Annotated in this window: 173 protein-coding genes, 6 tRNA genes, 3 rRNA genes, 2 pseudogenes and 1 riboswitch (2 of these 185 only partly in view); of the genes and pseudogenes, 131 read left to right on the top strand and 53 right to left on the bottom strand. The window is 42.9% G+C overall.

Going from position 1 to position 230,686, the window contains the following annotated elements:
* Positions 1-509 carry the 5' portion of a fumarylacetoacetate hydrolase family protein gene (locus tag HXT30_RS05915; RefSeq protein ID WP_115757020.1) on the bottom strand. The gene continues 307 nt to the left of window position 1, outside the view, so only the first 509 of its 816 coding nucleotides appear in the window; the start codon lies at positions 507-509; the stop codon falls past the left edge of the window.
* Positions 510-816: 307 nt separating this feature from the next.
* Between HXT30_RS05915 and clpB the strand changes: the two genes are divergently transcribed.
* The 37 genes from clpB (at position 817) to nucS (ending at position 41,362) form a co-directional block, all read left to right on the top strand.
* Positions 817-3,411 (top strand): ATP-dependent chaperone ClpB, encoded by a 2,595-nt coding sequence (gene clpB, locus HXT30_RS05910; RefSeq protein WP_032816612.1) that lies wholly within the window; start codon positions 817-819, stop codon positions 3,409-3,411.
* A gap of 179 nt (positions 3,412-3,590) precedes the next feature.
* On the top strand, positions 3,591-4,931 hold the full coding sequence (gene rmuC, locus HXT30_RS05905; RefSeq protein WP_016636112.1) for a DNA recombination protein RmuC: 1,341 nt from the start codon (positions 3,591-3,593) through the stop codon (positions 4,929-4,931).
* A 58-nt stretch (positions 4,932-4,989) separates the two neighbouring features.
* The gene (locus HXT30_RS05900; RefSeq protein WP_016636111.1) at positions 4,990-5,838 is read left to right on the top strand and encodes a hypothetical protein; all 849 of its coding nucleotides are present in this window, start codon (positions 4,990-4,992) and stop codon (positions 5,836-5,838) included.
* A 57-nt stretch (positions 5,839-5,895) separates the two neighbouring features.
* Entirely contained in the window at positions 5,896-6,702 is an 807-nt protein-coding gene (locus HXT30_RS05895; protein WP_016636110.1) for a TrmH family RNA methyltransferase, read from the top strand.
* A 130-nt stretch (positions 6,703-6,832) separates the two neighbouring features.
* On the top strand, positions 6,833-7,837 hold the full coding sequence (locus HXT30_RS05890; protein ID WP_016636109.1) for an ATP-binding cassette domain-containing protein: 1,005 nt from the start codon (positions 6,833-6,835) through the stop codon (positions 7,835-7,837).
* Positions 7,834-8,823: an ABC transporter permease subunit gene (locus HXT30_RS05885; RefSeq protein WP_016636108.1), complete on the top strand. Its 990-nt coding sequence runs from the start codon at positions 7,834-7,836 to the stop codon at positions 8,821-8,823. The genes HXT30_RS05890 and HXT30_RS05885 overlap by 4 nt, the downstream gene beginning before the upstream one ends.
* 135 nt (positions 8,824-8,958) lie before the next feature.
* Positions 8,959-9,255, top strand: coding sequence for an Asp-tRNA(Asn)/Glu-tRNA(Gln) amidotransferase subunit GatC (gatC, locus tag HXT30_RS05880; protein ID WP_004114131.1), 297 nt, complete (start codon positions 8,959-8,961; stop codon positions 9,253-9,255).
* 2 nt (positions 9,256-9,257) lie between these two features.
* Complete coding sequence (gene gatA, locus HXT30_RS05875) at positions 9,258-10,799, top strand: Asp-tRNA(Asn)/Glu-tRNA(Gln) amidotransferase subunit GatA (protein ID WP_016636107.1); 1,542 nt, start codon at positions 9,258-9,260, stop codon at positions 10,797-10,799.
* Positions 10,800-10,831: 32 nt separating this feature from the next.
* Complete coding sequence (gene gatB / locus HXT30_RS05870) at positions 10,832-12,331, top strand: Asp-tRNA(Asn)/Glu-tRNA(Gln) amidotransferase subunit GatB (RefSeq protein ID WP_422111534.1); 1,500 nt, start codon at positions 10,832-10,834, stop codon at positions 12,329-12,331.
* Between the two features lie 176 nt (positions 12,332-12,507).
* On the top strand, positions 12,508-13,479 hold the full coding sequence (locus HXT30_RS05865; protein WP_422111533.1) for a GNAT family N-acetyltransferase: 972 nt from the start codon (positions 12,508-12,510) through the stop codon (positions 13,477-13,479).
* On the top strand, positions 13,476-13,790 hold the full coding sequence (locus tag HXT30_RS05860) for a DUF2469 domain-containing protein (RefSeq protein ID WP_004105898.1): 315 nt from the start codon (positions 13,476-13,478) through the stop codon (positions 13,788-13,790). The genes HXT30_RS05865 and HXT30_RS05860 overlap by 4 nt, the downstream gene beginning before the upstream one ends.
* Before the next feature lie 103 nt (positions 13,791-13,893).
* Positions 13,894-15,513, top strand: a complete 1,620-nt coding sequence (locus HXT30_RS05855) for an NAD(P)/FAD-dependent oxidoreductase (RefSeq protein WP_016636065.1) — start codon at positions 13,894-13,896, stop codon at positions 15,511-15,513.
* 205 nt (positions 15,514-15,718) lie between these two features.
* Positions 15,719-17,632, top strand: a complete 1,914-nt coding sequence (gene rho, locus HXT30_RS05850; protein WP_032817205.1) for a transcription termination factor Rho — start codon at positions 15,719-15,721, stop codon at positions 17,630-17,632.
* 304 nt (positions 17,633-17,936) lie between these two features.
* On the top strand, positions 17,937-18,434 hold the full coding sequence (locus HXT30_RS05845; RefSeq protein ID WP_422111532.1) for an Lrp/AsnC family transcriptional regulator: 498 nt from the start codon (positions 17,937-17,939) through the stop codon (positions 18,432-18,434).
* Between the two features lie 7 nt (positions 18,435-18,441).
* Entirely contained in the window at positions 18,442-18,828 is a 387-nt protein-coding gene (locus HXT30_RS05840) for a chorismate mutase (protein WP_422111852.1), read from the top strand.
* Between the two features lie 75 nt (positions 18,829-18,903).
* On the top strand, positions 18,904-19,959 hold the full coding sequence (fbaA, locus tag HXT30_RS05835; protein WP_016636068.1) for a class II fructose-bisphosphate aldolase: 1,056 nt from the start codon (positions 18,904-18,906) through the stop codon (positions 19,957-19,959).
* Positions 19,960-20,088: 129 nt separating this feature from the next.
* The gene (locus HXT30_RS05830) at positions 20,089-21,390 is read left to right on the top strand and encodes an adenylosuccinate synthase (RefSeq protein WP_032817209.1); all 1,302 of its coding nucleotides are present in this window, start codon (positions 20,089-20,091) and stop codon (positions 21,388-21,390) included.
* A gap of 45 nt (positions 21,391-21,435) precedes the next feature.
* The gene (locus HXT30_RS05825) at positions 21,436-21,936 is read left to right on the top strand and encodes a fluoride efflux transporter FluC (protein WP_422111531.1); all 501 of its coding nucleotides are present in this window, start codon (positions 21,436-21,438) and stop codon (positions 21,934-21,936) included.
* Positions 21,933-22,352 carry a fluoride efflux transporter FluC gene (locus tag HXT30_RS05820; protein WP_422111530.1) on the top strand — a complete coding sequence of 140 codons (420 nt, stop codon included), beginning with the start codon at positions 21,933-21,935 and terminating at the stop codon, positions 22,350-22,352. Before HXT30_RS05825 ends, HXT30_RS05820 begins: the two co-directional genes overlap by 4 nt.
* Positions 22,353-22,483: 131 nt before the next feature.
* Complete coding sequence (locus tag HXT30_RS05815; protein ID WP_422111529.1) at positions 22,484-23,842, top strand: ClC family H(+)/Cl(-) exchange transporter; 1,359 nt, start codon at positions 22,484-22,486, stop codon at positions 23,840-23,842.
* 140 nt (positions 23,843-23,982) lie between these two features.
* Entirely contained in the window at positions 23,983-25,107 is a 1,125-nt protein-coding gene (locus HXT30_RS05810) for a hypothetical protein (protein ID WP_422111528.1), read from the top strand.
* Positions 25,088-26,122: a CpaF family protein gene (locus HXT30_RS05805; protein WP_016636074.1), complete on the top strand. Its 1,035-nt coding sequence runs from the start codon at positions 25,088-25,090 to the stop codon at positions 26,120-26,122. Before HXT30_RS05810 ends, HXT30_RS05805 begins: the two co-directional genes overlap by 20 nt.
* A 68-nt stretch (positions 26,123-26,190) precedes the next feature.
* Complete coding sequence (locus HXT30_RS05800) at positions 26,191-26,829, top strand: type II secretion system F family protein (protein WP_016636075.1); 639 nt, start codon at positions 26,191-26,193, stop codon at positions 26,827-26,829.
* Positions 26,830-26,907: 78 nt separating this feature from the next.
* Complete coding sequence (locus tag HXT30_RS05795; protein ID WP_016636076.1) at positions 26,908-27,525, top strand: type II secretion system F family protein; 618 nt, start codon at positions 26,908-26,910, stop codon at positions 27,523-27,525.
* A 119-nt stretch (positions 27,526-27,644) separates the two neighbouring features.
* On the top strand, positions 27,645-27,920 hold the full coding sequence (locus tag HXT30_RS05790; protein WP_016636077.1) for a DUF4244 domain-containing protein: 276 nt from the start codon (positions 27,645-27,647) through the stop codon (positions 27,918-27,920).
* Positions 27,921-28,093: 173 nt separating this feature from the next.
* Entirely contained in the window at positions 28,094-28,546 is a 453-nt protein-coding gene (locus tag HXT30_RS05785) for a TadE/TadG family type IV pilus assembly protein (protein ID WP_032813680.1), read from the top strand.
* Positions 28,543-28,947 carry an Rv3654c family TadE-like protein gene (locus HXT30_RS05780; RefSeq protein ID WP_016636079.1) on the top strand — a complete coding sequence of 135 codons (405 nt, stop codon included), beginning with the start codon at positions 28,543-28,545 and terminating at the stop codon, positions 28,945-28,947. Before HXT30_RS05785 ends, HXT30_RS05780 begins: the two co-directional genes overlap by 4 nt.
* A gap of 131 nt (positions 28,948-29,078) precedes the next feature.
* Entirely contained in the window at positions 29,079-31,406 is a 2,328-nt protein-coding gene (locus HXT30_RS05775) for a DNA polymerase III subunit gamma and tau (protein ID WP_016636080.1), read from the top strand.
* Positions 31,407-32,015, top strand: a complete 609-nt coding sequence (gene recR, locus HXT30_RS05770) for a recombination mediator RecR (RefSeq protein ID WP_016636081.1) — start codon at positions 31,407-31,409, stop codon at positions 32,013-32,015.
* A 197-nt stretch (positions 32,016-32,212) separates the two neighbouring features.
* The gene (locus HXT30_RS05765) at positions 32,213-32,977 is read left to right on the top strand and encodes an aspartate kinase (protein ID WP_004131083.1); all 765 of its coding nucleotides are present in this window, start codon (positions 32,213-32,215) and stop codon (positions 32,975-32,977) included.
* A 118-nt stretch (positions 32,978-33,095) separates the two neighbouring features.
* The gene (locus tag HXT30_RS05760; protein WP_004132324.1) at positions 33,096-33,677 is read left to right on the top strand and encodes an ACT domain-containing protein; all 582 of its coding nucleotides are present in this window, start codon (positions 33,096-33,098) and stop codon (positions 33,675-33,677) included.
* 54 nt (positions 33,678-33,731) lie between these two features.
* Positions 33,732-34,799: an aspartate-semialdehyde dehydrogenase gene (locus tag HXT30_RS05755; protein WP_422111527.1), complete on the top strand. Its 1,068-nt coding sequence runs from the start codon at positions 33,732-33,734 to the stop codon at positions 34,797-34,799.
* Positions 34,800-34,850: 51 nt separating this feature from the next.
* Positions 34,851-35,471 (top strand): DUF5701 family protein, encoded by a 621-nt coding sequence (locus tag HXT30_RS05750; protein WP_004131086.1) that lies wholly within the window; start codon positions 34,851-34,853, stop codon positions 35,469-35,471.
* A gap of 42 nt (positions 35,472-35,513) precedes the next feature.
* Complete coding sequence (locus HXT30_RS05745) at positions 35,514-36,215, top strand: ABC transporter ATP-binding protein (RefSeq protein ID WP_422111526.1); 702 nt, start codon at positions 35,514-35,516, stop codon at positions 36,213-36,215.
* Between the two features lie 6 nt (positions 36,216-36,221).
* Positions 36,222-38,987, top strand: coding sequence for an ABC transporter permease (locus HXT30_RS05740; RefSeq protein WP_422111525.1), 2,766 nt, complete (start codon positions 36,222-36,224; stop codon positions 38,985-38,987).
* Positions 38,988-39,052: 65 nt separating this feature from the next.
* Positions 39,053-40,525 (top strand): amino acid permease, encoded by a 1,473-nt coding sequence (locus HXT30_RS05735; protein WP_422111524.1) that lies wholly within the window; start codon positions 39,053-39,055, stop codon positions 40,523-40,525.
* A gap of 42 nt (positions 40,526-40,567) precedes the next feature.
* Entirely contained in the window at positions 40,568-41,362 is a 795-nt protein-coding gene (gene nucS, locus HXT30_RS05730) for an endonuclease NucS (RefSeq protein ID WP_422111523.1), read from the top strand.
* Between the two features lie 63 nt (positions 41,363-41,425).
* Here the strand turns inward: nucS and HXT30_RS05725 are convergent, their stop codons facing one another.
* Positions 41,426-42,793 carry an ATP-binding protein gene (locus tag HXT30_RS05725; RefSeq protein ID WP_422111522.1) on the bottom strand — a complete coding sequence of 456 codons (1,368 nt, stop codon included), beginning with the start codon at positions 42,791-42,793 and terminating at the stop codon, positions 41,426-41,428.
* A gap of 901 nt (positions 42,794-43,694) precedes the next feature.
* Entirely contained in the window at positions 43,695-44,612 is a 918-nt protein-coding gene (locus HXT30_RS05720) for a hypothetical protein (RefSeq protein ID WP_422111521.1), read from the bottom strand.
* Positions 44,613-44,724: 112 nt separating this feature from the next.
* Between HXT30_RS05720 and HXT30_RS05715 the strand changes: the two genes are divergently transcribed.
* The 8 genes from HXT30_RS05715 to upp all read left to right on the top strand — a co-directional run bounded on the left by HXT30_RS05715 (position 44,725) and on the right by upp (position 55,512).
* Positions 44,725-45,567: a hypothetical protein gene (locus tag HXT30_RS05715; protein ID WP_422111520.1), complete on the top strand. Its 843-nt coding sequence runs from the start codon at positions 44,725-44,727 to the stop codon at positions 45,565-45,567.
* Between the two features lie 432 nt (positions 45,568-45,999).
* The gene (locus tag HXT30_RS05710) at positions 46,000-46,212 is read left to right on the top strand and encodes a helix-turn-helix domain-containing protein (protein ID WP_422111519.1); all 213 of its coding nucleotides are present in this window, start codon (positions 46,000-46,002) and stop codon (positions 46,210-46,212) included.
* Positions 46,212-47,819: an N-6 DNA methylase gene (locus tag HXT30_RS05705; protein ID WP_422111518.1), complete on the top strand. Its 1,608-nt coding sequence runs from the start codon at positions 46,212-46,214 to the stop codon at positions 47,817-47,819. The genes HXT30_RS05710 and HXT30_RS05705 overlap by 1 nt, the downstream gene beginning before the upstream one ends.
* Positions 47,806-48,945, top strand: a complete 1,140-nt coding sequence (locus HXT30_RS05700) for a restriction endonuclease subunit S (protein WP_422111517.1) — start codon at positions 47,806-47,808, stop codon at positions 48,943-48,945. Before HXT30_RS05705 ends, HXT30_RS05700 begins: the two co-directional genes overlap by 14 nt.
* 3 nt (positions 48,946-48,948) lie before the next feature.
* A complete protein-coding gene (locus HXT30_RS05695; RefSeq protein ID WP_422111516.1) occupies positions 48,949-52,299 on the top strand; it encodes a type I restriction endonuclease subunit R in 3,351 nt (1,116 codons plus the stop codon).
* Between the two features lie 370 nt (positions 52,300-52,669).
* The gene (locus tag HXT30_RS05690; protein ID WP_422111515.1) at positions 52,670-53,905 is read left to right on the top strand and encodes an NUDIX hydrolase; all 1,236 of its coding nucleotides are present in this window, start codon (positions 52,670-52,672) and stop codon (positions 53,903-53,905) included.
* A gap of 46 nt (positions 53,906-53,951) precedes the next feature.
* Entirely contained in the window at positions 53,952-54,611 is a 660-nt protein-coding gene (locus HXT30_RS05685) for a hypothetical protein (RefSeq protein WP_016801838.1), read from the top strand.
* 262 nt (positions 54,612-54,873) lie between these two features.
* Positions 54,874-55,512, top strand: coding sequence for a uracil phosphoribosyltransferase (gene upp / locus HXT30_RS05680; protein WP_004120306.1), 639 nt, complete (start codon positions 54,874-54,876; stop codon positions 55,510-55,512).
* Positions 55,513-55,619: 107 nt separating this feature from the next.
* On the opposite strand, the gene HXT30_RS05675 is transcribed toward upp, so the two are convergent.
* From HXT30_RS05675 to ftsY, 6 genes are all read right to left on the bottom strand, one after another.
* Positions 55,620-56,423 (bottom strand): type 1 glutamine amidotransferase, encoded by an 804-nt coding sequence (locus HXT30_RS05675; protein WP_422111514.1) that lies wholly within the window; start codon positions 56,421-56,423, stop codon positions 55,620-55,622.
* A gap of 14 nt (positions 56,424-56,437) precedes the next feature.
* A complete protein-coding gene (locus tag HXT30_RS05670) occupies positions 56,438-57,838 on the bottom strand; it encodes a MurT ligase domain-containing protein (protein WP_422111851.1) in 1,401 nt (466 codons plus the stop codon).
* Positions 57,822-59,285, bottom strand: coding sequence for a replicative DNA helicase (gene dnaB / locus HXT30_RS05665; RefSeq protein ID WP_016793926.1), 1,464 nt, complete (start codon positions 59,283-59,285; stop codon positions 57,822-57,824). Before dnaB ends, HXT30_RS05670 begins: the two co-directional genes overlap by 17 nt.
* Before the next feature lie 145 nt (positions 59,286-59,430).
* Positions 59,431-60,786 (bottom strand): MATE family efflux transporter, encoded by a 1,356-nt coding sequence (locus HXT30_RS05660; protein WP_422111513.1) that lies wholly within the window; start codon positions 60,784-60,786, stop codon positions 59,431-59,433.
* Between the two features lie 241 nt (positions 60,787-61,027).
* Positions 61,028-62,545, bottom strand: a complete 1,518-nt coding sequence (locus tag HXT30_RS05655; RefSeq protein ID WP_422111512.1) for an ammonium transporter — start codon at positions 62,543-62,545, stop codon at positions 61,028-61,030.
* Between the two features lie 120 nt (positions 62,546-62,665).
* Positions 62,666-63,787 (bottom strand): signal recognition particle-docking protein FtsY, encoded by a 1,122-nt coding sequence (gene ftsY / locus HXT30_RS05650; protein ID WP_415701502.1) that lies wholly within the window; start codon positions 63,785-63,787, stop codon positions 62,666-62,668.
* 218 nt (positions 63,788-64,005) lie between these two features.
* Between ftsY and HXT30_RS05645 the strand changes: the two genes are divergently transcribed.
* Both HXT30_RS05645 and HXT30_RS05640 read left to right on the top strand, forming a co-directional pair.
* The gene (locus HXT30_RS05645; protein ID WP_422111511.1) at positions 64,006-64,269 is read left to right on the top strand and encodes a glutaredoxin domain-containing protein; all 264 of its coding nucleotides are present in this window, start codon (positions 64,006-64,008) and stop codon (positions 64,267-64,269) included.
* 59 nt (positions 64,270-64,328) lie between these two features.
* A tRNA-Lys gene (locus tag HXT30_RS05640) sits at positions 64,329-64,401 on the top strand.
* 164 nt (positions 64,402-64,565) lie between these two features.
* On the opposite strand, the gene HXT30_RS05635 is transcribed toward HXT30_RS05640, so the two are convergent.
* The 3 genes from HXT30_RS05635 to HXT30_RS05625 all read right to left on the bottom strand — a co-directional run bounded on the left by HXT30_RS05635 (position 64,566) and on the right by HXT30_RS05625 (position 68,041).
* Positions 64,566-65,012 (bottom strand): RbsD/FucU family protein, encoded by a 447-nt coding sequence (locus tag HXT30_RS05635; protein ID WP_004131125.1) that lies wholly within the window; start codon positions 65,010-65,012, stop codon positions 64,566-64,568.
* A gap of 275 nt (positions 65,013-65,287) precedes the next feature.
* Entirely contained in the window at positions 65,288-66,724 is a 1,437-nt protein-coding gene (locus tag HXT30_RS05630) for a DUF4032 domain-containing protein (RefSeq protein WP_422111510.1), read from the bottom strand.
* A gap of 189 nt (positions 66,725-66,913) precedes the next feature.
* On the bottom strand, positions 66,914-68,041 hold the full coding sequence (locus HXT30_RS05625; protein WP_116438099.1) for an ABC transporter ATP-binding protein: 1,128 nt from the start codon (positions 68,039-68,041) through the stop codon (positions 66,914-66,916).
* A 348-nt stretch (positions 68,042-68,389) separates the two neighbouring features.
* On the opposite strand from HXT30_RS05625, the gene HXT30_RS05620 reads away from it, so the two are divergent.
* The 6 genes from HXT30_RS05620 to HXT30_RS05595 all read left to right on the top strand — a co-directional run bounded on the left by HXT30_RS05620 (position 68,390) and on the right by HXT30_RS05595 (position 74,943).
* Positions 68,390-70,159, top strand: a complete 1,770-nt coding sequence (locus HXT30_RS05620; RefSeq protein ID WP_422111509.1) for a serine/threonine-protein kinase — start codon at positions 68,390-68,392, stop codon at positions 70,157-70,159.
* A gap of 84 nt (positions 70,160-70,243) precedes the next feature.
* Positions 70,244-71,182 carry a DsbA family protein gene (locus HXT30_RS05615; protein ID WP_422111508.1) on the top strand — a complete coding sequence of 313 codons (939 nt, stop codon included), beginning with the start codon at positions 70,244-70,246 and terminating at the stop codon, positions 71,180-71,182.
* 107 nt (positions 71,183-71,289) lie between these two features.
* Positions 71,290-71,366 (top strand) — tRNA-Thr (locus tag HXT30_RS05610).
* A gap of 478 nt (positions 71,367-71,844) precedes the next feature.
* A complete protein-coding gene (locus HXT30_RS05605; protein WP_422111507.1) occupies positions 71,845-73,311 on the top strand; it encodes a G5 domain-containing protein in 1,467 nt (488 codons plus the stop codon).
* Between the two features lie 3 nt (positions 73,312-73,314).
* Positions 73,315-74,205, top strand: a complete 891-nt coding sequence (gene rsmA, locus HXT30_RS05600; protein ID WP_422111506.1) for a 16S rRNA (adenine(1518)-N(6)/adenine(1519)-N(6))-dimethyltransferase RsmA — start codon at positions 73,315-73,317, stop codon at positions 74,203-74,205.
* A 114-nt stretch (positions 74,206-74,319) separates the two neighbouring features.
* A complete protein-coding gene (locus tag HXT30_RS05595; RefSeq protein ID WP_422111505.1) occupies positions 74,320-74,943 on the top strand; it encodes a LytR C-terminal domain-containing protein in 624 nt (207 codons plus the stop codon).
* A gap of 33 nt (positions 74,944-74,976) precedes the next feature.
* On the opposite strand, the gene HXT30_RS05590 is transcribed toward HXT30_RS05595, so the two are convergent.
* Positions 74,977-76,446: a CCA tRNA nucleotidyltransferase gene (locus tag HXT30_RS05590; RefSeq protein WP_050567582.1), complete on the bottom strand. Its 1,470-nt coding sequence runs from the start codon at positions 76,444-76,446 to the stop codon at positions 74,977-74,979.
* Positions 76,447-76,488: 42 nt separating this feature from the next.
* Between HXT30_RS05590 and HXT30_RS05585 the strand changes: the two genes are divergently transcribed.
* The 5 genes from HXT30_RS05585 (at position 76,489) to trxB (ending at position 85,157) form a co-directional block, all read left to right on the top strand.
* Positions 76,489-77,253, top strand: coding sequence for an NUDIX hydrolase (locus HXT30_RS05585; protein ID WP_032812862.1), 765 nt, complete (start codon positions 76,489-76,491; stop codon positions 77,251-77,253).
* Positions 77,216-79,573 carry a DUF6049 family protein gene (locus HXT30_RS05580; RefSeq protein WP_422111504.1) on the top strand — a complete coding sequence of 786 codons (2,358 nt, stop codon included), beginning with the start codon at positions 77,216-77,218 and terminating at the stop codon, positions 79,571-79,573. Before HXT30_RS05585 ends, HXT30_RS05580 begins: the two co-directional genes overlap by 38 nt.
* On the top strand, positions 79,570-81,369 hold the full coding sequence (murJ, locus tag HXT30_RS05575; protein ID WP_422111503.1) for a murein biosynthesis integral membrane protein MurJ: 1,800 nt from the start codon (positions 79,570-79,572) through the stop codon (positions 81,367-81,369). The genes HXT30_RS05580 and murJ overlap by 4 nt, the downstream gene beginning before the upstream one ends.
* 205 nt (positions 81,370-81,574) lie before the next feature.
* The gene (locus tag HXT30_RS05570; protein WP_422111502.1) at positions 81,575-84,166 is read left to right on the top strand and encodes a kinase; all 2,592 of its coding nucleotides are present in this window, start codon (positions 81,575-81,577) and stop codon (positions 84,164-84,166) included.
* Between the two features lie 37 nt (positions 84,167-84,203).
* On the top strand, positions 84,204-85,157 hold the full coding sequence (gene trxB, locus HXT30_RS05565; RefSeq protein ID WP_422111501.1) for a thioredoxin-disulfide reductase: 954 nt from the start codon (positions 84,204-84,206) through the stop codon (positions 85,155-85,157).
* A 65-nt stretch (positions 85,158-85,222) separates the two neighbouring features.
* On the opposite strand, the gene HXT30_RS05560 is transcribed toward trxB, so the two are convergent.
* The 8 genes from HXT30_RS05560 to rpmH form a co-directional block, all read right to left on the bottom strand.
* Positions 85,223-86,587, bottom strand: coding sequence for a ParB/RepB/Spo0J family partition protein (locus tag HXT30_RS05560; RefSeq protein ID WP_422111850.1), 1,365 nt, complete (start codon positions 86,585-86,587; stop codon positions 85,223-85,225).
* A complete protein-coding gene (locus tag HXT30_RS05555) occupies positions 86,587-87,537 on the bottom strand; it encodes a ParA family protein (RefSeq protein WP_422111500.1) in 951 nt (316 codons plus the stop codon). The genes HXT30_RS05560 and HXT30_RS05555 overlap by 1 nt, the downstream gene beginning before the upstream one ends.
* Before the next feature lie 286 nt (positions 87,538-87,823).
* A complete protein-coding gene (rsmG, locus tag HXT30_RS05550) occupies positions 87,824-88,531 on the bottom strand; it encodes a 16S rRNA (guanine(527)-N(7))-methyltransferase RsmG (RefSeq protein ID WP_422111499.1) in 708 nt (235 codons plus the stop codon).
* A 95-nt stretch (positions 88,532-88,626) separates the two neighbouring features.
* Positions 88,627-89,205 carry a protein jag gene (locus HXT30_RS05545; RefSeq protein WP_016635500.1) on the bottom strand — a complete coding sequence of 193 codons (579 nt, stop codon included), beginning with the start codon at positions 89,203-89,205 and terminating at the stop codon, positions 88,627-88,629.
* Positions 89,206-89,345: 140 nt separating this feature from the next.
* A complete protein-coding gene (gene yidC, locus HXT30_RS05540; RefSeq protein WP_116438089.1) occupies positions 89,346-90,356 on the bottom strand; it encodes a membrane protein insertase YidC in 1,011 nt (336 codons plus the stop codon).
* Positions 90,356-90,676, bottom strand: a complete 321-nt coding sequence (yidD, locus tag HXT30_RS05535) for a membrane protein insertion efficiency factor YidD (RefSeq protein WP_032812863.1) — start codon at positions 90,674-90,676, stop codon at positions 90,356-90,358. The genes yidC and yidD overlap by 1 nt, the downstream gene beginning before the upstream one ends.
* A gap of 66 nt (positions 90,677-90,742) precedes the next feature.
* Positions 90,743-91,243, bottom strand: coding sequence for a ribonuclease P protein component (gene rnpA / locus HXT30_RS05530; protein ID WP_422111498.1), 501 nt, complete (start codon positions 91,241-91,243; stop codon positions 90,743-90,745).
* Between the two features lie 20 nt (positions 91,244-91,263).
* Entirely contained in the window at positions 91,264-91,398 is a 135-nt protein-coding gene (gene rpmH / locus HXT30_RS05525; RefSeq protein WP_004114029.1) for a 50S ribosomal protein L34, read from the bottom strand.
* A gap of 427 nt (positions 91,399-91,825) precedes the next feature.
* Here rpmH and dnaA point away from each other — a divergent pair, with 427 nt between their 5' ends.
* The 7 genes from dnaA to HXT30_RS05490 all read left to right on the top strand — a co-directional run bounded on the left by dnaA (position 91,826) and on the right by HXT30_RS05490 (position 102,481).
* A complete protein-coding gene (dnaA, locus tag HXT30_RS05520; protein ID WP_020757072.1) occupies positions 91,826-93,562 on the top strand; it encodes a chromosomal replication initiator protein DnaA in 1,737 nt (578 codons plus the stop codon).
* Between the two features lie 417 nt (positions 93,563-93,979).
* Positions 93,980-95,098 (top strand): DNA polymerase III subunit beta, encoded by a 1,119-nt coding sequence (gene dnaN, locus HXT30_RS05515; protein WP_116285336.1) that lies wholly within the window; start codon positions 93,980-93,982, stop codon positions 95,096-95,098.
* Positions 95,099-95,134: 36 nt separating this feature from the next.
* Positions 95,135-96,565, top strand: coding sequence for a DNA replication/repair protein RecF (locus HXT30_RS05510; RefSeq protein ID WP_422111497.1), 1,431 nt, complete (start codon positions 95,135-95,137; stop codon positions 96,563-96,565).
* Positions 96,562-97,053 (top strand): DciA family protein, encoded by a 492-nt coding sequence (locus HXT30_RS05505; RefSeq protein ID WP_016829493.1) that lies wholly within the window; start codon positions 96,562-96,564, stop codon positions 97,051-97,053. The genes HXT30_RS05510 and HXT30_RS05505 overlap by 4 nt, the downstream gene beginning before the upstream one ends.
* A 150-nt stretch (positions 97,054-97,203) precedes the next feature.
* Complete coding sequence (gyrB, locus tag HXT30_RS05500) at positions 97,204-99,279, top strand: DNA topoisomerase (ATP-hydrolyzing) subunit B (protein WP_004131183.1); 2,076 nt, start codon at positions 97,204-97,206, stop codon at positions 99,277-99,279.
* An 81-nt stretch (positions 99,280-99,360) separates the two neighbouring features.
* Positions 99,361-101,997 (top strand): DNA gyrase subunit A, encoded by a 2,637-nt coding sequence (gene gyrA / locus HXT30_RS05495; protein WP_116438086.1) that lies wholly within the window; start codon positions 99,361-99,363, stop codon positions 101,995-101,997.
* Positions 101,990-102,481: a DUF3566 domain-containing protein gene (locus HXT30_RS05490; RefSeq protein ID WP_422111496.1), complete on the top strand. Its 492-nt coding sequence runs from the start codon at positions 101,990-101,992 to the stop codon at positions 102,479-102,481. Before gyrA ends, HXT30_RS05490 begins: the two co-directional genes overlap by 8 nt.
* A 116-nt stretch (positions 102,482-102,597) precedes the next feature.
* Here HXT30_RS05490 and mscL read toward each other — a convergent pair whose 3' ends face one another.
* Both mscL and HXT30_RS05480 read right to left on the bottom strand, forming a co-directional pair.
* The gene (gene mscL, locus HXT30_RS05485; protein ID WP_116438085.1) at positions 102,598-103,008 is read right to left on the bottom strand and encodes a large conductance mechanosensitive channel protein MscL; all 411 of its coding nucleotides are present in this window, start codon (positions 103,006-103,008) and stop codon (positions 102,598-102,600) included.
* A gap of 49 nt (positions 103,009-103,057) precedes the next feature.
* Positions 103,058-103,756 (bottom strand): phosphatase PAP2 family protein, encoded by a 699-nt coding sequence (locus HXT30_RS05480; protein WP_422111495.1) that lies wholly within the window; start codon positions 103,754-103,756, stop codon positions 103,058-103,060.
* Between the two features lie 210 nt (positions 103,757-103,966).
* Here HXT30_RS05480 and HXT30_RS05475 point away from each other — a divergent pair, with 210 nt between their 5' ends.
* From HXT30_RS05475 to pknB, 7 genes are read left to right on the top strand one after another with little or no spacing between them, the layout of a single operon-like run.
* Positions 103,967-104,659: an FhaA domain-containing protein gene (locus HXT30_RS05475; RefSeq protein ID WP_004131193.1), complete on the top strand. Its 693-nt coding sequence runs from the start codon at positions 103,967-103,969 to the stop codon at positions 104,657-104,659.
* Between the two features lie 33 nt (positions 104,660-104,692).
* Complete coding sequence (locus HXT30_RS05470; RefSeq protein WP_004131195.1) at positions 104,693-105,220, top strand: FHA domain-containing protein FhaB/FipA; 528 nt, start codon at positions 104,693-104,695, stop codon at positions 105,218-105,220.
* 4 nt (positions 105,221-105,224) lie between these two features.
* Positions 105,225-106,994 (top strand): PP2C family protein-serine/threonine phosphatase, encoded by a 1,770-nt coding sequence (locus HXT30_RS05465; RefSeq protein WP_422111494.1) that lies wholly within the window; start codon positions 105,225-105,227, stop codon positions 106,992-106,994.
* A complete protein-coding gene (locus tag HXT30_RS05460; RefSeq protein WP_050567879.1) occupies positions 106,991-108,430 on the top strand; it encodes an FtsW/RodA/SpoVE family cell cycle protein in 1,440 nt (479 codons plus the stop codon). The genes HXT30_RS05465 and HXT30_RS05460 overlap by 4 nt, the downstream gene beginning before the upstream one ends.
* A complete protein-coding gene (locus HXT30_RS05455; RefSeq protein WP_032812872.1) occupies positions 108,423-109,889 on the top strand; it encodes a peptidoglycan D,D-transpeptidase FtsI family protein in 1,467 nt (488 codons plus the stop codon). The genes HXT30_RS05460 and HXT30_RS05455 overlap by 8 nt, the downstream gene beginning before the upstream one ends.
* Positions 109,886-110,851 (top strand): serine/threonine-protein kinase, encoded by a 966-nt coding sequence (locus HXT30_RS05450; RefSeq protein ID WP_016635516.1) that lies wholly within the window; start codon positions 109,886-109,888, stop codon positions 110,849-110,851. The genes HXT30_RS05455 and HXT30_RS05450 overlap by 4 nt, the downstream gene beginning before the upstream one ends.
* Complete coding sequence (pknB, locus tag HXT30_RS05445) at positions 110,848-112,908, top strand: Stk1 family PASTA domain-containing Ser/Thr kinase (RefSeq protein WP_016635517.1); 2,061 nt, start codon at positions 110,848-110,850, stop codon at positions 112,906-112,908. The genes HXT30_RS05450 and pknB overlap by 4 nt, the downstream gene beginning before the upstream one ends.
* Positions 112,909-113,207: 299 nt before the next feature.
* Here the strand turns inward: pknB and HXT30_RS05440 are convergent, their stop codons facing one another.
* A complete protein-coding gene (locus tag HXT30_RS05440) occupies positions 113,208-114,323 on the bottom strand; it encodes a class E sortase (protein ID WP_415701481.1) in 1,116 nt (371 codons plus the stop codon).
* 9 nt (positions 114,324-114,332) lie between these two features.
* Positions 114,333-115,124, bottom strand: coding sequence for a DUF881 domain-containing protein (locus tag HXT30_RS05435; RefSeq protein ID WP_415701480.1), 792 nt, complete (start codon positions 115,122-115,124; stop codon positions 114,333-114,335).
* Between the two features lie 76 nt (positions 115,125-115,200).
* On the opposite strand from HXT30_RS05435, the gene crgA reads away from it, so the two are divergent.
* Entirely contained in the window at positions 115,201-115,602 is a 402-nt protein-coding gene (crgA, locus tag HXT30_RS05430; RefSeq protein WP_020757063.1) for a cell division protein CrgA, read from the top strand.
* Positions 115,603-115,698: 96 nt separating this feature from the next.
* Here crgA and HXT30_RS05425 read toward each other — a convergent pair whose 3' ends face one another.
* Together HXT30_RS05425 and HXT30_RS05420 are read right to left on the bottom strand one after the other, a co-directional pair.
* Positions 115,699-117,015, bottom strand: coding sequence for a THUMP-like domain-containing protein (locus tag HXT30_RS05425; RefSeq protein WP_415701479.1), 1,317 nt, complete (start codon positions 117,013-117,015; stop codon positions 115,699-115,701).
* Between the two features lie 214 nt (positions 117,016-117,229).
* Positions 117,230-117,931 carry a rhomboid family intramembrane serine protease gene (locus HXT30_RS05420; protein ID WP_422111493.1) on the bottom strand — a complete coding sequence of 234 codons (702 nt, stop codon included), beginning with the start codon at positions 117,929-117,931 and terminating at the stop codon, positions 117,230-117,232.
* 218 nt (positions 117,932-118,149) lie between these two features.
* Here HXT30_RS05420 and HXT30_RS05415 point away from each other — a divergent pair, with 218 nt between their 5' ends.
* Positions 118,150-118,359 (top strand): hypothetical protein, encoded by a 210-nt coding sequence (locus tag HXT30_RS05415; protein WP_032817642.1) that lies wholly within the window; start codon positions 118,150-118,152, stop codon positions 118,357-118,359.
* A 175-nt stretch (positions 118,360-118,534) separates the two neighbouring features.
* Here the strand turns inward: HXT30_RS05415 and HXT30_RS05410 are convergent, their stop codons facing one another.
* A complete protein-coding gene (locus tag HXT30_RS05410) occupies positions 118,535-119,626 on the bottom strand; it encodes a hypothetical protein (RefSeq protein ID WP_422111492.1) in 1,092 nt (363 codons plus the stop codon).
* Positions 119,627-119,822: 196 nt separating this feature from the next.
* Positions 119,823-122,306, bottom strand: a complete 2,484-nt coding sequence (locus HXT30_RS05405) for a glycogen/starch/alpha-glucan phosphorylase (protein ID WP_410294438.1) — start codon at positions 122,304-122,306, stop codon at positions 119,823-119,825.
* A gap of 243 nt (positions 122,307-122,549) precedes the next feature.
* Here HXT30_RS05405 and HXT30_RS05400 point away from each other — a divergent pair, with 243 nt between their 5' ends.
* Positions 122,550-123,029 carry a sterol carrier family protein gene (locus HXT30_RS05400; protein ID WP_422111491.1) on the top strand — a complete coding sequence of 160 codons (480 nt, stop codon included), beginning with the start codon at positions 122,550-122,552 and terminating at the stop codon, positions 123,027-123,029.
* Between the two features lie 77 nt (positions 123,030-123,106).
* Here the strand turns inward: HXT30_RS05400 and HXT30_RS05395 are convergent, their stop codons facing one another.
* Positions 123,107-123,535 carry a DUF3073 domain-containing protein gene (locus HXT30_RS05395; RefSeq protein ID WP_016801871.1) on the bottom strand — a complete coding sequence of 143 codons (429 nt, stop codon included), beginning with the start codon at positions 123,533-123,535 and terminating at the stop codon, positions 123,107-123,109.
* Between the two features lie 155 nt (positions 123,536-123,690).
* Between HXT30_RS05395 and trpS the strand changes: the two genes are divergently transcribed.
* The gene (trpS, locus tag HXT30_RS05390; protein ID WP_422111490.1) at positions 123,691-124,782 is read left to right on the top strand and encodes a tryptophan--tRNA ligase; all 1,092 of its coding nucleotides are present in this window, start codon (positions 123,691-123,693) and stop codon (positions 124,780-124,782) included.
* Between the two features lie 145 nt (positions 124,783-124,927).
* On the opposite strand, the gene HXT30_RS05385 is transcribed toward trpS, so the two are convergent.
* A complete protein-coding gene (locus HXT30_RS05385; RefSeq protein ID WP_422111489.1) occupies positions 124,928-126,733 on the bottom strand; it encodes a threonine/serine ThrE exporter family protein in 1,806 nt (601 codons plus the stop codon).
* A 194-nt stretch (positions 126,734-126,927) separates the two neighbouring features.
* On the opposite strand from HXT30_RS05385, the gene HXT30_RS05380 reads away from it, so the two are divergent.
* The 14 genes from HXT30_RS05380 to HXT30_RS05315 all read left to right on the top strand — a co-directional run bounded on the left by HXT30_RS05380 (position 126,928) and on the right by HXT30_RS05315 (position 144,343).
* On the top strand, positions 126,928-129,684 hold the full coding sequence (locus HXT30_RS05380; protein WP_422111488.1) for a phosphoenolpyruvate carboxylase: 2,757 nt from the start codon (positions 126,928-126,930) through the stop codon (positions 129,682-129,684).
* A gap of 188 nt (positions 129,685-129,872) precedes the next feature.
* A complete protein-coding gene (locus HXT30_RS05375) occupies positions 129,873-130,532 on the top strand; it encodes a carbonic anhydrase (RefSeq protein ID WP_016635831.1) in 660 nt (219 codons plus the stop codon).
* Complete coding sequence (locus HXT30_RS05370) at positions 130,526-131,686, top strand: permease (RefSeq protein WP_422111487.1); 1,161 nt, start codon at positions 130,526-130,528, stop codon at positions 131,684-131,686. Before HXT30_RS05375 ends, HXT30_RS05370 begins: the two co-directional genes overlap by 7 nt.
* A gap of 20 nt (positions 131,687-131,706) precedes the next feature.
* Positions 131,707-132,513 carry a TIGR03943 family putative permease subunit gene (locus HXT30_RS05365; RefSeq protein ID WP_422111849.1) on the top strand — a complete coding sequence of 269 codons (807 nt, stop codon included), beginning with the start codon at positions 131,707-131,709 and terminating at the stop codon, positions 132,511-132,513.
* A gap of 97 nt (positions 132,514-132,610) precedes the next feature.
* The gene (locus HXT30_RS05360) at positions 132,611-133,942 is read left to right on the top strand and encodes a hemolysin family protein (RefSeq protein ID WP_422111486.1); all 1,332 of its coding nucleotides are present in this window, start codon (positions 132,611-132,613) and stop codon (positions 133,940-133,942) included.
* Positions 133,943-133,967: 25 nt separating this feature from the next.
* Positions 133,968-134,447, top strand: a complete 480-nt coding sequence (locus HXT30_RS05355; protein WP_415686081.1) for a Dps family protein — start codon at positions 133,968-133,970, stop codon at positions 134,445-134,447.
* A 98-nt stretch (positions 134,448-134,545) separates the two neighbouring features.
* Positions 134,546-134,619, top strand: a tRNA-Ile gene (locus HXT30_RS05350).
* A gap of 28 nt (positions 134,620-134,647) precedes the next feature.
* Positions 134,648-134,720, top strand: a tRNA-Ala gene (locus HXT30_RS05345).
* Between the two features lie 276 nt (positions 134,721-134,996).
* The gene (locus HXT30_RS05340) at positions 134,997-137,393 is read left to right on the top strand and encodes a heavy metal translocating P-type ATPase (protein WP_422111485.1); all 2,397 of its coding nucleotides are present in this window, start codon (positions 134,997-134,999) and stop codon (positions 137,391-137,393) included.
* A 192-nt stretch (positions 137,394-137,585) separates the two neighbouring features.
* Positions 137,586-139,076, top strand: a complete 1,491-nt coding sequence (locus HXT30_RS05335) for an FAD-dependent oxidoreductase (RefSeq protein WP_422111484.1) — start codon at positions 137,586-137,588, stop codon at positions 139,074-139,076.
* 185 nt (positions 139,077-139,261) lie between these two features.
* A complete protein-coding gene (locus HXT30_RS05330) occupies positions 139,262-140,305 on the top strand; it encodes a M48 family metalloprotease (RefSeq protein WP_422111483.1) in 1,044 nt (347 codons plus the stop codon).
* A 99-nt stretch (positions 140,306-140,404) separates the two neighbouring features.
* Positions 140,405-140,478, top strand: a tRNA-Gly gene (locus HXT30_RS05325).
* A 181-nt stretch (positions 140,479-140,659) separates the two neighbouring features.
* The gene (locus tag HXT30_RS05320) at positions 140,660-140,977 is read left to right on the top strand and encodes a peptidase A8 (RefSeq protein ID WP_422111482.1); all 318 of its coding nucleotides are present in this window, start codon (positions 140,660-140,662) and stop codon (positions 140,975-140,977) included.
* Between the two features lie 618 nt (positions 140,978-141,595).
* Entirely contained in the window at positions 141,596-144,343 is a 2,748-nt protein-coding gene (locus tag HXT30_RS05315; RefSeq protein ID WP_422111481.1) for an exo-alpha-sialidase, read from the top strand.
* 502 nt (positions 144,344-144,845) lie between these two features.
* Here HXT30_RS05315 and HXT30_RS05310 read toward each other — a convergent pair.
* Positions 144,846-145,736: a Fic family protein gene (locus tag HXT30_RS05310; protein ID WP_016635907.1), complete on the bottom strand. Its 891-nt coding sequence runs from the start codon at positions 145,734-145,736 to the stop codon at positions 144,846-144,848.
* A gap of 727 nt (positions 145,737-146,463) precedes the next feature.
* Here HXT30_RS05310 and HXT30_RS05305 point away from each other — a divergent pair.
* Both HXT30_RS05305 and HXT30_RS05300 read left to right on the top strand, forming a co-directional pair.
* The gene (locus HXT30_RS05305) at positions 146,464-147,636 is read left to right on the top strand and encodes a hypothetical protein (protein ID WP_422111480.1); all 1,173 of its coding nucleotides are present in this window, start codon (positions 146,464-146,466) and stop codon (positions 147,634-147,636) included.
* Between the two features lie 385 nt (positions 147,637-148,021).
* Positions 148,022-148,429 carry an Abi family protein gene (locus HXT30_RS05300; RefSeq protein ID WP_422111479.1) on the top strand — a complete coding sequence of 136 codons (408 nt, stop codon included), beginning with the start codon at positions 148,022-148,024 and terminating at the stop codon, positions 148,427-148,429.
* Here the strand turns inward: HXT30_RS05300 and HXT30_RS05295 are convergent.
* Positions 148,310-149,257: an Abi family protein gene (locus HXT30_RS05295; protein WP_422111478.1), complete on the bottom strand. Its 948-nt coding sequence runs from the start codon at positions 149,255-149,257 to the stop codon at positions 148,310-148,312. The genes HXT30_RS05300 and HXT30_RS05295 overlap by 120 nt on opposite strands.
* A gap of 414 nt (positions 149,258-149,671) precedes the next feature.
* Here HXT30_RS05295 and HXT30_RS05290 point away from each other — a divergent pair, with 414 nt between their 5' ends.
* The 10 genes from HXT30_RS05290 (at position 149,672) to nagA (ending at position 161,810) form a co-directional block, all read left to right on the top strand.
* On the top strand, positions 149,672-150,604 hold the full coding sequence (locus HXT30_RS05290; RefSeq protein ID WP_422111477.1) for a DUF4862 family protein: 933 nt from the start codon (positions 149,672-149,674) through the stop codon (positions 150,602-150,604).
* A 65-nt stretch (positions 150,605-150,669) separates the two neighbouring features.
* A complete protein-coding gene (locus HXT30_RS05285) occupies positions 150,670-151,686 on the top strand; it encodes an ROK family protein (protein ID WP_422111476.1) in 1,017 nt (338 codons plus the stop codon).
* A gap of 98 nt (positions 151,687-151,784) precedes the next feature.
* Positions 151,785-152,453 carry an N-acetylmannosamine-6-phosphate 2-epimerase gene (locus tag HXT30_RS05280; protein WP_004131256.1) on the top strand — a complete coding sequence of 223 codons (669 nt, stop codon included), beginning with the start codon at positions 151,785-151,787 and terminating at the stop codon, positions 152,451-152,453.
* A 322-nt stretch (positions 152,454-152,775) separates the two neighbouring features.
* Complete coding sequence (locus HXT30_RS05275; protein WP_422111475.1) at positions 152,776-154,341, top strand: ABC transporter substrate-binding protein; 1,566 nt, start codon at positions 152,776-152,778, stop codon at positions 154,339-154,341.
* Between the two features lie 196 nt (positions 154,342-154,537).
* Entirely contained in the window at positions 154,538-155,443 is a 906-nt protein-coding gene (locus HXT30_RS05270) for an ABC transporter permease (RefSeq protein ID WP_004131261.1), read from the top strand.
* Position 155,444: 1 nt separating this feature from the next.
* Entirely contained in the window at positions 155,445-157,469 is a 2,025-nt protein-coding gene (locus tag HXT30_RS05265; RefSeq protein WP_004131264.1) for a dipeptide/oligopeptide/nickel ABC transporter permease/ATP-binding protein, read from the top strand.
* Positions 157,466-158,326, top strand: coding sequence for an ABC transporter ATP-binding protein (locus tag HXT30_RS05260; RefSeq protein ID WP_016635891.1), 861 nt, complete (start codon positions 157,466-157,468; stop codon positions 158,324-158,326). The genes HXT30_RS05265 and HXT30_RS05260 overlap by 4 nt, the downstream gene beginning before the upstream one ends.
* A 178-nt stretch (positions 158,327-158,504) precedes the next feature.
* Complete coding sequence (locus HXT30_RS05255) at positions 158,505-159,464, top strand: dihydrodipicolinate synthase family protein (RefSeq protein WP_422111474.1); 960 nt, start codon at positions 158,505-158,507, stop codon at positions 159,462-159,464.
* A 203-nt stretch (positions 159,465-159,667) separates the two neighbouring features.
* Positions 159,668-160,480 carry a glucosamine-6-phosphate deaminase gene (gene nagB, locus HXT30_RS05250; protein ID WP_422111473.1) on the top strand — a complete coding sequence of 271 codons (813 nt, stop codon included), beginning with the start codon at positions 159,668-159,670 and terminating at the stop codon, positions 160,478-160,480.
* A gap of 70 nt (positions 160,481-160,550) precedes the next feature.
* Entirely contained in the window at positions 160,551-161,810 is a 1,260-nt protein-coding gene (gene nagA, locus HXT30_RS05245) for an N-acetylglucosamine-6-phosphate deacetylase (protein WP_422111472.1), read from the top strand.
* A 107-nt stretch (positions 161,811-161,917) separates the two neighbouring features.
* On the opposite strand, the gene HXT30_RS05240 is transcribed toward nagA, so the two are convergent.
* From HXT30_RS05240 to tgt, 4 genes are all read right to left on the bottom strand, one after another.
* Positions 161,918-162,709 (bottom strand): FadR/GntR family transcriptional regulator, encoded by a 792-nt coding sequence (locus tag HXT30_RS05240; protein ID WP_422111471.1) that lies wholly within the window; start codon positions 162,707-162,709, stop codon positions 161,918-161,920.
* Positions 162,693-165,407 carry a sialidase family protein gene (locus tag HXT30_RS05235; RefSeq protein WP_422111470.1) on the bottom strand — a complete coding sequence of 905 codons (2,715 nt, stop codon included), beginning with the start codon at positions 165,405-165,407 and terminating at the stop codon, positions 162,693-162,695. The genes HXT30_RS05240 and HXT30_RS05235 overlap by 17 nt, the downstream gene beginning before the upstream one ends.
* A gap of 179 nt (positions 165,408-165,586) precedes the next feature.
* Positions 165,587-165,669: transfer RNA gene (locus HXT30_RS05230), tRNA-Leu, on the bottom strand.
* A 510-nt stretch (positions 165,670-166,179) separates the two neighbouring features.
* Positions 166,180-167,481 carry a tRNA guanosine(34) transglycosylase Tgt gene (gene tgt / locus HXT30_RS05225; RefSeq protein ID WP_422111469.1) on the bottom strand — a complete coding sequence of 434 codons (1,302 nt, stop codon included), beginning with the start codon at positions 167,479-167,481 and terminating at the stop codon, positions 166,180-166,182.
* Positions 167,482-167,798: 317 nt separating this feature from the next.
* On the opposite strand from tgt, the gene HXT30_RS05220 reads away from it, so the two are divergent.
* Both HXT30_RS05220 and HXT30_RS05215 read left to right on the top strand, forming a co-directional pair.
* On the top strand, positions 167,799-169,691 hold the full coding sequence (locus HXT30_RS05220; protein WP_422111468.1) for a S1C family serine protease: 1,893 nt from the start codon (positions 167,799-167,801) through the stop codon (positions 169,689-169,691).
* Between the two features lie 102 nt (positions 169,692-169,793).
* Positions 169,794-170,411 (top strand): nitroreductase family protein, encoded by a 618-nt coding sequence (locus HXT30_RS05215; protein WP_422111848.1) that lies wholly within the window; start codon positions 169,794-169,796, stop codon positions 170,409-170,411.
* Positions 170,412-170,490: 79 nt separating this feature from the next.
* Here the strand turns inward: HXT30_RS05215 and HXT30_RS05210 are convergent, their stop codons facing one another.
* The gene (locus HXT30_RS05210) at positions 170,491-172,236 is read right to left on the bottom strand and encodes an ABC transporter ATP-binding protein (protein ID WP_422111467.1); all 1,746 of its coding nucleotides are present in this window, start codon (positions 172,234-172,236) and stop codon (positions 170,491-170,493) included.
* 46 nt (positions 172,237-172,282) lie between these two features.
* Positions 172,283-173,278 (bottom strand): 23S rRNA (guanosine(2251)-2'-O)-methyltransferase RlmB, encoded by a 996-nt coding sequence (gene rlmB, locus HXT30_RS05205; protein ID WP_032815218.1) that lies wholly within the window; start codon positions 173,276-173,278, stop codon positions 172,283-172,285.
* 190 nt (positions 173,279-173,468) lie between these two features.
* Here rlmB and HXT30_RS05200 point away from each other — a divergent pair, with 190 nt between their 5' ends.
* The 6 genes from HXT30_RS05200 (at position 173,469) to HXT30_RS05175 (ending at position 182,093) form a co-directional block, all read left to right on the top strand.
* The gene (locus HXT30_RS05200) at positions 173,469-176,426 is read left to right on the top strand and encodes a cation-translocating P-type ATPase (RefSeq protein WP_422111466.1); all 2,958 of its coding nucleotides are present in this window, start codon (positions 173,469-173,471) and stop codon (positions 176,424-176,426) included.
* Between the two features lie 87 nt (positions 176,427-176,513).
* Positions 176,514-177,095, top strand: a complete 582-nt coding sequence (dcd, locus tag HXT30_RS05195; protein ID WP_422111465.1) for a dCTP deaminase — start codon at positions 176,514-176,516, stop codon at positions 177,093-177,095.
* 290 nt (positions 177,096-177,385) lie between these two features.
* Positions 177,386-178,255: an alpha/beta hydrolase gene (locus HXT30_RS05190; RefSeq protein ID WP_422111464.1), complete on the top strand. Its 870-nt coding sequence runs from the start codon at positions 177,386-177,388 to the stop codon at positions 178,253-178,255.
* Positions 178,252-178,716 carry a nucleoside deaminase gene (locus HXT30_RS05185; RefSeq protein ID WP_415701447.1) on the top strand — a complete coding sequence of 155 codons (465 nt, stop codon included), beginning with the start codon at positions 178,252-178,254 and terminating at the stop codon, positions 178,714-178,716. The genes HXT30_RS05190 and HXT30_RS05185 overlap by 4 nt, the downstream gene beginning before the upstream one ends.
* A gap of 241 nt (positions 178,717-178,957) precedes the next feature.
* Positions 178,958-179,926: a ketopantoate reductase family protein gene (locus tag HXT30_RS05180; RefSeq protein ID WP_415701446.1), complete on the top strand. Its 969-nt coding sequence runs from the start codon at positions 178,958-178,960 to the stop codon at positions 179,924-179,926.
* A 214-nt stretch (positions 179,927-180,140) separates the two neighbouring features.
* Positions 180,141-182,093 carry an alpha-glucosidase gene (locus tag HXT30_RS05175; protein ID WP_422111463.1) on the top strand — a complete coding sequence of 651 codons (1,953 nt, stop codon included), beginning with the start codon at positions 180,141-180,143 and terminating at the stop codon, positions 182,091-182,093.
* Between the two features lie 14 nt (positions 182,094-182,107).
* On the opposite strand, the gene HXT30_RS05170 is transcribed toward HXT30_RS05175, so the two are convergent.
* The gene (locus HXT30_RS05170) at positions 182,108-182,890 is read right to left on the bottom strand and encodes an SIR2 family NAD-dependent protein deacylase (protein WP_422111462.1); all 783 of its coding nucleotides are present in this window, start codon (positions 182,888-182,890) and stop codon (positions 182,108-182,110) included.
* A gap of 547 nt (positions 182,891-183,437) precedes the next feature.
* Here HXT30_RS05170 and HXT30_RS05165 point away from each other — a divergent pair.
* The 6 genes and pseudogenes from HXT30_RS05165 to HXT30_RS05140 form a co-directional block, all read left to right on the top strand.
* Positions 183,438-184,964, top strand: a 16S ribosomal RNA gene (locus HXT30_RS05165).
* A 372-nt stretch (positions 184,965-185,336) separates the two neighbouring features.
* Positions 185,337-188,395: ribosomal RNA gene (locus HXT30_RS05160) — 23S ribosomal RNA — on the top strand.
* A 167-nt stretch (positions 188,396-188,562) separates the two neighbouring features.
* Positions 188,563-188,679, top strand: a 5S ribosomal RNA gene (rrf, locus tag HXT30_RS05155).
* Together the 16S, 23S and 5S rRNA genes form the textbook arrangement of a ribosomal RNA operon.
* A 100-nt stretch (positions 188,680-188,779) precedes the next feature.
* Positions 188,780-188,872, top strand: a riboswitch (TPP riboswitch).
* Positions 188,860-190,377: a hydroxyethylthiazole kinase gene (gene thiM / locus HXT30_RS05150; protein ID WP_422111461.1), complete on the top strand. Its 1,518-nt coding sequence runs from the start codon at positions 188,860-188,862 to the stop codon at positions 190,375-190,377. Its footprint overlaps the riboswitch before it by 13 nt.
* A 5-nt stretch (positions 190,378-190,382) precedes the next feature.
* Positions 190,383-192,080, top strand: a complete 1,698-nt coding sequence (locus HXT30_RS05145; RefSeq protein WP_422111460.1) for a bifunctional hydroxymethylpyrimidine kinase/phosphomethylpyrimidine kinase — start codon at positions 190,383-190,385, stop codon at positions 192,078-192,080.
* Between the two features lie 74 nt (positions 192,081-192,154).
* Positions 192,155-192,337 (top strand): annotated as a pseudogene (locus tag HXT30_RS05140) (XRE family transcriptional regulator); the annotation flags it as partial.
* A 180-nt stretch (positions 192,338-192,517) separates the two neighbouring features.
* Here the strand turns inward: HXT30_RS05140 and HXT30_RS05135 are convergent.
* The 3 genes from HXT30_RS05135 to HXT30_RS05125 all read right to left on the bottom strand — a co-directional run bounded on the left by HXT30_RS05135 (position 192,518) and on the right by HXT30_RS05125 (position 194,879).
* Positions 192,518-192,889 carry a hypothetical protein gene (locus HXT30_RS05135; protein ID WP_004112863.1) on the bottom strand — a complete coding sequence of 124 codons (372 nt, stop codon included), beginning with the start codon at positions 192,887-192,889 and terminating at the stop codon, positions 192,518-192,520.
* Positions 192,890-193,050: 161 nt separating this feature from the next.
* Positions 193,051-194,211: a hypothetical protein gene (locus HXT30_RS05130; RefSeq protein ID WP_020757018.1), complete on the bottom strand. Its 1,161-nt coding sequence runs from the start codon at positions 194,209-194,211 to the stop codon at positions 193,051-193,053.
* Positions 194,208-194,879, bottom strand: coding sequence for a response regulator transcription factor (locus HXT30_RS05125; RefSeq protein WP_020757017.1), 672 nt, complete (start codon positions 194,877-194,879; stop codon positions 194,208-194,210). Before HXT30_RS05125 ends, HXT30_RS05130 begins: the two co-directional genes overlap by 4 nt.
* A gap of 475 nt (positions 194,880-195,354) precedes the next feature.
* Here HXT30_RS05125 and HXT30_RS05120 point away from each other — a divergent pair, with 475 nt between their 5' ends.
* The 4 genes from HXT30_RS05120 to HXT30_RS05105 are packed head-to-tail and all read left to right on the top strand — an operon-like array spanning position 195,355 to position 198,711.
* On the top strand, positions 195,355-196,257 hold the full coding sequence (locus tag HXT30_RS05120) for an efflux RND transporter periplasmic adaptor subunit (protein ID WP_422111459.1): 903 nt from the start codon (positions 195,355-195,357) through the stop codon (positions 196,255-196,257).
* Positions 196,254-196,964 (top strand): ABC transporter ATP-binding protein, encoded by a 711-nt coding sequence (locus tag HXT30_RS05115; RefSeq protein WP_422111458.1) that lies wholly within the window; start codon positions 196,254-196,256, stop codon positions 196,962-196,964. The genes HXT30_RS05120 and HXT30_RS05115 overlap by 4 nt, the downstream gene beginning before the upstream one ends.
* Positions 196,948-198,159 (top strand): ABC transporter permease, encoded by a 1,212-nt coding sequence (locus HXT30_RS05110; RefSeq protein WP_422111457.1) that lies wholly within the window; start codon positions 196,948-196,950, stop codon positions 198,157-198,159. Before HXT30_RS05115 ends, HXT30_RS05110 begins: the two co-directional genes overlap by 17 nt.
* A 27-nt stretch (positions 198,160-198,186) precedes the next feature.
* On the top strand, positions 198,187-198,711 hold the full coding sequence (locus HXT30_RS05105; protein ID WP_422111456.1) for a hypothetical protein: 525 nt from the start codon (positions 198,187-198,189) through the stop codon (positions 198,709-198,711).
* A 44-nt stretch (positions 198,712-198,755) separates the two neighbouring features.
* On the opposite strand, the gene HXT30_RS05100 is transcribed toward HXT30_RS05105, so the two are convergent.
* On the bottom strand, positions 198,756-200,018 hold the full coding sequence (locus tag HXT30_RS05100; RefSeq protein WP_422111455.1) for an MFS transporter: 1,263 nt from the start codon (positions 200,016-200,018) through the stop codon (positions 198,756-198,758).
* 111 nt (positions 200,019-200,129) lie between these two features.
* Positions 200,130-201,659, bottom strand: a complete 1,530-nt coding sequence (locus HXT30_RS05095) for an aminotransferase class I/II-fold pyridoxal phosphate-dependent enzyme (RefSeq protein ID WP_422111454.1) — start codon at positions 201,657-201,659, stop codon at positions 200,130-200,132.
* A gap of 495 nt (positions 201,660-202,154) precedes the next feature.
* Here HXT30_RS05095 and HXT30_RS05090 point away from each other — a divergent pair, with 495 nt between their 5' ends.
* Entirely contained in the window at positions 202,155-202,421 is a 267-nt protein-coding gene (locus tag HXT30_RS05090; protein ID WP_016797389.1) for a hypothetical protein, read from the top strand.
* 47 nt (positions 202,422-202,468) lie between these two features.
* Here the strand turns inward: HXT30_RS05090 and HXT30_RS05085 are convergent, their stop codons facing one another.
* A complete protein-coding gene (locus tag HXT30_RS05085; protein WP_422111453.1) occupies positions 202,469-203,305 on the bottom strand; it encodes a nitroreductase family protein in 837 nt (278 codons plus the stop codon).
* A 170-nt stretch (positions 203,306-203,475) separates the two neighbouring features.
* Here HXT30_RS05085 and HXT30_RS05080 point away from each other — a divergent pair, with 170 nt between their 5' ends.
* From HXT30_RS05080 to HXT30_RS05070, 3 genes are all read left to right on the top strand, one after another.
* Positions 203,476-204,261 (top strand): histidine phosphatase family protein, encoded by a 786-nt coding sequence (locus HXT30_RS05080; protein WP_422111847.1) that lies wholly within the window; start codon positions 203,476-203,478, stop codon positions 204,259-204,261.
* Between the two features lie 198 nt (positions 204,262-204,459).
* Positions 204,460-205,869, top strand: a complete 1,410-nt coding sequence (locus HXT30_RS05075; protein ID WP_422111452.1) for an ABC transporter substrate-binding protein — start codon at positions 204,460-204,462, stop codon at positions 205,867-205,869.
* Between the two features lie 272 nt (positions 205,870-206,141).
* Positions 206,142-207,485, top strand: a complete 1,344-nt coding sequence (locus HXT30_RS05070; RefSeq protein ID WP_016636342.1) for an ABC transporter substrate-binding protein — start codon at positions 206,142-206,144, stop codon at positions 207,483-207,485.
* Between the two features lie 294 nt (positions 207,486-207,779).
* On the opposite strand, the gene HXT30_RS05065 is transcribed toward HXT30_RS05070, so the two are convergent.
* Complete coding sequence (locus tag HXT30_RS05065; RefSeq protein WP_119529569.1) at positions 207,780-208,799, bottom strand: LacI family DNA-binding transcriptional regulator; 1,020 nt, start codon at positions 208,797-208,799, stop codon at positions 207,780-207,782.
* Positions 208,800-209,143: 344 nt separating this feature from the next.
* On the opposite strand from HXT30_RS05065, the gene HXT30_RS05060 reads away from it, so the two are divergent.
* The 3 genes from HXT30_RS05060 (at position 209,144) to HXT30_RS05050 (ending at position 211,586) form a co-directional block, all read left to right on the top strand.
* Positions 209,144-209,998 (top strand): carbohydrate ABC transporter permease, encoded by an 855-nt coding sequence (locus HXT30_RS05060; RefSeq protein WP_016797399.1) that lies wholly within the window; start codon positions 209,144-209,146, stop codon positions 209,996-209,998.
* Positions 209,995-210,828: a carbohydrate ABC transporter permease gene (locus tag HXT30_RS05055; protein WP_004124145.1), complete on the top strand. Its 834-nt coding sequence runs from the start codon at positions 209,995-209,997 to the stop codon at positions 210,826-210,828. Before HXT30_RS05060 ends, HXT30_RS05055 begins: the two co-directional genes overlap by 4 nt.
* Positions 210,829-210,971: 143 nt before the next feature.
* Entirely contained in the window at positions 210,972-211,586 is a 615-nt protein-coding gene (locus tag HXT30_RS05050; RefSeq protein WP_422111451.1) for a DUF624 domain-containing protein, read from the top strand.
* 220 nt (positions 211,587-211,806) lie between these two features.
* Here the strand turns inward: HXT30_RS05050 and malQ are convergent, their stop codons facing one another.
* The 6 genes and pseudogenes from malQ to HXT30_RS05020 all read right to left on the bottom strand — a co-directional run bounded on the left by malQ (position 211,807) and on the right by HXT30_RS05020 (position 222,582).
* Positions 211,807-214,068 (bottom strand): 4-alpha-glucanotransferase, encoded by a 2,262-nt coding sequence (gene malQ, locus HXT30_RS05045; RefSeq protein WP_422111450.1) that lies wholly within the window; start codon positions 214,066-214,068, stop codon positions 211,807-211,809.
* Positions 214,069-214,347: 279 nt separating this feature from the next.
* Positions 214,348-214,890, bottom strand: a pseudogene (locus HXT30_RS05040) (hypothetical protein); the annotation flags it as partial.
* A gap of 1,871 nt (positions 214,891-216,761) precedes the next feature.
* Complete coding sequence (pulA, locus tag HXT30_RS05035) at positions 216,762-218,759, bottom strand: type I pullulanase (protein WP_422111449.1); 1,998 nt, start codon at positions 218,757-218,759, stop codon at positions 216,762-216,764.
* Positions 218,760-218,872: 113 nt separating this feature from the next.
* Positions 218,873-219,793, bottom strand: coding sequence for a sugar ABC transporter permease (locus tag HXT30_RS05030; protein WP_004131368.1), 921 nt, complete (start codon positions 219,791-219,793; stop codon positions 218,873-218,875).
* On the bottom strand, positions 219,790-221,193 hold the full coding sequence (locus HXT30_RS05025) for a carbohydrate ABC transporter permease (RefSeq protein ID WP_422111448.1): 1,404 nt from the start codon (positions 221,191-221,193) through the stop codon (positions 219,790-219,792). The genes HXT30_RS05030 and HXT30_RS05025 overlap by 4 nt, the downstream gene beginning before the upstream one ends.
* Before the next feature lie 159 nt (positions 221,194-221,352).
* Entirely contained in the window at positions 221,353-222,582 is a 1,230-nt protein-coding gene (locus tag HXT30_RS05020; RefSeq protein ID WP_016636333.1) for an extracellular solute-binding protein, read from the bottom strand.
* Positions 222,583-223,155: 573 nt separating this feature from the next.
* Here HXT30_RS05020 and HXT30_RS05015 point away from each other — a divergent pair.
* From HXT30_RS05015 to HXT30_RS05000, 4 genes are all read left to right on the top strand, one after another.
* Complete coding sequence (locus HXT30_RS05015) at positions 223,156-224,880, top strand: alpha-amylase family glycosyl hydrolase (RefSeq protein ID WP_422111447.1); 1,725 nt, start codon at positions 223,156-223,158, stop codon at positions 224,878-224,880.
* 560 nt (positions 224,881-225,440) lie between these two features.
* The gene (locus HXT30_RS05010; protein ID WP_020757289.1) at positions 225,441-226,214 is read left to right on the top strand and encodes a TraX family protein; all 774 of its coding nucleotides are present in this window, start codon (positions 225,441-225,443) and stop codon (positions 226,212-226,214) included.
* A gap of 259 nt (positions 226,215-226,473) precedes the next feature.
* The gene (locus tag HXT30_RS05005) at positions 226,474-229,296 is read left to right on the top strand and encodes a TIM-barrel domain-containing protein (protein ID WP_422111446.1); all 2,823 of its coding nucleotides are present in this window, start codon (positions 226,474-226,476) and stop codon (positions 229,294-229,296) included.
* 660 nt (positions 229,297-229,956) lie between these two features.
* On the top strand, positions 229,957-230,686 hold the 5' end (the start) of the coding sequence (locus HXT30_RS05000; protein WP_422111445.1) for a peptidase. 6,557 nt of this gene lie beyond the right edge of the window; 730 of the gene's 7,287 nt are visible here — the first part of the coding sequence; the start codon lies at positions 229,957-229,959; the stop codon falls past the right edge of the window.

Genomic DNA, 230,686 nt, shown 5'->3' with positions numbered 1-230,686 from the left:
CGCGTAAACATTGGGTCGCTACCTGCGCAATCGCGCAAAGTTACGTCGTTTACACATGTAAAGCCAAAAACGTAGTCCATTGCCTTATCGACCGACACATTTTTGGCGATTTTGCCCATAACAACAGCCACTTCTGGCTCAAAATTCATATCGTTTGAAAAAGCAGGAATAACAATCGGATCGTCTGGTCCTATTACAGATGTGCTCGGCTTTGTAAAAATCACCATGTCTGCTGCCGTATGTGACGCGGCCGCAGCAGAAGATGCGCGCTCTTCGGCAGAACGCGTATCGTAGTTTTTTGCCAATCCGTAGACTTTTGAAGGAATCACTGGCGCAAGCAGACGCACTCCGTCGGCGTCTAACTCGTAGCGCTTACCTGTTGGTTTAACTCCTTGAGGGCTTAGTGGATGGCCTTCTAGAGCCACTAAATAATCCTTGCCGTCTGCTTCGTCTTTTTGAACGAAAGCGTATTGAGGAACTTCATTATAAGAAAAACGTGCAATTCTCATATTTTTAAGATTACGACATATTTAATACTTATTTATTTTTGATACTTATTTATTTTTGATACTTATTTATTTTTGATACTTATTTATTTTTGATACTTGACTGACGACTTTGCGATTGATGACCTTGCTGCAGAAAAGTCGCCAGCAACCGAAGATTTAAGGAAACGCCACAAACATCTTGAAAACAAAACTTGAGTGTAGTAGACTCAAGTTTTAGAAATTGACAGAATGTGGTTTGAGCGTAATTGCAAAAATTGCACGCAAATCACCTAAAATCCGCTAGATAGCGGTGCAAATGGGGGTAAATATGGAACAAAAGTTTACAACCTTAGCGCAAGATGCATTAAGCGATGCCGTACAAAGCGCAGCGGCGGCTGGCAATGCGCAAGTAGATACGTTACATTTGGCAGATGCCTTACTTCGCCAAGAGCAAGGTGTAGTGCGCGCGCTTATTGCTCAGGCAGGGGCGGACGCGCAACAAATCGGAGCCGAAATTCGCAACGCATTAGTGGCATTGCCTTCATCTACTGGCTCAACTACAACTAAGCCAGACGCAAGTCGTCAGCTTTTGGCTGCACTAAGCCAGGCAGAAAAAGAAATGCGCACAATGGCAGATGAATACGTTTCTACGGAGCATATGCTTATTGGCATAGTTGCAAGCGCGCCGAATGCTGTTGCAGATATTTTCAAAAAGCACAATGTTTCTGCAGATGCGTTGCGCAAGGCTGTGCCAACTGTGCGCGGAGGCGCGAAAGTTACGAGCCCAGACGCGGAAGGCAACTACAAAGCGCTCGAAAAGTATTCGGTTGATATGACTGCGCGCGCTCGCGAAGGAAAGCTTGACCCAGTAATTGGGCGCGATCAGGAAATTCGCCGCGTGATTCAGATTCTTTCTCGCCGCACGAAGAACAATCCTGTACTAATTGGCGAGCCTGGCGTTGGTAAAACGGCAGTTGTAGAAGGATTGGCTCAGCGAATTGTTGCAGGAGATGTGCCTACGACTTTGCAAAACAAGCGTCTTATAAGCCTCGACTTGGCTTCGATGGTTGCAGGATCTAAGTATCGCGGCGAGTTTGAGGAACGCTTAAAAGCAGTGTTGAAGGAAATTCAGCAATCAGACGGTCAAATTATTACGTTTATTGACGAAATTCACACTGTTGTTGGAGCAGGATCCGCAGAAGGTTCAATGGATGCTGGCAATATGCTTAAGCCAATGCTTGCGCGCGGTGAGCTGCGCTTGGTTGGAGCAACTACGCTTAACGAGTATCGCGAGCATATTGAAAAGGATTCGGCGCTTGAACGCAGATTCCAGCAAGTATTTGTTGGCGAGCCGTCTGTTGAAGATACTGTGACGATTTTGCGTGGACTTAAGCAACGTTACGAAGCACACCACAAGGTGACTATTAGTGACGATGCAATCGTAGCTGCAGCAACGCTTTCAAACCGCTACATTACTGGCAGACAGCTTCCAGATAAGGCGATTGATTTGGTGGATGAAGCGGCGGCTCACTTGCGTATGGAGCTTGATTCTCAGCCAGAAGAGATCGACGAATTGCAGCGCAAAGTTACGCGTCTTGAAATGGAAGAAATGCAATTAAAGAAAGCGGAAGATGCTGCTGCACGCGAACGCTTAGAAAAGTTGCAGGAAGAATTAGCCAACTCGCGCGAAAAGCTTACTGGATTGAAAGCGCGTTGGGATGCGGAAAAGGCTGGCCATAACAAGGTTGGTGATTTGCGAGCACAACTCGACGCTAAGCGCGTAGAAGCCGACAAATTCACGCGCGAAGGCAATTTGGAGCAAGCAAGCCGTATTTTATATGGCGAAATTCCAAGCATTCAAAAAGCTTTGGAAGAAGCGGAGTCTGAGGCCTCTAATGCTAAGAGCGAAGCAAAAGAGCCAATGGTTCCAGATCAGGTTGATGCCGATTCTATTGCAGGAGTCGTTAGCGAATGGACTGGCATTCCTGTTGGTCGCTTAATGCAAGGCGAAAATGAGAAGCTGCTCAACATGGAAAAGGAGCTTTCTAAGCGCGTTGTTGGCCAAAGCGAAGCAATTCAGGCTATAGCGGATGCTGTGCGCAGAAGCCGCGCTGGAATTGCAGACCCGAATCGCCCAACTGGTTCGTTCCTATTCTTGGGTCCTACTGGCGTTGGTAAGACGGAGCTTGCAAAGGCTCTTGCTGACTTTTTGTTTGACGACGAGCGTGCAATGGTTCGCATTGATATGAGCGAGTACATGGAAAAGGCTTCCGTCTCGCGGCTTATCGGTGCTGCTCCTGGTTACATTGGCTATGAGGAAGGAGGCCAGCTTACTGAAGCCGTGCGACGCCGCCCGTATTCTGTAGTGCTTTTTGACGAAGTTGAGAAGGCACATCCAGAAGTATTCGACGTTTTGTTGCAGGTTTTGGATGATGGTCGTTTGACTGACGGTCAGGGTAGAACGGTTGATTTTACGAATACGATTTTGATTATGACATCAAACTTGGGTTCGCAATTCCTTGTGCAAGAAGGCTTGGACGATGCTGCTAAACGCAAGGCTGTTATGAATGCTGTTCATGCTGAGTTTAAGCCAGAGTTCATTAACCGTTTGGATGAGCTTGTTATGTTCCATCCGTTGAGTCGCGAAGAGCTTGGTGGAATTGTGGATATTCAAGTTCGTCAAGTGGCTGCACGCTTGAGTGACCGCCGCATTAGCTTGGATGTGAGCGATTCTGCTAGCGCTTGGCTTGCAGAGCATGGCTATGATCCAGTTTACGGTGCTCGTCCGTTGCGCAGATTGGTTCAAACGGAAATTGGCGATCAACTTGCGCGATTGCTGCTTTCTGGCAAGGTGCATGATGGCGCTCACGTAGTTGCGGATTGTGCAGAGAGCGACGACCATGTAACTCTCAAGATTGCGTAGTGCCTGCATTATTTAATGTAGTCAAATAATGTAGCCAAATAAAACAAAGCGTGCTGTTTATTGGATTATTTTCCAGTAGACAGCGCGCTATTTTGTTGCATAACACTTATTTTTCTATGCAATAATGCGCGTGTTTAATTATGTTTTAAAAGTCGAACCAATAGTGTTTAATAGAACGTATGTTCGATAATATTGTGATGTTTGTTTTAATGGTGGTTGCTGTTGTAATAACCGCCATTGTTGTGCTGGCTATTGTTAAGCGCAACTATGGAACGCAAGGCGCTAATGGCGTAAGCCAACGCGAATTTAACGAATTGCGCTCGCAGTATGAACAAGCGCGCGCTCAAGCGCAAGAAAATGGCAATCAGGCCATACGATATCGCACGCAAGCAGAGCAGCTTGCTGAGCGATTGAAATTTGTTGAGTCTGAGTTGTTAAAAGCGCAGCAAGCAGAGCAATTGCGAGTAAATCGCGAAGAGCAATTGCGCACAGAGCGAGAAGAACGCGAACGGTTAAATCGTGAGAAAACTTTGAAAGAGCAAGGCAAAGTCTTGGAAGCGCTTGCTCCAGTAAAAGACAATCTCGAAGCTTTGAAGAATAAAGTTTCGCAGATTGAAGAAGGGCGTAAGCAAGAAATGGGTGCGCTGAACATTCAGCTTAAAGGCTTAAGCGATCAGCAAGCAAGGCTTGACCGCGAAACAAGTTCGCTTTCTGCAGCATTGCGAAATAATAAGGTTCGCGGAGCTTGGGGCGAGGCTCAACTAAAGAATATTGTGGAATCTGCAGGTTTGCTTGAGCATGTTGATTTTGATACGCAAGTTGTTGTAACGGGAGTAAATGGCGAACAGCAGAGGCCAGATATGGTTGTGCATCTGCCAGGAGGCAAAACAATTCCAGTTGATGCAAAAGTTCCATATGCGGATTATCAGCGCGCTTGCGAAATCCCAGATAACGCAAGCGACGAAGAATTAGCTAGAAGAAGTGAGCTTCTAAAAGCGCACGCTAAGGCTTTGCGAGAGCACGTTAGAGCATTAGGAGCTAAAGCATATTGGCAGGCTTTTGAAACAGCACCAGACTTTGTAGTTGCATTTATTCCAAACGAAGCATTGCTTCAGGCGGCCCTTGAGGCGGATCCAACACTTATGGATGATGCTTTTGCGCAAAAAGTAGCCCTCACTTCCCCAGTTACTTTGTGGGCTGTGCTTAAGTCTGTTGCATACGCATGGCAGCAGCAAAGTCTTACAGATGACGCAAAAGAACTTTTCGATCTATCTCGAGAATTGTACGATCGCTTTGCGGTTCTTGGAGAAAATGCTTCAAAACTTGGCGTATCTTTGACAAGAACAGTCGCAGCTTACAATAAGTTTGCTTCCTCACTTGAGTCTAGAGTGTTGGTAACAGCGCGTAAACTTCAGAAGTTAGACCAAAGTAAAGTTATTGCTTCAATAGATCTTATAGATTCCGATAAAGCTGATGTTAAAGAGCTGAGCGCTCCAGAAGTATCAGTAGAAGATCATTAAGCGTAAAAACATTAAAGCATAAAAAATTGAAGAACTCTAAACGCTAAGGAGTGCAAAAATGACAGAATTACAAGAGGAACGCGCGGAACTTAAACGCATGCTTTGTGCAGACATGAGTGCAAAACCATTTAGCGAACTGTTTTCTGTTACATTTGCTCAGCGCGGCTCTAAGCTAGTTGGTGATGTTCTTTTTGACGCAATTGAGAAAGCTGGGTATTCGTTAGAGCGCGATGTTGACGCTGTTGGTGCGTTAACTGCTGCTGCAGTTCCAATGGTTTTTGCACTTATTCATGCTGCAGAACGTAAAGGAATTGCGCTCGACGGCTTTGTTATGGATTTTGTTTTTCCTGCAACAAAAGGTCCGTCAGTTAAAGGCAAGCGAGTGCTGTTGCTTGATTCTTGGCTTTCTGAAAAATCGTATGTTCAAACTTCTTCGCTTGTAACTTTACGACACGGAAATGAATTAAGTCTTGATTTTGGCATTGTTAATCAGCAAGGCGCGCAAATTCTTGCTATAGTTGCATTAATTGGTGGTGTTGACGCCGACGAAGAAGGCACAAGGCATCTTCAATTAGTAAATCCAATAAGTGAGGAGAGTACTAAAATGGCATTTGTTCAAGCTTTCGGTGAAGAAGAATTACGTGCAGATGCAGATCACGAAGATTGCTGCAACGACAACTGCTGTGGCGGTCATTGCGAGGTTAAATGCACGGGAGATTGTGCTAACGATGGTTGCACTGAGCCTTGCTGCGAAGATAATTGCTGCGGTGGCCATTGCAAGGTAGAGTGCACTGGTGATTGTGCTCATGACGGTTGCACTGAGCCATGCTGCGAAGACAACTGCTGCGGAGGCCACTGCAAGTCAGGTTGCACAGGCGATTGCGCAACTGACGGCTGCCAAGACTAGCTGCAAAGACTAGCTGCCAATACTAAGCAAAGGTATTAAACGGAGCAAAACTCACACATGCACGAACCGAATCCAATTACTTTGGCTGCAAAAGCTTCCGATGAGCCAGAATTCCGACCTATAGGAGTTGGCCCGTGGGAAGAAGAACACCCAGGTGAGCCTCGTCCAGATAATCCAGAATCGCCAAATTACGATGCGCGGTTTAGCGCTGAATTACTAGACGAAGGCGACCAGCGTAACGTACTAGACCGCTACCGATACTGGAAAGTAGAAGCTATAAAAGCGGATCTCGATTCTAAAGGCCGTCACGAGTTTGAAGTAGCTGTAGAAAATTGGACTCACGATTTCAACATAGGCTCTATGGTTCGCACTGCAAACGCATTTACAGCGAAAAAAGTGTATATTGTAGGGCCTCATAAATGGAATCGTAAAGGCTCGTTAATGACTGAGCTTTATCAATACGTTGAATGCTGCCCAACTATTGAAACTCTAGTAACTAATTGGCGCGAAAATATGCTTAAAGAAGCAGAAGAAGCACATCAACTTTTGCTTAAAGCGCAAGCAGAAGGCAATAAAGAAGCCGAAAAAATCGCAAATATCAAGGAACAAGACGCTAAAAACGCGCGCGTTATAGCGCTCGATATTATTCCAGGAGCTGTTGCTATGGAAAACTACAAGTTCCCTAAACGTTGCCTTATGCTTTTTGGCGCAGAAGGTCCAGGTCTTTCTAAAAAAGCGCTAGAAATGGCGGATGACGTTGTTTACATTTCGCAATTTGGCTCTGTTCGTTCACTAAACGCAGGAGCAGCCGCAGCTGTTTCCATGCACGCGTGGATTGCGCAACATGCAGCACCAAATTGCTGAATCTTAATAAGAGGTTAATTAAAATCTCAACAGCAAAATCTCAACAAATATTAATCAAAACGCAATAGCATGTACTCATAAACACTTACATTTTAGGTGTATTTTTTTTTATTTGTGATATTGTTAATTTATGTTAGAATTTCAACATATTACAAAGCGTTTTGGCGAAAAAACAGCGCTTAACGACGTTTCTTTCGTCGCCGAAGACGGTAAAGTCACTGGCTTTTTGGGCCCTAACGGCGCTGGTAAATCTACCACCATGCGTTGTGCGTTAAATCTTATTCATGCCAATAGTGGCACTTCTCTTATTGACGGCAAACCTTACGCAAAAATTGCCTCTCCAATGACGGAAGTTGGAGCAGTTCTTGACGCAAAGTCTGCTCACAGGGGCCGTACGGCTTACAACCACCTGTATTCATTGGCTTTAACTCACGGAATATCAAAAAAGCGCGTTGACGAAGTGATTGATATTACTGGATTATCAAGTGTTAAAACCCGCAAAGCAGGATCTTTCTCGCTTGGTATGAGCCAGCGTCTTTCCATTGCGGCGGCTCTTTTAGCAGATCCACACAATCTTATTTTGGACGAGCCAATTAACGGCTTAGATCCAGAAGGCGTTAAGTGGGTTCGTGAATTATGCAAGTATTACGCAAGCGAAGGCCGCGCAATACTACTTAGCTCGCACTTAATGAGCGAAGTTGCGCTTACTGCAGATAACCTTGTGATTATTGCGCATGGCGAGATTTTGAAGCGCACAACAGTGCAGGATTTTGTTGATGCACATTCGCAGCACGCTGTGCGACTTGTAACTCCAGAAGGCGAAAAATTAAAGCAAGTGCTTGCTCAAAATCATCCTGAGTGCAAGATTTTGCCAGATAATCGCACACCTCAAGACGTTCAAGAAGGCGAACTTTTTAGAATAACAGATTGCGAACTAAGCCAGATTGCGCGAGCAATTGCGGATAATCAAATTTTGGTATATCAGCTTAATTACGAGCACGCGTCACTTGAGGAAGCATATTTGGCTCTTACACACGGTCAAGAGCAGTATGTAACGAAGGCTGTTCCTAGCAGCGGCTCGAAGCCGAGTGAACAAAACGTAGAGCAATCTAATAGTGAGGAGAGTGCAAAATGAGTGAGCAAGTAGCAAATCAACAAGTGCAATCTTCTGAATCTAACGCACATCAGTCTAACGCGTATAAAACAGGTCGCAGCATGAACGCTCAGCACTTGCGTCTTACATTTATACATGTTCTTAAATCCGAGATTGTTAAGTTGCGCGGACTTGCGTCAACATGGTGGTGCATGGCATTAACAATTGTTTTGCCAGTAATCTTTAGCTTTATTATAGCGATTGTGCAAAAAGCAATGTCTAAAGTTGACATTAAGAATGGAGCAAATCAAGGCAAATCAAGCGCTGCAATTACTGTTGGGCCGAGCAATAAAAGTAGCCTTATTGCATCTCAAGATAGCATTTTCCACTTAGTTATTAGCTTTGCTTCTGTATCTTTGATTGTTTTGGCAATTTTTGCAGTGCTTGCTGTAACCGCGGAGCATTCTACAACTTCGATTCAGGCTTCTCTTACTGCTGTACCTAAAAGGGGTATGTTCTTTACGGCTAAGTTTATTGCGGTTGCAATCTATGTTTTTGTAGCCCAACTTATTGCAATGGCAGTTTCTTTAGCTGCTGCAGAATTAGCTTTTATGGGAGATAACATTTCCGGATTATCGGGAAGCAACGTGTGGAAATTGCCGCTTACTCTGTTCCTTGGCTCTCCTGCAATTATGGTTGTTGTGTCAGCAATGGCCTACGGTTTTGGCATGATTTGCAAGTCAACTGCTGGCGGAATTATGTGCGTTATTGGAGCCGTGGTGATTCTGCAGACCATTGTTAGCATTATTATGCTTGCAAGCAATTTTGCGAAGTGGACTTCAATACTTATTCAGATTTTGCCAGGCAGTGCTGTAAGCCAATTCTTAGGAGCCTCCGCTAATTCTGGGCTGCAACTTCCACCAAACGCATATGTTTTCACATGGTGGCAGTCCGGTTTAGTGGTTCTTGCTTGGGGTGTAGTTATGTACGCAATTGGTTACGTAATTGAAAAGCATCGCGATATCTAAAATATTAAAATATTCTGCAAATAATATTTTGCAAAAATAATAAGGGCTTTATCTCGTAACTGACTACAAGATAAAGCCCTTTTTGCATAATTTTTGCTATAGCAAAGGTCACGCATCACACATATAGTTGAGGTTATGCCAACATTCACACGCGAAGAAATTGAGCATCTGGGCGTTCTATCCCAGATTGCGCTTAGCGACGAAGAAATCAGTCGCTTGCAAGGCGAATTAAACGTCATTGCAGAATCTATTAACAAAGTGCAGGAAGTTGCTGGCGAAGATGTGCCACCTACTGCAAATCCAGTACCTCTTGAAGCGTATTTGCGCCCAGACGAGCCTGCTACGCCATTGACTCAAGAAGAAGCGCTTTCTGGCGCTCCTAGAAGTGAGTCTGGCATGTTTGTAGCACCTCGAATTTTGGGGGAGGAATAAACATGACTAATACTCAAGATTTAGTAAAGCTTTCTGCTGCCGATATGGCAAAAGCTGTAAAAGCTAAAGAAGTTTCTAGCCGCGAGCTTGTTGAAGCTCACTTGGCAGTAATCGAAGCAGCTGAGCCAGAAATCAAAGCATTCTTGCATGTTTCTGCAGATGTTGCACTTGAACAAGCAGATGCCTTTGATAAAAAGAATGCTAATGGCGAAGCTGAAGGCTTACCTGAGCTTGCAGGCGTTCCAATTGCCATTAAAGACATGATTGTTACTAAGGGCATTCCTACTACTGCAGCCTCTAAGATTCTTGAAGGCTGGGTTCCACCTTACGACGCTACTGTTATTGAAAAGCTCAAGGCAGCTGGCATGCCAATTCTTGGCAAGACTAATTTGGATGAGTTTGCTCAAGGTTCTTCTACCGAGCATTCCGCTTACCAAACTACTTGCAATCCTTGGGATACTGAGCGCGTTCCTGGTGGTTCTGGCGGCGGTTCTGCAGCTGCTGTTGCTGCATTCGAAGCCCCTATTGCTTTGGGTACAGATACTGGTGGTTCCATTCGTCAGCCAGGCGCTTTAACTGGTACAGTCGGCGCAAAGCCAACTTACGGCGGAGTTAGCCGTTTTGGCGCAATCGCCATGGCAAGCTCTCTAGACCAGATTGGCCCTGTTTCTCGTACCGTTCTTGACTCTGCACTTTTGCAAGAGATTATTGGCGGCAACGATAAGCGCGATTCCACTTCGATTCCAGCTCCTGTTCCTCCAATGGCTCAGGCTGCGCGCGAGGGCGCTCGCCGCGATTTGAAGGGCGTAAAGGTTGGTCTTGTTAAAGAGCTTAGCGGCGAAGGCTTCCAGCCAGGCGTTGAAGCACGCTTTAATGAGGCTGTGCAATTGCTTAAAGATATGGGCGCAGAAGTAACAGAAGTCTCCTGCCCTCACTTCCCTTACTCGCTATCTGCATACTACATAATCATGCCTTCCGAAGTTAGCTCCAACTTGGCTCGCTACGACGGAATGCGCTACGGTTTGCGCGTAATGCCACCAGCAGATAAGCCTCAAACTGCTGCAAACATGATGGCTGCAACTCGCGAAGCTGGCTTTGGCGACGAAGTAAAGCGCCGTATTATTCTCGGAACTTACGCACTTTCCGCTGGCTACTACGACGCTTGGTATGGCTCTGCACAAAAAGTTCGTACGCTTATTATTCGCGACTTTGAAGAAGCGTTTAATAAGGTAGATGTTCTAGTCTCCCCAACAAGCCCTACAACGGCATTCAAGTTTGGCGAGAAGATGAACGATCCACTTTCCATGTACATGAACGATATTGCTACGATTCCTGCAAACATGGCTGGCGTTCCAGCTTTGAGCCTCCCAGCTGGCTTGAGCGATGATGGCTTGCCTGTTGGCATTCAGATTATTGCTCCGCAATGCCATGATGAAAAGATGTACAAGCCTGCAGCAGCGTTGGAAGCAGCGCTCGAAGAAAAGTGGAGCGGCCCAATCTGGAAGTCGCTTAAAGCTGGTTGGCTCGATTCATTGGCTAAGTAAAGTGAAATAAAGCTTAAATAAGAAGGATTCTCATGGCTGAAAAACTTATGAAATACGCCGATGCTGTGGAGCAGTTTGACCCAGTTTTCGGCTTGGAAACTCACGTTGAGCTTAGCACGCGCACAAAGCTGTTTTGCCCAGCAGAAGTATCTTTTGGTGGCGAGCCAAATACTCAGCTAACTCCTGTAAGCCTTGGTTTGCCAGGCTCTTTGCCAGTTGTAAACAAGACTGCAGTTGATTACGCGATTAAGCTCGGTTTGGCGCTGCATTGCGAAATTGCTAAGTGGAGCCAGTTCGCTCGTAAGAACTACTTCTACCCAGATATGCCTCGCGATTACCAGATTTCCCAGTACGATAAGCCTACTAATGGCAATGGCTACTTGGATGTTGAGCTGGAAGATGGCACTGTGTTCCGCGTTCCGATTGAGCGCGCTCACATTGAGGATGATGCTGGTAAGAATACGCACGTTGGCGGCGCTGACGGCCGTATTGAAGGCGCAAATCATTCTTTGGTTGATTACAATCGCGCAGGCGTTCCTTTAATCGAGATTGTAACTAAGCCAATCGAAGGTGCGGGTAGCCGCGCTCCAGAAATCGCAGGCGCATACATGCGCGCTATTCGCGATATTGTTCGCGCGCTTAACATCTCCCACGCTCGCATGGAGCAGGGCAATATGCGCGCAGACGTAAACGTTTCGCTCCGCAGAAAGCCAACCGATCCATTCGGTACGCGCTCGGAAACTAAGAATGTGAACACATTCCGCGGAATCGAAAAGACGCTTCAATACGAAATTCGTCGCCAGGCTGCTATTTTGAGCGAAGGCGGCGAGATTTTGCAGGAGACTCGTCACTGGGATGAGGCAACTCAGACTACTGCTGGCGGCCGAGTAAAGTCCGACGCCGACGATTATCGCTACTTCCCAGACCCAGATTTGGTTATGCTTCACATCACTAAGGAGCATATTGAGCGCATGAAGGCACAAATGCCAGAAATGCCTCGCGAGCGCCGTAACCGTTTGCAAAGCGAATGGGGCATTAGCGATCTTGAAATGCGAGATATTCTTAACGCGGATGCTCTTGATTTGGTTGAAGAAACCGTTAAGGCTGGCGCAAGTGCTGCTGGCGCTAAAAAGTGGTGGCTTGGTGAGCTTGCTCGCGAAGCAAACACTCGTGGCGTAACTTTGGAAGAATTGCCTATTACTCCGCAAGATGTGGCGCAAGTTGAAAAGCTAATTGCAGACGGTAAGCTTAACGATAAGCTCGCTAAGCAAACTGTTGCATGCGTTTTGGCTGGCGAGGGCAAGCCTGATGAAGTTGTTAATAAGCACGGATTTAAGGTTATGAACGACGATGGCGCTTTGGAAGCCGCTGTTGACGCTGCTCTTGCAGCCGACCCAGAGGTTGCGGAAAAGCTTAAGTCTGGAAATATGAAGCCGATGGGCGCAATTATTGGCGCCGTTATGCGTGCAACTAAGGGTCAAGCAGACGCTAAGGCCGTTACTAAGATTGTAATGGCAAAAATCAAAGGCTAGTTTAGATTAGCTTTTACTTTGCACTTTTTGCGCTTTATGCTTTGCATTTTAACTTTGTGTTTTATAGCATTGTATAGGGTGCAAAAAGTGCGATTTTATAACGCTGTTTTTACTGCTCTTGTAACGCTTTTTGTAAGCTTTGTAACACGTAAGTCGATTGTACGAAAAAGGTGAATATGCAAGGATTCAATGCTGATTCTACAAGCCACCGCGAGCTGCCAGAAAATATTACGATTCCGCCAATCCGCGGTGAAATGGCACGTCTTAGGCCAGCAACAATCGAAGATTTGGCGCAAATGGACGCATTGCGCGCTTTTGATGGAGCGGCCGTTATAACAGGCAAAGATTCACAATCAGAGCGCGCCATGGTTCATGCGTGGGTAAATCGTTCTGTGCAATGGTCTTCGGCTGGAATCAATGAGGAAAAATCTAATCAGTATGCCGCCGCTGGCGACGCTCAATCGCGCCCAACAATCGCATGGTCAATTGTGCCAGATTTTATTGATGACTCCGAAAACGCTAATGGCAATATTATTGGAATGATATTTTTAATTGACATTGACGGTTGGTCTAAATCCGCTAGGATCCAGGTGATTCTAGGACGCGACTATAGGGGTCGTGGGTATTCTAGGGATGCAATGCCTAGAGTTATGACTTACGGTTTTGCGCCAAGCGAGGTGGGGCTTGCTTTACACAGGATTTGGGTTGGTGTTCCTGCAGCAAACGCGCGCTCACTTTCGGTATATCAGTCGCTTGGCTTTATGAAAACTGGAACATCTCGCGACGCTTTGTGGGATTCTCAAAGCCAAAAATATCAAGATTTTGTAGTAATGGACACTCTTGTAGACGAGTACGATGCGATTCGCTCGCTAGACGCTTTTGGACTACACGTTATTGAAGATAATCCTGGCGTTTGCGAAGCTTTAAGCGCGCACGAACATTCGATTGCAATCCCAGTTAAAAATGGCGATTCGCGCAAGTCGTTAACGGCCGATAAGGCCGAGCATAGTGTTAAGCACACGGATAATTCCTCTAAGCGCGCATGGTGGCGTATTATAGGACGAGGCCGCAAGCGTGCTCAAGAAGACGACGCAGCGAATAAAGCTACATCAAATACGCAAATCACGCCAACGGAAGGGAAGCAATGAGCGCCGAAGACCTCGACAATTACGAAACAGACGCCGAACTTGCGTTATACAAGGAATATCGTGACGTTATTAAGCTTTTTACGTACGTTGTAGAAACAGAACGCCGATTTTACTTGGCAAATAAGGTTGATTTTAACGTGCGCTCCGCAGGTCAAGACGTGTACTTTGACGTGCAATTAACAGACGCTTGGGTGTGGGATGTTTACCGCCCTTCGCGATTTGTAAAAAACGTTCGTATTGTTACGTTTAAAGACGTAAATGTGGAAGAAGTACAAAAAACAGATATTGATATTCCAGAATCTATCGCGTGATAAGAGTATAATAGTAAAGCTTATATTTAGATTTCAGTATAAATACGTGCTTGCAATTTTGCGTTTTTGACTTTATAAAGCGGTTTTTAGTTATGGAGGAAAATTGGCTGATACACAATCCCAGAAACAATCTGTAGTGATTATTGGTGGCGGTCCGGCAGGGTTGACGGCAGCTTGGGAGCTTGTAAAAGATGGCGGCTCTAGCCGCTACGATGTGACTGTTCTTGAGGCAACCAGCGAGTTTGGTGGCATTTCTCGCACCGTAAAATACAACGGAAATCGCATGGATATTGGCGGACACCGATTCTTCTCTAAAGACGATCGCATTATGCAATGGTGGCGAGATATGCTGCCTCTTCAGGGCGCTCCTTCTTACGACGATAAGAAGCTTGGCAGGCATCACGATTTAGAGGCTGGAGGCCCAGACCCAGAAGTCGAAGATGAAGTTATGCTTAAGCGTCATCGTGTTTCTAGAATCTTCTGGAATCATCATTTCTTCGACTACCCTATTTCTCTTTCGGCATCCACCTTACGATCTATGGGCTTTACGCTAACAATGAAGGTTGGTTTTAGCTACCTTTGGTCCATGATTCACAAGTTGCCAGAAACAAACCTCGAAAACTTCTACATTAATCGCTTTGGCAAAAAGCTGTATTCCATGTTCTTTGAGGGCTATACCGAGAAGCTTTGGGGAAGGCATCCAAGCCAGATTTCTGCCGATTGGGGTGCTCAGCGCGTTAAAGGTTTGAGCATTGTTGAAGTTTTGAAGAACGCTATTTCTAAGCTTATGCCTAAGAATAAGGCAAGTCAGAAAGAAGTTGAGACTTCTTTAATTGAGGAATTTTGGTACCCTAAGCTTGGTCCAGGTCAGCTTTGGGAGACTGTTGAACGCCGTTGCCGCGAAAATGGCGCTACTGTTTTAACAGGATCTAAAGTTGTTGCCATAAAGCAAGCGGATGGCAAGATTTGCAGTGTTGTTGTTGAAAATCAAAATGGCGAGCGCAGTGAGCTTCGTGCAGATCAGTTTATTTCGTCTATGCCAATTAAAGATTTGGTTGCTTCTATTGAGCAAGGCGCGAATGGCGATGCAAATGCAGAAGTTCCACAAGACTTGCAAAAAGTTGCAGCAGGCTTGCCTTACCGCGATTTTGTGACTGTTGGCTTGCTTGTTAAGCGCATGCGTTTGCGAAATACTACAGATATTCCAACGCTTGGCAACCCTCCTATTGTGCCAGATTGCTGGATTTACGTTCAAGACCCTGGCTACAAGGTTGGACGCTTGCAAATCTTTAACAACTGGAGCCCTTACCTTGTTAAAGATGTTGATAATACTGTTTGGATTGGCCTTGAATACTTCTGCAGCGAAGGCGACGATTTTTGGAATATGAGCGACGAAGAAGCTCGCAAAAACGCCATTGACGAGTTGATTCGCATGCAAGTTATTGACAGCGAAGACGACGTTTTAGATGCTCATCGCGAACGCGTTCCAAAGGCCTACCCTGCTTACTTTGACACTTACGCTCAAATGCCTGATCTTGTTAAGTACTTAGACGGTTTTGGCAACTTGTATTGTGTTGGTAGAAATGGCCAGCATCGCTACAATAACCAGGATCACTCAATGGCAACTGCTATTGAAGCTGTTCAAAACATCAATAGTGGTAAGAAGTCTAAAGATAACGTTTGGTCTGTTAATACCGAAAAATCGTATCACGAAAAGAAGTAGCGTTTGTAGCGTATTCGCGTATATCGCGCATATAGTGCATACCCTGCCACGCGTGTGTTGTGAGTCTTACGAGTGTAGTAGCATACATTTATCAGCGACTAATATACATTGATATGTGTTTGTCGTTATATTCACAACGGATTTTCCGTAATCTTCCACGTAAAGCTCCAAGCAATCTATCTTGGAGTTAGGGAAAGGCATAACTGTGGCAACAAGCCAAAATCTTGATGATATGAAGCTTTCGGAGCTTAAGGATCTTGCGAAGCAAATGGGTCTACGCGGTACGTCTACAATGCGCAAGCCAGATTTGGTTGCTACGCTAACTGCTGCGCGCAATGGTGGGGATGCTCCAGCTGGTGTTAGCGTTCATGTTCCTAAAAGCACTTTACGAATAAATCGTGTTTCTCAAGGCGACGACGAAACGCAAAACAATTCATCTTCTTTTGAACTCCGCTCGAGCATTGACGCGAATCGCGATTTTAATGATTCTTCTGATTCAAGCGATGAAAATAGAGGTGAGCGTCATCGCAATTTTGCGCGCGAAAATCAGACTCATCGATATCGCAAAGAAGGCTCTGCAAATGTTACGAGAGAAGATAACGCTCGTACAAATGCAAGCGTAAACACTGAACAAAATAATGGTAGTAATTTTGCTAAAACAGACGAAGTGGATGCTAATTTAGATCAGATTCTTGCCACTTTGCCAAGCGAAAAGTCTTCTGCTCCAAACGCTAACCGCAACTCGGAATCGCGCAGAATGCGTATGTCTACTCGCTCTAGCGAAGAAAATGATTACACTTCTAAAGCAGAAAGATCTGATAGATTCCAGCGCAGAACGCGACGCACTAGAGACGACTACGATTCTAAAGCGGAACGTACTGAACGTGCGGAACGCTCCGAGATTCGCGAAGAGCACGAGATTCACGAGCAAGCTCCACGCCGCGAAGAGTCAAAAGAAGAGCTTGTTCCAGTTGCTGGCATTGTAGATGTGCTTGAATCTTACGCATTTGTGCGTACTTCTGGCTATTTACCTGGTCCAAATGACGTTTATGTTTCTATGAGCCAAATCAAAAAGTACGGCTTACGCAAGGGAGATGCGGTTCAAGGCTCTATTCGCGCTCCTCGCGAGGGAGATCGCAGGAATCAGCGTCAAAAGTTCGTTCCTTTGCAAAGTGTTGACAGCATTAACGGCATGAGCGTAGAAGAGTCTCAAAATCGCCCACAATTTGCTAAGCTCACACCTTTGTATCCGAATGAACGCTTAAAGCAAGAGACTACGCCAAATCGCATGCTTGGCAGAATCATTGATCTTGTGGCGCCTATTGGAAAGGGTCAGCGTGGTTTGATTGTTTCGCCTCCTAAGGCTGGTAAAACAATCACTTTGCAAAATATTGCTAACGCGATTGCTGTTAACAATCCAGAAGTACATTTGATGGTTGTTCTTGTAGACGAACGCCCAGAAGAAGTTACCGACATGGAGCGCACTGTTCAGGGTGAGGTTATTTCTTCTACATTTGACCGCCCAGCATCAGACCACACTACTGTTGCAGAGCTTGCGATTGAGCGCGCTAAGAGGCTTGTAGAGCTTGGCCAAGATGTTGTTGTTCTTCTTGATTCCATGACTCGCCTTGCTCGCGCATACAATATTGCTGCTCCTGCTTCTGGACGCATTCTTTCTGGCGGCGTAGATGCTCAAGCGCTTTACCCTCCTAAGAAATTCTTTGGCGCAGCACGAAACATTGAAAATGGCGGCTCTTTGACTATTATTTCTTCTGCTTTGGTGGAAACTGGTTCAAAGATGGATGAAGTTATTTTCGAAGAGTTTAAGGGCACTGGAAACATGGAGCTTCGTTTGAGCCGCGATTTGGCAGATAAGCGACTGTTCCCAGCTGTAGACATTAATTCTTCTGGCACGCGCCGCGAAGAGTTGATTACTCCTGCTCAAGAGTTGCCGATTATTTATCGATTGAGGCGATTGTTTGGCGGACTGGAGCCAGAACAGGCTTATCAGACTTTGGTTCCGCGCTTAAAGAAGACCGCTTCTAATCGCGATTTTCTTGCGGCTATTGTTCAGCAAGCCAACAATTCCACAAATGGCGGAACAGGCGCAATCGCATAAACTTTACGCGTAAAATTTACGTATAAAATAAAAATCTAAATTAAATGCCTCTTGATTTAATAATCGGGAGGCATTTTTAATAATCTCATACATAAAACATACAAAAACATACATAAAAATAGAATGGTCAAAAGTTTATATATGTAAACATGTGTTAAATAATGTGAAAAACCGTGATTTTTTATCTAATTTTGTTCTTTTTCATTAAAAAATACGATACGATTGAAGAGACTGCAGGGGGCGCAGCTAAAGTCGAAGAAGCAAAACAAAGATTTTGGTGGCGCTGTATGAGGATGGAGATCGCATGACGGGAAACTCTCATAGGATTGAAAATAATATTCCTTCTGGCTTAGAAACCAGCGCGAGCACAGTTGCTCCAATAGATTCTACGGATGCAATTATTGTAGATATTCTTGAGCACGATGGCCGTGCAACATTAACCAAGCTAGCTAAAGCTTCTGGACTGTCTGTTTCCGCTGTGCAATCCAGAGTTCAAAAGCTCGAGCGCAAAGGAATAATACCTGGATATCGCGCTTTGATTGACTACGAGCGCAGAGGCTTGCCAGTAAGCGCATTTGTGGCGGTTACGCCTCTTGATTTTGAGCAAGAAGCTTCCGTTCCAACCAAGTTGAAAGACATTGACGGCATTGAAGCATGCTATTCGATTACTGGAAGCCCAAGCTTTATGCTTGTTGTTCGCGTTGCAACTCCTAGCAAGCTAGAAGAACTAATCAACACAATTCATCGTGTTGTTCCAGTTAGCACAGAAACAACAATGGTTTTGCAAACTTATTTTGACTAAAAATAGCATGTTCAACTTTTCTAAAGAGTCGATTGACGCGCGCGAACATTTTGATGAATCACATTGCAACGATTGCAGCGATTATAGTGATTGCAACGATTGCAACGATTCAATGAATGAGATTTTTGCGCTGCGTCAGTCGATTGACAATATTGACAATGCAATTGTTTCGCTTCTAGCAGAGCGCTTTAAAGTTACGGAAAAAGTCGGAGAAATAAAAGCTCGCGCAAAGCTTGCTACAGAAGATAAGTCTAGGGAAAATCGCCAGGCGAATCGACTTAAAAAAATTGCTGAAGAATCTGGATTAAAAGAAGAAATCGCGCTAGAGTATCTACATTTTGTAGTAGCGGCGGCAAAAAAACGCCATCAAGAAATCAAAAATAGTCAAAAATAAATACAAATTTAATCAAAAATAGTAAAAAATATAGCAAAATATAAAAATATGCGCGCTTAGAGTCATAATAAAAATATGACTATTGCAACCGTTGAACGTTACGCACAAATGCTTGATGCAGCCAGCAAAGGTGGATACGCCTACCCTGCGATTAACGTTACTAGCACACAGACCTTAAACGCAGCACTACAAGGATTTGCCGAAGCTCAAAGTGACGGCATTATTCAAGTGTCTGTTGGCGGATCCGCATATTTTTCTGGCCAGTGCGTAAATAATCGCGTTGTTGGATCAATCGCATTTGCGCAATTCGCGCATCAAGTTGCTGCACAATACCCAAACATTACGGTTGCATTGCACACAGATCATTGTGCAGAAGCCTATTTAGACGATTGGATTAGGCCACTTTTAGCTTATGAAGCAGATCAAGTTGCGAACGGCAAAGAGCCGATTTTTCAGTCGCATATGTGGGATGGTTCCACAGTTAAGCTTGAGCACAATCTAGATATTGCAGAAGAATTACTGGAAGAGTCTGCAAAAGCACGCACGATTTTAGAGATTGAGATTGGCGCAGTTGGCGGCGAAGAAGACGGCCACAGAGCAGATATTGACGAAAAGCTGTACTCCACTCCCCAAGATGCTATGCGCGTTGTTGAGCGATTAGGTTTAGAGGACCGCGCAAAATACATGGCCGCTTTTACGTTTGGAAACGTGCATGGAGCTTACAAGCCAGGCGTTGTTAAGCTTAGGCCGCAGTTATTAGACAACATTCAAAGCGCTGTATACAACAAATACAAGCTTGATTTGTGTAATCGCAAGTTTGGCGTGCCAACAAAACCATTCTTGCTAGTGTTCCATGGCGGGTCTGGCTCTACAGCCGAAGAAATTGCGCAAGCTGTAAAATATGGCGTTGTAAAAATGAATATTGACACAGATACGCAATACGCTTTTACGCGCGCAATCGCCGACCACATGTTCCATAACTACGATTCCGTTCTTAAAATCGACGGCGAAGTTGGTGCCAAAAAGCTCTACGATCCAAGGTCTTGGGGCAAAGAGGCAGAAAAAGCAATGGCTCAGCGTGTTGTTGAAGCCTGCGTGCAGCTAGGCTCTGCTGGAAAAGCTCTAAAATAGTGTAATCGCAAATATTATTTGGCATTATTCAGCATTATTTAGCATTATTCGGTATTGGCTTTGCGCTAATCTTAACACGTAGGAATTGTGTTTATTTGGGCAACGTTAGCTCAAAAATGGAGGTTCAGCATGCCTGGAATTGTGCTTATTGGCGCTCAATGGGGTGACGAAGGCAAAGGTAAAGCAACTGATTTAATTGGTTCTAAGGTAGATATTGTTGCACGTTTTAATGGCGGCAATAATGCTGGCCACACTGTTGTTGTAGGAAACGAATCTTACGCATTGCACTTACTTCCTAGCGGCATAATCAGCCCAAACGTAACTCCTGTTATTGGAAACGGCGTTGTTGTAGACCCAGAGGTTCTTTTTGAAGAGATTGACGCGCTAGAATCACGCGGCGTTGACTGCTCGAAGCTGCTTGTTAGCGAGTCAGCGCATGTTATTACGCCGTATCATCGCGTAATCGATAAAGTTACAGAGCGATTCCTTGGAAAACATAAGATTGGCACAACTGGCCGCGGAATTGGCCCGACTTATGCCGATAAGATTAATCGCGTTGGTATTCGCGTACACGATTTGTTTAACGCGGATCATTTGCGAGATAAAGTAGAAGCCAGCTTGCATCAAAAGAATCAAATGCTTGTTAAGCTCTACAACCAGCACCCAATTGATATTGATGCCGTTACAAGCCAGCTCGTAGAACTCGGAAAGCGCTTAAAGCCATACGTTGCCGACACTTCGCTTGTGCTAAACCAGGCAATGGAAAATGGTAAAACCGTGCTTTTTGAAGGCGGCCAGGCAACTATGCTAGACGTTGACCACGGAACATACCCATTTGTAACGTCTTCTAATCCTACAGCTGGAGGCGCTTGCACGGGTACGGGCGTTGGTCCTACTCGCATTAATCGCGTAATCGGAGTTGCTAAGGCTTATATTACGCGCGTTGGCGAAGGCCCATTCCCTACGGAGCTTTTGGACGAAAGCGGCGATTGGCTACGCGAGCAAGGTCACGAATATGGCGTAACTACTGGCCGCCCTCGCCGATGCGGATGGTTTGATTCCGTTGTTAGCCGTTATGCTACTCGCGTAAATGGCTTAACTGATATTGTTCTTACAAAGCTAGATGTTTTGACTGGCTTAAAAGAGATTCCAGTTTGCGTAGCTTACGATGTAACTTTAACTGACGGAAGTGTTGAGCGCGTAAACGAGATGCCAGTAGATCAGTCTTTGTTTGCTAGCGCTAAGCCAGTTTACGAGATGCTTCCAGGCTGGAGTGAGGATATTTCTAAAGTGCACAAGTTTGAAGACTTGCCTGCAAACACTCAAAGCTATGTAAAGCGCTTGGAAGAGCTTTCCAGATGCCGCATTTCTGCAATTGGCACTGGCCCTCAGCGCGATCACATTATTAGCGTTCATTCGCTGATTGATTAGTGGCTATTAAATAGTAATTTAATGCGATTTAAGGCGGCTAAAAATATGAGTGTTCCGAGAAAAAATCGCCCAGACTTGCCTAAAAAGCGCCAGCATAAATCACTTGGTGCAAAAACATATTTTGTTGTGTTTATTGGTGGATTGCTTGGCGCTTTTGTGCGTAGTGAAATAGGTGGTTTTACGTACGGCATGCATTGGGACTCGGGATATTCTATGCTTTTTAGCCGCTTTACTTTTGCAACTCTTTTGTCTAACATTTTGGCATGTTTTATTCTTGCTTTAGCGAGTTCGATTGTTGCACAAAGATTGCGCAGCAAGAACAAAGACTTAATAAAATACGGTTTTTGCACAGGATTTTGCGGCGGACTTTCAACAATGTCTACTTTTGCTTTTGAAGGCGCATATTCCGCATTTACCGCAATGAACATTGTAAAAGTAATTGCCATTATGGCGTTTTCTATGATTTTTGGCATTTTAGCGGCTCTTGCTGGAAGCTTAATTGGAGATAAATTTTCTGCTTTTAATAACAAAGGCGGCGCAAAATGATGTTTTACACATACGTTCTTTTTTTGCTGCCTCTTGTTTTTGCAGGACTTGGCGCAATGCTCCGTTGCGCAATATCTGACGCAATCGGGCGAGTTTATAGCCACGATTTTCCAATCGCAACTTTGCTAATCAACGCTTTTGCATCTTTTATAATGGGCTTAGTTACATACCTAAGTTCTGCAATTATATACAATTTAACTTTTGCTTCAGCTATTGTTTACACTTGCGCTTTGGGATTCTTAGGCGGATTTTCAACGTTTTCAACCGCAATCTTAGAAGTCGTAAGCCTGTTTAAGCTAAAGAAAATCAAGCTTGGACTATGGCTTTTTGTTAGCGAACTAATAGTGCCATTCTTATGCGCATTTATTGCATACGCTGGACCGTGTTTTGTAATGTTTTTACTTCTAAAGTCTTAGTTTTTAATTTTATTAATTGACGTATTTTATTTATTAATTAACGTATTTTATTAATTAACGTTTATTGTGTTATTAAAATGTTAAAATGCTTTGTGTATTTGTTTGCGATTTGATTTAAGAATAGGTTTATTGTGACTTTAAAGAACGTAGGCGGTTTTATACGCGACTTTTTGCGCGACTTTTCGGATCGCATTCTTAAAACGCTTAAGCATCTTAGATGGAAGATGGTTCTTGCAGGCGTAGTTGTTGGCCTTGTTTCTGGCGCGCTTGTAGCAACTTACAGACTTGGAATTGAGTACGGAACCGATTTTGCGCGATGGATGTATGCGCGAATGCTGCAAAACATGCTTTGGATTGTGCCGTGCGTAGCTTTTGCGATTGTTGCTGGATTCTTTATTGGGTGGATGAGTCGCAAAGAAAGCATGGCGTCTGGAAGCGGCATTCCACAAGTTGTTGGATACGTTCAACGCGGTCTAAAAATGTGTTGGAACACTATTTTGCCTGTTCGATTTGTAGGCGGATTGTTGGGTTCGCTATTTGGCTTGTCTCTTGGGCGCGAAGGCCCTTCGATTCAAATCGGAGCTTGTGGCGCGCAAATGATGTCTCGTATCTTTAGAAAAGGCAATAAAAACGATACTCAAGAGCATTATGTTGTAACTGCTGGAGCGGCAGCTGGCTTATCTGCAGCATTTAGCGCTCCACTTTCTGGGCTTATGTTTGCTATGGAAGAAGTTCAACACGGATTGTCTTCTACTGTTCTTATGGGAGCTGCTGCTGCATCTATTTGCGCGGACTTTGTGTCTCAAACATGCTTTGGACTTAGGCCTGTTTTAGACTTTGGACGTATTCCAGACTTACCAATGGCACTTCATTTTTGGCTGATTCCGCTTGGCATTTTTGCGGGACTTATTGGCTCTTTAATGAATCGATCCTTACTTGGATTACAAACGCTGTATAAATATTTGCCAAAGTGGGCTCCAGTATCTGTAGCATGTTTAATCGCAATTCCTGTTGGCTTATATTTGCCAGACGTTCTTGGCGGAGGCTCGAATCTTGTTAAGCTCTCTGAATATGGAAAAGCAAGCATAGCGCTTTTGTGCATTCTGTTTGTTGCAAAAATGCTATTTACTTCTACAAGTTTTGGATGCGGAGCGCCTGGCGGAATTTTTATGCCAATTCTTGCTGTCGGCGCTCTTGCAGGCGGCGTTGCTTCTCGCGCAATAATAAGCATTCCGATTCTTGGCATTGACGCAAAGCTAATGCCAATTTTTACAGTGTGTGTTATGGCTGGCACGCTTTCTGCTTCTGTAAAAGCTCCGCTTACTTCGATTTTGCTAACTGTAGAAATGTCGGGAACAATGATTCACACTCTTCCAGTTGCTGCATCTGCTTTTATTGCGCTTCTTGTATCCGATATTTTGCACACTAAGCCAATCTATGGCGAACTTCTGGAAAGGTACATGGCTTCCAATCCAAAACTTGTGCGTTAATACGCTTATACGCTTGTACAAAAATACGCTAAAACAGCAATGTGGATAACTTTTTGGCGGATTTGCAACGTTTATTGAGCCTTTAACCACATTCTTACAAAAGTATTGCTTATTTATTTTGTATGCGATTCAATAGCTGCATGAGCAATATGAGTATTGATAACTACGATGCGCCTTCGTGCGCCGCTAGGGTACTTAACACGTACCCTCCGCAGGCGAGTGCGCTTAAAAACGCCATTAATCAGTCTAACAATGTTAACGACTCAACTGTTATTGCATCTTTTAATCGCAGTTATGAACTGGCTGAAAATCCTACGTTTAACAAAGATTTTGGCGTTATAAATAATCGTGTTCTTAAAGACAATAGTGTTGCTCAAGAAACTACTGGAAGCTTGAACTATTCACTAAAGCCTTTTCCAAAAAATGTTGTAATTGGTTCAGCAGCAAATAGCGGAATTGGCTTAAGTACTACTCTTGCACTTCTTGCAAGTAATATTGCTAGTAAAAAATACGTTGTAGCTTTAATCGACGCAGATATTTCTAATGGCGGTTTAGATGTTTTGCTTGGATTAGAGCAAGACGAAGGCAGAAGATTGCAAGAGGTTCAAGCTCCTTTAGGAAGATTAGACGGCTACGTTTTGCGTTGCGAGCTTTTGCACTGGAACAACGTGGATATTTTGGCCTATTCTCCTTGGAAAAATCAGGAGCCTAAGCCGTGGGTTATTGAGGCTGCAATTAGAGGTCTTGCTAAAGCTTGCGACGTTGTGATTGTAGATATTGGATCTGGATTTTCGGCAAGAAGGCTTTTACAAAGTCTTCCAACTCTAGCGAATGTTCCAACAATTTTTGCATCGGAGCTTAGCGTTTTAGGTTTAGCTCGATTGCGAGCGCATCTAAAAAATCTAGAGTCGGATCATAAAAATTACGCCGAGAATCTAACTTATATTGTTGCAGGCTTAAATCCACGCGGGCTTTCTAGCAGATTTTGCCCAGTAGAGATTACAGAAGCTTGTGATTATTTGCTTTGCAATGTAGAAGGCCCAATTGGTCACGATTCTAAGATGTACGAAGACATAATTGGCGGATATGGGATTAGAAGCATACCAAAATGCGCGCAAAGTGCGGTAGAAAAAATCACCGTATGGCTGCTTGGCGACTCGCGCAAATCGGGTTTAATGGCATCTAGTACACAAGGTGATTCTTCTTATGCGTTTGGCAGATTTTCAAAAATAGTGGGTGGTAGGCATGGCTTTACAAGATATTGATTTTGGAATTTTGCAAGATATTGCAGATAATCCGAATGTAACGGATATTGTTGTTACAGACGAGGGAAGAGTTTGGGCAGACTTTGGTCTGGGACTTAATGAATACAATCCAAGAATCCCGTTTGATAATCCCAGCGTTTTGCGCGAATATGCAGTCTGGCTTTGTGCTCAATTGGGTAAACGATTAGACGACGCATGCCCGATTGCAGACGCTTCTAGCCCACTTGGCGTGCGCATTCACGCTCTTATTGCACCAATAGTTTTGAGCGGAGCTGCTATTTCGATTCGTTTCCCCGCGTTAAAACACTATTGTTTAACGGAGCTTAGTAGCAAAGGCATGTTTCCAATTGAACTATCTAGAATTCTTTATTTACTTGTTGAAAGTCGCGCAAATATTTTGATTACAGGTAGCACGGGTTCGGGAAAAACAACACTTATGAAGGCTCTGTTAGCTTCTTGTAATCCAAAAGACAGAATAGTTACTGTTGAAGAAACTAGGGAATTGGGATGCGTTTCTAACGATTACGTTTCTTTAGCAACAAGAGAGGCAAACGTTGAAGGCGCAGGATGCATTGATTTACAAGAGCTTGTAAAAGCCACTTTGCGAATGAGACCCGACAGAATCATTTTAGGAGAATGCAGAGGAAAAGAAATCGCTGATTTATTGCGCGTTTTTACATGCGGACACAAAGGCGGAATGACGACTTTGCACGCGGATAAAGTGCAAAAAGTTCCAGCACGATTAATGGCACTTGGTCTGCTCGCAGGGCTGGAGCCAATGGCACTTTGCGCTCTTGCTGCAGATGCATTCGATGTTGTTATTCACGTTGAGCGAGTAAATGGAATGCGCGTTGTAAAGGAGCTTGGAGTTTTAAGATCTAATGATTCTGGCGCTCTGGAAGGTGTTCCTGTTTTAAGAGTTAAAGGCGCACAAATAGAGGCCACTTTAGCGTGGAAAGATTTTTCATCTAAATGGCATTTACCGTTAAATTCGCAAATCGTTTTAAGAGCTTAACAATCAAAAAGCAAAACAGGCAAAACAAGCAAACTAACAAGAAAAAATGAGCTAACAAAGGATTTAACATGAGTATTGAAGAGTCGCTAGCATCTCTTGTTGCATCTTTAAAATCGGGAGCTTCGTTTGAGTCGATTATTAGCGTATGCTCCGATTGCAATGTTAATGGCGATGCGCGCAAAGCATACAACAAACAAATAAATGCAGAATCCATATTACAGTGGTTTGACTCTAGACTAAGCGAAAGCACAATAGAGTCTAGCTTAGATAGCTCTTTCAAAAACGCGAAGAACACAAAAAATACAAAAAATTATAAAAATGCCAAAAAACAAAAAGACATTCGTAAAATAGCGCAATCTCTTATGAGTGTATACAAGTTGAGTAATTCGATTGGCTGCCCAATGGCAGATTGCGTTCAAGCTGTTGCGGATTCTTATTATGCAAACAAAAGGGTTGATGACTTAAGCGCAGAAGTTTTTGCAATGCCAAAAGCCACTATTAAGTTACTTATTGCACTACCGTTTTTGTCTCTTTTAACTGGTCAGCTTTTGGGAGCAAACCCAATACTAATGATTTTTACTAGCTACAAAGGTTATACGCTTTTAAGCGTTGGAATGGCATTTTACGCGGTTGGAGTTATTTGGGTTGCGCGCATTCTTAAAAATTCTAGAAACGCAATGCAATCTGCTTCTTTTAATGGCAATTAAAACGCGAACAAAACAGCAATAAAAAAAAATAATCTAAGAAGTATTTTAGTCAAAACTTAATGCAGTAAAGGAGGATAAATGCTAAGAGCAATTATTATTTGGCTTATTTTAGTTGCATACATAATTATTTTGTGCAAACTTTTTTCTAAGCAAATGGCATCTAGCTCGCTCTATGAGCGCGCTGTTAAGCCGAGCGTTTTTATGCAAAACACTTACGATTTTAGACAAAACATAATAAGCGATATAGATCCGATTCTTGGTTTGCAAATGATAATAGTTGCACTAAAAAGTGGTGTTGCAATAACTAGAGCGCTAGACGTAGTTGGTTGTTCTTTGCCTGCATCAAAAGGAATTTGGCTAAGTCGCGTTTCTAAAGCGCTTATTTCGGGCAGCACTTGGAGAGAAGCTTGGAGTGAGCCACATGTTTGCTTTAGTAAAAAAGATAAGAACGCTTACACGTCTTTGATTTTAAGCACATGGCTAAAAAATTCTTTGCGTGAATCTTGGATTTATGGAAGCTCCCCCGTACCAGTACTTAACGCCGTTTTGCAAAACTACGAGCAATCAATGAAGAACGTTGCAAAAAAAGAAAGTTCTAAACTTTCTGTACGACTTCTTTTGCCAGTTGGATTGTGCTTTTTGCCAGCGTTTATTTTTGTTGGCATTTTGCCAACAGTTGCATCATTTATGCACTAATATAAAAGGTTTTTGCAGATTGATAGTCGCGCGCAAAAATGGCACTTAAAAAATTTGTATCCAAACTGGGTACATAAATAAAAAATAAACAATAAATAAAAGAAAGGAAGGTAAGTAACATGCAAACAATTGCTAAAGCATTTTCAAAACTTTGTTGCGAGTTTACAATAAACGCAAACAAAGGATTGATTAAAGCAGAACAGGCGTGCAATAGTATGAAAAACCGCTTGAATAACAGTCTAAAGAAACTAGACGAAGGAGCAGTTACTGCAGAATATGCGGTTGTTCTTATAGCTGCTACAGCTTTTGCAACAGTTCTTATTGCTATTGCTAAGTCGGAAGCTGTGCAAAAAGCTATTGGCGAACTTGTTAAAAGAGCTTTGCACGTTAGCTAATGTACAGAAGAATATACGCGTGAAACATTGTGTGAAACATTCTGAGCTCTTGTTGATATTTAACAAGATTTGATGAGATTAAACAAGATTCAGTTAAACAAGATTAAACGAATGCTAAATAACTAAGCATAAACACTAATTGGAGATTCACTAATGCGAAAGAAATGAGAAAAATGAAGAATTATACGTTTTTAAATATTTTCAACAAAAGGAATGCAAAAAATACGAGCATAAATAGTTACAAGCACACTAAAAGCACTAAATTCACTAAAGATGCTAAAAATATTAAAAATGTTAAAGATTCAGGTGCAGTAACCGCAGAATTTGCGATTATTCTACCTACAGTTGCAATTCTTGCTATAGTGTTAATTTTTGTAGGCAAATCAGTAGTAAATACAATGAATTGCAACGATGCAGCAGGCCAAGTTGCCTATTACATTGCATCTACACACGATTCTAAAGAAGCTCAAAACATAGTGCATAAAGTATCTGGAAAAAATAGTTCTGTAAAAGTCGAATATGTTGGAAATATGGCAAATATTGTTGTTAGTTGCCCAGTCGTGCCAGACCCGCTGAAGGTTTTACCAATGCAAGTAGAAGCGCGCATTAGTCAGGTTTTAATATGAGTCAAAAAAGAGCTAAGCGATTAATAACGCAATGCTTAGAAACTAAACATTCACGCGGAGCGGATTGCGGATCTGGAACTATGCTTGGCATAGGATTAGTAACCGCAATCTGCTCTATTCTGGTTCTTTGTGCGGTTATTGGAACGATTCTTGTTTCCAAACATCGCGCCTACGCGTTAGCAAATGCATCCGCAATATCTGGAGCGGTTGCTATACAAAACATGCACGGAGACGCTTGCAAAATCGCGCAAAACACAGCTACAGCAAACAATGCGAAAATCGAGTCTTGTGTAGAAAAAGATAACGATGTATCGCTAAGATTAAGCGTTCCTTTACACGTTCCAATGGCCTCTAGAATAACTGTAAGCGCTAAAGCAGGTTTAGTTGATTGTAGCGAGTGAACCATAATGTAGCATGTAGTAGAGTGCGCATCGTTAGCATGTTAGTGCTTAGATGCTTAAAATGGAACAGATGATTTGCTTAAACAGTAAGCGGATTTAAGTTAATATCTAGTTGGCGGTAGGTTATAGTTATGGCACTTGCGTTGTATCGAAGATATAGACCAGACACTTTTGAAGGTGTTATTGGTCAAAATCAGGTTACGATTCCGCTTATTAGAGCGCTTGATCAAGGCAAAATTACGCACGCGTACCTATTTTCTGGTCCGCGCGGATGTGGAAAAACAAGTTCGGCACGAATTTTAGCGCGATGCATTAATTGCGAACAAGGCCCAACTTCTAAGCCATGCGGAAAATGCAAAAGCTGCAAAGATCTTGCAACAGGCGGTCCAGGTTCTATAGACGTTGTAGAAATAGACGCAGCAAGCCACAACGGTGTTGACGACGCTAGAGAATTGCGCGAGCGCGCAGGATTTGCGCCAGCTAGAGATAGATATAAGATTTTTATTTTAGACGAAGCTCATATGGTAACTCCTCAAGGCTTTAACGCTTTGCTTAAGATTGTGGAAGAGCCGCCCGAGCACGTTATGTTTATTTTTGCTACGACTGAGCCAGATAAGGTGATTGGAACAATCCGCTCCAGAACTCACCACTACCCGTTTAGACTTGTGCCACCAGAAGTAATGGGTCCGTATTTAGAAAACATTTGCCAAAAAGAAGGAATTAAAGCGCAAAAAGGCGTCCTTCGACTTGCTATGCGAGCAGGCGGCGGATCAATGCGAGATACTCTTTCTGTGCTAGACCAGTTGATGATTGGGTCCGTAGATGGCGTTATATCGCTAGATTCTGCAGTTGCTCTTCTTGGATTTACGCCTTCTAACTTAATTGGGGATGTTGTTGACGCTCTTATTGAAAAAGATGGAGCAAAACTTTACGAAACTGTGCAAAAAGTTATTGTTGGAGGCTTCGATAGTCGCAAGTTTGTAGAAGATTTGCTTGGTCGCTTGCGCGATTTATTGCTATTGTCTTCTGCTGGAATAGATAGTGCTAAAAACTTGCTTGGGGATTTATCTCCAGAAGACATGCAAGATTTGCAACGTCAGTCAAGTCAGCTCACTTTGCAAAGCTTGTCTAGAATGGCAGAAATCGTAAATAATGCTTTTGCTGGGATGGCAAATGCTGTTTCGCCTAGAATGAATCTTGAAATTCTTGTTGCGCGCCTGCTTTGCACTAGAACGGATTCGAGTGAAAACGTTAAAACGCAAATTTATGCAAAAAATGTTGAAGCGCCAAAAGCGAACGTAAAGCATTTTATTGGCTCGGCCGACGAAACTAAAAATGCAAATGCAGCTGGGTTTACAAACGCAACCGAGTCTGCAAGCATAATGCAGAACAATGCGCAAAACGCTACTCAAAATAATGCGCAAAACACTCAAAAATCTGTTATTACAAATGCGATTGAAAATGCTGAAACAGTTGCAAAGTGGCCAGAACAGCCAGAAAACACAAATGTGAATGCAAACGAGCCTCAAATTTTAGACGTTGACGAATCTTGGAACAATCTTGTTAAAAGTCTTCCAAACGACGTTCGCGAATACGTAGAGCGAAATCACGTTCCAAAAGTTAGATTAGATGAAAGCAATCCGCTAAAAAGAAAGCTTGTATTAACTTTTGACGAGCCTATAAGTCAGCATGCTTTTGCGCTTGCTCTTTGCACGACTGCTCCTTACGATGGCAAAAAAGTGCCAGTTGTTGTTATGAGCAAAGTAAAAGACGTTTTTGGTAAAGACGTTTCAATCGCGCCTGATTCGGTTGCAGAAAACGGGCAAAAAGTTGAGTCTGTAGCAAAAATGGATCCGCAAAAGCTTGCGCAAGTTAAGCGCGAATTACTTATGCGCAAAGCTGGAATTGTAAAAGGATTTGGCAAAAAAACAAGCGAAAAAAGCGAGTTGAGCGCTGATAGCCCTTTAGGCAGCGATAATTCTTTAGATAATTCTTTAGACGAATCGCAAGATGACGCTTGGGCTAGTATGGCTTCTGCTCCAATGGGAGATGTGATTGCATCTACACAGTCGCAAGATAAATCGCAGTCGCAATATAAATCGCAAGCGCAAGCTCAAACTCAGCAACCGCAAGCACTGCCTAGTCAGCAAGAAAAGCAAGCAATAAAGCCATTTAGCAGTGCGCAAAATGTGCAAGAAATGCATGAAGCAAAAGAAGCTCAGCAATCGCAAGTTTCATCGCAAGTTTCATCGCAAGCGCAAACTCATTCTTTAGAAGTCATAAATGGCGCTCAAGAAGACGAATGCTCAATGCAAGACGAGTCTTTAGAATCCGCCACAAATTTGAGTATAGACGACTTGGAAAAAATGTTTGAAGTCAAATCTGTAAAAGAATTCAGCGCAAGCGACCCAAATAATCCTAAAAACGCACACGCTCGCAAAAAGAAGAAAGAGAAATAAATGCATAATGTGTCATCATACGAAGGCGCAATCGGCAGAGTTATAGACGCATTTTCTAGCCTTCCTGGAATCGGTCCAAAAGGCGCACAACGAATCGCATTTTACATACTCTCGTCTTCTAACGTGCAAGCGCAAGAACTAATCGACTCAATTAACGACTTAAAAGAAAACGTGCGATTTTGCGAAATTTGTGGAAACGTGTGTGAAAAAAGCCCATGCGTTGTTTGCTTAGACCCCAGAAGAGACCACACAAAAATATGCGTTGTAGAAGAGCCAAAAGACATTATGAGCATTGAGCGCACGCACGAATACGCAGGCGTTTACCACGTTTTGGGCGGAGCGATTAACCCAATGGCAAACGTGGGGCCTGCAGACTTAAAAATAACGCAACTGCTTGAGCGCTTAAAAGATGCGCAAGTAAAAGAGGTTATTTTAGCGCTGGATCCAAATATAGAAGGCGAAGCAACAGTTACGTATTTAGCACGACTGCTTGAACCGCTAGGCATAAAGGTGACTAGGCTAGCAAGCGGATTGCCAGTCGGCGGAGACCTTGAATATGCAGACGAAGTGACTCTTGGGCGCGCTTTTGCAGGAAGACAAGATGTTTGAAGATTGCACGCAGAAATTGCACGCGGAAAAGTCGCAAGCAGCCGCTAGCCAGAATGCACGCCACTAATATATTGCAAAATAAAAATAAATAAAAATAAATAGAGCACGCTTGGTAATCTGATTTTGTAGTCTGATTTTAGATTAGTTCTTCTAACGCGCGTGCTTTAGAAGCATACGGCTGAACATAAGGGGTTAGAGTGGCTCTTATAGTGCAGAAATACGGCGGTTCGTCTGTAGAAGACACGGACGCAATTCAACGCGTAGCAAAAAGGATTCTCGATACAAAAGCTGCTGGAAACGACGTTGCGGTTGTTGTTTCGGCTATGGGAGATACAACAGACAATCTGATTGACCAAGCAATGAGCGTAAACGCGCATCCGCCTGCACGAGAGATGGATATGCTTATGACTGCAGGAGAGCGCATTTCTATGAGCCTTCTAGCAATGGCGATTCACGCGCAAGGCTCGCACGCATACTCTTTTACAGGTTCGCAAGCTGGTTTTATGACGGACGCGCAATTCGGAGCGGCGCATATTCGCGCTGTTAAGCCAGATCGCGTTCAGCACGCGCTTAAAAAAGGCAGTGTTGCTATTGTTGCAGGATTCCAAGGAATTAGCGAGATTGGCGACGACACAACGCTTGGGCGAGGCGGCTCAGATACTTCGGCAGTGGCGCTGGCTGTAGCTTTGGGTGCGGATATTTGCGAGATTTACACAGACGTTGATGGCGTTTTTACAGCAGACCCTAGAATTGTTCCAACAGCAAAGCGAATCCCCGTTATTGACTACGATTCAATGCTAGAAATGTCGTCTTGCGGATCGCGCGTTTTGGCTTTGCGATGCGTTGAATATGCGCAACGATTTAGCATGCCATTGCACGTTCGAAGCTCTTTTTCGCACAGAAATGGCACTTTGGTTGTTCCTAATGGCGTAGATCCAAAGAGCCTGCCAAATCTAAGTTAATTATTTATTAAAAGATATAGGCATAAAACACAGCATAAAATACGACATAAGACGGTAAATAATACAAAGTAAATAAGAAAAGACAATAGACATAGGCAATAGACAGAAGGCGGCAAAAATGGCAAATAAAATAGCAAATGTAGATATTCGTTCAACAATGGGCGATTTATTCCCAGACTTAGGCCCAGAGACACCTGTGATTTCTGGCGTTGCGCACGATAGAAGCGAATCCATGATTACTCTTCGAGGCGTTCCCGATAAGCCTGGAAACGCTGCAAAAGTATTTACAACTCTTGCTGCTGCAGACGTTAACATAGACATGATTGCCCAGGCAAGCGCATCCACAGAGACGGCAGATATATCTCTTACAGCTCCAAGCTCGGCTTTAGACGCCGTTTGCAAGGTTTTGCAGGGCGCGCGCGGCGAATTGCAATTTACGTCTATGGATGTAGACCCTTCTGTTGGAAAAGTCGCAGTTGTTGGCGTTGGAATGAAAACTTATTCCGGTCTTGCAGCCACCTTCTTTACAGCTCTAAGCGATCACGGAATTAATATTCTTATGATTTCCACATCCGAGATTCGCATTGCGGCGATTGTTCCAGTAAAACAGCTCGACGAGGCGGTTCGCGCACTTCACACAGCCTACGGATTAGACGCAAGTAAAGTCGAAGCTGTTGTTTATGGAGGAAGCGGGCGCTGATCGCGCGCAAAAATCAAAGAAAATCACGCAAAATCGCAGAATAAGGGAGACAAAATGGCAATTATAAGCAACACGGGCGTAAACCTTGCGGTTTTAGGCGCCACTGGCCAAGTCGGAATGGTTATGCGCCGCGTATTAGACGAGCGCGATTTTCCAATTAAAAACTTGCGATTTTTGGCTTCCGCACACTCTGCTGGAACCGTTTTGAACTATCGCGGCAAAGATGTTGTTGTAGAAGACGTAGAAAAAGCAGATTTAAGCGGAATTGACATTGCGATTTTCTCCGCAGGCGGTGGAACATCCAAAGTGTGGGCGCCACGATTTGCAGATGCGGGCGCAATAGTAATCGATAATTCTTCTCAATGGCGTATGCATAACGATGTGCCTCTTGTAGTTGCAGAAGTAAATCCGCAAGATTTGAACGATATTCCGCGTGGGATTGTTGCAAATCCTAATTGCACAACAATGGCGTGCATGCCTGTTCTAAAACCGCTTTCTGACACTTTTGGCTTAAAGCGACTTATTGTATCTTCCTACCAAGCGGTTTCGGGAGCTGGCAGAGCTGGCGCGTTGCAACTTATGAACGAAGCGCAAGCGGCTTTAGATCAGGGCGCGGATAAGCTTGTGTTTGATGGAGATGCGATTGACTTTCCGCAACCAACCAAAGTTGTGCGCACAATCGCATTCAACGTTGTACCATTTATTGGCGCGATTGTTGATGACGGATCGCAAGAAACCGACGAGGAGCAAAAGCTTCGCAACGAAAGTCGTAAGATTTTGCACTTGCCAAAGCTTGCAGCGAGTTGCACATGCGTGCGCGTTGGCGTTTTTACGGGTCACGGAATGAGCATTAATGCCGAATTTGAGCGCGATGTAACTCCAGATATGGCTCGCGATGTGTTGAAATCGGCCGCTGGCGTTGCGCTAGACGATATTCCTACTCCTCAACTTGCTGCAGGAAAGTCCGCAAGTTACGTTGGACGCATTCGCCAAGACCAAGCAGTTGATGGAAAGCGCGGATTAGCAATGTTTATTACAAACGACAATCTTCGCAAAGGCGCTGCGCTTAACGCTGTACAATTGGCGGAAATCGTAGCTAAAAAGCGCGGATTTGCGTATTAATCGAGCTAGGTCGCACTCGCGATTGTAGAAAATTTTACGTAAGATGTAATTATGTCTATTGCTTCGCAAGAAATACAAAAGCAGCTTGACCGCATTGTTGCACTCGGCTACCCAGATGTTGCAGATATGAGCGCAGCGGCGTTTCGCGCTTTAGCGTTGCCACTTATTCGCGCGCTTGAGCAAAGCGATTTGGGAACAAACATTCTTCTTGTGCCTACTCGCGAGCTGGTTTCGCCAGAATCTTTGATTTCTCGAACTAGCATTGAGCGAATGGCTGGGTTTACAACAATGCCGCCTAGAGATATTGCCAGCTTCTTGCCACAAGATGGTTTTGAGCCTCCAGAAGGGCCATTTTACCTTGCGATTGACCCGCATACGGGTACGTCGTATTTGAACCGTGAGCCAGATGTTGCTAGAAAGCTTATTGACTCCGACGAGCGCCTTCCTTTAACTTTAGAAGAAGGATTAGCAATTGCAACGCAGCATCCTGATTGGCTTGAAAGCAAAAATGGCTTTAATCTTTTAGGCTCAAAAAGCTCCGATGGAAGGGTTCCAAGTATTTGGATAAGTCAAGGAGCCGCACGTCTTGGCGCTGTTTGGCCAAATTCAAGGCACACTTGGCTTGGAAACGCATATTGTACTGCAAGACGCGGCGTATCGCTGTTCCAATAGAGCATCCGCAAACCCAGCAAGTCCCATAAGTAAGGTGTAATTTTGGCATACATAACATTTGATCATGTTGTAAAAGAGTACCTATCTGGTACAGGCGTCGTGCGAGCGCTAGATGATGCCAGTTTCACAGCCGAGCGCGGCAAACTAACTGTTATTTTAGGCGCTTCGGGAGCTGGAAAAACTACAGCATTGAATATTTTAGGCGGCATGGATACAGCAACAAGCGGTAGCGTAACTGTTGGCGATTTAAATGTTACAAAGCTAAATGGCCGTGGGCTTGTAAAGTATCGAAGAGAAGATATTGGATTTGTTTTTCAATTTTATAATCTTGTTCCAAATTTAACGGCATTAGAAAACGTGGAGCTTGCTTCCCAGATTTGCTCGGATCATTTTGACCCAGCTCAAACACTTATTGACGTAGGCTTGGAAAACAGACTTAACAATTTTCCAGCCCAGCTTTCGGGCGGCGAGCAGCAGCGAGTTTCTATTGCGCGCGCACTAGCTAAAAAACCTAAGCTGCTTTTATGCGACGAGCCAACGGGCGCATTAGATTACGAAACTGGAAAAGCTGTTTTGCAATTACTTCAAGATATTTGTCAAAAAGAAGGCATGACGGTTCTTATTATTACGCATAACGCGGCGATTGCTCCTATGGCACACAAAGTTGTGCGATTCCATTCTGGAAAAGTCGTAAGCGAAACTGTTCAAGAAAATCCTACAGCAATTGCAGATATTGAATGGTGATTTGTAGTGAGTATTGAGACTGTAAAATCCAAGATGATCAAGCGTAAAACTGCGATTCGCACTAAGCGCGCACACTCCATTTTGCCAATAGTTTTTATTAGCGCCGTACGAATGTGGATTCATGAATGGCGCCGTTTTTGCGTACTCGCCGTTATAGCAATGCTTGGAGTTTCTGTTATGACAGGCATCTACGCAGGCTGCAACGATATGCTTCTTGGTGCAAACAATGTTTACACAAATCTCAAAGCTTACGACTTGCAAATCGTATCTACTCTTGGATTAACTAAAAACGATGTTAAAGCAATCAAAAAATTGCCCATTGTTAGCGAAGCCGAGGGCGAAAAGTCTTTTAAAGCCACCGCCCACCCGCTAAATAATGCCAGTTTGTCTTACGCAATGAACCTCGTTCAATATAATCACAATTCTAAAAATCTAAATCGACTGCATCTACTGCGCGGCAATATGCCAACTAATAATCACCAAGCTGCCGTAACTGAGCGATTTTTGCACGATAGTGGATTGAATATAGGTAGTACGCTGTTTTTAAATGTGCAACAGAACTCTGGTTTAGCTAATGATACTAATCAAAAGCAAAAATATAAGATTTTAATCACAGGAAGTGTGTTGGATGTTAACGATTTAGACAATCCAAACGGGTATCAGTCAAAAGCTTTCCGCAACTCTGTTATATCGAGATATCCAATTTTTACATCTACTGCTAGCAAAAGCACTAATAACCACCCATACACATCTATATCGGTGCGATTGGCAAAGCCTAGCCACATTAATGATTTTTCGCAAAAGTATCGCGCAATTGTGGCAGACGCTTCAAATCAGATTAAAAATAGCGTACAAAGCGATTGCCAAAAAACGCGCAGAAATCAAGTTATAGAAGACCAGACAAATCAAAAAGTAAATCAGACTATATCCAACATGCCAATGCTTAAAAACGCTTCCGACTTGGTTTTAGCTAAGGCTCGCGCGCAAATTTACGCAAAAATTAAGCCAGAAGTAAAAAAGAACGTTCCTAAAGCAAAATGGTATATTGCTACTCGCGTTGAAAATGGCAGCTATGCTCGCTTGCGATCCGACGTAGCTTCAATTCAGTCGCTTGGATATGCCTTCCCAGTTCTTTTTCTTGTAGTAGCAATGATGATGAGCCTTACAGCCATGGCAAGAATGGTAGAAGAAGAACGAGCGCTAATAGGAACGTACTTAAGCTTAGGTTATGGACGTTGCGCAGCAATAACAAGGCACGCTTTCTTTGCGATTTTTGCATGCTTTATAGGCGGTGGCATAGGCGATATTCTGGGATTCTTAGCAATTCCATCTTTACTACTTAAGATTTTGCGCGGATTGTACACAGTTCCTGGAGTTGTTTTGCGATACGACTGGCTTTACGGCTCGCTTTGTGTGCTCGCGTTTGTAATACCAGTTGCAATATGCACAATAATCGTAAGCTGGAGGGAGACAAGGCAAGTTCCAGCGGCATTATTGCGTCCAAAATCTCCAAAAGCTGGCGCTCGCGTGCTTCTTGAACATCTACCTTTTATTTGGAATCGTCTAAGCTTCCTAAACAAAGTATCTATAAGAAATCTAGCTCGTTTTAAAAGCAGATTATTTATGACGATTGGCGGCGTAGCTGGTTGCACGGCATTAATCGTGTGTGCTTTAGCGTTAAACGATACTGTAGCAACTCTTGGAATACGCCAATATGACGGCATTTACCACTACGATATGATTTCTATTTCCACTCCAGATGCATTCCAAAATATGAAGAAAAGTGTGCAAAAAGATAAATCCAACAATCTTGTTGATACCATTTTGCCTGCCTACATTAGCTCCGGAGAAATCGCAAAAAACGATACAGATAATGTTAAATCTAACAGCAAATCTAACAGCAAATCACATAATAGCAGCGTTGAAGATTCCGAAAGCGTGCAGATTGTAGTTGTTAAAGATTCAGCAACGTTGTCTAAAATGGTTAATCTTCAAGATGTTAATAACAATTTGCAAACTATTTCGCTTAACGATAACGGGCCTCTTCTTTCTCAAAGCGCGGCATCATCGCTTAACATTTCTCGCGGAGATTATATTAAAATAACTAATTCCAACTTTAAACACGCAAAAGTAAAGTTACAAGCCGTAGTTCGCAATCTTATTGGCTCAAACATATACATGACTTCGCGCTGCTACGAAAAAATATTCGGCTTTAAGAATGGAAAAACCATTAAACACAACGCTTTAATGCTACAACTTCGCGGAAAAGACGACGCAAAAATGCGTTACGCCGATAATTTTGCTAACCAAGAAGGTGTTCTTGCTGTTATGAGCATTACGCGTATGAAACACTCTTTTAGCTTCGATTTAATGAATGCTGTTGTAGCGCTTATAGTAACTTTGGCTGCTGGCTTAGCATTAGCCGTACTCTTTACACTTGCAAGCACCAATATTTCGGAAAGATCTCGAGAGATAGCCACGTTGAAAGTTCTTGGGTTCTATCAAAAAGAAGTTCATGCCTACGTGCATAAAGAGATGTTTGCACTCACAGTAATAGGCGTTCTAGTTGGTTTACCACTAGGAAGACTAGTTGCTGGCTTGCTAACAAACGCCTTGCGAATGCCAGCACTTTATTTTGAAGTCGAGGTATCTTGGCTAAGTTATGCGATTGCTGGCTTTGCAACGCTGATCTTTGCTCTTATTGTTCAATGGTCAACCAGCCCAGCGCTAGATCGCATTGATCCTGTAAGTTCGCTTAAAAGCGTGGAATAATAATCCAATATTTAAGGGTTCCTATAAAATTGAAAGCTCACGTCTAAAAGAATGGAGTTATAGCAATGAGTGATATTGGCCAAACTAACAATGGTCACACTAACAAGATGGAGCGCAGCCTTACAAAAAGACACGTACAATTCATTGCTATAGGTGGAACAATCGGCACTGGCCTATTCCTGGGTTCTGGCAAATCCATTAGTCTTACAGGCCCAAGCATTATGTTTGTGTACATAATTGTTGGCTTAATCATGTTTTTGCTTATGCGCGGCATAGGCGAGCTAATGTATAAAGACCCAAATCAGCACACTTTTATTAGCTTTATTACAAGATATTTAGGCAAAGGCTGGGGCAATTTTGCAGGATGGTCGTATTGGATAGTGCTTGTGCTTATTGGCATGAGTGAGATTACGGCAGTTAGCACGTATTGCGTTACTTTCTTCCAAACTTTTGGCATAGACGTTAGCAGCTGGAAATGGCTTATAGAAGTAGCGTTTTTGGCTGCATTAGTGTGCATAAATCTGGTTGCTGTAAAGCTATTTGGAGAAACAGAGTTTTGGTTCTCAATGATTAAAATAACGCTGATTGTGGCTCTTATTGCAACTGCTGCAGTTATGGTTATTATTGGTTACCATTACCCTGCAACGCAGATTAGTGGCGTTACAAATCCTGCAGGCCACGCGGGATTTGACAATATTTTCAACAACTTCTCACTTATGCCAAATGGGTGGCTGGCATTTTTGATGAGCTTCCAAATGGTGTTCTATGCATACCAGCTTATTGAGTTTGTAGGCGTTACAGTTTCGGAAACTAAGAATCCTCGCCAAGTTTTGCCAAAGGCGATTAACGAGATTATTATGCGAATCTTGATTTTCTACGTTGGAGCGCTTGCTTCAATCATGCTGATTGTTCCTTGGCAACAATTTAAAGCTACCGATTCTAAAGGCGTTTATATGTCTCCGTTTATTATGGTTTTCCAATATGCGGGGCTTCATTGGGCTTCGGCGCTTGTGTTCTTTGTTGTTATTACGGCAGCGTCTTCTGCGCTTAATTCGCTGCTTTATTCTGCAGGAAGACACATGTATCAAATTGCGTTAGAATCTAATTCTCCTGTTCTTTCGCATTTGCGCAAAGTTTCGCGCACTAAGGTTCCTGCGCGAGCAATCATTTTCTCCGCTGCATTAATCCTTTTCTCGCCGATTATTAACTCGATTCCTGGAGTGCATGGCGCGTTTATTGTGTTTGCTTCTGCGTCTTCGGCAGTAATAATCATGATTTACATTTTGATTATGGTTACGCATAGAAAGTACCGCGCTTCGGCTGATTTTATGCCAGACGGATTTGTTATGCCACATTATAAGTTGCTTAATTCGCTAACGATTGCTTTCTTTGTGTTTGTGTACATAACGCTGTTTATTAGCGAAGACACTCGCGGATCTGCGATTGGCGGCCTTATTTGGCTCTTGCTTTTTGGAGGCTATTGCGCGTTGCATCAGCGCTGGCAGAATCGCGATTTAGCGGAGGCTTTGGGCAGATAGTTTTTGTGCAGATAGTTACGCGATTTATGCTACGCTTTTTGTGTGCGAATTATTGTTGCGGATTGTAGTGCAGAATACACTGGTAGGCTTAATGCAAGTCTTCCAACAGCTAAGCGCGTTTTGCTTATTAAAGAAGACGGAAGCGTGCTTATTTTTTCGGAGATTGGCTCATACAAGCCTCTAAATTGGATGGTTGCTCCGTGCACGATGCACGCTGAGAAGGATTCTGGCGAGGCTGGCGATTCTGCCGAGGCTTGCGATTCCTGCAATTCTGCAGAATCTAATGCAGAATCTAATGCCGAATCTAATACAGAATCTAATGCCGAAAATGCCGAATCTGTTTTTGCAAACGGAACTGTTCTAAAAATCGCAGCAAAAAAGGGCAACGACATACTTCGCATTGTTTTGCAACACGTTTATAGCGATTCTTCCTACGACTTAGGCGAGGATCCAGGCCTTGTTAAAGACGGCGTGGAAGAACATTTGCAGCATTACTTAGCAGAGCAAATTGAACGCATTGGCAAAGGTGCAAAGCTTGTTCGACGCGAATACCCTACTGCGATTGGCCCAGTGGATATTATGGCTAAGGATTCTAACGGCGTTCACGTGGCTATTGAGATTAAGAGAAATGGCGGAATTGACGGCGTTGAGCAGCTTACTCGATATTGCGAATTGCTAAACCGCGACCCACTTCTTAAGCCCGTTCGCGGAATTTTTGCAGCGCAAACGATTAGTCCACAAGCGCGCGTTCTTGCGCAAGATAGAGGATTTACTTGCCTTATTTTGGATTATGACGATATGCGCGGTGCTGATTCAAACGAGCTGCGACTTTTTTAGGCATACTCACGAATCGCGTTTCGCGCGCATCCACACAGTCACACATACACACAGTCGCGGTCGCTAAATCTCAAGCGTTCCAGCAGCCAAATCGCTAGCCACGAACGTCATAAAATAAAATGGCATAGTCGCGATTTTCTGATTTGCATCATAGCCATAATTATTTTTAGAAACTTTTATTGCAAACTCAAACTTGTTATGCATTGCAAACTTATTTAAAGAATTAAGAGTTCCTCTGCCTTTTTTAACATCAATCGGAAAAAGTTTATTATTTGATTCAACTATAAATTCCAATTCTGAATCTGATTTTCCGCGCCAATAAAACAGTTTTAAACCATTTGCGCTAAGTTCGTTTGCAACGTAATTCTCGAAGAAAATACCAGATAGCGTATTGTCTCTTTCGTTTGAAATAAAAGATGCTGCATTCACTCCGCTTTGATACGAGAACATGCCAATATCGCACAAAAATAGTCGGAAATTACTTTCGTTTTCTTGCATAAGCGGCATGGTTATATGCTCTTTGAGTTGGAATGACTGATTAACAATATGAGTCATAAGCAGCCACTGAATGGACGTCGCAAAATCTCTAGTTCTACTGTCTTTTTTAATAAGACCAGCTGAAAAGTTTTTTGATTCCTTGTTAAGCTCTCTAAAAATATTCTCAAATAAAAGTCGAGATCTTAAAATCGATTCGCCACTTGCTTGATACAACTCCATATCTGCAAGATAATTGTCATAAAGCGAGCGCAAAACCTCACGCGATTCTAGTAAATCTTTACGTTCAATATATGCTTCTACTGCTTCTGGCATGCCACCAATCAGCAAATATTTATACACTTCATTTAACGCAAGATTGTGAATTTCTGTAGGCAGCGCTTGCTTAGAATCATAGGCTTCGCGCACCTTTGAATATAGAAGACTGTTATTGTTTAGTAGGAACTCACCAAAAGTCATTGGATAGATTGTTATCTGGTCAATTTTGCCTACTGGAAAGAGGAATTGACCAACTGCTGATTTCGACGAATTTTGCTTGTGAGCTTCGCGATGCAATTTGATTCGCACCATTGAACCCGTTGCAATTACGTGAATTCTTCTAAAATCTTGGCAAAAATATTTAAGCGACGAAATAATATTTGGGCATTCTTGGATCTCGTCAAAAATCAGCAAAATGCCTTCATCTATAGCCTTGGAAAATCGCAAAGACAAGTATTCTATAATCTTTTCTGCGTTTGCTGTGCTTTCGCAAAAGTCACGAACCTCATCTTCTTTTTTAAGATCGATGTAAATATAACTATTTTTATAATATTTTTCCGCAAAAAGTTCTTTTACTAGATACGTTTTGCCAACCTGACGCGCACCCCATATAATTAGCGGCTTACGATTCGGCTTGCTATTCCAGGCGATTAATTTTTGTAATGCTAGTCGTTCCATGGCTTACTCTTTTTAATGTTGATATTACAACGATTATAGCATTATTTGCCAGTTTTGGGATGTTTTTTGAGCAATTATTTGCCAGTTTTAGGAGGTTTTTTGAGCAATAATTTGCCAGTTTTAGGATGTTTGAGGATTAGCAAACAATAACAGCACTTTAGTAGTCTTCCCATTATGAATATATGGATATTGTTTACGTAAAAGCTACATACTTGCACTCAGTAAGGTTTTTTCAAATTAGGGGGTTATAGGCCAAAAGTGTGCAAAGCTAAGCTGATGAATATTATGTGTCTATAATACATAATCTAAACAGCATTAAAAACTCAGCTAACAAACTGAGAAAACAACGGTCATATGTTACTCGCGCAGTACGTAATCTGCGTTAATAACAAATAATTGCGATTTAGCGTTACTCGCGCAGTACGTAGACTGCGCCAGTAACAGCGTTTGACGATTTATTGTTAAATATTCAGCTAATACATGCCTCGAACGCCGCTTAGTATAAGAAATAACCCACATTCGATATACTGCGAGCCTTACTGCCATAAGGGTTATGAGCTTATTTTTACACACTTTTTGCTCGGGCAGTGAATGTGCAGAAAACAGATTCGATTACCGCAAAACGCTTGTATTGCAATGCGTGAGACATGATTTTTTACACACTTTTTTGGCCTATAACCCTTCAGTTATTTTTGCGCTCGATTATTTTGTGTTAAAAGACAAACTCCCAAACGAAGAGCTCTAGGCATAAAACCTAGAGCTCTTCGTTTGAGATCTTTCCGTCACAAAGTACCGCAGGACGCAATTTACTGCCAACCATTGCGTTGCAAAACGTCGCTGTCAGCCGTCGCAAGCGCGCCAAACGCCACCGTCAGACGAGCTACTGCAACGATGTACCGTATTATCGCCTACGCCAGCGAGTGCGCCCTTCGCCAGTGTCGCTGCAAACCATAGGCACGCCTTTTGGTGATACAGCTTCTACTCCTGGTCCTGAGCTGCAGAAAGCGCCTGGATGAACAACCATTGCGCCGGAATTTTGTGGCGTCTGTTGTTGAGGTGCTGGAGCGGGAGCGGGAGCTGGAGCAGGTGCGGGAGCAGGAGCAGGAGCAGGAGCAGGAGCAGGAGTTTGAACCTGTTGCTGCGGCTGCTGCTGTGGTGCCGGTGCAGGAGTAGGTGCTTGATTTTGTTTAGGATCATTGCTTGTGTTTTTACTCGTATCGCCATTATTTCCGTTATTGCCACTATTACCGGCATTGCGATTAGTGTTAGAACGCAATACTTTTACACTATTTTTTCTTTTACGATTAACGCGTTTGCGCTTACGCGTTGTAGTTTTCTTTTTGCGTTTTATACCATTTTTGCTGTTTTTGCGTTTCCGATTTTTACGATTTTTCTTCTTTTTGCGTGTCTGCTTTTTCTTAGACTTTTTGTTATCAGATTTTGCTTTATTGCGTTCTTCTGCTGTTAATCCGTCTTCGTCTACTACTTCGATGTGTTTCTTTGAATTCTCGTCCTTCTTTCCCTTTTCGTTACTTTTTTCATCCTTTTTTCCGTCTTTATTTTTATCTTTAAAAACCGATTTCCAAAAGTTTTTAACTCCGTCAAACCAAGAACCTGCGACAATTATTTTGGTACTATTGTCGGATTTTTGAGTTGCCGTAATGCAAGAGTTTATTTTATTTTCGCTAGCATACGCAGTCTCGGGGGCAGCAAATAGTGATGTCGACATTGCGAGAGTAATGAGTATGCCCAAAATAGTATTTACAATGGAGCGAGTTGTAGCTTTATGCTTCGTAACGCGCGTAATCTTCTTGCTCATAAGTTTCCTATCTGTAGTTTCGCAAGCTAGGTTATACTACATTCTATTTGATTGTTATTACGTATGTTGCGTTTAGCGTTAGCTTTATTTTCTTGAATATTATGACCCAAATATGCTTGATGCAGATTTTTCGCATTTTGGTGAAGATATTATTAACGGTCTTAAAAATGGTACGTATAGTATTCAAGTATCAAAAAAGTGTGCTGGCAATTTTTGTTCTAACATTGTTAATGCAAAAGGACGTATTGTTAAGTCTATTATACTAAGAAAAGCAACTAATTCAGCACAAATTTTTTCCAATGTTCCAATGCTGTGCATACAACTATCTCTTCAGCGCATATCTTCACAAATAGCTGATGTAAGTAGAAAAATTGATATGATGATTGAAGACGCTCGTAGCGAAAGCTTGATTGATAAGTTTATGAATGCAAGAGGCAAGATTAAGTTAGCATCTAATGCATCATCAGAAGAACAAGAAGAATATCTAAAAGAAGCAGACACATATTTAATGGAAGGTCTTAACTCTTTGTATTCGAATATATATAACCGAGTCAAAGACTTAGATAGGATTAATAAAAAAAGAGTATGCGGAAGTATTCATGATGTAGATTCAACACTTTCTTATATTACTGAAGATATGAAAATAATACCGAAATATCTTGGGCTAAGAACATATCTGTTTCATTGTCGCGGAAAGTTTGAGAATATAAAGTCTATTTTCGAGCATTATTCAGGTTTTCTACGTAAATTAAACGAAGTCAAAATTTATAGAGGTGATAAATATACTGCTTTTGAATTAATTCACGAATATTACAAGTACGATGAGGAAAATATTAATTTTTGGCTTGAAGAGCCAAAACAGATAATTAATTCAGTTGATTCATATAAGGCTCTATTGACTAATAAGAGTAGAGATATCTTGTGTTTAGGGGCGGAGCGTTTAGAAAATGAGTAAAGAATGCGAAAAGCATCGTTGTAAGCTTTGTAAGAAATTGCTTATATGCGAGAAATGGTTATGTAAAAGATGTTACTTAGACGCAAAAAATAAGTTTTGTTTCGTTGCTGGTACTGTTGTTGTTGGTGCTGGTTGTTTATCAGTTTTTAGTAAAAATGCAGATGTCAATAAAAACAAAAATTCCAGCAACTGTGACAATTCTAATGAAGACTGATCTATTTGCGTAAATTTATAGCTCTTTGTTACTTATTTATCTTTGATAATTCAATTATCGGCAATGACCTAAATCGATACCTAAGAGATTATCAACAAGCTTTATCGCAATCCACGTCATATTTGTCTTTCACTTTCACAGCAACAGCTAACTCTTTATATCGTTGATATACTCACAGAATCGTGATAATGTTTAATTATTAAAACAAGGAGCTAACTATGGCTGTTAGTTATAAAAAACTATTACATCGCATGATTGAAGAAGATATTTCCAATCAGGATTTAATGAGAATGAGCAATATTTCCGCCAACATTATTACGAAAATACGTACTGGGCAATATATATCACTGGAAAAAGTGGAAAGTATCTGCACGGCTTTACACTGCACGCCCAACGATATTTTGGAATTTGTAGCGGAGGATGAAAAGTAATGGCGAAGAAGACAACTGCTGAAAAGGCATTAAACATAGATAGCATACTTTTTAATTGTAGAGATTACTTACGTGCAGCACGAAATTCCGGCTCATTCTTTGAAAAAAGAGATATGATGCTCACGCTTGTGTTCTTGCGTTTTATCGGTGAGAAATACGAAGATGGCATCGAATCACTCCGTAAGACTTTAATTGAGCAGGGGCTAGACCCTGATGACGAAAACATCAGAGCTGCATTCTTTGATGATGCTACTTTTGCAGATGGAACATACAACCTTCCTGTAGAAGCAAGATGGTCAACAATCATCAACACACCGGCTCCAAAACTCAATGTTGCACTTGACACTGCATTAAGCAGACTTGAAGAGGAAGATCCTCAGCTTAAAGGTTGCTTTATAAAGGGTACATTTACCACTCGTAATTTAGCGGCTAATGACATCAAGAAAATTGTTGATGAAGTTAATAAAATAAGCCACAAGACTTTTGGCGAAGAAAAAGATTTAATTGGCTATGTGTACGAATACTTTCTTAAAGAGTTCGCAGTTAATGCAACAAAAGAAGAAGGAGAATTTTATACTCCTCACGATGTGGTTAAGCTTATTGCAGCTATGATTGAACCGTTTGAAGGCACACTTTACGACCCTGCCTGCGGTTCCGGAGGAATGTTCATTCAAAGTGCCGAACTTGTGAAATCAAAGCAGGGCAATCTTAATAGCATCAATATTTATGGCCAGGAAAAGGAAGCTGCAACTTATCGTCTTGCAAAGATGAATTTGGCACTTCGTGGTATTAGTCATAACCTTGGTGGCACAAATGATTCTTCATTTACCCATGATTTACACAAGGGATTATATTTCAACTACATTATGGCAAATCCACCTTTCAATCTTAAAGGTTGGTATGATGAAAATCTAAAGAATGATCCTCGCTGGGCAGATTATGGCACACCGCCTGAAAGCAATGCCAACTATGCGTGGATTTTACATATACTCTCACACTTAAAGCCTTCTAACGGTGTTGCTGGATTCTTGCTTGCTAACGGTGCATTAAACGACAGCGATACGTTGGAAATCCGCAAAAGACTTATCCAGAATGACAAGGTGGAAGCAATTATTGTTCTTCCGCGAGAGCTGTTTATTACAACGGACATCAGCGTAACACTTTGGATTTTGAATCAGAATAAAAAAGGCGGAAAATACCACGATAGAAATCTTCGTAATCGTGAGAATGAAATTTTGTTCATGGATTTACGTACCTGGACGGAAAATGCTGTCAAAGGTGAAAACAAGAAAAAAGTACGACTTAGTGCTGAGCAGATTCAGCATGCTGCCGATATTTACCACACTTGGCAAAGTGAAGGCACAGACGGCAATAATTATGCAGTACCCGAGCTTTACCGCAGTGTCGGGATGGAAGAAATTGAAAGCAAGGGATGGGCTCTTACGCCAAGTAAATACATCGAGTTCATCGACCATGATTTAGATATAGATTATGAAAAAGAAATGGCACGCATTCAAGCCGAGATGAAAGACCTTCTGCATGAGGAAAAAGAGTCGCAAAAAATGCTTGAGGACGCCTTCAGGGGGATCGGCTATGGGATTGAGTAGATATAAGTTGGGAGAGCTGATTGAGCAATGTGATGTCAGAAACGATGAGCTGAAATACGCGTTGGAAGATGTTAAAGGAATATCAATTCAAAAGATATTTATTGAAACTAAAGCTGATATGAAGGATGTATCGCTAACACCATATAAATTGGTGCGTCCTGATAATTTTGCTTATGTTACAGTTACTTCGAGAAACGGTGAAAAAATTACATTAGCACATAACACAACTGTTAATACCTATATCGTTTCGTCTTCATATATTGTTTTTAAAGTAAATAGAACTGATTTGCTTTCATCTGATTTTTTATACATATATTTTAACCGTCCGGAATTTGACCGCTATTCACGTTTTAATTCATGGGGATCAGCTAGAGAAACTTTTAGCTGGGAAGATATGTGTGATATGGATATCGACCTTCCTCCACTTGCCATACAGCAAAAGTATGTGAATGTCTATAATGCCATGGTGGCCAATCAAAAAGCCTACGAGCGTGGCGTGGAAGATTTGAAGCTTACTTGCGATGCCTATATTGAGGATTTATCGACTTGTGATTGGCATAAAATAGGCAATTACATTAAAAGGAATAGAAAAAGAAATCAAGAAAAAAAATTTACCAAAGCTGGTGTAAAAGGCTTTAACAATGATGGTTTGTTTATTGAACCAATGAGGTTGTTTTCTGGCGATATATCTACATTCAAAATAATAACAAAAAATGATTTCGTATATAATTCGAGAATTAATAGCACAATAAAAAAGTTAAGTATCGTAATAAACGAAGCTGAAGATGTAATTGTTAGCCCTGCTTATGAGTCATTTTATATAGAGAAGGACAAAGAGTTACTATATCCATTCTATTTATATATGCTTTTACAAAGAGAAAGTTTTGCAAGAAAAGTGCTTTTTAATTCCTTTGGAAGCTCAACGATTGTTTTCGGATTTGATGACCTAAGTGAAATAGAAATACCAATACCAAGTTTTTCAGAACAGGTTGCTATAGCAAATCTTTATAAGGTTTATAAAGAACGATGGTCAATCAATGAAAAACTAAAAGCCCAGATTAAATCTATCTGCCCTATTTTAATTAAAGGCTCTATCGAAGAAGGAAGAAACACGGAGGAGGCATAATCCATGGAATCCATGGCAAAGTTAAAGGAATATAACGGCCACTACTGTGAATCAGAGTATGAGTATGCCTTCATTGGATTCTTGGAAGCGGAAGGATGGGATTATATCGCAGGCAATCATATCAACCGCATTAGCAAAAGAGATGTGTTGATTGCCGATGATTTCAAAAAGTTTATTGCCAAGACAAATCCAGAACTTACCGAAGATGAGGTTACACAGATTTTCGACAATGTCCGTCTTGTCGGTGCGGAAAGTGATTTTGCAACCTTACATAAAGTCTATGGTTGGATGGTTGATGGTATTCAGTTTACGCCGCAAAATGGTTTAGCAAAGATGGTACCTCTCATCGACTTTGAAAATCCTTATAATAATATCTTCCGTGTTGTGAACCAGTTTACTGTGGAATATACAAATAACGGACAGAAGGAAAATCGCAGACCTGATGTGCTGTTGTTTGTTAACGGTATGCCATTATGTGTTGTCGAACTTAAAAATCCGGCTGATGCCAATGCAAAAGTGTATAATGCGTGGGAACAGATTAATACTCGTTATTGGAGAGATATTCCCCATTTATTGCATTACTGTCCTCTTGCCTGTATTTCCGACGGCGTGAAGACAAGGCTTGGAACAGTTCGCACTCCTTACGAGCATTTCTATGCTTGGCGACGTGTGAATGATGATGATAAGGTTTCTACGCTTCCATTTGCTGAAACTGAAACAATGATTAAAGGTGTATATTCACCTGCCAGATTTTTAGAGATTTTCAGAGATTATATTTATTTCCAAGATAGTATTTATGACAGTGCCGAAGTTGAAATTGTATGTAGATATCCGCAGTTTTTTGCTGCAAAATTATTAAAGCAAAGCATTGTTAATTCTATCGCTACCGGAAATGGTAAAGGTGGTACATATTTTGGAGCAACTGGCTGTGGTAAAACATATACGATGGCTTTTCTTGCCAGGCAGCTTGCACTTCGTTGTTCTAATATTCCTCAAGTAGGCTCGCCGACAATTATTCTTATCGTTGATCGAGAAGAATTACAAAAGCAGGGTGCAAAGCTATTTACCAAAAGTAAAGAATTCTTAAATCTTGGTGAAGTATCTGTTGTTAAAAACAGAGCACAGTTAAGACAGGAACTCTGTGCAAGACAAAGCGGTGGTTTCTATATCTGCACAATTCAGAAATTCTGCGACCGTGAAGATGATAAAATCGGGCTTATCAATGACCGTCAGAACATTATATGTTTTTCTGATGAAGCTCATAGAACTCAGCTTGAACATTCTAAAAAGATTCAATTCAGTAAAGATGCTGATGAAAATATGAAAGCTATGGTTTCAAAGCCATACGCAAAAGTATTAAAGGAAGCATTTCCGCATGCTACGTTTGTAGGTTTCACAGGAACTCCTATTGCCGAAACATATCAGACCTTTGGTCAGGAAATTGATAGATACACTATGGATCAGGCGGTCGCAGATGGACTAACTGTTTCTATTAAGTATCATCCTCGTATTGCCAAGGTGTTACTTGATAAGACCAAAGCTAAAGAAATTGAAAATTACTATAAAAAATGTGCCGATGACGCTGCAACGTATGACGATATTGAAGCCAGTAAACGTGCAATGAGTTCTATGGAAGTTATCCTTGGCGAGCCTTCTCGCTTGGAAAGGCTTGCTATAGATATTCATGACCATTATATTTCATCTTGTGATAGTGACCCAGATAGAATTCAGAAAGCAATGATTGTATGCTCTAACAGAAAAATTGCATATTCACTTCTTTTGAAATTCAAGGATAAATATCCGGAATGGTTTGAAGAAAAGAAAACTCCTGACGGAGTTACTGCAACAGATGAAGAACTTAAAGAATTAAAGCCTATGCCATTTATGGCTATGGTATCGAGTGTTGGGAGTAATGATGAAGCTGAGATGTATAACTATCTTGGTGGCGTTAAAAATGATAAACGTTGCGAAGAACTGGATGCAGCCTTTAAACAGGAAAAGTCTAATTTCCATATTGTTATCGTAGTTGATATGTGGATTACGGGATTTGATGTTCCTTCACTTACATATTTATATAATGATAAGCCTTTGAAGAAGCACTTGCTGATTCAAACTATCAGTCGTGTAAACAGAAAATATCCCGGCAAAGAATATGGTATGGTTATCGACTATATTGGCATTCGCGATAATATGCGTGAGGCCATGAAGGTTTACGGTGGCGATACATCAGTTGCGCCCACATCGGATGACGTTGAGCAGGCTACCTCTGCATTCAGGGAAGAGCTTGAAATACTTAAAACACTGTTTACAGATTATGACTTAGCTCCATTCCTTAATACGAAATGTGACCCTGCTGAAAGATATAAATTACTTTCCAAAGCCGCTGAGTATGTCTTTACATCAGCACAGGTCTTGCAGACAGAAGGAAACGGAAAAACTAATCAGGTCTCGTTTAAGACATATTTCTTAAAGTCTGTTAAGAGAATGAGAAGTGCTTTTGATATTTGCCAACCTTCTGGGAATCTGAGCGAAGAAGAATCTGCGCTTGCACAGTGCTTTATGGCTATAGCAGGTTTCGTTCGTAAAATGAGCGGAACCAGCGATGTTGATGCTGAAACTATGAATCTTGTGGTATCAAAGATGGTTGAAGAGGCATTAAAATACAATAAGGTAGAAAGTGTTCTTGAAAGTGGCGAGGAAGAAGATATCTTCTCTCCTGAATACTTTGAAAAATTATCAGATGTAGAAATGCCTGCTACAAAGTTAGAATTACTTATCAAAATGCTCCGTAAGCAAATAAAGGAATATGGCAGGGTCAACCAATTAGCAGCGAAATCTTTCCAAGAAATGATTGAAAAGACTATTGATGAGTACCATGAAAGACGTAAGCACCTTACTGCTGAAGAAGCCGGGGCGACACAGGAAGCTGCCTCAGAAGATATTATTAAGGCTGCAACTGAACAAGCTTTAGTGATACTTCGTCAGATGAACGAAAATCGTGAGAGTTTCCGTAAAATAGGATTAACCTTTGAAGAAAAGGCATTCTATGATATTTTGATTGCTCTTCGTGACCAATATAAGTTTGAATATGGCATTGACAAAGAAGTTAACGGTGTTGTGGTAAACGATAAATGCAAGACACTTGCTAAAAAAGTTAAGGAAATAATAGATACCGAGTCTTCATTTGTAGACTGGCTCAACAATCAGAATGTGCGTAATCAGTTAAAATTGAAGATAAAGATTTGTTTGGTTAAGAACGGCTATCCGCCACAGTATAGTCCTGAAGTGTTCACAAAGGTTATGGAGCAGGTAGAAAATTTTGAGGAGCATTCTGAAACAACTTCAGAAAGTTAGGTTATTCCTTTTCCTTGTTGCTTCTATACGAAGACCTATGATGGTCGCATAGGATAGCTCCCTGTATGGAAATAAGAAGGCGGATGAGTAAATGAAAACAAAAAGACAACGATTAGTACTTCGAAAGTTTTTCGGTATCTGAGTATAAGAAAACGACCACACAGAGTACCTCTACTCATGTATGGTCGTTATTTCTTATGTTCCCGCTTAAAGGCTTTCAGTCGGTTTTCTTTTTAATCCCTTACTGAACATTCCTTTTTCTACGCACTTTTATATCAGTCATGCCTGTGTACAAAATATAAAACATCAAAAATATAAAACATTAAAGCACAACTAAAAGTTGCGGAAGAAAAACGCTAAGATAGTGAATATGAGTGCAACAGTAGCGAAGAGATATGTTGAAGCAGCTGGCGGAATCATCTACCGCTTGCGCAAAACTGCTAGCAAAGAAAGCAAGTCAAGCAATCCGAACAGCACAAATCCAAATAAAGATTTCGGTAATGTTGGCAGCGAATCCAACGCTTGTAATCAAGTGTTAAACGAAAGCAACATAGAACTTTGCCTTGTTTACCGCCCAAAATACAACGATTGGAGCTGGCCAAAAGGCAAGAACGAAGCCAATGAATCACATCGTCACACTGCTGTGCGCGAAGTTGGCGAAGAGACTGGCTACGCAGTTACACTTGGACCACATATTGCGCAAATCGAGTATCCACTCGAAAACGAAGGCAAAAAATCGTCTGCAAAAAACGGCATAAAAAGCAGCACAAAAAACGGCTCGCAAAATAACGATCAGCCAGAAGTAATCAAGCGAATTCACTATTGGATGATGCGCGAAATCAGCGAAGGCGATGCAATAAAGCGACTTCCAGCATTTGGCCCAATAAAACCAGCAAAACCTACAGAAATTGGCAATGTTATTTGGCTTACACCCGAAGACGCTCGCAAAAAACTTACGCACGATAGCGATCAGCTTGTTTTAGACGCATTCCTTGAGCGAATCGAGTCTGGGCAAGCAAATTATAAAACGCTGATTCTTGTGCGTCACGGCAAAGCGGAATCGCGAAAAGCTTGGCAAGGCAGCGAGGCGACTCGCCCAATCACACCTCTTGGGTCCGCCGCCTCATACGCGCTCGGTCGCGAGCTTGCTTGCTATGCTCCAAACAAAATTGTTTCTTCTCCTTGGAAACGATGCTTGGAAACTGTAGACGCTTTTGCAAAAAACTCTTCAATCAACATAGAAAAAGCGGCGGAACTTACAGAAGATTTTCACGACAAAAATCCAAAATCAACTCTAAACGTGCTAACAAGTGAAATAAAAAATCTCATAGATACAACTAACGATGGCAACACAACAGAAACAACAACAAAAACAAAATCAGAAACAACAACCGCAACAACAACAGTTATGTGCCTGCATCGCCCAATTATTGGAACATTTTTTGCGCATTTAAGGGATATCTCTAAGCCAAAAGCAAATAAACGCATACTTAGTCAAAAATCCCCATACATGCCTACAGGAAGTGCTGTAGTTTTGCATATTATAAGCTCCAAAAAAGGTCCTAAAATCGTAAACATAGAAAAGGTTTTGCCAATTGTCTACTAATCTAAATTCAAAATCTGGCTCAATTCACTCAAGCGCATCCGCGTTTATGCCAAGTCCAATCGGCGCAAATCGCCCTAGCAGGCCAGCACAAATGGACCCAGCAATGCTCGCGCAAATCGAAGGCGGCACAGACCCACAAATCGTAAACGAAATTAGTCACACTTCAGCTGCCGTTTTGCTAAACCGCGTTCATAAAACGCAAACTCCCGAGATTGTTGAGCGCGTGCTTAACTTGGTAGAAAATGAAGGCATTGAGATTATTGCGGATTTGTGGAGTAAAGCAGAGGCTCAATCTCTTCCTGGAATGCTTTGGCGATTGTATTTGCTTAGAACATCACTACGCAAGAATGGCGACTCTTACGCTGCATATTGGCGCATTGGCGAGCCAGAGGCCACTAGCGCATCGGCGATTACTGGAGTTGACGAGTCTCCTACAAAAGAAGATATTGCGCGACTTGCAGACTCGATTCTTTCTGGCGCGTTTACTGGCGATTTTGCTGTTGCGTTATATCGCGCTTCTGCGTTTAGCGCGATTATTTCGCGCGGAATGCGCACGTACGCAAAAAGACTAGGCCAGACGCAAAATTCTGAAAGCAGCAGCGCGCAAAAAATTGCCAACGTTTTGCACACTTGCGCAAACATGCACGCGCTTTCTTTAGACTTTGCTAGCGGCGCAAAATTATGGCAAGCAGGCAAACTTGATTAGATTATGCGCGGCGCGCTGAAATCGAAAAGCATGTATACTCGGGAGTGACGCTGGCTTGTGCTTAAGCCCCGGGCTCCATTTTTTGCCGCTGCGAGCGGCGTTTGCGCCGACAGGCGCTTTCGCAAGTCAGCGTTTTTAAGATGTTTTATATTCTCCAACAATTCACAAAATTCAACCTTCATTAACAATTGTTTATATTTTTTCTAAATAATCACGGCACGCCGCTAGCTTAACGTGCAATGCTTGCACTAATCTAGAAGGTATGGATCTTCATGTTTTACATCATCCGCTGGTGGACCACAAGCTCACCGTTTTGCGAGATAAGAATACACCATCTAACATTTTCCGCGAGTTAGTTTCCGAATTGGTAACTCTCGAAGCATACGAAGCAACACGCAACTTGGAAGTTAGCGATCGCGAGATTGAAACTCCTATTTGCAAGATGACTGGCAAGCATTTGAACCGACCACGCCCAATGGTTGTGCCTGTTTTGCGCGCTGGCCTCGGCATGCTCGACGGCATGACTCGCCTTCTTCCAACCGCTGAGGTTGGATTCCTTGGCATGAAGCGCGATGAGCAGACGCTCGACATCGTCACTTATGCTAACCGTTTACCAGAAGATTTGACTGGTCGTCAGTGCTTCTTGCTGGACCCAATGCTTGCTACTGGTGGCACTCTTATTGCTGCTACGCATTATTTGGCAGAGCGCGGCGCTAAAGATGTTACTGCTATTAACATTTTGGCAGCGCCAGAAGGCTTGGAGCGCATTGAGAAGGAGATTGATCCTTCTATTGACTTTAAGGTTGTTGTTTGCGCTGTAGATGAGCATTTGAACGACAAAGCTTATATTGTTCCTGGTCTTGGAGACGCTGGCGATCGTTTGTACGGCTTGATTGACTAATAATCACCAGCTAAATCAAACGAAAACTAGAATCAAAAGCTAGAAATAAAACTACAAAATAGCCTGCTGATTTGCAACACTTTGCAAGCTTCAGCAGGCTTTTGTATTTACCGCGGACGAGTTATGGCAACTTTGCGAGCGCGGTCTGCTAATTCGTCTAATTTAGCAAGCTCCGCGCGTTGAGAATCAGTCTGCTTGGGCGCAAATTCTCCGTAACGATTTTGCGCAGCTGTAAGAATTAAAAAGTCAGCCATACGCGGATTTTTTGGCAAAACCGATCCGTGCATATACGTTCCAATAACATTGTATTTTCTAGCGCCTTCCGTGTGGTCTTCGCCGTTGTTTCCACAATTTTCGCCATCAACCAATCCAAGTGGCTGCGTTCCATCTTGCAAGCTTGTGCGCCCAGAATGATTCTCGTAGCCCACAATATCGCCAAAATCGGCACTATGCTCCACAAGATTTCCAATCATGCGCACGTCTTGACCAACCGTATGCTCGCCAAGTATTCCAATTCCTTGAAGCTTTTGCCCCTCAACGGTTTCAAAATACTCTCCAAAAAGCTGGTAAAGCCCGCAAATCATAAGCATTGGAACGCCATTTTTTGCAAGCTCGCGAATCGCGTCCGCGCGCGCAAATAAATCATCTGTAACTCTGCTTTGACCATGATCTTGGCCGCCGCCGCCAAGAATCATATCTACTCGCTTTGGCCAAGCATCACCAACATTGTACTCGTGAAGCACGGGCTTGTAGCCGTACAATTCCGCTCGGCGCATAATCGTAAGCACATTGCCATAGTCGCCGTAAATATTCATGTCTTTTGGGTATAGCGACACAATATCTAATACGCGATTTTCGGCTTTGCTTGCAACTACAGTATTCGCTTGACTAACATCACTCATATTATTCATGACGACTACTTTCTTTACTTTCCAACTCCAACGTCTTTAACGCTTGCGATTTGCCCCAATGTATCTCGCACGCGAAGCATTGCAGTGTATGTGCAATATATGCGTTTTGCGTTTTTAACATTGCTACTAAAATCGCCATTTACAAAAGCTTTAACGTCTTCTTCTAAATCGGTGTTCACATTTCTAGAAGCAACTTTGTTGTATTGCAAACGCAAAGCCATATCCCACGCGCGCGTGCCAGAAACGCAAGCGACCCCAACGCCACTAAGGCTCGTAAAATCAACGTCCCACAGCCAGCTCATATCTCGCCCGTCTGCGTATTCGTCGCAAATCGCAATCATGGTATCGTGATTTTCAGGCTCACACGAGGCGAGCGCAAGTCTAAATCCAATAGGATTTTTCACTAAAACAAGCTCCACAGGAGCGCCGTTAACTTCGATTACTTCGCCTCGCCCAAACGCTGGCGTTACGCGAGAAATCGCATCCATAAGCGCATCGTCGTTAAATTTTGCCAGCGTTGCATCTTTTTTAGCAGCATCCGCCAAAATCGCTCGCACAATCGTAGACGCAGCAGCAGCGTTAAAAACGTTATACACGCCTCGCAACTTAACGCTAGTAGTCTTTCTGCGCCCATCAATCAAAAAATCGGCTTTATTACCATCAACTTTTGCCAAAACAACATCTGCATGCAAAAGATTGTGCGAATCATTGCGCGAATCATCATGCAAAGCATCACGCGAATCGCCAGCCAAATCGCCATTAAAATCGCCAGCCAAATCATTATGCAAATCGTCGTCGGTTGGGAACATGCTTCTTAACGAATCATCCAAACCAAAATACTTTACTTTACAAGTCGGCAAAACGTCTTTAGAAAGCGCAGAAATTCGCGGATCTTCTCGATTTAGCACAACTACTTGCTTAGTCGCACGAGCCACATTACTCAACAATTTAGCTGTAGTGTCAATCTCGCCAAATCTATCTAACTGATCTCGCATAACATTTAGAAGAAGCGAATAGCGCGGCTTTATTTGATTTACAAAATGCACAGCGTAAGCTTCATCAAGCTCTAAAACAGCTATATCCGCATTCAACTTTGTACCAAAAACAGGCATTTCTTGCACAAGCGACGCCACGACTCCGCGCGTAAAATTCGATCCCGTAGGATTTGTAAACACGCGCAATCCAGCATCTCTAAGCATAGACGCAACCATGCGAGTTGTAGTGGTTTTGCCATTAGTTCCCGAAATTAGCACAACTCCGTAAGGCAAACTCCCTAGCGTTCTAGCTAAAAACCCACTGTCTAGTGTTTCTACAACTTTGCCTGGTAAAGCGCTTCCGCCGTGGTGCAATGCTCTAGAAACCGCGCGAACCAGCTTTCCTACAGCAGGCATAAAAGCATCAAGCAGACTGGCCATCATAGCCTCCAACAGCATCGTTTCCTTGCGCGTATGATTGCGACTGGTAGTCTTGCGGCATATCTTTAAACTTAGATGTTGCTCCAAGAAAAGCTAGATTAAACGTTCCTGTAGGGCCATTACGATGCTTTGCCATAATAATGTCTGCTTCGCCAGGGCGATCTTCTTTGTTGTAAAAATCAGGCCTATGCACAAGAAACACAACGTCTGCATCTTGCTCAATAGATCCCGATTCGCGCAAATCCGAAAGCTGCGGCTTTTTATCGTTTCGCATTTCTGGTCCGCGGTTTAGCTGGCTTAGTGCAACAACTGGCACTTCTAGCTCTTTTGCAAGCAGTTTTAACGCGCGCGAAAACTCGGAGACCTCTTGCTGCCTCGATTCAACCCTTTTACCCGAAGTCATAAGTTGCAAATAGTCGATTACAACTAGCTTTAAGTCGTTGGTCTGCTTTAGTCGCCTACATTTTGCGCGAATTTCCATAAGACTCATATTTGGGCTGTCATCTATAAAAAGCGGAGCATCCTTCATTTTTGACCAAAACGCGTTTAGCTTAGTCCACCTATCGGTTGTAATGTCTTCTGGAGTTCCACGATGCATTGCCGTCATTGGAATATCCGTTTCGGCTGCGATTATTCTTTGAGCAAGCTCCAATTTGTTCATTTCTAGCGAGAACACTATTGTTGTCATATTGTGATGCAACGCTGCAGAACGCGCAAAGTCGATTCCAAGAGTTGACTTTCCCATTGCAGGTCTACCAGCTACGACTACCATTTGCCCAGGCTGCAAGCCTTGCGTACTATCGTCAATGTCTCTAAATCCTGTTGGAACACCTTTTTCAATCTCGTTGCTTTGCAACTTGTCTAACTGCTCGAGAGCGTCTTGCACAACAGGACCAATAGCAGAATAATCCTGATGAACTTTGCCCGAGCTCATCTCGTAAACTTCGGATTGTGCAAGGTTCACAACATCTTCCGCTTGGTCTCCAGTGGCCGAATAGCCCATTTGCGCAATCTTTGTTCCAGCAGCAATCACGTTTCGCAAAATCGCATTTTTGTGCACAATATCCGCGTAATATAGCGCGTTTGCGGCTGTAGGAACGCATGCTACAAGGCTATGCAAGTAGTCCGCTCCGCCAATTTTCTCTAAGTTTTCGTCTTTTAAAAGCTCGTTTGCAACTAAAACAACGTCTACTGGTTGCGACCCAGAAAATAGGTTTATAATCGCGTCGTAAATTGTTTGATGCTTTGGAACGTAAAAGTCTGCCGTTTCTAGGATTTGCGAAACTTCGCCAATAGCATCTTTGCTCATTAGCATTCCGCCTAGAACGGCCATTTCTGCGTCTTCGTCGTGAGGTGGAACCTTGTCAAACAAGCTAACATTAGCGTTAGCGTTGTTTAATCGGTTTGAGTCTTTTCGATTTGACTGCCACATATCATTATCTGCCATAAAATCGAGTATAAACGTCTGCACGGAGCACGCAAACAAAAGTTTATATAAACTAACACAAATCGTAAGTTAAATGCTTTGCGATTTTACGAATCAACTTAAAAGTAACAAGTCACAAATCACAAGTCACAAATCAACTTAAAAATCACAGATTTGCGCACTTCATCCAATCATCCGTTTTAACTCTAAGCGAATTTCCAAGCGCGCGTCCGCCAATATACACAGCATTAAGAGCAACCCACAGCGATATTGTTTTAGTAATATCTCCCGCAAAAAGAGCCACATTTGCCACACAAACCGCACTAATTGCAAGAAGATAAACAACTGCTGTAATTGAGCATGATTTAGCTAAATACTTGTGGTCTCCAGCTCCGATTAGCACTCCGTCTAAAGCCCACATAAATCCAGATAGCGGCAAGAAAATTCCAAGAATAGTCATTCCGATTGAAACCAAAAGTTGCACTTCTGCATTTGGACTAAACAGCGGCGAGCATAACCATCCTGCAAATATCATTACAATTCCAACTATTACGCTACTTAATGCTCCTACTTGTGCGCAAACTTTTGTGATTACATTAGCGCGTTTTAATAATCCAGCTCCAAGCGCGGAAGCGACTATTGTTTGAGCTGCAATTCCTATAGCGTCTAATATGTTCATAACAAAATTCCAGCAAGAATTTGCAACTTGATATGCCGCTAAAGTGTTGGTTCCAAGTCGCGCAGCCGCTGCAACAGTTGCAACCATGCACGCGCGTAATGCCAATGTGCGTATAAACAGCGGAATACCACTTCCAGCGCTTTTAAGTATGCTGTGTGCTTGCGGACGCAAACGTGCTTTTTCGCGAGCTGCCCAAAAAATCGCTGGAAGCGTTAAAACAATACCCATATACCATTGCGCTATCATTGTTGCTATTCCAGACCCAGCAATGCCAAGGTTCATTCCAAACACAAATAGAATATCTAAAATCGCGTTTAGCGCAGCTCCACTTATTGCAGCAAAAAGCGTGATTTTTACTTTGCTAAGTCCTCTAAAAATGCCATTTGCAGCGTAAATTAGCAACATTGCAGGCAAACCTGGCATAACAGTTTGAGTGTAAATAATCGCGTTTTTAAGCGTTTCGCCATTTGCGCCAAAACTTTGGCAAAGCGGGCGCGCAAACACCATTAAAACAAGCGTTAGAACAACCCCAAGCACGAGAGCAAGCCACAATCCATCCATTCCAACGCTTAGCCCTTGGCGATTTTTGCCAGCACCCAATAGCCTTGCAACTTGGCTTGTTGTGTTATACGCCAAAAACAGGCACAGCCCCGTTGTTGTTAAAAGCACGGTTGAGCCTATTGAAAGCCCCGCTAATTGCGTTTTACCTAAATGACCTACTATTGCAGTGTCTACTAAAACAAACGCTGGTTCTGCAATAAGCTGGCCAAATGTAGGAATAGCTAGAGAAAATATGTGTTTCAGTAGGTCTTTTTTGTTAACGTTTTCACTCTGATCGCTCATAATAATGGATTATTTAACGCCTTTTCATGCCTTTTTGGTAATTGAATCATTTATCTTGAATTATGCAATCGCTATCATAAAATTTTTTGAATTGCAAACTGAATATGATTTCAAAAAAGTTATCCGCAGGATATCCACAAAGTTATCCCCCATTTGTGGACAACTTTTATAGATATACACAGCAACACGCCTAAAATGTGGATAACTAAAAGTTTTATCCACATTGCGCAATCCGAGTGTGTCACATTTGCGTCTTATCTTCAGCGTCAATCGCAGATTTTTCTTGAGCAATACCAGAAAAATCGTACGCGCGCTCACCTTGATCCGCTAAATCAACGCCCTTACGCTCTTTAGCTTCCGATATTCTCCAACCAAAAAGCTTCTCTAATCCAAACGCAAGCAACGCGCTAACGGCTCCAGAATAAAGAATCGTGATTGCAAGAAGGCATATTTGCGCAATTAGCTGATGCCAATCGCCAGTAGAAAGCAATCCGCTTGCATCCGCAAATAATCCAACAGCTAGAATGCCAATAAACGCAGCAATGCCATTTACGCTTACAACGTGTAACGCACCATCGTAGCGAGTAAAAGTCTTAGAATGCGTAGCAAGGCATGTAACAACTCCAACAATCGCACCCAATACAACCGCCCACAAAGGCGCTATAACGTCTGCAGCGGCGGCACTAGCAGCCAAACCAGCCATGATTCCACTAGCTGCACCAACGGCACTAAAGCACCCCGAGCGCAAGCGTTCCGTAACACCCCAAGCAAGCATAGACGCAGACGCTGTAATAGTTGAGCTAACCCACGCATATCCAGCAACTCCTGGAAGACCTACAGAAGAACCAATCATTAAGCCAAGCCAGCCAAACCAAATGATGAAAATTCCAAGAACAACAAATGGAACATTGTGCGGAGCGCGTGCAGAAACATTGGCAAAATTGCCATTATCCGCAAGCTCGCTAGCGTTTTCTAAGGAAGAATCGCCCTTAGCTTTAGAATCATCGCTAGAAGCAGCAGAATCATTAGTCTTATTAGACTTTGCGACTTCCATCAAAAGTGCGCGAACCAAATTGCCCTTGTGCTCCGAATTTGCGCCACCCAAAGTCGCAAAAGACTTGGTATGCAAAACAAAATTCTTAAGAGGAAAATGAGCATGACCGCCAATAATAAGCACAATTGCTAAAGCCGAAACTGCCGCAGCTACGTGCAACAAAGATCCGCCTGCAAAATCATGAACCTGGATTCCAAGAGCCTGAGATATAGCGCCATTGGGCGAAAGCAGACCGCCTCCGCAAACCATGTGCGCAAGAGGTGCAAACACAAGCGTTACCCAAACAGCAACGAATATTAGCCAAATCGCGTAGCGCACTCGTCCAGCAAGCGCTCCAGTTATAAGAGCTACAGCAACAACCGCGCACGCAAGTCTAAATGCCGCTGGAATTCCGCCAGCAAGACCAGTGTTTGCGTCCATCGAAGTAAAAATGCCGTGATCTGCCACCATTGAATCGCGTAGCAGCAATCCGCTTACAGGGTCTCCAACAACGCCGCCAATCATGTCTTTGCCAGCAAAGGCCATTGACCAGCCCCAAAGCGTCCAAACTATGGTTGTTACCGCAATTGCACCAGCAGAAAGCATCATCATGTTAACCATTGACGTTGCACGCTCACGGCCACCATAAAACAGTGCGATTCCTGGCGTAATTATAAACACTAATGCGGCAGCTAGTAACGCCCATTGCGGATCCATTGCGGTCATTTTTCACCTCACAAACGCAACCATCGGTGGTTGCAATTTAATTTATATTCTAATCAACTCAAGCTAAAAGTTACTAAAGCAAAATTGCTTAAATAAAATGCGACTAAAGCCAAAAGCAACTCAAGCCAAAATGCCGTCTACAAAGCTTTCTGGATCAAACGGCGCAAGATCGTCTGGACCTTCCCCTAGACCAACAAGCTTTACAGGAACTCCAAGCTCGCGTTGAACAGAAATCACAATTCCACCCTTTGCGGAACCGTCTAACTTTGTTAGCACAACGCCCGTAATTCCAATAGCTTGAGCAAAGACTTTTGCTTGAGCCATTCCATTTTGGCCAGTTGTAGCATCAAGAACTAAAAGCACTTCGTCTACAGGAACAGTTTTTTCGACTACGCGGCGGATTTTGCCAAGCTCTTCCATAAGATTTGCCTTATTTTGCAACCTTCCAGCCGTGTCTACAATCAAAACGTCTGCATTTGCTTCTTTGGCAGCCGTAGCGCCATCAAAAGCCACGGAAGCAGGATCTGCTCCATCTTTTTGACTACGCACAACTTTAACGCCTGCAGCATTTGCCCAAGTTTCAAGCTGATCGGCAGCAGCCGCGCGGAAAGTATCGGCAGCAGCAAGAATTACAGAACGATTTTTAGAAACCATTAGTCGCGCAAGCTTGCCAGCAGTAGTGGTTTTTCCAGTGCCATTTACGCCAACCATCATGATTACGCTTGGCTTATTTGCATCTTGCAAATCTGCTTTTAGGCTTCTATCGGTTTTGCTGCCAACAACATCTATAAGTTTCGCGCGCAATGCTTCACGAACCTCTTGCGCGCTGGCAGCAGCAGAAATCCTAGCGTCTTTTTTAAGCGACTCAACCAACTCTTCGCTTGCTTGCGCGCCAACATCCGCCATTAAAAGCGTATCTTCTACATCTTGCCAATCGTCTTCACTAATATTATCTTTGCTTAAAATGTTAAAAAGCGCGCGTCCAAAAGGATTTTGACTATTCGCAAGCTTGCCTCTAAGCCTAGCCATTCTAGACGTTGCATTTTCTGGCAATTGCGCGCTAAAATCGCTATTATTTTCAGCGCTACTAGACAATGGGTCTTCTTTGCTAGTAGGTATTACTGGGCCATGCGATTTTCCAATAATTCGCAAAACAACAGCTACCGCCACTAAAGCAACAGCTAAAATAACTGCGCCAACAGTAAACCATATAACCAAATTTAAGTCCATAACCATGTTCATATAATAAGCCTATGAAATTAAAGGGACACATTAAAGAGAATTAGCTTAAATTATAGTTGAAATTGTTGATTATTCGCAAAAATCACGCAAATATTAGTGTTCTAATACAATATTTTTTATAGACCATTATGAGTGAAAATTTATAATACATTTGCAAACCACTTTAATTGCCACTTTAATGGCCACTTTACAATCAAACTAAATTGGGGTGATATTTTATGGAAAATTTGCCATTAGTCAATGTTTACGGAGCCGATTGGTGTGGCGATTGCATTCGCGCAAAGTCCGCGCTTAACCAGTTTAATGTTGCTTTTACTTGGCACAATATTGAGTCCGAAGACGGGGCTGCTCAAAAAGCTGTTGAGATTAGCGGTCAGAAGCATATTCCTGTTGTGACTTTTAGCGACGGCAGCTTTATGGTTGAGCCATTCGCAAGCCAAATCAAAGATAAGCTTATGCAATTAGGACAACTTGCAAACTAACACGCCAACATCAAAGAAGTTGGATTAGTCTACAAAATGTAGTACACTAAGCATTTGTTGCCCCTTTAGCTCAATTGGCAGAGCAGAGTCCTTTTAAGTCTTGGGTTGTGGGTTCGAGTCCCACAGGGGGCACAAAATAAGCACTGCACGTAGCAGATGGTTCTTAAATTCCAAATCATCTTGTTACATGCAGTGCTTTTATGCTATAACACTTAGATTTCTATATCTCTACAAACAGATAACAGGCAAATAACAGATAAATAGCATATAAATATAAACTTATTTACCTATTTACGCTACTCTCCAGCAAACACCACGCCCTTACGCAGCATAATGTTAGCGTATTGAGCACGCTCACCCGTGGCAACAACACAATATGCCTTCTTTGCCTCATCGTAGAACGCAAATCTTTCAAGAGTTCCTAAAGTGCTTGCTCCACGTTTATCGTATTTAGCAATAATATCTTCATATTCTTTCCAGATTGGAGTTTCGCAAGGGTCTCCTGGAACAACTTCCATAAGTGTAGCTGGCTTATCGGTGTATTGATCGAGTGGCATCAACTTTAAGATTGCAGTTAGCAATTCCGAAGTTCCATGGCCATCGCAGCGTACAACTATAGCGTCTTTTCCTACAGACTCAGTTGGAAAATTTCCATCGGCCAATACTAAAACATCTCCATGGCCCATTTCGCAAAGAACCTTCAGCAACGCTGGAGGAATTATAGAATCTACACCTTTTAACATAATAATCTCCCTTGATTAATTGATAAATAACTATTATTAGTTGGCAATCATTGACAACTAACAAGAAAATTCTATCACCATTCACAAAAGAAATTAACAAAATTCCTAAAATAAATACGAATTATTCCACATTTCAAAGAGAATAATTCCACACTTCACTAAACAAAAGTAAAGCAGATGCAAAACAGTTGTAAAACAGATGCAAAGTAAGGAATCTCTTAAAACGCTAGCAAAACAAAAATGCTCACAAAAGCACGCAAAAGCTCACAAAAAGCTCAGCTTGCCCAAACACTTGCGTCTTGATCATACTCGTCATCGTCATCACTCGCCGCAACCGCAGGAGCAGCTGCAAGCGCAGGCGTGGAATACGTGTACTCGTCGTCTACAACGCCAGAATCCGCATCCGCATTAATCGCAGCCAAAACGCGCTTATCCATCTTGTATTGAGGCAAAACGTTCTTAATGTAGCTTGTTACTGCATCTTGCATAGAAACGTCGTGCCCAACGCGCTCTGCCATAAACCAACGATGATCCAAAACTTCATGGAAGAACTGCGCAGGCTGGATTTGCGACCTAAACTCAGGCGGAATCATGCGAACAGTAGGCTCAAACACTTCGCGCATCCAGTCTGTAGCAACAATCTCCAGCTCTTCACCCTGGCGCCATGTAGAAGTGCGGTACGCGTCTAAATCGTTAAGAAGCCTACGAGCTTGATTTTCTTGCACATCTAAGCCAGTCAAACGCAAAAGTTTTCTAGAAGCGTATCCAGCGTCCACAACTCGCGGTCTAACCAAAACTCTTCGCCCATCTTCGGAAGTCTTCATCTCAAGCTCGTCTACATCAAATCCAAGCTCGTTAAGACGATTCACGCGGCGCTCAATACGCCACATTTCGTCTGGGCTAAACTTATCTACGTCTGTAAGCGTGCTCCAAAGCGAATGGTATCGATCTACAAGCCTGTTTCCAATGCTAATTTCGTCAACTTCTCCAGGCAAAAGCTGGCCAGAACTCAAATCCATTAATTCGCCGATTATATTTGTGCGAGCTAAGTCAATATCGTATTCTCGCTGGCCTTCGGTAAGGCTTCCGTGCAAATCGCCAGTTTCCGCGTCCACCAAAAACGCAGTAAATGCGTCGGCATCTCGCAAGAACAGAACGTTAGAAAGCGAAACATCTCCCCAATAGAATCCCGAAAGATGCAAGCGAACCATAAGCACAGCAAGCGCATCAATTAAACGCTCCGCAGTATCTGGGCGCAAAGTTCTAGCAAATAGTGCTCGATAAGGCAGTGAGAATTTAAGATGACGAGTAACAAGCATTGCTTCAAGCGGCTCACCATTCTTATCTTTTCTACCAGCAACAACTGCTATAGGCTTAACTGTTGGAAGTTCCAGCTTGCGCAAACGTCTTAAAAGCTCATATTCGCGCTCCGCGACTTGACGAGTAATCTCCTTCATTGCGTACACTTCGTCGCCTACGTGCACAAAACGCACAACGTGCCTAGATATACCTCGAGGAAGGTTAACAAAAAGATTTGTAGGCCATTGAGAAAGCGGCAGCTCCCAAGGAAGCATAAACATTTGAGGATTAGAGCTTGCAGCAGTAATCTTCAACGCTGGCGGTTCCGCAGAAGACACAGTCTCGCTAAGCGCAGAAACCGATGTTGCTTGCGCAGCACGCGGATCCATTAAAGGAGTTTCGTTCCATTCCATAAAATCTAGTCTACCCGTAAAGATGAACGCTAATAACCAAATAATCACCAAATGTGAATAAATGCAAATACAACTACAGATTAAAATAAGCTAAATCATGCGAAAACGGGGCTCGCCTAGCGAACCCCGCCATACCCTTATACAGAAATCTTGGGCACTCAAAACAAGAATCAAGTGCCCAAGAAAACGCTAGTTCAAACGCAACTCTGTAGAAGGCGCAAACAGGTGCATCTTGGATGGATCAATCTTAATCTTTACAACGTCACCAACCTTTGGAAGCGCACGTGGGTTCACGCGAATCGTTGTGAGCTTGTTCTGGTCGCTCATCATTGTAGATGCTTCTTCTGGAGATCCATCGGTGATGATGTTTCCGTAGATGTAACCGTCGGAGCCAAGATCTTCCACGTTTACAACCTTCAAGGAGAAGGCATTTGGATCGTCGGAAGTTGCCAAGCTTGCATCTTCTGGACGGAAGCCAACAATAATCTGACCCTTATCTTCCTCGGCAAGCTTATCAACAGCTTCTGCTGGAAGAGTGATGGAATCCTCGCCAATTTGAGCCTTGCCATCAACCACTGGATGCTGGTTAATGTTCATAGATGGGGAACCAATGAAGCCTGCAACAAACACGTTTGCTGGGCGGTCATAAAGCTCGGTTGGAGCGCCAACCTGCTGCAAAATGCCAAGCTTAATAACGGCAATGCGGTCACCCATTGTCAAAGCCTCGGTCTGATCGTGCGTTACGTAAAGAGTAGTAACGCCGAGCTGACGCTGCAATGCCGCGATTTGCGTACGAGTCTGTACGCGAAGCTTTGCATCAAGGTTGGAAAGAGGCTCATCCATAAGGAAGACTTTTGGTTCACGAACAATTGCGCGACCCATTGCAACACGCTGACGCTGACCACCAGACAAAGCCTTTGGCTTACGATCCAAGTACTCAGTCAAATCCAAAACTTCAGCAGCTTTTTCAACGCGCTTGCGGATTTCTTCCTTGTTTACGCCTGCAATCTTAAGAGCAAATCCCATGTTATCTGCAACAGTCATATGTGGATACAATGCGTAGTTCTGGAACACCATTGCGATATCGCGATCTTTTGGCTGCATTGTAGTAACGTCTTGACCACCAATAAGAATGCGACCCTTGTTAACCTCTTCCAAGCCAGCCAACATTCGCAGCGTTGTGGACTTACCGCAACCAGATGGACCAACGAGTACAAGGAACTCGCCATCCTTAATAGTCATGTTCAAATCATCAACCGAAGGCTTATCGTTGCCTGGGTAGATTCGAGTTACATGATCAAATACAACTTCTGCCATGATATTTTCCTTTCATCGGCAGGTACGTGCCGAACGATCCGTTGTGAAGGGTGTGCACTAAAGACCCCAAGTCCTACATCGGCGGCGTCAATCGTCCACATTTACTTACATGGTTCATTGAAGGTTCTCTTCGTTGAGCCATGATTCAATATATCATGTTTATTCAGTAAAAACAGCAAAATTACAGTATTTTCTAACACTTCGGCGTGTCGAGTATAAAAATCACTCATAAACAAAGGCTTATAAACACGATTACTTTTACAGTAGATATATAAACATTTGTTTATAAAATCGCGTGTTTAGTGTTAAAAAACAAATTGGCATAGCTGCACACTAACATAATGCATTATGGAAGATGTGAGCATGTTTGACTTGCGCTCTGGCCAAAATGTTGGCGGATACACGCTGATTGAGCGACTGGGCGGAGGCGCTATGGGCTCCGTTTGGCGAGTAAAAGACGACGGTGGCCATTTTTACGCAATGAAGATTTTGCGCGCATCAATGCTAGAAAACCAAGACGATGATTTGGAATCTGCAGAAGTTAGCAATCCGCAAGAGCAAGCAAGACTTAGACTTAGGCGCGAGGCTCTAGCTTTGCAAAAAATACACCACGAAGGCGTGTGCTCAATAGTAGACATGGAGCTTGATGCTTCAATCGCTTTTATAGTCACAGAACTTATTGACGGCCACAATCTTAAAGAAGACGTTGCAATTAACGGCCCATACGTTGGTGGCGATTTAGAACGACTTGCACACAAACTAATCGACGCTGTAAAAGCGGTTCATAGTGCGGGCATAATTCACCGAGATATTAAGCCTACAAACATAATGATTTCCACTACTGGCCCCGTTTTAGTTGATTTTGGAATATCTATGGGGCAGGGCGAGTCGCATGTTACGCGAACTGGCCTTGTAATGGGAACCCCTGGATTTATTGCTCCAGAAATCATTGAAGGTGGAGAATCGAGCGAACTTACAGATTGGTGGAGCGTAGCTGCCGTTCTAGCTTTTGCAGCAACAGGAAAGCCTGTTTTTGGAACCAAGCCAATAATGGCAGTTTTAGAAAGAGCAGCATCTGGGAACGCAAATCTTAATGGTCTTCCAATAAGAACAATGCAAGCATTCAAAAGCGCATTAAATCCTAAAAGAAGCGAAAGATGCACTCCCGAACAGCTTGAAAACGCAATTTTCCAAGATGCTATGAACCCTACAGACTGGCAGGATTCAAGCTACCCTTTTGAGCACAGCTTTAGTGGAGAAACTGTACCCAATAATGCAAAAACTCACGATTTTAACACGACTTTTCAAACAAGAAAGCTTCCAGAAAACCCTAGAAAAATGTGGGTTTCTAAGAATGTTGACAATACAACTTTATTACACTCTACAGAATCGGATTTAATAGACCCCGAGCCAACATCTTTACTAGACGCCACTAGCACATCCACCACCAAGGTATACGCAAACGGGTTAGAACAAGCTATAGATACAGAACAAGTTACAGAGCCAGAACAAATCACAAATTCAGAACAAGCAACCAAAATTGCTGAGCCGCCTGAGTTAGATGAAAATCCGCATCCAAACGTAAATAAATACTTATTTCGCGGGCGAGTGGCGGCGGCTGTATTCATTACTCTTGCAAGCTTACTAGCTGCGATTTCTCCAATAGATGCGCTTGCAGCAAATCTTATTTTTATGCTAATTACAGCAACAATCGGATACAATGTTTGCTCAAGCGTACGCAGAAAACGCGCGAACGAATCCGTTGGCGGAAAAGACGTATTCATAAGAATCGCTAGCATACCGTGGCATTTTATTAAAGCAATCGCATACTCGATTAAAAAAGTCCTAACTCTTGCAATAGCAGGCATTATTGGCGCATACGTGTATCCAATTTTAATACATGCATCTAGTCAACTAATCAAAGTTCAAGTTTGGTCAATTAGCGTGATTTTACCAACATACGCTCCAGATATTTGTTCGCCAACTTCAATTGGGTACATTACTGGATTTATTGCAGGATGGATTATTTCTTTTATATTAGGTAAAACTAAAATATTCGCCGTTGGAGCAGGGGCCATTTGCGGCGCGGGAAAATCGCAAGCAACCGACAGTGATTAAGTCCGTTGATACCGTAATCTAAACTATTCTTTTAGATTAATTTACTTATGTATGTTATTTGTAAAAATCAGGGGAAGGATAGGCATGCCTAACAGTAGCAGAAGCGCGCAAAATCAATCAAATCAAAATCTTCAAGCGCGCAAAGCTAAAGAATTACGCCAACAAACAATCGTTGGAATTGTTGTTGTTGTCATTTTAATTGGCATGATTGCGGCAATTGGAATTACAGCTCTTAACGCCACTAATGCGCAAAATCAAAAGAATGTCGAGCAAGCTCAACAAGCAAGACGAGCTGTTAAAAATCTTACGACTAATCAAAAGCCTAAGTACGCAAACGAACAAGGCGGAATTTTAATCAGCAAAAACGGCTATAACACAACTGCTCCAAACGCTCCGACTATAGCGGTTTATGCCGATCCTCTGTGCCCAGGATGCGGTAATTTTAATCGCGATTCCGATCAAATGCTTATTGCAATGATGAAAGCTGGCCAAATCAACCTTGAGATTCACCCAATGTCGTTCTTGGATCGAATTTCTAGCGACCACTATTCAACACGCGTAACTGGCGCAATCGCATACATTTCTTCTAACGACGACAATCCTTCGCACTTACTTCAATTTATTAACAACATTTTTGCAGAAGACTTCCAGCCAGAAGAAGGCGACGGCTACAAGCCTGTTAGCAACAAAAAGCTGATTGAGCAAGCCATAAACGCTGGCGTTAGCGAAGAAGTTGCAAACAAAGCATTCAACAGAAATTATCTTGATTGGCAAAACGCTATTAATGCCGATACACCAAATCGCAAGGCTTTGTGGAATGTTAGCGGATCAAATAAGGGAGCTATGACAACTCCTACAACCACTATCAACGGGAAGCTGCTTGATATGGTTGAGGTTAGCAAGAAGAAGCTTAGTACTCCAGATGCAATTCTTAAGTCTATTGGATTAGACAAGTCTAAGGTTGGAGTTGAAGGTGTTATGCCAAAGGTAACAGATAAAGATCAGCCAAATCCTCTTGACTAGTTCTTGTTGATTAGTGTGTTGGTTCCAAAAGTTGCACTTGGCAACGGGTGCTGATACACTAATCAATGTTTTGCTCGCGAAGATTTTTAACTAGCGTGCAAGAACTCGCCTCCTTAGCTCAGATGGCCAGAGCGGCCGCCTTGTAAGCGGCAGGTCGCCGGTTCGATCCCGGCAGGAGGCTCCATTTTATAGGCGTTTTGCATAACAAAACAGTCTAAATTATAAAAATCCACTTGTATGCATATTATGAGTCATAAGCATATAAAAAGTTTTTAGTGAATTTACAATAACAATAATAAGATAATAAGTTAAGATAATAAGTCATAAATAAATTTATTGTATGATGAACCGTAAAGCTTACAAGAACAATTTATGCTGATTACTTCGCTTGAGTAAGTTCTCGGGAACCTTCCCCCAACTCAGGGTTTCCGAGCAAGAGGATGGAGCGTCCCCCAACCAGCTCCTCCTCATGGGGGCAGGACAAATCCCCTTCTCTCCTGCCCCCCCCTTTACCTTTTATAGTTTTATAGTTTTATAGTTTAAGATTGATTCTTCTTAACGCATTTTTAATGAGTTAGATTATATGCTTATAGTCTTATTTTTTGGCTGATTGCAATCATTGCTATAATTAAGATTCAGTTTTGCGTTGAAAGTGAGGTTGAATGGCACGCAGATGGACGCCTCAGCGGTTTGTAATAATGAGAAGACTACGCGTTTTTATATGCGTTCTAGCTCTTGTTATTTCTAGCACTGGGATTTTTGCACTTTCTGCGCGTAAATCTATTGCTTTAATCATAAATGGCAAAACTAAAGTAGTAACAACTTATGCATCTACTACACAAAGACTTCTACAAGAACAAAAAGTACCAGTTAAAACACACGACCAAGTTATTAGTACTTCGGGAGACATATTAGCAGATCACGCAACTGTTACCGTTAGAAGCGCTTATCAAACATCCATTACAGTAGACGGTGTAACAATACCATTTTGGACTGTTGCAACAAGCATTGATCAATTAATCGGATTCTTCCAAGCAAACGCAGATCATGCTGCAAAAATAACTGTTAATTTGCAAAACATTTATAACAAGCTTACTGGTGGACTTTCTATAAACAAAAAAGGACCAGTCACAGTTATTTGCGATAACAAAACAAGAGTTGTTCCAGACGGAACACTGCCAGCAAGCTCAATTCTTGATTCTTTAGGAATAGTCTTAGGAAAAGAAGACCAAGTAACTGTTAGCGAAGAAAATGGAAAAACTTTGCTTCGCATTCTTAGAGTAACGCATGGAAAAGAATCTAGAAACGTTGTTATTCCATTTAGCACTATAAACGTAAACGACTCAAGTCTTGCAATCGGAGCTAGAGTTATTAAACAATCTGGCGCAAATGGCGAGCGCATAGATTTGTATAACGTGACTTATGTGGATGGCAAAGCTCAAAGTGCAACGCTAATAAAGCGGTCAATTGTTAAGCCGTCGATTGATCAAATTGTTGCAATTGGCGCAAAGTCTACTCCTAGAACACAAAACGAGTCTAAGCCAAGCAAACGAATCAATAAACAAGAAGAAAACAAGAAACCAAATAATCAAACTAATCAAACTCAATCGCAAAAAACAAACACGAATCAACAAAATACACAAAACAAGAGCGCACAACAGGGCGCGCAAAATCAAAATGCGCAACAAAATAATAACGACAATCAGCAAAATTCTAAGCAAACTGTTGAAACTTCACAAGCTATAAAACAAACACCTGCCCCAACACCAACTCCTGCACCTGCACCCGCACCCGCAGATAACCCAAACGGCATGGTTCACGCAACACCAGAACAAGCAAAACTCTATGCTCAAGCAGCATGCGCACAACTTGGTTGGACTGGCGCAATGTGGGAAGACCTTGTTAAATTGTGGACAAGAGAATCGAATTGGCGTTGGAATGCAGAAAATAAAGGCTCTGGCGCGTACGGAATTCCGCAATCACTTCCAGCAAATAAAATGGCGAGCGCGGGAGCAAACTGGCATGAAGACGCGTCAATACAAATAACGTGGGGCCTTAGTTACATTAGAAGTAAATACGGGAATCCTAGCGAAGCGTGGAAGCATTCACAAGAAATTGGATGGTATTAAAGTTTGGATGGTATTAAATTGACGAAAGATAATATTGAAAATCAACAAGGCCGTCTTCTTGGAGCAGTAGATATTCGCGCAATTGCAGCGCAAGAGGGCATTACGCCTACAAAAAAGTTTGGTCAAAATTTTGTTATTGACCCAGGAACAGTTAAAAAAATCGTTGCTGCGTCAAAAATTAATTCAAACGATTTTGTTATGGAAGTAGGCCCTGGTCTTGGCTCTCTTACACTTGCGATTCTTCAAGCGGGCGCAAATCTTACTGCTGTAGAAATAGATCCGCATCTTGCTAAGCGTTTGCCAAGAACCGTTAAAGAATTTATGCCTAATGCTTTAGAACGGTTTAATGTGATTCTTAAAGACGCGTTAGAGGTAAACGCTCAAGACGTTCCCGATTTAGCAAAAGCGGCGCACTTTACGCTTGTTGCAAATCTTCCATACAACGTTGCAACACCGATTATTCTTACTCTTTTAGAAAAATTCGATAATCTTACAAGCTTTCTTGTAATGGTTCAAAAAGAAGTTGCAGATCGCTTATGCGCGCAGCCTGGCAATAAAACGTATGGCACTCCAAGCGTAAAGTTGGCTTGGTATGGTACTGCTCAAAAAGCTGGTTTGATTGGCAGAAACGTATTTTGGCCTGCTCCAAACGTTGACTCCGCGCTAGTGTACTTTAAGAGAAACGATAATCCAAAAGGCAGCGAGCAAGAAAAAGAAAAAGTGTTTAAGATTATTGATGCAGCATTCCAGCAGAGAAGAAAAACGCTAAACGCAGCACTAAAGAGCATTGTTCCTAAAGAAGCCTACGAACTTTCTAAGATTGATTCAACAAGACGAGGCGAAACTTTAACTTGCGACGAATTTTTAGCTCTCTGTAAAGCTTTTAACAGTTAAAATACGCTTATAAACGCCGTCATGCATAGTAAGTAAAATAGCTAACACTTATGCATACGCATACGCGCGCACAACGCGCACAATACAAGCACACAGTACAGATCGGAAGTTAGCATGACGCAGTTTTACGACGAGCGACTAGCCCGAAGAGAGTTCATGTATCAAAGAAAACGATTTGTGCTATCGTCTGTTGCAATCGGAGTTGCAATTGCCTTTGTTTTAGCTCTTATTGTGCAATCTCATCTTTTTGGAATCGCTGCTCCTAGAACTCCAGAAGTAGACCCAAACTATGGCGTTCAAGCGCCTTGTGCTATAAGAAACAAAGACGAAAATAAAGCGTCTTATATAGATAATCGTGCTGTTTCTATACGCGTTCTAAATGGAACAAAATTCCGCGGATTTGCGCGAGCAGTCGGGGAAGGCCTTAGAAATCGCGGTTTTAACTTAATCGAAGTTGGAAATAGCGAAACACGCGTTAAGCGCACAACAATCTATTTTGGAAAACAGTCGATTAACGAAGCTTATACACTAGTAGCCAATTTTAAGGACGCCATTTTGCGCATGGACGACCGTCAAGATAAGCTTATTGACGTTGTTTTAGGAGCCACTTTTAGCAATCTTCGTCCTAAAACCGACGTTCCTGCTGCTGGAGCTGCAATTAACGAGATTAGAGGCTGCTCAGCGTATAACACAATTAAGAATCTTCCAAAAGCTGCAAACCACAAGCCTATTCAGTAAGATTCTAGCTTATATAGACGCGCGCGATTCGCTTTATTCAGCTTGACTTTCGTACCATTTTTTAAGCTCGTCAACAGCAACACTGTGCTCTACAGGACCATTATCTAGTCTGTATTCCAGCATGTGCTTGTATGCTTTACCAACAATAGGACCAGGCTCCAAACCAAGAAGATTCATGATTTCATTGCCATCCAAGTCTGGACGAATTGCGTTAAAATCTTCCTGCTTTTTTAATTCGCGTACGCGATCTTCCATCTCGTCCATCGCATGCTCAAACATAAGCGACTTGCGCTTGTTTTGAGTAGTAGCATCTGCGCGCGTTAGGCGATTTAGACGCTCGTACAAGTGTCCTGAATCCTTAACATACCTTCTAACTGCAGAATCCGTCCAAGGCTCGTCTACGTAGCCATGGAATCGCAAATGCAAATTCACAAGCTCGCTTACATCGTCAATAATATGATGGTCAAAATGCAAAGCTTTCATGCGTTTTCGAGTCATTTTAGCTCCAACAATATCGTGATGATGGAAGCTAACTTTTCCGCCGTCTTCAAACTTTCTAGTGCGCGGCTTGCCAATATCGTGCAAAAGAGCAGCAAGTCTCAAAGTTAAATCTGGCCCAGGAACCGCACCTTCGTCATCTGTTTCAAGCGCTATTGCGCGCTCAAGAACCATCATTGTGTGCTCAAAAACATCCTTATGCCTGTGATGCTCGTCGATTTCTAAGCGCAAAGCAGGAATTTCTGGCAAAACCCTATCTGCAATACCAGAATCAACCATTGCTTCAATTCCTGCGCGCGGATTTGCCGAAAGAAGCATCTTTGTTATTTCGTCGCGAACGCGCTCCGCAGAAACAATATCTAATCTAGAAACCATGCTCAAAATGGCCTCAGCCGTGCTTGCTTCAATAGTGAAACCAAGTTGAGCAACAAAGCGAACAGCACGCATCATTCTTAAAGGATCGTCGTCAAAAGATTGACGTGGGTCTACTGGAGTTCGCAAAATACCTTTAGATAAGTCGCTTGCTCCTCCAAATGGATCCACAAATTCTAGACTTGGCACGCGCAAAGCCATTGCGTTTACAGTAAAATCGCGTCTAGAAAGATCACCTTCCAAAGTATCGCCATATTTTACTTCTGGCTTTCTGGAATCTGGATTATAAGCATCGCATCTGTAAGTTGTTATCTCTACTTTTACTTCGGTTCCGTCTTTTCTGCGCTTCAAAGCTCCAAGCGTGCCAAACTTTCGACCCATGTCCCAAAAACCGTCATGACCCCAAGACCTAAGAAGTGGTTCAAACTCTTCTGGCTTAGCAGATGTGCAAAAGTCAAGATCGTGTGAAACTCTATGCAAAAGCATGTCTCGCACAGGGCCGCCAACAAGCGCCAACTCGTAATTGTGATCGGCAAATAATTTACCCAACTCTATGGCTTCTGGCCAAACTTCAAAGTTCACAGACACGCTTAAAAACACCCTTTCAGCAAAAATCAAACTACATTCCAGCATACCGTTACCCCAATGCACAGCGGATTGAGTAAGGTGGAGTGTATGGTTACTCCGAAAGACTTAAGACGCATGCTCGCCAGAGCCTCGGATAATCATACCCAAAACACTCCAAGCATTCGAGTTACTCCTCTTGATGTTGCTAGAATGAAAAGCAAAATTCAGCCACAACAAACCGAAGAAGAGGAGTCGATTTTTGTTGATATTTCGGGCTTTTCAGGCAGCTACACTGTTGAAAACATTCATGTTAATATAACGGAATCCAGGCAGCAAATATCTTCTATTAATGCCCCTTCTCCTGCATTAATGCCTCAAAGAAGAGTTAATGACGGCCCTAAAACTTTTGCTTCTCTAGACGCACAGGATTTGCCTATTGTTCGAGAATATTCCGCTGGAGGATTAGTTTTTGACTCTCTTGGGCGTGTCGCGGTTATAGCACGGCATTCGCGAAGTGGCCACATGGAATGGTGTTTGCCAAAAGGTCATATTGAAAAAGGCGAAACACCGCAACAAACAGCAGTTAGAGAGATTCGCGAAGAAACGGGTATTCTTGGCGAAGTTGTTGATTCAATCGCAACTATCGACTACTGGTTTACTGGAACAAGCCAGCGTGTGCATAAACTTGTTCACCACTTTGCGCTTAAGTATGTTAGCGGCGAATTATCTGTTCTTGGAGACCCAGATCACGAAGCAGAAGATGCGATTTGGGTTGATTTTAAGAACCTTAACGACATTTTAAGCTACCCAAACGAACGAAAAATAGCATGGATGTATGCTAAAAAGGCGAATAGGCGGCAAAACCGTGATTAACGTTACTAATGTGATTAATGTGATTGATTTTTCAAAAAACCAGTTGCGTAAGTCGCAAAAAAACGCGTTTTTAAGACTTTGCGCAACCACAGTTCTAATGGCACTCTTGCTTGCGACTTTCCCATTCTTCTTCGCACCAAAAGTCGCGTATGCTAATCAGTCTTCCTTAAGCTCCTACTCTTTGTATAACACAAAATCCAAAGGAATTTCGCTAAAAATCGTAAAGTCAACTTCGATTCTTACAGATAAAAGCGGATACCACATTAGTCTTCTGCTTAAAAATAACAGTTCTAAAGATTTTCCAGAAGGCAAAATTCAAGTCACTTTTAACCCTTGGTACACTTTTATGTCTAGAACCGACTTGCAAAAATGGAGCCAAGCCGAGTCTAGGATTCCAACGCCTCAACTAATAGGCGAAGTTAGTGTTCCAGCGCTTGCAAGCGGAAAATCTTATAGTGCGCAAATCGACGTTGATGCAAACAGTCAAAATCTTTCAAACATTATTTATTGGGGTCCAAAACCTGTTTCTATAACGTATTCTTCTTTAGATTTTAAGCATTATTATTCTGTTAAATCGTTTGTAACTCGAGCAAATATTGGCATTAAAAACGTTCAAACTCCGCCAATTAATGTGACTTTACTAATGCCAATAATCGCAAAATCTTCCGATTGGCGTTTTAACATTAGCAAGCACAATATTTCTCCTTCTATTAATGCCATTAGTGAATCGCAAGAAAATTTAGCAAATCCTACAACAGGCTCTACAACAGGCTCCACAACAAGCTCTGCAACTAACAGAAAAATCAGACTTAGTAAAAGCAGTATTAAGCGCATTACTTCTTTGATAAATCTTGTTCAAAAGCATCCAAAGTTGCAAACAATAGCAGACCCAAACACTCTTAAATTTAGTGAACCAACATTTACACCTTCCGTATTTATGCAAAATAACGGTTTTAACATAAGCAGGTATGCGGAATCTGAAAATCATGTTTCTTATAAACTAGCTGGAATTGGTTTAGATTCTTGGAGTAAAAAATCATCTGTATTAGAAAATTCAACAACAAAGCCGCTAAATCTTGATTCCTACGCTTTTCAAACAGGCGAAAAATGGACTCTACGCGCACTAGAACAGGCTGCCGCAAACGGATACAAAACAGTAGTGGCCACTAGCGGATTCGACCCTCTAGCAAACCGTTTTGCCGTAAAAAATGGTGTTTACGAGGTTCAAACATCTTCGGGAAGCGTAAAAGTGCTTTCTTGCCAAGAAACGCTTAACGAATTAATAAATGGACATTTTACAAGCGCTCAATCGGCAGCAGAAACTACTAGCGCAGGACTTCTAAACAGACTTGCAGCACAAAGCGCCTTCTACCAGATGGAACAGCCTTATATGCCTAGGCATTTGCTACTAACGTTTAGCCCAGATTCTTCTATACCTTTAATCGAATCAGTTGTAAGCATTCTAGAAAAATCGCCTTGGATTAGTCTGCTAGACATAAATTCTTTAACACACTCAAAAGCTATTACTAAAGAACACCTTGGATATAGCCCAGTTCCTAAGGCGAGTGCAATCGAAGGAAAATCATTAATCGCAAGCAAAGCTAAGATTAGCCAATTAGCTTCCGATAGAATGCTAGTAAACCAATTTATAAACAGCATTCTTGATCAAAATGAGCTTAATAACCATAAAACATGCGAGTCAGATGCTCAGTCTCTTGCAAAACAAAACGCAAAGTTAAAAATTAATCAAAACAGCAAAATCTGGAGCGAAAATCTTATTAAACTTTTTGACGCAATGGCTCAAAGAGAGCTAGATAATACGTTAAATAGCGCTAGCCAATCAAACAGTAGCGCTAGCGAATCGCAGACACAAACCAAAAATGGCACTCACAATTTGGCCAAAATGCTCATTTCTGGAATCAATATTATTCCTCCAAAAGACGTTACTCTTGTAAGCGAAACAGCAACCATGCCGATTACAATCAGCAACACAAACCCATACCCGATTAACGTATATTTAACTGCGTATACCAATTCTATGGAAATAGTAACTAGAAGAAAAACACCAGTTAAAATCGCAGCAAATAGCGAATCCCAGGTGATTTTGCCACTTAGATCTACAACATCTAGCAAAGTTAAAGCCACTTTTTCTCTAGAAGATAGAAACCACAACGTTTTTAGTAGCACTAAAGAGACGGCAATCACAAGCACGCTGCAAATCAGCGATAAAAGCGGTACGATTATTATAATATTTGCTTTTGCACTTGGAGCTTTTGGGCTTTTCAGGCAGTTTAATCGTAAAAAGGATCCAGACGAATGAATTCAGTAGGCCGCAACTCGATTATAATGGCAAGCGGCACGGCTGCTTCCAGAATAACTGGCCAGATTAGAACAATTTTGCTCGCCGCAGCCCTTGGCACAACTGGTTTGGCAGCAAATGCTTACCAGGCTGGGTCTATGATTCCTCAGCTTATTTATACGCTTGTTTCTGGCGGAATTTTCAACGCTGTTCTTGTTCCACAAATCGTTAAGACTCTAGAAAAACAAGATGCAAAAAATAGGCTAAATAAGCTAATAACATTTGCTATTATTCTGCTTTTAGGCGTAACCGCTTTAATGGCGATTGCCACACCTGTTTTAACATGGCTTTACGTTGGGTCTAACCCAGCAATGATTGCACTTACAAACGCTTTTACGCTGTGGTGTATGCCTCAAATATTCTTCTACGGCCTTTATACAGTACTCGGCCAAGTTCTGGCTGCTAAAGGCAAGTTTGCAATGTACGCTTGGAGCTCGGTTGCTGCAAACATTGTTAGCTGCACGGGATTTGGCGTGTTTATTGCGATTTTTGGAAAGGCAAGTAGGCAGCCTGCGCATTTTTGGAACAACACTACAATGCTTTTAACTGCAGGATTTTGGACTTTAGGTGTTGCAGCTCAAGCACTTGTTTTGTTTATTCCTCTTAAAAAAATCGGATTAAAGTATAAGCCAAGTTTTGGCATTAGCGGCATTGGCTTGCGCTCTATGGGACCTGTTGCAGCTTGGAGTTTTGCAATAGTGGCAGTTAGCCAGCTTTCTACAATGGCTACAACTCACATAACAACAAGCGCACCTTCTATAGCCGAAGAAACCTTGGGATTAAGCCAATTTGATGTTGCAGGAAACGCCACTTTTCAAAACGCATACACAATGTTTATTCTGCCATATTCGCTTATAGCTGTATCGGTTGCAACCGCTGTTTTTCCAAAAATCTCCAAGTCGATTGCGCAACACGATTTATCTACAGTTCGCGCAGATTTAAGCTCTTGCATTAGAAGCGTTAGCATTTTAATGTGCTTCTTTAGCGTTGCTTTTATTGTTATTCCAATGCCTATCTCTTTGGCTCTGCTTCCTTCAATTAGCATAAAAGAGGCGTACTTAATGGCCGATCCTCTTATGATGCTTTCGATTGGCTTGCCACTATCTAGCGCCTATTTGATTATTCAACGCACATTCTACGCTTTTGAAGACGGAAAGCATCCATTTATGTTTTGCGCAGCGCAACTTTGCGTAGAACTTGTTATTGTGTTTTCTTGCATAAAGTTCCTTCCGCCAAACTACTGGGTTAGCGCTTTAGCAGCAGCTGCATCATTTAGTTACATTCTTACTTTCCCTGCTCTTGTTAAAATGATTAGGTCTCGTTTTAACAATAATTTAGACGATAAGCAGATTATTATTACTCACATAAAGGTGATTGCGGCTTCTATTGTTTCTGCTGTTGTTGGAATTTTGACTAGAGAATTTATTTACAAGTGGATTTCTTTAGATTCACCAAACCTTCGTGGCGTTAATCGATGGTTGCTTGCGATTTTTGTTTGCGCAATTATAACTATTATTCTTGTAATCGTTTACGTATCTACTCTTTTGCTTTTAAGAACAAGCGAATTGGCGATCATTATTAATCCAATTCTTAAAAAAATCGGCGTAAAATGGTCGTTCTTGCTAAATCTTGAGCGCGCAAATAATGTTAAAAGTAATGCCAAAAGTAATATAAAAAACGTTAGCGAAAGCAGCGGCAACAATGGCAACAAAAATGGCAACAAAAATAATTCGCCTCGCGTTGTTCGTTCAAAATAGGCAAAAACAGTGCATAATGTGCAATAAATCGTCGCAATAAAAGTCGATAAGCATAAATCAACACAGTGAGCGATAATTAAATCAAAATAATTAAACAACAATAATTGCAAAAATAAGGAGCGTTTACTAAATTCTTCAATTACAATAATTGATGGGATTTATTATTTACGCATATTCATTACTCATGTAGGAAGCCGGGGAGTAGATGAAACCTCAGTTGGGAGATATTATACTTAATCGCTACGCTCTAATATCACCTTTGCGAGAAGAAGCAGGCATTCAAGTATGGAAAGCTAGCGACCGCATACTTGCTAGAGATTGCCAGCTCTTTATTGTGCGCGACCGTAGATTCCTTCCCGAAGTAAACACAATATCTTCTACTCTTGCACTATCTAGAATCCGCAAATTTACGCCAGTTCTAAAAATTCACAACATAGATGATGTTGCAATTATTATAACTGAGTTGGATTCTGGAATAACTGTAGACGACTACATAAAATCACACAGCTCTACACTTAGCTACGAAGCTATACGCTCTATTGTTGCCGAAGCAGCAAACGCGCTTAGTAAACTTCTTACATCTGGAATAACTCATTATGCTATTTCAACAAACACAGTAAGAATCACAAATAATGGAGTAGAGCTAGCTTGCGCGCCAATAAGCCCTCTACTAAAAGACGTTACTGTTGAATATTCAAAGCAAGATTCGCAAAACAAACAAGATAAGCCGAATACTAAAAATAAGCAAGACGCGCAGGATTCGCAGGATTCGCAAAACGAAAGCGAAAATCAAGACAAAAGCGAAGAACAGTCTAAAAACTTGCCACAAAGTGTAGAAAACATTGCAACACATCAGCTTTCTGCGCTTTTATATGCTCTTCTTACGCGCACTGGATACACGCAAAATAACACAGTTTTTAACGTTTCTAGACTTGCAGACGGCGTTCCTGGCGAATTTGTTATGATTTGCAAAAGAGGCCTTTCTTCTGCTAAGGATTCAAGCATTATTCCAATGGCATCTATTGGGGAGCTTCTGGCACTTTTAGGCACATATACTCCTGTTAAAAAGCTTAGCGAAAAAGATATTATTCTTAACAATAATGCAAGCGAATCTTCTATTCAAAAAGCACTACTTTTACCTTGCAAAGACGAAGATCTTATTGATTTTCCAGAAGGATTATCTAAGAACGAAGATTTTCTTGAAAACGAACTATCAAGTCAAGAATCTATTGGTATTTTAGATTCAAGTGATTTATCAATAAAAAACGAAGACGAAAAGCCTAGCAAGTTTGGCAAAAACGCTAAAAATACTGGTCTTAAAAATGCAAGCAAAACCATTGGTGCTTTAAGCGCTTTACTAAAAAGAAATGGTGATAATTCTGGGAAAAAACTTGATTCTTTGCCAGAGTCCGATTCAACTGGAACAGACTACGACTTCCACGATATTGCTGCAGCAGAAATGGCGAATATTTTAGCTCCAACTGAGCTAGACGCCGATGATTCAATTTTCCACAATTTGTCTTCAACATACACAAGCTTCCCTAGCTATTCAACCGATAAATCGCAAGCAAGCGAAGAGAATAAGGTTGGCGAAAATAAAAATAACGAGAATAGCAAAAATGCAAACATTGGCAATGATTCTACAAACGACTCGTACGCAAAAGAAAATGGCAATAAAAGCGCGTTAAACACTTTAGACTCGCTAACTTCTGGAAACGATTATTCACAAAAAGATGACTTATCTTCGCCACTAATGCCTAGAAGATTCGACTTTGAAGACCTTCTAAGCAGTAACACAAAACACACGGAGTTGCTTTCTAAGCCGCAAATCTTGCCATTAGAAGCCGAATCAACAGGAAGAGTGCCTGTTGTAGACAGCAATGGGCGTTTTGTTGCTCCTGGCGAAGAATCCGCTAGAGCATTGCGAGAAGAGGAGCTAGAAAACGAGGAATATGGCGATTACAGCAGCCAGAATGCTGGATTATTGTCTCACTCATCCATGCCTCCTAGCTTCCAGCCTCACGAGCATCAAGACGACTTAAAAGCAAAGAAATCTTCGAATCAAAACAATGTAGATATTGCGGATGCTAAGATTTTTGGAGGACTTTCTACAAAAGTCTTAGCTATTGGCATTGTTGCATTGCTGGTAGTTGTTGTTTTTGCAATATCTTTGCATAGTCTTTTTAACTCTCACGAAGCGCCATCAAACTTTGCAAAATCTAATTCTTGGGATTCGCAAAGTGTTGAAAATGTGCCTTTTGGAAGTCAAGGTGTTCTTTCGGAAGATAAAAGCGATTCATCTAAAGAAAAGCAACCAAGTAAGAACAATACAAGTAAGGCTGGCGAAAAGAAGGCTGGCGAAAAGAATAAGAGCAATAAGGATAATAAAAGCCTTAAAAACAAGAATAAGAAACAAAATAAACGCAAGAAAGTAAAGCAAGTACCAAAGCCTAAAATGCCTACTAACAACACGCCTTACCCTATAGATATTCAGCAATTCTTGGAAGATACGGGCAATCAACGCGGCTACGGCTATTACATGCACTTAACTCAGCCTCAAGAAGCATACAGATTTGTTGTTTCGATTCGTTCTTCGGGCGGGCATGGGTATTTGATTGCAAATTCCAAGAACGATCCTAGCGCTGGAGAAAAAGTTGCAGACTTTACCTTTGACGCTAGCGGAGTAACAGACGTAAAGTTCAAAAAGCCTATAACTGCGCAAGACTTTATCTTGTGGGTTCCACAAGGGTCTATACCAATGAATGGGCTATATATAAACTACGTTAGAATTTACTAAAAAATATTAAAACTATTAGGAATATTAGGAATATTTTATGAAAACTGTGCAAAAAAACGTAATTATTATTGGCTCTGGTCCTGCTGGATACACTTCTGCTTTGTATTTAGCGCGCGCTGGATACAGCCCTCTAGTTATTGCTGGAGCACTAACACCTGGCGGGCAGCTTATGAACACTACCGAAGTGGAAAATTATCCAGGATTTGCAGACGGCATTTTAGGCCCAGACTTAATGGAAGCAATGCAAAAACAGGCAGAAAAATTCGGCGCACAAATCTTGCTTAACGATGTTGTTTCCGTAGATTTTAATGGCGATTTAAAAGCGATTACAACCGATGATGGTGTAACTTATACATCTAAGGCTGTAATCGTTTCTACGGGCTCACAAGTGCGCAAATTAGGCGTTCCAGGAGAGCAGGAGTACTCGGGCCGCGGTGTTTCTTATTGTGCAACTTGTGACGGATTCTTCTTTAGGGAAAAGCCTATTGTTGTTGTAGGCGGTGGTGATTCTGCTTTCGAAGAAGCACTTTTCTTAACTCGTTTTGGCTCTTGCGTAACGCTTATTCACAGGCGTGATTCATTCCGCGCGTCTAAGATTATGGTTGACCGCGCGCGCAAAAACAGCAAAATCAATTTTGTTTTAGATTCTGTTGTTTGCTCTGTAAACGGCGTGGATGGAGATGCACAATCTGTAACTGTTAAGAATGTTAAAACTGGCGAGACTCAAAATATTGAGGCAAGCGGAATTTTCGTTGCAATCGGCCACTCCCCATCTACAAGTTTCTTAGATGGTGCTTTAGATCTTAACGAAGATGGCACTATTGCTGTGCAAGGAGCATCTACTAAAACTTCAATTCCTGGCGTTTTTGCTGCTGGCGATGTTGTAGATAGCGTGTATAGGCAAGCAATATCTGCTGCTGGCATGGGCTGCCGCGCGGCCCTTGATGCACAAGCCTATTTGAATGATTTAACTAATTTGAACGAAGAATAATTTTTTGTTCCACGTGAAACAATAACCCCCAATAATTGTATTAACAGCTTATTGGGGGTTTATTATTAATCTTTTTTATCTACTAAAATATTGACTATTCGATGCAGTTCTTCTGGAGAAGAAAATACTATTTCGATTCTTCCGTGATTTTCGCTTCCTTTAATGGCAACTTTTGTGGAGAATCGATCTTCAAGCTGCTTTCTAATTGGAGAAGACACCCACTTGTTGTTTCGTTTAACTCTAGTTCTTCTAGAAGAATCGTCTCCATTGTCTACTTTAATAGAAACAATTTCTTCCGTACTGCGAACCGATAAGCCTTCTGCAATAATGCGTTTTGCAAGAGCTTCCATTTCTTCTGTAGAAGCCAATGCAAGAAGAGCGCGGGCGTGACCCGCAGAAAGCACTCCCGACGCAATATGCTTTTGCACGCTGGCTGGCAAATTCAAAAGTCGCAAGGTGTTTGCGATTTGCGGACGAGACTTAGAAACGGACTTAGAAAGCTGAATTTGCGTAAGTCCAAAATCATCAATCATTTGAGCATAAGCTGCAGCTTCTTCTAACGGATTTAATGCAACTCTGTGCAAATTCTCCAAAAGGGCATCCCTAAGCATGTTTTCATCCGAAGTGGTTCTAACAATCGCTGGAATCTTTTTAAGACCAGCTAGCTGTGTTGCTCTCCACCTTCGCTCGCCCATTATTAACTCATAATGAGCATTGTGTAAATCATCTTTACTTACATCCTTGATTTTTCGCACAACAATTGGCTGCAAAACTCCAACCTCTTTGATTGAAGCAGACAATTCTTGAAGCTCTTCTTCGTCAAAAATCGTACGCGGCTGATGAGCATTAGGAATAATATCACTTGGATCTAAATACTCTAAATAGCCACCTTCAATGGGCTTTAGCTCTTGCGTTTGGCTTGTTTGTTTGTCTTGCGATATTTTTTCTGCAACTTTATTTTTATCATTATCTTCGTTCTTTTGCTTTGAAGAAACAAATGACTTAGAAGCAGAATCACCAAAGAAAAAGTCAATTGGCCTTGTAACGTCATCAATTGACGGCATAGAAGTTCGTTTTGCTGAATGCTTATTTTTGCTAGCGATTGACGGCACTGTTTCACGTGAAACAGAAGTATTTTCCCCCAATTTTTGGCTTAAATGCGGGGAAATTGAGTCATCAACGCTAGGAACCTTAGCGGGCTTTTTTGCAAATACTTTGGTTTCACGTGAAACATTTTTTTGCGTATTTTTATCTACGATTTTACTGTCTGTTTCACGTGAAACAGTGCTCGAAGTGTCATTACTCTCTAATGTTTCATGTGAAACATCTTCAATCTTTTTGTTAGCAAACTCATCTAAACTATCTTCTCCAGGAAGTGCAGGGAATAATGCACCCAATCCTTTACCCAAACGCGATTTACTTGCACTCATCACTCATTACCCTCTCTTTTTGAATCAATAACAGACAAAATTACATCAGACTTATTAGCTATCTCAAATGCAGCTTCTCTATAAGACACAGCACCCGTTCCATGTGGATCGTAGGTTATAACACTTTGATTAAAACTTGGCGCTTCTGGAATCTTAACAGTTCGCGGAATAGTGGTATTAAGAACAATATTTGGATAATGATTTTTAACTTCTTGAAAAACTTCCCTACCAAGAAGAGTTCGCTTATCAAACATTGTTACAAGCATTGTAGAAACAACAAGCGCAGGATTATAGTGCTTTTGAACCAAACCAATTGTTCTAATCAACTGACCTAAGCCTTCAAGAGCATAGTATTCTGCTTGAATCGGAATTAGCATCTCGTGCACAGCACACATTGCATTAATTACTAAAAGACCAAGAGAAGGTGGGCAATCAATAAAAACGTAATCGTAATGTTCGCTGCTAGAGCTTAAAAACTCATCAATTGCGTTCTTAAGAAGATTATTCCTATCTTCCATTTGAGCAACTTCTAATTCAGCACCACTTAACTCAATCGAAGCTGGAACAACATCTAGCCCTGCAATATCTGGGCACTCTTGTTTGACATCAGCAATAGTCTTTCTTCCTTCAATAACATCATAAATAGAAGGATCTGCGGAAGAATGTGGTATATTCATTGCCGTAGAAGCATTACCTTGCGGATCCATATCAATTAATAAAACTTTCGAGCCGCCAACAGCCATTGCTGCCGACAAATTCACAGCGGAACTGGTTTTTCCAACTCCGCCTTTTTGATTCGCAACCGCAATAAAACGCGTATTCTTCGGCTTAGGGAACACAACGCCATCAATGGCATGGAAGCGACTGGTTATATCTGCCAACTCACTGCCCAAGGAAGATCCAGAATCCCCAAAAATACGTTTAATTGTATCTTCTGCTGATTCCACCATTCACACCACCCCGCCCACCTATGGGAAATTACCAAACTTAACCAATTTAACCGTAGTATTTTCAAGTTTCCTTTCTTCTATGGACATAAAACACCAGAAAAATTGCAGAAAATACTACAAAAATATTATAAAAACACACAGTTTCACGTGAAACATATAACATCTTTATTCAGTTTCACGTGAAACATTCAATGAAAATTAACGCAACAAAATAATTGCGCATAAAAGTACAGAACTAAATAAAAGTACAGAACTAAATCACAAAAATTAAATCAGCCTCTATCAATCAGCCTCTATCAATTATTACAACACTTGTTGATTGGAGGCCTTTAGCAACAGGTGCATCAACTACTCTAGGATTTAACCCCTTTACTTTTTTAATCATCTTTTCAGCCTTATCAATCTCCGCTTGTGCAGACTTTCCTTTTAACGCGATTAGTTGGCCATTCTTGCCCAATAGTGGAATGGTCCATCCAGCCAATTTTGTCATAGGTGCAACAGCTCTACATGTAACTACGTCAAATGCTGGAATTTCGTGAGACTTAACTTTAGCAATAACTTCGTCTGATCTTCCATGAAAAACTGTAACATTTTTTAGACCCATAACCTCTACGCATTCTTTTAACCAAAGAACTCGTCTTTCCATTGGTTCAATTAATGTTACTTTGCAATCTGGCAAACAAGCAGCAACAACAATTCCTGGAAAACCTCCGCCGCTTCCAACATCTGCGATGGATTTTTTATTTGACTTTTCAACTGCTTTTTTAACAAATGGAACAACTGCAGCAGAATTTAGAATATGCCTTTCCCAAAGAATATTCATATCTCTAGGACCAACAAGGCCGCGAACTAATCCCTCTTTCTTAAGTTTCACGTGAAACATCTTACATTTATCAATAGCATTGCCTAAGACTTCACTCAACAAAGGGGAGTTATCTAATTCATCTACATTGTTTTCATCTACATTGTTTTGTAAATTGTCAGCCTGTTCCATATCTAAAATCTTTTCCGCAAATCAGCCCCTCAAACAAAAAGTAACACAATAAAACATTTTTGTTCCATTGTGTTACTTTTTATTTAAGCTAATTGCTACTCTGTATATTCTTCGTCCAACTCTACGTCTACATCATCCATGTCTACATCCACATCTTCATCTAAATCATCATCTTCAATGGCACTTGCAGGCATATAAACAGTAACGTAGCGGTGTGGTTCTTCTCCATGAGACCTAGACCTTAAGCCTTCTTCTCTAACTGTATCGTGAATAACTTTACGCTCAAACGAATTCATTGGCTTCAAATCAACAGAATCACCAGTTTCGCGAACTTCATCAACAGCATCCAACGCAATATCTCGCAAATGTTGACGCTTACGCTTAAGGAACCCATCAACGTCTACAATTAAGTGCGATCTTTCACCAGTTTTTTGCTGAACAGCTAGACGGCTCAATTGTTGCAAAGCATCAACAACCTCTCCATCTCTACCAATCAAATGCTTAATATCGGAATCATCATCCGCAACAATTTGAATCATTGGCCTATTGTTGCGAACGCCCATTTCAATATCGCCTTCGTAGTCGGCAATATCTAAAAGTCCTTCTAAGTAATCGGCAGCTATATCAGCTTCCTCATTGAGCTGGTCAATGCTCCTGGTCTCGTCTTGTGCCATTTACATACTCCTTAATTTCAATAAATGTCAAGAATCACAATTCTGTGTACAGTTTAACTGAAGATAAATCCAAATTTATAAATTATTTTAATAATTTTAATGAATCTAATAAATAAATTCACATTTACCTTGTTTTTACATTATTTACTTGTTTTTCGCTTGCGATTAGGCTGCTTACGCTGGAATCCTTCTGATTCTCTGCGCTTAGCTTCTTCTCGAGCCTGTTGAAGCTTTTCTTCTTCAATAGAAGGCAAACCTTCGCGCTTTCTGCGCTCGGATTCTTTTTTGTAATCGCGCTCTTCTTTTTCCTCGGCTGCAGGAGATCCTGGAGTTGGGAAGGCGTACACCTGCCAAATAGAGCGAAGCATATTCATAATGTTGTTTACAAGCCAATAAACAAGCATTGCAAATGGAAGAGCAAATGCAGAGAAAACGTAGATTAATGGGAATCCCCACATCATAAGTTTTTGCATCGTATACTGTGGACCCTGCTTCGATTCTGGCGGAAGATTCTTACGAATATTGTTAAATTGCATGTACCACATTGCAGCACACATCAAAATAACAAAGATTACAATAACAACTTTTCCGCCCGCTTGAACCGTCATAAACGTGTCGGAAACACCAACACCAAACACATGCGTTTTAACGAATTGCTGTGCTGTAGCAACATCAAAAGCACCAAGAGCAGTATGCTTTCCTCTAGCAATAAATGGAATAACAGAAAGCGTATACCAAATACTCATAAATGCTGGGCCTTGAATCATCATTGGCAAGCAGCTTCCAGCAGGATTTGCGTTATTCTCCTGATACAGCTTCATCATTTCTCGCTGCATGGCTTCTTTGCTAGCAGAATCGTTTTTACCCTTATACTTTTGCTGAATTTTCTTCATTTTAGGAGCGATCGCTTGCATATTGCGCATGCCCTTAATGCTTTTTATAAAGGCAGGGAATATGCACGCGTGCACAACAAGCACAAGAAAGACGATTGAAAGAACCCAGGAGAATCCAATTTCATTCATTCCAATAAGAACAAATAGCTTGTGGAAAAGCGCCATTACTTGAGTCATAAGCCACTCAACTGGCGTGAGGATTTTATAGAACCATCCCCAAGGTCCATTATCAAGTAAAAAGTGGTCTTGATTAAACATTAGTTTTCCTTGTCTTGATCAGCCAAGGGAGTTAACCGTGGCTCTTCATGCGCTTTGGACCAAGCGCAACGATAAAAAATTGAATATTTGCGTGGTACATCGTCAATACTGCAGCTAGTCCATGGTCTACAGCGCAACAGCCGTAAAACGGCCAGAACGCCACCCTTAAACGCTCCATAGCGGCTAACGGCTTCTATAGCGTATCTTGAGCAAGTTGGGTAGTATCGGCAGCAAGCTGGTCTATTAGCAGAAATCGCGCGTTGATACCAGCGAATCGCTTTTATAATCAAATTCGCTACAACACTTTTTCTGCTGCTCATAGCTATCACTATTCCTTAAACCAACTTATTAAATCAACTTATTGTTGTTTTGCTGATTAATAGCGGTTATGCTGCTTGATTTAATTTGTGATCTACTTCTGCGGATTCCTGATTGTTATCTTGATTTCTGGCTATTTTTCCAAAAATCTTTTTAATCTGCTCATTTAATGATTCAAACGATGCACTAGCAGCAGTAGATTTAGCTCTTAGAACCACGTCACAACCATTTGGAAGTAACGATTGATGCTGTTTTGCTATTACTCTAAAGCGTCTTTTTACTTTATTTCTAACAACAGCTTTTCCTACGCTTTTAGATACAGCAAGTCCTAGCCTTAAGTCAGCTTCATTTTGTTGAGTCTGATTTAAGGTATCACAAAATGCCGCGGGTGTATTACCATCACAACCCGTGGCAATCTGATTCAGACTTGTTTTTTCGCCTTCGTTAAGCGCGTTTAACACGGCTATATCGCCACGCATGCTGTAATGCGCGACGATATCCCGTGAACACACCTTGCGTCGTTTTTTGAGCACCGCAACAAAATCGCGATGGCTTTTCAGCCTATCCATGCTTTACGACGCGCTCCATCTCAGGCAGATAGTGTCTTACGGCCCTTAGCGCGACGACGATTAATCACTGCGCGGCCAGCACGAGTACGCATGCGAACGCGGAAGCCGTGCTTCATGTGACGACGACGGTTGTTAGGCTGGAATGTCCTCTTCATAACTAACGCTCCTGTATTTAGCCATGCAAAAGCACGGCTCCGTATGAGTCAAGCTATACTAAATTACTATTACCCCTCACCAAGAGTCAAAAAATCTTTTTATAAACGTGTTTACAATTGCGCTTGAGTAAGTCAAATTTTTTAATACCGTAAAATTTTCTGTACCATTTTTACCAAATCAAACTACTTATAAAAGCCTTGAAAAATGTGGATTAGCAGCTTTTATTTTATCCACAAATTACACACATGTTATTCACAATTAAGCATTTTCAACACGCGAGGCTGTGGATAACTTCTTAGGGTTGGAGTAAACATATTCTACTAGCACTCTTTACGCGCGCGAATAGATATGCATTCTGTTGTGCATTTCTGTTGGTTAAGCGTAAAGAATCAATAAAATGTTTCTGCCAGTTTTAGGGGGTGTAGCATGACGGATTCTTTTAGCGATCCAAATGCGCAAGCCACTATTGTGTGGTCAAATACCCTTGCAGTGTTGCGTCATAATGCTCTTTTAAGTAATCGTGATAAAAGCTGGTTTGAAAGTGTAAAACCTGAATCTATTTTTGGAACTACCATTGTTCTTTGTGTCTCCAATATAGAAACACAGCAAGCTTTGCAAAATGAGCTTAGCTCAGCGCTGCTTACGTCATTAAAAATTTGTACTGGAAAAGATATGTTTCCAGCTTTTAAGATTGTTCCTCAATTAGAAAACAACAATACTGCCACTAATAGCGCAGACACTAACATCAATGCCGCTAATAGCTCTTCCGATTTAAGCAATCTTAATCAGAATGTAAACGATAATTCCCGAGTATTTTCAACATCTTTAGAAGAAAATACAAACGTTAATTCAGACTTATCTTCTTCTAAAAGCAACTATTTAGAAAATATAAAATCAGATTTTGGTGCACAAACTGTTGAAAACACTAGCATTCCTGTAAACACTAATAGTGTTGAAAATGTTGATTCAGCTAGCAACACTCCTGTTCAAAAAGATTTTGACTACGCAACTGGCTTAAATACCATGCAAAACACTGGTTTAGTTAATTCTGGTATTAATTCTGGTATTAATAGTTCACAAGCAAAAATTCCTTCTTCAATAAAAAGGGATCCTGTTACTCACTTAAATACTTGCGCAACTTTTGACACTTTTGTTCCTGGAGATTCTAATCGTTTTGCGCGCACGGTTGCTTTAGCTGTTGCAGAAGGTTCTGGAAAAGACTTTAATCCTTTATGTATTTACGGCGGATCTGGCTTAGGTAAAACACATTTGCTTAATGCTATTGGCAATTATGCTCTTGTTAAGGATTCTTCACTTAAGGTTCGTTATATTACAAGTGAGGAATTTACTAACGAATTTATTGAGGCTTTGCAAAATACAAGTCAAAACCAGGGTCAAATCGCTAATTTTAATAGGCGATTCCGCGAGGTTGATGTTCTTTTAATCGACGACATTCAGTTTTTGGGAGGAAAAGAAGCAACTCTGGAACAATTCTTCCATACTTTTAATGCTCTTTATCAAGCAAGTAAAAGAATTGTTATTGCTTCCGATGTTGCTCCTAAAAATCTTAGAGGATTTGAATCAAGACTTATTTCTAGATTTGAATCTGGATTAACTGTTGATATTAAGCCGCCTGATTTAGAAACTCGAATAGCCATTCTAAGAATGATGGCATTAATGAATAATTCTAACGTTCCTAGCGATGTTCTAGATCTTATTGCGGAACGTTTTACAGAGAATATTCGTGAGCTTGAAGGTGCTTTAACTAGAGTTACAGCCGTTGCATCATTAAGTAATCAACCCGTAAGCAAAGCCTTGGCAGAACAAGCTTTACAAGACTTCTTTGCTTCCGATATTGAAATTCGCCCAACAGATATTATTGGTCAAGTCGCTAAGTACTTCCACATGACTTTTGACGAGATTGTTGGCAGATCTAGAACTAAGAATGTTGCTTTGGCGCGTCAAATTGCAATGTATTTAGCTAGAGAAATGACAAGCATGAGTCTTGTTGATATTGGCGAAGTCTTTGGCGGGCGCGATCACACGACTGTTATGCATGCATATACTCGAATTAGTGGAGAGATGCAAGAAAAGCAGGAAATCTATAACTATGTTATGGAATTAACTGTTAGATTAAAACAAAATCCTGCAAACAAAAAGTAGTTTTACACAAATCTGTGCAACTCTGTGAATTAAAATAAAAAAAGTTATCCACATAGTTAGTCACAAATGTGGTTAAACCCTGCGGATAAGCGGTGGAAAACGCCGTTAAAAAAGTGAATAAACTGTTTATAAAGCAGTTCAAAATGTGGATTACTGAAAAAATAGCTTTAATTGTGGATAACTTGGCTCTTTCTGCACATAATTACTCATAGGTTATCCACATTTTTCTTATGTGCATAACGGCTTTAACAAAGCCTTTCTAGACACATGTCAACATTTCCACATTGCTTATTACTACTATTACTTTATTTTTGAATAATAATAATATTTTTTATTAACACTTAGCATTTATTTCTAAATTAGATTTTCATTAGCCAATGAGATAGAATAAACACAGTTTTAATGAAATGAGGAAATATGAAAGTTGAAGTTAATTCCGCTTCTTTTGCAGACGCACTATCTTGGACTACTCGCGTTATAGATAATCGTCCAGCAAATCCTATTCTTGCAGGCTTAAAGTTAGAAGCAAAAGACGGAACTTTGCAACTTTGCGCATTTAATTATCAACTTTCTAGCCGTCATCACATTGAAGCAGGTGTAGACGAAGCAGGGAGTGTGCTCGTTTTAGGCAGACTACTTGCAGATATAACAAAATCTTTGCCAGCAGAAAAAACGTATTTATCTTCTACTGAAACAACTCTTACGATTACTTCTGGTAAGTCAACATTTACTTTGCAACTTATGCCAGAAGGAGAATATCCAGATTTACCAGAAGTTCCTTCAAAACTTGGTCAAGTAGATGCTCCTACTTTTGTTCAAGCTGTAAATCAAGCTTCTGTAGCAGTTTCTAGAGAAGAAGATAGGCCAGTTTTAACAGGAATTCATGCTCGTTTTGAAGATGATACTGTTACTTTTACAGCTACAGACAGATATCGTCTTGCTCGTTCCACCTTTAGATGGACTCCAGAGCATAACGATATAAACACTTCAACTCTTATTAAGGGAAGTATTCTTAAAGATATTTCACGCTCTGTTGACGAGCATCAAAATGTTGTTATTAGCTTAGATGAGCAAGAACCTTCTGTTCTTGGATTTGAAAATTCTGGAAGAATTAGTACTTCTCAACTTATTGATGGAGAATTTCCTTCTGTAGATAGTCTTTTTGTTGATGAGTATCCTATTCACGCAATTATTAATCGACAAATGCTTATTAACGCAATTAAGCGCGTTGCTATTGTTGCAGAAAAATATGCTCCAATCTATATGTCTTTTGCGGAAAATGAACTTACTTTAAGTGCTGGAAATGAAAGTGAATCTAAAGCAAAAGAAACTATTGACATAGATATGGATGGTCAAGATATTATTGTTGCTTTTAATCCTAATTATTTGATTGAAGGATTAAGCGTTATTAGTGAGCCATTTGTTCACGTAAAAATCACATCTACTATTAAGGCTGTTGAATTTAATGGTCAACAAGAAGCAGATGGCGATGAATCAATGAATTACAGATATCTTGTTGTTCCAATGCATCCTTAAAACGAATACTTATAACGAATAACTGTAGCTAAATAAATGTATGTTTCAAAGCTTGCATTAGATCATTTTCGTTCGTGGAGCAATTGTGTACTCGACTTTTCCCCAAAAATTAATATTCTATTAGGTTCAAACGGTTTAGGTAAAACTAATATTGTTGAATCGTTAGAAGTTATTTCAACGGGAACAAGTCATAGAGTATCTTCTTTAATGCCATTAATAGAGATAAATCATAATTGCGCTACAATACGTGCAAATGTTAAGGATTTTAACAATACTTTCAATAGCAATACTTTAGATAGTTCAAATGATTTAAACGAAACAACATTTGAGCTAAGCATTAATCTAAAGGGTGCTAATAGAGCAAGGATTAATGGTAAAAAATCTCTATATATGAAAGATATAGTTGGCTTAGTTCCTTGTGTTTCTTTTACTCCAAGAGACCAGAATTTGATTGTTTCAGATCCTACTGTTAGAAGAACATTCATTGATCAAGCTGGAGCATTATTAATACCAAACTATTTGCCTATTTTGCAAGAATATAATCATATTGCAAAGCAGCGTTCTGCACTATTAAAAAGTTTATCTAATAATTATTCACCAAATTCAATGAATAATTACAATACGGTTTCTGATTTAGAAGTATGGACTGCTAAGTTTATTAAAACTGGAATAATTCTTACAAAATTACGCAAACAAATAATAGAGTTACTTAATAATGTTTTTTCAAATATTGTTAAACATCTTTCTAACTCATCTAATTTTGCTTCAATCGAATATAATCCTTCTTTTAGTGAGATTAATTTTAGCGAAAATAATTTTGAAAATAATTTTGAAAATAATTTTGAAAATAATTTTGAAAATAATTTTGAAAATAATTTTGAAAATAATTTTGAAAATAATTTTGAAGAAAACAATGATAATTCTATTAGACTTGCGATTAGTGAGCATTTTCAAAGAATTTATAATGGAGAAGTTGCTAGAGGATACAATCTAATAGGGCCTCATCGAGACGATTTTACTATATTGCTTAATAATTATAATGCAAAAGAATTTGCTTCAAACGGTGAATCCTGGACTCTTGCATTAGCATTAAAAATGGCTTTATTTAAGTCATTAGAAAAAAAGAATGGAAAAAAACCTATTGTTATTTTAGATGATGTTTTTGCACAACTAGACGAGTCTAGAAGAAAACAAATTTTAGAATTTGCAAAAAATCAAGATCAAGTTTTTATTACTGTTGCGTCTTTAAGTGATATACCAAAAGATAAAAGTTTGTTGGAAAACTCAATTATTGATGTGTCTAAAATAGCAAAAAAACAAAATGAAGATGATTCTAAATCTTTAGAAAACAATATTGATATTAGTCATAAAATTTTATTGGAAAATATTGTTAATAGTCGTAAAAATAGTGTTGATTATATTGAAAATAATCAAAATAAATCTACTGACTTAGGGGATATTAGATGAAAATTCCCGTAAATAAAATACTAAAATTAGATACAAGAAAGCTTCCAGAACTAATTTTTACGCCTATTAAAAAGAAGGCAATAAAAAAGGTAGTTAATGAACAGAATGCTTATAAAGCTTTAGAAAGTTTTGGAAAACCTGGTAGAGATCCACAAAATCTTTATTCTTTACTTGCAAATTTTGCTAATCAAAACAATTGGAATGAGCAACTTTCTATAGCAAAAATGCGCGAAGATTGGTGGAAAATAGTTGGAAAAAGCGCATCATTGAATTGTTATATAGACAAAATAAAAGATGGCGTTTTAATTGTTAGAACAAAATCAAATGTTTGGTATACGCAACTTATCTATTGCAAGCCTATGCTTGAGAAAAAAATATTTGAATATTCTAAGAATATTAATATTAAAGAAGTCAAAATAGTTGGCCCATCTTTGCAAAAAACAGGCAAAAAATCAATAAACAGTAGGTTTAATATTAATAATCACTAATAATGGCTCTTAATAAAGAGCGGTCATTATGCATGTGTAGAATGTTATGTAATATAGTTAAATCGCTAGAAGACCCTTTTTTGTGCTTTCTAGCGTGTATCGACCTCGTAAATGCCTCTTGGCATGAGGTAATACGGGAAGGGATCTAAAGTGTTAAACACTGAAGATAATTCAATGGAAAATTCTGTTGAAGAACATAAACTAGATGATGCTCAGCTAGATGATTCACTTTCTCCTGAACATTATGATGCTAGTGATCTTCGAGTTCTAGAAGGATTGGAAGCAGTTCGAATTAGGCCAGGTATGTATATTGGTTCAACTGGCCCTAGAGGATTACATCATCTTGTATACGAGATTGTAGATAATTCGGTTGATGAAGCTTTGGCTGGTTATGCTTCTCACATTGAAGTGACAATTTTGCCAGACAATGCAATAAAAGTTGTGGACGATGGACGTGGTATTCCAGTTGACGAAGTGCCAGGCGAAGGCGTTTCTGGTGTTGAAACAGTTATGACTAAGCTTCACGCTGGCGGAAAGTTTGGCGGCGGCGGATACGCTGTTTCTGGCGGCTTGCACGGCGTTGGTATATCTGTTGTTAATGCTCTTTCTACGCGTGTAGAAATTGAAGTTCGTCGTCAAGGATTCCATTGGACTCAAACGTATGTAGATCAACATCCAACTGCTCCTCTTAAAAAAGGTCAGCCAATGGAAGATGGTGAATCTACGGGAACTTCTGTAACGTTCTGGCCAGATGGCGCAATTTTTGAAACAACTACGTACGATTTTGAAACTTTGCGATCTAGATTCCAGCAAATGGCTTTTCTTAACAAGGGATTGAAGATTTCTCTAACTGATTTGCGTAAACCAGATGAAGCAGGGGACGAAGTCACTGGAGAAAATGAATCAATTAGCGAAGAAAAGCATCAAAGCGTTAGCTACAAGTATGATCATGGAATTAAAGATTATGTTGACTACTTGGTTAAATCGCGTAAAGCTGTTCCTGTAGAGCCAGATGTTATTGATTTTGAGGCAGAAGATCTTGAGATTGGTATTTCTGCAGAAATCGCTATGCAATGGACTGTTGCATATTCGGAAGCGGTGCATACTTTTGCAAACACGATTTCTACTACAGAAGGTGGAACGCACGAAGAAGGATTCCGTGCTGCTCTTACATCTCTTGTAAATCGTTATGCTCGAGAAAAGAACATATTAAAAGAAAAAGATACTAATCTTTCTGGTGACGACGTTCGAGAAGGCTTAACAGCAGTTGTTTCTGTAAAGCTTACAACTCCACAGTTTGAAGGTCAGACTAAAACAAAGCTTGGTAATTCCGAAGCTAAGACTTTTGTTCAGCGAGTTATGACCGAAAAGCTTGGAGATTGGTTCGACGCTCATCCAAGTGAAGCAAAGAACATTATTCAAAAAGCAATTGAAGCATCGCGTGCGCGTCTTGCAGCTAAGAAAGCTCGCGAAAATACGCGTAGAAAGTCGATTTTTGAAACTGCTGGAATGCCAGATAAATTGAAGGATTGCCAGTCTAATAATCCAGAAGAATGCGAGCTGTTTATAGTGGAGGGTGATTCCGCAGGTGGCTCCGCAATTCAAGGACGAGACCCTATTACTCAAGCAATTTTGCCATTGCGCGGTAAGATTTTGAATACTGAGCGCGCATCAATCGACAGAATGATGAAGTCGGAAACTATTGAATCATTAATTACTGCTGTTGGTGGTGGTTATGGTGAAGACTTCGACTTAAGCAAAGTTAGATATCACAAAGTCATTATTATGGCTGATGCTGATGTTGATGGTGCTCATATTGCTACATTGAATTTAACACTGTTCTTCCGCTATATGCGACCAATGATTACAGCAGGCTACGTTTACGTTGCAATGCCTCCTCTTTATCGCTTGAAGTGGAGCAAGGGTGCGCATGACTTTGTTTATACGGATGCTGAGCGAGACAGAGTTCTTGCAGAAGGTAAAGCTGCAGGCAGACAACTTCCTAAAGGCGAAGGCATTCAGCGATACAAGGGTTTGGGTGAGATGAGCTATCAGGAATTGTGGGAAACAACAATGGATCCTGAGCACAGAATCTTAAAGCAAATTCATATTGAAGATGCTGCTCGAGCTGATGAAACGTTCTCAATGCTTATGGGAGACGAAGTGGAACCTCGTAGGCTCTTTATTCAACGTAATGCTCACGATGCAAGATTTATTGACGCTTAAAAAATTGTTAAAAATTGTTAAAAAATTGTCAGTAAAAGCATTTAAAGCAAATAAACTTAAAGCTAATAAAAAGGAATTACAGTGGTAGACGAAATAAATGCCGCTAATAATAGCGAAGAGCCAGATCAGTTGCCTGATGGTTCAATGGAACCACAAAGCCCACAAGAAGCAGATAGTACTGATTATGGCTTAATGAAAGGTGCTCGCGTAAAGCACATGGATTTGCAACAAGAAATGCGCGAATCCTACCTTGCTTATGCGCTTTCTGTTATTGTTGAGCGCGCTTTACCAGATGTTCGAGATGGCTTAAAGCCTGTTCACCGTCGCGTTATTTATGCTATGTATGATGGCGGTTATAGGCCTGATCGCGGTTATAACAAGTGCTCTCGCGTTGTTGGCGATGTTATGGGTAAGTATCACCCTCATGGTGATTCTGCTATTTACGACACTTTGGTTCGTATGGCTCAATCTTGGTCAATGCGATACATGCTTGTTGATGGCCAAGGAAACTTTGGTTCTCCAGGTGACGATCCTGCAGCAGCAATGCGTTATACGGAATGCCGCATGGCGCCTCTTGCTATGGAAATGGTTCGAGATATTGACAAAGATACTGTTGATTTCTTGCCAAACTACGATGGTAAAACTCAAGAGCCAACAGTTTTGCCATCTCGTTTCCCGAATCTTTTAGTTAATGGTTCTGCAGGTATTGCTGTTGGTATGGCAACAAATATTCCACCTCATAATATGCGCGAGGTTGCCGATGGCGTACATTGGGCTTTAGATCACCCAGATGCCAGTAATTCAGAGCTTCTAGAAGCTTTAATTCAGCGAATTAAAGGTCCTGATTTTCCTACTGGAGCAACAATCTTAGGCCACAAGGGAATTGAGCAAGCGTACCGTACGGGTCGCGGCTTAATTACAATGCGCGCTGTTGTTAATACAGAGGAAATTAAGGGACGTATGTGCTTGGTTGTTACTGAGCTTCCATACCAAGTTAATCCTGATCGTTTAGCTGCCTCTATTAGGGAAGCTGTGCGAGATGGAAAGATTCAAGGCATTGCAGATATGCGCGATGAAACGTCTGGCCGTACTGGTCAGCGTTTGGTTCTTGTTCTTAAGCGAGATGCTGTTCCAAAAGTTGTTTTGAACAACTTGTATAAGCATTCGCAATTGCAACAAACTTTCGGCGCTAACATGCTTGCGCTTGTTGATGGTGTTCCTCGCACTTTGAGTTTAGACGCGTTTATTCGTCATTGGGTAAGTCATCAGCTTGAAGTTATTGATAGGCGTACACGCTACTTAAAGCGCGAGGCAGAAGAGCGAGATCATATTTTGCAAGGCTACTTAAAAGCTTTGGATATGATTGACGAAGTTGTTGCATTAATCAGATCTTCTAAAGATGTTGAAACAGCTCGCACTGGTTTGATGAATTTGCTTGACGTTGATGAAGTTCAAGCAGATGCTATTCTTGCAATGCAACTTCGTAGACTTGCAGCTTTGGAACGTCAAAAGATTCTCGACGAGCACGAAGAATTAATGCGCAAGATTGAAGATTACAACGATATTCTTGCAAGCCCAGAACGTCAGCGCAAGATTGTTGGCGATGAGCTTGACGAAATCGTAGCAAAATATGGAGATGAGCGCAGAACTAAGATTCTTCCATTCTCGGGAGAAATGAACGTTGAAGATCTTATTGCCGAAGAAAACGTTGTTGTAACAGTTACTCGCGCAGGCTATATTAAGCGCACAAAAGCAGATGAGTATCGCGCACAACACCGCGGAGGTAAGGGTATTAAGGGAGCAAAGCTTCGTGAAGATGATGTTGTAGATCACTTCTTCTTAACATCTACTCACAATTGGCTTTTGTTCTTTACTAATCGCGGACGCGTTTACCGCATTAAAGCATATGAGCTTCCAGAAGGATCAAGAGATTCTAAAGGTCAGCATGTTGCAAATCTTCTTCAATTTACTCCTGGAGAAACAATTCAAGCGGTATTGTCAATTCAAAATTATGATGTAGCAAAGTATTTGGTATTGGCAACTCGTTCTGGAAAAGTTAAGAAAACTGCTTTGCAAGAATATGATTCTCCACGACAAGGTGGCTTGATTGCTGTTCGACTAATGGCAAACGAAGAAACTGGGGAGCCAACAGACGAGCTGATTGGTGCAGCTTTGTGCAACCCAGAAGACGACATTATTCTTGTTTCTAAACTTGGTATGAGCCTTAAGTTTAGAGCAGATGATGAGCAACTTCGACCAATGGGCCGTCAAACTGCAGGCGTTCAAGGCATGAGATTTAGAGAAGGCGACGAACTGCTGGATATGGATGTTGTGTCGGTAGATACAAGCAAAGATCTTCTTGTTGTTACAAACGAAGGATTTGCTAAGCGTACAGCTATTGAAGAGTATCGTTTGCAAGGAAGAAACGGCTACGGTGTTAAAGCTGTACAGCTTACAGAAGGCCGCGGTTCTTTGGTTGGTGCTTTGATTGTTGAAGAAACAGATCAAGTAATGGCAATTATGAAGTCTGGTAAAGTGATTCGTTCCGACGTTAACGAAGTTAAGCGCACAGGTAGAACCACTCAAGGTGTGACTTTAGCAAAGCCAGATAAGGGTGATGAAATCATCTCGATTGCTCGAAACGAGGAAAGAGATGATGATGAAACTCAAAATGAAGAATCATCAGAAAAAACTATTGGAAGGAACTTAGATGAGTGAAGATTTTGAAGTATCCAATAGCAAAGTTAGTGGAGAATCTAATACTAGTTCTCCAAGAACAGTAGGTGCAACAGCTACGTCTTCTTCTAATGGATATAGCGTTAGAAAATCTACTCAACCAAGAGCTAGAAGGATGAGTCTTTCCCTAGTTAGAGTAGATGCTTGGAGTGTTGCAAAAGTAACATTTTTGCTAAGTGTTGCTGGCGGAATAATACAAGTTATTGCAGCGGGATTAGTTTGGCTATTTCTAAACATGATTGGTGTTTTTGATCAAGTAACACAGATTGTTTCATCAACAGGCTTAGATAGCAACGGTTTTAACCTTGCAGACGTGTTTTCTTTGCCAACTGTTTTAAGTGCTGTAATAATTTTTTCTGTTGTAGAAATAGTTATTGCAACATTATTATCTGCAATTGGATCTTTGCTTTATAACGTTGTTGGATCATTAGTTGGTGGAATTCACTTAACTCTTGGTGATGACTAAAGCAAAAAGCACGTATAATTAATGATTTAATCTCATAAAATTAATCCCCACTAAACTTTAAGTCGATTAGTGGGGATTATTTTTATAAAAATTATTTATAAAAATCATTAAACAAACTATTTTTTGTAAGATAGATCTCGAATATCTTCCAAAATTTTAATCATTTTTTCTTCGCGATCTTTGCGTTTTTCTTCATCACTCTTTTCTTTTTCAAATTGCAAGAAAGGAAGACCAATCTCTCTTAACTTGTTAATAGGAAGAACAATGCAAAAATAAACAGCTGCAGCAACAATAAGGAAGTTTAAGATTGATCCAATAACTGCACCAAAAGAGATTGTTGCACCATTTATTGTTATTGTTAAAACACCATCAAGATCTGGCTTTCCACAAATTATTGCTATAAGTGGATTAATAATGTTTTTAACAATCGAAGTAACAACGGAAGTTACGGCGCTGCCCATAACAACACCGACTGCCATGTCGATTACGCTACCTCGTGCAATGAATTTTTTGAAACCATTAAACATATAAAATACCTTCTGCTATTTAATATTTGATGTCTATTTGATATCTATATTATTTTAATTTTCTTAATATTTTGTTGTAAATAAAACTATTACTTTTAGATAGATTAAGAATATACAAAACAAGTATTGGGTACATTATTGCAGAAGTTAAAACATCACTAGGGAAGTGTGCTGCAACAACAAGTCTAGAAATTGCAACAACAGCAACAATAATAATGCTAACGATTAATCCAAGCCTTAAGAAAGACTTATTTGCAATATAAATAATCATAAGAGCCATTGAACAAATAGCTACTGCTGCTGCAGTGTGACCGCTTGGGAAGCTTGGATCTGGTGGAACTTTAATTTTTACACCAATAAATGGCCTAGGCCTATGAACTATGAATTTAACAGCAAAGATATAAATCATTGGCAAAAGGCAAGTCGCAAGCTGTATTAGAGTTATGCGCCAATCTCGTTTTATAAAATAAGAAACAACAGACAAAATAAAAAGTATAACAATACATGATTTTGTAGAAAAAACTATTGCCAGCAATTTAGAAAGAGCCATTATAAAAGACGGAGAATAGTTGTGGAAAAATGCTACGATTCCTGCTTCAAAAGATCTTTCTGCACTATTAACAAGCAAAAGTTTTCCAATTAAAGGAACTAAAATCGCAAGAAGTATAACAGTAGAACACTTCTTATTATTAGTTATATAGAACTTTATTTTTTCTAAAAATTCGTAAAGCTTATTTTTTTGATTCATAATTAAAGATTACACTTAGAAATATATAATAAACTTGTAATATTAAATTGGTTTATAAGTTTTATTTGTTTATTTTGCATAATTTTGTAAAAATGTAGTATATAAACAAGTATGTAAATAAATTTAGCAAACGCATGTTTGGTATTTAGATGTGATTTGTACACCGTACGAGGTGACGAGTAGTATGAGGAAAGGTAGAAAGGGTTTACAATGAGCGTGCTTGACAGACTTGAGAAGAGCGTTGAAGGTGCAATGAATGGAGTCTTCGCAAAATTCGGGTCTAAAGACTTGCAACCTGTTGATCTTTCTAGTGCATTAGAGCGAGAAATTGATAACCAGTCTATGCCAATTGATCGCGATCGTACGGTTGCGCCAAATGAGTATCACTTTAAGCTTAGTACTCCAGACTTTGATCAGCTCGGTAGTGAAGCTTTAGCAAATGAGCTTGCGGATAATCTTACACAATATGCAAAAAGTCAGCATTATGCTTTTGTTGGCCCAGTTGCAGTTATTTTTGAAGAAGATACTGATCTTACAAAAGGTAATTTCAATTTAACTTCTGATTCTGTTCCAGGAAACGCTGTTCCTGTAACAACTCAAGAGCAGTCAGAAAATCATCCAATGCTGGAGATTAATGGAAATAGGTATTTGTTAACAAAAGATCGCACAATATTAGGCAGAGGTTCTGGTTGCGATATTGTTATTGATGATCCTGGAATTTCGCGTAGACATCTTGGAATAGACGTTACACCAGATGGTGTTATTGCTAGGGATCTTGGATCCACTAATGGTACTTATGTTGAAGGTCATCAAACTCCAGCAGCAACGCTATTAGATGGAAACACTATTACTATTGGGCGCACCCGTATTCTTTATTGGGCTTCGGATCAAGATCAGGAGTAGTAGACGAATACGTAAAGAGATACGAGTACACGCATGATATTAACCGAGTTGACTTTTGCTATACTTAAGTACAGTTTTTTAGTACTTTTGTGGGTATTCGTATGGTTTGCTGTTCGATCTTTACGAAAAGATATTGAAATTTTTAGTCCTAAAAAGTCTAAAGCTTGGAAGAATAAGTCTCATCGCAGACCAAATCCTTCTAATGATGAATCTTTAAGAAATAACAATATTGCTTCTGCTAATTTAGAGAAGAATAATCAAGCTGAAATGCCAACTTTGCTTGTTATTATTGATGGTCCTTTAGCTGGTTCATCGTTCCCGTTGGAGCCTTCTGGCGTAACTCTTGGAAGATCTGCAAACAATACGGTTGTTCTAAATGACGAGTTTGTTTCTTCTCATCACGCGCGCGTGTATTTTAATCAATCTGTAAATTCTTGGGTTCTTGAAGATTTAGGTAGTACTAACGGAACTATGATAGGTCATAGTAGAGTTAATGAACCTGTTGTTTTGCCTCCGCGCAAGTCTGTGCGAATCGGAGCAACAATGTTTGAATTGAGGTGAGTAAATGGCGCAATTCGATTCAAACATTGAAGATAAAACAAGTAGTCAAAAACAGCAAGATCAAGTTGATTCTGCAAGTAATAACGTTTCAAGTAGTGACGTTGCAAATGTTGTAAGTAGTGAGTCTGCAAATAGCAGCGATGCGAATAATAATCCAGTAAATAATGCTGTAAAAAGTGAAGAACAAAACTTAAATAAGGCCTATTTTATAGACAAAGCGTTGTTTATGTATTCAACAGCTGTTAGCGACGTTGGTACTGTTAGAAGCAATAATCAAGATTCGGCATTTGCTGGAGAAAGATTGGCTGCTATTTGCGACGGTATGGGTGGGCATGCTGGAGGAGATACGGCTTCTACAATTGCGATTAGGTCTTTAGCGCACATTGAGCAAGATTCAAGACCAAATGATGTAAAAGCTGTTTCTTCAATGATGGAAACTTCGATTATGGCTGCTCACGACGCGATTGTTGGTAAAGCCAAAAGAGAACGCAGACTTGCTGGCATGGGAACAACAGTAACAGCTGTTTCTTTAGTAAACGGATATTGGGTTCTTGCGCATTTGGGTGATTCTAGAGCGTACTTGTTGCGAGATAATCATCTTATAAGAATGACTTGTGATCATAGTTATGTTCAGCATTTAATAGACACGGGTCATATTACTCCAGAAGAAGCAAGAAATCATCCGCAAAGAAATGTTGTTATGCGCGTTTTAGGTGATTTTGATATTGACCCAAGGCCAGACGTTGCTATTAGACAGGCACACCCTTCTGATCGTTGGCTTTTGTGCTCGGATGGTGTGTGTGGAGTACTAGAAGATTCTACAATTCAAGAAGTTATGAGCACTGTATCTAATCAAGAAGAGTGTGCTCAAAAACTTGTTTCTATGGCGCTTAAAGCTGGAAGCACAGATAATGCGACTGCTGTTATAGCAGATGCAACTTTGGCACTAGACGCAGATGCTTTTGATTTGCCTCATCAAACGCCATTAATTGGCGGTGCTGCAAGCAAAGATTTAGAGTCTATAGCAGATATTGTTAATAAGGCTGTTTCTTCTACGCCACCATTGCGTGAAGGTAAGGATTCTCCTGCTCAAAGAGCTGCTGCTCTTATACAAACAGATTCAAAATCGGAAGAAAAAGATGAGAAAATTGCAGAAACCACTCGTCTTGTGCAGCCTTCGCATTTAAGAAACGAAGAGGAGTTAAGATCTACAGATACAAACGAGATTCCTATTGTAAAAAAGAAGAACGGTAGAATATCAACAGATCCTAGGGATCCAGATGTTCAGCGTGCTGTAAAAAGAGAACAAGCAGAAGCACACAAAGCAAATAGAATTAGAAGAAGATGGATGAGAATAGGTGTTGCTTTTGCAACGCTTGTTGTGTGTGCGATTGTTGCTTGTGGAGCTTATCTTGTTTATTCTTGGACTCAAAAGCAGTACTACATTGGCAAGGGAAACGGCAAAGTAGTTATTTACCAAGGTGTTCCTACTAACATATTTGGATTAGAGCTTTCGCACCAGATTGAAGAAACAAATATTAAAGTCAAGAATCTGGATAAGTCTTGGCAAGATCAGCTTGATGAAGGTATTAGTTTTAGCAGTCTTAAAGAAGCAAGAGGTCATGCAAGGCTAATTGGAAGAGAAATGCGCGCTCGAGAAAGCGAGAAGCGTGGTAATAAGCCAAAAAGTATTATTTCTAATTCAGATAATAAAGACGGAAATAATAGTGGAGTTGTAGATTCAAGCAATGATTCAGGAGGTAAAACCTCGTGAACATGTTTAGTATGCGCATTAAGCAAATATCTTTGTTGCTGTTTTCTGTAATTATATCTTCAGTAGCATTTTTACAAATGTTTCTAAGGATTGATGGATTCGTTCCAGCAAACTATGTTGGTATGCTTGTTCTAACAACGGCGTTATACCTTGTTTTGTGGGGCGTTTTGATTGTAAAAAAGCCTTATTCTAGTCAGGTAATACTCCCTTGTATTCTTCTTCTTACAGCTATTGGAACTGTTATGATTGCAAGAATAGATAAACAGCACAACACTAATGTTGCTATGAAACAGCTTATTTGGGTTTGTGTTGCTCTTGTATTATCCATAATTTTTGTGATGGTTCTAGAAGATTATAGGATTCTTAGAAGATTCTCGTACGTTAGCATGGTGATTGGTCTTGTTCTCCTTTTATCTCCAATGCTTCCAATAATCGGTAAGGAAATTGGCGGAGCGAGAATTTGGATTGGTTTTGGAAACCACACTATTCAGCCAGGAGAATTTGCAAAACTATTCTTAGCTTTCTTCTTTGCAGCATACTTGTTTGATCATAGAGACAGACTTGCAGTTGGTGGAACAAAGATTTTTGGAATTCATCTTCCACGATTCAAAGATATGGGTCCTATAGCGCTTGTTTGGGCTGCTTCAATGTGTGTGCTTGTTGTGCAACACGATTTAGGAACATCATTAATGTTCTTTGCAATGTTTGTTTCTATGCTTTACGTTGCAACTGGAAGAAAAGGCTGGCTTGCAATAGGCTTTATAGCATTTATGATTGGATGTTTAGTTGCTGTTAAGCTTTTTGCACACGTTCAATACAGAGTTGACGCTTGGCTTAATCCATACGACCCCGTTATTTACAACAGATTCCCAGGTGGGTCTGCTCAAATTGTTACTGGATTATTTGGCCTTGCTGCAGGAGGCATAACTGGAACAGGATTAGGCCAAGGTCATCCTTCTTTAACTCCACTTGCTAATTCCGATTTTATTTACGCTTCGGTTGGGGAAGAATTAGGATTAACTGGTTTGTTTATAGTCTTAATTCTTTACATGATTATTATTGCGTCGGGCATGATTACTGCTATGAAGATTAAAGACGGTTTTGGAAAGCTTCTTGCATCTGGTCTTGTTTTTACAATGGCGTTCCAAGTATTTACTGTTGTTGGCGGAATCACGCTTGTTATTCCACTTACTGGCTTAACAATGCCTTATATGGCAGCTGGTGGTTCTTCTCTAGTTGCAAACTATTTGCTCGCATCTATTTTGATTGTTATATCTAATGCTGCTAATAAGCCAGAGGCTGCTATATCGTCTGATACTTTCCAATACGAAGCTTTAGCTGCTCTTAGGGAAAGAGAGCTTAAGCAAAGAGAAAATAAGTCCTCTAATCTTAACTCCTCTAATCTTAAAGAAGATGGGGGTGAATCTTATGAATAAATGTTTGAAGCAGCTTTTTAGTGCAGTAATTGTGTTGTTTGTTGTTTTATGTATTTCTAGCACGTATATAACATCTATAAAAGCAAACGAATTAAATTCTGATCCTAGAAATAGGCGCGCGCTATATCACGAATTTGGCGCTCCAAGAGGAGCAATTCTTGCATCCGATGGAACTGTTTTAGCGAAATCAGATCCATCTAAAGATGCATTCGTGTATCAAAGGTCATATTTTAACGGCCCTGCTTATGCTCCAATAACGGGTTATTATTCAATAAGTCAAAGAGCAGATAGAGGAATAGAGGCTTCTAGAAATCAGCTTTTAAGTGGAGAATCCGACGCGCTATTCCTTCAAAAGTTTAAGTCTCTATTTACAGGAGCAGAAAACAGAGGTGCTTCTATAGAAACATCTATTAACACTAAGCTTCAAACTCTTGCATACAATCTGCTAAAAGACAAGAATGGCGCTTTAGTTGCAATAGAGCCAAAAACTGGAAGAATACTAGCAATGGTTAGTACGCCTAGCTACGATCCTTCTTCTCTTGCATCTCACAATGTTTCTTCAGCAAACAGAGCATATAAGGATCTTATATCTAACATATATAATCCAATGCTAAATCATTCAATATCTGAACTTTATGCTCCTGGTTCTACTTTCAAAACGGTTGTTGCTGCAACAGCGCTAGAAACTGGAAAATATGATTTAAATACTTCGATTCCAGCTGGATCTTCGTACACTCTTCCAGGAACGCAAACTCATCTTACAAATGTTGTTCCAAGTGCTAGCGGATCGAATGGTCAAATATCTTTTGAAGATGCTTTAGCTTATTCTTCAAATACTGCATTTGCACAACTAGGAGTTTCTTTAGGGGCAGATGCGATTGTTAAGCAGGCTAAAAAGTTTGGATTATTTAGCTCATTTACTTTAGACGGATCTGATTCAACAGGATTCCCAATGAGAGTTGTTGCGTCTTTGCTTAATCAAAAGCCAACGCAAGATAAGCTTGCTCTTCAGTCGATTGGTCAGGGAGACGCTAGGGTTACTCCTCTTCAAAACGCTATGATTGCAGCTGCTATTGCAAATAATGGAACACTTATGAAGCCAACGCTTGTTGATTGCGTAAGGTCTAGTGACTTGTCTGTTATTTCTCAAACAACGCCTACTGTTATGAGTCAGGCTTTAAGCGCGCAAAGTGCTGCAAAACTCAATGCTATGATGCAAAGTGTAGTTGTAAAAAGTAATCAAAATCTTTCTTTGCCAAATGTTGCTGTTGCAGCAAAATCGGGAACAGCACAAATTGGGTTTAGAAATCAAGCTATTAATGGGTGGGTTATTGGATTTGCTCCTGCACAAGATCCTAAAATAGCTGTAGCAGTTGTTATTCACAACGCTAGTACGTATGGAACGCTTACAGCAGGGCCAATTATGAGACAGGTGATGAAGGAGGCGCTTAAGCAATGAAACTTGTTGAAGGACAGTTAGTTCATCATCGATACAGACTAGATAGAAGACTTGCACAAGGAGGCATGGGAGAAGTCTGGAAGGGCTTTGATATACAGCTCGGCAGGATTGTTGCCGTTAAAGCGCTTAGAACCGATACAAGCAATGTTGAAGCTAAATTACGCAGACTTAGAGCAGAAGCACATAATTCAGCAAATCTTGCTCACCCAAATATTGCAGCGTTATTTGACTACTACGAGCATGATGGCATTGGTTTTTTGATTATGGAATATGTTCCCAGCAAGTCTTTAGCAGACTTATATCATAAAGAAAAAACTGTTGAGCCAACGCGATTGCTGCCTATACTTATTCAAACTGCAAGAGGTCTTTTTGTTGCACATTCCCACGGCGTTATTCATAGAGATGTTAAGCCAGCAAATATTATGGTTTCCGAAACGGGAAGCGTAAAGATAACAGATTTTGGTGTTTCGTACTCTAGCGACCAAGAGCAGATTACTCAGGATGGAATGGTTGTTGGAACAGCTCAATACATTTCCCCAGAGCAAGCTCAAGGAGAGCAAGCAACAGCCCAGTCCGATATTTATTCTCTTGGAGTTGTTGCATACGAAGGACTTTGTGGACATAGGCCATTTACTGGAACTACGCCTGTAGATATTGCAGCTGCACACGTTAATGACCCTGTTCCACCTCTTCCAGATAGTGTTGACCTTCAATTAAGACAGTTTGTAATGTCAATGCTTTCTAAGAATCCAAAAGATAGGCCTAAAGATGCTCTTGTTGTTTCAAAAGTGCTTGCAAAAATTGAACGAAGACTTTTGGATCAGCAAACAGCGTTTAACAATAAAAACACAATAGATTCTTCTAACGGTCAGCGCATTAAACGCAGCGTTAGAAGTGTTCCAAAAACACAAGTTAATATTATTAACATTTTGAATAATAACGACCGCAAGGAGCAGCAATGAGTAACACAATGCCTACCTCATTAGCGAATGGACGGTACCAATTAGGTGAATTGATTGGCCGCGGTGGAATGGCCGAAGTGCGAGTCGCAGAAGATAAGCGCTTGGGTCGTACCGTTGCTGTTAAAATCATGCGTTCTGATTTGGCAAATGACGAAATCTTTTTGTCTCGTTTCCGCCGAGAAGCACATTCTATTGCGCAAATGAATAATCCAAACATAGTGAATATCTATGATTCTGGAGAAGAGTCTGTTGTAGACGACAATGGCGTAGAAGAGCATTTGCCGTATCTTGTTATGGAATATGTTAAAGGAAAAACGCTTCGCGATATTCTTAAGATGAATGGCGCTTTAAGCCAGCGTGATTCTGAGCAGGTTATGCTTGGAGTTTTGAACGCCCTGGAGTATTCGCATAGAATGGGCGTTATTCACCGAGATATTAAGCCTGGAAACATTATGATTTCCGAGCAGGGCATTGTTAAGGTTATGGATTTTGGAATCGCAAGAGCGCTAGACGATTCTGCAACAACAATGACACAATCGCAAGGTGTTGTTGGAACTGCGCAATATTTGTCTCCAGAGCAGGCCCGTGGAGAACAGGTGGATATGAGATCCGACTTGTATTCTGCAGGATGCGTCTTATACGAGATGCTAACTGGAAGGCCGCCTTTTACTGGCGATTCTGCAGTTGCAATCGCATATCAGCATGTTTCAGAAGTTGCAACTCCTCTAAGTACGCTTGTTCCAGGTCTTCCTTCAATGTGGGATAAGATTTGCGCAAAAGCAATGGCAAAAGATAGGCAGAATAGGTACGCAACAGCTGCTGAATTTAAGAACGACATATTAGCGTTTATGAACGGCGGTGTTCCTGTTGCAGCAGCATTTAATCCGCTAACAGATTTAGCTAATATGCGCGCAAGAAAGCAGGCAGAGCAGAATGCTGCAACTCAAGCTATTGGAGCGGCAGACACTGCATCTACTCAAAGTTTTGGCGCGATTACAGGCCAGTTTGATGCGTATCCAAATACGGGCTACAACACAAGAGCTGCTCAGCGCGCTGCAAATCAGGCAAAAAGAAGTAAGCGCATTGTTATTGCTTCTGTTGTTTCTGCGATTGTTTGCGCGATTGTTGTTGGCGGAATTCTATTTATGCTAAATCGCAGTAAGCTAGCTGGAGATATTGTTGTTCCAACATTTAGCGAAACTACAACTCAAGATGCTGCTAAAGAAAAGCTTCGCGCGCTTGGTCTTATTCCAGATATTTTGGAAGACGATAAGTCTACTAAGCCAGAGGGTACTTTTACCAAGCAATCTCCTAAAGGTGGAGAGAAGGTTGCGTCTGGGTCTAGAGTTAGCGTTTGGTTCTCTATTGGTCCTCAATCAACTAAGGTTCCAGATGTTACTGGAAAGTCGCAAGAAGCGGCTAGAAAAGCTCTTGAGCGTGCAGGATTTAAGATTTCTAACGTTAGAGTGGAAGATAGTACAGACGTTAAAAAGAATCACGTTACTAGAACTGACCCAGTTGCAGATTCGTTTGCCGATAAAGGTTCAATGGTAACTTTGTACATTTCTTCTGGCTTAACTAAGGTTCCAGATGGAATGGTTGGGCAGTCCAAAGATATTGTTGCTGGAGAATTGCAAAATCTTGGATTTACTGTTAATACCGTAGAAGAAGAATCCGACACTGTTGCAGAAGGAATGGTTACTAAAATGAATCCGTCTTCTGGAGCTGCTGTAAAACCTCATAGCGCTATAACTGTGTATGTTTCTAAAGGAAAGCCTAAGGTAGAAGTTCCTCATGTTGCTCTTGGAACATCAACGTTAAAGCAAGCTAAGCAAATACTAGAAGCAAAGGGCTTTAAGGTTGTTGCTGATGGCTCCGCTACAGATGACGATATTGTTGATAGTATGTCGGAAAAGGAAGGGTCTAAGATAGATAAAGGCTCTACAATAACGCTTACTGTAAAAACTCCTCAGCCTTCTGTAGACACCACTACAAAGCCTGGAAGAACTTCAACATCTGACTCATCTTCTACAACAACAAGCGATAGCGATAAATAACAAAATGCCGCCTAGTTTTCCGTTGTTTTAACGGTGCTAGGCGGCGTTTTTGTATTTAACTTGTAAGCTATTTAATTTGTAAGCTACTAAGATTAATAGTTTGTGTTTTAATAAGCTATTTTAATAAGCTATTTTAATAAGCTGTTTTAATAAGCTGTTTTAATAAGCTGTTTTAATAAGCTGTTTTAATAAGCTATCAAACCAATGATTTATAAGCTGCTTGTAATCTAATAAGCTAGAAAACTAATTAGACACAAGTAAACTGTAAACTAATAGATTTCTAGCTTATTAGTAGCGATTTAATAAATCGTTGTTGTGTATGCAGACATTTCTCTTAAGAATGGAATTGTTGCCGAAGCAAACGGATATATCCATTGCATAAGAATTGCAACTGCTGTTACGTAGATTAGTGCACAAAGAACTAATCTTATTGGCAAAATACCAGGCTGCAAGCGCATAAGTCCGCCAAAAATGCTAAATTCTGGCTTTGGCTTTAATCCAGCTCGAATTTGACGTCTTAGAGGCCACTGCCAAGCTATAGCTGCTGCAGCGAAGATAATAATGTACGCAACTATAGCAATAAGCATAATTGGCACAAGTGAATCTAGCTTAGAAACCAAAGACTGCTGTTCGTTGTTTACAAACTTAACTTGACCGTTTGCATCTACCGTAGAAAGCTCTTTAGGAATACCGTCGGAAACCTTAGCCCAATAATCAAACTCGCCAAAGCTAATAAAGCGGAACTTAGGAGTTGAATATTTTGGCTCACAAGTAACAAGCGTAATCATGCGCTTTTTAGGATTCTTGCTGTGATTTATTGGGTCTTGATCAAGAACTTCACTTTGATCTGGTCTAACAATCTTGTGAGTAACGTACTTATAAACGAACCAATAATCTTTTGTGCGAATAATAATAGGATCGCCCTTTTGGAATCGGTCAACGTCTGCTAAAGGCTGACCGTAACCATTTCGGTGACCACTAATAGCCAAGTTTCCAATTTCTCCTGGCATTTCTGTTTTAGGGAAGTGTGCAAGTCCTCGCCTATTTAATATTTCTAGGCTAACGCCTTCAACAATATTGCGCTCCCATTGATCGCCAAACCTAGGAATGTATGCTCGAGCAACAAGTTCTCCATACTTTACTTTTTGCAATTTAGGAGGATCGTCTACTTGAGGAAGAGCAATCTTGGTTTTTTTACCAGCAGCAGGATTCTTCCACGAAACAGCCTCTCTGGTTTCAAACTGTACATGCTCGGATTGAGCGCCCGTCCACCACATTTGCCAGACAATGTACAATGCGCAAACAACTGCAAAAGCTATAAGAAGTTCTCCAACAACGCCAGCTATTGTCCAAAGTGCGCTAGCCTTTGTTGTTTTGGCTTCGCTACGTTCGTGCTTGTAGTTAGAACGCTTCATTTTACTCCTTTATTGTTTGGTGGAATGGTGTTGGGGAATATTGCCAATAACATCGGCATCTTTTGGAACCGAAGCAAACCTTAGAGGCTGCAATAGGGCAGACGACTCTAAGAACTTTAAGTTTCCCCTTTTTTCCACTTTCCATCCCAGTCCAAAAGTACTGACATAGTCTTTATATGTTTGAATTGCTGGAGAATTATCCAACGATTCTATCATGTCTTCTATTGAACCAATAGCAGATATTCTATACGGTGGCGAGTACTGATGGCCTTGCAACATAAGCACATTTCCAATACAAACAACAGCTGAATTAAACAAGATTCTTTGACCCTGAATTGTTATAGCCTCCGCTCCGCCTTTCCATAGGGCGTTTACAACGGCTTCTATATCTTGTTGGTGAATTACATAGTCATTTATGTTTGCGGAGCTTCCAGACCCGTTTACGGCCGTTTTCCAAAGTGGCGAATCGTTTAGCGTTACAGTAATTCCTGGTCCTTGTATTGCTGGAAGTATTGTGCTTGCGCCAGTATCGTCGGAAGAATCAGACCCGCTTGTGCTGCTTGTTAACGTTTTGTTTAGAAGATTAACTTTAGAATCTAATTCTTTAACCTCTTCTCTCAAAGATTTTGCTCTTTGAGAATTTCTTTCCACCATTTGCCCCGTATCGGAAGTTACGAATGCAGTACGATTTATGCGCAAATTAGTAACGAATAAGTAACCAGTAAAACAAATTGCTAGGGCAACGGCAACGCTTCCTAACAGCGATTTTCTAGCGCCGTGTTTACCTGTTTGTTTTGCCATATTACCCATTCTTCTTCTTGCGTTCGAGTGTAACTATTATTATAGCGTGTAGCCGATTGATTGGAGTGTTACTGTTATGGCTGACGAAGAATTGAATAAATTGAACACCACTTCATCTGCCGATGTGGATGAATCTCAAAACTCTTCTAAAGAAGACTTGTATGGTGTTCCTATGGAACAGGTTGAAGCTGTTTTGAACGCAACTGCCGATAAGTCGTCGTTGTCTCCGCAAATACAGCGCATGATGAAGCGTCAAGAAGAAAATACTCGCAGAGTTGAAGAGTCCATTAAGGGCACTAAAGCTAATGCTGGATGGTTTGTTCCACTATTTTGCACGCTTATGATTGTTGGCTTGTTCTGGGCTGTTATTTATTACTTGAATCCTGCTTTGCCAATTCCAGGAATTGGAGCGTTTAATCTTTTGATTGCAGCATGCTTGGTTATGGCTGGATTCTTAATGACAATGTGCTGGAGATAGTTTATAAATAGCTTGTATATAGCTTGATTTTCTGGCTGCATGTAATAAGCATGCAGCCATTTTTTATATGTGTGTTTTGCGCATTTTGTGTGTTTATTACTCCGCTTTACTTGCACAAATAAGAACATGGTTATTTTTAGAATCGGTAGTTGCAATAATCCTAGTGTTTCCACCGTCTTTTAACTTAAGCCTTTTCTTTAAGTCGTTTACGCTTAGTGGAAAATTGTATGTTGCAATATTTGCGTAAGTTATTTTAGAAAGAGCTTTACTGATTTCTTTTTTGTTTAAGCTACAAATATTGTCTATTTTCCAAATGTTTCCAGGAAAATCTGATTTATATTCGCAAGATATAAAAACGTGGCTGTTGCTTGCGATTTGAACTACGTTGTATTTAGAGCTTAAAATCTTAAAACATCCCGACTTCATAATTGAAGAGTTTGGCTCATAAGCATATTTAGCGCAGTTTTTCCAATTATTTATGATTAAATCACTTGAATTTTGCTCGTTTTTTATGTGTGATTCTTGCGTCTCTTGTGATTCTTGTGCTTCTTCTACTTTATTTAAGTCCAGATTATATTTTGCGTTAAAAACGGTTACTGAATCGTTGTTTGCGCAATAAACTTCAATATTTGAATGTATGTTTGAGTCCAATACTAAAAGCAGCTCTTTGCACTCGTTGTTGTGTGAAACAATGTGTACTTGACTAACGTTTCCACAAAAGTCGCAAACAGCTTTTTTCCAATCAAGCATTGGAGATAGTTTAATAATCACAAATTTTGCTACTTGCAGCATGTGTGGTTTTAGTTCTAAAACATTAGGTGTGCAATCTTTAATCGCGTACGTTCTAGCTCCACTTTTATCTCGTCTTGCAGGATCAATGTAAATAATCGTTGCGTAGTCTACTTTTTCTAGCACTTCTACGCTTGTTGAGTTTACGCATTGAACATTGTTTAAGTGCATAGCAATCATATTGTGTTGGCTTATGGCAGATAGTTCTTCTTGAGTTTCTACGCAAATTGCTTTGCAAAACTCTTGGCTCATAATTGCGCAATCTACTCCAAATCCGCCAGTTAAGTCGATTAGGGTTGTTTTGCACTTATCAATATTGTTGTTTTTTATAAGACGATTTGCTATGCGTGCTTTATATTGTGCGGTTGCTTGCGATGAGCACTGTTCCATAGAAATATGTGATGGGTATATAACTTGATTGTTTTTATACCACATTGGCAACTTTGTTTTTGCAATTTGCATTCCGCTTATTTGATTAACAGCAAAAGCAACATTCACGTTTGGGTTATTAGACGCTTTTAGCGCAGCTTCTTTTGGGTTTGTATTTTGATTTTGAAGAATAAAATCAATAGTTTGCTGATTTTGATCTTGTAGTTGTTTTGTGTGAGTGTTGTTAGATTGCATAATTCTATTTTTGATTAAGGTTTAGAGAAAGTCACAATTTTTCAAAAATGTGGATAACTTTTATACACTTGTTAACATGGCTGAAAATGCAGAGTTATCAACGATTGTGTATAACAATGTGGATAACTTATTTAGATATACCCATGTTATACCCAGGTTATGCACATTTATGTCCACAATTGTGGAGAACTACACGCGTGTAATTTAACGAGATTTATTGTAAACAGAATGCGCTTATTGCAAGAAGAACAATAAGTGTTAGTAAAGAGTAAACAGCAAATCTCTCATTAAAAGATGCTTTTTTAAGAAGAGGATTATTAGTGCCGAGTAAAGCAGACAGAACTATTCCAGTAACAATTCCACCAATATGAGCTTGCCAAGCAATATTTGGAACCAAAAGAGGCATTGCAAGCGTTAGGCCGATCCAAATTAAAGTGCCATTAACGCTTTCGCCAAGTCGCCATTGTGCAACCAAAAGAGCGCCAATAAGCCCCATAATCGCTCCCGAAGCCCCATAAGCTGCAATCACCCAGTCTTGTGTAAGCTTTGAGTAAAGTAGAGTTGCAACGCATCCACCAAGCCCACTAATAGCGTATAAGAAAAAGAACTTCCATTTACCAAAGAATCTCTCAAGCTCTACGCCAAGTGAATACAAGCAAATCATGTTAAAAAGAATGTGCGTAAGTTCTGGCGCGTGAACAAACATAGACGTAAACCAAGTCCAGCTTGCTTTTGTAATCATAAATGGTGCAAAAGCAGTATTTTCAATAAAGGTTTGATATGCGCTTGGCAAAAAAGTGTGAAGAATCATCTCAATAATCCACACAAACACGCAAATGTAGATAATTGAATACGTTGCGGTTTTGCAATTAGTTTTAAAGCGCTTAACAATAGTGTTTATGTCAAAATTGTTCATAAAATAACATTATCTAATTGCATACACAAATTTGCATGCATAAGTAGCAACCATAATGGTCATTAAAAATGTTTCGTAAGATTTATGCTGTTTTGTGCATAAAAATATAATAAAAAGATGCAAGTGTTAAAAAAAATCACTATTATAGTGAATACACGAGTAAACTCGATACAAACGTTGACTTGGACGAGCAGGTCAGCTTAACGAAAGGAGCCATCATGGAGAACAGGTCCTCTGGCGGTTGGAAGTTCTTTGCACTGCTCTTTGGAGCACTGCTCGCAGGTATTGCAGCATTGTATGTTTACAAGCAGCATAATCCTGATTACGATCCATGGGAGCAGCCATGGGAGAACAGCTCTTCGCCAATTAACATAGGCGCAGAAAAAGAAGATAAAGACGAAGAAGCTAGTAAGCCAGTAGAAGCTTAAAGCTTAACTGTTTATAAAAACGAGTGGCGGTAGATTTCTTTGAGAACCTGCCGCCACTCGTTTTTTATTTTGTTTTTTATTTTGTTTTTTATTTTGTTTTTTATTTTGTTTTTTATTTTGTTTTTTATTTTGTTTTTTATTTTGTTTTTTATTTTGTTTTTTATCTAAATATTTTTTAGAACCAAGAAGAACGAGGACGAGTGTTCTGTTCGATTCCTCTTGTATTGTCTGCAATCTCTCTAGTGTTGTTAGCAATTGCGCTTGTATTGTCTGCAATAATAAAGCTATTAACGCATGTCATAGTTTGAAGAATGTTAGAAATCTTCTGTAGCTTAATCATCTCTTCTTGATTCTCAAGCATTGTATTTTGATTATCGACCATAGCATTTAGCTTTTGTCTCATATCCATTTGATTATTAAGAACTTGGTTATGATATTGATCTCGCTTGTATGCAGTAATCATTTCTTTGATTGTATCTGCTTCGTGATTCTTAACTAGAGAAATAAAATATTCAACAGAATCTAAAACATAGTAATCATTTGGATACCACGAAGAAGTTTCTGCAAGCATACGCTCTTTAATGTCATTCATTTCTTTGTATAGTGCATTACGACGCTCGTCAACCATGTTATTGTGTTGAACAATCTGATCATTCTTCTCTTTAATTTGTGCATTTAATTCAGAAACACGTTTTTCTTCTTTATTGTTATCGCGATTAATTTTTTTATTATATTTTTTAACAATAATCGCAGCCACAATAGCCGCAACAACGAATGCAATAACATTAATAGCAGCATAAAATACAAACGATCCAACATTGTTGTATTTAACCGAAAAAGTATAAGCATTCCACAATCCACTAAGCCAAGCTAATATAAGCAGAACCAGTAAGACTCTTCCTATATTTAACATTATTTTGCTATTCTTTGCTTTTCCAACAGCAAACACAGCTGTTATAACTGCGCAAAAAATAAGTCCGTTAATATTGCCACTTAGTGCAGTAATAACTCCGAATACGATGCTAAAGGCTATACCAGCCATAAAAAGACCATAATCAGATTTTTCTTTAGCGCTGTCTGTTTTGATAAGGTTTTTAAGAATAAGTTGCTGTTCAGATAGTAATTGTCGTTTTTCTTTTTCTGCTTGCATAAACAGACTAAGTTTTTCATTAAACTTTTGTATATAATCCCTTACAGAATATAATCCGTTTAATAATTCGGCACCTTCTGGGAGCAAACTATGCTGCATATTTTCTTCTACAGACATATTTTTTCCTTAATCTTAGATTAATTAAAATGTATATTTACCGCGTTACATTGTATGACTTTAAGATTACAAGTAACACATTTTATAAAAGATTGAAGAACGCATAAAACGCATAAAACATATAAAAAGAGCAGCGGAAAAATGTTTCCACTGCTCTTTTCTTTATCTAATAGCTACTACAATTAGCGCCTTTTGCTTATTCAGCAGTTGGAAGAGCGCCAGTGTGCCAAATGCGATCGAGGTAATCTTCGATAGAGCGATCAGAAGAGAAGTAACCAGAGTTGGCTACGTTCAACACAGCCATGCGTGCCCACTTCATAGGATCGCGGTAAGTTTCCTCAATTTGAGCTTGAATATCCATGTAAGAGCTAAAGTCAGCCATTGCCATGAAGTAATCGTGAGTAAGCCAATCGTTGACGAGTGGCTCATACACGCTCTTGTCGCCGTTGGAGAATGTACCGTCAGCAACCATGTCTACAGCTGTCTTCAAGCGAGGATCAGACTCGTAGTACTTACGGGAGCCGCCGTGATCGTAGCCTTCAGCGTAGAGCTTCTCAACCTCGTCAACAGTCATGCCGAAGAGGAAGAAGTTCTCAGCGCCAACGCGTTCACGAATCTCAACGTTTGCACCGTCGAGAGTACCAACAGTCAAAGCACCGTTCAAAGCGAACTTCATGTTACCAGTGCCAGAAGCTTCCTTACCAGCTTGAGAAATCTGCTCATCCAAATCGGTTGCAGGAATCAAGTTCATAGCAAGTTCAATGTTGTAGTTCTCTGGGAAGAACACTGCAAGCTTGCCCTTGCATGCTGGATCGTTGTTCACAACGCGAGCAACATTGTTGATGAGCTGAATCGTAAGCTTTGCCATAGCATAGCCTGGAGCGGACTTAGCGCCGAAGAACACGGTGCGTGGAAGCATCTTGTCTACGTCGATTGTGCCATTCTTGATTCCAGCGTATGTGGAGATAACCTGGAGGATCTTCATGGACTGGCGCTTGTACTCGTGCAAACGCTTAACAATGGTGTTAAACATAGTGTCTGGGTTGATTTCAAAGCCATACTTGTGCTTTGCAAAATCAACGAAGGCAAGCTTGTTCTCCTGCTTGACTTTAGCGAACTTCTTAACGAAGGAAGGATCGTCAGCCAATGGCTTCAAGCCTTCAAGAAGCTCCAAATCGCCCTGCCATGCGTCGGTGCCCAAGCCCTCAGTAATAAGAGCAGACATGCGTGGGTTGCTCAAGCGAACGAAACGACGAGGAGTTACGCCGTTAGTAACGTTCTTGAACTTATCTGGGTAAACGCTGGAGAAGTCCTTTAATGTAACATCCTTCAACAACTCAGAGTGAAGCTCAGCAACGCCATTAACGTAAGAGCCGCCGTAGGTAGCCAAGTAAGCCATGCGAACTACAGCACCTTCGCCATTTTCGTCGGCGTCGGTAGCAATGCGCATGCGCTCAACTTGATCTTCGGAAACGCCCTTGCTGCGAAGCTCGTTGCGGAACTGCTCGCTAATGCCCTGAATAATCTCAAGGTGGCGTGGCAAAAGTTCGCCAATAAGCTTTGCTGGCCATACTTCCAAAGCTTCTGGAAGCAAGGTGTGGCAAGTGTAATTGAAGGTCTTGGTAGTAATGCCCCAAGCGGTGTTCCAATCGTAGCCGTACTCGTCCATAAGAACGCGCATAAGCTCTGGAATACCAATAACTGGGTGAGTATCGTTCAACTGGAAGTTGATCTTACTTGGGAAGGTTGTAAGATCTGGCTTATCTTGACCAGGATAGAACACGCGAATAGCGTCGTGAATAGAAGCAGCTACGAAGAAGTATTGCTGCTCAAGACGCAAAGCCTTGCCCTGTGGAGTGGAATCTTCTGGATAAAGAATCTTAGAAATGTTTTCTGCTTCAACCTGTGGCTTAACAGCATCCAAGTACTCAGACTTGTTGAAGGTGAGCAAATCAAATTCGTCGTAAGACTTAGAAGTCCACAAGCGAAGAGTGTTTACGCGACCAGAATTGTAGCCTGGAACCATGTAGTCAACTGGTACTGCGCGAACAGCCCAATCTGGCTTCCACACGCGCTTGCCATTTTCTTCAACAACCTTGCCACCAAAGTTAACGCGCTGATCTCTGCCGTAGTCAACGTGCCCCCATGGCTCTTCGTTGCTAAGCCAGTAATCAGGGGTTTCTACCTGCTTGCCCTGCTCGTCGAAGCGCTGCTTAAAAATGCCGTAACGATATTGGATGCCGTAGCCGAATGCTGGAACGCCGATAGAGGCGAGCGAGTCAATAAAGCAGGCTGCGAGACGACCCAAACCGCCGTTACCTAAACCTGGCTCATACTCAGCATCGATAACATCTTTTGGCTCAAAACCAAGCTTTGTAACAGCCTTGTTGAACTGATCGGTAAGGCCAGCGTTAAGCAAAGCATTTTCAAGCTGCTTGCCCATTAAGAACTCTGCGCTTAAATAGCCAACAGCCTTTGTGTTTCCGTTAATCATGTCATGCTGTGTCTGCATCCAAGAGTCCATCAAATGACGACGGACAGCGGTAGCAGCGGCAACATACACATCAGCCGTAGTGGCCTGTTCTGGGGTGACACCCTGGGTGTACTTCAGATGTTCTTGAAGTTCTTTGGCAAATGCCGCCGCAGTAGTCTTGGCTTTCGGCGCGACGTGTTTAGTCATATTTGACTCCTTGTGCCGTGAATAATATATTTACCTAAAATGTGCGAATAGCAACCCTTGATTATGTTGGTTGTAGCCGCGCCAAATTGCACTTAACAAGACGGTACGCGGCAATGCACACGTTTTCATTGTTGATGATATCACAACCCCAAACCCTTATTAATAATTATTCACAATATGACTTTTATAAAACAACATTAAAATCGCAAATAATACTTAGACAATTCGTGAGATAATTCAAATATGGCTGTTATACGAGAAGCGGATATAAGCGGCGCTAAAAAATCGTTTGAAACGTGGGCAAATAGTGCAAAATCTTATATAAATTCTATGAAAATAGATTCTACGAACAATAAAAAAGAGAACAATAAAAAAGATTTGTGCTGCATAAACACAAACGAAATAGGCGTTAGCGTAAACGATGAAGCAATGGCTGTTAGATACTCGCTTTATGTGCTAGAGCATATAGCTCCAGGGTGCGCTGTAGAGGTAAGAGTGGCACCTTGGGGGGCTGTAAAAATCTTAGAAGGCCCACATTCAGATCCGCATAATTTAACACCGCCAGATGTTATAGAACTTGATCCAGATGTTTGGTTGCGACTTTCTTGCGCAATAACAAAATGGGATTACGAGCAGCAAATTGGGAATATAAGCGCAGTTGGAGAGCGAGACGATTTAAGCAATTTGCTGCCCGAACTTACAAAAGCTCTTTTTAACAATTAATGCTAACTAAGGGTATTTGCCTACATGCTTATCTACATATAGAATTAAGCGTTCTTGTGCAAATTCTTGTGCAAAAATTACTTGTTCTTATGCATAAAACTAGGCATAGGCATAGGAATGTGATGATGAACAACGCCAGAATTGCTAGACGACTTGTCTTTAGTGGCGGCCTGAGCAGCAGACTGAGCAGCCCACTCGGCGTAGTCGTCTAAATCGTCATCTCCACTCGAAACGGAATCATGCAAGCTACCAACACTATCATTACCAGCATTAGTGTTGGTGTCTTTAGAATCATCCTCTACAGATAAGCTTTCGGAATCATCTTGATTATCTAGATAATCCTCGGTGTTATTGTAGCTATCAGATTCAAACGGATCGAAGGATCCTTGACCAGGCTCGTGAGTATTAAGCTCTTTAGCAAGCTCGTCGTAATCCGTATCGGTCGTCAGGTATTTGAGCTTACGGGCAATTTTCTGTTGCTTTGCCTTCTGTCGTCCGCGGCCCATCTGACCCCCTCATATTTACCGAAACAATCAATTCATCACACAAGAGCGTACCACTTTGCCGCAACAGAGTATATTGTCTGAGTGAACTTTTACCATAAAAGCCATATTTTAGGCGTAAAAATCGCAAGAAAAATTGCGTGTGTAAGGAGTTAGAAATGGCAGAAGAAGCACAGGTTACAGCTGCTGGAAACGAGATAAGCGCAAGCTTTGTGGCAGCTCAAAAACGTTCAGACGCAACGCTTGAGAAGCTAAAAGCAAATCCTAGCTCCTTTACAATGCTTACGGGAGATAGGCCAACAGGAAGACTTCACTTAGGTCATTATTTTGGTTCGATTCGTGAGCGTGTCGCAATGCAAAATCTTGGCGTAAACACAAATGTGATTATTGCAGACTACCAGGTGATTACAGATAGAGACACTGTTGAGCATGTAGAAGATAACGTGCTAAACCTTGTTCTTGACTACATGGCTGCTGGAATTGACCCTAAAAAAACCATGATTTTTACGCACTCCGCTGTGCCTGCAGAAAACCAGCTTATGCTGCCATTCTTGTCTTTAGTTACAGAAGCCGAATTGCATAGAAATCCTACTGTTAAAGCCGAAATGGAAGCTTCTGGTCATGCTTTAACAGGACTTTTGCTTACATACCCGGTGCATCAAGCTTGCGATATTCTGTTTTGCAAAGCAAACGTTGTGCCAATAGGCAAAGATAATTTGCCGCATATTGAGATTACGCGCACGATTGCTCGCAGATTTAACGAGAGATACGCAAAGAAGAATCCTGTTTTCCCAGAGCCAGCTGCGATTCTTTCGGATACGCCAGAAATTCCAGGATTAGACGGACGCAAGATGAGCAAGTCTTACGGAAATTCGATTATGCTTGGCGCAACTGCAGAAGAAACAGCAAAGATGATTAAGAAGAGCCCGACAGATTCCGAGAGAATGATTACTTTTGACCCAGTGGCTCGTCCGCAAGTTTCGGCACTTTTGACTACTGCTGGCTTGGTTACTGGCAGGGATCCAAAAGATATTGCGCAAGAAATCGGAAACGCGGGCGCTGGAGCGCTAAAAGCGTATGTTATTGAATCTGTAAACAACTTCCTTGCTCCACACCGCGAGCGTAGAGCGGAATTGGCAAAAGATATGGACGCTGTGAGAGATATTTTGCACGACGGAAATGCGCGAGCTGCTGCGATTGCGCAAGAAACACTTGATCAAGTACGCGAAGCAATGAATATGAAGTATTGATTAGCAATGTTGATTAGCAATAATTAAATCTGATTAATTCTTGCTTGATTGCATATTTTGATTTCATATAAATAAAACTCGCATAAATAAAACGCCCAGTAGTTGCTGGGCGTTTTTGCTTATTAGATATATGACTAGAATATGACTAAATGTCGTATCGCCAGCTTTTATCTGTTATAACTCGCGCAACGGCAAGCCCTAATGGCAAGCAAATAATCACCATAAACGCGCGGAAAGTCCAGTCTAAAGCAGGAAGAGTATTAAACTGACCGAGATAGAACATTGCGCGATACATATAAAGTCCAGGAACCATAATCACAATAGATGGAACTGTAAGACTAATACGCGGATAACCCAGGTATTGAGGCGCCCAACCCCTATGCACAATTGCACGCCAAGCGGAAGCCAAAAGGCCAGCAAGCAAAGCGCCAGTAAACGCTGCGATTTCTGCAGCAACACCAAAATCAGCCATAGTTAAGCGCAAAGTATCGGTAATTGCGCCGATTATTCCAGCAACAAAACACATTCTTTGAGGAGAATTAAACAGAACGGAGAATCCCCACACGCCTGCAAATGCTGTGATCATTCTAAGAACAGCATTAAGCCAAGGGTTTAAGCCGAGCGGAGTAAAGCCTTGAGGGTCGAGCTGAACAAGGCTTGCAACCATCCAGCCAGCAAGAGTGCCCATTAAAATAATCGCCATTGTGTAGCAAAGTCGCTGAATGCCAGAAGGAAAATCAATCTTAGCAATATCTAAGCCGCCTGTAATAAGAGGGAAGCCTGGAATTACAAACAAAACAGAACCAATATAAGCCGTATTGTGATGCAAAGCAGAAGGGTCAAAGCAGCCAATAATGCGCAAAGAAGCTATGCAACTTAAAGCACCAACAGCAACAGCAATAAACGTTACAACAAATTGGTTTAGATGATGCATAAACATGCGTCTTCTAACGTAGTGTCCGATTCCAGCTCCAATAAAAGCACCAAGCATGTCGTAAGCGCCGCCGCCGAGCAAAAATGCGAAGGATGCGCATGCTACAGCAGAGGCAAGGCCCGCAAACCACGGTTTATAAAGAGGCTTGCGGTTTTTGATTAAATCGAGACGGTCGTGAACTTGACGAACCGTAAGCGGCGCGGAAAAATCGCCAGCAGGATTTGCGTTAGATGAAGTAGTGGAATTGTTTTTAAGATCTGAATTCAAATTATTTTGGCTATTTTGAACATTCTTGACATTCTTGACATTTTGAACGTGAGAAAAATGTTCAACATACGTTTTTTCTGGCTGAAGCGCAAAAATTCCGCGAGGTTTTTCTTTGCGAATCGCTTCTTGAATTGCCATTTTTTCTTCGACTTTTGCAGCGTGCTCCTCCGACTGCTTAGCTGTTTGAACAATCGCATTCTCGTTGCTGCTAGCTTGAAGAGTATCCACTAATTCCTTGGAAACAGTGGCTTTTGAATGGTATAAGGAATCGTTTCCAAGCTTAACGTTAAACCAATCTGCAAAATGTTCGAGCAACCAAATTCGCTCAGTGTTTACGCCAGTAGTTGGCAAATCAACAACTTCTGTAATTCGCTCATGCTTATCTGTGCAAGTAGCTTCAATATCGGTTAAATTAACGTCTGCACGAACGTTTACGCCCATAGGTTCGCCAACGCGGTGCATAAGCTCGCGAACGCGGTAACTTCCAGTTCCAGCGCCTAAACCTAAAGCTCCAACACGAATAATAATGCTAGATTTTGCTGCAATTCCAGCTTGCGTAACTGGTTTATCCCAATCGCGCTCAACATCTTCCATATCTAGCGGAATCGCGTGCGTTTGAAAGCGCCCAGAAGGCTTTCCAACAATATGACCAGTCGAAAGTATTTGTGGCTTATTACTATCGCTGTTGCTGCCGTTATTATTGACGCTATTACTGTCGCTGCTATCCGCGTTATTCTCTTCTATGCTCACAATTTTTTAGTATACGCATTGCATTGCCTATAAAAAATTTATACAAAAAATCAGTCCTAAGGTCGGTTCACAATTATTTTGGAATCTCGCTGGAAACAAAGGCTGTGGGCTTGCAACTTTTGACCTAAATAACCGCGGAGGAGCCGCGGAAGTCAAACGACCAAGCAACCTTATGACTAGCACAAGGAGGTCTGATGACAACTCAAAATCAACAGGTAACTCCAGCAGACGCAACGATTGTAACGTCTGGTTTAGGGCGAAAAGGCCCCGAGGAGCGTGAACTTCCAGCATCGCTTAAGCAAGACATGGATTTGTGCTTGCACATTCTGCGCGATGTTTTGGGCGAATTTGATGAAAAATTATTAACCGTATTTGACGAAGTGCGCTTAAATGCTGTAGATGCAAGTGCTGCACACTTTAATCAAATGCTTGATGCTCAAGAAACAGAAAACGACGGACTAAGCAAGGCTGTAGAAAAAATCAATGGCATGGATTTACCAGATATGCAATTGCTTGCGCGCGCGTTTGCTACATACTTCCATCTTGCAAATCTTTGTGAAGAAAACTACAGGGTTTCTGTGCTTCATCAACGCGAATGCGACGTTGAGGATTCCAATCCAGTGGACCCAGTGAACGAGCTAACTTGCGCATATCATAAGTTGCTTACGGAAATGAGCCCTGCGCAAGCTAAGGAATTGCTTGCAAAGCTTGAGTTCCACCCAGTTTTTACTGCGCACCCAACAGAAGCTAGGCGCAAGGCTGTAGCTGGTAAAATCCGCAGAATATCAAAGCTTCTAAGCAAGCACAATAGTTTAGGCGGATCGGATAAGCGCGAAAACTACAGGCGTCTATACAACGAGATTGACGCATTGCTGCGTACGTCTCCAATCGCACTTAAAAAGCCAACTCCTGTTGAAGAAGCAGACACGATTCTAGACATTTTTGACGCCACTTTGTTCAACACGATTCCGCTGGTTTATCGCAGATTTGACGATTGGCTGCTAGGTAAGAAGGCTGGCTTAGTGCCGCCGCGTTGCCCAGCGTTCTTCCATCCAGGAAGCTGGATTGGATCCGATAGAGACGGAAATCCAAACGTTACGGCAAAAGTTAGCAGGCAAGTTGCTAGAAAGTTTAGCGACCACGTTCTTGCTGCTCTAGAAGAGCGCACGCGTGAAGTTGGAAAATGCTTAACAATGGAAACGCGTACAACTCCTCCAAGTGTTGAGCTTTTGGAGCTTTGGAATCGCCAGCGAGAAATGAGCGAGCAGCTAACGGAAAGCGCATCCGACGTTTCCAACAGCGAGCCGCATAGAGCTGTTATGCTTGTTATGGCAGATCGTTTGCATAGAACAATTAGCCGAGATACAGACATAATGTATCATTCTTGCGAAGATTTTATTGAAGACTTGCACATTGTGCAAAGGTCGCTTGCGGCTGCTGGCGATTCGCGCGCGGCTTATGGTCCGTTGCAAGATCTTATTTGGCAAGCGCAAACCTTTGGATTCCACATGGTGGAAATGGAGTTCCGTCAGCATTCGCTCGTGCATTCGCGCGCTTTGGAAGATATTCGCGAACACGGTTTGCATGGAGAGCGTGGACCGCTTCAGCCAATGACTCGCGAAGTTCTAGACACATTCCGCGCGCTTGGAGCAATTCAAAAGCGCAACGGTATGCGTGCAGCTCGCCGCTACATTATTTCGTTTGCAAAGTCTGCTCAGCATGTTCGCGATGTGTTTGAGCTTAATCGCCTTGCGTTTGCGCACCCTCAAGATGCGCCAACAATCGACGTAATCCCGCTTTTTGAGCAGCTGGAAGATTTGCAAAATTCGGTTAATGTTTTGGAAGAAATCATTAAGATTCCAGAAGTTCAGGCTCGCTTAAAGGCCACTGGCCGAAAGATGGAAGTTATGCTCGGCTACTCCGACTCTTCCAAAGACGCAGGCCCGACTTCTGCAACGCTTGCTTTGCATTCTGCTCAAGAGCGCATTGCTCAATGGGCTAAAAAGCACGATATTGACCTAACGCTGTTCCATGGCCGCGGAGGTGCTGTTGGACGAGGCGGAGGTCCTGCAAACCGTGCTGTTTTGGCTCAGCCAGTTGGGTCGGTAAATTGCCGATTTAAGCTTACTGAGCAAGGCGAGGTTATTTTTGCTCGCTATGGTAACCCAATTTTGGCGATTCGCCACTTGGAATCCGTGGCTGCAGCAACTTTGCTTCAGTCGGCTCCAAGCGTTGAGAAAACAAACACAGAGATGACGCACAAGTATGCGGATATGGCTCAAAAGCTTGATGTTGCAGCGCATAATCGTTTTATTGATTTGCTTCAAACAGATGACTTTACGCCGTGGTTCTCAACTGTTACTCCGCTTAGTGAGATTGGTTTGCTCCCAATTGGTTCTCGCCCTGCAAAGCGTGGTCTTGGTGCAAAGTCTTTGGACGATTTGCGCACAATCCCGTGGGTGTTCTCTTGGGCGCAAGCTCGAATCAACTTGGCAGCGTGGTACGGCTTGGGTACAGCTTGCGAAAAGTTTGGCGACTTGGAAACTCTGCGCAGAGCGTACGAAGAGTGGCCGCTGTTTAGTACTTTTATTGACAACATTGAGATGTCTTTGGCTAAAACGGATGAGCGAATTGCTCGCATGTATCTAAGCCTTGGAGATCGCGAAGATTTGAGTAATAAAGTGCTTTCCGAGATGCAACTTACTCGCAAGTGGGTTTTGCAAATTGTTGGAGATAAATGGCCGTTGCAGCATCGCCATGTGCTTGGCCAGGCGATTCGCGTGCGCTCGCCTTACGTGGACGCGCTTTCTGTAATTCAGTCACTTGCATTGCATAAGCTGCGCAACAAGGTAGATAAAGAAGAGCTTAGCGAAAGCCAGCAAGCAGAGTTTATTTACTTGATTCTTTGCACAGTTTCTGGTGTTGCTGCAGGCTTGCAAAACACTGGATGATTTTAATAAATTACTGAATCAAGAAGGCTCTCGTATTTGCGAATTGCAATACGGGAGCTTTTTTGATAATAGGCTTATATTCTTAAACAAAATTCTTATTTACTACGAAAGATACAATATATTTTAAGTCAAAAATTTTACACTTTAAGCAACTGAAAATATTGCCAATGCCAGTGTAGGAGGTAATAATGCAAGAAGAAGTCAGCGAAGATTTTGCTAATGAAGATTCAGTTTTAGCTACATCGGTATTAAACGCAATGCTTGCAGGGAATCGCAAATTTGCAGACGGCAATTCAGATCATGCAGGCGTAAATTCAGAATCGCGCATGAAACTTATTGACGGTCAGCATCCTGGAGCTGTTGTGCTTTCGTGCGCAGATTCGCGAGTTGCTCCAGAATTTATATTCGATGCTGGTTTGGGCGATATTTTTTCTGTTCGCACAGCTGGAGAAGTGTTGGATGATGCCGTAATAGCTTCGCTAGAATACGCTGTAAGTGATTTGGGAGTAAAAGTGTTGGTTGTGCTTGGGCATGAGCATTGCGGCGCCGTACAGGCTGTTTTGCCGAATGTGCAAAAGCTGGTTTCTGAATACGGCGAAGATAAAACAAACGAAATAATTGAGTCGAGCGAGTCAATATTGCTGCGTTCTTTAGGTCCTGCTGCGCTCGCAGGTGTTGAGGAAAATTTAGATACAGATGATATTGAACGTATTCACGTGTCTAATATTTTGGCTGAAATTTGCGAAAAATCACAAATAATTCGCGAAGCTGTTTTCAAAGACGCTTTGATGCTTGTTGGAGCAAGGTATCGAATGAGTGACGGCTTGGTGGAAGTGTTGTCATGCTAAAAACAGAAACCGAAGCAAAAACAACTATCCAAGTAGAAAAAGCAAGTAAAGCAAGTAAAGCAAAACAAGCAAATTCTGCAAACTATCTATATTTGATTATAGGAGTGCCTTTTGCGGCTCTTATTATTGCAATGTTTCCTGCGTTGCAAGCGCGCAACCCGTGGCTGCCTGTAAACACTGTTATTAGGGGTGTTTCGGGGCTACTTTTGCAAGCCGTTCCCTTTACGTTAATTGGTGTTCTTGTTTCTGCTGCTGTAGAAACATGGGTTACGGAAGATTTTATTGAAAAACATGCTCCAAAGTCTATTGCAAACGGCTTTTTGGCTGCGATTCTTGCAGGTGTGTGCGTTCCTGTTTGCGATTGTGTTGTTGTTCCAACTTTTTCTCGTCTTGTTGCTAGAAAGCTGCCTTTGCCTTGTGCTGTAACGTTTTTGTGCTCTGTGCCAGTGGTAAATCCTGTTTCTATTTGGGCCACTTGGTATGCTTTTGCAGACGTTCCAGCAGTTGCTGTAACTCGAGTGGCTTTGGGCGTTGGTGTTGCTCTTTTAGTGGGTGTTAGTTTTGTGATTTTTCCCGTAAAGTCGCAAGTTTTAAGGCAGAATGTATTGGAAAAAGTTCGCGCGGATTGTATAGCGTGTGCGGATTGTGTTGATTGTGCAGCGTGCGCAGATTTCAATAAGTTGCAAAGTGGCAATTCTTCGTATAAAAATTCTTCCAGCTTTAAGTCTGATATTAAAAATAGTTTGAAAACTTACGCACATCACATTTATTCAGATTTTATGCGACTAATGCCAATAATTTTGTTTGGAACAATAGTAGCTTCGATTATTCGAGTTTGGCTTGGTGCAGATCCTGCGTCAAAAGTTAACACAACAACTGTTTTTGTTGCGATTCCAGCAATGATGCTAATAGCGTACGCAAGTTCACTTTGCTCCAGTTCCGACGCTGTAATCGCTCGCTCTTTGGCCTCCTCGCTTCCAATGAGTTCGGTAATTGTTTTTCTACTTTTTGGGCCAATGCTAGACATAAAAAACACTCTTATGCTTGTTGAAGATTGCAAAACTAAGTTTGTTTTGCGCTTAATTGCAACGATTGTTGTGTTCTGCTTGTTTGCTGCGCTTATTGTTCATTTTGCGTGGGGAGTAATGCTGTGAGTAATGCTGTGAGTAATGCTGTGAGTGATATAAATTCTGCAAATTCTGCAAAATTGTCTAAAAAAATAACATTTGCAAGTATTATTCAAGCGTTGTGCTTATTTTGCTTTTCTGCAACTTTAATGCACAGTGCGCTAAGCGGATCTTACGCAATTTTAACTACTCCGCGTGCTTTTGCTTATCTTATTTTTGCTGCAATTTTGCTTTTTGTTTTAGGAATTTGCTCACTTTTTGGAATTTTTTCTGCACGTGTTAAAGATTGCAAAAAAATAATGGTTTCAATCGTAGTTCCAATGCTTATTATTTTGATTCCACTTCAAATGTCTCAATCTGCACTAGGTGGCGGTTTTGCAAAGTCGGCAGGTTTTGACGAATATGCGTCTGGTCGCGCAATAGCAATCGCGTCTAATCGTAAAAATAATAAAAAAAATTTAAGCGGATTAGATGTAGTTAATAAAAAAATTGTTGTTGCAGACGATGATTTTGGCAATTGGTACAACGAAATTGACCATAATTTTGATAAATACAAAGATTATACGATTGTTGTAAAAGGGTTTATAAGCAAAGAATCTACGCTTTCTAAAGATCAAGTTCGCATATCTAGACAGTTTATGTCTTGTTGCATTTTAGATATGAGCCCATTTGGTTTTGTTGCACAAATGCCTAAAAATTTGCAGTTTTCGCAGCATCAGTGGGTTGTTGTTAAAGCCAAAATAGCTCTTGGAAAAGTTGGGGTAAAAGGTTATTCGCAAGATGGAATTGTTCTTAAAGTTGAATCTGCTAGCGTTTTGAATAAAGCGCCTTCGGGGTATTTCTATAGAACTTGATTGCGCGTATTGCTTTATTTGCGCATATTATCAACATTATCAATATTGCTTTTATATGCACTTTTTATATGCGCTAAATTCAACTAAGATAGCAAGTATGTCGTTGGGTTTTAACATTGCACTCATTGTTGTGTTCCTTTTGTTTGGTTCCATATTTGCAGCAACCGAACTTGCGCTTGTTAACTTGCGATCGTCGCAGCTGGATCGCATGGAAGCACAGGATGCGCGAGGAGCGCGCGTAGCAAAAATCGCCCGCGATCCAAACACTTTTCTTTCCACTCTTCAAATCGGAGTTACGCTTTCTGGTTTTCTTTCGGCATCTTTTGGTGAATCTGCAATAGCGCCTCATGTTGTGCCATTAGTGGAGTCTTGGGGTGTTTCAAAACATGTAGCAGGCCCGCTTACGACTATTGTTTTAACGCTTATAATATCGTATTTTTCAATCGTAATTTCTGAGCTTGTTCCAAAAAGAATCGCAATGCAAAGATCGGAGCAAATCGCAAGGGCTGTTGTTCCTGCAGTAGACGTGTTTTCTAAAATATGCAAGCCGCTAATATGGTTGATTGCTAAGAATACCAACGGTTTTGTGCGCCTTCTTGGGTTCGATCCTAATGAAAAAGAAAGTGAAGTTTCCGACGAAGAGTTGCGCGTTTTGGTTAATTCCAATAAAAAACTTAGTCAAGATGAGCGCACGATTTTAGACGATGTTTTTGACGCTTCCGAGACGATTGTTGCAGAAGTAATGCGCCCGCGTGCAGACGTTGAGTTTTTGGATGGCTCACTAAGTCTAGAAGATGCTGCTGCAAAGATTCGCGATCTTCCGTATTCTAGGTATCCAGTAACAGGCAAGGATTTTGATGATGTTATTGGATTTGTTCACGTTCGAGATTTGCTGGATGTTAAAGATCCAAATGCAAAAACTGTAGCAGACGTAACTAGAGAGGGAATAAGTCTTCCAGGAACGTCTAAGTTGCTCCCAAGTCTTGAGCTTCTTAGAAAGCGAGGGGTTCATCTTGCGGTTGTTATTGACGAATATGGTGGAACGGATGGCATTGTAACTCTTGAAGACATGACCGAGGAGCTGGTTGGAGATATTCGAGACGAGTACGACTTGCCAGATGAGTCTGATTTAACCCGAGATAGTAAGTCTACAGCGTTTGTAAACGGAGTGGCTACTGTTGATGGTGGAATGACGATTGAAGACTTTGCGGACGTTACTGGAATCGAATTGGAAGATGGCCCTTACGAAACGGTTGCAGGGTATTTTCTGGCTCGTACAGGCTCCATGGGCAAGGTTGGCGCTGTTTTGCACGATGCAGACGGCTACGATATGACTGTTGCAGAAGTGGATGGTCGTAGAATTGCTACGATTGAAGTTAGAAAAACAGAGCAAAATAAAGATTTGAACAAAATCAATAGTAAAAATTAATAAAAAACAAAAAATGGAGGATACTATGGCTTTAATGCATATTGTGCCAGGTTTAGACGAAGTTTCTAGCGAAAAAGCTATTGCGGTTTTACAAAATCGTTTAAGCCACGAGCAGGAAGCTGCTTTAGTCTTAAAGCATGCGCATTGGAATGTTACAGGCCCAGACTTTATTGCAGTTCACGAAATGCTTGACCCTCAAGTTGCAGAAGTTTTGGCTCAAGCAGATGAGACAGCTGAGCGAATTGCAACGCTTGGAGGCTCCCCACTTGGTCGCGCAGACGATGTTGTAGCTTCGCGCACTTGGAAGCGTTTTGCTCTTAGTGGTAGAAAGTCCACCAAAGAGTATTTGCAAGCGTTAATTGAGTATTACAACGATATGATTGCGGACGATAGGAATGCCATTGCGCAGCTTGATAATCTTGATATTGTTAGCTCAAACATTATTCAAGACCATGTTCAGCAGCTTGAAAAGTTCCAGTGGTTTATGCGTAGCCATTTAGAATAATTTTGTAGAATAATTTTGCGACACGCTTAGATTTGCTATTTGACATTTTCTGCGTCTGTGCTAATCTAACTACTTGTATGTTTTCTAATGTACAAGTTGGGCCCGTAGCTCAGGTGGTTAGAGCGCATCCCTGATAAGGATGAGGTCGGAGGTTCAAGTCCTCCCGGGCCCACGATAGAATGAACATCATTCTTTCGAATGGGGCTATGGCGCAGCTGGTAGCGCATCTGCTTTGCAAGCAGAGGGTCAGGAGTTCGAGTCTCCTTAGCTCCACAAGTAGGGTTTCTAGCAAATCGCTAGAAGCCCTTTTTTCATGCATGGAGTCCGTATTGTGTTCGTGCGTTCCTTGTGTTTGCGCGCGTCTTGTTATATGAGAATGCTTCTCATCAATGGTTGTTGTTAATATATTCATTAACAAATAAACATAAGTATCTTTACGCCGTGTATTGAGTTTGCTGTTATAAATAGCTGCTCAGTGGGTTAACAAGGCGTGAAATCGTGTGTTAGCAGCGTTTAGCGCAGTTAGCCTGATCAGCGTAAGGAAAGTGTATGCGTAAACTTTTAGCGTATTGCCGTCGTGCTCCTCAATTAGTAATCGTTTTAGTTTTGTTTCCGTTTATTGCGGCGTTTTATTCTAGAAATCTGACTTTTATACTCGATTTTTGCAAAGCTATAAGCAAGACGTTAAATCACCTACTTTCGTTAATAAATTTTGAGTTTAATGTGCAAATAAGCCTTACAATCGGGCAAAGTATAATAACATGTTTAGTTTTATATACATGTGTTAAGTCTCTTTTAAGTATGATTGATGATTTGGTGCATGGCACACTTGGAATTGACTTGCTTGCGTTTGTTGCATTGCTTGCAACGCTTTGTATAGGCGAATTTTGGGCAAGTTATTTGATTGTTGTAATGGTGTTTACAGGCGAAGCAATCGAAGACTTTGCGCAAGATGCAGCGCAGAAAAATCTATCTCTTTTAGTAAACGCATCTCCGCAAACCGCGCATTTAATGACACTTCCTGGAATAGTGTGTGGTGAATCTTGTGAGCTATGTGCTCTGCTTGATCATAGTCATTTTAGAAAAGTCAGCGATGAATCTTCGCTAGAGGCATTGCAAGAACCTAAAGATTTTACTAGTTGTGAATCGTGTAAAAAATGCCACAATAACTCTAAAGAATGCCCAATATTGCAAGCTGCAAAGTCTTCTAGCCAATTACAAAGATACAAAACCGTTCCAGTGGAAGATTTAAAAATTGGCAACGTTATAGTTGTTCTTCCAGGAGAAACGGTTCCTGTAGACGGTGAGCTTTTAAGCGGTTCTGCTGTTCTAGACACAAGTGCAATAAATGGCGAGTCGCTTCCGCGCGAAGTGTTTGCTGGCGCACAAGTGTTGTCTGGATGCGTAAATGGCGGCGTTGTATTGATTATGCGCGTAACTAAGTTATCGCAAAATTCGCAATATCAAAAAATCATGAAGTTGGTGGAATCTGCAAGATCTTCTAAAGCTGCTGTGGTTCGATTTGCGGATATGCTTTCCGTTCCTTTTACGGTGATTTCTTTTGTGATTGCATTTAGCGCTTGGGCTGCATCTGGTCAGGCTTTAAGATTTGCGCAAGTGTTGGTGCTAGCTACGCCTTGCCCGCTATTAATCGCCGTGCCAGTGGCGTTTATGGCAGGAACAGGAAGACTTGCAAAGCTTGGGATTGTTGTAAAAAGTCAGGATGTTTTAGAGCAATTAAGTTGTGTAAGTGATGTTTTCTTCGACAAAACAGGAACGCTTACTGTTAAGCAGCCTCAAGTTGTTAGAGTGGATTTAGCGAATCATCAAGATAGCGAAAATCAGGAAAATCAAGAAAATAGCGAGTTGCAAAATAGAATACTAATGTTTGCAGGCGTTTTGGAAACATACTCGCAGCACATTCTTGCAGGAGGAATTGCAAAAGCTGGAGCAGATCTTTGGCAAAACACGCATCCGTCTGCCGTTCCGCAACTTCCAAGCGTGCGCGAATATCCAGTTATAAGCGGTGTTAAAGAAACTGCTGGCCAAGGTATATGCGCAAGTGTGGATGGCGTAAACGTTAGAGTTGGGCGAAAAAGCTACGTTTTGAATGCGCCAGCTGGCTGCCTCGAGGAAAAGTCGGAAGCTTCCGAAGATAAAGCCACACGCGCAAATGTAGAAAATATAAAAAATATAGAAAATGCAGAAGATGCAAAAAATATAGAAAATGTATCAAAAATAGAAATCAATTTTGAAGAGCTTTCTGCAGACGAGATGGCAACATACGTTTCTTTTGATGGCAAACTTGTTGGGCGAATTGTTCTAAAAGACGTGCCTAGAGAAAATGCAAAATCAACGATACAAAAGCTAAAGGGGCTTGGTGTTCGTTCAATAAACATGCTCACGGGAGACGGCTTGCATGCTGCTCAAACAATAGCAAAAAGCGTTGGTATTGAGCGAGTAAAGGCTAATTTGCTGCCACAAGACAAGCTTGAGTGCATAAAACAGCACTATAGCGGTTATAAAAGCGAAGAAGATTGCGGCAGATTTGGCATATTTGGCATATTTAGCATTTTTATGAATAAGAAAAAAGATAAGCGCGTAACAATGATGGTTGGAGATGGCGTAAACGATGCCCCAGTTTTGGCTGCAGCAAACATTGGAGTGGCTTTAACAGATGGCACGGATACAGCGGCTTCGGAGTGCGCGCAAGTTGTTATTATGAACAACAACATTTATGCTGTAGCAAACGCTGTAAGCGTTGCAAAACACACGAAGAGAGTTATGATTCAAGCTGTTCTGTTGGGAATTGGTTTGGCTGTTATAAGCATGATTGCGGCTGCTTTTGGACTGATTCCTGCCGTTCTTGGAGCTATGATGCAAGAGATGATTGATGTTGTGTCAATTTTGTGGGCGCTAACAGCGTTGAAAGGCAAGCGTGCGTAAGTGACAATATTCACTTTGCTCTTTTCTTGAATAAACCAAGGCGCTAGTCTAAGTAGTGGAGCATAAAAGCCAGCGATTTTATTTAAATCTTCAAAAAGATTAGGCTTAAGAATGCTCGAAACACGCAAAATGTAATGTTTTAACATAACAAAAGTTGAATAACAAAATTTGAATAACAACATGGGAAAATTTATGGAAATGAATTATGATGCGGATTCGCACGAATTGCGAATCGCAGTTATTGGCGCGGGGCCTGCTGGAATCTACTCGTCAGATATTTTTCTTCGTCAGCTTAAAAAACTAGGCGAAGGAATGGGCTTGGGTACGGCCGCTAGAATCGATTTATTTGAAAAGCTACCAGTGCCATTTGGGCTGGTTCGATATGGCGTTGCTCCAGACCATCCGAGTATAAAATTCATTGCAGATGCATTAGCCAAAACGCTTGATAATCCAAATATTCACTTGTATGCGAATGTTGAATTTGGCAAAGATATTACGCTAGAAGATTTGTTGCCGCGCTATGACGCAATTCTGTTTGCTACGGGCGCTGTAGAAGATAAGCCGCTTAACATTTCAGGCGCCTCGCTGCGTGGCGTGTATGGAGCTGCAAAGTTTGTGGAATGGTACGACGGATATCCTACCAGCGAGCGTACGTGGCCGCTTGATGCAAGCGAAGTGGCTGTTATTGGCGGCGGAAACGTTGCTATGGATGTTGCGCGCGAGCTTTTGCGAGATGCGGATTATCTTAGAGAGCACACGGATATTTCCGACGATGTTTACAATGGTTTGCTTAAAAATCAGGCTAAAACACTTCACTTGTTTATTCGACGAGGCGTTGCACAAGCTAAATTCTCTGTGCAAGAATTGCGCGAGATGGAAGAGCTTTCTGGCGTGCAAATAGTTGTAAACGAGAGCGATTTTGACCTGGACGACGAAACAATTGATGTTGCTGGAAAAGACAAATTGACTCGCCAAATGGTAGAAGAGCTTTTTGCTATACGCGATTTGAGCGAAGATATGGAAGATGGTGGAAACGTTGACTTTGAAGGAAATCCTGCAAGTAAGCGCTACATTATTCACTTTAACGCAAATCCAGTTGAGATTCTGGGAGAAAATGGGCAGGTTGTTGCGATTCGTGTAGAGCGCACAGCTACAAGCGCGGATGGCAAAATGACTTGCACTGGCGAGTTTGAAGAATACCCAGTTCAGGCAGTTTACCATGCGATTGGATATAAGCCTGCGCAAGTTAGTGGAGTTGCTTACGATTCTTCTCGCGCACTTCTTGCAAACAGCGATGGCAGGATTTTAACTTCTGCGCAAAATGGGGTTGTTTGCCCACGATTGTATGCAACTGGTTGGGCTAAGCGAGGGCCAGTTGGGTTGATTGGTTCTACAAAGTCGGATGCTTTGCAAGTCGTTGAAAATATGCTGGAAGACTTAGCAAAAAGTTCGACCGAAGAATGTGAAAGCGCGCTTCCTGCGCTTCCTGGCAGATTGGCAACAGATAGAGATCCTAAGTCTATTGAAAATCTTCTTGAATCTAGAGGAGTCAAAGTGGTTGATTTTGAAGGGTGGAAGAGGATTGATGCTTTCGAGGTGGAATCTGGATTAGCGGAAAATCGCGCTCGCAAAAAAGTCGTATCTAAACAAATGCTTATGGATATAGCGGAAATTAAACAATAGTTTATATTGAGTGTACGCATTGATTAGTAAACATTGATTAGTGGCCATTAAACTGTAGCCAAATTGCGCAGAAAGTGGCCACTTTTCAACATTTATTCACCTGTTTTGAGTGTGTTAAATCATAAACATTAAATATACAGTTTTCATTCAGCAAAATTACAGTTGCGATTATTAAAATCAAAAGCATGTTCGGCAACATGGGTATGCGCTATTGCAACAATTTGAAAACAGTAGTGTTGTTTTCTCTAATATGGCTATTTGCTGCTTTGCTATGGATTGTTGCTGGATTGCGTTTGTCGATGCTGGTTTGGTTTGCAATTATTGCAATAATTTTAAGCTTATGCGCTTATTGGCTTTCTGGAAAAGTTGCCACGCGCATTATGCGTGCTAGCGAAATTAGCGAGAACGAAGAACCTGTTTTATACGGCATTGTTCGCGAGATTTCTGCGCAAATCGAAAAGCCTATGCCGCGCATTTATGTTGCTCCAACAGACAGTCCGAATATTTTTGCAATCGGTAGAAGCGAGCGTCACGCAACAATTTGCTGCACTCGTGGTCTTTTGAATATTCTAAACGAGCGCGAGTTGCGTGGCGTTGTAAGCCACGAGCTTATTCATGTTTATAATCACGATATTTTGAATTCAACGGTTGCATCTGCAATCGCAACAGTTATTACGTATTTTGGGTACGTGCTTATGTATTCGGGAAGTGAGTGTGCAAAATCTGCTAAAAGGCGTTGCCCTGTACTAAAGGTTATTGGCAAGGTTTTAAGTGCCATTTTTGTGCCGCTTGGTTCTCTATTTGTTAAGCTTGCGATTTCTAGAGTGCGCGAGCTGGATGCAGATCGAAGTGCAAGTATGCTTACTGGCGACCCTGCGGCTTTAGCTTCTGCTCTAAACAAAATTTCCTACGGAGTTAAGATGCATAAGATGGATTTGCATTCGGGAGTGCAAGCTATTGCTTCACTGATGATTGTAAATCCGTTTGCAAACTACGATTCCAAGCTTTTAAAGCTGTTTTCTAGGCAGCCAGATGTTAACAAGCGAGTTGACTCTTTAATGCTTATGTCTAGTAAGATGGAAAGTCTTGTGCAAGAAGATGCACGTGGAGAAATCGATCATATTGAGCATGATGGCGATAGCGTGTTTCGTTTTAAGAATGGCGCTAAATACAATGTTGAATACGGCAAAGGTGTTTCTGGCGGAGTTGTAGCAGTTAGCGGAGCGTGATATTCTTAGATGGTTTGCTTTTTAGATTGATTCTTGAGCGCTTATTTGCTTGTTTGTAGGCAGATTATCGGTAAGGATTAATCGCAAACAACCGAACATGCGGACATAGTTCATCGGTAGAATGGAAGCTTCCCAAGCTTCAGAGGCGGGTTCGATTCCCGTTGTCCGCTCCATGTAGAAAACGTTGATATATCAACGTTTGTGGCTTGTTCTTATGTCTTAGAAGTACGCTAAATGTGAAAATAATGTGCAAAATTCTATAATTTTTTTTTAATATTGACACGAAAATCTTAGTTAAATTAAAATCGTATTAAATCCGCTATGGAAGAGGATTTAATTGGGCAGGAGGTTTTTATGTTAGATATGTTGTTTGCACTTGTTGCTGTTGCATCAATGTTAATAGGCTTGGTTCTATCTGTAATTTTATGGGTTAAAAGCAGCAAATCAGCTAAAGAGTTGTATAAAGATGCGTACTCATATGCAATTATTGATGTTGTATTAGGCGTATTGTCGTATATTTCTTATGCTGCGACTATCAATTCCGTAGATGTTGATGTGCGTGAATTCTACACAAATTATTTTGCGGCGCCATTGATTGTTCTTGCTGTTCTTGTTGTAAGTATTGCCGCTATAACCATCTTTAAGAGTAAAAAAGATAGCTATGTAGCATAACTAGATTAAACAGTTTATTAAAAATAATAGCCTTCTGAGATTAATTAAAATTCAGAAGGCTATGTTTGTTATATGTTGTGTTTGGTTTGATTGTGATTTGTTGATTTCAGTCTGAATTCTGTGTGTGATATTTAGACAAAAGATGTATAAATCGTAGTTTTTGTACATTGGATGTGCTGTGTATACAAGTTTTATAATCGCGCGCTTGCAGCGCATGCATTTGAATAAATATTGGATTATAGGCCAAGCAGAATCTGTGGCAAAGTCAGAGCTGCGCTAAATTTGGATATTTTTGTTTAGAATGATTTTGCAAGTAAAGAATAACACACATTTGATTGCTGCAATATGCTTGTATTGCAATAAGCTAGACATGATTTTTTACACAGTTTTGACCTATAACTTTCTTATCTGTTGGTATATTTTGTAAAAATATGCTATATTTCTATAAAAATGTGAATATTTTTGTGAAAATTTATTAAAAAAGCGTTAATATTGCGGATTAGTCCATCAGACATCATATCATCTGATGTAATGATTCCTACATTGGTGTAGGTATTGTTCATGATTTTTACAATGCTGTGGAATTCATGTAAAACAGTTACAAAAATAGGAGTGCGTATGCGTAGAAGTGTCATAGAAGATGCAAAGCGCGTTGTTGGTACTGTTGTTGGAATTACTCTTGCAATAGGCTTATGCTCTGGCGTAGCTAATGCTACTTCAGAAAAATCCAGTAAACCCAATAGTTCAGTTTTGCAAATATCACTTAAAAGAACTGATGGCCTTAAAGATAATGTCCAATTAAATAGTAGGCTAACATATACGGTTACATATACAAATAAGGGTTCACAACCAATAACTGCGTATCCGTATGAAAGTAATATTTCCGATATTAGAGTTGGGGATTCAAACAATTGCCGCTGGGCAAATCTTAAGCCAGGTGAAACTCAGCAGTGCGGCTTTGGGTACCATGTTGTAACCGAAGAGGATGCCAAAGCGGGTAAATTCACACCTAAAACAGTTTGGAAAGTTTCAAAAGATAGGGACGGTAACCAAGTAATCGAAAATAACATTGTTGTTGAAGACAAGCCTGTTACTGGTATAAAGAATACAGAATTTGACTCATCTTTGGGTCTTAAAACGGTAAAGCTTACAACTAGAACCAATAGCGTTTGCTACAGGATTCCAGCAATAACAGAGACTGCAAATGGTTGGATTTTAGCAGCATACGATAAGAGGCCTGGTAATTGCTCCGATGCACCTATGCCAAACTCCATTGTTCAGCGAATTTCAAAAGATGGTGGTAAAACATTTGAAGCTGAAACTGTTGTTAAGCAAGGGCATTATGGCGATGAAAATACTAGATGGGGATATTCGGATCCGTCTTATGTGCTAGACCGTGAAACTAATGAAATTTTCCTGTTTTCTGTAAAGTCTTACAGAAACGGCTGGGGTGGGTCCAGCGCTGGAGTAGATCCAGAAAACAGGAACGTTTTACACGCTTCAGTTACTAGCTCCAAGGACAATGGTGTCACTTGGAGCACTCCAAAAATAATTACTAAAGATGTGACTGCAGATGTTGGGCATTGGAGCTCTAGGTTTGCGGCATCTGGTCACGGCATTCAGCTTCGCCATGGCAAGTATAAGGGTCGTTTGTTGCAGCAGTATACAATAAACAACTCGAGAAGGATTCAAGCAGTAACGGTTTACTCCGACGATCATGGTAAGACTTGGAAGGTTGGCAAGCCTGTTGGGTTTAGAAGTGAAAAATCACATATGGACGAAAACAAGGTTGTAGAACTTTCTGATGGACGAGTTATGTTGAATTCTAGGCCTCAGAATTTTAGGCATCGTCTTGTTGCAATATCAAATGATGGCGGCGAAACTTATGGCGAAGTAAAAGAAGAGATGCAGCTTCCAGACCCTGCAAACAATGCTCAGATAACTAGGGCATACCCAGATGCGCCTATGGGGTCTCCAGAAGCCAAGGTTCTTGTGTATTCTTCTTCTTCGGCGTATGGGCGTAGTGACGGCTTAATTCGCGTATCGTTTGATGATGGTGCAACTTGGGATACGGGCAAATTGTTTAAGTCTGGTCCTATGGCTTATTCTTGCATTGAAGTTTTGAACAAGCAGCATGGTGGCGGATTTGGACTTTTATATGAGGGCGATAATAGCAATATTATTTACACTCATATATCTGAAGATTGGCTTGGTTATACTCCTGTAACCGCAGATAATAGCGTTATTGACGTTCCGAAAAATGCCAAAAATATTGAAGTTAAGATTAAGAATCTTGGAAGCCATGATTATTCCGACTTAAAGCTTTCTATGAAGGATTTAGGTAAACAATCTGAATTAAATAAAGATTGGAAGATTCAAGATAAGACTGGTATTTCTGTAAAGCCTTTTGCTAACGCAAACATAAAGTTAGATATTGCAATGCCTAAGGATGTTAAAGAAGGAACGACCGTTTCGATTCCAGTGCGATTTGCGTCTGCAAAATATGCAGTGGGAGATTCTTTGCCAGGAATTCAGTCTGTGATTAATATTCGCGTTGTAAAGGCGGTGGAAAGCCATAGTGTTGTGCCTTCTGCTCCTTCCGTTGATGTAAAGCCTTCTGTGGATACTCCATCTGCAGAAAAGCCTTCTGCAGAAAATCCTTCGCAAAATCCGCCATCGGAAACAATTACACCTACCGAGCCTTCGCAAAATCCAGCGCCTGCAAGAGAACAGGCGCCACAGGTTAGCAATCAATCTAGGAATGAAGCTAATACTCAGAAAGCTGATGAGCAAAAGTCTGAGCAAAAGAAAGAGGATTCTAAAGCAAAATACGATGTTGTTCCAGCTCCTCCAGCCAGCGTTGATCAGTTGGATAAATCCCTAAAGGGAGCTATTACTGTTGGGAATAATAATCAGATTGTTGCTGGTGAGCCTGTAAAGATTTCTGGAAAGATTTCCAACAAGGAGTTTGCGCAACAGTTGCAAAAGAATGGTTCAGCAAAGGCCTATGCGTTTATATATTCTACGCCTAAAGCCTTAAAGGACTCTGATGGCAATTCGTTTATAACGGTTCGTGGATCTGCAGACAATGCACAATTTTCTGTTGATATTCCAGACGGATATTCTGGAAAGCATACAATCGTGCTTGTAAACGAGAAGGGCGAACAGCTTGCCTGGAATGAGGTAACAGTTAGCGCAAATCCAGTTGCGGACAAGAAGGATAGTAGTAGTGAAAAATCGGATTTGAACCGTAATGCATTTAGTAAAGTTTCAACGGGAAGTTCAATGTTGATTGTTCTTGCGGTTGTAATGCTTCTTGGTACTGCTGGATTCTTTGCAAAGGCAATGCGCAATAAGATTGCATAACCAATATTGCTAACTCTAGATTTTTGTAGTTAGTTGTATACGTAAAGCGCTGATTCGTTTAGATTATTATTAACAAGTTTTGTTAAATTAGATTCTATTGAATTAGCGCTTTACTGTTTTGTTTTTTTTATGTGCGGAAAACACATTCGATTGTGGCAAAACGCTTGTATTGCAATACGCTAGACATGATTTTTTACACACTTTTGGGGATTTGGGCCCTTGATTTCAGTCTGAAGTGTGTGTGATATTTAGACAAAAGATGTATAAATCGTAGTTTTTGTACATTGGATGTATAAAAAATTGTACATTGAATGTACAAAAAATACGTTTTTTGTGTATACAAGTTCTTATAAGTTTGCTGTGGGAATGCATTTGGATTATAGGACAATTAGAATCTGTGGCCAAGTCGGAGATTCGACCACAGTGCTGTTAATAGTTCAGTCAACTATCTGAGAGAATAACAGTAAAGCCAATTGCGCGTAGCTTTAATTAAAAATAATCATTACTCTAAAATAGACAAATACAAATCAAGTCTTTGATTTAAATATCTTGCAAACAAGTTTGCCATGGCAGACACGTTATGTTTTGAGTGATACTCATCAAAAGCTTCATAATATTTCAAGCGATCAGTAAATTTTATATCTATTGGTGGGTAACCTGCTTTCATCAATTCCAAATTGACCAGCAGTCTTCCTGTTCTTCCATTTCCATCAATAAAAGGATGAATGCTTTCGAATTCTATATGAAAACGAGCAAGTTTAGTAACAATATCTTCATTGCTGTTTTTGTATTTTTTCAATAATTCTTCCATTTTTGAAGCGATTAAATATGGTTGTGGTGGCTCATGTGTAGATCCCATAATTCGAACGGGAATTCTTCTATAAACGCCTCTATCTTTTCTCTTATTGGCTAAAACTAAATAATGTATGTCTTTTATAACTTTTTCATTTATCTGCTTATTTTCGCTAACAAGCTGCTTTACGTAATCAAAGGCTTCTTTGTGTCCAATAACTTCTAGATGCTCTTTTAATGATTTTTGATCAACAGTAAGCCCTCTAAGAACCATGTCTGTTTCGCGCAGTGTTAAAGTGTTTCCCTCAATTGCGTTTGAGTTATATGTATATTCTATTAGAAATTCTTCATTAAGTCTTTCTAATTCCCCTTCAGTTAGGGGTCTTCTTTTTTTAAGGGTTTCTAATTTAGTTTTTATGATTGGAATTAGCGATTCGCTAATTTTATATCTTCCGTCGGTTGGCTTTGCTGTGTCATGCGGTATTTTCCAGGATCTTCCTTCTCGATATACTCCTGGAATTTTCCCTTCGGAGCATAGAATTCTTACTCGTCTATCTGATATGCCCCATTTTTCAGCAGCTTGCTTTACTGTTATGTACATAAAATACCCTTAATCATTGTTGCATTTTATTATATTTTAACGTTTTATCGGAATAACATAAACAGTAGCGGAATAACATATTTAATTTATCGGAACAATAGTGATTGATAAAACTAGTAACGTGAATCTGTGTTAAATATTGGGATATCTTTGTTTAGAATGATTTTGCAAGTAAAGAATAGCCCAGATTCGATTGTGGCAAAACGCTTGTATTGCAATACGCTAGACATGATTTTCTATTCCGCTTTTTGTACGTGTTTTGGGTCAAATTTGGTACAAAATGCGTCAATTGGTTCCGCTTTTTGTTGCTCAACACGCTGATTATAACTACAAAAAGCGGAAAGTTTTCCCGAGTTTGTTTCTCTACGCACTTAAATCAGCTACAAAGTGCGGAATCAAGCGGCGCGACACGCGCGAAAAGTCTTTCCTTAAAAAAACCTGGGAAAATTCTTCAAAAACCTTGAAATGCGTATTTTTACGGTTTAAGCGTTGTTTATCCACAAATTTTACGGCGAGTGTGGCTTAATTGTGGATTAGTTTGTGTATAACATCATTTTTTTCGGTTTAGCACGTATGGCTGGGGCTTGACTTTTTCAAACGGGGGGGGGTATGTTAATAGCAAACATGGCCGCACCTAGTTTGGCCGTGTGCCACGATTCGCTTTTGGATTGTGGAGCAAATTTTTCTCTGCGCCCCTAACGCAGAGGAGAAGAAGAAAGGAAATAAAATGATGAATAAGAAGGCTATCGCCGCTTTCGCTGCTGGCGCAACTTTGCTTGCCGGCTTCGCAATGGCAACCCCAGCAATGGCTGAAGTTAAGGCTGACGGCACACTTGTTAAGAATGCTGCTCTTACAACCGTTAAGTCTGATGATAGTGATGCTGTAAAGGGTGCAAGGTACAGCTTGACTCAAGCTTACACTGCATATGAAACTGCTAAGACTAAGTTTGATGGCGACAACACTGCTATTGATGCTTACAAGGAAGCTAAGCCTGAATATAAAAATTACTCTGATGCTGCTTTGAAGACTCAAGCTGAAAAAGATAAGACTGATCAAGATGCAACTCTTAAGGGTAAGGCTGTGGCTTATTTGGCTGCTGTTGATTCTTTGGCGACTGATGCGCAAGCTTTAGATTCTGCTAAGAATGGTGTTGCTTCTGCTGAGGATCATGTTGTAGAGCTCACTAAGCCTGCTCCAGATTCAAAGCGTTCTGTCCTTGCTAAGTTGGATGACGCTAAGGAGAAGTTGGATAAGGCTCAGGAAGCAAAGGATAAGGCTTTTGCTGAGGCTGATGCTGCTTTCAATGCTAAGCATGAGGCTGAGAATAGCTTAAAGTCTGCTCAGCGTGCTCTTAAGGATTACCAGGATGAGAACGCTAAGGATAAGGGTTCTCGTGCTTACAATGCTGAAGTTGCTCGTTTGACTAAGGAAATCAATGAAGCTAAGGAAGCTTTGTCTGCTGCAAAGACCAAGTTTAATGATGCAGATAAGGCTTTCAAAGAGGCTGCTGGTAAGTTTGCTAAGGCTTTGACCGAATATGCAGGTGCTTATAAGAATGCTCAGCTTTCTAAGGCTGATGTTTCTGCATATCCAACCCCAGCTTCTTTGGCTCCTCTTGCTACTGACTATAAGTATGGCGTCAACTTTGTTCCATCTGCAACAGTTCAGCCAGGCAAGCCAGGCGCTAAGCCAGGCAAGCCAGGTGCTGCTCAGCCAGGTAAGGCTGGCGCTGCTAATGGTGCTGCCGCTGCTGGCGCTAAGACTGAGGTTGAGAACAAGAATGGCAAGGACAAGCGCGGTAACACCCACACTGGTACTGGTGTTGGCGTAACTTTGACCGCTTTGGCTGCCACCATGCTTGCTGGCATGGGTGCTGCTGTTCGCAAGGCTCGTCACTAAGCATTGCGCGCGCACTTATGCTAAGTGTGTGAGTGCGCGCTTGAAATAGGCTTGCGTTAGGCGGCGGCGCGTGTTTTGTGCTGCAGCTTGCACGCGGGGTTTAGAGTTTGCTTGGTTTGCCGAAATTTCCTTTTCTTACCGTGTAGGTTCTTTATTCTGCTTGCGGGTGCTTAATGCTTGTTGCTAGAGATGGTTTTCCGCTAGGGACGGGATTCTGTTCTTTAGTTTTAAAGGCTTGTTAGGTTTCTAACAAGCCTTTTTCTTTTACGTGTTTTGTTGTTCAATGCGCTAAGTATTTGGATATTTTTGTTTTAGAGTGATTGTGCAAGTAAAGAATAGCCCAGATTCGATTGCTGCAAAACGCTTGTATTGCAAGGCCTAAGACATGATTTTTTGCACACTTTTATCCTATAACCCAAAACGTGGTATGCGTTTAGATTGTTCAGAAGCTGAATCTTGGCTTGCTCATGTTGGTTACTATAGGCTTAGTGGATATTGGTATCCATACAGAGAGAAGTCGGATAAGCTTATGCAGCGTCTAGACACTTTTGTAACTGGAACTAATTTTCATGATATTGCTTTGCTTTATGAGTTTGATCGCAAGCTTCGTGATTACATATTTGATGGCATAGAGAGGGTTGAGGTCGCGTTAAGGGCGCAATTGTCAGCTAGACTAGGTGCCTACGCTGTCGGATGCTTGTGGTGGTTTTATCCACAGGTCAAGGTTTTGCCAGTTATTGGGTGTTCCAGTTCTGCGAAGTGGGACAAGTGTATTGTGTGGATAGTTTTCTAGTACGGTAATCAGGTTATCGGCATTACCATCAAGATCAAGCGTTGCGTGTAAGTATCGGATCAAGCTTAACTGTCCGAAAATTAGGTGCAGTGAGCTGTTGATAGGGGTCATACGAGTGTCGCGTATCTGTTTAGGTTTAATATCAAACACTCGTGTGAATAATCGTGCGTGATGTGCTGTGCAATTTCGTAGAATATTGAGTGATTTGAGCCAAGACTCTAACTGTGGTGCGCTCATCTCACAATCGCGTGCGATCTCATTGCGAACTAGGTTAGGTGAAAATCGATACAAGTAGGAGAGCATTCCCCAATCCATGACCTCTACCGCTACCCAAACAGGCAGAACGCCATCATACTGTACTCTATGATGTTCAACAAAATCCTCACGAGATAAGAGTAATGCTTGCTGATATTTCTTCAACCAAATGTCATACTCACATACACCGTGACGTGATACAGTTCGCGCTGCTGGACCAAGTTGAGTTGAATCAAGATATATTAGTGGATTAATTTGTCCAAGATAATACCCAAGTAGTGAGCGTAACGCTAACTCAATAGGAGCAAGATCCTCGAATACTGCGTGACGTAGGAGAGCGTCAAAATCATAAAGCTCAACAACCAAATCAAACGATGTTCCATCTCTAAAAACATCTAAACTTTGTCCAGTTGTAGGGTCTTGTTGACGCATGGAATGCCAGTAACCAGATAAGCGATAGTAATTGTGGGTTCGTAAAATATCGACAGCTCTATCATTGTCTTCAATTTGCATTCCACGAGAACGTAGAAGATCCACTTGTGCCTGATAAGTCTTAAATGGTTTGACCTTCACTGAAACTCCATGATAAAAAGAGACCGGCCCTGGACTCCCACCGAAGTGGGCAGCGGAACCGGTCTTGTTACTAGCGATAATAGCATACCCACCCCAAACGAGTCAATCTCTTGGTGAGGGCAACTCATTCATAAGGGTTATGAGCTTATTTTTTACACACTTTTTGTCCAGGTGGCGAATGTGCAGAAAACAGATTCGATTGCTGCAAAACGCTTGTATTCCAATGCGCTATGCGTGATTTTTACACAGTTTTGGCCGGGCGCATGCGCGAGCGTAGTCGCAAGTACAAAGATTTATCAGACGTCTGACGAATTGTAGTGATATTGGTGTAATCTACGAATCAAAAGACAAATCGAAAGATAAGTCGAAAGACAAATCAGAATACAAATCAGCTACGATTTCAAGGAGGATATCATGCTGAAAGCTAAATTTGTTGTAGGCGCATACGCATCGTTGCCAAAAACTCGCGAAGATCAAGAAAAATACTACGATTTGCTGGGTAAGCAAAGCTGGATTGACGGAACGGAGATTCCATACCCAGGAGATTTGGCAGACGCACAAAGCCGCGCGTGGCTAGCAAGCGCAATACCATCGCATTGGCATGCAAACACGATTACGGCAATTCCAGGAACAATGCGTCACATAAACTTTGACCCAGATCCAGAATTTGGACTTGCAAGCCCAAGCGAAGAAGGCAGGCATCGCGCGCTCGCATTCTTTAAGGATATTCGCGAAGCAATCGCAAACGTTGTAGACATTAGAGATAGCTGCGATATATCTCATGTAGAAATACATACGGCTCCAACTCGTTTAGCGCAAGCGGATGCAATGAAAAAGTCGTTAGAAGAACTCGCTCAGCTCGATTGGTGCGGAGCAAAGCTGGTGATTGAGCATTGCGATAGATATATTGAAAGCCAAAATCCAGAAAAAGGATTCCTGCCACTAGAAGAAGAGATTCAAATTGCAAAAGAAGCGGGAATTGGAATCACAATCAACTGGGGTAGAAGTGTTGTAGAAGAGCGAAATGCTCAAGCGGCAGTGGAGCACGTGCGTGCGGCAAGGCAGGCGGGAGTGTTGCAAGGATTAATGTTCTCGGGAGCTGGCCCAGATGCAACGCAATACGGATACGAGTGGATTGATGGCCACTTGCCAATGAACCCAGATGAGCCGACTTCGTTAATGACGTCTAAAGAAATTCAAGAAACCACTAGCGAAGCGCTAAAAGACGATTATGCAATCGACTATTTGGGCGCAAAAGTGTGCGTTCCGCAAGATGCGAGCGTGGAGGAGCGCTTGGGATATTTGGCGCGCATTCACGATGCTGTGGTTTCTGCGCAGGGTGAGTGAATAGGTAAAGTCGAGTAAATAGTAAAAATAAAGTCGCAAACGCAAGAAAGAAAACGGAAATTGTTATGAACGAAGTAAAAGATTCTCGCTCTACGTATCTTGCTTTTGATATAGGCGGAACAAAAATCGCGTACGGATTGGTGACTTTGCCAGAGTCTTTAGAATTTTCAGGGTCTAGCTTTGGTAAAGAAAGCGAAGATTGCGCTTCTCCAACAGTAGAAAACTATGGCTCTATGCCAACAGAAGCTGCAAAAGGCGGAGAAGATATAAAGAATCGCCTAGTAGCGCGCGCAAAGCAAATATTGGAAGATGCGGCGAAAAGTGGCAAAACCATTAGTGGAATTGGAATAGCGGCTGCAGGAGTGCCAAATAGCAAAACTGGCGAAATCGTAGCTGCTACAGACATTCTGCCAGGTTGGCGAGGTCAGCTAATTTATGACGCGTTTAAGAGCGTAACCGACTTGCCAGTTTATATGATTGGCGACGTTGGAGGCCACGGCCTTGGAGAAGCGATTTACGGAGCTGGACGAGGAAAGTCGATTGTGTTTTCTGTTGGCATAGGCACTGGAATTGGCGGCGCGATTATTGTAAACGGCAAGCTGTTTACGGGCGCGCACGGAGTTGCAGGACACGCTGGCCACGTTGTTAGCGATTTGGGAGTTGGCTTTGACTGCTCTTGCGGAGCGCATGCGGGCCACATTGAGCCAGTGGCTTCGGGAACTGGGCTTGCCACTCTTTACAACAGCAATCTTCCACAAGGCACCGAGCTTGCGCAAAACGGCTACGAGGTTTGCGTGCGTGCAAATTCTGGGCAGGATGCGCACGCCAAAGAAACGCTTGCTAGAAGCGGCAAGGCCTTGGGGCAGTGCGTTGCAGGAATGGCGAATCTTATAGATCCAGATGTGATTGTGCTTTCTGGGTCTGTTGTAGAAGCTGGCGATATTTGGTGGAACGCTATGCGAAGCGGATTCGAAGATTCTGCTTTAACGTTGATTAAAAGCACGCCGATTGTTAAGGGCAAGCTTGGTGGGTCTGCTCCGCTGATTGGTGCGGCTTGGGCTGTTCACTCAAATCGCGTTTAGTCGCGTTTGATTGCGATAGGTCGCGTTTAATCGCGCTAGCGTTTGATTGTGTTTAATTTTGTTTAGTTTAGTCATATTTGAAAAAAGGAGGAATCTATATGAATCCTGTGATTGAAAAAATCAAGGGCGGCCTAGTGGTTAGCTGCCAGGCATACCCAGGGGAGCCGCTTAGGCACCCAGAAACAATGGCACAAATGGCAATGGCGGCCGTAGAAGGCGGAGCCGTTGGCATTAGATGCCAGGGGTTGTCGGATATTTCTGCGATTAAAGGGCAGGTAGATGTGCCTGTAATCGGAATTTGGAAAGATGGCCACGAAGGCGTCTACATAACTCCGACTTTGCGTCATGCGCGCTGCTGCGCTGCTGCTGGAGCGGATATTATTGCGATTGATGCAACCGATAGGCCACGCCCAGATGGCTTGACTTACGAGCAAACTGTTCGCGCGTTGCACGACGAAGGCATAGTTGTTATGGCCGATTGCGGCAACTTCGACGACGCTAAGCGCGCGGCGGATTGTGGAACGGATATTATATCTACCACTTTGGCTGGCACTTCTCCTGGAAGGCCAAAAACGGACGGCCCAGATTTTGAGCTTTTAGGCCAGATTTTGCAAGCTTTCCCAGATTATCCAATTATTTGCGAAGGGCGTATTCACACTCCAGATCAGTTGCACAAGGTTATGCAGATGGGCGCTTGGGCTGCTGTTGTTGGAACTGCGATTACGCACCCAACGTCGATTACGCGCTGGTTTGCAGCAAAGTTGTAGGCGGCGAGCAGGTAGGCGAATGCGGCTGGGAGCGTTAAGGAAAAGTCGCAAGCAGCCGCAGATTTTCCAAGCGCGCGTAAGTAACAAATAAAGAAAAATAGTGGTTATATGTGTGTCGATTATGTGCGATTTTGTTCTAATTTTTCGTGATTTAAAAAATAATCAAAATTTTCACAAATTCGACACACGCATAACTTGACATCAGACATCAGACCTCTTATGTTTGAAGTAACGTGAAAATAACGCACGCGCTATAATTTAAAATGTTTTCGCATTCGAAGACGAAATGCAAAAAACCCAAACTCAATGGTGAGGAGAAAATATGGCACGAATTAACTCGAAGCTAACCGTGGCAATCGCCGCTGGTGTGGCCGCATTAATGATGCTTTCTGGCTGCGGTGGAGCTAAATCCCACAAGGCAGCAAAAGCAAAGACTGCTGTTAAAGACACAATTACCGCACAGGTTGCATACGCAAGCCGCGACTTTGCGCCATCTACAACCTCTGGCGCGTTGCCAATGGCAGCAAACTGGCACGTTACAGAGCCACTTTACGCTCTTGATTACAGCAACTTTAAGGTTTTCAACGCTCTTGCAAAGGGTGAGCCAAAGAAGATTTCCGATACCGAATACGAAGTAACAATTCGCGATGCTGCTAAGTTCTCGGACGGAACGGAAGTAACCGCAGGCGATGTAGTGTCTTCCTTTAAGCGCACAACTGCAAAGGGCAGCCTTTACATCTCTATGCTCGACTTTATTGATTCTGTAGAAGCAAAAGACAATCGTCACGTAATCTTTAAGCTAAAGAAGGCGTTCCCACTGTTCAAGCAGCGCCTTGCTTTGATTCAGATTGTTCCAACTGCAAAGTCTGATGCAGATCTTAAGAACATGCCAATCGGCTCTGGCCCATGGAAGTATGTTTCGATTACAGATAACCAGGTAAAGTTTGAGCGCAACGATCTTTACAATGGCAAGTACAAGGCACAGACCAAGAAGATGGTTTGGAATGTAACCGTTGACGATACTGCTCGCGTAACCGCAATGCAGGGCGGCAAGACCGACGTAATGGAAATGGTTCCAGCACAGGCATTCAACACTTTGAAGGCGTCTGGTTCCGAGCTTAAGACCGCACAGGGCTTTACTCTTCCATTCGTTATGTTCAACACAAAGCAGAAGCCATTCGACGACAAGCGAGTTCGCCAAGCAGTTCTCTACGCGATTGACGTAAACAAGCTGATTACCAACCAGATGAGCGGCCAGGGCGAGGCAGCAACAAGCTTCTTGCCAAAGAACTACGCAAATTACCACAAGGCAAAGAACGTTTACACCAAGAACATTGCTAAGGCAAAGAGCTTGCTTAAGGAAGCTGGCGTAAATGGCCCACTAAAGTTCACTCTTTACACAACGGACCACACTTGGATTACTCAGCTTGCTCCACAAATCAAGAACGATCTTGCAGAGATTGGTATGGATGTAGAGATCAAGTCTATGAAGTCTTCTGCACTCTACCCACAGATTACCGACCGCGACGATGCAAACTACTCCATGGTTCTTGCTCCAGGCGATCCATCCGTGTTCGGCAACGACCCAGACTTGCTTATGAGCTGGTGGTACGGCGACAACGCTTGGACCCGTCAGCGCTCCTTCTGGAAGAACTCCGAAGGATACACAAAGCTCCACGAGCTTATGGACAAGGCTTTGGCTGCAAGCAAGCCAGCAGATCGTCAGAAGTATTGGAACCAGTGCTTCGACTTGATTAGCGACGAAGTGCCTCTGTACCCACTCTTCCACCGCAAGACTACGACCGCTGTAAAGAAGGGCGCATTGGCTGAGTGGAATGCAATCGGCTCCACTGGCATCAACCTTGTAAAAGCAAAGCTAACAAAGTAGGTGCAAGTCAAAGTAACAAACTTCATTTTCCCTAACCTCTAACCGCAAAACCGGCCCAACTGTTTACCTTTCTCGCCTTTGTGCAGATGGGCCGGTTTTGTTATGCAAAAATAATAATTTTCTTCAATGGATGTGTGGATGTCTTATGAGTAATTTTCTTAGACTTTTAGGTAGGCGACTAATCGCCCTGCCGTTCATGGCATTCGGTGTTACGTTCCTCGTATTCTTCCTTATGTCATTTTCTAAATACGATCCAGCAGTTGCAGCATTAGGCGAAAACTCGTCTCCAGCAGCTCTGGCAGCCTTCCGCCACGAAATGGGCTACGACAGGCCATGGTGGGAGCAGTTTGGGTCCTACATAGTTGGACTCTTCCAAGGAAACATGGGTGTTTACGGTGTAAACAAGGATTCCGTAGCTCAGCGAGTGGCGGACGCCTTCCCAATCACCTTGCAACTAACCTTCATCGGCTTGTTAATCGCAATAGTCTTTGCAGTAATCTTTGGCGTTTTTGCAGCGCTTTACCGCGATACTTGGGTTGATCAAACGGTTCGCGTGCTTTCGATTATTGCAATTGCAACTCCATCCTTCTGGCTTGGCGTTCTTTTGATTTACGTCTTGCAAATCAAGCTCGCATGGCTCCCAGGATCTGGCGATTTTGTACCGTTCTTTGAAGATCCAGAAGCGTACATTGCAAGAATGGCAATGCCTTGCTTCGCATTAGGCCTTCCAGTAGCAGGTCAGCTTACGCGAATCATACGAACCTCGATGGTAGAAGAATTGGATAAGGATTATGTGCGAACCGCAATCGGCGCAGGTATTCCAAAGAGCGTGGTTGTTGCTAGGAACGTGTTCCGCAACGCTTTGATTACACCAATCACAACTCTTGGTATGAAGATTGGTTACCTTATGGGTGGCGCAATCGTTATTGAGGTGATTTTTGCACTACCAGGAATGGGTACCGCAATGTTCGACGGCATTAATGGCAACCAGCCAATGCTTGTGCAAGGCGTTGTTTTGGTTGTTGCAATCGCATTCATCTTTATAAACATTATTGTTGATTTGCTTTACGTGCTAATCAACCCAAGAATTAGGACGGTGTGACATGCTATTTGGAAAAAGTCAGGTAGTAGATGCCGCATCTAAGCCAGGCATCAAGTTTAACAGATTTAAAAGCATGAGCTTAGGCTCTAAAATCTCGCTTATTGTGATTGCGATATTGGCGTTCTGCGCAGTATTCGCGCGATTCCTAGCGCCATGCGACCCAGTAAAGATTACACAAAACTATCAGCCGCCAACAGGAGCGCACTGGTTTGGCACCGATAACCTTGGTAGAGACGTGTTCTCGCGCGTTATGTACGGCGCTCGCTACTCGCTGGTAATCGGCTTGTCGTCTGTGCTCTTTGCGTTGGTGATGGGCGCAATAATCGGCGCAATTGCAGCTGTGAGCCGCACTTGGATATCTGAGCTTATAATGCGATTGATTGATATAGTAATGTCTATCCCAGGAATCGCATTAGCGGCTGTGTGTCTTGCAATTCTTGGACAATCCATGATTGGTATCATCATTTCCATTGGTGTGCTTTACGTTCCACAAATCGCAAGAATTGTGCGCGCAAACATAATAAGCGAATATGGAAAAGACTACGTGCGTGCAGTAATCGTTTCTGGCGCTCGCGCACCTTGGATTTTGCTCAAGCATGTAACGCGTAATATTGCAGCTCCAGTTATGGTGTTCACAACGCTTTCTGTTGCAGACGCAATCGTGTTCGAAGCTTCTCTTAGCTTCATCAACGCTGGTATTCCAGAGCCAACGCCAACATGGGGCAACATTTTGTCTTCTGCTAAAGCAGGCGTTATCTTTGGATACTGGTGGCAGGCATTGTTCCCAGGCTTAGCAATCATGATTACCGTTTTGTGCCTTAACATTCTTTCTGAGGGCATTACGGATGCAATGGTTGCAGCTCCAACCGCTCCAGTAGCTAAGAGTGCTGCAGATGCGGATGCTGCTCGTAAGGAAGATAGGATTCTTACCGACCCAGTGGCAGCTTACAAGGAGCAGCACGATGCTTTGGTTGAGTCTTTGGCAAAGCTTCGCGAGGCCGAGTTAAAGCGTACGGATCGCTTGCAGCCAACGTCTACGGAGCCTCCAGTTATTGAAGTTAAAGATTTGTGCATTCAGTTCCCACGCTACGGCAGCGTAAATGTTGTAGACCACTTGAGCTTCTCTGTTCGTCCAGGCGAAACAATGGGCTTGGTTGGTGAATCTGGTTGCGGTAAGTCAATCACTTCGCTTGCGATTATGGGCTTGCTAGATCCAAAAGCTAAGATTAGCGGACAAATCCTGTTTAACGGCAAGGATCTTGTAAAGCTTAGCCCAAAGGAGCACAATGCTTTGCGTGGCCACGAGATTGCAATGGTTTACCAAGACGCGTTGTCTTCCTTAAATCCATCAATGCTTATTAAAGCGCAGATGAAGCAGCTAACTTCTAGAGGTGGCACTCGTAGCGCCGAAGAGTTGTTGGAGCTTGTAGGCTTGGATCCAAAGCGTACGCTTGAATCCTACCCACACGAGCTTTCTGGCGGTCAGCGTCAGCGCGTGTTGATTGCAATGGCACTTACGCGAGATCCAAAGTTGATAATCGCAGATGAGCCAACAACCGCTTTGGATGTTACTGTTCAAAAGCAGGTAATTGACCTTCTTAACGAATTGCGCGAAAAGCTTGGATTCGCAATGGTGTTTGTAAGCCACGATTTGGCTCTTGTTGCTAAGGTTGCGCACTCGATTACCGTAATGTACGCAGGCCAGGTTGTTGAGCAAGGCTCCACTAAGGAAATTCTCACCGATCCGCATCATGAGTACACGCGCGGCTTGCTTGGCTCCGTAACTTCCATTGAGGCTGGTGCTCCAAGATTGCACCAGGTTCCAGGAACGGTTCCAAGCCCGTCCGACTTCCCTAAGGGAGATCGATTCGCTCCGCGTTCTTCTCATCCAGATCAAGGACTTGACGTGCGCCCAGTAATGAAGCGCATTCCAGGAACGTGGCACTTCTACGCTGCGCCTCCAGAGCCAGAATCGGATGTGCCTTCCGCAATTTTGACCAACTCCGATAAAGGAGATGTGCGATGAACATGAATGTTAACGAAACAAACAAAACTCAAAGCGAAAATGGCGATGTTCCAATCATCGAGCTGCGCGACGCCGAAGTGGTGTTCACTACTCGAGCAGGATCTGGCTTGTTCCACAAGAATAAGATTACGGCCGTAAACAAGGTGAATCTTAAGCTTATGCCAGGCAAGACGATTGGTATTGTTGGTGAATCTGGTTGCGGAAAGTCTACTACTGCAAACATTATGTGCGGACTTCAGCAAGTTACAAGCGGCAAGGTTTTGTTCAAAGGTCAAGACGTTACGCATAGAACTGCAAAAGAGCGCATGGATATTGGACGCGTGGTTTCCGTTGTGTTCCAGGATCCAGCAATGGCTTTGAATGCGCGTATGAGTGTGATTGACCAGTTGATTGACCCGCTTGTTGTGCACAAGATTGGAAGCAAAGCTGAGCGCGATGCTAGAGCCAAGGAGCTAATCCGAATGGTTGGTTTGCCTCATTCTGTTCTTGGCGCTTTGCCAGGTCAGCTTTCTGGCGGTCAGCGTCAGCGCGTGGCAATCGCTCGTGCGCTTTCGCTTAATCCAGATGCAATAATCGCAGATGAGCCAACTTCCGCTTTGGATGTTTCTGTGCGTGCTCAGATTTTGAATCTTCTTTCCGACTTAAAGAAGAAGCTGAATCTTTCAATGGTGTTTATTAGTCACGATATTCAAACAATCCGATACATATCCGACGAAGTTGTTGTTATGAATCACGGAACGATTGTTGAGCGCGGCGAAACTCACCAGGTGATTAACAATCCGCAGGATGCGTACACAAAGATTTTGATGGGCGCAGCTCCTTCGCTTTTGCACCCAACGGAAGAAGAGTGCAAGTAGTGTGAGCGGTGCGAGCAAGCGCTAGTCGTTAGTCGCTAGTTGCTAGCTTGAATGCGGGGGCGGTCTGCTAAGACCTTGCAGTAAATCCATGCAGGCCGCCCATTAATTGCAAAATCTAAAGTCATAAATCATAAATCAATAAGTCATAAATAATAAAAAATACGAAAGAAGTTTAATCATGGCAGAAAAATTCCACGGCGTTATTCCACCAGTAGTTACGCCATTAACGGCAGACGGCGAAGTAGACGTTGTTAGCTTTGAGCGCTCTCTTAACCGAATGATTGAGGCAGGCGTAGACGGCCTATTTACGCTTGGATCTTCTGGCGAAGTTGCGTTTAGCACAGATAAGCGCCGCCGCGAAATCATTGAAACCGTAATGCGCATTGTTGACGGCCGCGTGCCAGTGTTGGTTGGGTGCATCGATACGGAAACAAACCGCGTTATTGAGCATGCAAAGGAAGCTAAGGAGCTTGGGGCTTCTGCGATTGTTGCAACAGCGCCATTCTACGCACTCGGCGGCATGGCAGAAGTTGAGCGCCACTTCCGTCTTATTCACGAAGCTGTTCCAGATTTGCCTCTGTTTGCTTACGATATTCCAGTTTGCGTGCACACAAAGCTCCCAGGTGCTTTGCTTGTAAAGCTTGGTAAAGATGGCGTACTTGCAGGCGTTAAGGATTCTTCCAACGACGACGTGTCGTTTAGGTTCCTTGTAGATGACAACAATAAGGCTGGTCACCCATTGACTTTGCTTACGGGCCAAGAGGTTGTTGTTGACGGCGCATACATGGCTGGCGCAGACGGTTCTGTTCCAGGACTTGCAAACGTTGAGGCAACTGGTTACGTGCGCATGTGGAAGGCTGCTCAGGCTGGCGATTGGGCAACGGTTAAGAAGGAGCAGGATTGGCTTTCTGCTTTGATGCGAATCGTTACTGTTCCTAGCGGGGTGGCAGGCTTTGGCGCTGGCGTTGGAGCGTTTAAGACCGCAATGGCGTTGCTCGGCGTGTTTGACACAAATCAGATGCCAGATCCAGTTTGCCCACTCAAGGGAGAAAACGTTGAAGCTGTGGCTGGCGTTCTTAAGGAAGTTGGCTTGACTTTGGCAAAGACTCCGCAAGAAGTGAGCGATTCCACAAAGTAACGGCTTAAGCGTGTGTCTTAAGTAAATAATCAAATAATCTAATAGCCTTTTACCGATGGTGCATAGTAAGTAAATAGCGTTGCGGTGTGCGTTAATTCGTATGCCGCAATGCTAATAATTGCTAATAAATGCTTACAATTACTGATTAATGTTGCTTAAAAATTGCTAATTATGCTAATTAAAGCTTTAAAGGAGAAGCAAAGATGGCAGAAGTTATTATTGTAAAAGATCAAGATGAAGCTGGCGAGCTCTACGCAAAAGCAGTTGTAGATTTGATTAGTCGCAAGCCAGATGCAGTACTTGGCTTAGCTACGGGATCTAGCCCATTAAAGGCCTACGAGCATCTTGCAAAGCTTGTTAAAGAAAATAATGTTGACGTAAGTCGCGTGCGCGGATTTGCGCTTGACGAATACATTGGATTGCCGTTAGAGCACGAACAGTCTTACCACAGCACAATCCGCAGAACCGTAACCGATTTAATCGGCCTAAACCCAGATTTAGTGCACGTTCCAGGAGATGTTCTTAACGGAGCGCCATTAAGAGAAGGCGGCAAGATTGCGCACGCTGGAGCCGACTACGATGCTGCTATTGCTGCTGCTGGCGGAATCGACGTGCAAATCTTGGGAATTGGCTCCGACGGCCACGTTGGATTCAACGAGCCAGGCTCTTCGCTTGCGTCTGGTACGCGCGTTAAAACACTAACCGAGCAGACTCGCGTAGATAATCGCAGATTCTTCGACGGAGATATTAACCAGGTTCCAACTCATTGCATAACGCAAGGAATTGGAACGATTTTGCGCGCTAAGCATCTTGTTCTTCTTGCGTTTGGCTCAAATAAGGCAGACGCAGTGGCAGCAACGCTAGAAGGCGGAGTAAGCTCGCTATGCCCAGCTTCCGCGCTTCAAATGCATCCGCACGCAACTGTGATTGTAGACGAAGACGCAGCAAGCAAGCTTAAGCTGGCAGACTACTATCGTTGGGTGTATGCAAATAAGCCATCTTGGCAGGGAATCTGATACTCAAGTCTAAAATTTAGTAACGTATTCAAAAGCACAAACTTCAAAAGCACAATCGCAGGTGAGTGAAATGTCAAAAAATGCATATTTAGACGCCGTAAAGAAGATTGATGATTCACTAAAATCAAGTGAGGGACGCAATTTTGTAGTGCGCAACGTGAGCGTTGTAGACGCGCGCGGAATTGTTCCTAACGCTTGGATTTTGGTTAAAGATGGCGTGATTCTAGAAACGGGCATTTTAGACGAAGATCTTGCGCTTGCGATTAATGCTTGCGGATTGCGCGCATCTGACTTAAGCGTTGTAGACGGGCGTGGCTGTTTTGCTGCGCCAGGCTACATTGATTTGCACGCTCACGGAGCATGGGAGCATTCGTTTGACGACGGTGCTGAGGGGATTGCCATTGCGCGCGCGTATCACATGCTTCATGGAACAACTAGGCAAGTTCTTAGCTTGATTACAAATCCTCTTGACGTAATGCAAGAGAATTTGCGTACTGTTAAGCGCGTTATGCAAACGCGACCAGATGTGCTTGGATCTCACTTAGAGGGGCCGTTCTTGGCGCTGTCTAGAAAAGGCGCGCACGACCCTAATTGCCTAGTGGATCCTACTCCCGAGCGCGTTGAGGCGTTGCTTGAGGCGGCGGATGGCACTTTGCGCCAGATTACTTTGGCTCCAGAGCGAGAACACGGCATGGAGGCGATTAAGCGCTTTGTAGAAGCTGGCGTGATCCCAGCAGTGGGGCATTGCGACGCGGATTATAAAACCGCGCGCGCGGCTTTTAACGCTGGCTCTACGCTTATGACTCACATGTTTAACGCTATGAACGGCATTCATCACCGCAAGCCAGGTCCAATCCCTGCAGCATTGGAGGATTCGCGTGTAACGATTGAGCTAATTAACGATGGCTTCCACGTTGAAAACCCAGTTTTGCGAATGGCGTTTAAGGCAGCGGCTGGAAGGATTGCGTTTGTAACGGATGCTATGGCTGCAACAGGATGCGCAGATGGCGCTTATAAGCTTGGCGCTTTAGATGTTACTGTTACGGACGGCCACGCAAGGCTTGTTTCTAATGGCGCTATTGCGGGATCTACTTTGATTCTAGAAGTTGCTATTAATCGCGCCGTTAAAGAGCTTGGAATCGGATTGCCAGAGGCGATTGCTGCTGCGACTATTGTTCCTGCTCGCGCGCTTGGAGTAGATAAGCCGAATGCTATAACTAGTGCTCCTTTGGGCTTAGTTGAAAAGGGGTACGCAGCCGATTTGCTTTTGCTTAATCCAGGAACTTTGGCAGTTGAGCACGTTTGGTGCGACGGCCATAAAATTTCGTAACGTAAATCGTATCGTTGCGATTAATCGTGATGCTGTAGTACTCAGGCATCACCATTGAAGATGAAAGAACCGCTCTCGTTTAGTTGGGGAGCGGTTCTTCCATTTATTTAGTGTTTTTGCAATCTATTAAGCAAAATCGACTGAATAGGCTCGTAATGGCTATTTACAGCTTGCCTATATCCGTCTGCGTCTCCCGCAATAGCCGTTTTTAGCATAAGTTCGTGCGCTCTAGCGGTTTTTTCAAGCTCGTCCGAAACTTCCAGCCCCAATTGTGGCAAAACAGCCATATGCACAAGCCACAAGCATCGCACGAATTGCTCTGCAATCGTATTGTTTACCGCGCGCAAAATGCCCGTGTGGAAAGCAATGTCTTGTTCCAAGAACGTTTTTCCAGCATGCGCCTCTTTTGTCATTATTTCCGAAAGCGCTTCCAGCTCTGGATGCTGCGTTCCTTTAAGTGACTCAACCACCTTATCCGCGCATCCAAGGTCTAGGAATTTTCGCATTTCTACAACGTTATTCAAGTCTTCAAAATTCTTATTAATGGAGATTAAGGAGCGAAAAGCGAGTGTTTCCACCATTGGATCAAGAGATAGCGAGCCAACAAACATGCCTTTTCCTTGCTTAACTTCCACAATGTTAAGTGCTTCCAGCTTGCGAATCGCCTCGCGCACCGATGATCTTGATGCGCCAATCAAATTGCATAGCATTGGCTCAGTTGGCAGCATGTCTTTTGGTTGCAAGCGTTCTCTTAAAATAAGCGATCTGATTGCGTCCATTGTTTCATCGCAGCGCTTTCTTGCTGCGATTGGAGCGGAGTTAGAGCTTGCTTGCAATAACGATAAGCGGTCTAGTGTTGTCATCTCATCGTCTTCGCGGCTGCTAAATGTCTCTTCCATTTTGGCTCCTTTCAGTTCGCTTGAGTCTTCTCTCTTTTGTATCTTCCATTTTTTCGTTTGTGTGTACTTTGTTTTTGTGTACTTTGTTTTTGAAACCTGCGTGCAAACTATCTTGCTGCCAAAGCGAGGAATCTATTGCTGTTATATAAATTCCAGTAGTCTCTCTTTCCCACAGTAGTTGCAAAGTTCGTTTATTGCTAGAGCTGAGGCATTGATAAACGTGATGGAACGGGTTTATACACACGCTTTTTGCCCACGTTTGCCCGCCGTCGTAGCTAAATCGCACAACTCCGCGACCGCGGTATGGCATCATTTGGCTTGCGTTTGCAAACGCTATGCAGTCGGCGGTTTCTGCGTTTTCTGCATTTTCATTGCTAAAGCAGGTTGCGCTCGGCTGGCTGAATATCTCTGGCAAACTTGTGTCAAAAATCAGCTCGCTCCAAGTTTCTCCGCAATCGTGACTAATGGCTTTGCCTACACATCCCGAGCGATTTTGATTGCGGAAGAAAGCTAGAATATCGCCATTTTTGCGTTCAACAAACACAGTTTCGGAGCTTGTTGCATCGTCGTCTTGCATTGTTGCAGGGTCTACGATTTTTCCGTTGATTAATCGCCCTTCGTTAATCATTTTGCCTCGGCTCCATGTTTTGCCGTCGTCGTCCGAAATAAGCGCTCCCGAAGAATAGTGCGATTTGCTTTGGCCGCTGCAATAAAATGGCACGAGTATTCTGCCGTAATGTTTTTCGCTGTGCCTAATAACAATTCCGTTCCCTGGGCATACTCCCGCAAAGCTCATCCACGGCTCCTTAACCATGTGGTCGATTAAGCGTGGCTCACTCCATGTTTTGCCGTCGTCGTCTGAATAGATTTGCGCTATATAACACGTTTTTTCGGCAAATAATGGTTGACTTTCGCTTGCAATTTCTGGCGATTTCCATATATTCCACGTGGAACAGTCGCAAGTTTGATTACTGTGCGAGTTGATTTTTGAATCGTCATTCAAATCGTCATGCGAATCGCAATTTTTTATACTTCCATCTGGCAAAACTAGCCACTTTGTTGCGCATTCTTTTTCGCTAGAATCGCATGGCAATTTTACGGCCGCGCTTGCGTCCATTGCCGCCGCGTAGTTGCCGCCTAAGCGGTCTATTAGCTTGATCCTTCCGCACGCGTCTACGCCTATAGCGGTTTTGCAATTTGTTAGCCCAATTCCGCCAGGATTAATGTCGATTAATACGTTAATTCTTTCGCTTTTGCCTTCTGGGTCTAAAACAGGGCAGGAGTCGATTGCGCTCGCGCCCAGTTTTCCAAGGTTTTTGCCAGGCATGTCGATTACGGTTTGCAAAGGCTCCCACGTTTTGCCGCCGTCCGCGGATCGGCGAATCACAAAGTTTATGTGGTTTGGAGCGTCGTTTGAAACGCTGGTTCGCTGGTCTGCTCCTGCGATTAGCGTTCCCATGTGCGTCTTTACAAGCGACGGTATTCTGTAGCTGCGAGAGCCAGCGTAGCCCGTGTCAAATAGTGCAGTTGTTACAAGTGGCTTTACTCTTGATATTCTTTGGATTTGGCCTTCGGTTAGTGCGCTAAAGTAGATTCCGCCTGTTCTGGCTTCGCCCATTAATCGCACTCCGCGCAAGTCTTCTCCAATGCTTACGGCGTTTAAGTCTGGTATGTTTGCAAACCAGAATTGCCCTATGTTGTGCGACTGGCTGTATCCGTCTACGTAAATGTCGGTTGCTCCGCGATTTGCGCGAATAATCAAGTCGTGCCATTCGCCGTCGTCAACGCTTGCGGCTGCTTCGATTACGCTTTTTATGCACGTTTCGCTGTCGATTAGCGTGATTTTTATGCCTTCTGGTCCTGCGTACACGCTTATTTTTTCGCTAGATTCTAGATTAGTTTTTGTTCCAACAGTTCCAGCAGCAAAAAGAACTCCGTGTTGGCCAGGGCCTCGCAATCTAAATTGAATGTGCAGCGTTCCGCTCGACTTGCAAGCTACGCGTTTTATGTCTCTTGCGCAAATCGTAGGTCCTGCAAACCATATGTCTGGCTGTGCTTGAGTGGCCGAATTTGCGATTTCTTCTGGATTTGGCAAGTGGTTTGAGTAGTAAAAGTCGTAGATTTGCGAAGATTCTGCCTGTGCTGCACACGCTTCGGCCTCTTTTTCGCTCACTCTTTGCGGCCCAAGATTTGTTGCGCTTGCAAAACATTGGTATCCGTCTAAATAGAATCGGCTTCCAAAACTTCCGTACGTTATTGCAAAATCGTGTTCGCGCCCGTCGCATGCGCCTAGCGCGTCTTCCATGTGTAGCGCAATTTCTTTCGCACCGTTTGCATCCGCGCTATCTTCTAAAAGATTTTGCGCACTAAGTAGGGGAGCATCTTCTTTAATACTTATTTTTATTATTGGAGTTGCGTGCTCTTGATGTGCGGAAGCTTGCGACTTTTGCGCGGGCTTAATATTTAATAAATCGCAATCTGTATTTGCTACAAATTTGAACCTTATTATTCCTTCGTTCTGATTTATTCCATCGTTTTTATCTTTACGATTGATGCTCGATGCGTTTTCGCTATATTTTTTGATTTCACTAGATGGTGTAATTTTTATTACGGCATGATTGAATCGCGTGTGTGCCGAACCCCCGATATTGGCAATTTCTTCACCCAGGTTCGTCGTCTTCGTTGAACGACGTTCCATTTTAGTCCTCCATGACCGTAAAAATTAAAACACCAATGTTTTAACACGTATGACGTCTTATGACGTTCACTATTCAGTCTATCACACATTTTTAAGCAAATGCACAATTGTTGCACATGATGTTGCAGTCGTTGCCACAAAATAAAAAAGAACGTTGAAAAATCAACGTTCTTAAAGAGTGCGAACGGCGGGACTTGAACCCGCACGAGTATACACTCACTGCCACCTGAAGACAGCGCGTCTACCATTCCGCCACGTTCGCATACAGACCACAAAGCTACCATATTTGCGCGCTTTTAGCAAATACTACCCTTGTGTGTTGCGCTCCGAAGTGCATTCGACTTAGAGCGCGCTCACGTCTTTGCTTGGTATTGCGCGAGGTTTGAGTATTTCTCTCCTCGCAAGTGACGCGCACTTTTGCGGATAGTTTATGAACGTTAATATTCTAAGGTTTTAGGTTTTGGGATGGCGCTATTTATTGCTCGTAGAGAAATACATCAAACCTTCTGAATATCTAGAACTTTTGCGTGGTTTTCATCGCCGAGATTCTCGATTTTTCTTCTTCATTCGATGAATCACCATTTCATGCTGAGGTTCATCTCATTCAGTGCGAAAAATCTCGAATCTCTACTTCACTTGACGTAACCTATGTAATCTTGTAACGCGTGAACAGATGTGACGCACTTTGTACCATATTTGGCCTAAATCACGTACAAAACGCGGAAAAGCAGATCATGTTGCTGCGCGGTCAAAGCGCGCAGCAACAAGCAAACTATCCACGCGATCCATTTTCATAGTAGTGCGCAAGCGACTCGTCGCGGAAGTCTTCAAAATATCCGCCGTCAATCGACGCGCGAATGTCGTCTAGAAGCTTAACAAAGAATCGCTCGTTGTGAATAGTGGCAAGCGTGTATCCGTTCATCTCTTTAGCGCGCAGCAAATGGCTAACATACATGCGCGAATAATGCGTGCAAGTGTAGCAATCGCAGCCAGCTTCAAGTGGCCCCTGGTCGTGCTTAAATTCTGCGCGCTTTACGTTGTAGCGTCCGTGGCGAGTAAAAATCGCGCCGTTTCGCCCGCATCGCGCAGGGGCAACGCAATCAAACGTATCTCCGCCGTTTTCTACGCAAGCAAAAATGTCGTCTACTGCAGCAATTCCAAGCACGTGGCGAGGGCGATTTTCTGGCATAGCATCGCAAATCCAAGCGCAAGTGTCTCCAATAATGCGCTTTTCAATCGCTCCGCCAATTCCAACGCCGTCAAAGTCGAGCGAAGCAATCTGCTGCGCCGCGCGCCTACGCAAATCCTCGTAATTCGCGCCTTGAACAACTCCATACAACGCCTGATACGGCTTTCCTAATCGCGCCTCGGTCAATCGCTTGTGTTCTTCAACGCAACGCTTAGCCCATCGGAAAGTGCGCTCAACAGACTCCTCCTGGTAGCGGCGAGTGTTCATAAGCGTTGTAAGCTCGTCGAAAGCAAACATAATATCTGCGCCAAGCTTGTGCTGAATCCCCATTGAGATTTCTGCGCTGAATCGGTGAATCGAGCCGTTTAGAGGAGACTTAAAAGTAACGCCATCTTCGTCAACGAATGCCATGCGCTCTTTGCCTTCTGCAATAACATCGTCTGACTTCATGCCAGTAACATCCATTGCAAGCGTCTTTTTAAATCCTGCACCAAGCGAAAGCACTTGGAATCCGCCAGAATCTGTAAAAGTTGGACCATCCCAGTTCATAAACTTTGCAAGGCCGCCAGCTTCGTCTAAAATGTCTTCGCCAGGGCGCTCATACAAGTGGAATGCGTTAGAAAGCATGCATTGGCCGCCCAAGTCTTTGATTGATTCTGGTAGCACGGCCTTCATTGCGCCTTGTGTTGCAACTGGCACAAACGCAGGCGTGCAAATATCGCCATGAGGCGTGCGAATCACACCAGTTCGCCCGTATCTGGCTCCGTCTTTTCCCTTGCCGTCTGCAGCATTTTCTAAACGCGTTTTTGTTGTAAACGAGAATTCGCTGCGATCTCCAGGCTTACCAGGCTCTGCTCCGCGTGGGTGTTCAATAAGATTAGTCATACCTTTTACTCTATTAGAAGGTATGACGATACGCGCATAAGTTGCGGTATTGCGCGCGGAAAAGTCGCAAGCAGCCGTTCGTTAAATTTTACGTGTTTTTATAATTTTTATAAAAATAGTTAGCTAATTTATGGGTTATATGTGGTATTTATACGGCATTTATACTACTAAATATTCAGGTAATTTTAAGAGCGGCACGTTTAACTCGTATTGTAAACGAAAAATTGTGTAAAAATTGCACATTAATTGCATATTAGCTTGTATGAATTTGTGTAATCAGATTAGAGTATGCTTTGTAAAAGATTTAAGGAGGATTAATGGCTGACGATATTTACGATTCTAAGGCCTACGATTCTAGTGAAGAGCATAATGGCAATGCTTCACAAAGCCAATCGGAGCCAACGAGCGCGCAGGAAAATCATGTGGAGCCAGAGCAGATTTATAGACCAGCTCCAGAATACGGAGCGTATGGCCCTGTAGACGCGAGTGATGCAAATAATGGTGATGCAAATAAAAATAGCGGTGATTCTAATCATTCTGGCGAATCGTTGCAAAATCAAGAGCAAATTGGCGCGAGTAATGCAAGTGTAGCGAATAGCGCAAATAGCCGTGATTATGCAAATTCAGAATACGGAAACGGTTTAGATAACCCATTTTTGCCTTATGGCGATCCATATAATGCAAATGGCGAGCAAAAGCGAACTAGATTCGGCAATCCTTACGATTTAAGCGATGACAATAGCGCGGATAGTAGTGTGGATAGTATCGATGACAATAGCGCTGATAATAGCGCGGAAAGTCAGCCTGCTGAAGCGCCAAATCAAGTGCCAGATCAAGTGCCAGATCAAGCGTCAAGCCAAACTCCAAATGTGGTTTATAAAAAGCGCGGGTTTAAGGCGGAATATAAAGAAAACTCAACAATAATGGTGGCAATTGTGTCGTCCATTATTTCTGCAATTGTGTGCGTTGTTGTAATGGCGTTTGTTCTTACTCAAGGCTTGATTCCTATTCCAGGCGCTGGAACACTTGCAGATGTGGGTGCGCAAAGTCCTTCAAAAGGAACAGCCGTAGTAAAAGGCGGTCAGTCTCCTGATTGGCGCTCGGTTGCTAAAAATGTTTCTGGCGGCGTTGTGTCTATTCAGGCGCGCAACAGCAAAAACATGAGCAAAGGCTCGGGTGCAATAATCGACAAGCAGGGTCACGTTGTTACAAACAACCACGTTATTGCTGGCATGCAACAGCTTCAAGTAACGCTTTCTAACGGTCAGATTTACAAGGCTAAGCTTGTTGGAACAGATAAAACTACTGATTTGGCTGTGCTTAAAGTAGACGGTTTGCCTAGCAGCATAAAGCCAGTTGATTTTGCGGATTCGGACGCGCTCGCAGTCGGCCAGCCAATAATGGCAATCGGAAATCCGCTTGGATACGACGATACTGCTACAACAGGCATTGTTTCTGCGCTTAATCGCCCAGTTTCTGTTATGGACGATCAAAGTCGTTCGGAAATCGTTACAAATGCTGTACAAATTGATGCCGCAATTAATCCAGGTAATTCTGGCGGCCCAACTTTCGACGCTTCTGGGAAAGTGATTGGTATTAACTCGTCTATTGCTGCAACTTCTGCAAGAGGTGGCACAGCAGGCTCTATTGGAATCGGCTTTGCTATTCCTTCTAACCTTGTTAAGCGCGTAGTAAACGAGATCATTAAGCATGGTTCTGTAAAGCACGTTGCTCTTGGAATCATGGTTAAAAGCGTAAATGTAACGCAAAATAACATTACGCGCGGAGGCGCTCAAGTGGCGTCTGTAACGCCTGGTGCTCCTGCTGCAAAGGCGGGAATGCGTGCTGGAGATACAATCGTAGCGTTTAATGGCAAGTCGGTTACAAGCAACTACTCGCTGCTTGGATTTGTGCGCGCTACCGCTTTGGGAGATAAAGCAACAATAACGGTTGTTCGTGGAAACGGAACCGTCAACTTAACTGTTAAGTTTAACCAAGAAGAAGCAGCGGTTAATGGTGCAACTCGCCAAGACCCTCGCTCGCTAAGAAAGCGCGGTAACAAGAAGCCTGATTCTTCCCAGAATAAGAGCCAAAAGGGCAGCGGCGGCGATTCTTCGGATGACGACGACGATCCTTTGGATCAGCTTCCTAGAGGCGGAGACGACGATTCCGACGATGGCGGCATTTTTGACCCATTCGGTTTCTGGTAAACTGATACCATGACTTACAAAGATTTTGGCCAACTCGCATCGGAGCGGTTTTCTGCACGCGACTTTTTAAACAAGCCGATTGAGCAAAACGTTTTATAGTCAATATTGCACACCGCTTCGCTTGCGCCAAGCTGGAGTAACACAAGGGCTTATGCGCTTGCGATTGCACAAGGCAGCAAAAAAGACAACATTGTAAAAGCTTATTTAGATAAGTGCAATGCAATGCTTAAAGCCAAAGATAAGAGTTTGAGTGAATCTGAGCGCGCTCAGTTTGCTCAAGAGTCAGCGCCTAATGGCGACGTTCCTGTTGCAAATCCGTACCCTAGCGACTTAAAGCAGCGAAGCGCTAAACTCGGTCTAGCGTTATATTCGCATTTAGGAATTGAAAGGCACGATTTTGCAGCCAGGAACGTCCATACGCGCAGAAATTTCGAGGCTTTTGGAGCGCCTGTTATTGGCTTTGTTTTAGCTAGGCGTGATTTTATGCCGTTTGCTGCAATGGACGCTGGCCTTATGTTGCAAACGCTGTTTCTTGCTGCTAAAGATTTAGGCGTTGACTCTTGCCCGCTTGGCGTTTTGGCAACTTGGCGAGATCCGCTAGACGCGGAGTTTGATGTTCCAGAAAACATGGAGCTTTTAACTGGATTTGCGCTTGGGTATGCTAGCGATTCGCACACAAACGAGTTTAGAGCCGAGCATCCAAAGATTGAGCTGCTGTAGTAGCTGTGTAGCGGTTATTTAGCTATTGTGTAGCTATTGTGTAGCGGTTGCTTAGTGATTGCTAAACAACCGCTTTCGCTTATTTTATATGCGCTTTGCGCTCGTAAATAGTGGCAGTGCTTTCCCAAACAAGAGCCTTCCAAGACGTTTTAACGTTGGAAACAGCATGCGCTTTGTAATGCGAAATGTTGTAGTTTAATGCCAAGAAGTAGTACCACGGTTGGTTGGACTCGCTAACAAAAAACTCTGGCTCGCCTTTTGCAGCGCACGCTGCCAACTCTTTTTCTTGCTGTTTTGCGCTAGAACTTTCGTTTGTTATAAAAGTCTTGTTTTTGTAAGCGCAGTCTATAAGATTCTTAGAAAAATAAGGATTTGCGCCCACTAAAAGCCACGAATATTGGTGAGTGTCGATTTCTTCGTGCGAAATAACGTTTCCACTATCGTCAACCTGCTCGTAATTATGGAGCCAAGATGCTACAAAACGCTTATTTTGCAAGTGATTACTAGATATGTATTGCGCTACAGCTCTAGAAGGCGAATAGTCAAACAGAATGTCGTTTACGCAAGCAAACGCGTTCCAAATTAGGCTTGGTGCAAGGATTATTGAAATCAGCACGTTGATTTTCAAAGTTTTGTTTTTTATAAATCTGAATTTAGTAGGGGCGATTTTAACAAAAATCGCAGGAATATCCTTGCTGCTAAGAGGCTCTTTTATGTGACTTATCCAAAGCACACTAAGCAAAAACACAAAGATTAGACCTGCGTGGTGAAGCGTAAAATAGCGAACGGCTACGATTGTAAGAACAAGATAAGGGATTACAAGAACTGCAAGTAGTTTTCTGCGCTTGGCGATTCTAATTGCAAATGCCCAAATCGCAAGGCTGAACAGCGTGCATACTGCGATTGGCAAAAAGTCAAAAGGCATTCTTCGCATTGAAATATCGCCATAAAAGCTTGTGAACATGCTTTCGGAAGGCATTACAAATATAAAAGCGAAGCATTTTGCGATTGTTGAATTGCCATCAATCGTTGCACGAGTGGCGAACGCATTTTTTGCGGGCCATGCAAGAGCAAGGTTTGCAACGCCAAAAATGGCGATTAATCCCCAAGATATAAGTTGCGCCAAATTTAATGAGATTGTTGCTTTAATCGCGTGAAAAATGGCACTAAAATCAAGAGTTTTATTGCGAGTTTTGCTAAGATCTTCGTTAAGGTCTTCGTTAATATTCTTGCTAAAAACTCGCCAAATCCAAGCAATCGTAAATCCTGCAGCAAACGCGATTCCATACACGCTAAGCAGGCACATAAACATAAGACTAATCGCCAGTTTCCAAGCACTAGAAGTCTTAGAATCCGCACTATTCCAATAATGTGCCGCTACCAGCAAGCTTAAGCAAAGCAAGGCGTATGGTCGCGATGTAACTCCGTACTGGAAGCAAGCAAAATAAGTAAACGGAATAAGAAAAGTCGCAAGGCTACTTGTGTGCTTAAAAGGCGAATTAAAAATAAGCCACGCGCCAAGTAAGCTTGCGCAAATCAGCTGAATTCCCTTAATTCCAAACTCGTATGGAACGCCATTTTTGGCTGCAATTGCAAGTAAAAGATTCCAAAAAGGAGGGTGACCTTCGTAATGCGTTCTAATGCTAAAAATGCTTGCGATTGGCGAATCGCGCGCAATCAGCCAGCTTTGAGCTTCGTCAAACCAAGGTTCGTGGAAACACATTACGATTGCAATAATCGCAATGTATAGAACAAAAGCCAATAGCTGTGCCAATGTGCGCGCGTTATGTGAGCTTTGTAAATTGCGTAGCTTTAAAATCCGCATTACTGTTAACTCTTAAATCCGCAATACTCTTAATTGCAAACAATTACTAATTTTGACTTAAAGCGGCAAGCCTACGCGCATTAGCAACAGCATACAAGCTGATTCCAGCAGCAACGGATGCGTTAAGAGATTCAACAGCGCTAGAGATTGGGATTCCAGCAATAGCATCGCAAGCTTCGCGCGTTAGGCGACTCATGCCCTTGCCTTCGCTTCCAAGAACTACCACAAGCGGATCGGTTTCAAAGCCAGTTTCGCCAACAAGCTTGTCTCCGCCGCCGTCCAGGCCAATTGCATACCATCCGCGCTCGCGCAAACCTTGAATCGCCTTGTTTAAATTCACAACTCGAGCAACAGGCAAGTGTGCTGCGGCTCCTGCAGAAACCTTCCAAGCTGCAGCCGTAACAGATGCGCTTCTGCGCTCTGGCAAAATTACGCCATTTGCGCCAAAAGCGGCCGCGGATCGAATAACAGCACCAAGATTTTGCGGATCGGTAACGCCGTCTAGCGCTATAAACAATGGGCGTGCGTTAATGCGTGCAGATGCAGAATCCGCTGCTTCCATAGCGCGAGCCTTCTTTTCTGCGCGATCAACAAGCTCTTGCAACGAAGAGTATTGATAAGGTTGCACCTTTAAAATAATGCCCTGATGATTAGTGCTGTGAGCAATGCGATCCATCTCCAGGCGATCCGCCTCCAAAAGTCGCAAGCCTTGCATGCCAGCAAGCTTAACGATTTCGCGCGTGCGATCGTCGTGCTCAATGCGATTTGCAACATAAAGCTGCGTGCTAGGAACGCCTACGCGCAAAGCTTCAAGAGCTGCGTTTCGCCCAATAACCAACTCATCGCTATCTGTGCCCAACTTATCTACTCTGCGTCTTGCAGCCAAACGCGGATCTGCAAAAGTGCGCTTAATCGCAGCTTTTTTAGCGAAATAAGCTTTATGGTAAACGCGATCTTCTGCCTTAGGAGTAGGACCCTTGCCGCGCAATGCATTACGATGTTTTCCACCCGACCCCTTGGTCGGTCCTTTTTTCATAGCCATATTCTTATTCTCACACGCCCCCGAGGCATTAGTATTTGGCGCTTTATGTGGCATAATAGAACGGTACTTAATTATTGCAAATTATTGTTATTGCAATAATCCATAACCGCGCAATAATCAAGATTTTGAGTCAACTTTGCGTAAAAATTTTGATTATTGACTACTCCGCGGCGCTCCCAAGGGGGAAAATATGGTTGATCAAAGCGATCAATCCAAAGATCCGTCATTGCAAGACGCACAAAGTGTTGCAGATGCGCTTAATGTAAATGTTTCTACTGGTCTAAGTAGCGATGAGGCTTCTAGAAGGCTCGCGCAATTTGGTCCGAACGCTCTAGCTGGTGCTCCTAAAACGCCAGCGTGGAAGAGGTTCCTCGAACAGTTTAAAGATCCTCTTGTTTACTTGCTTATAGCGGCGACTATTATTTCCGCAATCGCATGGTTTGTTGAGCGCGCACAGCATGGTGGCGAAAGTGGCGGCGAAGTTTTGCCGTTTGACTCAATAGTTATAATCGTGATTCTTATAGCAAATGCAGTTTTGGGCTATATTCAAGAGTCGCGCGCGCAAGAAGCGGTTGAGGCGCTGGCAAAAATGAGCGCTCCACAAACGTCTGTTCTTAGAGATGGGCGAGTTATGCGCATAGACACAGCGGATGTTGTGCCTGGAGATATTTTGGTTCTTGGCGAAGGCGATGCTGTTTCTGCAGATGCAAGGCTTATTGCAGCAGCTTCTTTGCGCGTTGCGGAAGCAAGCCTTACGGGAGAATCGGTTGCCGTTAGCAAGCGTCCAGAAACTCTAGCTTCGCCAAAGTCTTTGGCAGACCGCACAAACATGGTGTTTAATGGCACTGCCGTAACGCAAGGAACTGGCCGCGCAATCGTCACGTCTACTGGCATGAAAACTCAGGTTGGAAAAATCGCGGATATGCTCTCTAGTGCGCAAGAAGAAGCCACTCCTCTCGAGAAAGAGATGGTTCGCGTATCTAAGGTTCTTGGAATCGCAGTGTGTATTATTGCAGCCGTTGTGCTTGCGTCTATGTGGGCTCTTGAAGGCTTCCATACTATTGAAGACGTTATAGATTCTTTGCTTCTTTCTGTTTCTCTTGCTGTTGCTGCTGTTCCAGAAGGCTTGGCTGCTATTTTGACGGTTGTTCTTGCTTTGGGTGTTCAGCGCATGGTAAAGCATCATGCTGTTGTTAAAAAGCTTTCGTCTGTAGAAACGCTTGGATCCGCATCTGTTATTTGCTCCGATAAAACTGGTACTCTAACTCGAAACGAGATGACTGTTGAGCGTGTTATAACGCCTAGCGGCCAAGTACAGCTTACGGGTAGTGGGTATAAGCCAGAGGGACGAATGGTTTTGCTGGGTTCTTTAGATGCGGATTTGGCGGTTCCTCCAGCTCTAGCTACAGAGGTGATTGGCGCGCTCGGATCTGGGTACTTGGCAAACGATGGCGATTTGAACCATAATGAATCGTCTGACGCATGGCAGCCAGTTGGCGACCCTACCGAGGTTTCGCTTATTGTTGCGGCTCGCAAAACTAAGGCAGACAAGCGTTACGCGCATCTTAGTCGCGTTGCGGAAGTGCCGTTCACTTCTGAGCGCAAACGCATGTCTGTTGTTGTTAAAGACGGCTCGGATTCTGGGAATCTTATTGTTTGCGCAAAAGGCGCTCCAGATGTTTTGCTTTCTTATTGCACGCGAATCGCAGTAGCTGGCGCTGTTCGTCCGCTTACAGAAGGAGACCGCGAAGAAATTCTTGCAAATGTGGAAAAGCTCTCTGGCGAAGCTTATCGCACGCTTGCAATGGCGTATAGGCCGCTTGGCGTAGATAGTTTAGCTAAAGTTGACGGCATGGTTTCTAATGCTGCAGGCCAAATCGCAGATGTTGCCGAACAAAGCGATGTTTTGGAATCTGATTTGATTTGGAACGGCATGGTTGCGATTATTGATCCTCCTAGAATCGAAGTTCGAGATAGCGTTGCTCAAGCGCATCGTGCTGGAATCCGAACTGTTATGATTACGGGCGATCATCCGCTTACTGCCGCTCGAATCGCTCGCGACCTTGGCATTATTGGAAAAGATGAGCATGCGCTTACAGGCGATGAGCTTGACGAGTTGCTTTCTAGAGACGATGACAATATTGCTTTCGATGATGCTATTAGCAAAGTGAGCGTGTACGCGCGAGTTGCTCCAGAACACAAGCTTGCGATTGTTTCCTCGCTTCAAAGGCAAGGCAATATTGTTGCTATGACTGGCGACGGCGTAAACGATGCTCCTGCCGTAAAGTCGGCAGATATTGGCGTTGCAATGGGCATTACGGGTACGGAAGTCACTAAAGAATCTGCAAAGATGATTTTGGCAGACGACAACTTCTCTACAATCGTTGCAGCTGTGCGCGAAGGACGCGGAATTTTCGACAATATTCGTAAATTCTTGAGATATTTGCTTAGTTCCAACGTTGGCGAAGTGTTCACCGTGTTTGGTGGCGTAGTGTTTGCTGGCGCTTTGGGAATTACGCAGCCAAACTCTGTAGGTGTGACTTTGCCTTTGCTCGCAACGCAGCTTTTGTGGATTAATTTGCTTACGGACGCGGCTCCTGCGCTCGCAATGGGTGTTGATCCGCAAACGGATGATGTTATGAATAGGCGTCCGCGAAGACTTACGGATAGCGTTATTGATAAGCCAATGTGGGGAGACATTGTATTTATTGGCGTGATTATGGCAGCTATAACGTTGATTGGCATGGATATGCATTTGGCTGGCGGATTGTTTACAGACCGCTCCACAACTGTTTTAACTCATGCTGCTCAAATGACTCATGCGCGCACAATGGGCTTCACTATTCTTGTGTTTGCTCAAATGCTTAATGCTCTTGCGTCTCGCTCGCATTTACAAAGCGTGTTTGTTGGCTTGTTTGCAAATCGTTGGCTTTGGGGTGCAATCGCAGTTTCCGTAGTGTTGCAGCTTGCTGTAATTTATATACCATTCCTTAATGGCCCGTTTGGCACAGTTCCGCTCGACTTTATGGAGTGGGTGGAGTGCCTTGGGCTTTCAATGGTTGTGCTTATTGCTTCGGAGTTAAGAAAGTGCGTTTTGCGTTTTATTGCTAAGCGCAAAGCTGCTTCCTCTGTTGCAATTTCTGCCTAATATTTTCGACCGCGGCACGCGCTACACTTGGCATATTAGTGTATTTAGGTGTTTTTACGCGGTTTTATAGCAAGGAGATTTGACGTTATGCTGTTGTCTGATTGCGACATTCTCAAAGCTCATGACGAGGGTCATATTGATTTGACTCCATGGACCCCACAAATGGTGCAGCCTGCGTCGATTGATGTGCGGCTCGACCGATTCTTCCGCTTGTTCAATAATCACGCTTACACGTACGTGGATCCTGCAGAAAACCAGGGGGAGTTGACTGAGCAGTTTGCGGTTGCGCCTGATGAGCCTTGGATTTTGCATCCTGGCGAGTTTGCGCTTGGCTCCACTTGGGAGTATGTGAAGTTGGATTCTACGATTGCTGCGCGCTTAGAGGGTAAAAGCTCGCTTGGCCGTCTTGGAATTTTGACTCATTCCACGGCTGGCTTTATTGACCCAGGTTTTGAAGGTCACATTACTTTGGAGCTTTCAAACGTTAGTACGCTGCCAGTTAAATTGTGGCCAGGAATGAAGATTGGGCAAATGTGCTTCTTTAAGCTGAGTTCTCCATGCGAGAATCCTTACGGTTCTTCTGTTAACGGATCTCACTATCAAGGTCAGCGCGGTCCAACTCCGTCTAGGTCTTACGAGAACTTCTATCGCGCAAATTTGGAAGATTAGTCTTAATTAAGATTTGATTAGTCTCGATTAGTCTCGATTAGTCTCGATTAGTCTCGATTTTTAAGAAAAATCAGGGGAAAAGTAGAAAACTTTCAGCAAGTTATCAGCTAGTTCACTAGCAGCGCTAAGGATTATGTGTTTTCATAATATTAGTGAAAAACTTAAAAGGTAATTCACGAAAGCTTATTCATATTTTTCCTTAAATTTAAACCCCAGTCCAAGCGGCTGGGGTTAAATTTTTATGCAGTGTTCGCTGTGTAAATGCCAAAGCTGTGCCGTATGCTGTAATTATGACTAATCATAACGGTGTGATCTCTAGTGAGTTCGACAACGGCGAATTTAACAATAATGATTTTGGCGGCGGCGATTTTGGCAGCGGCAATAACGGCAACAGCAACGCCAATAATGGCGATTTTGACAGCGAAGACAGCGCGGATGGTGCTTCAAATGGCCTTCATGCTGGCCGCGAATCTAGTGTTGTTCCAGGCAGATTCGGCGAAGATTTGCATGTAAGCGTTGCTAAGTATTCTCGAGGCGAAGCAGCTGCATACGCCACAAGGCCTCTTCTTTTGCTGTTGCACGGATGGGGTTCAAACGAGGACGATTTGCTTGATTTAATGCGCGTTGTGGCTCCTTATAACGATGCGATTTCTTTGCGTGCTCCACTTCGCTTGGCTCAAGGCGCTTACAGTTGGTTCCATGATGCTGTGCCTAATGGAGATGACTTAGACCGAGATATGTATGCTGCGGCTGCTGCGATTGATGAGTGGGTTGCGGCGAACGTTCCCGAAGACCGCGCTGTTGTTCCATTCGGTTTTTCGCAAGGTGCGGCTCTTGCGATTCATGTTCTTAGGCTTAATCCAGATCGCTATCGCGCATCCGTTGCGCTTTCTGGCTTTGTGGCTCCTAATATTGCTAAAGATATTTCTCTTAACGACGACGTTCTTGCGGATCTTAATACGCCTGTTTTCTTTGGCTACGGCTTGGATGATGCTGTTATTGCTCCTTACGAGTTTTCGGCGGCTGCAGCCTGGCTTGAGGAGCATACGTGGCTGGAAGAGAAGCGTTACCGCGGACTTGACCATGCAGTTCACATGGAAGAACTTGGCGATATTCGCTCTTGGTTTGCGTTGCACAATATTTCTTCGGGGTTAATGTGACTTTGCGCGCGCGCGAATATGTTTCGCTAATGCAAGAGGCGCTGCGACTTGCACAAGTTGCTTCCGATTGTGGAGAAGTTCCAGTTGGCGCTGTTGTTGTAGATGGTTCTGGGGTGATTATTGGCCGCGGCTCTAATCTTCGCGAGAAAGACGCAGATCCTCTTTCTCACGCAGAAATTCTTGCGATTAGGCAGGCGGCAGCATACGCCAAGTCTTGGAATCTTAGCGATTGCACGCTTGTTGTTACGTTGGAGCCTTGTCCAATGTGCGCTGGCGCGATTTTACAAACGCATATTAGTCGCGTTGTTTTTGGCGCATGGGATTCAAAACTTGGCGCATGCGGATCTGTTTGGGATATTTTACGAGATCCTCATATTGGCTCGCATCCGCAAGTTTTTGGCTCCGTTTGCGAATCGCAGTGTGTGCAGTTATTGCGTAATTTTTTCGAAAATCATCGATAAAACTGAATAATTTTTTAATTAGAAACGCTGTAAAGATGTAATTAGAAAAATTTTGACATTCTCAAAAAACTGTGTAACATGCTATAAAAACCAAAGAGCAGTTGACTGATTGTTTTTCACTCATTCAGTCTTCTGCTTTTTGTTATATTCGTGGTTGCTTCCGCGTAATCCATGTAAATGAAAATTTATGAATTTATGTGCGGCTACCACTTTACTTACAAGCCTACATGGAGGTGTCATTATGAGTGACATGAAATATGCAATGATCGGTTCTGGAGCTATGGGGTATCGCTATGGCGTTTTGTTGCAGGAAACGGCTGGCATTCATGTTGATTTCATTGATGCCTGGGATGAAAATGTGAATAAGGTTCGCGAGCAGGGTGGTGTAATGGTTAGCCGAGATCACGAGAATCGCCATCTTGTGCCAATCAATATGTATACTCCAGAAGATTATGAAGGCGATCCAGACGTGTGGATTGTGTTTATGAAGCAGATGCAGCTTGCGGAGATGTTGGAGCGATGCAAGCATTTGTTTAAGGATCATCAGGTTGTGTTCGCTGCAATGAACGGTTGGGGCCATTTTGAAAAGCTTCAGCAATATTTCTCGGACGATCGTATTTACGGCGGTACCGCAATGATTGCAACCGTGCTGAATGGTCCTGGAGACGTTGATTTTATTGGTAAAGTTGGCGTTGGCACAATGAATATGTGTGCGTTGAATGAGCAGGTGAGCGATGTTGAGCTTGCTATGCGAGATGATTTTAAGGCTGCTGGCTTGAATCCTACTATTACGGAAGATTTCAAGGGTACTTGCATGGCGAAGGTAGTTTTTAATTCCGTAGTTAATACTTTGTGCACAATGTATCAGATTCAAATGGGTCAGTTTATTTCGTACCCAGGGGCTATGGATATGGCTCGTCAACTTATTAACGAAGCGTACGACGTGTGCGATCGTGCAGGAATTCGTATGGTTAATACGCGTCAGCAGGAGTTGGAGGCTATTGACTACGTAAGTCGAGTGGCAAATCCTTTGCACTATCCTTCAATGTATCAAGATATGAGTCGTGGTCGAAAGACAGAAGTTGATTATATAAACGGATATATTGCAAAGCTTGGTCGCGAAAATGACTACGTTTGCCGCACTCACGAGTTCTTGACTCACGGAGTTCATTTAGCGGAGCTTGCGTTCAAATTGCATAATCAGCAGTGATTTGGAGAGTATTTTGCAATTTGTACAATGAATGAGAAGGAGACACGGCTCGTAGTTTTTACTGCGGGCCGCTTTTTTATTATCCGCGCGTAACATCTAGTATGCTGATAAAATTTAGAGTCTAAAATCATAAATACTATTCAATAAATAAAATTATGCATAATAAATAAAACTGCAATAAAAATACTTATTAACGTAAATTAATGGGGTTTATATGACTACTTTTAACAGAGCGAACTTGCCGCAATCCGTGCGCACAAATGGTGCTACGCCAAACCCTTGGTGGGCAAATGCAGTTGTGTATCAGATTTATCCGCGAAGCTTTCAAGACACTAACGGCGACGGCATTGGCGATTTGAAGGGCATTACTTCGCGTCTTGACTATTTGGCTGATTTAGGCGTTGACGTGCTTTGGCTTAGCCCTGTTTACAAGTCTCCACAAGACGATAACGGCTACGATATTTCCGATTATCAAGATATTGATCCACTTTTTGGCACTCTAGAAGATATGGACGATCTTTTGGCACAAGCGCACAAGCGCGGCCTTAAAGTTGTTATGGATCTGGTAGTAAATCACACTTCCGACGAGCACGCTTGGTTCCAGGCTTCAAGAGATGCTTCTAGCGACTACGCAGACTGGTATTGGTGGAGGCCAGCTCGCAAAGGTTGTATGCCTGGAGAGCCAGGTGCGGAGCCAAACAAGTGGGGTTCGTATTTTGGCGGCTCGGCGTGGACGTACGATCCAAAGCGCGGCGAATATTACTTCCATCAGTATTCGCCAAAGCAGCCAGATTTGAATTGGGAAAATCCTGCCGTTCGCGCTGCAGTGTACAAGATGATGAATTGGTGGATGGACCGCGGAATTGACGGCTTCCGCATGGATGTGATTACGCAAATTTCTAAGCGCGTAGACAGCGAAGGGCGTTTGCCAGGTGAGTACGGTTCGCAGATTGAAGATGCGCCAGCAGGCGACGACGGCTACTCTTCTCCGTATTTCTTCTGCTCCGATGGCCCTCGTTTAGACGAGTTTTTGCGCGAGATGCGCGAAGCGGTTTTCAAGGGTCGCGAAGGTTTCTTAACTGTTGGCGAAGCTCCTGGAATTTCTGCGCATCGAAACACTTATATTACAAATCCTGCTAATGGCGAGCTAGACATGCTCTTCTTGTTTGATCAAGTTAATGTTGATTGCGCGAATGGCACTAAGTGGAATCCTACTCCTCTTAAGTTGACGGCATTAAAGCGCGCAATGGCAGATCAACAGCAAGCAGTTAGCGAGTCTGGTTGGGCGAGCCTGTTCTTTAATAATCACGATCAGCCGCGTGCGCTTTCTCGCTGGGGTAGTGAGGCTAGCGATGAGATGCGCGTGCTTTCTGCTAAGGCGATTGCAATGCTTCTTCACATGCATCGCGGCACTCCGTACGTGTATCAGGGTGAAGAAATTGGCATGACAAACGCGCACTTTACGCGTCTTGAGCAGTATCGCGATTTGGAAGCGTTGAATATGTTTAAGCAGCGCGTAGAAGAAGCGCATATTCAGTCTGCGGAGTCTATGATGGATGCGCTCGCAAAGCGCGGTCGCGATAATTCTCGAACTCCAATGCAATGGAATGCGTCTAAATACGCGGGATTTATGCCTTTTAATGTTCCGTCGCAAAATAATGCGCAGCCTTGGATTAGCGTGAATCCTAATTATGTAGATATTAATGCTGCTGAGCAGATGGAAGATTCGGATTCCGTTTACTCGTTCTACAAGCATTTGATTGCGTTGCGCCATTCGCAGGCTGTTGTTTCGGCTGGTTCTTGGAATTTGGTTGATGCGGATGACGAGTGCGTTTACGCGTTTATTAGGCAGGTTGAGCAGACTTGTGATAATGCTAAGGCAGATGAGGCAGATGAGGCAGGTCTTGAGCATGGTGTGAGTTCTTCAAGCGCGGTTGCTTGCGATTCGCCTTGCGCTTCTGTAAAGAAGTTGCTCGTAATGGTAAATATGACGGATTCATCTGTAGCAATACCTGCTCAAAGCGCCGAATTGTTGCGTAATATCGCCGCTAACGGCGTATCGTATGATGATGTGATGATTTCTACCTACAGCGTGGATCATGCTCTTAAATCGCTTAAAAATGGCATGCTTGCGCCTTGGGAGGGAATCGCTGTTAGCTTGCAATAATTATTTTGCAATAGTCACTTTGCAATAGTTTCGTCTACTAACTTTGGCAGAGCTTTCGCAATATCTTCTCGTATTACGCGCTCTGCCAAATAATCGTATTGCGTAGCGCCCAGGTTCATTATTGTAATCGGCACTCCTGCGCGAGCGGCTAGTGGCACAAGGCTTGCAGCTGGAAACACTTCTAGCGTAGAGCCAATAACCCACAGCTCGCTTGCGTGCATAATCGCCTGTGCGCTGCGTTCCATTGCGCCTTCGGGAAGAGCTTCTCCAAAATATACAACGTCCGTTTTTATAAGACCGTTGCAAGGCATATTTCCGCGGTATGGCAGCGCGCGCCTGCAATGTGGGTCTGGGTGTGCGTCTAAGTCGCGCATAATATCCGCAGTTTTATAGCTCGCGTGGCAGCTCATGCAGTGTGATGTTCCAATGCTTCCGTGCAAGTTCACTACAATGTCTGGGCTGTTTCCAGCTTTTTCGTGAAGCGCATCAAAGTTTTGAGTGGCGATTAAATCCAGCATCCCAGCTTTCTCAAGTTTTACTAGCGATTTATGTGCTGTTCCTGGCTGAGCGTTCCAAACTGGCGACTCTTTTTGCCAGCGCCAAGAGTACATGCGTTCTTCTTCGCTGCTTAAAAATGCGTCTATATCGTAAACACTCATTTGCTCTGGGTGTTTAGTCCAAACTCCATCTGGGCCTCGAAAGTCTGGAATGCCCGCGCTTGTAGATATTCCTGCGCCTGTTAACACAACAATATGATGGTGTGTGTTGTTATTGCTGTTTTTCTCGCTATTTCTCATATACCTATATATAGCACGCGCACATGTTGTGTGCATATATGCTGTTTGTTTTGATTATTTTGCGTATTTGGCTTGTGTGATTTTGCGCGACACTCCCGGGTTTTGTGTTTTTTATGGTTTTTTGTTGGTTTTTTGGGTTGTTTTTGGTTTTGTGTTGGTGGTTGTGGTGGTTTGTTGTGGTTTTAGCCGTGTTTTCAACACGCCGATGTTTTGGCTTTGTTTCAATGGTTTTTTCTTGTTGGCTTGTGTGTGATTTGCTTTTGGGCTTGCTTTGGTGTAAGTTTATCTCTTGCTGCTCAGCGCGGCTGGTTCTCCTCGGTTGAGGTTGATGAGCCGGCTGGTGTGGTGGTGGTTTGAGAACTCAAGAGCGTGTCTGTACTACTTATTAGTTAATTATTGCCAGTTCATTGTCAGCCTCACAGATTGTGGGGTGCCTGAGAGATGGTTAAATGATGGTGAGGTTTTTTGTTGGGATGTTCTTTCCTTAAAGAATGTCTCGTCTTTTTCTTTTATATTGGAGCCTTATGTTGGCTCTTCATTGAAGTTTTTCGTGGAGGGTTCGATTCTGGCTCAGGATGAACGCTGGCGGCGTGCTTAACACATGCAAGTCGAACGGGATCCGACCAGCTTGCTGGTTGGTGAGAGTGGCGAACGGGTGAGTAATGCGTGACCAACCTGCCCCATGCTCCAGAATAGCTCTTGGAAACGGGTGGTAATGCTGGATGCTCCAACTTGACGCATGTCTTGTTGGGAAAGTGTTTAGTGGCATGGGATGGGGTCGCGTCCTATCAGCTTGTAGGCGGGGTAATGGCCCACCTAGGCTTCGACGGGTAGCCGGCCTGAGAGGGCGGACGGCCACATTGGGACTGAGATACGGCCCAGACTCCTACGGGAGGCAGCAGTGGGGAATATTGCGCAATGGGGGAAACCCTGACGCAGCGACGCCGCGTGCGGGATGAAGGCCTTCGGGTTGTAAACCGCTTTTGATTGGGAGCAAGCTTTCGGGTGAGTGTACCTTTCGAATAAGCGCCGGCTAACTACGTGCCAGCAGCCGCGGTAATACGTAGGGCGCAAGCGTTATCCGGAATTATTGGGCGTAAAGAGCTTGTAGGCGGTTCGTCGCGTCTGGTGTGAAAGCCCATCGCTTAACGGTGGGTTTGCGCCGGGTACGGGCGGGCTAGAGTGCAGTAGGGGAGACTGGAATTCCCGGTGTAACGGTGGAATGTGTAGATATCGGGAAGAACACCAATGGCGAAGGCAGGTCTCTGGGCTGTTACTGACGCTGAGAAGCGAAAGCGTGGGGAGCGAACAGGATTAGATACCCTGGTAGTCCACGCCGTAAACGGTGGACGCTGGATGTGGGGCCCATTCCACGGGTTCTGTGTCGGAGCTAACGCGTTAAGCGTCCCGCCTGGGGAGTACGGCCGCAAGGCTAAAACTCAAAGAAATTGACGGGGGCCCGCACAAGCGGCGGAGCATGCGGATTAATTCGATGCAACGCGAAGAACCTTACCTGGGCTTGACATGTGCCTGTCGACTGCAGAGATGTGGTTTCCCTTCGGGGCAGGTTCACAGGTGGTGCATGGTCGTCGTCAGCTCGTGTCGTGAGATGTTGGGTTAAGTCCCGCAACGAGCGCAACCCTCGCCCTGTGTTGCCAGCGGGTTATGCCGGGAACTCACGGGGGACCGCCGGGGTTAACTCGGAGGAAGGTGGGGATGACGTCAGATCATCATGCCCCTTACGTCCAGGGCTTCACGCATGCTACAATGGCCGGTACAACGGGATGCGACATGGTGACATGGAGCGGATCCCTTAAAACCGGTCTCAGTTCGGATCGTAGTCTGCAACTCGACTACGTGAAGGCGGAGTCGCTAGTAATCGCGAATCAGCAACGTCGCGGTGAATGCGTTCCCGGGCCTTGTACACACCGCCCGTCAAGTCATGAAAGTGGGCAGCACCCGAAGCCGGTGGCCTAACCCTTTTGGGATGGAGCCGTCTAAGGTGAGGCTCGTGATTGGGACTAAGTCGTAACAAGGTAGCCGTACCGGAAGGTGCGGCTGGATCACCTCCTTTCTACGGAGTTTTTGTGCACGCTCGGATTGAGTGTGGTTACTGGTGTGGAAAACAATAGTTAACGTTTTGTGAGTGTGTTGGGCATGCTTTTGGGTTCCCGGATTGCCACCCCCCTTTTGTTGGGGTTGCGGTCCTAGCCCTTGGATTACAGGTTGAGGCTTTATTGTTTTTGGCTTGTGTTCTTGGTGTTTGGTGGTTTGAGAACTGGATAGTGGACGCGAGTAAGAATAGTGAGACTGTTTTTTGGTTTTGCTTGTTTTTACTTTTATCAATTTCAACCGGCTCCATTTTGGTGGAGTCGCTTGATCGTTTTGTGATCGTTTAGTGTGATGATTTATTGTCTAGAGAGTTAAGCGATAGGCTTTTTACTGGTGTATCACTGGTAAGGGCGTATGGTGGATGCCTTGGTAGACAGGACCGATGAAGGACGTGACGGGCTGCGATATGCCTCGGGGAGCTGCCGAGTGGGCTTTGATCCGAGGATTTCCGAATGGGGAGACCCGGCCACTGTTATGGGTGGTCACCACAGTTTTTGTGGGGGGTACGCAGGGAAGTGAAACATCTCAGTACCTGCAGGAAAGGATACTCCGTGAGTAGTGGCGAGCGAAAGCGGATCAGGCTAAACCGAGTACGTGTGATAACCGTCAGGTGTTGCGTATTCGGGGTCGTGGGATTGACTGTTCAGCCTCTGACGGGGTTGAGGAGAGTGATAAAACGTCGTGTTATGTGAATGGGATTGAATTCCCAGCCGTAGAGGGTGATGGCCCCGTAGCAGGTCGTGCGATGTCTCTTTATGTTTATTCCCAAGTAGCGCGGGCCTCGTGGAATCCCGCGTGAATCTGCCCAGACCGTTGGGTAAGCCTAAGTATTCCTGTCTGACCGATAGTGTACTAGTACCGTGAGGGAAAGGTGAAAAGCACCCCGGGAGGGGAGTGAAATAGTTCCTGAAACCGTGCGCTTACAATCCGTCGGAGCCTTCTTGTGGGGTGACGGCGTGCCTATCGAAAAATGAGTCTGCGAGTCAGTGGTATGTGGCGAGGCTAACCCGGGTGGGGGAGCCGTAGCGAAAGCGAGTTTTAAAAGGCGTTTTAGTCGCATGTCCTGGACCCGAAGCGGGATGATCTAGCCCTGAGCAGGTTGAAGCGCGGGTAAGACCGTGTGGAGGACCGAACCCACCTAGGTTGAAAACTGGGGGGATGACTTGGGGTTAGGGGTGAAAGGCCAATCAAATTCCGTGATAGCTGGTTCTCTCCGAAATGCATTTAGGTGCAGCGTCATGTTATTGCTTACAGGGGGTAGAGCTACTGGATGCTTGCGGGCCCATACCGGGTACTAATAGCAGCCAAACTCCGAATACCTGTTAGGTTTATCATGGCAGTGAGTCGGCGGGGGATAAGCTCCGTCGTCAAAAGGGAAACAGCCCTGATCGTCGTCTAAGGTCCCGAAGCGCGTGCTAAGTGGGAAAGGATGTGGAGTCGCATAGACAGCCAGGAGGTTGGCTCAGAAGCAGCCATCCTTGAAAGAGTGCGTAACAGCTCACTGGTCTAGTGGTTCCGCGCCGACAATGTAGCGGGGCTTAAGCACGCCACCGAAGACGCGGCTGCGTGATTTTTTCACGCGGGGTAGGAGAGCGTCCTGTATGGGGTGAAGCGGCAGTGTGAACTTGTCGTGGACTATACGGGAGTGAGAATGCAGACATGAGTAGCGAGAGACAGGTGTGAATCCTGTCCGCTGAATGACTAAGGGTTCCGGGGCCACGTTCGTCGTCCCCGGGTGAGTCGAGTCCTAAGGCGAGGCCGACAGGCGTAGTCGAATGGATGAACGGGTTGATATTCCCGTACCGGTGTTACACCGTTCGAACTGAATCTGAGAGTACTAACCTTCGTTATTCTGGTTGATTGCCTTTCGGGGTTTTTGACTGGTTTAGTGTTGGGAGCGTATCGGTAGTAGGTTAGCGTGGGAGTGACGCGGGTAGGTAGCCGGCTGCGGAGGTGGTTTTCCGTGGCTAAGCGTGTGGGCTGTCCTCTAGGTAAATCCGGGGGATGTTTAAGCTGAGGCGTGATGGGTAGGCCGTATGGCTGATTCCGGTGATCCTGCTTGCCGAGAAAAGCTTCAACGTGAGGTGTGATTCCGCTCGTACCCTAAACCGACACTGGTGGTCTGGTAGAGTATACCGAAGCGATCGGGCGAATCCTGGCCAAGGAACTCGGCAAATTACTCCCGTGCCTTCGGCATAAGGGAGACCCTTGATGGTGATGTTTTTTACATGCGGAGCTGTTGGGGGTGGCACAAGCTAGGGGGTAGCGACTGTTTACCAAAAACACAGGAGCGTGCGAAGGCGTAAGCCGCTGTATACGCTCTGACGCCTGCCCGGTGCCGGAAGGTTAAGAGGATCCGTTAGCTTTGGCGAAGCGGTGAATTTAAGCCCCGGTAAACGGCGGTGGTAACTATAACCATCCTAAGGTAGCGAAATTCCTTGTCGGGTAAGTTCCGACCTGCACGAATGGCGTAACGACTTCCCCACTGTCTCGGCCAGGAGCCCGGCGAAATTGCAGTACGAGTAAAGATGCTCGTTAAGCGCAGAAGGACGAAAAGACCCCGGGACCTTTACTATACCTTGGTATTGTCGTTAGGTGTGGATCGTGTAGCATAGGCGGGAGGCTGTGAAGCGTGGGCGCTAGCTTGCGTGGAGTCAACAAGTGAAATACCGCTCTTTCCATATCTGGCGTCTAACCTCGACACGTTATCCGTGTTAGGGACAGTGCCTGGCGGGTAGTTTAACTGGGGCGGTTGCCTCCTAAAGAGTAACGGAGGCGCTCAATGGTCCGCTCAGCCCGGTTGGCAATCGGGTGTTGAGTGTAATCGCACAAGCGGGCTTGACTGTGAGACTGACGGGTCGAGCAGGGACGAAAGTCGGAGATAGTGATCCGGTGCCGGCGTACGGACGTGGCATCGCTCAACGGATAAAAGGTACCCCGGGGATAACAGGCTGATCATTCCCAAGAGTCCATATCGACGGGATGGTTTGGCACCTCGATGTCGGCTCGTCGCATCCTGGGGCTGGAGCAGGTCCCAAGGGTTCGGCTGTTCGCCGATTAAAGCGGCACGCGAGCTGGGTTCAGAACGTCGTGAGACAGTTTGGTCTCTATCCTCTGCGCTCGTTGGAATGTTGAGGAGACCTGCCCATAGTACGAGAGGACCTGGGTGGACGAACCTCTGGTATGCCGGTCGTCACGCCAGTGGCGCTGCCGGTTAGCTACGTTTGGAAGGGATAACCGCTGAAAGCATCTAAGCGGGAAGCCTGCTCCAAGATTAGCATTCCTTGCACTTTGTGTGTGAGCCCCCATGTAGAACACGTGGTTGATAGGCTGGATGTGGAAGCCCTGTAAGGGGTGGAGCTGACCAGTACTAATGGGCGATTGTGATACTACTTGTATTGCTTATCGTTTAATTCTCTTAGATAGTATGGAGTGTTAAGCGATCATGATTATGGTTAAGTTGTTGATTTTGATGATTGTTCTTCTTGTTGCTCGCGTTCATGTCCGGTTCCCAAACCGCCAGCTTGCCACTCGCTTAAGGCGAGTGTATAATCTAGTTTTGCGGTGGTCATGGCTCAGGTGAGACGCCCGGTCCCATTCCGAACCCGGAAGCTAAGGCCTGATACGGTGAGGGTACTGCACTCGATAGGGTGTGGGAGACTAACACGCTGCCGCATTATTCTTATTAAGCGGGGAACTTGATTGTTCCCCGCTTTTTTAATGCTTAACACTGTTGCTAACGTATATAAATAACGTCATAACGAACATATATAGTCAAATATAGGTTCGGGGTGCGCGTAGGCGCTGAGATTATACCCGTTGAACCTGATCTAGTTAGTACTAGCGAAGGGAAAATCATGACTACTGTGTCGTGCTCTAAAAATAGTGAATTCTCAACTAATGCTCGTTGCAAGCAATTCATGCAAGATGTACGTGAATGCATCGAAGCTTTACGCGCAAAAAATCCGCTAACACATTGCGTAACGAATAATGTTGTTCAAGAAATAACTGCAAACGTTCTACTAGCTGCTGGAGCATCGCCAGCAATGGTCGTAGATGCAGAAGAAGCTGAAGTCTTTGCTCAAATCGCATCTGGTGTATTAGTAAACATTGGAACATACAGGCCAGTCGACAAAGAATCTATGGATGCTGCGATTCGCGGAGCTGTAAAAGCGCACACTCCATGGGTTCTTGACCCAGTTGCAGTTGGTGGTTTAGCTCCACGCACGCAATACGCGCGCGAAATTGTTAAAAGTCATCCTGCTGTAATCCGCGCAAACGCTTCCGAAATCTTAGGTTTAGCTGGAGAAGAAAGCGGCGGTAAGGGAGTAGACGCTGGAGACTCCGTTGATTCAGCAGTTGCAGCAGCTAAGAAGCTAGTTAAACTATACGGCTCGGTAGTGGCTATTTCTGGCGAAAAAGACGCTATTTATGGTCATGGATGCTCGGCACGAGTTTCTGGCGGCCACGAAATAATGACGAAAGTAGTCGGCACGGGCTGCTCTCTCGGCGCATTGGTGGCAGCATACGTTGGAGCGAATCGAAATCGACCTTTTGCAGCAACAGTTGCCGCTCACGTGCACGCTGCTGCAGCAGGAACTTGGGCAGCACAACGCTCAACATCGCCAGGTACATTTAGAACATTATGGATGGATGCGCTTATGGATTTGAGCGCAGACGAGATGCTGAAACTAGCGAATATTGAATTTGAACTCGACCCTGTTGATTGGTCTTTATACTTTATAACAGACCCAAAGATGAGCAATCGAGCAGAAGAAGATATTGCAGTTGATTGCGTTAAAGGCGGCGCAAGCGTAGTCCAATTGCGCGATAAGTACGCAAATAGCGAAACTTTTAATAATAAAGCTCAAAGCTTGCGAGACAAAATGCTTGCTAATGGTTGCGGAAACGTGCCGATTTTTGTTGACGATCGTATAGATTGCGCTAAAAGCTTAGGATTCAACTTGCATGTTGGGCAAACAGATACGCCTTATATTGAAGCGCGTAAGTCTATTCCTGCAGAATGGATGGTTGGGCTTTCTATAGAAAAGTTAGAACAGTTAGATTACGTTTATAACGAATGCACTAAAGAAAATGTGGCATTGCCTGATGTTATTGGAATAGGTCCGATTTGGCCTACTGCCACTAAGCCAGACGCTGCTCCTGCTTTAGGTGTTGAAGGAGTAGAAAAGATTGCTAAACGCGCTAAAGAACTCGGCATTAGCACGTTAGGAATCGGCGGCGTTAACGAAAATACCGTGTTCCCTATTAAAAGCACTTCAATAGATGGTTTATGCGTAGTATCTGCTCTAATGCTTGCGCAAAATCCTTGCGAAGAAGCACACAAATTACGCGATGCTATTACGAAGGAATAAAAATAATGAATAATCAATTTTCGCAAACTCAAGCACCTTTGCAATCAATTTCTAAATTATATGATTCAAGCCTAAGGTCATCTTCTTTGCCATCTTTAGAAGACCCGATTATTCCACGCGTACTAAGCATTGCTGGAACTGATCCAACAGGTGGAGCTGGAATTCAAGCTGATCTAAAATCAATCACAGCATCTCATGGATTCGCAATGTGTGTAACAACTAATTTGGTTGCTCAAAACACTTGCGGTGTGCGCGAAGTTTACACTCCTCCAACCGACTTTTTGCAAGCGCAATTAGAAGCAGTATTTGATGACGTAACTATTGATGCTGTAAAAATCGGCATGCTTGGAGATAAATCATATATTAGTCTAGTTCAAGATTGGCTTAAGAATCATCCTGTTCCTGTTGTTGTGTTAGACCCAGTGATGGTAGCAACTTCGGGAGATAGGTTGCTTGAAAAGTCTGCAGAAGATGCAATGCGTGAGTTTGCGCCTCTTGCGGATGTTATTACGCCAAACATACCTGAGCTCGCAGTATTATGCGATAAACAGCCTGCATCTAATTTTGAAGAAGCTTATGCTCAAGCAAGCGAGTGGAGTGCAAAAAACAATACTATTGTTATTGTTAAAGGCGGCCACTTAACAAACGAAGATGCTGGTAATACTGTTGTGTTCCCAGATGGCCACAGAGTGCACATTCCTTGCCCTCGAGTTGATACAACAACAACGCATGGCACTGGCTGCTCGCTATCTTCTTCGCTTGCTACGCGCATAGGATTAGCGTTGCGCGAAGGAAAGCAGCTAAGCGATTACAGTACAGTAGCGGATGCTTTAGCATGGTCGTCAAGATGGCTTAACGAAGCTATTGCTTGCGGTAAAGATTTGCATGTTGGCAAAGGTCATGGGCCTGTGAACCATGCGGCTCGTAATTATCGTTTGGAATTAGATTCTTCGTCAACTCCTTGGGAGCATATGCAAACTAATGGCTTAGACGGATTAACTCCACAAAGCGTAGTCGTAAAAGCTCATAGCAAGGCTAGAAAGCCAAATGTGGAGCCTTGTGGCCCTTGGACTCAAGCGTTATGGGATGCTAGTGCAGATGTTGATAACAACATTATGAAAATGCCATTTATTAAGGCTTTAGGTAATGGAACGCTTGACTCCGACTTGTTTGCTTTCTACATAAGTCAAGATTCCGAATACTTGAAGCGTTATTCGCGTGCGCTAGCTGCTGTTGGAGCTAAAACGCCAGATAATGAAGCTGGAGTGCATTGGGCTACGGGTGCAGCTATGTGTATAGAAGCAGAATCGCAGTTGCACAGAGATTGGCTTGGAAGCAGAAATATAAGCATTGATGCGCCTTGCTCTCCAGTAACGTTAGCTTACGTAAATCACTTACTTGCTTCTACAATGGCCGAAGACTACGTGATTGGAGCTGCGTCCATATTGCCATGCTATTGGCTTTATGAAGAAGTGGGGCAAATTTTAGTCAAAAATAATACTCCTGAAAACCCATATTATGATTGGATTTCAATGTATTCTTCTCATGATTTTGAGTCAGGTGTAAGAATGGCAGTTAAATTTGTTGAGAGAGCTTTTGAAGAAGCTGGACCAAAGGCTCGAATTCTTGCTGCTCAAGCATATATGACTTCATGCATTTACGAGTATGAATTCTTTAATCAAGCTCATAGAGCATTGAGGTAGATGGTTTGACAGCTTGATAGCTTGATAGCGCTGATGCATTGACTTCGTCTTTATTAACAAAATCTAGAAGATTTGAAGATGAGTCAAAGCGTCAGCGCATGCTAGATGCAAAATCTGCAGCTATAAAAACTCAGCAAGAAGCATCTATGCTTATGCGTGAAACGGTTCGTATACTAAGGAATCAGGGATTGACGGTTCGTGATGTTGCAGAGCTTACTGGGGTTACTCCGCAGCGAATAAGTTCGCTTAAAGCTTAGTAACTTAATGCAATATGGTTGAGATTATGTGCAAATAAATTGTTCAGTAACGTATAAACTCTATGCAAAATAAATCATTAACAGATAAATAGTCAAAGGCCAAGCCGTAGGATACATGGCTACAGCTTGACCTTTGAAAATTGCGATATTTTTTTAAGTTAAAATCGCAGTCTAATGCTTTTATTTATTCTTGGCAATTCCAAGAGCTTTTGAACTTTCATCCTTGTCAAGGCCTATAAATAAAAGCACAATTATGCCAATAATCAGCGGAACATAACCGTATCCAGATCCGTGGATTATGCCGAATATTTCCATAAGCCCATTTGCTATTACGGCTAGTGAAGATACTATAAAATATAGTTGCGCGCACCACGGTTTTTTAATGAGAAACATGGTTGCAAGACCAAATAATCCAGCGATAATTTGAGGTACTCCCCATAGATAATCATTACGCATTACAATCAGCGCAATTCCGCTAGCAAGAAATACACCATTGGCTATTGTCCAAAATACGGATGGAATTTGTGCTTTTGTATCTTCTAAATTACTCATATTCTTCTCCTTCTAATACAAGAAAATAATTGTGTATATCAAACCTTTACAACTTATAAATTAATGGCGTGCTAAAAGGTAAACAATATCTTGTCTAGGAAAACCTTTACAAATAATTACTATCTAAAACTGCTTAAGATTCATTAATCTTTTAAACTGAATCAGTAATGCATACTATCTATATAGTTATGTTTATTTTTTAAAGGTATCACTGCATTACATTCCCAATACTTACCAAAGGCTCGAAAATAGAGTGAACCGCCTAAATGCTTTATGGTATCGCGATGAAGTAGAAGTCCTTTTTGAGATACTGAGCGAATTGCATCTTTACTTTTCCCGCCCAAAAATCTAACATTGAACTGTTTTATAACAATTTGTTTTTTACGTATCGAAATTCTGATGTAATAAACTAAAGAAGCATATTTTCGCATGTTCAAATATAGTTCTTCGATTAATTCAATAACTTCACAGATGATTTCATTGCTAATGTCTTCAGGAATATCGTTACTAGATATATTGCATATTGATCTTCCTTTTAATCCACAAGATGTATTGATTGAGTCGTTCATTTGTAGCGTATCTTCAATGTGCTGAATGAACTCGCTTCGAGCATCTTGCTTAGCAGTATTTCCGCGTAGAATGTCGATAATATTATGTCCTTCTTCAAAAGCCTGATCTGCCAAATCATTTATTGCCTCAATAGCTTCTCGCTGCTTTTTAGAAATAGACTTGTCAAGTAATGCTATTTTACTTTGTAGTGCAATATCTGCAATCTTATTAGTTAATCTATCGTGCATTCGCACAGCCAGATGAAGATTATTAATTGTTTGCTTATCTTTTTCATAAAGAACCATTTTTTGGTGAGAAATGCGCAAAATAATACCAGTGCAAACGCAAAATATATTTATTAAAAGGTAAGCAATAAGATACTTGAAAGATAAAGTTGATAGGTATCGGTATGCAACGTAGTGTAATGCATCTATTACTAAGAATAAAGGTAGTGTAAATTGAATCGGATATAAATACGAAATAAAAACAAATGATATGATGAGCCCGAAAGTTACTGGTGGAAGATTCAGACTAGGAATAACAAGAATGCTGAGGTGTACAAAAATATAGCACATGCTCATAAAATGCGGGAGCAAGCAAAGAAACAGATTTATAGCAGCAAGAATCATGTAAACTATAACAAGTTGTATTGTGCTATTGTCGCTATTTGAGTAAATATATGCATCCATTGCGCTCGACAAACATCCCAATAGTAAAAATGTTTTATTGTCAATAAGCTTTTCTCGTAAACGACGCATTAAGAAAATAATCATTGTGTATCATTTCCTAAATATTCATCATGCAGCCATGTAGTAATAAGTTGTGAACGATTTGTCACATTCAATTTTTTGAATACGCGACGAAGGATAGTTTCCACAGTACAAGTTTCAACAAATAAACGTTTAGCGATTTGCGCATTAGTCATTCCTTTACTGCACAGCTTTACAATTTCAGTCTCATGATCCGTTAAAGCAAGGCGTCCATTTTTTGGTTTATTTTGCAAACGTTGAAATGCTGTCGTCGTGTCGTCAAAATGAAGATCGCCTATTATTTGTGGCTTGAATGTGCCATGGGCAATACTGCTAAGCATGGCGCAAATAGTTTCTGGGTGGTTCTTTCCAACAATGCCTTGCGCGCCTGCTGTTGATGCTTTTAAAGCATAATCGTTGATAGGGAATGAAGTTATAGCAATTATTATTGGGAGTGAGTATCTTCTTCGCAATTCGTATAATATTTTAATTCCCGAAACACCAGACATATACATGTCAATTAGTAGCACGTCTGGGCATTGATTTTGACAAAACTGAATTGCTTGATCGGCGTACGCGGATAACCAGCAAATACTGCAGGACGGAACAACCTGTTCAATATATGTTTTTAGGCCGTGTAGACAAAAACAATCATCATCAACAATGCCAACAGTAATATGCTTTGCTATCATATTGCTCCTTTAGAAAAGCATTATTTAAGTAATAATAGTACTTGAATTTGTATGATGAATATCTTGTCTATGAAAACCTTTACAAAGCAGATTGTATAAAAGTAGTTGCTTGGAGCTTACGGGGGTTACTCCGCAGCGAATAAGCTCGCTTAAAGCTTAGTGATTCAAATCAATGTGGTTGAGGATATGCGCAAGCAAGTTGCTTAGTAGTGTATAAACTCTATGCAGAACAAATCATTCTCTGGTATTACGCAAGTTCCAAGAATCATAAATAAAATCATCATTTAGTGTGATGCAAACTCTTTACGGCGCTTATAGGCTATTAAGCAAAAGCTGAACTCCTCAATAAAGTGTCAATCATAAAAGCGTTAATCGTAGCATTATCAGGCACTTTATTTATTTTGGATCAGTTTGAGAGGCTTGTTTCGACGCATACTATGTGTCTACGAGTTTGGCGAGTAAGGAGATTTGTGTTATGCGTAAGTTTACGAAAGTACTCTTGCTTGCTGCTCTGCCAGTGTGTTTGCTTACTGCATGCTCTGGTAGAGCAGTTGATAATAGTCAGCAGCAGGCACAACACGATTCAGTTCCACTTGTTTCAGTCAAAAAACAGCCTTTAACACAAGTTGTGTCGGGTAAAGCAGCAATAGAACAATCGTCTACCTTTGTTATCACTGCTGTAAGTAGAGGGAATTTTTCTCCATCGGTAAAAGCAGGCAGTACTGTAAAAGCTGGAAGTGTTCTAGGCTACAATGCTGGTAACAAAATTATTGCTCCCGTAGACGCTAAAGTTGTGTTAGTAGCTGAATCATCTGCGGACGTGCCTAAATCTTTCCCACTATTCACTCTTAAATATGAAGGTTTTTCAATAAGCCTTAATGCAAAAGCTTTACTTCGTTCTGCGGATATTGCAGATGTTAAAGGTCGCTTCCAAGTTGAAGATGGTGTTGGGCCAACCAATTGTTTGCAAATAGTACAAAGCGGTGGAACTTCTACCGATATTGCAGCCTCGGGTAGTAGCAAGAATGATAGTGCTGATTCGACTCAAACAGATGAGTCGAGTGCGCAAAGTACACCTAGTGTATCGTCAAAAGTTTTAACGTGTTTAATAGATAAAAGCGCAGAAGTAGAATCAGGTCAAAATGCGACGCTTGTTTTTAATGGCAAGCATAAACAATCAGTTCTAACACTGCCCGTTAGTGCGGTTGCTGGAAGAGTCCAAAAAGGCTTAGTCTCATACAAGAAAGGCGATAATTGGGAGCGCAAAGAAGTTGGTCTTGGAATCAGTGACGGCGCTAATATTGAAATTACGTCTGGTTTGCATGAGGGTGATGTTGTAGCAGGTGTTTCTCCTGATCTCATTCCAGGAGTGCAATGATTATGGAGAACAATACTGTTCCGCTGGTTGAACTACAAGACGTGTCAGCGCGTGTAAAACTAGGCAATGGCGAATGGCTTACCACTGTTAACTCTGCTTCTATGTTACTTAATCAAGGTGAAACATACGCGGTAGTTGGCAGGTCTGGATCTGGCAAAACAAGTCTTATTTCTATTATTGGATTTTTGAATAAAAATTTTACTGGAAAATACTATTATTCTGGCAAGTCAATCCAAAAGTGTAGTGATAGTACAGTATCGAATATGCGTGCTAGAAATATTGGTTTTGTTTTCCAAAACTATTCTCTCATTAAGCATTTAAGTATTAGAGAAAATGTTGAGTTGCCGCTTTTATACGCAGGACTACAACAAAGCAAGCAGACAAGAAGAAAAACGATAGAAGAAGCATTATGTGATGTTGGATTGCAAGATAAACTAAACGAATACCCTGGAAGGCTATCAGGCGGTGAACAGCAGAGAGTCGCGATAGCGCGTGCTCTCGTCACTAATCCCGAATTACTTATTTGCGATGAGCCAACTGGTGCGCTCGATAGTAGTACGGGAGAAAAAGTGCTTCAAGTGTTGCATGATCGTGTTCAAGAATCTGGAACAACATTACTATTAGTCACTCATGATATGAAAGTGGCTCGTTCTTGCTCTCACATTTTTACTATGGAAGGTGGTGTTCTTTATGATCATGCTGCTTAAAGATTTGCGCCTGTCTCCTATGAGATCCTTCCTCACAGGTTTTTCAATGTTTATAGGCATCATTGCCGTTATTGCGTCAGTGCTTATAGGCACTGTTGGTAAGGACTATCTTATTGCAACTAACGAACAGCTAAATGGTCGTAGGCCAACATACGAGATTACTTTTTCAGCACAAAATTTTGACGAATATTCAGTATTTGACAAATTCTTAAATCGCATTGAATCCGCAAACCGTAATGCTAACGTTATGCTACAACCAAACACTGGACTACTGTTTAGCACTTCTATGCCAGCCTCTAAGAGTGTAAAAATAAGCAAAGAATATAAGACTGGCAATCTTCAATATGTTGACGCTGTTTACACTACGGCAGGATACAACAAAGTTTATAACTTACCTATTGTAAGTGGAAGATGGTTTAGTAATAGCGATAAAAGCAACGCATTAGAAATGGTAGTAAACCAATCTGCCAGCAAAAGATACAAGATTGGTGAAGTAGCATTTATTACTTCTCGCAAAACAACACAAATGAGTCCTATAAGGATTGTTGGAGTTGTGAACGATGGAGTAGACTCAGCAAAAGTATACGTGAATATTCTAGGATTATTACGTTACGCTCCAACTCTTTGGGAATATTCTGGAAAAGAAGCTCAAGGCTCAATCTACTGGTTGAATAAAGAAAATCGTTCTCAAAAATCAATTAAATCTTATGTTTCAGATGCTCTTTACGACTGTTGTGGTGGACAAGTAAACGAAATTAGAAGACATGATAATAGTGATGATTACGAGAATGTTATAACAGTATTGCAATTAAGTTTTGCTATAGTAGCAGCATTATTGCTTTTTGTTTCCGCGCTAGGTTTAATCAATATTGGTTTAGCATCGTTGGAGCAGCGCACACATGAACTGCTTATACGCAGAGCTTTGGGTGCTACTAGATGGTCGATTGCTTCACTCGTGTTAGGCAGTGCGATTATTTTAGCGCTGATAGTTTCGATTGCTGCTGTTGCTGTTTCTTTTGGCCTTGTGTCTATAGCATCAAGTTTTTGGGATGCAGCAAGCCCAGTTAGTCCGCCAGTTTACCCGTATGAAGCCGCTATTGGAGCTGTTATTGCGGCTTTTATTACAGCGCTTGCTGGAAGTGTGGTGCCGGCAATAAAAGCATCGCGTTTACAACCAGCATTAGCATTGCGTTAATTTTCAAAAAATAAGAAAGAAGGAATAATGAATAATCATACTATTGGTAAAGCAACTCTTATTGTTGGTGTGCTTAGTGCGCTTCTTATGTTTAATGCGTGTGGAGGAATAGGCAACAATAATGCGAGTGGTATGGGTGGTGTGCGCTCGCAAAATAGTTCACCTAGAGAGACTGTTGATTTTGCTCATATAGAGAAGGAATACCAGGAGTCCGTTGCAAAGCTTAGTTGGCCTGAAAAATATAAAGCTCCTGCAAACTTGGTTGGAGAAGAAAAAGACAGCCAGTTCCAGAGTGGATATGGTGATACGCAAGCATCTAATTATTATCAGTGTGCTTGGGAGCGGCAATGGTTAGACACGTATGCTAGTGATGAACAAGCGGCAAGTAAAGCTTTGCATGAGCTTGAAAAAGTGCCTAGCATGCCGTTTATGGGTCCAGATCGTTGTGATGATGCAACGCGAAACTTTTTCAAAGAGCACATGCGTAAAGCAAAACTGGGAGATCCGTCAGGATTCCAACAGGATGTGCAAACTAATTGTCCTGTGATGTAATTGCATTTGTATGGCTTTATTGCGTTTTTGCACTAAATAGCTTGTTATATGCTTCTTTTTACCCATGTTGATGGTGTCCAATAATCTTTGGTAAGCATTGATGGGTATGTTTGTCTACGAGCTTGAATAATCCATAAGGCTATACCTGTTGAAACAAGTATTACGCCAGAAGCAATCATTATGAATAATGATGAATTTAGATTTCCCCATGCTAGTACGCTTGCATACCCTACGATAATGCCGCATTGCTCCATAATAGAAGTAAAAGTAGTAGTCGCGCCGAGAATGTGTGTTGGTATGCCATCGAGAAGAGCTGTTTGCCCATAGACAATAGTTGCGTCAAAAATAATACCTGCAATGAAAGCAGAGCAAAGAAAAAGAGCAATCCAGTTATTAAGTGCGAAAATAAGTAAAGGAATAGAAAGGAATCCAGGTAATAAAATAGAGTATAAAATCTCATAATGCAGCACAATGTATTTGCATAATAGCGAACCTACAATCATGCCAATGTTAAATATGCTGACTATTGAACCCCACGTGGATGCCGAATGAAAAAGTGTGAGACAATGGTGTGCTCCCATTAGTCTGAATGCAGCAAGCCATGAGCCTGATTGTAATGCTGATACTACTCCTAAGACTATTAACCATGGTGTAGATTTCATATAGTGTAGAGAAGCTGCAAAACCAGCAGTTTTATTGCTTCCTGTTTTCGTATTGTTTGAGCTATTTTGTGCTTGCTGGTTTAGATTAACTAACAGTAGAGGTAGCGCCGCTAATATCATCACAATAGCAATGCTCGTAAAGAAAATGAGCGGATTACATATATCAACAAATATGCCAGTGATTGCAGGTGCAGCAAGCCTGCTGAGATTAATCCACATACGCATGCTTGCTAAAAACTTGGTTTTTTCGCCAGTTGGTACGCTATATGCCATCAATACTTTTTGATTAGGCGAAGAAAATGCAGTAAAGAACCCGAATATTATGCCGAGTAGCGTAACCGTAATAGCAATAAGATTATGCTGTGCTACTAAAGCGAAACCGTATCCAGTACACAACAAGGCAAAACAAAACGTTAGCGCTATAAACAATCTAGTTGGTGGATATTTATCTGCAATAATGCCGCCAAGCGGTGCTGCTATGCAGGTCATAAGTGCTACGGAAACCGCGTTAAGCGCTGCGTGAGATAAGTCGACATGTATTAAAAGATATAGGCTTACGCCAAATCTGCAGCTTGTTAAAAGAAAAGCATTAAGCGATAAAACGGATATAATCAAACCCGATCGTACTCGTGCTGCAGCGTTCATTGCTTACTCTTCTTACTTTTCTTTCTTTCATATTCTGAATGATATATGCCTTTTGATATACACCTTTTTCTGGACTGTGAGCGAAATGAGTGTTATGGGCAGTAGTTGCGGCTACTGGCGATAGTAGGAGAGGAAGCTGGAGAGTTTGCCCATTGCGTCGCGAAGCGTTTGCAAGCGCGGCAAGTAGACTACGCGGAAGTAGCCTGGAGTCTGCCAATTAAAGCCTTTTCCGTGCACAATCAGCAACTTCTGATCGCGCAGCAAATCAAGCGCAAACTGTTCGTCGTCGTGAATGTTGTAGCGAGCAGGATCGAGCTTTACAAACATGTAGAAAGCAGCGTCTGGCCGCTCAACGCTTACGCCATCCATCTCCTGAAGTGCGTTGTAGCAGTACTCGCGCTGCTCATACACGCGACCGCCCGGCTCCAAATACTTTTCAACACTTTGGTATCCGCCCAAAGCAGTCTGAATAATTGATTGCGCAGGAACGTTCGAGCACAATCGCATATTAGACAGCATGTTAAGTCCCATAATGTAGTCGCGAGCCTTGGATTTATCTCCTGAAAGGCTCATCCAACCAATGCGGAAGCCAGCAATCATATGCGACTTAGAAAGTCCGCTGAAAGTTACGCAGAACACGTCTGGAGCGAGAGAAGCAATCGAAATATGCTTCTTGCCGTCCATAACAAGACGGTCGTAAATCTCGTCCGCAAAAATAATCAAATTAAACTCGCGCGCAACCTTAACAATCTCTTCCAAAATTTCGCGACTATACAGCACGCCCGTGGGATTATTCGGGTTAATAATCACGATTGCTTTAGTGCGAGGCGTGATTTTAGAGCGAATGTCGGCAATATCTGGGTACCAATGCGACTTTTCGTCACACATGTAGTGCACAGGAGTGCCGCCAGCCAGGCTCGCGCACGCGGTCCACAGAGGATAGTCTGGGCTTGGTATAAGAATCTCGTCGCCGCAATCAAGCAACGCTTGCATAGAAAGATTAATCAGCTCGGAAACGCCGTTTCCAGTGTAAATATCTTCCATTTGTACGCCTGGAATACCCTTAAGCTGGTCGTATTGCATAATTGCTTTGCGCGCAGAGAAAAGTCCGCGGCTATCCGAGTAGCCTTCGCAGTCAATAAGCTGCTGTTGCATATCGTAAATCACTTCGTCTGGAGCGCGGAAGCCAAAAGGCGCAGGATTTCCAATGTTGAGCTTTAAAATATGCGTTCCGTTTGCTTCCATGCGGTTTGCTTCTTCTACAACAGGGCCGCGAACGTCGTAGAGCACGTGCTCAAGTTTGGTGGATTTGTTGAAGTTTCTATTTTTGAGTGCTTCAGAAAGCTCATCTTCTGTTAATGGGCGATTTTCCTCGTGCTGATCGCTGCAATCTGCTTGCGACTTTTGCGCGGTTTTTGCGCAGGAATGCCCACCTTTGATTCCGTAGTCGCTAATTTCAAGAATTTGTGCAAGCATATCTCGCACGTCTTTGCGCGGCTCAGTTTTGCCGCTTAAATACTGGCTTAATTGACTTTTGCCAAGTTTATGGCCGTTTTTTGCTGCAAGCTCGATTACATCAATCTGCTTGTATCCCTTGATTTTCATGGCCTTTTTAAGGTCGTTTGCAAAATTCTGTGCCATAATCCGTCTTTCTTTATGCCATTTTATAGAAGCTCATAAAATCAGCATTCTTAAATTGAACAAACTGACAACAAAGTTCAAAATAGAAGCTATAAATTGAACTTTGAGGCGATTAAAAGACAATTTTACGCATAAAAAAGCATTTTGCAAGCATAAAATTGAATTTATTTTGAATTTTGACCAAATTCTGGCTGAGCAATAATTAAGAATTGAACTAAAAAGACATTAAATTGAACTTATTTTGATTTAGTTACATGAGATTGTTTGCGAAAGCAGCAGTTTTGTAGTGCGCTCCGACCTGCCTTCGCGCTTAAAGCGTAGCGCGAGAAGGCAATTCGGAGCGCTGAGCTTGCTCAAAGTTGAAAGCACAGTGTGCTTTCAACGCAAGCGAAGACGTGAGCGCAGCTAATCTGCGCGAGCGACATGACACGCCAAAATTCGGTACAATCGCACTACATAAAGTTGCGAATCATCGCAGTTTGTTGCGGTGATACTATGGGTTACATGTATTTCTTTACTCCGCGCAGATGTGAATCTACTCAAAAAATAATGTATGCCAACAAAGGGCAGGCTCTTATTGCAGCGGATAAAAGTTTTACGGAACGCGGAGCAAAGCTGTGGGTTTATAAATGCGATTATTGTGGAAGTTGGCATTTAACGCATTCAAATCCTGCGATTCGTAAGTATTGCGATATGCGCTCGCGGTTTGAAACAACCAAACCTAAGTCTAGAAAACGCGGATATAAGCCGCGTATACGCTAAATAATTGATGTTAAATAATTAACACTAAAAATCAGCAAATCAATAAATCAGTACTTAAAAGTAAATCCTTGCGCATTAAGCTGCGATTCGCAACTATGGTTTTTAGCGCCAGAATCTACAGCAAGCTTTGCGATTTGTGCGCTGAAAGCATCCACTGGCCTATCTGCATTACGTAAATCGTAGTATTTATGCACTCTTTCATCGAATTCTGCAAGTTTTTCAGGCAAAACATCATCGCTGCCAGGGTATTCATTTTCAAAGAATTGCATGCTTGAATCCATGCGCGGCTTTAACTCTGGGCTTTGGTCTGGCTTGCCAATCGCAAGCCCAAGTACTGGATACGTGTATTTTGGCAACTTCAAAAGTTCAATTAAATCTGGAATATTATTCAAAATTGAACCAAGAATTACGCAACCGAGTCCAAGCGATTCTGCTGCTGTTTCCATAGCGTGCAGTGCAAGAATTGCATCGTTCTGTGATTGCGAGAATCTGTAGCCTGTTTTAAAAGTAAAATCGTTTCCGTCTGCATCAATGCCATTTTTGCGCGCTATAGCAGCGTTTCTGTGCTGATCAATAACGAATACGTACAAAAGTGGCGCTGTGGCTATATAAGTTTGATTTCCAAGTTCGGAAAGCTTTTGTTTAAGATTTTTGCTAGTGATTTTAATAGCCGACCAATCGTTTAAAAACTGACTACAAGCTGCGCGCTGTGCTACTGCTTCCAACGTTTTTACAATATTTTCGCTAATCGGCTCGTTTTTAAAAGCGCGTATAGATCTGCGATTAAGAAGTGTTTGAATAGTTTGATTCGCATACGCATTTTGCGCGTTGTTTTGCGTATTGTTTTGCTCGCTGTTCTGTGCGTTGCTTTGAGTTGACGTCATGTTTTTATATTAATGGCAACGAAATACCAATTAGAAATTGGCATGTAGAAGTGTTATAAAAGTGTTATAAATGTACGAGTGAACAAGTTGGCAGCGAAGCCGCTTGATGAATGCTTGCGTTAATGCACCAAGCGCAAGCTAAGAATGGTGGTGCTAAGGCGGCGTTGGGTATGCTGAACGGTTTGAACAATATTGACATTAAAGTTAATGGCGATTTGTGCACAACGGATGCAACAGATACAACGGATTCGTACGCGATTCAAGATGTTCCAGCAACATGTTCGGGAGCGCCCGAAGGGCGACTAGTGCTTTTGCGCCACGGTCAAACTGCTTGGAGTGAATCTGGCCAGCATACAGGCCGCACCGATATTCCACTAACGCAAGTTGGCCGCAATCAAGCTATAAGCGCAGGCGCCAGGATTCGTCAAGCTTTTCCAAACGGTTTTAGCGAGGATTGCCAATTTGTAAGCCCTCTTGTTCGTGCTCGTCAAACAGCTCAGTTGGCAGGATTTGCGCATTGCACGCCGCTAGAATATGCTGCCGAGTGGGATTACGGCTGTGCAGAGGGGCGTACTAGAAAAGATGTGTCCGCTCTAAGCGGCGTTGAGTCATGGGATGTTTGGAAGGATGGCCCTAAAGCTCTTCCAGATTTTATGTCGGATTCTTGCCAAGAGATTCTTCCAAGTGGCGAAACAGTAAAAGTCGTGCGTTCTAATGGCGAATCTTTGCAAGAAGTTTCTAATCGTACTCAAAAAATAATCGACTCTGTTTTGCCAAAACTTAAAAGCGGCAAAGATGTGATTATTGTAGCTCACGCGCACATTCTTAGGATTTTAGCAACCAGATGGCTTGGTGTAGATGCACAGCAGGCGCGTTTACTCCGACTAGACACCGCTCATTACAGCGCTCTTGGAACTTATAAGGGAGATCGTGTAATAGTTCGCTGGAATTGCTGAAATACGGATTAGAATTTCAGATATTTTCAGATATTTTATTGTGATTCGCACAATTTTTATTGCAGATACATTTATATATTTGAGTCTTGTATTTGCTGTAATATTAATTCACTACTGTGGTTTATTCAGTATTCAATAGCAATTTATTAGCAGCAACTAGGTAGTTTTAAGAAGCCTGTAAGTGTGTGGAAAGGTTCGATGATGAGTCGTTCAGTTAAGTCGATTATTGCGCTAGTTGTTTGCGCTGTTTTGGCGGCTTGCGCGTTTACTGCTTTTGGCTTTTCTAAGTCTTTTGGTGCAAATACCGATAGGTCTGATGGCGGGAAGGTTATTTTCTTCAACTTCAAGCCTGAAGGCAAGGATATTTGGGTAGAGGTTGCTAATGAGTATAAAAGAACTCATCCGGGGGCTTATATAGATGTCAAGACTCCGCAAAGCGGCGATTACGAAGATGAGCTTCGTGCTGCTGTTAAAAATCCTGATGCTATGCCAACCTTATTTCAAATTAACGGTCCTGTTGGTTACGCTAACTGGAAGGATTACACTGCTGATTTAAGCAAATCTCCCCTTTATAAGGCGCTTAGTAACAAAGACCTTGCTCTTACTGCTAATGGTAAGCCTGTTGCTGTGCCGTATGTTACTGAAAATTACGGTTTGATTTACAACAAGGCTTTGCTTGCTAGATATGCGGATCTTCATAATTCAAAGTTGAGTCCGGAAGAAGATGGTGAATCTTTTGAAGATCAAATAACTTCTTTCAAAAAGTTGAAAGCAGTCGCAGATGATATTCAAAGTCGCAAGGATGAGCTTGGTGTTGATGGTGCCTTCACTTCTGCTGGTTTCGATTCCAGCTCTGACTGGCGCTTCAAGACCCACCTTGCAAATATTCCTTTGTACTACCAGTTTACTGAAGATAAAGTTGAAAGTCAGCCAGCTTCAATCAAAAACAGTTATGTTGATAATTACAGGAAGATTTTTGACCTTTATATTTCTGACTCCACAACTCCTGTAAACCAGTTAAGCACTAAAACTGGCGAAGATGCTGTTTATGAGTTTGCGCTTGGTAAAGCTGTGTTCTACCAGAATGGTACTTGGGCTTGGGGTGACCTTGCAAATGCTGGCATAAAATCTGAAGACGTTGGCATGCTACCAATTTATATTGGCGCTAATGGTGAAGAGCAACAAGGCATGGCTACTGGTTCTGAAAACTATTGGTGCATTAATAAACAGGCTCCAGCAAAGAATCAGCAGGCAACTAATGACTTCCTTAAATGGCTACTTACTTCAAATTATGGTAAGAATGCTTTAGCTAAGCGGCTGGGCTTTGCTACTCCTTTCAAAGATTTCCCTGAAGCAGAAAATCCTCTTGTTCAGGCTGCTACCGAATATACAGCTAAAGATGGCAAAAAACCTGTTAAATGGGAGTTTGTTATGATGCCTTCTAACGGTTGGAAGGACGATGTTGGCTCTAGTTTGCTTACATACGCTCAAGCAACAAAAGATGGTGGCGTTCAGTCTAGTGAAGCTAACGAAGCGTGGGCAAAAGTTAAAACCGCGTTCGTTGACGGCTGGGCTAAGGAATATGCGATTGCTCATGGGCGTAGTTAGCTTAATTAAATAATTTGTTTTAAACTATAATCCTTAAGGGATTGCGCAATCGTTTGCTAAATTGTTGCGTAATCCCTTTAATTATTGCCAAAAATACGTGCTAATTTTATTGGAGATATTGGTGCGTGATATTTTTTATGGCGACACGCGTTAATTTAGGTTATGCTATCGTTTGCAATATCTTTGCATTTGAGGCATAATAAAAATTGTCGAAAGGGCACCTAGCGGTGCGGCGGTCAAAAGGTAGGCCGACGGCATAGGAGAAAGGTTCGATGATGAATCGTACAATTAAGTCAACAATTGCGCTTGTAGCTTGCTCAGCAATGGCATTCGGTGCGCTCGCTGCATGTGGTTCCAGCTCTTCGGATTCTTCCGATAAGGGCAAGGTTTACTTCCTTAACTTCAAGCCAGAATCTGCTGATCAGTGGAAGGAAGTTGCTAAGGAATACACCAAGAAGACTGGCATTCCTGTAAAGGTTCAGAACGCTGCTTCTGGCACTTACGAGCAGTCGCTTAAGAGCGAAATCAGCAAGGGCGACGAAGCGCCTACACTGTTCCAGGTGAATGGTCCTGTTGGCTACGCAAGCTGGAAGGATTACACTGCAGATCTTAAGGATACCGAGCTTTACAAGCAGCTTCAAAACAAGGATATTGCTCTTAAGGATGGAGACAAGGTTGTTGGCGTTCCATACGCAATGGAAACTTACGGCTTGATTTACAACAAGGCTTTGTTAAAGAAGTACACGGAGCTTAAGGATGCTAAGGTAAAGTCTGCTGAAGAGATTAACTCCTTCGATAAGCTTAAGGCTGTTGCAGACGACATTCAGGCTCGTAAGGGTGAACTTGGTGTTGATGGCGCATTCACTTCTGCTGGCTTCGATTCCAGCTCTGATTGGCGCTTTAAGACTCACCTTGCAAACATTCCTCTGTACTACGAGTTCAAGGCAGACAAGGTTACCAAGCAGCCAGCAAAGATTAAGGGCACGTTCCTTGATGGCTACAAGAAGATTTTCGATCTTTACATTACTGATTCCACCACTCCTGCAACTCAGCTCAGCTCTAAGACTGGCGAGGATGCAAACTCCGAGTTCTCGCTTGGTAAGGCTGTGTTCTATCAGAATGGTACTTGGGCTTGGACCGACTTGCAGAAGGCTGGCATGAAGGCCGAAGACCTTGGCATGCTCCCAATCTACATTGGTGCTAAGGGCGAAGAAAAGCAAGGCTTGGCTACTGGTTCCGAGAACTACTGGTGCATTAACGAGAAGACTTCGGATGCCAACAAGAAGGCAACCAAGGACTTCTTGAAGTGGGTTCTTACCTCTGATTACGGCAAGGAAGCTATGTCTAAGAAGATGGGCTTCACCACTCCGTTCAAGAGCTTTGCAGATATTAAGTCTGAGAATCCTTTGACTGCTGCTGCTGTTGAAGATGCTAAGTCTGGTAAGACTCCTGTAAGCTGGAACTTCACTATGATGCCATCTGACAACTGGAAGAACGATCTTGGCTCCGCTTTGCTTGAGTACGCTCAAGGCACTGGCAAGTGGGATAAGGTTAAGAGCGCCTTCGTTGACAATTGGGCTAAGGAAGTTGCTCAGACTCACGAAGATCAGGATTAATCCGATTGATCCTAAGAATTGGGTTAAAACTGGATTATTAAATTCATAATTTAATATATGTCATTTTTGTAATTGCATTAGCACAGTGCATTAGTGACAAGTAAAAGAGCTTCAAGCCTAACGGTTTGAGGCTCTTTTTGTTTTGAGAATTATCTTAGTAGGGTATGTTTGAGTGGGATATGCTTGAGTAGGATATGCTTGAGTAGGATATGCTTGAGTAGGATATGCTTGATATATCGCTTTGTTGTAAGAATAACCTTAGTCTAAAATAAGAATGACCTTAGTCTAATGGTCTTAATTGTTTTCAAGCTGACTTGTGCTCGATCTAACTATAAGCTGTGCTGGAATGGTAATATATTTGCATTCTTCGCTTAAATAATCGCCATTAATCAGAGACAAAGTTATTTTTGCTGCGTCTGCTGCCATTTCTGCAGGGTCTTGGCGAATAGTCGTAAGCCCTGTTTCTCTAGCATAAAAACTATCGTCAAAACCAATAATCGAAACGTCTCCAGGTGTGCTGTATCCGCTTCTAGAAAGCTGGAACATAAGCGGAATTGCTATGCCGTCTTCTTGGCAGGCGATTGCCGTGGGAACGTTCACGTTGCTTAAAAGCGAAGAGACGATTGAGCTTATTCTGTCTAATCCTTCTGGGGCAACGATTTCTGTAGGCGTAATGCCGTTGATTTTGCATTCGTCAATAAAAGAGTGGTAGCGCTGTAAAACGCTAAAATGCAGTGAAATATCGCGGTTTGTGCGAATGTAGGCAATGTTTTTGTGCCCTAGTCCAATAAGATGACGTGCCATAAGTCGCGCGCCTCGATCGTCGTCTATGTTAATTGTTGCGTCAAAATCGCAATCCATAGGATTCAAGCAGTTTATACCTAAGACTGGCACGCCAGTGGCCTTTAGGGAAGCAACTTCCGACTTGTTTACGTCGAAGGAGCAAACGATTACAGCGTCCGCGTTTCGGCGAGTAGGCAGCATGCTAAAGAACTCTGTGCGCTCTTGGCTGCTGGATATTTGGAAGATTGAAAGGTCGTAGCCTGCGGGGTGAAGAACTTGATTTAGGCCTTGTATAATCGACGCGCTAAACCATAGTCGAATGCTGTCGCTAAGAAGAAGTGCAACTCTTAGTGTTCTGCCAGATTTTAGTGCTGCTGCAGACCTAGATATTGAAAAGTTTAGTTTTTCGGCAATAGCTAATACTTTGTTGCGCGTTGCTGCGGAAACCAAGTCTGGGCGCGTAAAAGATCTAGAAACAGTAGATACAGATACATGCGCCTGATCGGCCACGTCTTGAATATTAGCTGGCATTTGAACTCCTTTATTCGCGCAGCAAATGTTTACTCAATATCTTCATTAATATTGTTAAAATATGCGCAACGCTAGTATATGAGCAACGTGGCATATGTGAATTTTCATATGCTTATTTGCGCTCATTACACAAACGTTTGCAATACGAACAATAATAGCAGATTTTGCCGTAAAATCGCCAAAAATCGGGATTTTTTTCACATTTGATTTTTGTCTTCTTTAGTGGCGACATGCAAAAAAATGACAACGTTTGACATTGTGGTTGCATGTAGTAAGATAAAAGTATTGGTTCGAGCGCAGCGAATTGCACAGGCGCGTACTCAAGGAGGAGAAAGTGACGAATCATGATTAATATGAGTGGAAAGGCAATACGCAAATGGTGGGCGTTGTTCGCTCTACCAACGTTTGCTGCATTTGTAATTGGTTTCTTAGTGCCATTTGTAATGGGCGTGTATCTTAGCTTTACTAAGTTCCACACTGTTACTGACGGAAAGTTTGTTGGAATACGCAATTATCGCAAGGCGTTGCGCGACCCACACTTCCTTCATTCGTTAATATTTACAACGGCTTTTACGGTTGTAACAACAATTGTTATTAATGTTATTGCATTTGCAATCGCTTACATGCTTACAAAAAAGTTCAAAGGCTCCAACCTATTCCGTACGGTATTCTTTATGCCGAATTTGATTGGCGGCATTGTTTTGGGCTACGTTTGGCAGGTAGTGCTTAATGGTATTTTGGGCTACTTTGGCCGCGCTATTACGTATTCTGCAACATACGGCTTCTGGGGCATGGTTCTTTTGATATGCTGGCAGCAAATCGGCTACATGATGATTATTTACATTGCTGGCTTGCAAGCGCTTCCAGGAGACGTTATTGAGGCTGCTGCCGTTGATGGCGCAACCCCAATGCAAACGCTGTTTAAGATTACGATTCCGCTTATGATGCCATCCATTACGGTTTGCACGTTCTTAACGGTTACAAACGGATTCAAGCTATTCGATCAGAACTTGGCGTTGACCAATGGCGCTCCTTCTAGAAAGTCGGAGATGCTTGCATTAAACATCTTCAACACTTTCTATGGAAGAATTAATGGCGAAGGTGTTGGCCAGGCTAAGGCAGTTATATTCTTCATTATTGTTGCCGTTATTGCCTTGATTCAGAACAAGTTGGCAACTTCTAAGGAGGTGGCAGCATGAACGAGAAGACTAAGCATCCTGCGCTTTGGACCACGCTTTTTGCTGTAGTGAGTTTGCTGTGGATTTTCCCAATCGCGATAGTGTTTATAAACTCCTTTAAGTCAAAGGTGTATATTGCTAGCGAGCCATTTTCGTTGACTCCAAAGTCGTTTATTGGTTTTGACAACTACGTTCTTGGCGTTAATCGCACTAATTTGTTGATGAGCTTCTGGTGGACAATTGTTGTAACGATTGGTGCTGTAGTTCTGATTCTGCTTTGCACTTCTATGTGTGCTTGGTGGATTGTGCGCGTAAACAATTGGGCTGCAAAGTCGCTTTACGTGTTGTTCTTGTTCAACATGATTGTGCCATTCCAAATGGTTATGTTCACGCTTTCCAACATCACTACAAAGCTTGGATTGAACACGCCTTGGGGCTTGTGGATTATCTACCTTGGATTTGGTGCAGGTTTGGCTGTGTTCATCTTTACGGGCGTTGTAAAGGGCATTCCTCAAGAGTTGGAAGAGTCTGCAATGATTGATGGCGCTTCTGTGCCGCGCATATTCTTCCAGATTATTGTGCCGATTATGAGGCCTGCAATTATATCCGTTTCTATCTTGCAAACAATGTGGATTTGGAACGACTTCCTTCTTCCATACCTCACTTTGGATTTGAACAAGTACAAGACGGTTTCTATTGCAGTTCAATATTTGAAGGGCGGTTATGGCTCTGTTGAAATGGGTGCAATGATGGGCTGCCTGGTTATGGCAATTGTTCCAATAATAGTCTTCTACCTAATCTGCCAGAAGTACATAATTAAAGGTGTTATGGCAGGTGCGGTAAAGGGCTGAGGTTTTTTCTCCTTCGAATCTCGGCATGCATGATGGTGGTTGCAAGTGTTTGCAGCCACCATCATTTGTGTTTAAGCGTATCTTATAGTGTATTGTTATTTTAGATTTGTTTAAGTTTGCTTAATTAGGCGGGAGTAGTTGTAATGATCTCTTTTGGAAGCCCTGATTCTAAGTTCGCTCAAGGAATGGAATCGTTTGCAGACGCGGTTTGGCTTACTGTTCTAATGATTATTACCAGCATTCCGCTTGTAACGGTTGGGGCGGCTGTTACGGCCGCGCATGAGACAGCTAGACGTATTGAACGTGGCGAGGCGCACACAACAGCAATCTACTTTAAGTCTTTTAAGAATAATTTTGTTAAGGCAACTATTATTTGGCTTATTTTAGGGCCGATTCTTGCGCTAATAATATGGTCTTGGATTTTTTTGCAACTTACTCCGCTTTTAATAATAAAGTTTGCGATTAGCATATTGTGGATTCTTGTTGCGCAGTGGGTGTTTGCATTGCAAGCGCGATTTGAAAACTCGATTGGCAGAACTCTTATTAATTCGCTGATTTTTGGCGTTAGTTACGCTAGCACAACGCTTATGATGTTTTTGCTTGATTGTGTGTTCTTTGCGCTTTTGTACCTTTCGCTAAGGTATTTTTTGCAAGGATTACCGCTGTTGATTTTGCTTGGGTGGGGGTCTTTGATTATGCTTCACACGCCGCTTTTGGAGCGTGTGTTTGCTAAGTACGTTGCGGCTAATACGCAGTGAGGCGAACATCGCCATAGATGCTCGCCTCACTTAGGACATCAAAAACATAGCGCGTAAGCCGTGTCTACAGGCGACCTACGCGCTATGCGAGAGAGAAAGAAGTTACTACATGAGTAACAATCAATATTTATTATACTCTTAATTCAAGTGTTTGCAAGTATTTTCAACCTTTCTTTTTACATTTTTTGGCGGTAATTTTACAGTTATTTGCGCTTATTGGTTAATTTTTTTCGCCTCGCATAATCGCGGCCATATTGAGTACTCGTTGAGACTTAAAAACGTCGCCTGTGTGAACAACGTTTCCATCTTTATCTGCAAGAGGAATACGCCAATTTGGATACTCGGTACTGGTTCCAGGCTGATTTTGCGAACGCTTTTCGCCAACTGCGTCAACAAGTGCCACTTGCAAAAGCAAAGATGGGGAAGTGCGCATAATCGCATGCATAGCTTCTACAATCTCTTGCACGTGGTCTTCTACGTTTTCGGCAGCATCCTTGCTAATCCATCCGCCATCAAAAAGCATCTTCATCATGGCGTCTCGCTCCGCACTAGCAGCCTTTTGGAAGCTTTCTACAGAATCGGTAAGCAAGTGAAGCTCTTCGCGAATCTTAACATGCTCAAACGCAAGATAGCCTGCTGTAGGAGGCATGTCGTGAGTAGTAACAGATGCCAAAGCGTATTCGCGGTATGTAGAAGGATTTGCAAATATGATTTCCTTCTTTCCAGCCTTTTTAGCCGCTTTTTCGGCTTCGTCATTGTGTGTAAACCATTCAACAACAGTTCCAAGAATGCCGTGCGAAGCAAGCACCTTGGAAACGTACGCTGGAACAGTGCCAAGGTCTTCGCCAATCACCAATCCGCCTGCGCGAGTGGCCTCAATACTAAGAACTGCAAGCATTGCGTCCACATTGTAGTAAACGTAAGCGCCGTTCTTTGCGCCCTGGCCTTGCGGAATCCACCACAAGCGGAAAAGCCCAAGAACGTGGTCAATGCGAACCGCGCCAGCATGCAAGAACACGTTGTGAACCATGTCTCGGTAGGCAATGTAGCCAGTCTCGTCTAAGTAATTAGGGTCAAATGGCGGCTGGCCCCAATCCTGACCCTGCTGGTTGTAGAAGTCTGGAGGCGCGCCAACACTAACGCCGTTAGCAAAGCGCTCTGGGCTCCACCACACGTCTGCGCCGTATCCGTGCACGCCAACAGCCATGTCTTGCATAAGTCCAATCGCCATTCCCGCAGCCTTAGCTTCGGCGTGAGCGGCAGCAACTTGCTCATCTGCAATCCATTGCAGCCAGCGGTGGAACTCAAGCAAATCAGCATGATCTCGTCTAAGCATGTCTATTTGAGGAGTGCCTTTGCCAGTTGTATCAAACCAAAGATTATCTCCCCAAGGAGCACCCCAAACTTCAAAAGCTACGCACCAAGTAGCAAAAGCGTCTAAGTCTTCTCCAGAGCGCGCCTTAAAGTCTGCAAAATCCTGCTCGCGCTCGGCGCTTCTAGGCTGCTTAAAAATAATCTTTAAGGCTGGAAGTTTTGCGTTCCACGCGGCGTTAATGTCCATTGGATTTGGATTGTTATTAAGCGCTTCCACGCCCTCGTGCAAAATCTCCACCTCTTTGCGCTGGCTATCGCTAAGCTGCGCGTACTCTGGAATATCTTGCGGACGAATGTATGTAACGTTTAAGAACCTGCGCGATTCTGGCAAGTACGGCGAAGGCTCCAAAGGTGCCACTGGCGCGCACGCATGAATCGGGTTTATAAGCATAAAGTCTGCTTTTCCAATGTTTCCTGCGTCTTTAAGCAGTCTGCGCAAATCGCCATAATCGCCAACGCCCCAAGATTCCTTTGAGCGCACGGAATAAAGCTGAGTCATGTATCCCCAACGATGCCGTTCTTGAACGCTTTGCGGAAGTGGTATTTTTGCTGGTGCGCAAATCAAAGTTGATTGCGCGTGTGCAACAGTTTTGCCATTTTTATCTTCGACTTTTGCAAGAAGAGTGTGGTAGCCCATTGGCAAGTCTTGCGGAAGTTCAAGAGTCAAGCCGTCTTCTTCGCTTGTTTCAAAGTTGTTAAGAGGCTCTTCGTATTCCGACCCATCTTCTAGCGTGAGCGTTATGTGTATTTTTTCTGGGCTGCTTGCGGCTTCTTCAGCGTTAATAGGAACAATCGTTTTTGCGCCAATAAAGCACACCACGGTTGGCGGCAGCAGTTCGCTATCGCGCTTTTCTTGAACGCGTTTTAGTGAGTTTTCAATGTTTTCGCTTGTGGTTGCAGGGTAGCCCAGCGCGTCTAGAACGCCTACAAGCGCTTCGTCCGTAATTTCCGTATAGTCGCCTAGTTGGTCTATGTAGAAAGTTGCAACTCCGCATGCTTTTGCAAGTTTAACTAGTGGGCGAGCAAGCCTTTCTGCGCTTTCTTCTACGGGCACAGTCGTGGCAGCCTTTGTTTTGCCATTAGTTGTGCCATTGTCTGTTGTGCTCATGATGCTCCTTTGTTAATCGTGGCACATGTACGAGCATCGAATTGATTGCAAACGATGCTAAAGGGTGCGATTCTCAACACATCACTGGATTGAGGCACGCTCTAGCTAACCATTATATTAAGTATTGATATCGTTTGCAATATTGGCGATTTTTGTGGTGACTTGTGTGGCTTGAGTGTAACTTGTGTGACTTGAGTATGCAAAAACCGCAGAAAGCTAAATGCTAACTGCGGTTTTGTTATTTGCGATTATTCGCGCATATTTGCTGCTAGTTGCTACTTACTTGCGACGGATTCGCATAAAGTGCCAACCAGCGCCGATTGCTGCGATTCCAGCAGTGATGCTGCCAGCAACAGCTGCGATTAGCGTTGTGTTGTTGCCGGCGGCGTGCTCACCGTTGTTTGCGTCAGATGCCTGAGCGCTCTTGTCGCTGCTCTTGTCTTCGCTCTTGGAATCTTCGTTCTTGGAGTCTGCGGAATCCGACTGGCTTTCATCTTTTGCGGAATCGTTAGATGTGTTCTTGGACTCTTCGCTCTTTGTTGCGTTTGAGGAGCTTGCTGCAGGAGCTGCAGGAGCAGCAGATGCAGGGGCTGCAGGAGCTGCAGCACGAGGCGCGCGTGCAGGAGTCTGTGCGGTTGCTTGCGACTTATCGGCAGCGTTTTCTACGAGCTTTTCTGCAGCTTTTGCTGTATTCGCAGGCTCCGTTTGGTTCGCTGGAGCAGCACTGTGCTTAGGGGCAGACTGTGGTGCTGGCTCTTGTGGCGCACTTGGTGCAGCGTTGTTCTGTGGCGCATTCTGCGGAGTGCTTGGAACTGGAGCAGAAGGAGATGCATCCATAGATCCTACACCTGGAACAACACTCGAATTGCCGCCGTTTTTCTGCGCGTGGCTTCCTGCAAAGCTTCCTTGAGCAGAGCTATTGTTTTGTTGTGTGTTGTTTTCTTTGTTTTTTGGCTTCAAACCATTTTCTGGCTTATGAGCTTGTGGCTTTGAGGCCGTTGGAGGAGTAAGCGCATCTTGTTGCTTTGGTGCTTGCGGCGTGCTTGGTGCTGGAGCTTGCTGCTGTTTCTGCATTGGCGGAACTTGCTCTTGTGGCGCATTTTCTTCAGGCTCTTCAGCAGATGGGAGGCTAGATTTAAGCGCTTCTTCTGCTTTCTTAGCAGCTGCAGCAAGCGATTCTTTGCGGCCGTTAAGGTTATTAGACAGTGTGCTTAATTGGTTTATATACCCAGTAAGACCATTGGCAATTAGATTAAATGGGATTTGATCTGTTCCAGAACCTGTAAAACGATCTTTATGTTTTTTTGTAAGATCGTTAATCATATTCCGAACAGTACTGCTTTTTTCTGAGATTTTATCTGTAGTTTCTTCAACCTTAGATTCTGCATCTTGGATTTTTTTCTGAGCATCTTTTACTTTTTTAGACGCAGCTTCAATCTGGTTCATAGCTTTTGAAGCGTCTCTAGCTGTTCTTTCTAAATCCTGCCTTGAATTTTGCAAATTTTCTTCAATAGTTTTTCTATTTTCACCTTGAGCATTTTCAAGCTCTTGAATTCTAGATGCTATATCTTTCTTTGCTTTTTCGATTCCAGCTACAGCTTGTGTTTTCTTTTCTATTGCGCTATTTACGCTCTGAATAGCTTCATCAGCTTCATTTTGAGCCTTTTTTACTTCTTCGTTTGCTGAATCGTATGAGGAAGTCGCTTCGTCTTGATATTGTTTTGCCTCTTTAAACTTCTCTCGTACATCTTCAGGCGGTGTTGTAGAATCCTTGCCACCAGCTTGCGCACCAGCGCTGCCTTCGGAACCCTTATTTTCTTTTTGCTGATTTTCTTTCTTTTCGTCAGCCTTGCCTTGTGTGCTTGCGCTAGTGTCGGAGTTTGCTTGGCTATCGCCTGCTTGGCTGGCCTGAGCCTGCTTAGGATTAGAATCTTGATCAGGTACGGTGTTTTTTTCTGCACCATCTGCTTGACTACCAGCAGCAGTCGCTCCAGCCGCATCGCCAGCAACACCAGGAGCTTGAGTCTTTCCAGAAGCATCAGAAGCGCCAGCAGAATCGCCTTGCGGATCAATAGTAACAGGTTCACTCACGCGGCTAAAGCCTTCGCCTGCTTGCACACTAGCAGAAACTGGAGTTGCGCTTATAGTTTGCGCTTGCGTCAAGGTTGTAGTCGTGGCAGCGTTGGCTGCGTTTGCAATGCTTATGCTTCCAATAAGAGCCAAAGAGCTTGCTCCCAAAGAGATGGCGGCTGCAATCTTAGCGTTCATATTTACCTCATTCTTCAAATCATTTAGGTTTGGGGGGTGGGGATATTTGTTTAATTATCAAGTTGTAAGATCAAAGCGCTAACTGTTTATTAAGTTTTGCGTCTCTGTCTTGTTACTGAACTTTCTCCTCTCCACCATCGCGAACATACGCAAGGGGGGTATAAAGTCTAAAAATGATTCTAGCAGAACAGCAGGAATAATTCGCTCACTTTGGCAATTTATAAGGAACAATTAAGGAAATTACAAGGTTCTGCCTTGAAATATTAGTATTTGACTCAGTATTTGACTCAGTATTAAAAAATATAATATTCAACTATAATCCAAAAATAATAAAAAAATAATCCCGACTTTGTTTCCAAATCACAAGAATAAGGGAACAAAATCGGGATAAATTGCGATTTACGCGCGCTCAAGAACTCGAGCAATCAAGCGCGCTTGTTGCTTAACACAACAAAAGTACGCGGCGGAATATGAACGGCGCGCTGATCGCCATTATCATCGCAAAGCATTGATGCGCGGCTGACGGAAGCGCTGCCAATCCATCTATCAAAGTACTCGCTGGAGTCCAGCACACAGCGCCATTTTTTGCGGCTTGCGCAAAGCTCAGGCAAATCAACCGTTGCAGACGCATCTTTCATAGGATTAGCGCACACAATCAAGTCGCTTTCAATTTGTTCCGCAAGAACAGAATTATCGGATGCATTAAGACGAGTGTGCTGAGCATCGTAAAACTCCGCATTCTTAGCGCGAAGTTTTATAAGCGCGCTATACCACTCTACAAGTGGTTGGAATCGTTTAGCTCTAGACCAATCAAGCTGGTTCATAGCAACTCCGCGATTATAGGAGTTATCGCAACCGTGCTTAGTGCGGCCAAACTCTTCGCCGCCAAGCATAAATGGCATTCCAGCAGAGCACAAAATTATGCCAGCGCTAAGAATATTAGCGCTGAAGATGTCTGCAACGCTGTTTGGATCGCTTGCGTCAAAATCGCAGCTAGACGCGTTATCGCGCATAGAAATACACAGCTTATCCCACAAAGTCAAATCGTCGTGAGCAGAAACGTACTGCACAATCTGACCAACACTCTTGCCAGCACAAGGCATACCACGCCAGCCATTAAACGCGTTACGAACAGGATCTGCCGTCCAGAACTCGTTGCCGTTTACATAGCCTCGGTCGCGATGATCCATAACGTTGCCCTTAAGCGTGTCTCTAGACTCGTCGCTAAACCAGCCGATTCTAGAATCAAGGAAGCCGCGCCCAGCTTTATCTCCCATAGGGCAGTCATCGCCAACAGCTGCAGCAGCCGCACCCCACGGCTCGCCATACATAAGAATATCTTTGCCGCCATCAAGCTTATCTAGTTCGGCGCGAATCATGTTCAAAGTTTGCGCATCCGCTAAGCCCATAAGGTCAAACCTAAAACCATCCACATGGTAGCAGCGCGCCCAATGCAAAATAGACTCAATCATAAAACGCCTAAACATTGGGTGGTCGGAAGCCATTTCGTTGCCGCAGCCCGATCCGTTTGCAAATCCACCATCTTCTTTACGCCTGCAAAAATAGCCAGGAGCAACGCTTTCAAACGCGTTCGATGCTGCTTCAAACATGTGATTATAAACAACATCCATCACTACGCGCATGCCATTCTTGTGCAAAGCGCCAATCATTGCCTTGCACTCGCGGATTCTTGCCGTGCCATCGTACGGGTTGCTGGAGTATGCGCCTTCTGGCACGTTGTACGCGTGAGGGTCGTAGCCCCAATTGTAAAGCGAATCCACGCTCTCGCCGTTTTTGCGAGCAGACGAAATCGCAACCTCATCCACAGTTGCAAAATCGTAGATTGGCATTAGTTGAACGTGAGTTACGCCAAGTTTTTTAAGATAGTCGATTCCAGTAGGGAAGTTGCTATCCGCATCTAAAGTCGTATGCGAATCTGTAAAAGCAAGATACTGACCGCGGTGTTCTGGCTTAAATCCGCCATTTTTATTGCTGCTAAAGTCTTCAACGTGCATCTCCCACACAACAGTTGCATGGCGCACAAATTCTGGCGATTTGTCTTTGTGCCACCCAGCAGGAGCCACGCGATTCTCGTCAATAACAAGGCTGCGCTCGCCATTTACGCCGCTAGCAATGCCCCATGGGTCGCTTGTGCGATTCACTTTTCCGTCTGCAAAGGTCACAAGAAAGTCGTAGTAAACGCCATCTAGCCTTTGCAATATTGACGTTCTCCATGCTCCGTCGCGCAATGGCTTCAAATCGCGTGTTTTGAAAGGTTCACTGTTGTTTCCTGTTTCAAAAAGTCGCAGTGTTACGCACGATGCTGTTGGCGCCCAAAGCGTAAAAGTGGTCGATTTTTCGTTAAGCGAGAATCCGAGCTGCCCCGAATAAACTGGCCATTGTGTTGAAGGTGGGAACGTCATGAATATATCCTTTTGTATTTTATTAAATTATTTAGCATAAAATACGAAGGCCGAAACGCTTTTAACGCTCGGCCCCCATATTTCACCAAACTCTACAATTAATGCAGAGCTTACTATCCCTTAACAGAGCCAGACATCGACTCTTCGTAGAATCGTTGCATAACAATGAACAGGATTGCGATTGGAATGGAAACGCACACAGCTCCAGCGGAGAATCGTGCGAACCAGTGATTAATGTATTCTCTCTGCAACATTTGGTACAAGCCCAAAGCCACAGTGTAATTATCTTGAGTACGAGCAATCGTCTTAACAAGAACGAAGTCAAGCCATGGACCCAAGAAGCTAACAATAGCCTGGAACACAATCATAGGCTTGCATATTGGAAGAATAATCTTATAGAATACTTGCCAAGTTGTGCAGCCATCCAAGTAGGCGGCCTCGTCCAAAGACTTTGGAATCGTATCCATATAACCCTTCATAACGTAGAAGCCCATGCCGCTACCAGCAGAGTAAACGATAATCAGGGAAATAAGAACAACAGAGCCATTCGTTAAGCCAAAAGCCTTCAAAATGAAGTAGATAGCAATAACTGCCATGATGCCTGGGAACATGCCAAGAATCAAAGCAATGTTCATAAATGTCTTACGACCGCGGAAACGCAAGCGAGACATGCAGAACGCTACTACAAGCACGAAGAACAGAGAGATAATGCACACGAAAATAGACACAATCAAGGTGTTCAAGAACATGCGTGGGAAGTCAAGAACTTCTCGCTCAGTAAACAGCTGAATGTAATTATTAAACGTGTACTTAGTTGGGAAGAACGTTGTCTGGTATGGAGCGGTGTTTTGGTTAAAGCTTTCCAAGAACACCCATACGATTGGCGCGAGCCAAATAATAGACATAATAATCAGGAAGATATGAGTGATGATATCTCCGATTATGCGGCGCACGCGCTGATCGCGCCAGAATGGAACGCTGCGTGTGCTATGCACAGTTTGTTCGCTTTGCATAAGATCCTTCTTATTACTCACCGGAATCCCTCCTCATTCTTGTAGGAGCCAGAGTTGCGGTATGTTATCAAAGCAACAATCGCAAGCACAATGAATGTCATAATGCCGATTACCGCGCCCATGCTGTAGTTATCTTTATCAACCGTAAGCTTGTACAGCCATGTGATGAGCAAATCAGTCTTACCTGCCGAAGAGCCGATTGGTGTTGGCTCGCCGCCAGACAAGAGGTAAATAACGTTGAAGTTGTTAACATTGCCAGTGAACGTTGTAATTAAGTATGGAGTCATAACAAAGAAGATGTATGGCATAGTAACGTTCATAAAGCGCTGCCACCAGCTTGCACCGTCAAGTTCTGCAGCCTCATAAAGTTCTGCTGGAACATTTTGCAAAATACCAGTGATTTGCATGATTGTGTAAGGAATACCGACCCAAAGGTTGATGAGAATAACGGTAACCCTTGCCCATGTAGCGTCCTGGAAGAATGGAAGTGGAGAATGAATCCATCCAGAAGAGATGAGAAGACGGTTAATAGCGCCATCTCTTTGCAGCATGCTGTGCATAACGAGCAAAGACACAAACTGTGGAACTGCGATTGTAAGCGAGAAGCATACGCGCCACAAGCTCTTAAGACGAGTGGTGCGCCTGTTAATAATCATTGCCATAAACATGCCGAAGAAGAAGTTCAAGAATGTAGCGAAGAAGGCCCAAACAAGGGTCCAAATCAAAACATCGAAGAAGATTCCAGCATTAATGGTTCCAGTTGTGTTTCCAAGAATCTTAACAAAGTTGTTTAAGCCAACCCAGTGGAAAAGAAGTGTGTGGTCACGGTCGTAGTTTGTAAACGCCATTGAAATCATGAATGCTAATGGCAATACCGTAAACAGAACAATTCCAGCGGTTGGAAGAGTCATAAAACCAACGTGCGCGTGGCGGTCGAGCAAAGATTCAACATCTTTAACAAAGGTGATAGGCTTTTCTCCGCGCTTTACAAAGGATTGAGCCTTGTATGCGCTGCGCAAAGACAAAGTAGCCAAATAAACTAAAACAATAATTGCTGCAATGCTCATAACGCCATACAGCAAAATCTCAACAGAATTATCTCCAGCAACGTAGTGCCAGAAGCCGTTAATCTTTACTCTGCCTTGCTTTCTAGTGCCGAGAGTACCGAATTTTGGTAAATATTCCGCGCCAGTTGTGGCCAAGAAGGCAAGAACTCCAGCCTCGCATAGAAGAAATACGAGACCTTTCACGTACTGTTTGCGAACGAAGTTACCAAAACCGAAGATAATTATCGAAACCCAAGACAGTGCGTCTGCGTGCTTTGCAGCCTCCTGTAGTGAGTATTGCGAAGGAGCCACAAATTCATCGGCAGAAGGTGCCTTCTTTCGCTTCCCTCGCTTGGTGGATGTCGTGCCAGTCATGACATGCCTTTCCGTAAAATTGTGGGGCTTATACAAGCAAAGAACGCCCCGCCCCGATTTACTATTCTTAGGGGAGCGGGGCGTCCTTGCCGTGTTTTTCTAAATATTATTTTCTTTTAAAAGAAAATAATATTTAGAAAATAGTTTGTAAGTTAATACTTACTTCTTAAGAGCTTCCTCAAAGCCCTTCTGGAAGTCTGCAATCTTTGCAGCGGCGTTGCCGTCGTTGACTTCCTTGTTGGCCAATGCAGTACCGAAGGTCTTCATTGGATCCCAGAAGGCACCCATTTCTGGAACGGTTGGCTGCAAGACAGAAGTCTTAGCAATGGTGTTCATCTGAGCAACAGCGGCTGGGTTATCCTTAACAAGATCGCTCAAAGCCTTAGCAACTGGGATGTCGCCGTGAAGCTTGTACATCTGCTCCTGGGATTCCTTAGAACCGAGGAATGCAGCGAACTTAGCGGCCATCTCTGGAGCCTTGGAGTTAGGGTTGTAAGCAACAGCCTTAGAGCCAGCGAAGGACTTCATCTGGTGCTCGCCATCTTCGGACTTAAACTTTGGAAGCTGAGCAGCAGCGTAGTTGTCGCCCAAAGCCTTCTTTACGTCGCCAGCATCCCAAGAGCCAGAGAAGTAAGCGTCAACAGTGTGGTTCTTAATGCCAGACAAGCCAGCGCCATCGCCATCCATTACAAAGTTCTTGTTCTGAATGAGCTTTGCAACATACTTAGTGATTTCGGCAGCCTTGTCACCAATCTTGATGCCAGCCTTGCCGTCGTTGCTCTTCTCACCGAAGAGGGTCATGTTGCCATCAAGGTAGAAGCCTGGAAGGTACCAAGCGTTGCTAATGTCGAAAGCAACCTTGCCCTTTTCGAGCATCTTATCGAGGGACTTAACGTCTTCGTCGGAGAACTTGGACTTATCGTAGTACATGAACCAAGTGTTGCCCATGTATGGAACGCCATAAAGCTTGCCGTCTTGAGCGGTTACAGACTGGATGATGGTCTCATCGTTGTCTTCCTTAACCTGCTTTGCAGCGTCATCGCTCAACTCGCCAATTGCGTTTGCCTTTACCAAGTCGCCGAGCTGATCGTTAGGGAACAGATAAACATCGGCAGCAGCCTTAGCATCTTGCTTAACTGTCTTAGCAGCATCTGGTGGTGCAACAACAGCGTTCTTAAAAGTAACTTCTGGGTGATCCTTCTGGAAGGCTTTCTCCATAGCCTGAATCCAGCCGCCAGCCTTCTGATCTTCGGAAGAAGACCATACGGTGAGCTTTACTGGGTTCGACTTGCTGCTGGAGCCAGCATTGGTGCTAGAACCGCATGCAGCAAATCCAAACATAGTGGCGATTGCGAGGCCTGCGCCCAGCACTTTCTTCATATTCGTCATCCTTGACCTCCTATATCATGCCAGCTTGGCATGTTCTTTGGTGGCATAGTAACAAATTTCATGTGGCGCAACTTTGACGTTTTGCTGCGTTTTTGCAGCGTCACATTTGTTGTTGAAATCTGTTTATAAGCAATGTGTAGTATACACGTATATATTGTAGTTGGCAAATCATGTTGCGCGCTATTAGAAAAATTTCCGTTAAAGTCGGTTATTCTTGATAAGAAGTTGTATTTTATTCTGTAAATCAGTAAATTTATCGGAATTTTATTTTGAATGCGCTCCGACCTACCTTTTCGCTTAGAGCGTAGCGCGAAAAGGTAATTCGGAGCGCTGAGCCGCTTAGCGTAGAAGCACGGTGTGCTTCTACGGCGGCGAAGACGTTCGCGCGCTTAGACCGCGCGAACGATTACCTGCCTTCGCGCGCTACGCTTTAAGCGCTCAGGCAGGTCGTCGCGCCCGAGAATGTACGTGATTTAGGTCAAATCTGGTACAAAATGCGGAAACAAAAGCAAGAATGTTAATAGTAAAATAAAAGATAAGTCACGCCAACAAAACCAACCGAACGGGGGAAATATGCAAAACGAACATGCGCAATGGCTGCGCGACGCCGTATTCTACGAAATCTACCCACAAAGCTTCTACGATTCAAACGGCGACGGAATCGGCGATATTCCAGGCATAATCGAAAAACTCGAATACGTAAAATCACTTGGCTGCAACGCAATCTGGTTAAATCCTTGCTACGATTCGCCATTTAAGGACGCAGGCTACGACGTGCGCGACTACAAAAAAGTGGCAGCGCGCTACGGCACAAACGAGGATTTGCAACGTCTTTTTAGTGAAGCGCACAATCGCGGAATGCACATTTTGCTAGACCTGGTTCCAGGGCACACAAGCGAAGAGCACGAGTGGTTTAAGCAAAGCTCGCGCGCGCAAGAAAACGAGTTTAGCAAGCGATATATTTGGACAGACAGCGCGTTTAGCGGCTATTCCATGCCGTTTATTGGCGGAGAAAGCGAGCGAGACGCAACGTATATTCTTAACTTCTTTAAATGCCAGCCAGCGCTAAATTACGGCTTTGCGCATAGAGATCGCGCGTGGCAATCCGCGCCAGATTCTAATGAGGCTGCGCAAACGCGTGCCGCGATGGTTGATGTTATGCGATTCTGGCTTGCGCTCGGCGCAGACGGATTCCGTGTAGACATGGCGGATTCGCTTGTAAAAAACGACGACAACAATGGCGAGGGAAGCCTTGGCAAAGACAACACGATTCGCGCATGGCAAGAAATGCTGGGCACTGTAAAAGCCGAGTATCCGCAGGCTGCTTTCGTTTCGGAGTGGGGCAGGCCGCGTCAGGCGCTGGCTGCTGGATTCGACATGGACTTCTATTTGAATTGGCGCTGGGATGGGAATCCTAACGGTTACGCGCGCTTGGCTCGCGATGTGGATAATGCGCTAGACAGCAATCCCGAGCACGACCACAGCTACTTTAATGCGCGCGGCGGTGGCAGTATTTGCCCATTTTTAGACGATTATTGCCCACAGTATGAGGCCACTTGCAACGAGGGTTATTTTAGCTTTATAACGTGCAATCATGATACTCCACGCCTGGCTCCGCGATTAAGCGAGCGCGAAAGGCGGATTGCGTTTGGCATGATTCTTACAATGCCAGGTGTGCCGTTTGTTTATTACGGCGACGAAATCGGCATGAAATATCGCGATATTCCTACAAAAGAGGGCGGTTATGCGCGCACGGGCACGCGTACGCCAATGCAGTGGGATGATTCGAAGAATTTTGGATTCTCTGCGGCTGCAAAGTCGAAGTTGTACTTGCCTGTTGAGGCGCGCGCGGATGGAAGGACTTGCGCAAACTCGCGTAAGCAGGCCGTGCAAAGTGGCGAGATTCCAACGGTTTTGGGGCAGGAGCAGAATGGCGATTCGCTGCTTAACTGGGTGCGCGCGCTGATTGCTTTGCGTCACGAATGCGCGGCGTTGCACGCGGACGCCACTTGGCGAGTGTTGCACGCGCCTGTGGATGGTCGCAGTTTTGCGTACGAGCGATGCGCGGCTGGGTCGAATGTGTCGGATGTGTCTGCTGTGTCGGATGGCGAATCCTCTACAGAACGAATCATTGTGGTTATGAATCCTGGATTAAACGAGGAGACGATTGCGCTTAGCGCGCTTGCAGGGCTTACACCAGAGGCGATTTTGCGGCCGCGGCTTTCGATTGGGGCGGTTGCTTGCGATTCTTCCGCGCTTAAACTCGGCGCGCAGTCCTTTGCCCTGTTTGCTTTATAATCCGTTTCATCGTTTGGTGTTGCGCGAGCGATTTTCCTTGCTTGGTGTGTAGGAGGGCTGGGTGTTTCTTGTCTCACAACGCTCCGCCTCTTACGTGTAGTTTGTTGTTGCGGTTGTTCCGATTTAGCTTTGATTTTGTTTTTGGTTGAAGTTTGTTTGTAGGCATGCGCCATTGGATTGTTTGGTATCGGCTGCCGCTCTTATACTGTTCGACCAAGAATCACCCAGCCCTCTTGCATGCTTGAACAATTGCGTATCGCTAGTCGCCTGAGATTCTCGATTTTTCTTGCTGCTTCAGCGAATCACCATTTCATGCTGCGAATCGACGATTTCGAGCTGCGTAATGCGCGAGAAATCACCTCGATTCGCTGAGCCGCTCAAACGTAAAGTCCAGTGGACTTTACGTGCGGCGAAGACACGAGCGCGCTTAGACCGCGCGAGCGAAACATCTCATCCGCTGCAAAAAATCTCGAATCTCTACCACGCTTGGCGTAATATACGTACTTATATACGTACTTATATACGCACTTAACGCAACGAGTGCTAGCAAGAGGTGAATTATGGACGCGCTAAAACCAAAGATCCGCGCAGACAAGAACATAAAAATGGGGATTACGCTCAAAAAGTTCAAGCTGCTCGGCGCTGTAATGATGATGCTCAGCGCATTTGGCACAACCGTGATTCCGCACCTTTTTGGCGGCCTTTCCAACTCCAACATGTGGAGCCTCACCGCTGCCGTAGTGTGCGAAGTTATAAGCTGGTCGGCTCTGCCGTGGTACGCGTGGCTGCTCGTTCGCGGATATCAAAACACGCATAACCTCAACCTTTACACGCTCCGCCTTCTTGTGCTTGCGCTTATTTGCGAGGTTCCGTACGACTTTACAACCTTTGGTTGCGCTTTCGATATGCGCTCGCAAAACCCAGTGTTTGGGCTTGTTATTGCGCTTTTTGTGCTTTCGGGAATCGACATGGTTCGCGCGCGCTTTAAGGGTGCGCAAAAAGTGGCGTCAATCGCAGTGATCCTGGTTGCAGGAATATTGTGGAATCTTTTCGGCAAAGTCGGCTTTAGGCAGAATATTTTTTGGGGCGGAGCTTTACTTTTAGGATTTGTTCTTATCTTTAGGTTCCTAGAAAACCACGAGATTCGCATGGAGCTGATTGCTGGCGCTTTCGGTGCTATGTCGCTTTTGGCGCCAGGAGTTGGCGTGGCTGTTCTGCACTATCGCAGTCCGTACGGCGACGGCCCTAAGCAAACTAAGCAATTCCGCTGGCTTATGTATGCGTGGTATCCGCTTATGCTTGTAATCGCAAGCGTGTTCACGATTCTGCTTTAGGAGCTATCTTAAGCCTTTGGCTTTAAGTCTTTAGTTTTTAGTCCCTATATATATGTTTTAATTTTTATTTAGTCTTTAGAAGAGTGGCGTAATTTTTACGGCGCGGTTGCTGGCGATTTTTGCGCTGCGCGTATCGTTTTGTAAATGCAAACGTTTGCTGTATGATTTTGGAAGATGCAACGCAGCAACGTAATTAATGCAGAAAAGCAACGTAATTAATGCAGCAAAGCAGTAACAAAGCAAAGCAAAGAGGCATAAGATGACTTTGAATCCACAAGACGCGCAGGGTGTGCAAGACGCGCCAGAATCGCATGGCGTGCAAGACGCGCATATTTTTTACGATTACGCTAAAAATCCGCTGTCTAAAGCTAAAGAATCGCAGGTTATAAGCGGCAAAAATTGGCGCATCACGTTAATCACGGATTCGCTTGTGCGCCTTGAGTGGAGCGAAAACGGCGAATTTGTAGACGCACCTACGCAAACAGTTGTAAGACGAAACTTCGAGGCTGGCACGCAGTTTGCCGCGGAAAAGTCGCAAGCAACCGAAGATGAGGCATCGCGCGCTTTTAATCCAAAATCTTATAATCCAAAATATAGTGTAAAAAACTTAGAAAATGGCTGGATAGAAGTCGAAACCGAAAAACTGTTGATTTCGTACAACCAGCAGCCGTTTAGCAAAGAGGGCTTGAGCATTGTTGTGCGCGGAGTGCCAGGCTCGCAATTCAACACGTGGCATTACGGCGACGAATGCCACGGCAATTTGCTCGGCACTGCTCGAACAGTGGACGAGGCGGATGGATCCGTAAAGCTTGGAACGGGCGTAATATCTCGCGATGGGTGGGCCGTGTTAGACGATTCGCGCTCGGCACAAATCGCGTACGCGGCTGCTGTTGATGGAAAAGAAAACCCATACGGAGCATGGGTGGAGCCGCGCGCAAAGGCGAATGGCGGCGTGTCTGGCGAATCTGCCGAATCACCTAAATCAAACTCTAAAGACCTATACTTCTTTGGCTACGGTCACAACTATATAGGCGCAATTCGCGACTTTTACAAGCTCACAGGCGCGCAGCCGCTCCTTCCGCGATTCGCGCTAAGCAACTGGTGGAGCAGGTACTACAGGTACAGTCAAGACGAATATTTGCAGCTGATGAGCCGATTTAAGCGCGAAGGCATACCGTTCTCTACTGCCGTAATCGACATGGATTGGCACGTAACGGATGTTGACTCAAAGTACGGTTCGGGATGGACTGGCTACACGTGGAACCGCGATTTGTTCCCAGATCATCGCGCGTTTTTGCGCCGACTTGCCAGCGAAGGGCTTGCCGTAACGCTTAATTTGCATCCGCGAGACGGCGTGCGCGCGTTTGAAGAAGACTATGCGCAAGTTGCGCGCGATATGGGAATTGATCCAGCAAGCGGCAAGGCAGTTGAGTTTGACCTTACAAATCCGCGCTTTTTGCGCGCATACCTAAACATGCATCGGCGCATGGAGAACGAGGGCGTTGGGTTCTGGTGGATTGACTGGCAGCAGGGCGGAGTTACAAAGCAGGCTGGCTTGGATCCGCTTTGGATGCTTAACCACGTGCATTACCAGGATTCGGGGCGCGGCGGCGCGTGGCCGCTTACGTTCTCGCGCTACGCGGGGCCAGGCTCGCACCGCTACCCAGTGGGATTTTCGGGAGATAGCGTAACAACGTGGGATTCGCTGGCTTTCCAAACCTACTTTACGGCCACAGCTTCCAACATTGGATACGGTTGGTGGAGTCACGATATTGGTGGACACATGCTTGGTGTGCGATGCGATGAGCTGGAGGCGCGCTGGTATGCGTTCGGCGCGTTTAGCCCGATTAATCGCCTTCACTCCAGCTGCTCGCCGTTTGCTGGCAAAGAGCCGTGGAATTTCCCAGCCGAGACGCGCAATGCGATGGTTAAAATGCTGCGACTTCGCGCGCAATTGCTGCCTTATTTATATACGATGAATTATCGCGCGGCGGTTGATGGCAGACCAATTGTAGAGCCAATGTATTGGCAATCGCCAGAAACGCTTGCAGCATACGAGATGCCGAACGAGTACCGTTTTGGCAGCCAGCTTGTTGTTGCGCCAATCGTTAGCAAAGGGTGCGCGCAAGTTGAGCGCGGATGCACTGCCGTTTGGCTTCCAGAAGGCGATTGGTACGATTTCTTTGACGGAAGGCGCTATGTTTCGCGCGGCGGTGCTGGCCGCAGATTTGAGGTTTGGCGAGGAATCGACCGCGTGCCAGCGTTTGCGCGCGCTGGGGCCATTATTCCAATGCAAGTTTTGCCAAGTGAAGCGTCTTGCGCAAGTAGCGATCAGGCGGCTGCTGCTGTTAATAGCGTTGAAAATCCGCGATCTTTGCGCATTCTTGCATTCCCAGGGGATTGCGGCGAGTTTGTTATGCGCGAAGATAATGGCCGATTTGAAGACGCGTGCGCTGGGAAAACTGCCGATACGCGCATGGAGCTTATTTGGCGCGATGGCAACGCGTCTACGCAATTTGTGATTGATGCAGCAAAAGGATGCGCTAGTGCCGTTTCTTCGCTGCCTTCTAAGCGCGATTGGAGCGTAGTGTTTAGAGGCGTTGCTTGCCCAGACTTTTCGCGCGTTCGCGTTTTTGTTGGGGAAAATCAGCTTGAATCTAAAGCTGTAGAAGTTTTATATGAAGGCGAAGAGGGCGACTTAAGTCTTACTGTTTCTGTGCGCAATGTGCCTGTTGGCGATTGCGTGCGCGTGATTGTTGATGGCGGACTGTGCATTGCGCAAGACCCTAAGATTGGCGATTGCTACAGGTTGCTTTTACAAGCGCAAATGCCGTACCGCGGCAAGGAGATTGCTTTTGACGCGATTTGCCAGGCTGATGGCAGCGCGAGTGCTATAAGTGAGCTTTGCGCGCTTGAGTACACTAGCGAGAGCGAGTTTGAGTGCTACCAGCAAAGCGTTGACTTGACTAACGCGCATGCGCCGCAGCACCCAGAGGTTGCTAAGTGGGCGCAATGGAAGTGCACGTTGCCTGATTCGGTTAAGCGCGCGCTTGAGGAGATTTTACTTCGCAGCGCGTTGTAATGCGCTGTAACTGCGCGAGCGATACGCCTCGATAGCGGCGAAAAATCTCGAATCTCTACCATACTTAATGCAGTCAGCGCGAGCGATACTTCCGCTTTTTGTACGTGTTTTGGGTCAAATTTGGTACAAAGTGCGTCAATTGGTTCCGCTTTTTGTTGCTCTAGTCGGTGTGTTTAACAACAAAAAGCGGAAGACAACTCCGCATTTTGTAGCGATTCACGGCGTGTCGAGCTACAAAATCGGGAAAAGTTGATGCTTGCAGCGAATTCATAAGCGCGCTGCAGAGGGTTAAAAGTGTGAGTTGTCTCATATTATACGTGAGTTGTCTTATATACAAATGTTTAGATAATTAGGCTAAAAATGGCGGTTGACTCGCCAGAATCGCAAGAATTTTTGAAAAAAATATCTCGCAAAAACCCTTGAAATAAAAGGCTTGGGGGGGGGGGGTATGTACCCCCAAAAGCTATAAACATTTGTTAGTTGTCTTCAAAATTTTTTCTAAAATGTTATAATGATTTATCAAAGGGTGACTACATCATTATAGATGTACGCTATAAGACTTTGTAAATCTATTGTTAAAAACTATAGGGCTTTGAGAGCCGCGGTCGGTGCGCAAAGCAATATCAAGTAAATCGAATTAAACTCACGAAAGAGGAGAACATGACTACAAAATCTGGTAAACACGCCAACAAGACATCTGGTTCTGCAAAGGATAAGGCTGCGAAGGCTGTTGATATTCGTAAGGTGGCTGCTCTTTCTGTTGGTGCTGCTGGCGTGATTGCTGGCGCGGCGATTGCTTTTGGCGCAACTCCTGCAATGGCTGCGGAGGCTACTTCTACGCCTGTTGATCCTTCTGCGCCTGCAAATACGCAGGATGTAACTGCTAAGAATGACGATTCTAAGAAGAAAGTTGATGAAAAGCAGCAGGCTGATAACCAGAATCAGCAGGCTGAAGTTAAGAAGCAGGCTGATCAGACTGTAGTAAACGCTGAAGGCGCTGAGACTAATAAGGAGACTACAGATAACGCTCCTGCACCTAGTAGCGCTCCTGCAGAAACTAACACTTATGCAGCAAGTAGCACTCCTGCAGAAGTTACAACTGGCTCAAATAATGGCCAGGATCGCGCAGCTACACCTGCACCTGCAACAGTTAACAGTGAGATAACGATTTCAAAAGAAACAAAAGACACGCTTCCAAACATGTATGCGTGGGGTTCGACTGACAATACGTATATTGACAACGGTCAGAATACTTCCGTTAAAATTACACTTAAATCAGCTGATGGTATTGCTGTTACTAAGGTAGCTATTTTCCCGAACGATAACATCGACATCAATGGTAGAAACGCAAAGGATTTTGTTGAATACAAGACTGGTGACGATAAAGCGC

The organism is Gardnerella sp. DNF00571G, from assembly GCF_049262695.1.
Lineage (GTDB): Bacteria > Actinomycetota > Actinomycetes > Actinomycetales > Bifidobacteriaceae > Bifidobacterium > Bifidobacterium piotii.
This window is presented reverse-complemented; position numbering and strand designations above follow the sequence as displayed.

What these genes read in the sequence shown, in the direction of transcription:
- tgt (WP_422111469.1), bottom strand. Translation starts at nt 167,481, where the DNA reads ATGACTAATCTTATTGAACACCCACGCGGAGCAGAGCCTGGTAAGCCT.
- HXT30_RS05095 (WP_422111454.1), bottom strand. Translation starts at nt 201,659, where the DNA reads ATGGCACAGAATTTTGCAAACGACCTTAAAAAGGCCATGAAAATCAAG.
- yidC (WP_116438089.1), bottom strand. Translation starts at nt 90,356, where the DNA reads ATGTTTAATCAAGACCACTTTTTACTTGATAATGGACCTTGGGGATGG.
- HXT30_RS05275 (WP_422111475.1), top strand. Translation starts at nt 152,776, where the DNA reads ATGGCACGAATTAACTCGAAGCTAACCGTGGCAATCGCCGCTGGTGTG.
- HXT30_RS05335 (WP_422111484.1), top strand. Translation starts at nt 137,586, where the DNA reads ATGGAAATGAATTATGATGCGGATTCGCACGAATTGCGAATCGCAGTT.
- HXT30_RS05560 (WP_422111850.1), bottom strand. Translation starts at nt 86,587, where the DNA reads ATGAGTGCAAGTAAATCGCGTTTGGGTAAAGGATTGGGTGCATTATTC.
- HXT30_RS05025 (WP_422111448.1), bottom strand. Translation starts at nt 221,193, where the DNA reads ATGACTGGCACGACATCCACCAAGCGAGGGAAGCGAAAGAAGGCACCT.
- HXT30_RS05315 (WP_422111481.1), top strand. Translation starts at nt 141,596, where the DNA reads ATGCGTAGAAGTGTCATAGAAGATGCAAAGCGCGTTGTTGGTACTGTT.
- HXT30_RS05810 (WP_422111528.1), top strand. Translation starts at nt 23,983, where the DNA reads ATGAGCAATATGAGTATTGATAACTACGATGCGCCTTCGTGCGCCGCT.
- rpmH (WP_004114029.1), bottom strand. Translation starts at nt 91,398, where the DNA reads ATGAAGAGGACATTCCAGCCTAACAACCGTCGTCGTCACATGAAGCAC.
- HXT30_RS05100 (WP_422111455.1), bottom strand. Translation starts at nt 200,018, where the DNA reads ATGAACGCTGCAGCACGAGTACGATCGGGTTTGATTATATCCGTTTTA.
- HXT30_RS05070 (WP_016636342.1), top strand. Translation starts at nt 206,142, where the DNA reads ATGATGAATCGTACAATTAAGTCAACAATTGCGCTTGTAGCTTGCTCA.
- HXT30_RS05590 (WP_050567582.1), bottom strand. Translation starts at nt 76,446, where the DNA reads ATGCTGGAATGTAGTTTGATTTTTGCTGAAAGGGTGTTTTTAAGCGTG.
- HXT30_RS05340 (WP_422111485.1), top strand. Translation starts at nt 134,997, where the DNA reads ATGCGTAAACTTTTAGCGTATTGCCGTCGTGCTCCTCAATTAGTAATC.
- dnaB (WP_016793926.1), bottom strand. Translation starts at nt 59,285, where the DNA reads ATGGCAGATAATGATATGTGGCAGTCAAATCGAAAAGACTCAAACCGA.
- HXT30_RS05020 (WP_016636333.1), bottom strand. Translation starts at nt 222,582, where the DNA reads ATGACGAATATGAAGAAAGTGCTGGGCGCAGGCCTCGCAATCGCCACT.
- HXT30_RS05265 (WP_004131264.1), top strand. Translation starts at nt 155,445, where the DNA reads ATGCTATTTGGAAAAAGTCAGGTAGTAGATGCCGCATCTAAGCCAGGC.
- HXT30_RS05895 (WP_016636110.1), top strand. Translation starts at nt 5,896, where the DNA reads ATGCACGAACCGAATCCAATTACTTTGGCTGCAAAAGCTTCCGATGAG.
- HXT30_RS05865 (WP_422111533.1), top strand. Translation starts at nt 12,508, where the DNA reads ATGCAAGGATTCAATGCTGATTCTACAAGCCACCGCGAGCTGCCAGAA.
- HXT30_RS05005 (WP_422111446.1), top strand. Translation starts at nt 226,474, where the DNA reads ATGACTTTGAATCCACAAGACGCGCAGGGTGTGCAAGACGCGCCAGAA.
- HXT30_RS05675 (WP_422111514.1), bottom strand. Translation starts at nt 56,423, where the DNA reads ATGAATAATATGAGTGATGTTAGTCAAGCGAATACTGTAGTTGCAAGC.
- HXT30_RS05620 (WP_422111509.1), top strand. Translation starts at nt 68,390, where the DNA reads ATGGAAGATGTGAGCATGTTTGACTTGCGCTCTGGCCAAAATGTTGGC.
- HXT30_RS05355 (WP_415686081.1), top strand. Translation starts at nt 133,968, where the DNA reads ATGGCTTTAATGCATATTGTGCCAGGTTTAGACGAAGTTTCTAGCGAA.
- crgA (WP_020757063.1), top strand. Translation starts at nt 115,201, where the DNA reads ATGGCTGACGAAGAATTGAATAAATTGAACACCACTTCATCTGCCGAT.
- HXT30_RS05720 (WP_422111521.1), bottom strand. Translation starts at nt 44,612, where the DNA reads ATGAGCAAGAAGATTACGCGCGTTACGAAGCATAAAGCTACAACTCGC.
- HXT30_RS05190 (WP_422111464.1), top strand. Translation starts at nt 177,386, where the DNA reads ATGACTAATCATAACGGTGTGATCTCTAGTGAGTTCGACAACGGCGAA.
- HXT30_RS05805 (WP_016636074.1), top strand. Translation starts at nt 25,088, where the DNA reads ATGGCTTTACAAGATATTGATTTTGGAATTTTGCAAGATATTGCAGAT.
- HXT30_RS05780 (WP_016636079.1), top strand. Translation starts at nt 28,543, where the DNA reads ATGAGTCAAAAAAGAGCTAAGCGATTAATAACGCAATGCTTAGAAACT.
- HXT30_RS05115 (WP_422111458.1), top strand. Translation starts at nt 196,254, where the DNA reads ATGATTATGGAGAACAATACTGTTCCGCTGGTTGAACTACAAGACGTG.
- HXT30_RS05830 (WP_032817209.1), top strand. Translation starts at nt 20,089, where the DNA reads ATGCCTGGAATTGTGCTTATTGGCGCTCAATGGGGTGACGAAGGCAAA.
- recR (WP_016636081.1), top strand. Translation starts at nt 31,407, where the DNA reads ATGCATAATGTGTCATCATACGAAGGCGCAATCGGCAGAGTTATAGAC.
- HXT30_RS05890 (WP_016636109.1), top strand. Translation starts at nt 6,833, where the DNA reads ATGTTAGAATTTCAACATATTACAAAGCGTTTTGGCGAAAAAACAGCG.
- pulA (WP_422111449.1), bottom strand. Translation starts at nt 218,759, where the DNA reads ATGACGTTCCCACCTTCAACACAATGGCCAGTTTATTCGGGGCAGCTC.
- murJ (WP_422111503.1), top strand. Translation starts at nt 79,570, where the DNA reads ATGAATTCAGTAGGCCGCAACTCGATTATAATGGCAAGCGGCACGGCT.
- trxB (WP_422111501.1), top strand. Translation starts at nt 84,204, where the DNA reads ATGAAAACTGTGCAAAAAAACGTAATTATTATTGGCTCTGGTCCTGCT.
- HXT30_RS05510 (WP_422111497.1), top strand. Translation starts at nt 95,135, where the DNA reads ATGTATGTTTCAAAGCTTGCATTAGATCATTTTCGTTCGTGGAGCAAT.
- HXT30_RS05285 (WP_422111476.1), top strand. Translation starts at nt 150,670, where the DNA reads ATGAACGAAGTAAAAGATTCTCGCTCTACGTATCTTGCTTTTGATATA.
- HXT30_RS05580 (WP_422111504.1), top strand. Translation starts at nt 77,216, where the DNA reads ATGCTAAAAAGGCGAATAGGCGGCAAAACCGTGATTAACGTTACTAAT.
- HXT30_RS05050 (WP_422111451.1), top strand. Translation starts at nt 210,972, where the DNA reads ATGATCTCTTTTGGAAGCCCTGATTCTAAGTTCGCTCAAGGAATGGAA.
- gatC (WP_004114131.1), top strand. Translation starts at nt 8,959, where the DNA reads ATGCCAACATTCACACGCGAAGAAATTGAGCATCTGGGCGTTCTATCC.
- HXT30_RS05595 (WP_422111505.1), top strand. Translation starts at nt 74,320, where the DNA reads ATGACGCAGTTTTACGACGAGCGACTAGCCCGAAGAGAGTTCATGTAT.
- HXT30_RS05840 (WP_422111852.1), top strand. Translation starts at nt 18,442, where the DNA reads ATGTTCAACTTTTCTAAAGAGTCGATTGACGCGCGCGAACATTTTGAT.
- fbaA (WP_016636068.1), top strand. Translation starts at nt 18,904, where the DNA reads ATGACTATTGCAACCGTTGAACGTTACGCACAAATGCTTGATGCAGCC.
- HXT30_RS05010 (WP_020757289.1), top strand. Translation starts at nt 225,441, where the DNA reads ATGGACGCGCTAAAACCAAAGATCCGCGCAGACAAGAACATAAAAATG.
- HXT30_RS05420 (WP_422111493.1), bottom strand. Translation starts at nt 117,931, where the DNA reads ATGAACAATTTTGACATAAACACTATTGTTAAGCGCTTTAAAACTAAT.
- HXT30_RS05280 (WP_004131256.1), top strand. Translation starts at nt 151,785, where the DNA reads ATGAATCCTGTGATTGAAAAAATCAAGGGCGGCCTAGTGGTTAGCTGC.
- HXT30_RS05470 (WP_004131195.1), top strand. Translation starts at nt 104,693, where the DNA reads ATGATATTAACCGAGTTGACTTTTGCTATACTTAAGTACAGTTTTTTA.
- HXT30_RS05015 (WP_422111447.1), top strand. Translation starts at nt 223,156, where the DNA reads ATGCAAAACGAACATGCGCAATGGCTGCGCGACGCCGTATTCTACGAA.
- HXT30_RS05080 (WP_422111847.1), top strand. Translation starts at nt 203,476, where the DNA reads ATGCTGAACGGTTTGAACAATATTGACATTAAAGTTAATGGCGATTTG.
- HXT30_RS05710 (WP_422111519.1), top strand. Translation starts at nt 46,000, where the DNA reads ATGGCTGTTAGTTATAAAAAACTATTACATCGCATGATTGAAGAAGAT.
- rmuC (WP_016636112.1), top strand. Translation starts at nt 3,591, where the DNA reads ATGTTCGATAATATTGTGATGTTTGTTTTAATGGTGGTTGCTGTTGTA.
- HXT30_RS05395 (WP_016801871.1), bottom strand. Translation starts at nt 123,535, where the DNA reads ATGGGCCGCGGACGACAGAAGGCAAAGCAACAGAAAATTGCCCGTAAG.
- HXT30_RS05795 (WP_016636076.1), top strand. Translation starts at nt 26,908, where the DNA reads ATGCTAAGAGCAATTATTATTTGGCTTATTTTAGTTGCATACATAATT.
- HXT30_RS05210 (WP_422111467.1), bottom strand. Translation starts at nt 172,236, where the DNA reads ATGCGGATTTTAAAGCTACGCAATTTACAAAGCTCACATAACGCGCGC.
- HXT30_RS05645 (WP_422111511.1), top strand. Translation starts at nt 64,006, where the DNA reads ATGGAAAATTTGCCATTAGTCAATGTTTACGGAGCCGATTGGTGTGGC.
- HXT30_RS05455 (WP_032812872.1), top strand. Translation starts at nt 108,423, where the DNA reads ATGAATAAATGTTTGAAGCAGCTTTTTAGTGCAGTAATTGTGTTGTTT.
- HXT30_RS05735 (WP_422111524.1), top strand. Translation starts at nt 39,053, where the DNA reads ATGAGTGATATTGGCCAAACTAACAATGGTCACACTAACAAGATGGAG.
- HXT30_RS05690 (WP_422111515.1), top strand. Translation starts at nt 52,670, where the DNA reads ATGAGTGCAACAGTAGCGAAGAGATATGTTGAAGCAGCTGGCGGAATC.
- dcd (WP_422111465.1), top strand. Translation starts at nt 176,514, where the DNA reads ATGCTGTTGTCTGATTGCGACATTCTCAAAGCTCATGACGAGGGTCAT.
- HXT30_RS05105 (WP_422111456.1), top strand. Translation starts at nt 198,187, where the DNA reads ATGAATAATCATACTATTGGTAAAGCAACTCTTATTGTTGGTGTGCTT.
- gatB (WP_422111534.1), top strand. Translation starts at nt 10,832, where the DNA reads ATGGCTGAAAAACTTATGAAATACGCCGATGCTGTGGAGCAGTTTGAC.
- HXT30_RS05545 (WP_016635500.1), bottom strand. Translation starts at nt 89,205, where the DNA reads ATGGCACAAGACGAGACCAGGAGCATTGACCAGCTCAATGAGGAAGCT.
- HXT30_RS05790 (WP_016636077.1), top strand. Translation starts at nt 27,645, where the DNA reads ATGCAAACAATTGCTAAAGCATTTTCAAAACTTTGTTGCGAGTTTACA.
- HXT30_RS05505 (WP_016829493.1), top strand. Translation starts at nt 96,562, where the DNA reads ATGAAAATTCCCGTAAATAAAATACTAAAATTAGATACAAGAAAGCTT.
- HXT30_RS05700 (WP_422111517.1), top strand. Translation starts at nt 47,806, where the DNA reads ATGGGATTGAGTAGATATAAGTTGGGAGAGCTGATTGAGCAATGTGAT.
- HXT30_RS05110 (WP_422111457.1), top strand. Translation starts at nt 196,948, where the DNA reads ATGATCATGCTGCTTAAAGATTTGCGCCTGTCTCCTATGAGATCCTTC.
- HXT30_RS05290 (WP_422111477.1), top strand. Translation starts at nt 149,672, where the DNA reads ATGCTGAAAGCTAAATTTGTTGTAGGCGCATACGCATCGTTGCCAAAA.
- HXT30_RS05380 (WP_422111488.1), top strand. Translation starts at nt 126,928, where the DNA reads ATGACAACTCAAAATCAACAGGTAACTCCAGCAGACGCAACGATTGTA.
- HXT30_RS05820 (WP_422111530.1), top strand. Translation starts at nt 21,933, where the DNA reads ATGATGTTTTACACATACGTTCTTTTTTTGCTGCCTCTTGTTTTTGCA.
- HXT30_RS05435 (WP_415701480.1), bottom strand. Translation starts at nt 115,124, where the DNA reads ATGGCAAAACAAACAGGTAAACACGGCGCTAGAAAATCGCTGTTAGGA.
- HXT30_RS05825 (WP_422111531.1), top strand. Translation starts at nt 21,436, where the DNA reads ATGAGTGTTCCGAGAAAAAATCGCCCAGACTTGCCTAAAAAGCGCCAG.
- HXT30_RS05405 (WP_410294438.1), bottom strand. Translation starts at nt 122,306, where the DNA reads ATGACTAAACACGTCGCGCCGAAAGCCAAGACTACTGCGGCGGCATTT.
- HXT30_RS05660 (WP_422111513.1), bottom strand. Translation starts at nt 60,786, where the DNA reads ATGAGCGATCAGAGTGAAAACGTTAACAAAAAAGACCTACTGAAACAC.
- HXT30_RS05410 (WP_422111492.1), bottom strand. Translation starts at nt 119,626, where the DNA reads ATGTCTGTAGAAGAAAATATGCAGCATAGTTTGCTCCCAGAAGGTGCC.
- HXT30_RS05695 (WP_422111516.1), top strand. Translation starts at nt 48,949, where the DNA reads ATGGAATCCATGGCAAAGTTAAAGGAATATAACGGCCACTACTGTGAA.
- gatA (WP_016636107.1), top strand. Translation starts at nt 9,258, where the DNA reads ATGACTAATACTCAAGATTTAGTAAAGCTTTCTGCTGCCGATATGGCA.
- rsmG (WP_422111499.1), bottom strand. Translation starts at nt 88,531, where the DNA reads ATGGAACAGGCTGACAATTTACAAAACAATGTAGATGAAAACAATGTA.
- clpB (WP_032816612.1), top strand. Translation starts at nt 817, where the DNA reads ATGGAACAAAAGTTTACAACCTTAGCGCAAGATGCATTAAGCGATGCC.
- HXT30_RS05845 (WP_422111532.1), top strand. Translation starts at nt 17,937, where the DNA reads ATGACGGGAAACTCTCATAGGATTGAAAATAATATTCCTTCTGGCTTA.
- dnaA (WP_020757072.1), top strand. Translation starts at nt 91,826, where the DNA reads ATGACGGATTCTTTTAGCGATCCAAATGCGCAAGCCACTATTGTGTGG.
- malQ (WP_422111450.1), bottom strand. Translation starts at nt 214,068, where the DNA reads ATGAGCACAACAGACAATGGCACAACTAATGGCAAAACAAAGGCTGCC.
- HXT30_RS05375 (WP_016635831.1), top strand. Translation starts at nt 129,873, where the DNA reads ATGCAAGAAGAAGTCAGCGAAGATTTTGCTAATGAAGATTCAGTTTTA.
- HXT30_RS05260 (WP_016635891.1), top strand. Translation starts at nt 157,466, where the DNA reads ATGAACATGAATGTTAACGAAACAAACAAAACTCAAAGCGAAAATGGC.
- HXT30_RS05785 (WP_032813680.1), top strand. Translation starts at nt 28,094, where the DNA reads ATGAAGAATTATACGTTTTTAAATATTTTCAACAAAAGGAATGCAAAA.
- HXT30_RS05200 (WP_422111466.1), top strand. Translation starts at nt 173,469, where the DNA reads ATGGTTGATCAAAGCGATCAATCCAAAGATCCGTCATTGCAAGACGCA.
- HXT30_RS05760 (WP_004132324.1), top strand. Translation starts at nt 33,096, where the DNA reads ATGGCAAATAAAATAGCAAATGTAGATATTCGTTCAACAATGGGCGAT.
- trpS (WP_422111490.1), top strand. Translation starts at nt 123,691, where the DNA reads ATGGCAGAAGAAGCACAGGTTACAGCTGCTGGAAACGAGATAAGCGCA.
- HXT30_RS05885 (WP_016636108.1), top strand. Translation starts at nt 7,834, where the DNA reads ATGAGTGAGCAAGTAGCAAATCAACAAGTGCAATCTTCTGAATCTAAC.
- HXT30_RS05685 (WP_016801838.1), top strand. Translation starts at nt 53,952, where the DNA reads ATGCCAAGTCCAATCGGCGCAAATCGCCCTAGCAGGCCAGCACAAATG.
- HXT30_RS05615 (WP_422111508.1), top strand. Translation starts at nt 70,244, where the DNA reads ATGCCTAACAGTAGCAGAAGCGCGCAAAATCAATCAAATCAAAATCTT.
- HXT30_RS05570 (WP_422111502.1), top strand. Translation starts at nt 81,575, where the DNA reads ATGAAACCTCAGTTGGGAGATATTATACTTAATCGCTACGCTCTAATA.
- HXT30_RS05240 (WP_422111471.1), bottom strand. Translation starts at nt 162,709, where the DNA reads ATGGAAGAGACATTTAGCAGCCGCGAAGACGATGAGATGACAACACTA.
- HXT30_RS05085 (WP_422111453.1), bottom strand. Translation starts at nt 203,305, where the DNA reads ATGACGTCAACTCAAAGCAACGCACAGAACAGCGAGCAAAACAATACG.
- HXT30_RS05755 (WP_422111527.1), top strand. Translation starts at nt 33,732, where the DNA reads ATGGCAATTATAAGCAACACGGGCGTAAACCTTGCGGTTTTAGGCGCC.
- HXT30_RS05320 (WP_422111482.1), top strand. Translation starts at nt 140,660, where the DNA reads ATGTTAGATATGTTGTTTGCACTTGTTGCTGTTGCATCAATGTTAATA.
- HXT30_RS05075 (WP_422111452.1), top strand. Translation starts at nt 204,460, where the DNA reads ATGATGAGTCGTTCAGTTAAGTCGATTATTGCGCTAGTTGTTTGCGCT.
- HXT30_RS05625 (WP_116438099.1), bottom strand. Translation starts at nt 68,041, where the DNA reads ATGGCAGAAGTTGTATTTGATCATGTAACTCGAATCTACCCAGGCAAC.
- HXT30_RS05440 (WP_415701481.1), bottom strand. Translation starts at nt 114,323, where the DNA reads ATGAAGCGTTCTAACTACAAGCACGAACGTAGCGAAGCCAAAACAACA.
- HXT30_RS05370 (WP_422111487.1), top strand. Translation starts at nt 130,526, where the DNA reads ATGCTAAAAACAGAAACCGAAGCAAAAACAACTATCCAAGTAGAAAAA.
- HXT30_RS05060 (WP_016797399.1), top strand. Translation starts at nt 209,144, where the DNA reads ATGATTAATATGAGTGGAAAGGCAATACGCAAATGGTGGGCGTTGTTC.
- mscL (WP_116438085.1), bottom strand. Translation starts at nt 103,008, where the DNA reads ATGTTTAATGGTTTCAAAAAATTCATTGCACGAGGTAGCGTAATCGAC.
- HXT30_RS05425 (WP_415701479.1), bottom strand. Translation starts at nt 117,015, where the DNA reads ATGCAATCTAACAACACTCACACAAAACAACTACAAGATCAAAATCAG.
- HXT30_RS05055 (WP_004124145.1), top strand. Translation starts at nt 209,995, where the DNA reads ATGAACGAGAAGACTAAGCATCCTGCGCTTTGGACCACGCTTTTTGCT.
- HXT30_RS05725 (WP_422111522.1), bottom strand. Translation starts at nt 42,793, where the DNA reads ATGGAACGACTAGCATTACAAAAATTAATCGCCTGGAATAGCAAGCCG.
- rnpA (WP_422111498.1), bottom strand. Translation starts at nt 91,243, where the DNA reads ATGGATAGGCTGAAAAGCCATCGCGATTTTGTTGCGGTGCTCAAAAAA.
- upp (WP_004120306.1), top strand. Translation starts at nt 54,874, where the DNA reads ATGGATCTTCATGTTTTACATCATCCGCTGGTGGACCACAAGCTCACC.
- yidD (WP_032812863.1), bottom strand. Translation starts at nt 90,676, where the DNA reads ATGAGCAGCAGAAAAAGTGTTGTAGCGAATTTGATTATAAAAGCGATT.
- HXT30_RS05860 (WP_004105898.1), top strand. Translation starts at nt 13,476, where the DNA reads ATGAGCGCCGAAGACCTCGACAATTACGAAACAGACGCCGAACTTGCG.
- HXT30_RS05585 (WP_032812862.1), top strand. Translation starts at nt 76,489, where the DNA reads ATGGTTACTCCGAAAGACTTAAGACGCATGCTCGCCAGAGCCTCGGAT.
- HXT30_RS05775 (WP_016636080.1), top strand. Translation starts at nt 29,079, where the DNA reads ATGGCACTTGCGTTGTATCGAAGATATAGACCAGACACTTTTGAAGGT.
- HXT30_RS05415 (WP_032817642.1), top strand. Translation starts at nt 118,150, where the DNA reads ATGGAGAACAGGTCCTCTGGCGGTTGGAAGTTCTTTGCACTGCTCTTT.
- HXT30_RS05125 (WP_020757017.1), bottom strand. Translation starts at nt 194,879, where the DNA reads ATGATAGCAAAGCATATTACTGTTGGCATTGTTGATGATGATTGTTTT.
- HXT30_RS05300 (WP_422111479.1), top strand. Translation starts at nt 148,022, where the DNA reads ATGATTTTTTGCACACTTTTATCCTATAACCCAAAACGTGGTATGCGT.
- HXT30_RS05065 (WP_119529569.1), bottom strand. Translation starts at nt 208,799, where the DNA reads ATGCCAGCTAATATTCAAGACGTGGCCGATCAGGCGCATGTATCTGTA.
- HXT30_RS05170 (WP_422111462.1), bottom strand. Translation starts at nt 182,890, where the DNA reads ATGAGAAATAGCGAGAAAAACAGCAATAACAACACACACCATCATATT.
- thiM (WP_422111461.1), top strand. Translation starts at nt 188,860, where the DNA reads ATGACTACTGTGTCGTGCTCTAAAAATAGTGAATTCTCAACTAATGCT.
- HXT30_RS05705 (WP_422111518.1), top strand. Translation starts at nt 46,212, where the DNA reads ATGGCGAAGAAGACAACTGCTGAAAAGGCATTAAACATAGATAGCATA.
- HXT30_RS05655 (WP_422111512.1), bottom strand. Translation starts at nt 62,545, where the DNA reads ATGACCGCAATGGATCCGCAATGGGCGTTACTAGCTGCCGCATTAGTG.
- HXT30_RS05670 (WP_422111851.1), bottom strand. Translation starts at nt 57,838, where the DNA reads ATGGCCAGTCTGCTTGATGCTTTTATGCCTGCTGTAGGAAAGCTGGTT.
- dnaN (WP_116285336.1), top strand. Translation starts at nt 93,980, where the DNA reads ATGAAAGTTGAAGTTAATTCCGCTTCTTTTGCAGACGCACTATCTTGG.
- HXT30_RS05120 (WP_422111459.1), top strand. Translation starts at nt 195,355, where the DNA reads ATGCGTAAGTTTACGAAAGTACTCTTGCTTGCTGCTCTGCCAGTGTGT.
- HXT30_RS05235 (WP_422111470.1), bottom strand. Translation starts at nt 165,407, where the DNA reads ATGGAACGTCGTTCAACGAAGACGACGAACCTGGGTGAAGAAATTGCC.
- HXT30_RS05310 (WP_016635907.1), bottom strand. Translation starts at nt 145,736, where the DNA reads ATGTACATAACAGTAAAGCAAGCTGCTGAAAAATGGGGCATATCAGAT.
- HXT30_RS05555 (WP_422111500.1), bottom strand. Translation starts at nt 87,537, where the DNA reads ATGGTGGAATCAGCAGAAGATACAATTAAACGTATTTTTGGGGATTCT.
- HXT30_RS05635 (WP_004131125.1), bottom strand. Translation starts at nt 65,012, where the DNA reads ATGTTAAAAGGTGTAGATTCTATAATTCCTCCAGCGTTGCTGAAGGTT.
- HXT30_RS05400 (WP_422111491.1), top strand. Translation starts at nt 122,550, where the DNA reads ATGGCTGTTATACGAGAAGCGGATATAAGCGGCGCTAAAAAATCGTTT.
- HXT30_RS05305 (WP_422111480.1), top strand. Translation starts at nt 146,464, where the DNA reads ATGATGAATAAGAAGGCTATCGCCGCTTTCGCTGCTGGCGCAACTTTG.
- HXT30_RS05750 (WP_004131086.1), top strand. Translation starts at nt 34,851, where the DNA reads ATGTCTATTGCTTCGCAAGAAATACAAAAGCAGCTTGACCGCATTGTT.
- rlmB (WP_032815218.1), bottom strand. Translation starts at nt 173,278, where the DNA reads ATGGCTATGAAAAAAGGACCGACCAAGGGGTCGGGTGGAAAACATCGT.
- HXT30_RS05715 (WP_422111520.1), top strand. Translation starts at nt 44,725, where the DNA reads ATGCTTGATGCAGATTTTTCGCATTTTGGTGAAGATATTATTAACGGT.
- nagA (WP_422111472.1), top strand. Translation starts at nt 160,551, where the DNA reads ATGTCAAAAAATGCATATTTAGACGCCGTAAAGAAGATTGATGATTCA.
- HXT30_RS05360 (WP_422111486.1), top strand. Translation starts at nt 132,611, where the DNA reads ATGTCGTTGGGTTTTAACATTGCACTCATTGTTGTGTTCCTTTTGTTT.
- pknB (WP_016635517.1), top strand. Translation starts at nt 110,848, where the DNA reads ATGAGTAACACAATGCCTACCTCATTAGCGAATGGACGGTACCAATTA.
- HXT30_RS05450 (WP_016635516.1), top strand. Translation starts at nt 109,886, where the DNA reads ATGAAACTTGTTGAAGGACAGTTAGTTCATCATCGATACAGACTAGAT.
- HXT30_RS05180 (WP_415701446.1), top strand. Translation starts at nt 178,958, where the DNA reads ATGAGTGACATGAAATATGCAATGATCGGTTCTGGAGCTATGGGGTAT.
- ftsY (WP_415701502.1), bottom strand. Translation starts at nt 63,787, where the DNA reads ATGAACATGGTTATGGACTTAAATTTGGTTATATGGTTTACTGTTGGC.
- HXT30_RS05605 (WP_422111507.1), top strand. Translation starts at nt 71,845, where the DNA reads ATGGCACGCAGATGGACGCCTCAGCGGTTTGTAATAATGAGAAGACTA.
- HXT30_RS05090 (WP_016797389.1), top strand. Translation starts at nt 202,155, where the DNA reads ATGGGTTACATGTATTTCTTTACTCCGCGCAGATGTGAATCTACTCAA.
- HXT30_RS05330 (WP_422111483.1), top strand. Translation starts at nt 139,262, where the DNA reads ATGTTCGGCAACATGGGTATGCGCTATTGCAACAATTTGAAAACAGTA.
- HXT30_RS05900 (WP_016636111.1), top strand. Translation starts at nt 4,990, where the DNA reads ATGACAGAATTACAAGAGGAACGCGCGGAACTTAAACGCATGCTTTGT.
- HXT30_RS05480 (WP_422111495.1), bottom strand. Translation starts at nt 103,756, where the DNA reads ATGAATCAAAAAAATAAGCTTTACGAATTTTTAGAAAAAATAAAGTTC.
- nagB (WP_422111473.1), top strand. Translation starts at nt 159,668, where the DNA reads ATGGCAGAAGTTATTATTGTAAAAGATCAAGATGAAGCTGGCGAGCTC.
- HXT30_RS05220 (WP_422111468.1), top strand. Translation starts at nt 167,799, where the DNA reads ATGGCTGACGATATTTACGATTCTAAGGCCTACGATTCTAGTGAAGAG.
- HXT30_RS05490 (WP_422111496.1), top strand. Translation starts at nt 101,990, where the DNA reads ATGAGTGAAGATTTTGAAGTATCCAATAGCAAAGTTAGTGGAGAATCT.
- HXT30_RS05800 (WP_016636075.1), top strand. Translation starts at nt 26,191, where the DNA reads ATGAGTATTGAAGAGTCGCTAGCATCTCTTGTTGCATCTTTAAAATCG.
- HXT30_RS05175 (WP_422111463.1), top strand. Translation starts at nt 180,141, where the DNA reads ATGACTACTTTTAACAGAGCGAACTTGCCGCAATCCGTGCGCACAAAT.
- HXT30_RS05130 (WP_020757018.1), bottom strand. Translation starts at nt 194,211, where the DNA reads ATGATTATTTTCTTAATGCGTCGTTTACGAGAAAAGCTTATTGACAAT.
- HXT30_RS05145 (WP_422111460.1), top strand. Translation starts at nt 190,383, where the DNA reads ATGAATAATCAATTTTCGCAAACTCAAGCACCTTTGCAATCAATTTCT.
- HXT30_RS05465 (WP_422111494.1), top strand. Translation starts at nt 105,225, where the DNA reads ATGGCGCAATTCGATTCAAACATTGAAGATAAAACAAGTAGTCAAAAA.
- HXT30_RS05135 (WP_004112863.1), bottom strand. Translation starts at nt 192,889, where the DNA reads ATGAGTAATTTAGAAGATACAAAAGCACAAATTCCATCCGTATTTTGG.
- HXT30_RS05255 (WP_422111474.1), top strand. Translation starts at nt 158,505, where the DNA reads ATGGCAGAAAAATTCCACGGCGTTATTCCACCAGTAGTTACGCCATTA.
- HXT30_RS05475 (WP_004131193.1), top strand. Translation starts at nt 103,967, where the DNA reads ATGAGCGTGCTTGACAGACTTGAGAAGAGCGTTGAAGGTGCAATGAAT.
- HXT30_RS05630 (WP_422111510.1), bottom strand. Translation starts at nt 66,724, where the DNA reads ATGGAATGGAACGAAACTCCTTTAATGGATCCGCGTGCTGCGCAAGCA.
- HXT30_RS05270 (WP_004131261.1), top strand. Translation starts at nt 154,538, where the DNA reads ATGGCATTCGGTGTTACGTTCCTCGTATTCTTCCTTATGTCATTTTCT.